This window comes from Arthrobacter sp. zg.Y820 (genome assembly GCF_030125555.1).
Classification (GTDB): Bacteria; Actinomycetota; Actinomycetes; order Actinomycetales; family Micrococcaceae; genus Arthrobacter_B.
Window position 1 is genome coordinate 56,272 of sequence record NZ_JASKLX010000006.1, and the last position, 230,686, is coordinate 286,957.

The 230,686-nt window shown below is 65.9% G+C and carries 207 protein-coding genes, 4 tRNA genes, 2 pseudogenes and 1 riboswitch (2 of these 214 running past the window's edge); of the genes and pseudogenes, 143 read left to right on the forward strand and 70 right to left on the reverse strand.

The annotated features are described in order from the left end of the window. Positions 1-2,283, reverse strand: the 5' portion of a protein-coding gene (gene pepN / locus QNN99_RS05490) for an aminopeptidase N (protein WP_229965409.1). 270 nt of this gene lie to the left of the window's left edge; only the first 2,283 of its 2,553 coding nucleotides appear in the window; its start codon is at positions 2,281-2,283; the stop codon falls past the left edge of the window. A gap of 264 nt (positions 2,284-2,547) precedes the next feature. On the opposite strand from pepN, the gene QNN99_RS05495 reads away from it, so the two are divergent. Together QNN99_RS05495 and QNN99_RS05500 are read left to right on the forward strand one after the other, a co-directional pair. Next, complete coding sequence (locus QNN99_RS05495) at positions 2,548-3,024, forward strand: ribose-5-phosphate isomerase (protein WP_229965410.1); 477 nt, start codon at positions 2,548-2,550, stop codon at positions 3,022-3,024. A gap of 16 nt (positions 3,025-3,040) precedes the next feature. After that, positions 3,041-3,928 (forward strand): Fpg/Nei family DNA glycosylase, encoded by an 888-nt coding sequence (locus tag QNN99_RS05500; protein WP_229965411.1) that lies wholly within the window; start codon positions 3,041-3,043, stop codon positions 3,926-3,928. A gap of 11 nt (positions 3,929-3,939) precedes the next feature. On the opposite strand, the gene QNN99_RS05505 is transcribed toward QNN99_RS05500, so the two are convergent. The 3 genes from QNN99_RS05505 to QNN99_RS05515 all read right to left on the reverse strand — a co-directional run bounded on the left by QNN99_RS05505 (position 3,940) and on the right by QNN99_RS05515 (position 6,805). Further along, positions 3,940-5,622, reverse strand: coding sequence for an HNH endonuclease (locus QNN99_RS05505; protein ID WP_229965412.1), 1,683 nt, complete (start codon positions 5,620-5,622; stop codon positions 3,940-3,942). A gap of 277 nt (positions 5,623-5,899) precedes the next feature. Then, positions 5,900-6,364, reverse strand: a complete 465-nt coding sequence (locus tag QNN99_RS05510; protein WP_229965413.1) for a Fur family transcriptional regulator — start codon at positions 6,362-6,364, stop codon at positions 5,900-5,902. Between the two features lie 370 nt (positions 6,365-6,734). Beyond that, a tRNA-Gly gene (locus tag QNN99_RS05515) sits at positions 6,735-6,805 on the reverse strand. Between the two features lie 141 nt (positions 6,806-6,946). Here QNN99_RS05515 and QNN99_RS05520 point away from each other — a divergent pair. The 6 genes from QNN99_RS05520 to QNN99_RS05545 all read left to right on the forward strand — a co-directional run bounded on the left by QNN99_RS05520 (position 6,947) and on the right by QNN99_RS05545 (position 12,269). Beyond that, positions 6,947-7,020: transfer RNA gene (locus QNN99_RS05520), tRNA-Pro, on the forward strand. Between the two features lie 55 nt (positions 7,021-7,075). After that, positions 7,076-8,455, forward strand: coding sequence for a trigger factor (tig, locus tag QNN99_RS05525; RefSeq protein WP_229965414.1), 1,380 nt, complete (start codon positions 7,076-7,078; stop codon positions 8,453-8,455). A 342-nt stretch (positions 8,456-8,797) separates the two neighbouring features. Next, complete coding sequence (locus QNN99_RS05530) at positions 8,798-9,418, forward strand: ATP-dependent Clp protease proteolytic subunit (RefSeq protein WP_229965773.1); 621 nt, start codon at positions 8,798-8,800, stop codon at positions 9,416-9,418. Between the two features lie 48 nt (positions 9,419-9,466). Next, positions 9,467-10,138: an ATP-dependent Clp protease proteolytic subunit gene (locus QNN99_RS05535; RefSeq protein WP_229965415.1), complete on the forward strand. Its 672-nt coding sequence runs from the start codon at positions 9,467-9,469 to the stop codon at positions 10,136-10,138. Between the two features lie 170 nt (positions 10,139-10,308). Next, complete coding sequence (gene clpX / locus QNN99_RS05540; protein ID WP_229965416.1) at positions 10,309-11,601, forward strand: ATP-dependent Clp protease ATP-binding subunit ClpX; 1,293 nt, start codon at positions 10,309-10,311, stop codon at positions 11,599-11,601. A 50-nt stretch (positions 11,602-11,651) separates the two neighbouring features. Beyond that, positions 11,652-12,269 (forward strand): mycothiol-dependent nitroreductase Rv2466c family protein, encoded by a 618-nt coding sequence (locus QNN99_RS05545; protein WP_229965417.1) that lies wholly within the window; start codon positions 11,652-11,654, stop codon positions 12,267-12,269. Positions 12,270-12,353: 84 nt separating this feature from the next. Here QNN99_RS05545 and valS read toward each other — a convergent pair whose 3' ends face one another. Continuing rightward, positions 12,354-14,981, reverse strand: coding sequence for a valine--tRNA ligase (valS, locus tag QNN99_RS05550; RefSeq protein ID WP_229965418.1), 2,628 nt, complete (start codon positions 14,979-14,981; stop codon positions 12,354-12,356). Between the two features lie 180 nt (positions 14,982-15,161). Here valS and QNN99_RS05555 point away from each other — a divergent pair, with 180 nt between their 5' ends. The 5 genes from QNN99_RS05555 (at position 15,162) to ndk (ending at position 21,954) form a co-directional block, all read left to right on the forward strand. After that, on the forward strand, positions 15,162-15,959 hold the full coding sequence (locus QNN99_RS05555; protein ID WP_229965419.1) for an SDR family oxidoreductase: 798 nt from the start codon (positions 15,162-15,164) through the stop codon (positions 15,957-15,959). Positions 15,960-16,327: 368 nt separating this feature from the next. Next, positions 16,328-19,636 carry an isoleucine--tRNA ligase gene (gene ileS / locus QNN99_RS05560; protein WP_229965420.1) on the forward strand — a complete coding sequence of 1,103 codons (3,309 nt, stop codon included), beginning with the start codon at positions 16,328-16,330 and terminating at the stop codon, positions 19,634-19,636. Then, entirely contained in the window at positions 19,636-21,015 is a 1,380-nt protein-coding gene (locus tag QNN99_RS05565) for a bifunctional folylpolyglutamate synthase/dihydrofolate synthase (protein ID WP_229965421.1), read from the forward strand. The genes ileS and QNN99_RS05565 overlap by 1 nt, the downstream gene beginning before the upstream one ends. Positions 21,016-21,020: 5 nt before the next feature. Continuing rightward, the gene (locus tag QNN99_RS05570; RefSeq protein WP_229965422.1) at positions 21,021-21,494 is read left to right on the forward strand and encodes a DUF4233 domain-containing protein; all 474 of its coding nucleotides are present in this window, start codon (positions 21,021-21,023) and stop codon (positions 21,492-21,494) included. A 40-nt stretch (positions 21,495-21,534) separates the two neighbouring features. Beyond that, on the forward strand, positions 21,535-21,954 hold the full coding sequence (ndk, locus tag QNN99_RS05575) for a nucleoside-diphosphate kinase (protein WP_229965423.1): 420 nt from the start codon (positions 21,535-21,537) through the stop codon (positions 21,952-21,954). Between the two features lie 139 nt (positions 21,955-22,093). Here ndk and QNN99_RS05580 read toward each other — a convergent pair whose 3' ends face one another. After that, positions 22,094-23,206, reverse strand: coding sequence for an SDR family oxidoreductase (locus QNN99_RS05580; RefSeq protein ID WP_229965424.1), 1,113 nt, complete (start codon positions 23,204-23,206; stop codon positions 22,094-22,096). A 131-nt stretch (positions 23,207-23,337) separates the two neighbouring features. On the opposite strand from QNN99_RS05580, the gene QNN99_RS05585 reads away from it, so the two are divergent. Next, positions 23,338-23,973, forward strand: coding sequence for a CG0192-related protein (locus QNN99_RS05585; RefSeq protein ID WP_229965425.1), 636 nt, complete (start codon positions 23,338-23,340; stop codon positions 23,971-23,973). Between the two features lie 32 nt (positions 23,974-24,005). On the opposite strand, the gene QNN99_RS05590 is transcribed toward QNN99_RS05585, so the two are convergent. Continuing rightward, complete coding sequence (locus QNN99_RS05590) at positions 24,006-24,629, reverse strand: vitamin K epoxide reductase family protein (protein WP_229965426.1); 624 nt, start codon at positions 24,627-24,629, stop codon at positions 24,006-24,008. A gap of 425 nt (positions 24,630-25,054) precedes the next feature. Here QNN99_RS05590 and QNN99_RS05595 point away from each other — a divergent pair, with 425 nt between their 5' ends. The 16 genes from QNN99_RS05595 to QNN99_RS05670 all read left to right on the forward strand — a co-directional run bounded on the left by QNN99_RS05595 (position 25,055) and on the right by QNN99_RS05670 (position 41,206). Beyond that, positions 25,055-28,651, forward strand: a complete 3,597-nt coding sequence (locus QNN99_RS05595) for an Rne/Rng family ribonuclease (RefSeq protein ID WP_229965427.1) — start codon at positions 25,055-25,057, stop codon at positions 28,649-28,651. Between the two features lie 332 nt (positions 28,652-28,983). Beyond that, the gene (gene rplU / locus QNN99_RS05600; RefSeq protein WP_104053917.1) at positions 28,984-29,295 is read left to right on the forward strand and encodes a 50S ribosomal protein L21; all 312 of its coding nucleotides are present in this window, start codon (positions 28,984-28,986) and stop codon (positions 29,293-29,295) included. 91 nt (positions 29,296-29,386) lie between these two features. Continuing rightward, a complete protein-coding gene (gene rpmA / locus QNN99_RS05605) occupies positions 29,387-29,650 on the forward strand; it encodes a 50S ribosomal protein L27 (protein ID WP_104053918.1) in 264 nt (87 codons plus the stop codon). A 106-nt stretch (positions 29,651-29,756) separates the two neighbouring features. Beyond that, on the forward strand, positions 29,757-31,331 hold the full coding sequence (gene obgE / locus QNN99_RS05610; RefSeq protein WP_229965428.1) for a GTPase ObgE: 1,575 nt from the start codon (positions 29,757-29,759) through the stop codon (positions 31,329-31,331). A gap of 52 nt (positions 31,332-31,383) precedes the next feature. Then, positions 31,384-32,637 (forward strand): glutamate 5-kinase, encoded by a 1,254-nt coding sequence (gene proB, locus QNN99_RS05615; protein ID WP_229965429.1) that lies wholly within the window; start codon positions 31,384-31,386, stop codon positions 32,635-32,637. Further along, entirely contained in the window at positions 32,634-33,953 is a 1,320-nt protein-coding gene (locus QNN99_RS05620) for a glutamate-5-semialdehyde dehydrogenase (RefSeq protein WP_229965430.1), read from the forward strand. The genes proB and QNN99_RS05620 overlap by 4 nt, the downstream gene beginning before the upstream one ends. A 140-nt stretch (positions 33,954-34,093) precedes the next feature. Further along, positions 34,094-34,333, forward strand: a complete 240-nt coding sequence (locus QNN99_RS05625) for a hypothetical protein (RefSeq protein WP_229965431.1) — start codon at positions 34,094-34,096, stop codon at positions 34,331-34,333. A gap of 28 nt (positions 34,334-34,361) precedes the next feature. After that, positions 34,362-35,021 (forward strand): nicotinate-nucleotide adenylyltransferase, encoded by a 660-nt coding sequence (gene nadD, locus QNN99_RS05630; protein WP_269439157.1) that lies wholly within the window; start codon positions 34,362-34,364, stop codon positions 35,019-35,021. A gap of 25 nt (positions 35,022-35,046) precedes the next feature. After that, positions 35,047-36,168, forward strand: coding sequence for a hypothetical protein (locus tag QNN99_RS05635; RefSeq protein WP_229965432.1), 1,122 nt, complete (start codon positions 35,047-35,049; stop codon positions 36,166-36,168). Positions 36,169-36,196: 28 nt separating this feature from the next. Continuing rightward, complete coding sequence (gene rsfS / locus QNN99_RS05640; RefSeq protein WP_229965433.1) at positions 36,197-36,586, forward strand: ribosome silencing factor; 390 nt, start codon at positions 36,197-36,199, stop codon at positions 36,584-36,586. A gap of 18 nt (positions 36,587-36,604) precedes the next feature. Further along, on the forward strand, positions 36,605-37,282 hold the full coding sequence (locus QNN99_RS05645) for a histidine phosphatase family protein (protein ID WP_229965775.1): 678 nt from the start codon (positions 36,605-36,607) through the stop codon (positions 37,280-37,282). Between the two features lie 183 nt (positions 37,283-37,465). Then, positions 37,466-37,541 (forward strand) — tRNA-Ala (locus QNN99_RS05650). Positions 37,542-37,634: 93 nt separating this feature from the next. Next, positions 37,635-37,710, forward strand: a tRNA-Ala gene (locus QNN99_RS05655). A gap of 96 nt (positions 37,711-37,806) precedes the next feature. Continuing rightward, positions 37,807-39,651, forward strand: a complete 1,845-nt coding sequence (gene nhaA / locus QNN99_RS05660; RefSeq protein ID WP_229965434.1) for a Na+/H+ antiporter NhaA — start codon at positions 37,807-37,809, stop codon at positions 39,649-39,651. A gap of 314 nt (positions 39,652-39,965) precedes the next feature. After that, positions 39,966-40,700 (forward strand): hypothetical protein, encoded by a 735-nt coding sequence (locus tag QNN99_RS05665; RefSeq protein WP_229965435.1) that lies wholly within the window; start codon positions 39,966-39,968, stop codon positions 40,698-40,700. Continuing rightward, positions 40,697-41,206: a hypothetical protein gene (locus QNN99_RS05670; RefSeq protein WP_229965436.1), complete on the forward strand. Its 510-nt coding sequence runs from the start codon at positions 40,697-40,699 to the stop codon at positions 41,204-41,206. Before QNN99_RS05665 ends, QNN99_RS05670 begins: the two co-directional genes overlap by 4 nt. Positions 41,207-41,376: 170 nt before the next feature. Here the strand turns inward: QNN99_RS05670 and QNN99_RS05675 are convergent, their stop codons facing one another. Beyond that, a complete protein-coding gene (locus tag QNN99_RS05675) occupies positions 41,377-42,090 on the reverse strand; it encodes a lysoplasmalogenase family protein (protein ID WP_229965437.1) in 714 nt (237 codons plus the stop codon). 465 nt (positions 42,091-42,555) lie between these two features. Here QNN99_RS05675 and QNN99_RS05680 point away from each other — a divergent pair, with 465 nt between their 5' ends. Further along, positions 42,556-43,629, forward strand: coding sequence for a fatty acid desaturase family protein (locus tag QNN99_RS05680; protein ID WP_229965438.1), 1,074 nt, complete (start codon positions 42,556-42,558; stop codon positions 43,627-43,629). Between the two features lie 106 nt (positions 43,630-43,735). Continuing rightward, positions 43,736-44,827: an App1 family protein phosphatidate phosphatase gene (locus QNN99_RS05685; protein WP_229965439.1), complete on the forward strand. Its 1,092-nt coding sequence runs from the start codon at positions 43,736-43,738 to the stop codon at positions 44,825-44,827. Here QNN99_RS05685 and QNN99_RS05690 read toward each other — a convergent pair whose 3' ends face one another. Continuing rightward, positions 44,828-45,943: an FUSC family protein gene (locus tag QNN99_RS05690; RefSeq protein ID WP_229965440.1), complete on the reverse strand. Its 1,116-nt coding sequence runs from the start codon at positions 45,941-45,943 to the stop codon at positions 44,828-44,830. A 100-nt stretch (positions 45,944-46,043) separates the two neighbouring features. Next, positions 46,044-46,976, reverse strand: a complete 933-nt coding sequence (locus tag QNN99_RS05695) for a LysR family transcriptional regulator (RefSeq protein ID WP_229965441.1) — start codon at positions 46,974-46,976, stop codon at positions 46,044-46,046. Between the two features lie 415 nt (positions 46,977-47,391). On the opposite strand from QNN99_RS05695, the gene nrdH reads away from it, so the two are divergent. The 6 genes and pseudogenes from nrdH (at position 47,392) to QNN99_RS05725 (ending at position 52,183) form a co-directional block, all read left to right on the forward strand. Then, positions 47,392-47,637: a glutaredoxin-like protein NrdH gene (gene nrdH / locus QNN99_RS05700; protein WP_229965442.1), complete on the forward strand. Its 246-nt coding sequence runs from the start codon at positions 47,392-47,394 to the stop codon at positions 47,635-47,637. 60 nt (positions 47,638-47,697) lie between these two features. Beyond that, on the forward strand, positions 47,698-48,207 hold the full coding sequence (nrdI, locus tag QNN99_RS05705; protein ID WP_229965443.1) for a class Ib ribonucleoside-diphosphate reductase assembly flavoprotein NrdI: 510 nt from the start codon (positions 47,698-47,700) through the stop codon (positions 48,205-48,207). Further along, the gene (gene nrdE / locus QNN99_RS05710; RefSeq protein WP_229965444.1) at positions 48,204-50,342 is read left to right on the forward strand and encodes a class 1b ribonucleoside-diphosphate reductase subunit alpha; all 2,139 of its coding nucleotides are present in this window, start codon (positions 48,204-48,206) and stop codon (positions 50,340-50,342) included. Before nrdI ends, nrdE begins: the two co-directional genes overlap by 4 nt. Positions 50,343-50,401: 59 nt before the next feature. After that, positions 50,402-51,376, forward strand: a complete 975-nt coding sequence (gene nrdF / locus QNN99_RS05715) for a class 1b ribonucleoside-diphosphate reductase subunit beta (protein WP_229965445.1) — start codon at positions 50,402-50,404, stop codon at positions 51,374-51,376. A 444-nt stretch (positions 51,377-51,820) separates the two neighbouring features. Next, positions 51,821-51,958 (forward strand): annotated as a pseudogene (locus tag QNN99_RS05720) (DivIVA domain-containing protein); the annotation flags it as partial. 54 nt (positions 51,959-52,012) lie between these two features. Then, on the forward strand, positions 52,013-52,183 hold the full coding sequence (locus QNN99_RS05725) for a DivIVA domain-containing protein (RefSeq protein ID WP_229965776.1): 171 nt from the start codon (positions 52,013-52,015) through the stop codon (positions 52,181-52,183). 30 nt (positions 52,184-52,213) lie between these two features. Here QNN99_RS05725 and QNN99_RS05730 read toward each other — a convergent pair whose 3' ends face one another. From QNN99_RS05730 to QNN99_RS05740, 3 genes are all read right to left on the reverse strand, one after another. After that, on the reverse strand, positions 52,214-52,765 hold the full coding sequence (locus QNN99_RS05730; RefSeq protein ID WP_229965446.1) for a DUF1697 domain-containing protein: 552 nt from the start codon (positions 52,763-52,765) through the stop codon (positions 52,214-52,216). Positions 52,766-52,888: 123 nt separating this feature from the next. Beyond that, positions 52,889-53,266 (reverse strand): serine/threonine protein phosphatase, encoded by a 378-nt coding sequence (locus QNN99_RS05735; RefSeq protein WP_229965447.1) that lies wholly within the window; start codon positions 53,264-53,266, stop codon positions 52,889-52,891. A 95-nt stretch (positions 53,267-53,361) separates the two neighbouring features. Next, complete coding sequence (locus QNN99_RS05740; RefSeq protein WP_229965448.1) at positions 53,362-54,195, reverse strand: SDR family oxidoreductase; 834 nt, start codon at positions 54,193-54,195, stop codon at positions 53,362-53,364. Between the two features lie 639 nt (positions 54,196-54,834). Here QNN99_RS05740 and QNN99_RS05745 point away from each other — a divergent pair. Both QNN99_RS05745 and QNN99_RS05750 read left to right on the forward strand, forming a co-directional pair. Further along, the gene (locus QNN99_RS05745; protein WP_229965449.1) at positions 54,835-56,436 is read left to right on the forward strand and encodes a GH25 family lysozyme; all 1,602 of its coding nucleotides are present in this window, start codon (positions 54,835-54,837) and stop codon (positions 56,434-56,436) included. A 425-nt stretch (positions 56,437-56,861) separates the two neighbouring features. Continuing rightward, on the forward strand, positions 56,862-58,196 hold the full coding sequence (locus tag QNN99_RS05750; RefSeq protein WP_229965450.1) for a CAP and S-layer homology domain-containing protein: 1,335 nt from the start codon (positions 56,862-56,864) through the stop codon (positions 58,194-58,196). A gap of 53 nt (positions 58,197-58,249) precedes the next feature. Here the strand turns inward: QNN99_RS05750 and QNN99_RS05755 are convergent, their stop codons facing one another. Together QNN99_RS05755 and QNN99_RS05760 are read right to left on the reverse strand one after the other, a co-directional pair. Further along, positions 58,250-59,233: an NAD-dependent epimerase/dehydratase family protein gene (locus QNN99_RS05755; RefSeq protein ID WP_229965451.1), complete on the reverse strand. Its 984-nt coding sequence runs from the start codon at positions 59,231-59,233 to the stop codon at positions 58,250-58,252. Positions 59,234-59,365: 132 nt separating this feature from the next. After that, positions 59,366-59,740 carry a hypothetical protein gene (locus tag QNN99_RS05760; protein WP_229965452.1) on the reverse strand — a complete coding sequence of 125 codons (375 nt, stop codon included), beginning with the start codon at positions 59,738-59,740 and terminating at the stop codon, positions 59,366-59,368. A 73-nt stretch (positions 59,741-59,813) separates the two neighbouring features. Here QNN99_RS05760 and QNN99_RS05765 point away from each other — a divergent pair, with 73 nt between their 5' ends. Then, on the forward strand, positions 59,814-60,569 hold the full coding sequence (locus tag QNN99_RS05765; protein WP_269439159.1) for an SOS response-associated peptidase: 756 nt from the start codon (positions 59,814-59,816) through the stop codon (positions 60,567-60,569). A gap of 27 nt (positions 60,570-60,596) precedes the next feature. On the opposite strand, the gene QNN99_RS05770 is transcribed toward QNN99_RS05765, so the two are convergent. Next, positions 60,597-61,568 carry an aldo/keto reductase gene (locus tag QNN99_RS05770; protein WP_229965454.1) on the reverse strand — a complete coding sequence of 324 codons (972 nt, stop codon included), beginning with the start codon at positions 61,566-61,568 and terminating at the stop codon, positions 60,597-60,599. Between the two features lie 272 nt (positions 61,569-61,840). On the opposite strand from QNN99_RS05770, the gene QNN99_RS05775 reads away from it, so the two are divergent. From QNN99_RS05775 to QNN99_RS05790, 4 genes are all read left to right on the forward strand, one after another. Continuing rightward, entirely contained in the window at positions 61,841-62,341 is a 501-nt protein-coding gene (locus tag QNN99_RS05775; protein ID WP_229965455.1) for a hypothetical protein, read from the forward strand. A gap of 110 nt (positions 62,342-62,451) precedes the next feature. Beyond that, the gene (locus tag QNN99_RS05780) at positions 62,452-63,240 is read left to right on the forward strand and encodes a thioesterase family protein (protein ID WP_229965456.1); all 789 of its coding nucleotides are present in this window, start codon (positions 62,452-62,454) and stop codon (positions 63,238-63,240) included. Positions 63,241-63,248: 8 nt separating this feature from the next. Continuing rightward, a complete protein-coding gene (locus QNN99_RS05785; RefSeq protein ID WP_229965457.1) occupies positions 63,249-64,148 on the forward strand; it encodes a lipoate--protein ligase family protein in 900 nt (299 codons plus the stop codon). A gap of 42 nt (positions 64,149-64,190) precedes the next feature. Beyond that, entirely contained in the window at positions 64,191-64,997 is an 807-nt protein-coding gene (locus QNN99_RS05790; RefSeq protein WP_229965458.1) for a pullulanase X25 domain-containing protein, read from the forward strand. 27 nt (positions 64,998-65,024) lie between these two features. Here the strand turns inward: QNN99_RS05790 and QNN99_RS05795 are convergent, their stop codons facing one another. Together QNN99_RS05795 and QNN99_RS05800 are read right to left on the reverse strand one after the other, a co-directional pair. Beyond that, the gene (locus QNN99_RS05795) at positions 65,025-65,900 is read right to left on the reverse strand and encodes an alpha/beta hydrolase (RefSeq protein ID WP_229965459.1); all 876 of its coding nucleotides are present in this window, start codon (positions 65,898-65,900) and stop codon (positions 65,025-65,027) included. 107 nt (positions 65,901-66,007) lie between these two features. Continuing rightward, positions 66,008-67,462 carry a lipase maturation factor family protein gene (locus QNN99_RS05800; protein WP_229965460.1) on the reverse strand — a complete coding sequence of 485 codons (1,455 nt, stop codon included), beginning with the start codon at positions 67,460-67,462 and terminating at the stop codon, positions 66,008-66,010. An 81-nt stretch (positions 67,463-67,543) separates the two neighbouring features. Here QNN99_RS05800 and QNN99_RS05805 point away from each other — a divergent pair, with 81 nt between their 5' ends. Next, a complete protein-coding gene (locus QNN99_RS05805) occupies positions 67,544-68,350 on the forward strand; it encodes a PIG-L deacetylase family protein (RefSeq protein ID WP_229965461.1) in 807 nt (268 codons plus the stop codon). 10 nt (positions 68,351-68,360) lie between these two features. On the opposite strand, the gene QNN99_RS05810 is transcribed toward QNN99_RS05805, so the two are convergent. The 4 genes from QNN99_RS05810 to QNN99_RS05825 all read right to left on the reverse strand — a co-directional run bounded on the left by QNN99_RS05810 (position 68,361) and on the right by QNN99_RS05825 (position 70,929). Beyond that, entirely contained in the window at positions 68,361-69,179 is an 819-nt protein-coding gene (locus QNN99_RS05810; protein ID WP_229965462.1) for a DUF427 domain-containing protein, read from the reverse strand. Positions 69,180-69,210: 31 nt separating this feature from the next. After that, complete coding sequence (locus QNN99_RS05815; RefSeq protein WP_229965464.1) at positions 69,211-69,720, reverse strand: hypothetical protein; 510 nt, start codon at positions 69,718-69,720, stop codon at positions 69,211-69,213. 225 nt (positions 69,721-69,945) lie between these two features. Continuing rightward, on the reverse strand, positions 69,946-70,509 hold the full coding sequence (locus QNN99_RS05820; protein ID WP_229965465.1) for a GNAT family N-acetyltransferase: 564 nt from the start codon (positions 70,507-70,509) through the stop codon (positions 69,946-69,948). A gap of 210 nt (positions 70,510-70,719) precedes the next feature. Next, on the reverse strand, positions 70,720-70,929 hold the full coding sequence (locus QNN99_RS05825) for a hypothetical protein (protein ID WP_229965466.1): 210 nt from the start codon (positions 70,927-70,929) through the stop codon (positions 70,720-70,722). 172 nt (positions 70,930-71,101) lie between these two features. On the opposite strand from QNN99_RS05825, the gene QNN99_RS05830 reads away from it, so the two are divergent. Further along, on the forward strand, positions 71,102-71,467 hold the full coding sequence (locus QNN99_RS05830) for a VOC family protein (RefSeq protein WP_229965468.1): 366 nt from the start codon (positions 71,102-71,104) through the stop codon (positions 71,465-71,467). Positions 71,468-71,552: 85 nt separating this feature from the next. Here the strand turns inward: QNN99_RS05830 and QNN99_RS05835 are convergent, their stop codons facing one another. From QNN99_RS05835 to QNN99_RS05845, 3 genes are all read right to left on the reverse strand, one after another. Next, positions 71,553-72,200: an MBL fold metallo-hydrolase gene (locus QNN99_RS05835; RefSeq protein ID WP_229965469.1), complete on the reverse strand. Its 648-nt coding sequence runs from the start codon at positions 72,198-72,200 to the stop codon at positions 71,553-71,555. After that, complete coding sequence (locus QNN99_RS05840) at positions 72,200-73,285, reverse strand: S-(hydroxymethyl)mycothiol dehydrogenase (RefSeq protein WP_229965470.1); 1,086 nt, start codon at positions 73,283-73,285, stop codon at positions 72,200-72,202. Before QNN99_RS05840 ends, QNN99_RS05835 begins: the two co-directional genes overlap by 1 nt. Positions 73,286-73,411: 126 nt before the next feature. Continuing rightward, positions 73,412-73,684: a mycoredoxin gene (locus QNN99_RS05845; RefSeq protein ID WP_229965471.1), complete on the reverse strand. Its 273-nt coding sequence runs from the start codon at positions 73,682-73,684 to the stop codon at positions 73,412-73,414. Positions 73,685-74,241: 557 nt separating this feature from the next. On the opposite strand from QNN99_RS05845, the gene QNN99_RS05850 reads away from it, so the two are divergent. Further along, positions 74,242-74,373 (forward strand): hypothetical protein, encoded by a 132-nt coding sequence (locus QNN99_RS05850; protein WP_269439174.1) that lies wholly within the window; start codon positions 74,242-74,244, stop codon positions 74,371-74,373. Positions 74,374-74,463: 90 nt separating this feature from the next. Further along, a complete protein-coding gene (locus QNN99_RS05855) occupies positions 74,464-75,276 on the forward strand; it encodes an SOS response-associated peptidase (RefSeq protein WP_229965472.1) in 813 nt (270 codons plus the stop codon). A gap of 46 nt (positions 75,277-75,322) precedes the next feature. On the opposite strand, the gene QNN99_RS05860 is transcribed toward QNN99_RS05855, so the two are convergent. Next, the gene (locus tag QNN99_RS05860; RefSeq protein WP_229965474.1) at positions 75,323-75,754 is read right to left on the reverse strand and encodes a VOC family protein; all 432 of its coding nucleotides are present in this window, start codon (positions 75,752-75,754) and stop codon (positions 75,323-75,325) included. A gap of 257 nt (positions 75,755-76,011) precedes the next feature. Here QNN99_RS05860 and QNN99_RS05865 point away from each other — a divergent pair, with 257 nt between their 5' ends. Then, positions 76,012-76,353, forward strand: a complete 342-nt coding sequence (locus tag QNN99_RS05865) for a chorismate mutase (protein ID WP_229965476.1) — start codon at positions 76,012-76,014, stop codon at positions 76,351-76,353. A 4-nt stretch (positions 76,354-76,357) separates the two neighbouring features. On the opposite strand, the gene QNN99_RS05870 is transcribed toward QNN99_RS05865, so the two are convergent. Next, positions 76,358-77,728, reverse strand: coding sequence for a CoA transferase (locus QNN99_RS05870; RefSeq protein WP_229965477.1), 1,371 nt, complete (start codon positions 77,726-77,728; stop codon positions 76,358-76,360). A gap of 145 nt (positions 77,729-77,873) precedes the next feature. Between QNN99_RS05870 and QNN99_RS05875 the strand changes: the two genes are divergently transcribed. Next, complete coding sequence (locus tag QNN99_RS05875; RefSeq protein ID WP_229965478.1) at positions 77,874-78,443, forward strand: DUF2087 domain-containing protein; 570 nt, start codon at positions 77,874-77,876, stop codon at positions 78,441-78,443. 41 nt (positions 78,444-78,484) lie between these two features. Here the strand turns inward: QNN99_RS05875 and QNN99_RS05880 are convergent, their stop codons facing one another. Further along, a complete protein-coding gene (locus tag QNN99_RS05880) occupies positions 78,485-79,528 on the reverse strand; it encodes a DUF2776 family protein (protein ID WP_229965479.1) in 1,044 nt (347 codons plus the stop codon). A gap of 200 nt (positions 79,529-79,728) precedes the next feature. On the opposite strand from QNN99_RS05880, the gene QNN99_RS05885 reads away from it, so the two are divergent. From QNN99_RS05885 to pgsA, 8 genes and pseudogenes are all read left to right on the forward strand, one after another. After that, the gene (locus QNN99_RS05885; protein WP_229965480.1) at positions 79,729-81,498 is read left to right on the forward strand and encodes an MDR family MFS transporter; all 1,770 of its coding nucleotides are present in this window, start codon (positions 79,729-79,731) and stop codon (positions 81,496-81,498) included. A 130-nt stretch (positions 81,499-81,628) separates the two neighbouring features. After that, a pseudogene (locus QNN99_RS05890) lies at positions 81,629-82,195 on the forward strand (MFS transporter); the annotation flags it as partial. A gap of 125 nt (positions 82,196-82,320) precedes the next feature. Further along, on the forward strand, positions 82,321-83,106 hold the full coding sequence (locus QNN99_RS05895; protein ID WP_331461759.1) for an MFS transporter: 786 nt from the start codon (positions 82,321-82,323) through the stop codon (positions 83,104-83,106). A gap of 200 nt (positions 83,107-83,306) precedes the next feature. After that, positions 83,307-83,618, forward strand: coding sequence for a DUF6504 family protein (locus QNN99_RS05900; protein WP_229965483.1), 312 nt, complete (start codon positions 83,307-83,309; stop codon positions 83,616-83,618). Between the two features lie 12 nt (positions 83,619-83,630). Further along, positions 83,631-87,077 carry a DNA polymerase III subunit alpha gene (locus QNN99_RS05905; protein ID WP_229965484.1) on the forward strand — a complete coding sequence of 1,149 codons (3,447 nt, stop codon included), beginning with the start codon at positions 83,631-83,633 and terminating at the stop codon, positions 87,075-87,077. A 79-nt stretch (positions 87,078-87,156) separates the two neighbouring features. Continuing rightward, entirely contained in the window at positions 87,157-89,169 is a 2,013-nt protein-coding gene (thrS, locus tag QNN99_RS05910) for a threonine--tRNA ligase (protein ID WP_229965485.1), read from the forward strand. Between the two features lie 38 nt (positions 89,170-89,207). Next, positions 89,208-89,810, forward strand: a complete 603-nt coding sequence (locus QNN99_RS05915; protein WP_229965487.1) for an HIT family protein — start codon at positions 89,208-89,210, stop codon at positions 89,808-89,810. A gap of 3 nt (positions 89,811-89,813) precedes the next feature. Next, positions 89,814-90,434, forward strand: coding sequence for a phosphatidylinositol phosphate synthase (pgsA, locus tag QNN99_RS05920; protein WP_229965489.1), 621 nt, complete (start codon positions 89,814-89,816; stop codon positions 90,432-90,434). Positions 90,435-90,601: 167 nt separating this feature from the next. Here pgsA and QNN99_RS05925 read toward each other — a convergent pair whose 3' ends face one another. Further along, the gene (locus QNN99_RS05925; RefSeq protein WP_229965490.1) at positions 90,602-91,315 is read right to left on the reverse strand and encodes a GNAT family N-acetyltransferase; all 714 of its coding nucleotides are present in this window, start codon (positions 91,313-91,315) and stop codon (positions 90,602-90,604) included. 6 nt (positions 91,316-91,321) lie between these two features. Continuing rightward, positions 91,322-93,343, reverse strand: coding sequence for a M3 family metallopeptidase (locus tag QNN99_RS05930; RefSeq protein WP_229965491.1), 2,022 nt, complete (start codon positions 93,341-93,343; stop codon positions 91,322-91,324). A 102-nt stretch (positions 93,344-93,445) separates the two neighbouring features. Here QNN99_RS05930 and QNN99_RS05935 point away from each other — a divergent pair, with 102 nt between their 5' ends. After that, the gene (locus QNN99_RS05935) at positions 93,446-94,690 is read left to right on the forward strand and encodes a CapA family protein (protein ID WP_229965492.1); all 1,245 of its coding nucleotides are present in this window, start codon (positions 93,446-93,448) and stop codon (positions 94,688-94,690) included. A 10-nt stretch (positions 94,691-94,700) separates the two neighbouring features. Here QNN99_RS05935 and QNN99_RS05940 read toward each other — a convergent pair whose 3' ends face one another. Together QNN99_RS05940 and QNN99_RS05945 are read right to left on the reverse strand one after the other, a co-directional pair. Then, on the reverse strand, positions 94,701-95,465 hold the full coding sequence (locus QNN99_RS05940; RefSeq protein WP_229965493.1) for a type 1 glutamine amidotransferase: 765 nt from the start codon (positions 95,463-95,465) through the stop codon (positions 94,701-94,703). Further along, positions 95,462-96,733: a Mur ligase family protein gene (locus QNN99_RS05945; protein ID WP_229965495.1), complete on the reverse strand. Its 1,272-nt coding sequence runs from the start codon at positions 96,731-96,733 to the stop codon at positions 95,462-95,464. The genes QNN99_RS05940 and QNN99_RS05945 overlap by 4 nt, the downstream gene beginning before the upstream one ends. Positions 96,734-97,277: 544 nt before the next feature. Between QNN99_RS05945 and QNN99_RS05950 the strand changes: the two genes are divergently transcribed. From QNN99_RS05950 to QNN99_RS05985, 8 genes are all read left to right on the forward strand, one after another. Continuing rightward, the gene (locus tag QNN99_RS05950; RefSeq protein ID WP_229965496.1) at positions 97,278-98,033 is read left to right on the forward strand and encodes a YebC/PmpR family DNA-binding transcriptional regulator; all 756 of its coding nucleotides are present in this window, start codon (positions 97,278-97,280) and stop codon (positions 98,031-98,033) included. 7 nt (positions 98,034-98,040) lie between these two features. After that, complete coding sequence (ruvC, locus tag QNN99_RS05955; protein ID WP_229965498.1) at positions 98,041-98,646, forward strand: crossover junction endodeoxyribonuclease RuvC; 606 nt, start codon at positions 98,041-98,043, stop codon at positions 98,644-98,646. A gap of 157 nt (positions 98,647-98,803) precedes the next feature. After that, positions 98,804-99,433 (forward strand): Holliday junction branch migration protein RuvA, encoded by a 630-nt coding sequence (gene ruvA / locus QNN99_RS05960; protein ID WP_229965500.1) that lies wholly within the window; start codon positions 98,804-98,806, stop codon positions 99,431-99,433. Between the two features lie 25 nt (positions 99,434-99,458). Continuing rightward, complete coding sequence (ruvB, locus tag QNN99_RS05965; protein ID WP_229965777.1) at positions 99,459-100,520, forward strand: Holliday junction branch migration DNA helicase RuvB; 1,062 nt, start codon at positions 99,459-99,461, stop codon at positions 100,518-100,520. Positions 100,521-100,759: 239 nt separating this feature from the next. Further along, the gene (gene yajC, locus QNN99_RS05970) at positions 100,760-101,248 is read left to right on the forward strand and encodes a preprotein translocase subunit YajC (protein ID WP_442860484.1); all 489 of its coding nucleotides are present in this window, start codon (positions 100,760-100,762) and stop codon (positions 101,246-101,248) included. A gap of 91 nt (positions 101,249-101,339) precedes the next feature. Then, the gene (gene secD / locus QNN99_RS05975; protein WP_229965501.1) at positions 101,340-103,055 is read left to right on the forward strand and encodes a protein translocase subunit SecD; all 1,716 of its coding nucleotides are present in this window, start codon (positions 101,340-101,342) and stop codon (positions 103,053-103,055) included. Positions 103,056-103,057: 2 nt separating this feature from the next. After that, a complete protein-coding gene (gene secF / locus QNN99_RS05980; RefSeq protein ID WP_229965503.1) occupies positions 103,058-104,098 on the forward strand; it encodes a protein translocase subunit SecF in 1,041 nt (346 codons plus the stop codon). Between the two features lie 191 nt (positions 104,099-104,289). Continuing rightward, on the forward strand, positions 104,290-106,785 hold the full coding sequence (locus QNN99_RS05985; RefSeq protein ID WP_442860485.1) for a RelA/SpoT family protein: 2,496 nt from the start codon (positions 104,290-104,292) through the stop codon (positions 106,783-106,785). Here the strand turns inward: QNN99_RS05985 and QNN99_RS05990 are convergent. The 3 genes from QNN99_RS05990 to QNN99_RS06000 form a co-directional block, all read right to left on the reverse strand. Beyond that, the gene (locus QNN99_RS05990) at positions 106,770-107,441 is read right to left on the reverse strand and encodes a type IV toxin-antitoxin system AbiEi family antitoxin (protein WP_229965504.1); all 672 of its coding nucleotides are present in this window, start codon (positions 107,439-107,441) and stop codon (positions 106,770-106,772) included. The genes QNN99_RS05985 and QNN99_RS05990 overlap by 16 nt on opposite strands. A gap of 86 nt (positions 107,442-107,527) precedes the next feature. Next, positions 107,528-108,970 (reverse strand): DUF349 domain-containing protein, encoded by a 1,443-nt coding sequence (locus tag QNN99_RS05995; protein ID WP_229965505.1) that lies wholly within the window; start codon positions 108,968-108,970, stop codon positions 107,528-107,530. Between the two features lie 52 nt (positions 108,971-109,022). After that, positions 109,023-109,820: a peptidylprolyl isomerase gene (locus tag QNN99_RS06000; RefSeq protein WP_229965506.1), complete on the reverse strand. Its 798-nt coding sequence runs from the start codon at positions 109,818-109,820 to the stop codon at positions 109,023-109,025. Between the two features lie 189 nt (positions 109,821-110,009). On the opposite strand from QNN99_RS06000, the gene hisS reads away from it, so the two are divergent. Beyond that, complete coding sequence (gene hisS / locus QNN99_RS06005) at positions 110,010-111,359, forward strand: histidine--tRNA ligase (RefSeq protein ID WP_229965508.1); 1,350 nt, start codon at positions 110,010-110,012, stop codon at positions 111,357-111,359. A gap of 47 nt (positions 111,360-111,406) precedes the next feature. After that, positions 111,407-112,432 carry an adenosine deaminase gene (locus tag QNN99_RS06010; RefSeq protein ID WP_229965509.1) on the forward strand — a complete coding sequence of 342 codons (1,026 nt, stop codon included), beginning with the start codon at positions 111,407-111,409 and terminating at the stop codon, positions 112,430-112,432. Here the strand turns inward: QNN99_RS06010 and QNN99_RS06015 are convergent. Beyond that, positions 112,429-113,700: an APC family permease gene (locus QNN99_RS06015; RefSeq protein WP_229965510.1), complete on the reverse strand. Its 1,272-nt coding sequence runs from the start codon at positions 113,698-113,700 to the stop codon at positions 112,429-112,431. The two genes, QNN99_RS06010 and QNN99_RS06015, sit on opposite strands and share 4 nt — an antisense overlap. 167 nt (positions 113,701-113,867) lie before the next feature. Between QNN99_RS06015 and aspS the strand changes: the two genes are divergently transcribed. After that, entirely contained in the window at positions 113,868-115,658 is a 1,791-nt protein-coding gene (gene aspS / locus QNN99_RS06020; RefSeq protein WP_229965512.1) for an aspartate--tRNA ligase, read from the forward strand. A gap of 123 nt (positions 115,659-115,781) precedes the next feature. On the opposite strand, the gene QNN99_RS06025 is transcribed toward aspS, so the two are convergent. From QNN99_RS06025 to QNN99_RS06040, 4 genes are all read right to left on the reverse strand, one after another. Then, positions 115,782-116,144 carry a hypothetical protein gene (locus QNN99_RS06025; RefSeq protein WP_229965513.1) on the reverse strand — a complete coding sequence of 121 codons (363 nt, stop codon included), beginning with the start codon at positions 116,142-116,144 and terminating at the stop codon, positions 115,782-115,784. A gap of 248 nt (positions 116,145-116,392) precedes the next feature. Then, on the reverse strand, positions 116,393-116,917 hold the full coding sequence (locus tag QNN99_RS06030) for a hypothetical protein (RefSeq protein ID WP_229965514.1): 525 nt from the start codon (positions 116,915-116,917) through the stop codon (positions 116,393-116,395). Between the two features lie 678 nt (positions 116,918-117,595). Beyond that, positions 117,596-118,924 (reverse strand): DUF2254 domain-containing protein, encoded by a 1,329-nt coding sequence (locus QNN99_RS06035; RefSeq protein WP_229965516.1) that lies wholly within the window; start codon positions 118,922-118,924, stop codon positions 117,596-117,598. A 62-nt stretch (positions 118,925-118,986) separates the two neighbouring features. Next, the gene (locus QNN99_RS06040; protein WP_229965517.1) at positions 118,987-119,712 is read right to left on the reverse strand and encodes a TetR/AcrR family transcriptional regulator C-terminal domain-containing protein; all 726 of its coding nucleotides are present in this window, start codon (positions 119,710-119,712) and stop codon (positions 118,987-118,989) included. Between the two features lie 533 nt (positions 119,713-120,245). On the opposite strand from QNN99_RS06040, the gene QNN99_RS06045 reads away from it, so the two are divergent. The 6 genes from QNN99_RS06045 (at position 120,246) to QNN99_RS06070 (ending at position 126,342) form a co-directional block, all read left to right on the forward strand. Next, on the forward strand, positions 120,246-120,629 hold the full coding sequence (locus QNN99_RS06045) for a TetR family transcriptional regulator (RefSeq protein ID WP_229965518.1): 384 nt from the start codon (positions 120,246-120,248) through the stop codon (positions 120,627-120,629). Positions 120,630-120,666: 37 nt separating this feature from the next. Beyond that, the gene (locus QNN99_RS06050; RefSeq protein ID WP_229965519.1) at positions 120,667-120,903 is read left to right on the forward strand and encodes a hypothetical protein; all 237 of its coding nucleotides are present in this window, start codon (positions 120,667-120,669) and stop codon (positions 120,901-120,903) included. Positions 120,904-121,625: 722 nt separating this feature from the next. Next, positions 121,626-122,429, forward strand: a complete 804-nt coding sequence (locus QNN99_RS06055) for a MerR family transcriptional regulator (RefSeq protein ID WP_284015814.1) — start codon at positions 121,626-121,628, stop codon at positions 122,427-122,429. A 295-nt stretch (positions 122,430-122,724) separates the two neighbouring features. Then, on the forward strand, positions 122,725-124,065 hold the full coding sequence (locus QNN99_RS06060) for an APC family permease (protein WP_229965522.1): 1,341 nt from the start codon (positions 122,725-122,727) through the stop codon (positions 124,063-124,065). A gap of 356 nt (positions 124,066-124,421) precedes the next feature. Then, a complete protein-coding gene (locus tag QNN99_RS06065; RefSeq protein WP_229965523.1) occupies positions 124,422-125,522 on the forward strand; it encodes a fatty acid desaturase family protein in 1,101 nt (366 codons plus the stop codon). A gap of 310 nt (positions 125,523-125,832) precedes the next feature. Next, a complete protein-coding gene (locus QNN99_RS06070; RefSeq protein ID WP_229965525.1) occupies positions 125,833-126,342 on the forward strand; it encodes a GNAT family N-acetyltransferase in 510 nt (169 codons plus the stop codon). Between the two features lie 27 nt (positions 126,343-126,369). Here the strand turns inward: QNN99_RS06070 and QNN99_RS06075 are convergent, their stop codons facing one another. The 4 genes from QNN99_RS06075 to QNN99_RS06090 form a co-directional block, all read right to left on the reverse strand. Continuing rightward, on the reverse strand, positions 126,370-126,828 hold the full coding sequence (locus QNN99_RS06075) for a GNAT family N-acetyltransferase (RefSeq protein ID WP_229965526.1): 459 nt from the start codon (positions 126,826-126,828) through the stop codon (positions 126,370-126,372). Positions 126,829-126,967: 139 nt separating this feature from the next. Continuing rightward, entirely contained in the window at positions 126,968-127,855 is an 888-nt protein-coding gene (locus QNN99_RS06080) for a GNAT family N-acetyltransferase (RefSeq protein WP_229965528.1), read from the reverse strand. 72 nt (positions 127,856-127,927) lie between these two features. Then, on the reverse strand, positions 127,928-128,452 hold the full coding sequence (locus QNN99_RS06085; RefSeq protein ID WP_229965529.1) for a hypothetical protein: 525 nt from the start codon (positions 128,450-128,452) through the stop codon (positions 127,928-127,930). A gap of 59 nt (positions 128,453-128,511) precedes the next feature. Further along, positions 128,512-129,018, reverse strand: coding sequence for a flavin reductase family protein (locus tag QNN99_RS06090; RefSeq protein WP_229965531.1), 507 nt, complete (start codon positions 129,016-129,018; stop codon positions 128,512-128,514). Positions 129,019-129,077: 59 nt separating this feature from the next. Continuing rightward, a riboswitch (SAM riboswitch) is annotated at positions 129,078-129,198 on the reverse strand. Between the two features lie 125 nt (positions 129,199-129,323). Here QNN99_RS06090 and QNN99_RS06095 point away from each other — a divergent pair. Next, positions 129,324-130,160, forward strand: a complete 837-nt coding sequence (locus QNN99_RS06095) for a PhzF family phenazine biosynthesis protein (protein WP_229965533.1) — start codon at positions 129,324-129,326, stop codon at positions 130,158-130,160. A 7-nt stretch (positions 130,161-130,167) separates the two neighbouring features. Next, positions 130,168-131,235, forward strand: a complete 1,068-nt coding sequence (locus QNN99_RS06100; RefSeq protein ID WP_284015783.1) for a nitronate monooxygenase — start codon at positions 130,168-130,170, stop codon at positions 131,233-131,235. A 76-nt stretch (positions 131,236-131,311) separates the two neighbouring features. Here the strand turns inward: QNN99_RS06100 and QNN99_RS06105 are convergent, their stop codons facing one another. Further along, entirely contained in the window at positions 131,312-131,872 is a 561-nt protein-coding gene (locus tag QNN99_RS06105; RefSeq protein WP_229965535.1) for a Vms1/Ankzf1 family peptidyl-tRNA hydrolase, read from the reverse strand. Between the two features lie 96 nt (positions 131,873-131,968). Between QNN99_RS06105 and QNN99_RS06110 the strand changes: the two genes are divergently transcribed. The 13 genes from QNN99_RS06110 to nusB all read left to right on the forward strand — a co-directional run bounded on the left by QNN99_RS06110 (position 131,969) and on the right by nusB (position 144,504). After that, positions 131,969-133,387 carry a replication-associated recombination protein A gene (locus QNN99_RS06110; RefSeq protein WP_229965536.1) on the forward strand — a complete coding sequence of 473 codons (1,419 nt, stop codon included), beginning with the start codon at positions 131,969-131,971 and terminating at the stop codon, positions 133,385-133,387. Between the two features lie 229 nt (positions 133,388-133,616). After that, a complete protein-coding gene (gene rpsD, locus QNN99_RS06115) occupies positions 133,617-134,243 on the forward strand; it encodes a 30S ribosomal protein S4 (RefSeq protein WP_229965537.1) in 627 nt (208 codons plus the stop codon). Positions 134,244-134,429: 186 nt separating this feature from the next. Continuing rightward, positions 134,430-134,801, forward strand: coding sequence for a DUF948 domain-containing protein (locus QNN99_RS06120; RefSeq protein ID WP_229965539.1), 372 nt, complete (start codon positions 134,430-134,432; stop codon positions 134,799-134,801). 28 nt (positions 134,802-134,829) lie between these two features. Continuing rightward, positions 134,830-135,084: a hypothetical protein gene (locus QNN99_RS06125; protein WP_231712420.1), complete on the forward strand. Its 255-nt coding sequence runs from the start codon at positions 134,830-134,832 to the stop codon at positions 135,082-135,084. 106 nt (positions 135,085-135,190) lie between these two features. Next, positions 135,191-137,872, forward strand: a complete 2,682-nt coding sequence (gene alaS, locus QNN99_RS06130) for an alanine--tRNA ligase (protein ID WP_229965540.1) — start codon at positions 135,191-135,193, stop codon at positions 137,870-137,872. Between the two features lie 2 nt (positions 137,873-137,874). Continuing rightward, on the forward strand, positions 137,875-138,456 hold the full coding sequence (gene ruvX / locus QNN99_RS06135) for a Holliday junction resolvase RuvX (protein WP_229965542.1): 582 nt from the start codon (positions 137,875-137,877) through the stop codon (positions 138,454-138,456). A gap of 26 nt (positions 138,457-138,482) precedes the next feature. After that, on the forward strand, positions 138,483-139,679 hold the full coding sequence (gene mltG, locus QNN99_RS06140; protein ID WP_229965544.1) for an endolytic transglycosylase MltG: 1,197 nt from the start codon (positions 138,483-138,485) through the stop codon (positions 139,677-139,679). Then, positions 139,680-140,576 carry a shikimate dehydrogenase family protein gene (locus tag QNN99_RS06145; protein ID WP_269439160.1) on the forward strand — a complete coding sequence of 299 codons (897 nt, stop codon included), beginning with the start codon at positions 139,680-139,682 and terminating at the stop codon, positions 140,574-140,576. Between the two features lie 32 nt (positions 140,577-140,608). Further along, on the forward strand, positions 140,609-141,823 hold the full coding sequence (gene aroC, locus QNN99_RS06150) for a chorismate synthase (protein ID WP_229965546.1): 1,215 nt from the start codon (positions 140,609-140,611) through the stop codon (positions 141,821-141,823). After that, the gene (locus QNN99_RS06155; RefSeq protein WP_229965547.1) at positions 141,807-142,337 is read left to right on the forward strand and encodes a shikimate kinase; all 531 of its coding nucleotides are present in this window, start codon (positions 141,807-141,809) and stop codon (positions 142,335-142,337) included. Before aroC ends, QNN99_RS06155 begins: the two co-directional genes overlap by 17 nt. 4 nt (positions 142,338-142,341) lie before the next feature. Beyond that, a complete protein-coding gene (gene aroB, locus QNN99_RS06160; RefSeq protein ID WP_229965549.1) occupies positions 142,342-143,463 on the forward strand; it encodes a 3-dehydroquinate synthase in 1,122 nt (373 codons plus the stop codon). A 70-nt stretch (positions 143,464-143,533) separates the two neighbouring features. Further along, complete coding sequence (gene efp, locus QNN99_RS06165) at positions 143,534-144,097, forward strand: elongation factor P (protein WP_229965550.1); 564 nt, start codon at positions 143,534-143,536, stop codon at positions 144,095-144,097. After that, complete coding sequence (gene nusB / locus QNN99_RS06170; protein ID WP_229965552.1) at positions 144,094-144,504, forward strand: transcription antitermination factor NusB; 411 nt, start codon at positions 144,094-144,096, stop codon at positions 144,502-144,504. Before efp ends, nusB begins: the two co-directional genes overlap by 4 nt. A gap of 64 nt (positions 144,505-144,568) precedes the next feature. Here nusB and QNN99_RS06175 read toward each other — a convergent pair whose 3' ends face one another. Continuing rightward, complete coding sequence (locus QNN99_RS06175; protein ID WP_229965553.1) at positions 144,569-145,813, reverse strand: PrsW family intramembrane metalloprotease; 1,245 nt, start codon at positions 145,811-145,813, stop codon at positions 144,569-144,571. A 240-nt stretch (positions 145,814-146,053) separates the two neighbouring features. Between QNN99_RS06175 and pyrR the strand changes: the two genes are divergently transcribed. From pyrR to QNN99_RS06240, 13 genes are all read left to right on the forward strand, one after another. Continuing rightward, complete coding sequence (gene pyrR / locus QNN99_RS06180; protein WP_229965555.1) at positions 146,054-146,635, forward strand: bifunctional pyr operon transcriptional regulator/uracil phosphoribosyltransferase PyrR; 582 nt, start codon at positions 146,054-146,056, stop codon at positions 146,633-146,635. Beyond that, positions 146,632-147,630, forward strand: coding sequence for an aspartate carbamoyltransferase catalytic subunit (locus tag QNN99_RS06185; RefSeq protein ID WP_229965557.1), 999 nt, complete (start codon positions 146,632-146,634; stop codon positions 147,628-147,630). Before pyrR ends, QNN99_RS06185 begins: the two co-directional genes overlap by 4 nt. Before the next feature lie 14 nt (positions 147,631-147,644). Further along, the gene (locus tag QNN99_RS06190; RefSeq protein ID WP_229965558.1) at positions 147,645-148,997 is read left to right on the forward strand and encodes a dihydroorotase; all 1,353 of its coding nucleotides are present in this window, start codon (positions 147,645-147,647) and stop codon (positions 148,995-148,997) included. Next, a complete protein-coding gene (locus QNN99_RS06195) occupies positions 148,985-149,503 on the forward strand; it encodes a PH-like domain-containing protein (RefSeq protein ID WP_229965559.1) in 519 nt (172 codons plus the stop codon). The genes QNN99_RS06190 and QNN99_RS06195 overlap by 13 nt, the downstream gene beginning before the upstream one ends. Positions 149,504-149,541: 38 nt before the next feature. Then, a complete protein-coding gene (gene carA, locus QNN99_RS06200; RefSeq protein ID WP_229965783.1) occupies positions 149,542-150,693 on the forward strand; it encodes a glutamine-hydrolyzing carbamoyl-phosphate synthase small subunit in 1,152 nt (383 codons plus the stop codon). After that, on the forward strand, positions 150,693-153,989 hold the full coding sequence (carB, locus tag QNN99_RS06205) for a carbamoyl-phosphate synthase large subunit (RefSeq protein ID WP_229965561.1): 3,297 nt from the start codon (positions 150,693-150,695) through the stop codon (positions 153,987-153,989). Before carA ends, carB begins: the two co-directional genes overlap by 1 nt. Then, positions 153,955-154,896 carry an orotidine-5'-phosphate decarboxylase gene (gene pyrF / locus QNN99_RS06210; protein WP_229965563.1) on the forward strand — a complete coding sequence of 314 codons (942 nt, stop codon included), beginning with the start codon at positions 153,955-153,957 and terminating at the stop codon, positions 154,894-154,896. Before carB ends, pyrF begins: the two co-directional genes overlap by 35 nt. Positions 154,897-155,090: 194 nt before the next feature. Next, positions 155,091-155,408 (forward strand): integration host factor, actinobacterial type, encoded by a 318-nt coding sequence (gene mihF / locus QNN99_RS06215; RefSeq protein ID WP_229965565.1) that lies wholly within the window; start codon positions 155,091-155,093, stop codon positions 155,406-155,408. 52 nt (positions 155,409-155,460) lie between these two features. Further along, complete coding sequence (gene gmk, locus QNN99_RS06220) at positions 155,461-156,042, forward strand: guanylate kinase (protein ID WP_229965566.1); 582 nt, start codon at positions 155,461-155,463, stop codon at positions 156,040-156,042. A 39-nt stretch (positions 156,043-156,081) separates the two neighbouring features. Beyond that, positions 156,082-156,342, forward strand: coding sequence for a DNA-directed RNA polymerase subunit omega (gene rpoZ / locus QNN99_RS06225; protein ID WP_152217989.1), 261 nt, complete (start codon positions 156,082-156,084; stop codon positions 156,340-156,342). A 57-nt stretch (positions 156,343-156,399) separates the two neighbouring features. Next, positions 156,400-157,683: a bifunctional phosphopantothenoylcysteine decarboxylase/phosphopantothenate--cysteine ligase CoaBC gene (gene coaBC / locus QNN99_RS06230; protein WP_229965567.1), complete on the forward strand. Its 1,284-nt coding sequence runs from the start codon at positions 156,400-156,402 to the stop codon at positions 157,681-157,683. 169 nt (positions 157,684-157,852) lie between these two features. Further along, positions 157,853-159,082 carry a methionine adenosyltransferase gene (gene metK, locus QNN99_RS06235; RefSeq protein WP_229965568.1) on the forward strand — a complete coding sequence of 410 codons (1,230 nt, stop codon included), beginning with the start codon at positions 157,853-157,855 and terminating at the stop codon, positions 159,080-159,082. A 7-nt stretch (positions 159,083-159,089) separates the two neighbouring features. Then, on the forward strand, positions 159,090-161,270 hold the full coding sequence (locus QNN99_RS06240) for a primosomal protein N' (protein ID WP_229965569.1): 2,181 nt from the start codon (positions 159,090-159,092) through the stop codon (positions 161,268-161,270). A gap of 11 nt (positions 161,271-161,281) precedes the next feature. On the opposite strand, the gene QNN99_RS06245 is transcribed toward QNN99_RS06240, so the two are convergent. The 3 genes from QNN99_RS06245 to QNN99_RS06255 all read right to left on the reverse strand — a co-directional run bounded on the left by QNN99_RS06245 (position 161,282) and on the right by QNN99_RS06255 (position 163,262). Then, a complete protein-coding gene (locus QNN99_RS06245; protein WP_229965570.1) occupies positions 161,282-161,704 on the reverse strand; it encodes an Hsp20/alpha crystallin family protein in 423 nt (140 codons plus the stop codon). 113 nt (positions 161,705-161,817) lie between these two features. Continuing rightward, entirely contained in the window at positions 161,818-162,552 is a 735-nt protein-coding gene (locus QNN99_RS06250; protein WP_229965571.1) for an ABC transporter permease, read from the reverse strand. Continuing rightward, a complete protein-coding gene (locus tag QNN99_RS06255) occupies positions 162,549-163,262 on the reverse strand; it encodes an ABC transporter ATP-binding protein (protein WP_229965572.1) in 714 nt (237 codons plus the stop codon). Before QNN99_RS06255 ends, QNN99_RS06250 begins: the two co-directional genes overlap by 4 nt. A 128-nt stretch (positions 163,263-163,390) precedes the next feature. On the opposite strand from QNN99_RS06255, the gene QNN99_RS06260 reads away from it, so the two are divergent. Together QNN99_RS06260 and QNN99_RS06265 are read left to right on the forward strand one after the other, a co-directional pair. Beyond that, positions 163,391-163,843, forward strand: a complete 453-nt coding sequence (locus QNN99_RS06260) for a MarR family winged helix-turn-helix transcriptional regulator (protein WP_229965574.1) — start codon at positions 163,391-163,393, stop codon at positions 163,841-163,843. 39 nt (positions 163,844-163,882) lie between these two features. Further along, positions 163,883-164,902 (forward strand): NADP-dependent oxidoreductase, encoded by a 1,020-nt coding sequence (locus tag QNN99_RS06265; protein WP_229965576.1) that lies wholly within the window; start codon positions 163,883-163,885, stop codon positions 164,900-164,902. On the opposite strand, the gene QNN99_RS06270 is transcribed toward QNN99_RS06265, so the two are convergent. The 3 genes from QNN99_RS06270 to QNN99_RS06280 are packed head-to-tail and all read right to left on the reverse strand — an operon-like array spanning position 164,899 to position 167,812. Further along, positions 164,899-166,011: a glycosyltransferase family 4 protein gene (locus QNN99_RS06270; RefSeq protein ID WP_229965784.1), complete on the reverse strand. Its 1,113-nt coding sequence runs from the start codon at positions 166,009-166,011 to the stop codon at positions 164,899-164,901. The two genes, QNN99_RS06265 and QNN99_RS06270, sit on opposite strands and share 4 nt — an antisense overlap. 2 nt (positions 166,012-166,013) lie before the next feature. Continuing rightward, positions 166,014-166,976 (reverse strand): alpha/beta fold hydrolase, encoded by a 963-nt coding sequence (locus QNN99_RS06275; RefSeq protein ID WP_229965578.1) that lies wholly within the window; start codon positions 166,974-166,976, stop codon positions 166,014-166,016. After that, positions 166,976-167,812, reverse strand: a complete 837-nt coding sequence (locus tag QNN99_RS06280) for an aldo/keto reductase (protein WP_229965579.1) — start codon at positions 167,810-167,812, stop codon at positions 166,976-166,978. The genes QNN99_RS06275 and QNN99_RS06280 overlap by 1 nt, the downstream gene beginning before the upstream one ends. A 281-nt stretch (positions 167,813-168,093) precedes the next feature. On the opposite strand from QNN99_RS06280, the gene QNN99_RS06285 reads away from it, so the two are divergent. The 9 genes from QNN99_RS06285 to QNN99_RS06325 all read left to right on the forward strand — a co-directional run bounded on the left by QNN99_RS06285 (position 168,094) and on the right by QNN99_RS06325 (position 182,064). After that, on the forward strand, positions 168,094-168,831 hold the full coding sequence (locus tag QNN99_RS06285; protein WP_229965785.1) for an MIP/aquaporin family protein: 738 nt from the start codon (positions 168,094-168,096) through the stop codon (positions 168,829-168,831). A gap of 64 nt (positions 168,832-168,895) precedes the next feature. Next, the gene (gene glpK, locus QNN99_RS06290; protein WP_229965581.1) at positions 168,896-170,416 is read left to right on the forward strand and encodes a glycerol kinase GlpK; all 1,521 of its coding nucleotides are present in this window, start codon (positions 168,896-168,898) and stop codon (positions 170,414-170,416) included. A gap of 197 nt (positions 170,417-170,613) precedes the next feature. After that, the gene (locus QNN99_RS06295; RefSeq protein WP_229965583.1) at positions 170,614-171,987 is read left to right on the forward strand and encodes a flavin-containing monooxygenase; all 1,374 of its coding nucleotides are present in this window, start codon (positions 170,614-170,616) and stop codon (positions 171,985-171,987) included. Continuing rightward, positions 171,977-172,927, forward strand: a complete 951-nt coding sequence (locus QNN99_RS06300; RefSeq protein WP_229965585.1) for a bile acid:sodium symporter family protein — start codon at positions 171,977-171,979, stop codon at positions 172,925-172,927. Before QNN99_RS06295 ends, QNN99_RS06300 begins: the two co-directional genes overlap by 11 nt. Then, positions 172,924-173,922, forward strand: coding sequence for an SDR family oxidoreductase (locus QNN99_RS06305; protein ID WP_229965587.1), 999 nt, complete (start codon positions 172,924-172,926; stop codon positions 173,920-173,922). Before QNN99_RS06300 ends, QNN99_RS06305 begins: the two co-directional genes overlap by 4 nt. A gap of 333 nt (positions 173,923-174,255) precedes the next feature. Then, a complete protein-coding gene (gene leuS, locus QNN99_RS06310; RefSeq protein WP_442860487.1) occupies positions 174,256-176,754 on the forward strand; it encodes a leucine--tRNA ligase in 2,499 nt (832 codons plus the stop codon). 59 nt (positions 176,755-176,813) lie between these two features. Next, positions 176,814-177,851 (forward strand): DegV family protein, encoded by a 1,038-nt coding sequence (locus tag QNN99_RS06315; RefSeq protein ID WP_229965588.1) that lies wholly within the window; start codon positions 176,814-176,816, stop codon positions 177,849-177,851. Between the two features lie 142 nt (positions 177,852-177,993). Continuing rightward, positions 177,994-178,980 carry a helix-hairpin-helix domain-containing protein gene (locus QNN99_RS06320; RefSeq protein WP_229965589.1) on the forward strand — a complete coding sequence of 329 codons (987 nt, stop codon included), beginning with the start codon at positions 177,994-177,996 and terminating at the stop codon, positions 178,978-178,980. A gap of 501 nt (positions 178,981-179,481) precedes the next feature. Further along, positions 179,482-182,064, forward strand: coding sequence for a ComEC/Rec2 family competence protein (locus QNN99_RS06325; protein WP_229965787.1), 2,583 nt, complete (start codon positions 179,482-179,484; stop codon positions 182,062-182,064). 313 nt (positions 182,065-182,377) lie between these two features. Here the strand turns inward: QNN99_RS06325 and QNN99_RS06330 are convergent, their stop codons facing one another. Continuing rightward, positions 182,378-183,781: a hypothetical protein gene (locus QNN99_RS06330; RefSeq protein WP_229965590.1), complete on the reverse strand. Its 1,404-nt coding sequence runs from the start codon at positions 183,779-183,781 to the stop codon at positions 182,378-182,380. Between the two features lie 783 nt (positions 183,782-184,564). On the opposite strand from QNN99_RS06330, the gene holA reads away from it, so the two are divergent. Next, the gene (gene holA, locus QNN99_RS06335; RefSeq protein WP_229965591.1) at positions 184,565-185,602 is read left to right on the forward strand and encodes a DNA polymerase III subunit delta; all 1,038 of its coding nucleotides are present in this window, start codon (positions 184,565-184,567) and stop codon (positions 185,600-185,602) included. A 151-nt stretch (positions 185,603-185,753) separates the two neighbouring features. Here the strand turns inward: holA and rpsT are convergent, their stop codons facing one another. Together rpsT and QNN99_RS06345 are read right to left on the reverse strand one after the other, a co-directional pair. Then, positions 185,754-186,014: a 30S ribosomal protein S20 gene (gene rpsT, locus QNN99_RS06340; RefSeq protein WP_210229171.1), complete on the reverse strand. Its 261-nt coding sequence runs from the start codon at positions 186,012-186,014 to the stop codon at positions 185,754-185,756. A gap of 217 nt (positions 186,015-186,231) precedes the next feature. After that, positions 186,232-186,861, reverse strand: a complete 630-nt coding sequence (locus QNN99_RS06345) for a type II toxin-antitoxin system PemK/MazF family toxin (RefSeq protein WP_229965592.1) — start codon at positions 186,859-186,861, stop codon at positions 186,232-186,234. 176 nt (positions 186,862-187,037) lie between these two features. Between QNN99_RS06345 and lepA the strand changes: the two genes are divergently transcribed. Continuing rightward, the gene (gene lepA / locus QNN99_RS06350; protein WP_229965593.1) at positions 187,038-188,891 is read left to right on the forward strand and encodes a translation elongation factor 4; all 1,854 of its coding nucleotides are present in this window, start codon (positions 187,038-187,040) and stop codon (positions 188,889-188,891) included. Further along, the gene (gene hemW, locus QNN99_RS06355; protein ID WP_229965594.1) at positions 188,888-190,120 is read left to right on the forward strand and encodes a radical SAM family heme chaperone HemW; all 1,233 of its coding nucleotides are present in this window, start codon (positions 188,888-188,890) and stop codon (positions 190,118-190,120) included. Before lepA ends, hemW begins: the two co-directional genes overlap by 4 nt. 126 nt (positions 190,121-190,246) lie before the next feature. On the opposite strand, the gene QNN99_RS06360 is transcribed toward hemW, so the two are convergent. Together QNN99_RS06360 and QNN99_RS06365 are read right to left on the reverse strand one after the other, a co-directional pair. Beyond that, positions 190,247-190,666, reverse strand: a complete 420-nt coding sequence (locus QNN99_RS06360; RefSeq protein WP_229965788.1) for a DUF4870 domain-containing protein — start codon at positions 190,664-190,666, stop codon at positions 190,247-190,249. A gap of 221 nt (positions 190,667-190,887) precedes the next feature. Beyond that, positions 190,888-191,730: a DUF3097 domain-containing protein gene (locus QNN99_RS06365; protein WP_229965595.1), complete on the reverse strand. Its 843-nt coding sequence runs from the start codon at positions 191,728-191,730 to the stop codon at positions 190,888-190,890. A 202-nt stretch (positions 191,731-191,932) separates the two neighbouring features. On the opposite strand from QNN99_RS06365, the gene hrcA reads away from it, so the two are divergent. The 3 genes from hrcA to QNN99_RS06380 all read left to right on the forward strand — a co-directional run bounded on the left by hrcA (position 191,933) and on the right by QNN99_RS06380 (position 194,989). Then, positions 191,933-192,946, forward strand: a complete 1,014-nt coding sequence (gene hrcA, locus QNN99_RS06370) for a heat-inducible transcriptional repressor HrcA (RefSeq protein WP_229965596.1) — start codon at positions 191,933-191,935, stop codon at positions 192,944-192,946. A gap of 133 nt (positions 192,947-193,079) precedes the next feature. Next, a complete protein-coding gene (dnaJ, locus tag QNN99_RS06375; protein WP_229965597.1) occupies positions 193,080-194,222 on the forward strand; it encodes a molecular chaperone DnaJ in 1,143 nt (380 codons plus the stop codon). 2 nt (positions 194,223-194,224) lie between these two features. Next, complete coding sequence (locus QNN99_RS06380; protein ID WP_229965598.1) at positions 194,225-194,989, forward strand: 16S rRNA (uracil(1498)-N(3))-methyltransferase; 765 nt, start codon at positions 194,225-194,227, stop codon at positions 194,987-194,989. A gap of 3 nt (positions 194,990-194,992) precedes the next feature. Here QNN99_RS06380 and QNN99_RS06385 read toward each other — a convergent pair whose 3' ends face one another. Continuing rightward, the gene (locus tag QNN99_RS06385) at positions 194,993-195,931 is read right to left on the reverse strand and encodes a GerMN domain-containing protein (RefSeq protein ID WP_229965599.1); all 939 of its coding nucleotides are present in this window, start codon (positions 195,929-195,931) and stop codon (positions 194,993-194,995) included. Positions 195,932-196,273: 342 nt separating this feature from the next. Between QNN99_RS06385 and QNN99_RS06390 the strand changes: the two genes are divergently transcribed. From QNN99_RS06390 to QNN99_RS06425, 8 genes are all read left to right on the forward strand, one after another. Then, on the forward strand, positions 196,274-197,317 hold the full coding sequence (locus QNN99_RS06390; protein ID WP_229965600.1) for a PhoH family protein: 1,044 nt from the start codon (positions 196,274-196,276) through the stop codon (positions 197,315-197,317). Next, a complete protein-coding gene (gene ybeY / locus QNN99_RS06395; RefSeq protein WP_229965601.1) occupies positions 197,314-197,787 on the forward strand; it encodes an rRNA maturation RNase YbeY in 474 nt (157 codons plus the stop codon). The genes QNN99_RS06390 and ybeY overlap by 4 nt, the downstream gene beginning before the upstream one ends. Then, positions 197,784-199,121, forward strand: coding sequence for a hemolysin family protein (locus QNN99_RS06400; protein WP_229965602.1), 1,338 nt, complete (start codon positions 197,784-197,786; stop codon positions 199,119-199,121). Before ybeY ends, QNN99_RS06400 begins: the two co-directional genes overlap by 4 nt. Continuing rightward, positions 199,114-200,043, forward strand: coding sequence for a GTPase Era (gene era, locus QNN99_RS06405; protein ID WP_229965603.1), 930 nt, complete (start codon positions 199,114-199,116; stop codon positions 200,041-200,043). Before QNN99_RS06400 ends, era begins: the two co-directional genes overlap by 8 nt. Before the next feature lie 138 nt (positions 200,044-200,181). Continuing rightward, positions 200,182-201,756, forward strand: coding sequence for an LCP family protein (locus QNN99_RS06410; protein ID WP_229965604.1), 1,575 nt, complete (start codon positions 200,182-200,184; stop codon positions 201,754-201,756). A 181-nt stretch (positions 201,757-201,937) separates the two neighbouring features. Then, a complete protein-coding gene (gene leuA / locus QNN99_RS06415; protein ID WP_229965605.1) occupies positions 201,938-203,680 on the forward strand; it encodes a 2-isopropylmalate synthase in 1,743 nt (580 codons plus the stop codon). Positions 203,681-203,782: 102 nt separating this feature from the next. Next, positions 203,783-204,535, forward strand: a complete 753-nt coding sequence (recO, locus tag QNN99_RS06420) for a DNA repair protein RecO (protein ID WP_229965606.1) — start codon at positions 203,783-203,785, stop codon at positions 204,533-204,535. A 2-nt stretch (positions 204,536-204,537) separates the two neighbouring features. Beyond that, the gene (locus QNN99_RS06425; RefSeq protein WP_229965607.1) at positions 204,538-205,350 is read left to right on the forward strand and encodes an isoprenyl transferase; all 813 of its coding nucleotides are present in this window, start codon (positions 204,538-204,540) and stop codon (positions 205,348-205,350) included. Between the two features lie 23 nt (positions 205,351-205,373). Here the strand turns inward: QNN99_RS06425 and QNN99_RS06430 are convergent, their stop codons facing one another. After that, a complete protein-coding gene (locus tag QNN99_RS06430; RefSeq protein WP_229965608.1) occupies positions 205,374-206,465 on the reverse strand; it encodes an alpha/beta hydrolase in 1,092 nt (363 codons plus the stop codon). Positions 206,466-206,599: 134 nt separating this feature from the next. On the opposite strand from QNN99_RS06430, the gene QNN99_RS06435 reads away from it, so the two are divergent. Further along, the gene (locus QNN99_RS06435) at positions 206,600-207,667 is read left to right on the forward strand and encodes a quinone-dependent dihydroorotate dehydrogenase (RefSeq protein ID WP_229965609.1); all 1,068 of its coding nucleotides are present in this window, start codon (positions 206,600-206,602) and stop codon (positions 207,665-207,667) included. A 173-nt stretch (positions 207,668-207,840) separates the two neighbouring features. On the opposite strand, the gene QNN99_RS06440 is transcribed toward QNN99_RS06435, so the two are convergent. Further along, on the reverse strand, positions 207,841-208,440 hold the full coding sequence (locus QNN99_RS06440) for a DUF3043 domain-containing protein (RefSeq protein ID WP_229965610.1): 600 nt from the start codon (positions 208,438-208,440) through the stop codon (positions 207,841-207,843). Between the two features lie 83 nt (positions 208,441-208,523). On the opposite strand from QNN99_RS06440, the gene QNN99_RS06445 reads away from it, so the two are divergent. The 7 genes from QNN99_RS06445 (at position 208,524) to QNN99_RS06475 (ending at position 215,448) form a co-directional block, all read left to right on the forward strand. Next, on the forward strand, positions 208,524-209,930 hold the full coding sequence (locus QNN99_RS06445) for a dipeptidase (RefSeq protein ID WP_229965611.1): 1,407 nt from the start codon (positions 208,524-208,526) through the stop codon (positions 209,928-209,930). Between the two features lie 170 nt (positions 209,931-210,100). Next, positions 210,101-210,502 (forward strand): HesB/IscA family protein, encoded by a 402-nt coding sequence (locus QNN99_RS06450; protein ID WP_229965612.1) that lies wholly within the window; start codon positions 210,101-210,103, stop codon positions 210,500-210,502. A 216-nt stretch (positions 210,503-210,718) separates the two neighbouring features. Beyond that, complete coding sequence (gene ctaC, locus QNN99_RS06455; protein WP_229965613.1) at positions 210,719-211,573, forward strand: aa3-type cytochrome oxidase subunit II; 855 nt, start codon at positions 210,719-210,721, stop codon at positions 211,571-211,573. 9 nt (positions 211,574-211,582) lie between these two features. Then, positions 211,583-213,304: an aa3-type cytochrome oxidase subunit I gene (gene ctaD / locus QNN99_RS06460; protein WP_229965614.1), complete on the forward strand. Its 1,722-nt coding sequence runs from the start codon at positions 211,583-211,585 to the stop codon at positions 213,302-213,304. Next, positions 213,301-213,702 (forward strand): cytochrome c oxidase subunit 4, encoded by a 402-nt coding sequence (locus QNN99_RS06465; protein ID WP_229965615.1) that lies wholly within the window; start codon positions 213,301-213,303, stop codon positions 213,700-213,702. Before ctaD ends, QNN99_RS06465 begins: the two co-directional genes overlap by 4 nt. 256 nt (positions 213,703-213,958) lie before the next feature. Continuing rightward, the gene (locus tag QNN99_RS06470) at positions 213,959-214,753 is read left to right on the forward strand and encodes a GntR family transcriptional regulator (RefSeq protein ID WP_229965616.1); all 795 of its coding nucleotides are present in this window, start codon (positions 213,959-213,961) and stop codon (positions 214,751-214,753) included. A 134-nt stretch (positions 214,754-214,887) separates the two neighbouring features. Further along, positions 214,888-215,448, forward strand: coding sequence for a hypothetical protein (locus tag QNN99_RS06475; RefSeq protein WP_229965617.1), 561 nt, complete (start codon positions 214,888-214,890; stop codon positions 215,446-215,448). 120 nt (positions 215,449-215,568) lie between these two features. On the opposite strand, the gene qcrB is transcribed toward QNN99_RS06475, so the two are convergent. The 4 genes from qcrB to ctaE form a co-directional block, all read right to left on the reverse strand. Continuing rightward, positions 215,569-217,254 (reverse strand): cytochrome bc1 complex cytochrome b subunit, encoded by a 1,686-nt coding sequence (gene qcrB, locus QNN99_RS06480; protein ID WP_229965618.1) that lies wholly within the window; start codon positions 217,252-217,254, stop codon positions 215,569-215,571. A gap of 2 nt (positions 217,255-217,256) precedes the next feature. Further along, a complete protein-coding gene (qcrA, locus tag QNN99_RS06485; protein WP_229965619.1) occupies positions 217,257-218,288 on the reverse strand; it encodes a cytochrome bc1 complex Rieske iron-sulfur subunit in 1,032 nt (343 codons plus the stop codon). Positions 218,289-218,374: 86 nt separating this feature from the next. After that, positions 218,375-219,166 (reverse strand): cytochrome bc1 complex diheme cytochrome c subunit, encoded by a 792-nt coding sequence (gene qcrC, locus QNN99_RS06490; RefSeq protein ID WP_229965620.1) that lies wholly within the window; start codon positions 219,164-219,166, stop codon positions 218,375-218,377. An 80-nt stretch (positions 219,167-219,246) separates the two neighbouring features. Continuing rightward, positions 219,247-219,885, reverse strand: coding sequence for an aa3-type cytochrome oxidase subunit III (gene ctaE, locus QNN99_RS06495; RefSeq protein WP_229965621.1), 639 nt, complete (start codon positions 219,883-219,885; stop codon positions 219,247-219,249). A gap of 159 nt (positions 219,886-220,044) precedes the next feature. On the opposite strand from ctaE, the gene trpD reads away from it, so the two are divergent. Beyond that, the gene (gene trpD / locus QNN99_RS06500) at positions 220,045-221,091 is read left to right on the forward strand and encodes an anthranilate phosphoribosyltransferase (protein WP_229965622.1); all 1,047 of its coding nucleotides are present in this window, start codon (positions 220,045-220,047) and stop codon (positions 221,089-221,091) included. 224 nt (positions 221,092-221,315) lie between these two features. Here the strand turns inward: trpD and QNN99_RS06505 are convergent, their stop codons facing one another. From QNN99_RS06505 to QNN99_RS06515, 3 genes are read right to left on the reverse strand one after another with little or no spacing between them, the layout of a single operon-like run. Continuing rightward, entirely contained in the window at positions 221,316-221,597 is a 282-nt protein-coding gene (locus QNN99_RS06505) for an Lrp/AsnC family transcriptional regulator (protein ID WP_229965623.1), read from the reverse strand. Between the two features lie 38 nt (positions 221,598-221,635). Continuing rightward, positions 221,636-222,097, reverse strand: a complete 462-nt coding sequence (locus QNN99_RS06510) for a DUF3054 domain-containing protein (protein ID WP_229965624.1) — start codon at positions 222,095-222,097, stop codon at positions 221,636-221,638. Next, complete coding sequence (locus tag QNN99_RS06515) at positions 222,094-222,699, reverse strand: TetR/AcrR family transcriptional regulator (RefSeq protein ID WP_229965625.1); 606 nt, start codon at positions 222,697-222,699, stop codon at positions 222,094-222,096. The genes QNN99_RS06510 and QNN99_RS06515 overlap by 4 nt, the downstream gene beginning before the upstream one ends. 250 nt (positions 222,700-222,949) lie before the next feature. On the opposite strand from QNN99_RS06515, the gene QNN99_RS06520 reads away from it, so the two are divergent. Beyond that, positions 222,950-224,047, forward strand: coding sequence for a lysylphosphatidylglycerol synthase transmembrane domain-containing protein (locus QNN99_RS06520; protein WP_229965626.1), 1,098 nt, complete (start codon positions 222,950-222,952; stop codon positions 224,045-224,047). A 70-nt stretch (positions 224,048-224,117) separates the two neighbouring features. On the opposite strand, the gene QNN99_RS06525 is transcribed toward QNN99_RS06520, so the two are convergent. The 3 genes from QNN99_RS06525 to QNN99_RS06535 all read right to left on the reverse strand — a co-directional run bounded on the left by QNN99_RS06525 (position 224,118) and on the right by QNN99_RS06535 (position 226,624). Beyond that, on the reverse strand, positions 224,118-224,930 hold the full coding sequence (locus QNN99_RS06525; RefSeq protein WP_229965627.1) for an SDR family oxidoreductase: 813 nt from the start codon (positions 224,928-224,930) through the stop codon (positions 224,118-224,120). A gap of 164 nt (positions 224,931-225,094) precedes the next feature. Continuing rightward, the gene (locus tag QNN99_RS06530) at positions 225,095-225,445 is read right to left on the reverse strand and encodes a UBP-type zinc finger domain-containing protein (protein WP_229965628.1); all 351 of its coding nucleotides are present in this window, start codon (positions 225,443-225,445) and stop codon (positions 225,095-225,097) included. A gap of 168 nt (positions 225,446-225,613) precedes the next feature. Next, positions 225,614-226,624: a LacI family DNA-binding transcriptional regulator gene (locus QNN99_RS06535; RefSeq protein ID WP_229965789.1), complete on the reverse strand. Its 1,011-nt coding sequence runs from the start codon at positions 226,622-226,624 to the stop codon at positions 225,614-225,616. 217 nt (positions 226,625-226,841) lie between these two features. On the opposite strand from QNN99_RS06535, the gene rhaI reads away from it, so the two are divergent. The 3 genes in view from rhaI to QNN99_RS06550 are tightly spaced (at most 4 nt apart) and all read left to right on the forward strand, a layout consistent with a single transcriptional unit that may run on beyond the window. Beyond that, entirely contained in the window at positions 226,842-228,008 is a 1,167-nt protein-coding gene (gene rhaI / locus QNN99_RS06540; protein ID WP_229965629.1) for an L-rhamnose isomerase, read from the forward strand. 4 nt (positions 228,009-228,012) lie between these two features. Further along, on the forward strand, positions 228,013-230,049 hold the full coding sequence (locus tag QNN99_RS06545; RefSeq protein WP_229965630.1) for a bifunctional aldolase/short-chain dehydrogenase: 2,037 nt from the start codon (positions 228,013-228,015) through the stop codon (positions 230,047-230,049). Further along, positions 230,046-230,686 carry the beginning of a rhamnulokinase gene (locus QNN99_RS06550; RefSeq protein ID WP_229965631.1) on the forward strand. Its footprint extends 844 nt past the window's final position, so the window shows 641 of its 1,485 coding nt (coding positions 1-641); the start codon lies at positions 230,046-230,048; its stop codon lies off the right edge, out of view. The genes QNN99_RS06545 and QNN99_RS06550 overlap by 4 nt, the downstream gene beginning before the upstream one ends.

The window sequence follows — 230,686 nt, forward strand, 5'->3', positions numbered from 1 at the left end:
GAAGCCGACGATCGCCGAACGCTGGGCGGCGTTGGGCATGTCGGTGCGCTCAACAATGGCTTCCCAGGCAGCCGCCTTGGCTTCAGCGGTGGGCAGAGCGGCACGGGCCATGGCGGCGGCGAGCTGTCCGGTGGCCGTGGCGTCCTTGTCCAGCTCTGCAACGATGTCGGCCTCGCCCATGCGCCCGCCGGCCACGAGGCCGGTCAGGAGTTCCCAGCGCAGGTCTGCGTCAATGTGCAGGCCCTCCAGGGTCTGGCTGCCGGAGAGCAGCCCGGCCAGCGAGTCCAGATGTTCTTCGGTCACGGCGTGCCCGGCGAAGGACTTCACGAACTGCAGCTGGGAGTCAGAGCCGGGCGCTGCCGCGCCGGCCAGATCCCACACGCTGTCGGCAGCTGCGGCGGTCATGGCCTCGCGGTCTGCCGGCGACACGTAGAAGGCCAGGGTGGTGGCCAGCTGACGCAGCAGCACCTGAACCACCGAGGAGTCGGATTCGGACCCGATGTTCTGCAGCACCAGTTCCACGTAGTTGCGGGCCGGGATCTCGCCGTCGCGCGTTGCGTCCCAGGCGGAAGCCCAGACGAGCGTGCGGGGCAGCGACTCGGAGATGTCCCGCAGCCGCCGGACAGCGGTGTGCTCCGACGCGGCGTCCAACCGGATCTTGGCGTACGCCAGGTCATCGTCATTCAGCAGCAGCAGGTCCGGACGCTGCCGGCCAACCAGCTCCGGCACGTCGGTGCGTTCGCCGTCGATGTCCAGCTCCAGGCGGTGGGTGCGGTGCAGCTTGCCGTCGTGCCCGACGTCGTAGAAACCGATCGCCAGCCGGTGCGGCCGCAGGGTCGGGTATTCAGGCACGGCGCTCTGGAGGATGCCGAAGGAGGTGATGGCGCCGTCGTCGTCCACCTCCAGTTCGGGCCGAAGCGTGTTCACGCCGGCGGTCTCGAGCCACAGCTCGGACCATTCCTTAAGGTCCCGCCCGCTGGCCGTTTCCAGCTCGGAGAGCAGGTCCTTGAGTTCGGTGTTGCCCCAGGCATGCTTGCCGAAGTACTCGCGCACCCCGGCCATGAACTGGTCCTGCCCCACCCAGGCTACGAGCTGCTTGAGCACTGAGGCACCCTTGGCGTAGGTGATGCCGTCGAAGTTCACCTGCACGTCTTCCAGATCACGGATCTCGGCGACGATCGGATGCGTGGTCGGAAGCTGGTCCTGGCGGTAGGCCCAGGCCTTTTCCATGGAAGCGAAAGTGGTCCACGACTGCTTGAATTCAGTGGCGTCCGCTGCGGCGAGGGTGGACATGAATTCCGCGAAGGACTCATTCAGCCAGAGGTCGTTCCACCAGCGCATCGTCACCAGGTCGCCGAACCACATGTGGGCCAGCTCGTGCAGGATGGTGACGGCGCGGCGCTCGACGGTGGCGTCGGGGACGCGGGAGCGGAAGACGTAGCTCTCGAGGAACGTCACCGCACCGGCGTTTTCCATCGCGCCGGCGTTGAACTCCGGCACGAAAAGCTGGTCGTATTTCTCGAACGGGTACGGTGTGCCGAACTGCTTTTCGTAGAATTCGAAGCCCTGCCGGGTCAGCTCGAACACGTTCTCGGCATCCAGATGCTGCATCAGCGACTTGCGGGCAAAGACGCCGAGCGGAATGGTGCGGCCGTCGGAGCTGGTGAGCTGGCTGCGCACGGACTGATACGGTCCGGCGATCAGCGCGGTGATGTAGGAAGAGATCCGCGGCGTCGGGTCGAACGACCAAGTGGCGTTCTTGCCGCCCTCTTCCAGGGAGCCGGCCGGAAGCGGCTCGGGGGTGGGGGAATTGGAAATAACGTCCCAGTGCGAGGGCGCAGTAACAGTGAAGCGGAAGGCTGCCTTCAGGTCCGGCTGCTCGAACACGGTAAACATGCGGCGGGAGTCCGGGACCTCGAACTGGGAGTACAGGTACACCTCGTTGTCCACCGGATCCACGAAACGGTGCAGGCCTTCGCCGGTGTTCATGTAGAAGGCATCGGCCTCGACAACGAGCTCATTGGACGCGGCAAGCTTGGGCAGCTGGATGCGGACGCCGTCGGACACCTCGGCGACATCCAAATCCACGCCGTTCAGAGTGACGCGGTGGACCGCTGCGGTGACGGCGTCGATGAACGTGGAAGCGCCCTGCCGGGCGGAGAACCGAACCACGGTGGTGCTGCCGAAGACCTCATCCCCGCGGGTGAGGTCCAGATTCACGTCATAGGAATCGACACTGATCAGTTCTGCGCGTTCACGGGCTTCGGAGCGCGTGAGATTCATACCTGGCAAGGTGTTGCCTTTCCAATATGCGAAGGGGTGTCTGCCGGCCCGTGGAAATCGGCTTGGCGACTTTAAACAATTGCAACATTGTCTCACTGGTTGGCGCTCAGAAAAGAAAGGAACTGCATATTGGCGGCAGAAAATTGCTGGGTGCTGGCGGCCGCCCCGCCGGTGCCGGTGACTGCTCTGCCCATTATTTGTGCCCGCCGGTCAGCGGCTAGGCTGGTACCGCAGGATTTCCCCACCACACGAAACGGATGGAACATGCGCGTCCACATAGCAACCGACCACGCGGGCATGGAACTCAGTGCCCACCTTCTGGCTCACCTTCGGGACAAGGGCTACGACATGGTGGACCACGGCCCGCAGGCTTACGACGCCGAGGACGATTACCCGGAGTTCTGCATCGCTGCCGCCGAAGCCGTGGTGGTCGATCAGCAGAGCGGTATCGACTCTTTGGGCATCGTGCTGGGAGGCTCGGGCAACGGTGAGCAGATCGCCGCCAACAAGGTCCGCGGCATCCGTGCGGCGCTCGCCTGGAATCTGTCCACCGCCAAACTGGCCCGCGAGCACAACGACGCCAACGTGATCGCCGTCGGCGGCCGCCAGCACACGGTGGACGAAGCCACGGAAATCATCGAGGCGTTCCTGGCGGAGCCTTACAGCAACGCCGAGCGCCACAACCGCCGGATCGCAAAAATCGCCGAATATGAAACCACCGGAACCATCGCGGGCTCCTGATGCCTGAGGTGTCCTGATGCCGGAAGGGCATTCGATTCACCGGCTCGCCCGGCAGTTCAGCTCGGTGTTTGCCGGGCAACGGCTTGAAGTGTCCAGTCCGCAGGGACGGTTCTCCGCGGGAGCTGCCCGGCTCGACGGCCGGGTTCTGGTTGATGCGGCGGCGCACGGCAAGCAGCTCTTCCTGGGCTTCGACAATGACCTGTTCCTGCGCATCCACCTCGGTCTCTACGGTGCCTTCGATTTCGGCGGTGACTCGACCTTTCTGGGAGCATCCAGCATCGGTGCACCGCGGAAGGTGGGGGAGCGGGAGGTAGCTTCCGAGGACGACGGCGCCGCCTATGCAGGTCCGCCTGCTCCCAAGGGCGCGGTCCGTGTTCGTCTGGTGTCGCCGCACGGCTGGGCGGACCTTCGCGGCCCCACGGCATGTGAGGTGATCACCGACGCCGAGCGCGCCGCAGTCGTTGCGCGCCTCGGCCCCGACCCGCTGCAGGACGGCGCCGATGAAGCAGACTTTATTGCCCGGCTCCGCCGGCGTGCTTCTCCGGTGGGCTTGCTGCTGATGAATCAGGAGATCCTGGCCGGGGTCGGCAACGTCTACCGTGCAGAGGTGCTCTTCCTGCAGCGGCTCTCGCCCTGGCGCTTGGGCCGGGATGTGAGGGAGGACGAAGCGGCGGCGCTGTGGGCTGACATTGTCTCCGTTATGCACGACGGCGTAGCCCAAGGCAGGATCATCACCACCTTGCCGGCAGACCGGGAGAGCCAGGCCGATCCGGTCCCCCGCGAGGAAGCGCATTATGTCTATCAGCGCACCGGCCTGCCCTGCCGGCGGTGCGGCATGACCGTTGCCGGCACCGAGATGGGTGCCCGCAAGCTCTACTGGTGTCCGGTCTGCCAGGAGCACTGACAGAAGCGGAGTCATGGTGCCGGCAGCATCGGCGCTGTGGAAGCACGGGAAGCAGCAGATGATTGCGGGAGTTGCGGCGCCGTGGACCGGTAGGTGTGTCCGGTAGGAGTGATTGTGTCCACTGTGTGGCGGTCCGGTTGGCGATCCCCGACCGCGTTTGCGCTCCAGCCTGGTGCTTCCTTGGCTTGGTTGCAGGCCTCGCAGAGTCCTTGAATGTTCTCGGCACTGGTTGGTCCGCCCTCGCGGACGGGGGTGATGTGGTCGTAGTGGCGGATCGGTGCTCCGCACCACGGGGTTCGGCAGATCTGGTCGCGGGCTGCGATCAGCCGGGCCAGGCCGCCGGGGACGAGGCGTGCCCGGGAATCCATCGCGGTCAGTTGCCCCGAGTTCGGGGCGACGTAGAGCCGGCGGAGCCAGACTTCGGTGCGCGGATCCGGCCGCCGCGCCACCGTACCCCAGCCGGCTGTGGCGCTGCCCGGATCACGGGCCCAGTTAGGGGCCGGATTAGGGGCGGGACCACGGGCCGGGTTACGGGCGGGACCATGGGCCTGATTAGGGGCAGGACCACGGGCCGGTTTAGGGGCGGGACCCCGGTCCTGGTCTCTGTCCCCGGGATCCGGTCTGTCCGGGCTGGGATCGTCCGGAACCGGGTTGGGACCGCGGATCAGGTCCCGGGCCCACTGCGCGGGAATGATTCCGTATCCGGCTAGCACGGCCGGTTCGGCTCCGTCGGGCACGAAAGATTCCAGTTGCCGGCCGGCTGCTATCCCGCCAAAGCTCGCGGTCCCGGGGTCTTTGGTGTCCGCAGATGTCCTGGCAGCGTCCAGCTCCGCAGCCGTGTCCGCAACTGTATTCGTGCCCGTGTCCGTATTTGTGCCCGTGCCCGTGTCTGTGTCTGTGTCTGTGTCTGTGTTTGTGTTTGTGTCTGGGGGCAGGATGCCGTGCAGCAGGGTCCGGTCCGTCATGATCAGTTGCACCTCGACCCGCACGTCCTCGGCCCGGGCCTGTCCGGTGGTGCGTTCCACGAGGGTGTCGGCCATAATCTGGCCCTTCGTCCGCGGGTCCCCGGACGCCCGCAGCCGGTCCGCGTCCCGGGTTAGCGCCGCGAACACGCCCACCCCTTGCGCCACCGGCAGCAGCGCGGTCAGATACGTCATGGTGTCCGGGGCCGGACGGCAGGACACATACCGTTGGGAAACGGCATGCGCGGCACGGTTGACCACGGCATGCGGGTCCAGACCGTAGGACAGGGACTTGATCCGGGCGATCAGCTTCCGGTCTCCGAGCTGTTCCAGGTCCGCGGGGTTCCCGGCGATCTGTTCATCGACTTTCTGCCGGTCGGCCAGGGTCAGGCAGGCGGTCTCGCGGACCAGGAGCGTGGCCCGCCACTCGTTGATCACCCCGGTGGAGAGGGCGTGCAGGGTGTGCGGCATTTCGGTGGTCAGGATCCTTGCCAGGCCCAGCAGTTTGGCACCGTTATGCGGAGAGTCCCGGCGCGCCAGGGCCAGTTGCGCTGCCACACCCCGACCCAGCTGCTCGGCCTTCAGACCGGCCCGGGCCTGGGCGCGGCGGGTGGAAGCGTCAAAGGCCGCCGCGGCCTTGGCCTGGGCGGCGGCGATGACGCACTTCAATTCCTCCAACGCCCGGATCTCGTTGATCAGGCAGACCCGCTCCGCGGCCTCCAAACCCTCCACACCCCTGGCGACTCCTGCTGCGGCTCCTTTCGAAGCCCCGGAGGCCGTCAACGACCCAGTGCTCAACGCGTTGGGCGACGCACTGGAAGCGTCGGGGCCGGGAGCTCGGCTGTCGTCTTTGCCAGCTGGGGAGTAGTACATGTCTTCTATTTTAGTGATCCGAACCACAGTTACCGCGGTGGGCCATTACTGGACACTTACTCGAAAATCCACCTGGCACTGTGAACTGCTGCTGAACTGAGGATGGCGAGGAGGCACCCCGGTCCGAGAGTTACATCTAGCCCCGCGGCTCCAGGCAATCGGCACACAGTCCGCGCAGGACCACCTGGGCGGAATCCACTCGGGCTCCCGGGATGTTCATGTCCAGCAGCGGCGGGACCTCGCTGCCCGCAGGGACATCGGTGATTGTTCCGCAATCGCGGCACAGGAAATGGTGGTGATCGCTGCCGCGCAGCTCGTACAGGGTGGTTCCGGGGCCGGCCTGCACCACTTGGACAAGTCCGGCATCCACCAGTGCCCGCAGGGCGTTGTAGACGCTTGTGCGCTGGACGGTTCCGCCGTCGGCTGCGAGCATCCCGGCCAGATCATCCGCTGACCTGTGCCCTCCGGACACCGCGAGAGCGCGATATACGTCGAGACGGGGGATGGTCGCACGGAGCCCTTCGTGCCGCAGAGCCGCACTGACCTGGAGTGCGGTGAGCGCCGGTCCGGCAGGGCCTGCGTGGGCAGTCGTTTGGGCCATCTCATTCACCTCCGCGGAACTGGGTTGGATCGTGGCAAGAGTTTAGCGGCCCGGACGGCGCAAAAAGCACAGGCGCGCAAGACGCAGGTTCCCGGGTCCCGGTTCCCAAGCACGGGCGCCAGGCCCCAAAGTTCTAGGCTCCCAACACGCTGGCTCCCAACACGCTGGCTCCCAGCACCCAGGCTTCCAGGCTCCCAGGCACAGCCGACCCGGTCCGGCCCGCAAGTGCCACCTCGCAAACCAAAGGTGCGCGAAGGACGGAAAGGAAGAGGACGACACGGGTTATGCAACAGACGGGACAAATGAAAAAGGCCCCCCGCCGAAGCGGAAGACCCTTTCAAAGCCGGCAACAGCCGGATATATTCTCCTGAGGGGATGACGGGAATCGAACCCGCGTGATCAGTTTGGAAAACTGAGGCTCTACCATTGAGCTACATCCCCCGGCGCCCTAAGGCAGGTTTTACCTTAGCACGGTAAAACAGTGGTTCGGAAATCCCCTGCCGAACCGGGCTTCCGGGAGGTTCGGGCCACACCCAATTGTGCACATGTCCCTGCATGCCGGTAGGCTGTCAGTTGCACTGACGGGGTGTAGCTCAGCTTGGAAGAGCGCCTGCTTTGGGAGCAGGAAGTCGCAGGTTCAAATCCTGTCACCCCGACTCTGTAGTACACATGGTGCAGACCCAATCCCAGAACCCTCAGGAGAACTACGCTGTGAAGAGCGCTGTAGAAAACCTCACACCCACGCGGGTAAAGCTCGTTGTCGAAGTTCCTTTCGAGGAATTGAAGCCGAGCATCGAAGAGGCCTACAAGACCATCGCCACTCAGGTGCAGGTGCCTGGCTTCCGCAAGGGCAAGGTCCCCAACAGGCTCATCGACCAGCGCGTTGGCCGCGGCTACGTTCTGGAAACCGCCATCAATGACGGCCTGAACGGTTTCTACCAGGAAGCTGTATCGGAAACGGGTATCCGTCCGATGAGCCGCCCCGAGGTGGAAATCAGTGAAGTTCCGGACCCCGCCACCGACGAGGGCCAGCTGGTCTTCAACGTCGAGCTGGATGTCCGCCCCGAAATCGAGCTCCCGGACTACTCCGGCCTCGAGGTCACCGTTGAGCCGGCTGAAGCTTCCGACGACGACGTCACCAAGGCACTGGACGAACTGCGCGGCCGCTTCGGCACGCTCAAGACGGTTGACCGTCCGGCCGCCGACGGCGACTTCCTCACCATGGATCTCGTAGCCAAGGTTGGCGAGGAAGAAATCGATTCCGCTGCAGACCTTTCCTACCAGGTCGGCGCCGGCACCATGCTCGAGGGCATGGACGAAGCAGTCACCGGCCTGTCCGTTGACGAGTCCGCAACCTTCGAGACGAAGCTTGCCGGCGGCGAGCACGCCGGCGAAGACGCCACCGTCACCGTTACGGTCAAGGCCGTCAAGGAGCGCGAGCTTCCCGAGGCCGACGACGACTTCGCCCAGCTGGCCAGCGAATTCGACACCATCGAAGAACTCCGCGAGGACCTGACCAAGCGCGCTGCAGAGTCCAAGCTGATGGAGCAGGGCGTCGAAGCCCGCGACAAGGTCCTGGAGAAGCTGCTGGAAATGATCGAGGTTCCGGTTCCGGAATCCGTCATCGAAGAGCAGCTGGAACAGCACTTCAACTCTGAGAGCGCACACTCCCAGGGCGAAGACCACGACACCGAAGAGCACCGTGCAGAAGTTCGCGAGAACACTGCCGCAGCCTTCAAGAACGAAATCATCCTTGACGCTGTTGCCGACAAGGAAGAGGTAGGCGTCAGCCAGAACGAGCTGATCGACTACATCGTCTCCGCTGCCGGCCAGTACGGCATGGATCCGAACCAGTTCGCGCAGCTGATCGACCAGAGCGGCCAGGTCCCGATGATGGTTGGCGAAGTCCGCCGCCGCAAGGCCCTCGCCAAGGTTCTGGAGCAGGCCAAGGTCACCGACACCGCAGGTGTCGAGATTGACCTGAGCGACTTCGTCCGCCCCGCCGGCGAAGAAGCCCCCGTTGCAGACGCTGAAACCGAAGCCCCCGAGGCTGAGGTTGCCGAAGAGTCGAAGACCGGCGACAAGGCATAATCCTCCCGCCGGGGAACAACTGAACGACGACGACGCCGCTTGCCCGCAGGGGCAGGCGGCGTCGTCGTTTAAGCAATAGGGAGACCGGGGGAGCACGCAGTGCGGAACCCGGGGAAGCGCCGGTGCCAGCCGCCGTCGGCCGCGTGATTTCCCCTGCCTTGGGCTGTGGCGGGCATCGTGCGCCGTCAGCGAACAGCCCGCAAAACCCGAGCAGATCACAGCCGCAACAGGTTAGTGTCCTAGAAGAGATAAACGGCGGGACCAGCTGACGCGGTTAGCGGTTCTGTACCCCGCCAGAGCGAGAGGTCACTCAGTATGGCAATTGCACCCAACACACCCACAATGGCAACGGTGGACCCGGCTAGCCGGGACGACTACATCTACAACCGTCTGCTGCGCGAGCGGATCATCTGGTTGGGCTCGGAAGTCCGGGATGACAACGCGAATGCCATCTGCTCTCAGCTGCTGCTGCTCTCCGCAGAAGACCCTGAGAAGGACATCTTCCTTTACATCAACTCTCCGGGCGGATCGGTGACGGCCGGAATGGCCATCTACGACACGATGCAGTTCATCCCGAACGACGTCGTCACCGTGGCAACCGGGCTGGCAGCGTCCATGGGACAGTTCCTGCTCTCCTCCGGCACCAAGGGCAAGCGCTACGCCACGCCGCATGCCCGCATCCTCATGCACCAGCCCTCCGGCGGCATCGGCGGCACCGCCTCCGACATCCGCATCCAGGCTGAACTGATCCTGCACATGAAGCAGGTCATGGCCGAGCTCACGGCCGAGCAGACCGGCCAGTCGGTGGAAACCATCCTGAAGGACAACGACCGCGACAAGTGGTTCACGGCTCCGGAAGCACTGGAGTACGGCTTCTTCGACAAGATCTCCGCGCATGCCGGCGGCGTCACGGGCGGCGGCGGAACTGACCAGGACAAGGGCGCAGCCCCGGTCGAGGACTGACGCTTCCTCCTTAGCCAGCGCACCTTTCTTAGACTTCAGGAGTAATTTATGAACACCCATTTTGGAACCGCAGGCGGCTCGGCACCGCAGATGCCGTCCAGCCGCTACGTGCTGCCGCAGTTCGAGGAGCGCACGCCGTACGGCTTCAAGCGCCAGGACCCGTACACCAAGCTGTTTGAGGACCGCATCATCTTCCTTGGTGTCCAGGTCGACGACGCCTCAGCCGACGATGTCATGGCCCAGCTGCTGGTCCTTGAGTCCAACGATCCGGACCGCGACATCACCCTGTACATCAACTCTCCGGGCGGTTCGTTCACGGCCATGACGGCCATCTACGACACCATGCAGTACATCCGTCCGGAAATCCAGACGGTCTGCCTGGGCCAGGCAGCCAGTGCCGCAGCCGTGCTGCTGGCCGCCGGAACGCCGGGCAAGCGCCTCGCGCTGCCGAACGCCCGCGTGCTGATCCACCAGCCTGCACTGGGTGGCGGCGAGCGTGGACAGGCGTCTGACCTGGAAATCCAGGCGGCCGAAGTCATGCGCATGCGCACCTGGCTCGAGGACACCCTGGCGCTGCACTCGAACCACACCTCCGAGGAAGTGAACCGGGACATCGAGCGTGACAAGATCCTCACCGCCGCCGGTGCCCTTGAGTACGGCCTGATCGACCAGGTGCTTGATTCCCGCAAGATCAAGACCCCGGCCATCAACCGGATGTAACTGCTTCCAAAAGGCCCGTGGTGCGAAATTACGCACCACGGGCCTTTTGGTTGCTGAATCGCTCAGCCAATTGTCCTAGAGTGGAACATGGCTGACCGGCCGAGCCCGCCCCCGTCTGGGGACGGAGTCCGGCGCTGTTGGAACGATGGACCATCTAAGGGGACTGAATTATGGCTCGCATTGGTGAGAGCACCGATCTGCTCAAGTGCTCCTTCTGTGGAAAGAGCCAGAAGCAGGTCCGCAAGCTCATTGCCGGCCCCGGGGTCTACATCTGCGACGAATGCATTGACCTGTGCAACGAAATCATCGAAGAGGAACTCTCCGAGGTGGCGGATCTGGGCACCTTCGAGCTGCCCAAGCCGCGCGAAATCTTCGATTCCCTGCAGGAATACGTGATCGGCCAGGAACCGGCCAAGCGCTCCCTCGCCGTCGCCGTCTACAACCATTACAAGCGCATCCAGGCCGGCCACGCGCCGCGGAACACCGGCAACCTTTCCGACGCCGTGATGTCCGACGACGTGGAGATCGGCAAGTCCAACATCCTGCTGATCGGCCCCACCGGCTGCGGCAAGACCTATCTGGCTCAGACCTTGGCCCGCCGCCTGAACGTGCCCTTCGCCGTCGCCGACGCCACGGCGCTCACCGAAGCCGGGTATGTGGGCGAGGATGTCGAGAACATCCTGCTGAAGCTGATCCAGGCCGCCGACTACGACGTCAAGAAGGCCGAGCAAGGCATCATCTACATTGACGAGATCGACAAGATCTCGCGCAAGAGCGAGAACCCCTCGATCACCCGCGACGTGTCCGGCGAGGGCGTGCAGCAGGCGCTGCTCAAGATCCTTGAAGGCACGGTTGCCTCCGTCCCGCCGCAGGGCGGCCGCAAGCACCCGCATCAGGAATTCATCCAGATCGACACCACCAATGTGCTGTTCATCGTGGCCGGTGCTTTTGCCGGACTGGAAGAAATCATCGGTTCCAGGTCCGGACGGAAGGGCATCGGCTTCGGCGCTCCGCTGAACGAGAACGCCAAGGAAGCCGATTCCTACGCCGAAGTCATGCCTGAGGACCTGCTGAAGTTCGGTTTGATTCCTGAATTCATCGGCCGGCTCCCGGTCATCACCACGGTGTCCAGCCTGGACCGCGCCGCGTTGATCCGGATTCTTACCGAACCCAAGAACGCCCTGGTCAAGCAGTTCCAGAAGATGTTCCAGCTCGACGGCGTGGAGCTCACCTTTGAGCCTGCCGCCCTGGACGCCATTGCCGACGCCGCACTGTCCCGCGGCACCGGGGCCCGCGGATTGCGTGCCATCCTCGAAGAGGTGCTGCTGCCGGTCATGTTTGACCTGCCCAGCCGCGACGACGTCGCGACCGTGGTCATCACCGAGGACGTCGTGACACAGAAGGCCGAGCCCACGCTGATTTCCCAGGCCGTGGCGACCAAGCGCCGGAACAAATCCGCCTGATCAGCGGTTGCCCCAACCAACGATCCGCATAACCCTTGAAGGAGTTTGCCTTGACCTCGCCTGACGCTGCAGCAAAAGCTGATTTCTGGTTTGACCCGACCTGCCCGTTCGCCTGGGTGACCTCCCGTTGGATGGACGAAGTCGAGAGGGTCCGTGATGTCCGCACCTCGTGGCACGTCATGAGCCTGGCCGTCCTGAATGAGGGACGGGATCTGCCCGAGGATTACCAGGAACGCATGGAGGCAGCCTGGCGTCCGGTGCGCGTGATCATCGCCGCGCAGGAACTGCACGGTGCCGAGTACATCAAGAAGCTCTACGACGCGATGGGCACGCGCATCCACATCGGTGCCAACAAGGACTTCACCGCAGTGATCCGGGAAGCCCTGGAGGAGGTGGGCCTGCCGGCTGACCTGGCGCAGTACGCCGACAGCGACGCGTTCGACACCCAGCTGCGTGCCTCGCACCAGGAAGCCATCTCCCGGGTGGGCGACGACGTCGGAACCCCCGTGGTCGCGTTCAACGGCACCGCGTTCTTCGGTCCGGTGTTGACCCGCATTCCGCGCGGCGAGGAAGCGGGCCGGATGTTTGACGGCGCCGTCATGCTGGCCGAGAACCCGGCCTTCTTCGAGATCAAGCGCAGCCGTACCGAGCGCCCGCAGTTCGACTGAAGCAACTGACACACTCAGACACAGGAAAGCCCCGCCGGAAGATACATCCGGCGGGGCTTTCTCCGTTCCTGCGGACGGAGGCTTCTACTCGGCCGGAGGAGCCAGCTCGACGTCGGAGACGGCCAGTTCGCCGTCGCCTGTTGCCAGGGACAGCTCACGCACGTTGCCAGCCGCCTTCAGATCGGCCAGCCCGGCCTCCAGCTGGACCACCTGTGCTGCGGAAGCCGTGACGGCGGCCTTGAGGACCTCCGTGCGCTGCTTGACCTTGGCCTCGGACTTGGCCTTGCGGATGCCGCCCAGGGCGGTTGCCACCGTGGCGAGGATCCCGGCGTCGGCCTCCGCAACGGCTGCGGACAGCGCATCGACGTTCGGCCACGGCGCGCGGTGCACCGAGCCGTTCCGCCACCAGCCCCAGACCTCTTCGGTCGCGAAGGGCAGGAACGGAGCGAACAGACGCAGCAGCGCATCCAGGGTGGTGGCCAGGGTGGCCAGCACGGAGGCCTGCTCTTCTTCGCCGAACGCACCGTAGGCGCGGTCCTTGATCAGCTCCACGTAGTCATCGGTGAAGGACCAGAAGAAGGACTCACTCAGCTGCAGGGCCTTGGCATAGTCATAGTTCTCAAATGCCTTGGTGGAGGCATTCACAACCTCGGCCAGCTGCTTGAGCAGTGCGGAGTCCAGCGCGTTGGTGATCACCGAGGTGTCGGCGGTGAGAACGTTCTGTTCCGTGGCACCCAGGTTCAGCACGAACTTGGAGGCATTGAGCAGCTTGATGGCCAGGCGGCGGCCAATCTTCATCTGCGCAATCTCGTAGGCCGTGTCGGCACCGAGCTTGGCCGAGGCCGCCCAGTAGCGGACGGCGTCGGAGCCGTAGTCGTTGAGCACATCGGTGGGGACCACCACGTTGCCCTTGGACTTGGACATCTTCTTGCGGTCCGGATCCAGGATCCAGCCCGAGATGGCGGCGTGCTTCCACGGCGCTGCGTGGTTCAGCGCGTCGGCGCGGACCACGGAGGAGAACAGCCAGGTGCGGATGATGTCGTGCCCCTGCGGGCGCAGATCAAAGGGGAAGACCTTGGCGAACAGGTCCTCATCCCGGCTCCAGCCGCCCACAATCTGCGGCGTCAGGGACGACGTGGCCCAGGTGTCCAGGACATCGGCGTCGCCGACAAAGCCGCCGGGCTGATTGCGCTGGTCCTCCGAGTAGCCCGGGGCCGGCTCCGCGGCCGGATCCACCGGCAGCGACTCGGACGCGGGCAGCACCGGATTCTCGTAGTCCGGGTTGCCGGCGGCATCCAGCGGATACCAGACGGGAACAGGAACGCCGAAGAAGCGCTGGCGCGAAACGAGCCAGTCGCCGTTCAGGCCTTCGATCCAGTTTTCGTAACGTGAACGCATGAACGCCGGATGGAAGTCGATTTCCTTGCCGCGGGCGATCAGGCGTCCCCGGCGGTCCTCGTCCCGTCCGCCGTTGCGGATGTACCACTGGCGGCTGGTGACTACCTCAAGCGGCTTGTCGCCCTTTTCGAAGAAGTTCACCGGGTGCGTGATCTTCTTCGGTTCTCCCTCGAGGTCGCCGCTTTCGCGCAGCATCTCCACGACGGCTTCCTTGGCGCTGAAGACGGTCTTGGCGGCCACGGCGGCGTAGTTTTCCTTCGCCTTTTCCGTGGTGATCCACTCCGGCGTTTCGGCCAGCAGGCGGCCGTCACGGCCGACGACGGCGCGGGTGGGCAGGTTCAGTTCCCGCCACCAGGTGACGTCGGTCTGGTCGCCGAAAGTACAGATCATCGCGATGCCCGAACCCTTGTCCGGCTTGGCCAGCGGATGAGCGCGGACCTGGACCTCGACGTCGAACAGCGGGGACGTGACCGTGGTGCCGAACAGGCGCTGGTAACGCTCGTCGTCGGGGTGTGCGACCAGGGCGACGCAGGCGGGAAGCAGCTCCGGACGGGTGGTCTCCACGAAGATCTTTTCGCCGTCGGGGGCATGGAAGCTGATCCGGTGGTAGGCGCCGGGCTGCTCGCGGTCCTCCACCTCGGCCTGGGCGACCGCGGTGCGGAAGGTGACGTCCCAGAGCGTGGGAGCCTCCGACATGTAGGCATCGCCGGCCTTGAGGTTCTCCAGGAAGGCGCGCTGGCTGACGGCGCGGGAGTTGTCATCGATGGTGCGGTAGGTGCGGGTCCAGTCCACGGACAGGCCCAGGGTGGAGAAGAGGTCCTCAAAGACCTTCTCGTCCTCCACAGCCAGCTCCTCGCACAGCTCGATGAAGTTCCGGCGGGAGATGACGTCGAAGTCGCGCTGGTTCTTCGGTGCGGTGGCCGGCGGGCGGTAGTCCGGATCGTAGGGCTTGGTCGGATCGCAGCGGACGCCGTAGTAGTTCTGCACCCGGCGCTCGGTGGGCAGGCCGTTGTCGTCCCAGCCCATCGGGTAGAACACGTTCTTGCCGGTCATGCGCTTGTAGCGGGCCATGACGTCGGTCTGCGTGTAGGAGAACATGTGTCCCACGTGCAGTGAACCGGAAGCCGTGGGCGGGGGAGTGTCGATCGAGTAGACGTCCTCGCGGACCGTGTCTTCGTTGAACGCGTACGTTCCCTCTTCGCGCCAGCGGCGGCTCAGGGTTGCTTCAAGGCCCTCGAGGGCGGGCTTGTCGGGGACGGATACGGTCTTGGGTGCGTTGTCGGGCGTGTCTGTGCCCGGAAAGTTTTCAGCCATGGGTCCATTCTTTCACGCGGGCGGTATGGCGTGCGGCACTGTGCGCTGTGATGCGGGTTTGGCGGTGATGGCGGGCCTGGTCTTGCAACCAGTGCACGGAGCCGGACAAGCAGCGGCTGCACACGTAATACGGGGCCCGGGACCTGTGGAGCAGGCGGACCCAATGACTACAGTGGCTGCATGACTTCCGCCGTGACTTCCCCCGCGCCTTCAGCCGCCCAGTCCAGCCCCGTCCAGCGCGCCAAGCGCGCAGTAGTGACCGGAGCAAGCTCAGGAATTGGAGCGGCAGCTGTCCGCGCCCTGCGCGCCTCCGGCTGGGATGTCGTGGCTGTGGCCCGCCGGGAAGAGAAACTGCAGGCGCTCGCCGAGGAAACCGGCGCGCAGACCGTCACCGCAGATGTGACCGACAGCAAATCGGTAACGAAGATGGCCGAAGAGGTGCTGGCCGGCGGGGGAGTGGACGCGCTGATCAACAACGCCGGCGCCGCCTTCGGCATGGACTCGGTGGCCGAGGGCAAGCTCAGCGACTGGGAAGCCATGTACAACGTGAACGTCATCGGAGCACTCCGGGTTACCCAGGCATTCCTGCCCGCCCTGCGCGAATCCGGCCAGGGCTCCATCCTGATGCTGACGTCGACGGCGGCCCTGGCTGCTTACGAAGGCGGCGCCGGTTACTGCGCGGCCAAGTCGGCTGAACAGGCGCTCGCGGAAACCCTGCGCCTGGAAGAGGCGGAAAACAACGTGCGGGTCATCGAGATCCTCCCCGGCATGGTCAAGACAGCGGAGTTCTCCCGGAACCGTCTGGGGAACGAGGAAGCGGCCGAAAAGGTCTACGCCGGCGTCGCGGAGCCGCTCACCGCCGAAGACGTAGCGGATGTCATGGCCTATTCCCTGAACCTTCCCCACCACATCAACCTGGACAAGGTAGTGCTGCGCCCGCTGGCCCAGGCAGCAAACCACAAGGTCATCCGCCGGTAACGGCCATCCGCCGGCCAACGCGTTGCCGCAGCGGGCACGGCACGCCTTCGGTGTACTTCGACATCGCTGAAGCCGTGGCCTAAACTGGCGGGAGCAGCTTTGACCCGGCCATCACCGGTGAGCTTCCGGAAGAACAGCCCTGCCACTGCAACACGGGGCCCAGTAGAACCGGACGGGTAAGCCCGTCACAGCAGTCAACGAGCGGCAGCCCGGTTCGGCGGCGCATTGTTTTGCAGTTCACTGCAACGCACGGCGCGGACGACGACGGCGGCAAGCGAGGTGGTACCGCGGATTCCCGCAGGCTTTGAGCCGGCAAGGATTCCGCCCTCGCATCCTGTTTTTCACCAGAATTACTTGCCGCTATCAGGATGACGAATATGCCCTCTATCTATCCCAAGGCCACTACGGCCGCCGCCCCGGCAGAAAACGCCGCCCCGTCTTCCCCCCGGTTTCCGGAACTCGAAGAACGCGTTCTGAAGTACTGGGACAAGGACGGCACCTTCCAGGCCTCGATTGATGCACGGCCTGCCGGCAAAGACGGCGCCAACGAATTTGTCTTCTACGACGGCCCTCCCTTCGCCAACGGCCTGCCGCACTACGGGCACCTGCTCACCGGCTACGCCAAGGACCTGGTGGCCCGCTACCAGACCCAGCGCGGCCGCCGAGTCGAGCGCCGCTTCGGCTGGGACACGCACGGCCTGCCCGCTGAACTTGAGGCAATGAAGCAGCTGGGCATGTCCGACAAGGTCCAGATCGAGAAGATGGGCATCGACAAGTTCAACGACGCCTGTCGTGCCTCGGTCATGGAATATGCCGGCGAGTGGCGGGACTACGTCACGCGCCAGGCCCGCTGGGTGGACTTCGAGAACGACTACAAGACACTCAATGTCGACTACATGGAATCGGTCATCTGGGCCTTCAAGACCCTGCATGAAAAGGGCCTGACCTACAGCGGCTTCCGCGTGCTGCCGTACTGCTGGAAGGACGAGACGCCGCTGTCCAACCATGAACTGCGCATGGACGACGACGTCTACAAGGACCGCCAGGACCAGACCGTCACGGTGACCTTCCCGATCACCGCCGGCGACAACGTGCTCTCCGCCGAGCTCGAGGGCGTTCTCGCCATCGCCTGGACCACCACGCCCTGGACCCTGCCCACCAACATGGCCCTCGCCGTCGGGCCCTCCGTCCGCTACGCCGTGGTGCCCGCCGGCCCCAACGGCACCCCGCAGGGCGATCCGGCCGCCCGCTACCTGCTCGCCGAAGACCTGGTGGGTGCCTACGCCAAGGACCTGGGGTACGACGACGCCGACGCCGCCCGTGGGGCCGTCACCGCCGTGCACCTGGGCAAGGACCTCGCCGGACTGCGCTACGCGCCGCTGTGGGACTACTACACCGACACTGAGAAGTGGGGCACGGCCAACGCCTGGCAGATCGTCACCGCCGACTACGTCACCACGACCGACGGCACCGGCATCGTCCACCAAGCTCCCGCCTACGGTGAGGACGACCAGAAGATCTGTGAAGCCAATGGCATCCCGGTGATCCTCTCCGTGGACGAGGGTGGCAAGTTCCTGCCCATGTTTGGCGACGGCCCCCTGGCCGACATTGCCGGCCAGCAGGTCTTCGACGCGAACAAGGCGATCACCAAGGTGCTGCGCGCCGACGGCCGCCTGCTGCGCCAGGCCAGCTACGAGCACAGCTACCCGCACTGCTGGCGCTGCCGCAACCCGCTGATCTACAAGGCGGTCTCCTCCTGGTTCGTCGAGGTCACCAAGGTCAAGGACCGCATGGTGGAGCTGAACCAGCAGATCAACTGGATCCCGGACAACGTCAAGGACGGCCAGTTCGGCAAGTGGATCGAAAACGCGCGTGACTGGTCCATCAGCCGCAACCGCTACTGGGGCAGCCCCATCCCGGTCTGGGTCTCCGACGACCCCAACTACCCCCGCACCGACGTGTACGGTTCGCTAGCGGAACTGAAGGCCGACTTCGGCCGCCTGCCGGTGAACAAGGCCGGCGAGCCCGACCTGCACCGACCGTTCATCGACGAGCTGACCCGCCCCAACCCGGATGACCCCCGCACCCCGGAAGAGGGCCAGTCCACCATGCGCCGCGTGGAGGACGTGCTGGACGTCTGGTTCGACTCCGGTTCCATGCCGTACGCCCAGGTGCATTACCCGCACGAAAACGCCGAGTGGTTCGAGAATCACAACCCGGGCGACTTCATCGTCGAGTACATCGGCCAGACCCGCGGCTGGTTCTACACCCTGCACGTCCTGGCGACGGCACTGTTTGACCGTCCGGCGTTCCGCAACGTGATCAGCCACGGCATCGTGCTGGGCTCGGACGGGCAGAAAATGTCCAAGTCCCTGCGCAACTACCCGGACGTGTCCGAGGTCCTGGACCGCGACGGCTCCGACGCCATGCGCTGGTTCCTGATGTCCTCGCCGATCCTGCGCGGCGGCAACCTTGTTGTCACCGAACAGGGCATCCGCGAGGCAGTCCGCCAGGTCATCCTGCCGCTGTGGAACGTGTGGCACTTCTTCACGCTCTACACCAACGCCGCGGACAACGGCAACGGCTATGAGGCCAAGGCCCGCTACGAGTCCAGCGAACCGCTGGACAACTACATGCTCGCCGCCACCGGCGACCTGGTGCGGACCATGACCGGGCAGCTGGACAGCTACGACGTGTCCGAGGCCTGCGAAACGCTGCGCCAGTACATGGACACGCTGACCAACTGGTACATCCGCCGCAGCCGCAACCGCTTCTTCGACGAAGACGCCCAGGCCTTCGACGTGCTCTACACCTGCCTGGAAACGGTCTGCCGGGTCGCCGCCCCGCTGCTGCCGCTGATCTCCGAAGAGATCTGGCGCGGCCTCACCGGCGGACGATCGGTGCACCTGACCGATTGGCCGGACGCCGATCTGTTCCCGCAGGACGAGGCCCTGGTGGACCGCATGGACCGCACCCGCCGGATCGCCTCGGTGGGTTCCTCGCTGCGCAAGGCCGCGAACCTGCGGGTGCGCCTGCCGCTGTCCGAAATGACCGTCGTCGCCCCCGACGCCGAGGCGCTGGCTGGCCAGTTCGCGGCGATCATCGCTGACGAGCTGAACCTGAAGTCAGTCCGGCTGATGGAGGCTGCCGCCGCTGACCCGGCCGAGTTCGGCATCACGCAGAAGCTCGTGGTGAATGCCCGTGCCGCGGGTCCGCGCCTGGGCAAGAACGTCCAGACCGCGATCAAGGCCTCCAAATCCGGCGACTGGTCGGTGGACGACGCCGGAACCGTCACCGCCGGCGGCCTTGAACTGCAGCCGCAGGAATACACGCTGGAAACGGTCGTGGAAACCGCCGACGGCGAGTCCTCCAAGGCAGTCTCAGTCCTGCCCGGCGGCGGCTTCCTGGTGCTGAACACCGAGGTCACCCCGGAGCTGGCTGCCGAGGGCACTGCCCGCGACGGCATCCGCGCCATCCAGCAGGCCCGCCGCGACGCGAACCTGCACATCAGCGACCACATCCGCACCGTGGTCAAAACGTCGCCGTCGTCCGCCGCAGCGCTCGAGGCGAATGCCGAACTGATCAAGTCCGAAACCCTGACCGACGAGCTGGTTCTCACGGCAGTTACCCTTGCCGACGACGATGAAGAATTCACCGTCACCCTGGAGAAGATTTAATGAGCATGTCTGACGGACCCTCTGGAGCAATTGACGGTTTTTCCGTTGAGAGCGTCTATGCCGAGCTGCTGAGCCGGGCGCCGGAAAACAAGATGGAGCCCCGGATGGCTCCGCTGTTCCGGGCCATGGAGGTGCTCGGGGAGCCGAACAAGGCGTTCCCGATCATCCACATCACCGGAACCAACGGCAAGACGTCCACGGCGCGGATGATCGAAGCCGGGCTGCGTGCCTACGGGCTGCGCACCGGCCGGTACACCAGCCCGCACCTGAGCAAGGTCACCGAGCGGATCAGCATCGACGGCGAATCCGTTTCCGATGAGACGTTTGTGCGGATCTGGGATGAAATCCACCCCTACCTGGACATCGTCGACGGCGAACTGACTGCCGCCGGAGAGCCGCGCCTGACCTACTTTGAGGCCGTTACCATCCTGGCGTTCGCGGTCTTCGCCGACGAACCGGTGGACGTGGCGGTCATTGAAGTGGGTCTGGGCGGCATCACCGACGCCACCAACGTGGGCGACGGTTCGGTTTCCGTGATCACCCCGATCTCCCTGGACCACACCGAGCTGCTGGGCGACGACGTCGCCGACATCGCCATGGAAAAGGCCGGCATCATCAAGGAAAACGGGTTCCTGATCAGTGCCGCCCAGCCGATGGAGGCGGCCCAGATGCTGCTGGAGAAGGCCCGTGAAGTGGGCATCCCGTACCGCTTCGAGGGCGTGGAGTTCGGCATCGAATCCCGGGTCATGGCAGTGGGCGGGCAGATGCTCACCATCGCCGGACTCGCCGGGCGCTACGAGGACCTGCTGCTGCCGCTGCACGGCAAGCACCAGGCCGAAAACGCCGCCGTCGCCGTCGCTGCGCTGGAGGCCTTCATCGGCGGAGGAACCAAGGAACTGGATGTGGAGCTGCTGCGCACCGGGTTCTCCACCGTCACCTCGCCGGGCCGCATGGAAGTGGTTCGGACCGCCCCCACCATCGTGGTGGACGCCGCGCACAACCCGGCAGGTGCCAAAGCCGCTGCAGAGGCTGTGCTGGAAGCGTTCAGCTTCACCTCCCTGGTATTGGTGGTGGGCATTCTGGCGGAGAAGGACGCCGTCGGGATCCTGACCGAACTGCGCGAGACGCTCGGCGACCAGATCGCCGGAGTCTGCCTCACGCAGTCCAGCTCGCCGCGGGCCCTTTCGGCCGAAGACCTGGTTCAGGACGCCGTCGACGCCGGCTTTGCCGACGCGGACCTGCAGGTGGAACCGGGCCTGGACAACGCGCTGGAGTGGGCTGTCGCCAAGGCCGAAGAGAACAATGACCTGGCCGGCGGTGTCCTGATCATTGGGTCCATCACCGTGGTGGCCGAAGCGCGCACCCTCTTGGGAAAGTAAGGGCCATGGCAAAGCTGACCAAAGCCCAGCGCGAGTGGCGCCCGGGCATGCCCAAAAAGCGGCGCTCCGTGCGCATCATGTTCGCCTCCGTGGTCCTTACGCTGGAAGCGTTCCTGGTGATCTTCGCAACGCTCGCCGTTTTTGGCCTGCAGCGCGACGTCCTGAATCCCGCGATCATCCTCAGCGGCGGCCTCGTCCTGAGCGCAGCGCTGATCGCAACCTGCGCGTTTCTGTCCAAGCCGGCCGGTCCGGTGATTGGCTGGATCCTTCAGCTGGTGATCATCGCCACTGGCTTCCTGGAGCCGATGATGTTCCTGGTCGGAGCGCTCTTCGCCGGCACCTGGTGGTACGCGCTGAAGACGGGCATGCGGCTGGACCGCGAAAACCGCCAGCGGGACCGCGAGCAGGAGGAATGGGAAAAAGCCCATCCCGAAGGCTCGGCAGGCGCCGGCACTGCCGGCGAAGCGGCCACAGACTAGGCTTAGACCAGAAATCCGCAACTTGGCAAGGAGATTTACCGTGAGCACCGAGCGCACACTTGTACTGATCAAACCCGACGGCGTGGAGCGGAACCTCTCCGGAGCCATCTTGGCGCGCGTTGAAGCCAAGGGCTACACCCTGGCCGAGCTGAAGAAGGTGGAGGCCACCCGCGCCGTGCTCGAGGAGCACTACGCCGAGCACGAGGGCAAGCCGTTCTACGAACCGCTGGTGGAGTTCATGCTCAGCGGCCCGATCGTCGCGGCCATTTTTGAGGGTGCACGGGTCATTGAAGGCTTCCGGTCCCTGGCCGGAACCACCGATCCGACCACTGCCGCCCCGGGCACCATCCGCGGCGACTTCGGCCGCGACTGGGGAACGGCCGTGCAACAGAACCTCGTGCACGGTTCGGATTCCCCCGAGTCCGCGGCCCGTGAAATCGGCATCTGGTTCGGCAAGTAGTTTCCACCCCCGGGGAGCAGTTCCCCGGACAAAGAGGAGGGCCGGCCCCCCCCGGGGGGCCCTGGCCCCGGCACCCCGCGGCGCCGGCCCCCCCCGGGGGCCCGCCCTCCTCTTTCTGTCTGTTCTCCGCTTACGGAGCCTAGGGAATCAGGCGTTCGGCGCGCAGCCGGTCAAAGAGCTCGATAAAAGCATCCTCCGTGCGGCGGTATCCGGTGAAGCCGGCCACCCGGCTCTTGCTCATGTCGGTGAGGACCTCCATTTTCCGGCCGAGGTCGGCGTCGGTGTGCCACCACGTTGCCAGCCGGCCGAGCTCGGGCTCTGCCAGTCCGTCCCGCACTGCCAGCTTTGTCCAGGCCTCGGACATGTCAGCCATCTGCACTTCCAGCGGCCGCGGCTCGGTGTCAAAGCCGGCGGGCTCGACGCCGAACCAGGCCGCCAGACGCGGCCAGAGGGAGCGCCAGCGGAAGACGTCGCCGTTGACCACGTTGAACGCTTCGTTGGCGGTGTGCTCATCGGTGGCGGCCCACACCATGTGCTCGGCGAGAAGGCCGGCGTCGGTCATGTCGGTGACGGAGTTCCACTGGGTTTCGGAGCCGGGGAAGGTAAACGGCAGTCCGAGTTCCCGGCACAGCGTTGCCTGTGCGGCCAGGGTCTGGCCCATGTTCATGGCGTTGCCGACGGCGAATCCGATCACCGTGTGGGCCCGGTGCACCGACCAGGCGAAGCCCTGGCGGTCGGCCGCAGCCATCAGTTCGTCTTCCTGCGCGTAGTAGAAGTTGTCCACCGGCAGTCGGGGTTCGTTTTCGGAGAAGGGGGTGTCGGGCATTTCCCCTTCCCCGTAGGCCTCGAAGGGACCCATGTAGTGCTTGAGTCCGGTCATCAGGGCCACGTGTTCCACCGGAGCGTGCTCCAGTGCGGTCAGCAGGTTCCGGACCATGGCTGAGTTGACGGCAATATTTTCGACCTCGGTGTCCTGGCGGGACCAGGAGGTAAAGAACACATGCGTCGGCTGCAGGTCGCCCAGCGCTGCGGCGAGGCTCTCCGGCGAGGTCAGGTCAGCTGCCACCGGGACGACGCCGGGGCGCGCCTCCGGCGCGTTGGCCGAGGCTCCCTTCCGCGACAGGGCCAGGACCGTCCAGCCCTGGCTCGCCAGGAGGTCAACGATTGCGGCACCTGCGATTCCGGTGGCACCGGCCACGAGGGCAGTGCGGGCGGAGTGGTCGGCTTGGTGCACGGGGATGGTTCTCAGCATGGTTCTCCTGCAGAAGTGGGGGTAGGTGCGCATGCGGCAAAAGTAATCCTGCCGATGCTGTTGTAGGCGACAACAGGACACCGGCCGCGGAAATTCCTGACGTCCGGCGTCCGTGCCCCTAGGCTGGGCGGATGGCACACATCTACCAAGCAGATCTGCATCCGGGCAAGATGGAACTCATCTCCTCCTGGCTGCCCACCACCGACTGGTTTCCCGGCGCCGGCCCGCTGGCCATCGAGGGGGTGGGCGCCTTTCGATTTGATGATCCCGACGGCGAAGTCGGCATTGAAACCCATCTCGTGGCCGCCGGGGCGAACGTGCTCCAGGTTCCCCTGACATACCGGGGCGCGCCCCTCGAAGGCGCTGAAGCGTTCCTGATCAGCACCATGGAGCACTCGGTGCTGGGCCGGCGCTGGGTCTATGACGCCTGCGGGGACCCCGCCTACGGACAGGCGCTGGCCGTTTCGATCCTGACCGGGCAGGGGCAGGCGGCCCAGTATTACGAGAAGGACGGCGTCCGGGAACAGATTCCGGAGACCATCACTGTCCGTGCCGGCGGACTGCCCGACGGCGCGGAGCTGGCTGAAGGGCCGCAGCCGGGACCCGCGGACCTGCCCGTCACGCGGATTCGGTCCGGAGACTGGGAGCTCTCCGTCGTGAGGGTGCTTGATCTCGGGGGAGAGGCCGTAGCCGATCCATCCCTGACCGCCGGCTGGAACGGGCAGGACATTCCGGTCCTGCTTGCCTGGGCCCTGCCGGTTGGCTGATCCGCTGTCCGGGCGCTGTCCGAGGCGGAAGCTCAGCCGAGGAAGGAGTTGATGAACCGGAAGAAGATCGAAGCGGCAGTGGCGACCCAGAGCAGGGAAACAATGACCCAGGCCCACTCCGAGGTGAACTTCACGAGTGCGGCCGGTGCCGGCAGGACACCGCGGGCCAGGTTGCGGACTGTGGCGAAGACAAACAGCGGAATCATGGCAGCCCACACCACGATGCAGTAAATGCACAGCACGTAGATGTCGAACAGTGCCTGGCTCCACAGCCAGACCACGAACACCATGCCCAGGGTGACGCCCGCCTGCAACCCGAGCCAGTACCAGCGCCGGAAGCCGGCGCCGGCCAGCATGGCGACGGCGGTGGTGATCACCACCGCGAATGCCACGATCCCGATCAGGGGATTGGGGAACCCGAAGATCGAGGCCTGCCAGGTCTGGAACACGGTGCCGCAGGAGACCCAGGGGCTGATGTCGCAGCTGGTGATGTAGTTGGCGTCGGCGTATACGCGCAGCCGTTCCAGAACCAGGATGGAAGAAGCCAGCCAGCCGACGGCGCCGGAGATAAGCAGGATCCAGGCAAAACCGCGCTCCGGCGCCCGCTGTTCGGCGGGCCGGCGGGTAACTTGCTGATTGGCGGTGCTGGAAGGCACTGGGATCTCCTTTGGCGGGTGCTGATATGTGTCGAGTCTATGCGCTGCTGCGGGCCAAAAAGTCGGGTGTGTGAGATAATGACTGTGGCTGATGGCGGAACCACATTCCGCCGCCGGTCCAGCGACAGGCTTCCGGTTCTGTCGGTGATGCTTCCCAAGCAGCTCGCCCATCAATCCGGATGGGAACCAGGGAATCCGCCGATCAGACCTACCCGTAGCGGCAACGTCGTAACGTGCCGACAGGTAGCAGGAAAAGCGCCGCTGGTCTTCGAGTGATACCGCGCCCTACAGCTGGCACGACCTCGGATGACATCCAGACGACTTCCGGCTGGCGGCAGGCAACTGATGCCCCCCGCACAGCCGACACATTGCCCGCTGGGCATTGGAATGTGGCCAGTGCCGCAGGGGCCGGAGCGAAGCATTTTATGAGTGATGCACTGAATAATGACCTAGCAGCCAGTAAAGAACCCGCGGAATCAGCGCCGGAGGCAAACTCCGCGCAGGTTGGAGATTCCAGCGAGACCAAAGCGCCCGCCAAGCGGGCCACCCGCAGCCGCCGCAAGTCGGTGGCTGCTTCTGCACCAGCCGAAAGTTCCGCCGGGACCGCCGGCACGACGACGGCCGCGAACACCGCCGATACGACGGCGGCCGCAGAAGCGCCCGCCGCCGAAGCGCCTGCTGCTGACGCCGCCGAAAAGCCGAAGCGCGTGCGGGCCTCCCGCCGCAAGACCGTTCCGGCCGGTGCCGCTGCCTCCGCGGCCGCAGGCACGGCAGCAGGGGAAACTGCCGCTGACGTGTTGTCCCCGGCAGCCGAGGAAGCCCCTGCTGAAGCCCCGGCTTCAGAGAACGAGACCCCTGCCGAAGCGGCACCGGTGAAGGCCGTCCGCCGTCGTCGTGCCCCTGCCAAGAAGGCAGCGGAAGCGCCGGAGGCCGAAACTCCGGAGGCCGCTTCGGCCGAAACCGCAGCTGTTCCGGCCGAAGCGGCCGTCGCTGACGCGCCGGAAGAAGTTGCCGCCCCGGAAGCAGCCGAAACCAAGACTGTTCCGAAGACGCGCACCCGCCGCCGCCCGGCCAAGGCCGCAGCGGAAAAGGCACCGGAGGCATCGGCCCCGGCCGAGAACGCCGCCGCGGAAGCCCCTGCACGGGAAGACACGCTCGCAGCGCCGGCGCCGGTGGCGGAGGAAGCAGAGGAAGCCGAGGAGCTTTCCAGCCTGAACCCCTTTGCCATTCCGGCCTTGCCGCTCTTCCACGCACCGGATCTGACCTCGGTCCGTGCGGTTCCCGTGCCGGAGGCCGGCGAGGACGCCGAAGAGGACGAGGATTCCACCGAAGACGCAAACCGCAGCCGGCGCCGCAGCCGCCGCGGGCGCAACCGCACCCGCAGCGAATCCCCGAATGCGGCCGGCGCGGACTCCGAGCAGGAGGCTGCCCCTGAGGAAGCCGCAGCCGGACCGGACACCGCCGAGGGCGTGACCTCACGCCGTCGTCGCCGTCGCCGCCGCGGCGATGCAGACCTTGAGCTGACCGGCGGAGCCGATGACGATCCGCCCAACACGGTGACCCGCGTCCGTGCGCCGCGTGCGCACGCTGAAGCACCCGTCTCGGACCGCGTCACCAGCGTCAAGGGTTCCACCCGCCTTGAAGCCAAGAAGCAGCGCCGCCGCGAGTCCCGCGAGTCCGGCCGCCGCCGCCATGTCATCACCGAGGCCGAGTTCCTGGCCCGGCGCGAGTCCGTCGACCGGCAGATGATCGTCCGCCAGCGTGACGACAGGATCCAGATCGGTGTACTGGAAGACGGTGTCCTCGCCGAGCACTTCGTCTCCAACACCCAACAGGACTCCCTGATTGGCAACGTGTATGTCGGCAAGGTCCAGAACGTGCTGCCGAGCATGGAAGCTGCCTTCGTCGACATTGGACGCGGCCGCAACGCCGTGCTGTATGCCGGTGAGGTCAACTGGGACGCCGCCGGCCTCGACGGCCAGCCGCGCCGCATCGAACTGGCGCTGAAATCCGGCGACTCTGTCCTCGTGCAGGTCACCAAGGATCCGGTGGGCCACAAGGGCGCGCGCCTGACCAGCCAGATCTCGCTGCCGGGACGCTACTTGGTCTACGTTCCGGGCGGTTCCATGACGGGCATCTCCCGCAAGCTGCCCGACGTCGAGCGCAACCGGCTGAAGAAGATCCTCAAGGACCACCTGCCCCAGGATGCCGGCGTGATTGTGCGCACGGCCGCCGAAGGCGCGTCCGAAGAGGAGCTGATGAATGACATCAACCGGCTCCGGGCGCAGTGGGAAACCATTGATGCCAAGGCGAAGTCCACCAAGACCCTGGCGCCTGAGCTTCTCTACGGCGAACCGGACCTGACCATCAAGGTGGTCCGGGACGTCTTCAACGAGGACTTCTCCAAGCTGATCGTTTCGGGCGAAGAGGCCTGGGACACCATTGAGGCCTATGTCACCTACGTGGCGCCCGACCTGGTGGGCCGCCTGGAGAAGTGGACCAAGGACGAAGACATCTTCGCTGAGAGCCGCATCGACGAGCAGATCGCCAAGGCACTGGACCGCAAGGTCTTCCTGCCCTCGGGCGGCTCGCTGGTCATCGACCGCACCGAAGCCATGACGGTGGTGGACGTCAACACCGGCAAGTTCACCGGCAGCGGCGGCAACCTCGAAGAAACCGTCACCAAGAACAACCTTGAGGCAGCCGAGGAAGTTGTCCGCCAGCTGCGGCTGCGCGACATTGGCGGCATCATCGTCATCGACTTCATCGATATGGTCCTTGAAGCCAACCGGGACCTGGTCCTGCGCCGCCTGGTTGAGTGCCTGGGCCGCGACCGGACCAAGCACCAGGTTGCCGAAGTAACGTCCCTGGGCCTGGTCCAGATGACCCGCAAGCGGATGGGCACCGGACTGCTCGAAGTCTTCGGGGAGGAGTGCGAGGCCTGTGCCGGCCGCGGCGTCATCACCCATGAGGTTCCGGTGGAGCACCGCCGCAGCACCAGCCACAACGGCAGCACCGGGAACGGCGTGGTGGCGCATGCGGTGTCTGAGGAGAATCACCAGCAGCACTTGAGGCAGGAAAAGCAGTCCCGCGGCGACCGCAAGCGTAACCGCAGCCGGGGCCAGGGTGCCCCGCAGCAGGCTGTTGCGGCGGCTGCCGAGGAGCCCGCAAAAACCGAGGAAGCGGGCAACACCGACGCCGAGCGGCAGGCCAAGGCCAAGGCCGAGGCGGCACGTGCGGCGCTGGCCACCATAGCGGCCGCAACGGCTGCCGCCCACGACGCCGTCGAGGCGGGCGAGCGGGCTCCCGGCGGTTCCAAGCCGGCATCGGAGGTTTCGGCCGCCGAAGCGCCGTCGGCAGCACCGGCCCCCGAAGATGGTGCAACCGATGCGGGCACCGTGCTGCAGATCCAGGGCGAAACCGTCGTGGTTCCGCGCCGGGACCGCCGCGCGCCGGCGCAGGAGGAGTCCCGCTTCACCCTGGAAAGCCTCACCGAGGCCTTCAACGAGGTGGCCGCAGCCGCCGCACCGGAAGGCCGGAATGCACCGGAAGCCCGGCAGGAGCCGGTTCGGTCCGCCGACGCGCGGAATGAGCCGCAGGCTGCCCGCACGGCACCCCGTCGTTCGCGGCGAAGCAGCGCCGCTGCCCGGAACGTGCAGGCAGCACCGCTGCAGGCCGCGCCGGCCCACAGCAGCCCGGAACCGGCCGCGGAAGCCCCGGAAGCCCCGGCAGCCGTCCAGCCGCCGGCTGCCGCACCGGTAGGGTCCGCCGCGCCGGTGGCTGACCGGCAGGCTGCCGCAGCTCCGGTTCGGACGCCGCGCCGCCGCCGTGCCGCCGGCAGCCCGCAGGGAGCAGCGGGAGCGGATGCCATCCAGACGGGCGGTACCGAGCCTGCGGCTGCGCCGGTGGCCGTCCGCCACGCGGCGGCGCCGGCAGCTGCCCAGAAGCAGGAGAAGCGTCGTGAGTCCGCCGGCAGTGCGCCCGTGATCCTGGGCGTCGGCGTCCCGGCTTCGGAGCTCTAACCGGCTCGGAAGCCCGCTCAGCAGTGCTAAAAGAGGAGGCGGCCATCCCCGCAACAGGGGGTGGCCGCCTCCTCTTCTGCCGGGAGGCCACGAAGCCGCCGGAAATGCTATAAAGTAGAGCGAGAGCAGTAACGCCCCGAAAGGGGTGTCCGCCCCGGGAAACCCAGCATTTGCGGGTTGTCGGTTACGTAGCGTAACCTTGAACTTCGGTGCGAACGCCTTCCAACCGTTTATCGGATACAGGGCGTGACTGCATGGCGCAAGGCGGGCACATATCCAGCCCAGCTAAATGCGCATCCAAGTATTAAACGTCGAGAGAAGTGAGTTCCCAAGTGGTGTACGCGATTGTCCGCGCTGGCGGCCGCCAAGAAAAGGTTTCCGTCGGAGACCTCGTAACCCTGGACCGCGTCCCCGGTGGAGCCGGCAGCACCTTTGAGCTGCCCGCCCTGCTATTGGTTGATGGCGACCAGGTCACCTCTTCCGCACAGGACCTGGCTAAGGTCACCGTGACGGCAGAGATCGTTGAGAATTTTCGGGGTCCGAAGATTGTCATCCAGAAGTTCAAGAACAAGACCGGTTACAAGAAGCGTCAGGGCTACCGCTCCTCGCTCACCAAGGTCAAGGTTACGTCCATCAACTCCTGATTCTCGTGCCGGCTCCATCAGGAGCCGGGAACGCGGGAAGCATCCCGCCCCCTGAGTTTCATAATCAGTTAGCAAAGGCAGGCAGTAGAAAATGGCACATAAGAAAGGTGCGAGTTCCACTCGCAACGGTCGCGACTCCAACGCCCAGTACCTCGGCGTAAAGCGTTTCGGCGGCCAGGTTGTCAAGGCAGGCGAAATCATCGTCCGCCAGCGTGGCACCCACTTCCATCCGGGTGAGGGCGTTGGCCGCGGAGGCGACGACACCCTGTTCGCTCTCGAAGCGGGCGCAGTTGAATTCGGCAGCCGTCGCGGCCGCCGCGTCGTGAACATCGTGGCTGCTGCAGCCGCCGAGTAATCACCGGCAAATAGCTTTTCCGACGGGGCGGGCCTTGATGGCCCGCCCCGTCGTCTTTTAAGCCGAGTAGAATCGGCATGAACAAAAAATTCCCTGAAGGAGAACCATGGCCAGCTTTGTAGACCGTGTAGTACTGCATGTTTCGGGCGGTACAGGCGGCCATGGTTGCGTGTCCGTAAAGCGTGAGAAGTTCAAGCCCCTGGGCGGTCCCGACGGCGGCAACGGCGGCGACGGCGGCGACGTCATCCTCCGCGTTGACTCCAGCGCAACCACCCTGCTCGACTACCACCACGTCCCGCACCGCCACGCCACCAACGGCGGCAACGGCATGGGCGACTGGCGCAACGGCAAGACCGGCGAAACGCTGATCCTGCCGGTTCCGGACGGCACCGTGGTCAAGAACAAGGACGGCGAAGTTCTTGCCGACCTCGTCGGCGAAGGAGCCGAGTACATTGCGGCCGCCGGCGGCCAGGGCGGCCTGGGTAACTCCTCGCTGTCATCCCAGAAGCGCAAGGCTCCCGGCTTTGCCCTGCTGGGCGTGCCCGGGGACGAGCGGGACATCGTCCTGGAACTCAAATCCATCGCCGACATTGCCTTGGTTGGCTTCCCGTCCGCCGGCAAGTCCTCGCTGATCGCCGCCATGTCCGCGGCCCGGCCGAAGATCGCCGACTACCCCTTCACCACCCTGATCCCGAACCTGGGCGTGGTGGAAGCCGGCGACGTCCGCTTCACCGTTGCCGACGTTCCGGGCCTCATCGAAGGCGCCTCCGAGGGCAAGGGCCTGGGCCACAACTTCCTGCGCCACGTGGAGCGCTGCGCCGCCCTGGTGCACGTGCTGGACTGCGCCGCCCTGGAGACCGAGCGCGATCCGCTGGGTGACCTCGACATCATTGAAAAAGAGCTCGACAAGTACACCGTCGACATGAGCTTCGCCGGCACTGACGGTGACGTTGTGCCGCTGAACAAGCGGCCGCGCCTGGTGGCCCTGAACAAGGTGGACGTCCCCGACGGCCGTGACATGGCCGAATTTGTCCGCCCGGAGCTGGAGAAGCGCGGCTACCGCGTCTTCGAGGTTTCCGCGTCCAGCCACGAAGGACTGAAGGCCCTGGGATACGCCATGGCCGAGATTGTCCGCGATGCCCGCACCGCAGTGAAGGCCGCACCGCCGCGGGTCAAGACCCCGACGCTGCGCGTCCGCAACGCCGACCACAAGGGCGGCTTCACCATTCGCCGCGAAGAGCGCAACATGGAACCGCTGTTCCGCGTCCTGGGCGACAAGCCGGTGCGCTGGGTTGCCCAGACCGACTTCACCAACGACGAGGCCGTGGGCTACCTGGCCGACCGCCTGGCCAAGCTCGGCATTGAAGACAAGCTCTTCAAGGCCGGTGCCCATGCCGGTGACGCCGTGGTGATCGGTGAGGGCGACGGCGTCGTCTTCGACTGGGAGCCGACCATGATCGGCGGCGCCGAACTGCTGGCCGCTTCGCCGCGCGGCTCGGATATCCGGATCGAAGACTTCTCCCGCCCCACCCGTGAGGAAAAGCGCGAGGACCACCAGAAGCGCCGGGACGCCCGCGCCGCAGCCCGCGCAGAGCTGGAAACGGAACGTCGGGCCGGAATCTGGACTGAATCCGTGAACTATAAGCACAATCCGCCGGCAGCACCCAAAGACGGCGAATAGCGGCTTAACACAACCCGCCCGGGTGCGGGGATACGCATAGGGTGGTGGGGACATGACTGAAAAAAACACAGCATCCCCCCGCCCTGTCCCCGCGCCCAAGCGGGCGCTCCGCTCACGCTCCGGCCTCGCCCGCGCACAGCGGATCGTCGTCAAAGTGGGATCCTCTTCCCTAACCTCAGTGGCCGGAGGCATCTCCGACGAGGCCCTGACCGGCCTGTCGGATGTCCTCGCCGCCCGCCACGCGCAGGGCACCGAAATTATCCTGGTGTCCTCCGGCGCGATTTCCGCCGGCCTGGCACCCCTGGGGCTGTCCAAGCGCCCCACCCAGCTTTCCTCCCAGCAGGCCGCAGCCTCAGTGGGGCAGGGCCTTCTGATGGCCAGGTACACCGAAGCCTTCGGCAAACACGGCGTCACGGTCAGCCAGGTCCTGCTCACCATCGAAGACCTGATGCGCCGCACCCACCACGCCAACGCCCACCGGGCCATGGAGCGGCTGCTGAACTTCGGCGTCGTGCCCATCGTGAACGAAAACGACACGGTGGCCAGCCACGAAATCCGCTTCGGCGACAACGACCGCCTGGCCGCGCTGGTGGCGCACCTGGTGAAGGCCGACGCGCTGATCCTGCTCTCCGACGTCGACGCCCTGTACGACGGTCCGCCCTCGGAGGGCGCCGTCCGCATCCCGGAAGTGACCGGACAGAAGGACCTCGAGGACGTGCGCATCGGCAAGGTGGGCCGGGCCGGCGTGGGCACCGGGGGCATGGCCACCAAGGTCGAGGCCGCCACCATCGCCGCCGAATCCGGCATCCCCGCCCTGGTGACGTCCACGGCGAACGCCGCCGCAGCGCTGGCGGGGGAGGACGTGGGAACCTGGTTCACCGGCCGCGGCCGCCGCCAGTCCATGCGCCTGCTGTGGCTGGCGCACGTGGCCCGGCTCCAAGGCACACTCGTGGTCGACGACGGCGCCGCCAGGGCGGTTGCGGACCGCCGCCGCTCACTGCTGCCGGCGGGCATCGTGTCCGTGGAGGGCCATTTCGAGCCCGGGGATCCGGTCGCCGTTGCCGGCACCAACGGAGCTGTCATTGCCCACGGGCTGACCAACTACGGGTCGGACGAACTGCCGCAGATGCTCGGCCGGTCCACCCGTGAACTGTCCAAGGAACTGGGCCGCGCCTATGAACGGGCAGTGGTGCACGTCAACGACCTGGTGGTCCTGCAGGACGGCGGGCAGGCCTCCGCCGCGTCCGCTGCCGCTGCGGGTTCCTCCGTTGCAACCCCGCAGACCCTCAATACACTGGGAGCATGAGCGCCGTGAAGACATCAGTTACCGACACATCAGCCGCCCCGGCCGACACCGCGGCGGCGGAAGCCGAAGCCGGTGTGCACACCGCCGCCGACCGCGCCCGGACCGCTTCCCGGATCCTGGCCCGCGCCAACCGGGCATGGAAGGACCGCGGACTGCTGGAAATCGGCAGGAACATCGTGGCCAAGCGGGACCTGATCCTGACGGCCAACGCCAAAGACACTGCCGCGGGCCGGGAGAAGGGAACCTCCGCGGCGCTGCTGGACCGCCTCACCCTGACACCGGAACGGATTGACGCACTGGCAGCAGCGCTGGAAATGCTGGCCGGCCTGCCCGATCCGGTGGGCTCCGTTGCCCGCGGCCAGACCCTGCCCAACGGCCTGCGCCTGCGCCAGGTGCACGTGCCCATGGGCGTGGTGGCAGCCATCTATGAAGCCCGGCCCAACGTCACTGTCGATATTGCCGGCCTCGCCCTGAAAAGCGGCAACGCTGTGCTCCTGCGCGGCGGCAGTGCCGCGGCGCAGACCAATGCCGTCCTGGTGGACATCATCCGGGATTCCCTGGACGCCGTCGGGCTGCCCGCCGACGCCGTGCAGGGGGTGGACGCGTACGGCCGCGCCGGCGCCAACGCGCTGATGAAGGCCCGCGGCAAGGTGGATGTCCTCATTCCGCGCGGCGGCCGGGACCTGATCCAGACAGTGGTGGCCAATGCCGCCGTTCCGGTGATCGAAACAGGCGAAGGCAACGTCCATATCTATCTGGACAGCAGCGCGCCGGTGGAGATGGCGGTGGACATCCTCCTGAATGCCAAGACCCAGCGGCCCAGCGTCTGCAACACGGTGGAAACCCTGCTGGTGCACCGCGACGCGGAGGCCACCGCCGACGTCCTGGCCGCCTTGGCCGCGGCCGGGGTACGCCTGCACGCCGATGAGCGGGTGCTGGCCGCCCTTCCCGCCGGAGTCGAGGCGCAGGCCGCCGGGGACGAGGACTGGGGGCGCGAGTACATGGACCTGGACCTGGCCGTGGCGATGGTCGATGACTTGGACGAGGCGCTGGACCACATCCGCCGCTGGACCACCGGGCACACCGAGGCGATCATCACCAACGACCTGGCCAATGCGGAACGCTTCATCGCCGAGATCGACTCGGCAGCCGTCATCGTGAACGCGTCCACCCGGTTTACCGACGGCGGCGAGCTGGGGCTGGGGGCCGAGGTGGGAATCTCCACCCAGAAGATGCACGCCCGCGGCCCCATGGGGCTGCGGGAGCTGACCACCACCAAATGGATCGTTCAGGGTGACGGGCAGATCCGCATCTGAGGCGGCCACGGGGATGGGTCCGCGGCACTCCCGGGTGCGCGGGTTCAGCCCCTCTGCGCTTACGCGTAGACTTGAAGGAAACCACGACTCCGTCAGCCATGCCGGCGGGTTAATAACTCATAGCTCTCTAGGGGAGATCCATGCTGATCCAGCTTTCCAGTGCTGTACTTGCTGCCAGTGAGACGGCCGAGGCACACGTGTCGATTCCGATGCCTCCGATCATGTACGCCGTCATCATCATGGGTGCCCTGCTGGCCCTGATGCTTGCCACCGTCTCCTTCCAGAGCCTGGGCCACCGCCACGAGGCGACGCCGGAGTATGTCGATCCGCAGCGCCAGTTCCCCAATAAGCACGACCACGGCCAGGGCATCGAGGGCTGATTCCTCCGTGGAATCAGGAGAAACCAACTTGTCGGCGGCACAGCCTCAGCCGCACGCCCGGCCGCTGCGCCTGGGCGTGATGGGCGGAACCTTCGACCCCATTCACCACGGCCACCTTGTGGCCGCCAGTGAGGTGGCTTCGGTCTTCGACCTGGACGAAGTGGTTTTCGTGCCGACGGGGGAGCCCTGGCACAAGTCGGCCCGGGAGGTCAGCCCGCCGGAGCACCGCTACCTGATGACGGTGATTGCGACGGCGTCGAACCCCCGGTTCACCGTCAGCCGCGTCGATATTGACCGCCCGGGTCCGACCTACACCATCGACACCCTCCGTGACCTGCGGGCAGCACGTCCGGAAGCGGAACTGTTCTTCATCACCGGCGCCGATGCCATGGCACAGATCCTCTCCTGGAAAGACATTCAGGAGCTGTGGTCGCTGGCCCACTTTGTGGGGGTCACCCGTCCCGGACATGTCCTGGAAAACATGGGCCGCGATGATGTCAGCCTGCTGGAGGTACCGGCCATGGCCATCTCCTCCACTGATTGCCGGGAGCGGGTGGCCGACGGGGAACCGGTCTGGTATCTCGTGCCGGACGGCGTCGTCCAGTACATCGCCAAGCACGGGCTCTATGAAGCTGAACTTCGGCACGCACAGCAGTCCCCAGCCCCCACGCAAGAACCCGTAGCATAACCAAACGAAACCGGATGGGTAGGAAATGACAAACGGTCCAGAGTCCGCAGACGCAGCGCGCCGCAGCCGCCGCGCGGATGACGTGCCGGCGGACGCCGCTGCCGGGCCCCGCGAGCGGGAATCCCAGCAGCGGGCCGGGGACCGCGAGGCCATGAGCGCATACAAGGCTCTGACGGACAAGCAGGCGCGTTCCGACGACGCCGCGAATCCGCCCACCCGCCGCCAGCTGAGGCTCCAGCAGCAGCGTGCCGCCGGCGCCGCGGGCGGAGGCACTGCGCCGGAGGACCCGGCTCCGGCCGGCGCTCCTGCGGTGGATGCGCCTCCCGCCAGCCTGCACCCGGTGCGGGAAGGCGGGCGCCGTGACCGGCGTCGTCGTGCGGAGGAAAGTCCGGCCCGCGGCCTCCCCGTCGTTGCTGTGGCAAAGGGCGCTGAAACGGTTGAAGATCCGAATTCCGATGTTGCCGGCATGACCGTCGAACAGGCCCTCGTGGCCCGGGAAGCGCTGCACGAGCAGGCCCGCAACCAGGTGGCAGCCATGGAGGCCATCCAGGCAGAGGACCCGCAGGCCGTCGATCTGGAGCTGCTGGCCCAGCAAAAGGCGCTGGCAGACCGTGCCGCGGTGCTGAACCGGCGCACTCAGAGCATGCAGCGGCTGTCGCCGGAAAACGAGCAGCGCAAGCCCTTGTCCAACGACCCGTCCACCGCGCACAACCTGGCGATGGTCACCCCCTTGGAGTTCGACCGGGTACCAGGCACTGACCGCCCTGTCATGCGGCGTCCGCCCACCTCCCATATACCCATCGTCACCTCAAACACCTCGAAGCAAGCCGGCCGTGAGGTCCCCGCACCGGCGCAGGGAACTCCCCGCGCCGGCGACAAACGCTTTGAGGTACGCCGGCCGTCGGGGTCCACCGACGTACGGCCCTCGCGCATCCTGGCCCGGGCGGATGCCCTGGTCATCGCGCCCCTGGATCCTGCCGAGGGCGTCAAGCCCGTCGGTGCACGAAGCGCTTTCGGGCTTGACCCGTTGGACGTAATGACGGCCGGACTCGGCCGTACCCGGCGACTGCGTTTTGTATCGTTGGGAATTGGTGGTCTGGGCGTGATTGCCCTGGCCATCTCAGTAGCAATAATCGTCGGCGGCTAAGGCAGCTGATGTTAAACAAGGAGACACTTTGAGCGCCACCGAATCATCCATCGACATTGCACGGGTGGCCGCCCAGGCAGCGTCCGGCAAGCTGGCAAACGACATCGTTGCCATTGACGTCAGCGAACGCCTCGCCATCACCGACGTGTTCCTGATCGCCTCGGCTTCCAACGAGCGCCAGGTCAACTCCATCGTGGACGGCATCGAGGAGGAGCTGGCGAAGAAGGGCCTCAAGCCCGTCCGCCGCGAAGGCCGCAGCGAGGGCCGTTGGGTCCTGCTCGACTACGCCAATGTTGTGGTGCACGTCCAGCACGAGGAAGACCGCGTCTTCTACGCCCTGGAACGCCTGTGGAAAGATTGCCCGGCAATCGACCTGCAGATCAAAGATGCAGCTCCCGCAACCCCCGACGCCGAGTAGCACCTGCCGCCTGTGACTATGTCCGCTGGCTGGGATCCGGCCCGTACCGGCAAACGTGTTGTCTTCTGGCGGCACGGACGCACGGAGTGGAACCGCGCCGGAAGGTTCCAGGGCCAGCAGGACATCGCCCTGGATCCGTCCGGAGCGCACCAGGCAGTGGCGGCGGCCGCGGTGCTGCGTCATCTGCACCCGGATGTGATTGTCTCCTCGGACCTCAGCCGGGCCCTGGCCACCGGCCGGGCACTGGCGGAGGCCACCGGGAAACCGATCAGCACCGATCCGCGCCTGCGGGAAACCTTTGCCGGGTCATGGGAGGGACTGTATTTCGCTGACATCGCCGCCCGGTTCCCGCAGGAGCAGGCCGGCTGGGCGGCCGGCGACGGCGATGTGCGGGCCGGCGGCGGTGAAAGCCGTGTGGACGTCGGCCGCCGCGTGGCGCAGGCCGTCACGGAAGCCGCCGACGCCATGGAACCCGGCGCCACGCTGGTGGCGGTCAGCCACGGCGGGGCCATCCGGGCCGGAATCTGCGCCCTGCTGGGCCTGCCCACGGAATCGTGGACCGTCATCAGCGGAGTCTCGAATACCCACTGGTCGATCCTCGAAGAGCGCGATGCAGCGGCCGGCGGTGCACGCTGGAATCTGGCACAGCACAATGTGGGGTTGGACGCCCTCCCCAGCGGCCCGCTGGAAGGATGAGTCCGGTGGAAGGATGAGCCCGCTGGAAGGATGGGGCCGGGCCGGGGGCATCCTCCGGCCCGCTCGAATTCCACCCGTGTGGTTCGATTTTGCACTCGGTTATTTCTGTACTAAAGTAGAGGAGTTGCTTCGGCCCGGGGGATACAAAATCCGCCGATTCGGGCATAGTTGAAACAGTTTATTGGGGCTGTGGCGCAGCTGGTAGCGCACCTGCATGGCATGCAGGGGGTCAGGGGTTCGAATCCCCTCAGCTCCACCAATAAGCTCCTGCGCAGGCAGGGTTTATGTTCATCTTTTCCTTCCGGAATTCTTCCGGGAGCACTGATGATGAATGATGGAAAACAACTGAATTGGGGCTGTGGCGCAGCTGGTAGCGCACCTGCATGGCATGCAGGGGGTCAGGGGTTCGAATCCCCTCAGCTCCACCAATGAATTGATGAGAAACACCGGTTCCCCTTGCGGGGGCCGGTGTTTTGCTGTGCCGGCCCGTTCCCCCTAGCCAGCAGCGCGGGCACTGCCTCAGAATGCAGGAATGGCTGAACTGCTCCAACCCCGCCGGCCGGTTCCGATTTGGGTTCGCTGCCGGCCCGGCGCGCGCTGACATGGAAAAGATCTCCGCGGCACTTTTGCTGGCCTTCACCGTGCTTGCGCTGCTCTGGGCAAACCTGCCGTTCGGGGCGACCTACGGCGAGTTCTGGGACACCGCCGTCGATCTGCGAGTGGGCGGGCTGGACCTCGAGATGACCCTTCACGACATCGTGAACGATGCGTTGATGGCGTTCTTCTTTTTCACCGTCGGACTGGAGGTGAAACGGGAGTTCGCGGTCGGTGAGCTGACTGACCGCTCGCGTGCCGTGGTGCCGGTGGCGGCGGCGCTGGCGGGACTGCTGGTGCCAGCGGGGATCTTCCTGGCGCTGAATCCTTCCGGGGAAAACGCGACGGTGTGGGGTGCGGTGATCTCCACCGACACGGCGTTCCTGGTGGGGGCACTGGCTGTCGTCGGCCCCCGCTTTCCCGGCAGGCTTCGGGTGTTCCTGTTGACCCTGGCCGTGGTGGATGACATCGGCGCGCTGGCAGCCATCGCTGTGTTCTACACCTCCGGACTGGAGCTGCTGCCCCTGCTGACGGCTGTCGTCCTGCTGGTGCTGGTGGCCCTGGTCCGGTTCCTTCCCACCGGCCGTGGCCCCGCCTACACGGTGCTCAGCCTCCTGACGTGGGCCGCCACCTACGCCTCCGGGGTGCACGCCACCCTGGCCGGTGTTGCCATCGCGCTGATGATCCCGGTCTTTCCGCCGCGCCGCCCGCAGGTGGAACGCACCGAAGAGCTGGCCCGGGCGTTCCGGCAGTCGCCGACGCCGGAGTATGCAGCCGCGACTGCCCGGAGCCTGAAGGAGTCCATTTCGATCAACGAACGGCTCCAGGGCACCTACGCCCCGTACGTTTCCTTCCTGATCCTGCCGCTTTTTGCCCTGGCCAACGCCGGCGTGCTGCTGGACGGTGCCACGCTCGCGGCCGCCTGGCAGTCCCGGCTGACCTGGGGAATCATCATCGCGCTGGTGGTCGGCAAAACGCTGGGCATCACTGCTGCCACTGCGCTGCTGCGCCGGACCGGTGCGGGCCAGCTGGCGCCCGGGCTGACTCTGGCCCGGGTGGGCGGGGGAGCGGCCCTGTGCGGCATCGGATTCACCATTTCCCTGTTCATCGTGGATCTCGCCGTCGAGGATGAACGGCTCCAGGCCGAAGCCCGGGTGGGGGTTCTCTCGGCTTCGGTTCTGGCCTTCCTGCTCGCCTGGGCGTGGTTCCGGCTGGTCGACCGGCTGCAACCGGCGTCGACAGTCGGGCGGTTCCTGGTCCGCGGCTTCGACCCGGCCCGCGACCACTTCCGCGGCAATCCGGATGCACCGCTCCAGCTGGTGGAGTACGGGGACTTTGAATGTCCGTTCTGCTCACGGGCCACTGGCTCCATTGACGAGGTGCTGGAGCATTTTGGTCCGCGGCTGGTCTACGTCTGGCGGCACCTGCCGCTGACCCGCGTGCATCCCCATGCCGTGGAGGCGGCACGCGCCAGCGAAGCTGCGGACCGGCAGGGATCCTTCAGAGAGTACGGCCGGCTGTTGTTCCGCCGGCAGGATCAGCTGGAACCCGACGACCTCATAACCTACGCCCTGGAACTGGGGCTCGACGGCGAATTGTTCCGCAGAGATCTGCAGTCAGGCCCCGCGGCGAACCGGGTCGAAGATGACGCGCTGGACGCGGAATTCATGGACCTGCATTCGACTCCCACCTTCTTTATCGGTTCCGTGCGGCATTACGGGCCCTATGATGCGCCGTCCCTGATTCGTGCCCTGGAAGGATCTGCGGCACAATGACGGCACGATGACCGGCCTGAGTTCTTCATCGGGTTGATGATGACCTTGTCGCTTCACCGGAGGACCTCAAGTCCCGCATCGAAGCCGCTGACGAAGCCGTCTGCGTCGAGCTCGGAAAGCTCCTCTACCTAAACCCCTCAGAGCTGGTCCTGGGCGGATAAAAATGCCCCAAGTCACCCAATGACCACTGCATTTATGACGACGAGGGGGACGCGAACCACGACTTCTGCCTGATCTGCGGCGGCCCGAGCGAACGTCAATAGGCGGGACGTATGTTGGTACTGTTCAGCAGGAACGAGAAATGGGGAGCAGTCATGGGCCTTGACGACCTGATGTCAGATGGTGATGCCCGGGAGCGCGAACGGGAACAACGCATTCAGGATGACTGGGATCGCCAGGAAGCCAAAAGACGCGTTGAGGCAGAGCGTGAAGAGTTCCGTAAGCGGGAGGAAGCACGCTCGAACCCCCATCTGGCGCTGAAGCATCTTGAAGAAGTCCGTACGGCAGCGGCGGCAGAGGATGCACTCGCAAGAGCTGAAGCGTCGAGGATTAACGGACAGGTCCTGCATCTGCTAGATGTCGAATCCAGGTTTGTCCGGCGCCGGGATCACTTCCTGACGGCGGGGGAGGCGAATCACGCAGAGTCACGTCAGGTTGCCGAGCTGGCCGGCACCGCAGAGCGCCTGCGGCAAGGGGTCGAGGCCATCCGCAAGAGGTTGGCGCCCTCCGAAGAAAGAGTCTCGGCCCAGGCAAAGAAGACCTCCGGCAATCTGGCCCGCATCGACAAGGCCATAACCCGGCTGAACGACGCCATGAAGTCCCTGGAACTGGTGAAGCTGGAGCAGGCCAACCAGGAGCGCATCAAGTCAGTTGAGCGGGCGAGCTTTGATCGGCTCGCCCAGCTTGGCGGGGCCTACGGCATCCAGCCGGCAACGGAAGTGACAGCCGCAAGCACCCAAGTGGACGTTGACTATCGTGTCCGTGAAGTTACTCGCCTGGCCTACGAGGCCGAAGCACTTGTTGAGCTGCAGAGGGAGCGCCTTTCATGAACGAGGTCAGTGTCTGGTGGAAGGTCTACGTTTTCAAGGTGAACGAGAACCGGATCCTTCTGAACAAGCTGGTGCGAGAGCTGCATCCCGAAGCCCCTGAAATCTTGCTTGAGCACGTCAATGCCCTTATCGGCAGCAAGGGGAAGGCGACAGTGACGGGCGGCGGCGCGGAGCTCATTTTGACCCGTGGCGAGACAAAGCACGAGGGCGGCATGCACCACCAGATTTTTGTGAGCTTCCCACTGGGAGACTACGGGCTGGCGGAGTTTGACCGAATCTCGGCAAGCCTGACCCACAGCACGCCGGTGGCCGCAGCGATCGAGCTTATCAAACGTGAAGAGGCCCTGCTTCCGCCGCTGCGTGCATCACTTCCTTTGGAGTCTGGCGCGCCACAGGGTGCCGTACACGCCCGCAATCAGCCGCCGATGAAGCAGCCCAACGAGAGACCGAGGACGTTCAGGCAGGCCTTTATGGACGGCTGGAACGGAACGGGTGACTCCTCGTAGTCAGGTCTCGTGTTCTCCACCCGGGGAGGGATAGTGCTTTCGCCGCGCGCATGGATATGGAAAACACCTCATCTCCGGCCACAAATACCATCATTGTCACCACCACGGTCGTGCCGCCTGCAGCGCAGCCTCCGAGACCAGACCTCGAATAAGCGGGCGGTGGCCCGGCGTCAGCGGCCGGTGGCCGGGCCGTGCGGAACCGCGCCGCGGAGCACCCCGGCGACAAGGAGTCCCTGCCCGGCGCAGTAGGTCAGCATGACGAGGGGATTGGACCACTCCGGCATCGCGTCGGGCATGAAAATGCGCAGGGCCAGGACTGTGTCGGAAGCAAGGAACAGCAGCCCGCCGACCGCCACCATTGGACGGCACCGCGCTGCCGTTGCCGCGGTCCCGGCGAGCACCAGCCCGTAGGCGGCCACGGCGAGAGTCAATCCGCCCAGCGTTGGCCACAGCACCAGCAGCATCAGCAGCCACCACGCCGCATAGGCCAGGCTCCACCCGGGAAACGGTCCCACAGCGGTGTATCGGCCCAGCAGCCAGATGTAGCAGAGATGCGCGAGGCCAAACGAACCGAGCATGACCGGCAGCTCCGGCGCGAAGGGGAAGAACGTGCCGGCGCCGTCGCCCAGCCAGGAAAAGAGCAGGGCCGCAAGCAGCAACAGAGCAGGCGTGCCCCGCAGGAAGCCGCGGCCGCCCCACAATGCTGCGGCGGCCAGCAGGGGCATCAGCGCAAGCTTGGTCGGCTCCGCAATCTCATCGGCACCGAGGGCGCGGGCGCCGATGTGGACCGCCGAAACCGCGGCAAACGGAAGGAAACTCAAATACCGGTAGCGGGGAAGAGCACGGGGCAGGGCAGCGGTCTGGTCACGGGCGGGCGGAGTCACGGTATTCCTTCGAGTTGATGGGAGCCCAATCTATCGATTGACGGGCCAACAGCGCAGTGCGGCGCGCCCTGCCGTTACGCCAGCACCCTGTCCAAATAGTCGTTGCTGAAGATCCGGTCCGGGTCCAGCCGGCCCCGCACCGAGAGGAAGTCCGCGAACGGACGCGCCGCTGAGGTCAAGGGCAGCGGCTGGCTGCGTGCCGCGTGAACGGGTCATCGCCGGTCCTTCGTCTAGGTGCTTCCCGCCGGTTTTCCGGATGCCGGGACATGCACCGGATAGTAGCTTCTTTTGCCGCAGATCAGCCGCAGATCACGTGGAATCACGTCGGTGGGAGAGCCGGAGCCCTGGCATGCGGGAGGGCTGTCACATGGTTTTTCCAGACAACCGGGTTAGGCTGGGGTATCTGCAGAGCAGCATTGCTCGTATACCGTCGGCTGGGAAGTCGAAGAAACCCCCGAGGGCCGCATGAGCACAACTGCACAACCAGCTGCACCGAAGACCCGCACCAATTCCGTCGTCAGCACCTATTCAGGGCTGCTGAAGGCTGTTCGTGAGGAAGGGCTGCTGAAGCGGCGCCGCTCCTTCTACATCACGACGTTTGTTTTTCTCTGTGCCGGCCTTGTTGCCGCCGGAACCGGGTTCTTCCTTATTGGCGAGAGCTGGTTCCAACTGCTGATCGCCGCTGCGCTGGGCGTGCTGCTGACACAGATGGCGTTCATTGCCCATGAGGCCGCGCACCGCCAGGTGTTCGAGTCCGGACCCGCGAACGACCGCGCCGGACGCTTCGTGGCCAACGCCGTCGTCGGCATCAGTTACCAGTGGTGGATGAACAAGCACAGCCGGCACCATGCCAACCCCAACACGGTGGGCAAGGATCCGGACATCGACATGGACACCATCTCGTTCCTGCCGGAGCAGGCCGCACGGCAAAAGGGCTTCATGGCTTGGTTTGCCCGCCGCCAGGGCTGGCTGTTCTTCCCGCTGCTGACGCTCGAGGGGATCAACCTGCACGCCACGTCCATCAAGCACCTGTTCGCCAACAAGCAGGTCAAGGGCCGCTTCACCGAGCTGTCCATGGTGTTCCTGCGCCTGGGCCTGTACGTCGCAGCGGTGTTCTTCTTCCTGCCGGTCGGAATGGCCTTCGCCTTCATCGGCGTCCAGCTCGCCGTCTTCGGCGTGTACATGGGTGCTTCCTTCGCCCCGAACCACAAGGGCATGCCGATCATCCCCAAGGACTCCAAGGTGGACTTCCTCTCCCGCCAGGTCCTGACCTCGCGGAACATCAAGGGCACAGGCATGAACACGCTCATGGGAGGACTCAACTACCAGATTGAGCACCACCTGTTCCCGAATATGCCCCGGCCGCACCTGGCCCGCGCCTCGGAGATCGTCAAGGACTACTGTGCCGAGCACAAGATTCCCTACACGGAAACCACGCTGACGCAGTCCTACGGCATTGTGGTCCGTTACCTCAACGAGGTTGGCCTCTCGGCCCGGGATCCGTTCGACTGCCCCATGACTGCCCAGCGCCGCCTGTAAGCAGCACCGCCTGTAAGCAGTACCGCCGCAAGAAGCCGGCAGCACCGTTCCGACGGTGCTGCCGGCTTTTTGCTGTCCCGGCGGGTGTATCTGACACACTGGAGACATGTTGCCGACACCTTCAGACTCACCGTCCGCCCAGACCCGACCCGTCAAGGAACAGGCCAGCCACATCGGCATGCGGCTTGAAGATTCCCTGCACACCTACCGGGAGGGCCGGGCCCGGAAACGCGGTGAAGTGCAGACCATGCTGCCCTTCACCGGCTACGGCACCACTGAATGGGTCCGGGTGCTGGGCCGGGTGATCCTCGCAAAGCCCGGCCAGGCCGTGTCCGGTGGGAACTCCGCCGGCGCCCAGGTCATCCGGGACGGCATCCGCGGGTGGCGCAACTTCATGAGCCCGCCCATCAACAGCGCAAAAGTGACCGTGGAGATTGGTGACGACAGCTATTCGGTGACGGCGGACCGCGGCGGTGTTGTCGACGTGGTCATCCCCGCGCAGCTGGCTCCCGGCTGGACTTCCGTCACGCTCCGCTCGGAAGACTCCGAGGCCGCCGTCGCACCCGTGTACATCGTGGATCCCGCTGCTACCGTGGGGGTGGTCTCAGACATAGACGACACCGTCATGGTGACCGCGCTGCCGCGTCCCTTCCTGGCCGCTTGGAACACCTTCGTGCTGGATGAGCATGCCCGGACCCCGACACCCGGCATGGCCGTGATGATGGACCGCCTGGCCCGGGAGAATCCCGGCAGCCCCGTCCTGTACCTGTCCACCGGCGCCTGGAACGTGGCGGCGACGCTGACCCGCTTCATCACCCGCAACCTCTATCCGGCCGGGCCGCTGCTGCTGACCGATTGGGGCCCCACCCGGGACCGCTGGTTCCGCAGCGGCCCCGAGCACAAGAAGACGCAGCTGGAGCGCCTGGCGAAGGAATTTCCGCACATCAAGTGGCTGCTGATCGGCGACAACGGGCAGCACGACGAAGCCATCTACGCGGCCTTCGCCAAGCAGCATCCGGAAAACGTGCGGGCCGTCGCCATCCGGCAGCTCTCGGCCGGTGAGGCTGTCCTCGCCGGCGGCCGCTCCACTTCACGGGCGGGGGAGGCGCCGTCGGACATTCCGTGGATCTATGCGCCCGACGGCGCGGGGATGGCGCGGCAGCTTACGGAACTGGGCATTCTGCCCGCCGCCGGCTAGTTACTGGTGCTCCTCTTCGGCCCGGATCGTGCGCAGGATCCGGCGCATGCTCATGGCTAGCGAAGCGGTCACGTCCACCGGGCTGTCCGGGGAGGCGGCAGTGTTCATCTCGATCTGCAGCCGCCGGACGGCGTCCCGCGCCTGAGTGTGTTCCTCGCTGTCCGCATCCCAGGTTTCCACCGCCTCTCCGCAGGCCGTCATGGCCTCGGAGAGCGGTTCTGCCAGCTCGGCCGGAACCGGCATGTCTTGCGGACTGGTCCAGATGGCGGTGGCGAGGACCTCGGTCATGTCCTCCACATACAGCGTCACCCGTTCCATGGCCCGCAGGGCCTCGTAATCCGCGCTGAGGTCGCGCCCGTGGCGGCGGCGGCGGGGATTGCCGCGGTGGCTGGTCTCGGCCAGCTGGACCGACTCCCGCACCTCCTTGCTGAATGCGATGAGCTCGGTCCGGCGGTTGGACCATGCCTCGTGCTCGGGCGGCCAGGTTTCGGAGATGGCGGCGCCCATCTCCTTGAGCTGGCGGGCCAGGGACAGCCGCAGGGACTTCAAGCCGTTGACTGCGCCGCTGAGGTGCAGCGGAGGGAAGATGGCGGCGTTCACGGTCAGTCCCACCGCCACTCCCACAAGCATTTGCACCGCGTAGCCCGTGGAATAACCGTCCGGGTCGTCTCCGCCCATCACCAGCACAAAGAGGGCCGCCATGGGCAGGTACTCCCGCCCCGCACCGAGCTTGGGGATGCCGGCAAGCAGCACGCCCACCCCAACAATCAGCGCAATGGTCCACACCGAGGGGCCGCCGAACAGCAGGGCGATGAGGGCCAGTGCCATTCCGACCACCAGCCCGATCAGGGTCTGGAACCCGGCCTTCGCCGAGCCGAACACCGTCGGATACATGCTGACCAGCGCACCCAGCGGTGCGTAATACGGATACTGGGCAGCGACGCCGGGCACGAGGGGGGCCAGCGTCCACGCGATACCGACGGCCAGGGCAGCCTTGACGGCCAACTGAATGCGCGTGTAGTGCAGCATGCCCCTGACCTGGCCGGCGACGGACGACAGGGACGGGCGCAGCAGCCTTCCGGTCTTGCGAAAGAGATTATCCGTCGTGGTAGGCATCATCCCAGTATTACCGCAGCGTGCGGCCGGACGCGATTATGGTAGCCACGGTCACACCGCCGCCGCGGTGCCGCAGCGGCCGGCGGAGGGAGCCGCCGGCTCAGGGGACGGCAGCGGTCCGGGGCGCGATGCTCTGGGTCCGCAGAACCTCGGCCAGCTGGTCGAGGAAGAGCCGGACCTGCGGGTTCTCCCGTTCGTTGATGACCAGGGCGAAAATGCTGCGGGCCAACCGGATCTCCGGCACATCCAGGAGGACGACGCCGTCGTGCCGGTTGAGCATGGCCAATTCCGGAACCAGCGCGGCACCGACACCGGCGGCGGCCATTTCCAGGCTCGCATTGAAGTCGTCACAGTACGCAGCGACCCGGGGGTGGAGGTTGCAGCCGGCGAACAGCCGTTCGATGACCAGCGCATCCGGAGTGCCCGGGTGGTGCATGATCCAGGGCATGTCCGAGAGCTGTTCGGCGGAAATCCCCGATCCCTCCCGGATGCCCCAGGATCGGGGGAGGACAACCCGGAAGTCGTCGTCGCCCAGCCATTGGCGGCTGATCGTGGACGGCCACGCCAGTCCGCCCTGTCCCACCTGGTAGATAAGGGCGACGTCGAGTTCACCGCCGGTGCGCAGTCCCTGGATGGTCTGGCCCGGTTCCGCGACGGAGATCTTCAGATTGATGCCCAGGTCCTGCCAGCCCGGGGAGCCGACCAGCCGGGGGAGGGCGAAGGTGGCCAAGCTGGGAAAGATGCCCAGGCGCAGCTCCTGGCTGGTGCCGGCCTCGACCCGGGCGGTGGCCGCCATCAGGGCGTCCATGTCGGTGAGGACCTTGGCGGCGTGCCGGGCCATGACGACGGCGGCTTCCGTGGGCGCGGCTGTGCGGGCGGAGCGTTCAAACAGATGGGCGCCGGTGGCCCGCTCCAGGGCTGACATCTGCTGGGAGACCGCCGAAGCCGTGTAGCCCAGCCGGAGGGCCGCGGCCGCGAAGGAGCCTGCCCGGATGACCTCCAGGAGGGTCTTGAGGTGGATCGGGTTTATCACTGGTGCCGCCTTCCGCGGCGGATTGATATTCCGCCGTCGACCACTTTATCCGGTTGTGCTCCGGAGGCGGTTTGGAGGACGGCGGCGGGCGGGCCGCGGGTCTGCGCGGACCCGATGCGCAGCCGGCGGCGGCGACACGCCCAGCATTCGCGACACGCCTCCGAAATTGTGGCCTTGCCGACCCTTCACGGGGTGTGTGTTCGTTCTGCACAGCCTGTGGAGAACTCGGCTCGACCTGCGGGAATCCACGGAATTTTTCGGCCTGCCCTGTGCATTAACTGTGGACGAGGGCATCTCCTAATGACATACTTGTAATACATCATCTTGGGGTTCCCGTTGCGGCTGTGCACTAGATGTAGTGTCTGGATGTAGTATCAAGGGACAGACTTCAAGGCTTCACAAGGGGAGACCAACCATGACCGTTACGGTTTACACCAAACCCTCCTGCGTTCAGTGCAACGCTACTTACCGGGCGCTGGACAAGAAGGGCATCACGTACCAGATCGTGGATATGTCCCAGGATGCAGAGGCCCTGGAACGGGTCCGCGCGCTGGGTTACATGCAGGCTCCCGTCGTCGTCACCGAGCAGGATTCCTGGTCCGGTTTCCGCCCGGACAAGATCGACGCGCTTGCGCAGGCTTCGGTGTCCTCGGTCGCCTAAACAGGTTTCCGCAGCACCGCACCACACCCGTAATACCGCACCGTCAGGAGCGCAGGAACCATGACACTGGGGATAGCACACCGCTCCGGGATAACCCCGGATCCGGAATCCGCAGCAGACGCGCAGCCCGTCACCGACGCGCCCCTGATTTTCTTTTCATCGGCATCGGGGTACACCGGCCGGTTTGTCGAAAAACTGGACACGCCGGCGGGAAAGATCCCGCTGCATACCTCCGAACCCACACTGCTGGCCCAGCGTCCGTACGTACTGTTGCTGCCCACTTACGGCGGGACCGCGGAACAGCCCGGCGCGGCAGCACGCGGCGCCGTCCCCAAACAGGTCATCAAGTTCCTGAACATCGAGCACAACCGTTCCCTGCTCCGGGGAGTGATCGGCGCCGGCAACACCAACTTCGGGGACTCCTACTGCCTCGCGGCAGACATCATCGCCGTGAAATGCAAAGTCCCCGTTTTATACAGATTTGAACTCATGGGCACGTCCGACGACGTCGCCAAAGTTAACAAAGGATTGGAAGAGTTTTGGACGCATCAGTCGCAGAAGCCGGCATGACGGACTCCAAGGAGCTGCCGGAGGCCTACAAGGACCTGGGCTACCACGAGCTCAACGCCATGCTGAACCTGTACGGCAAGAACGGAGAGATCCAGTTCGACGCCGACCGCGCTGCTGCGCGCCAGTACTTCCTCCAGCACGTCAACAACAACACCGTGTTCTTCCATGACCTGGAAGAGAAGCTGGAATACCTCGTCAAGAACGAGTACTACGAGAGTGAAACACTCGACCAGTACTCCATGGACTTCATCCGCGAGCTGTACCAGCGCGCCTACAAGAAGAAGTTCCGCTTCGAGACCTTCCTCGGTGCGTTCAAGTTCTACACCTCGTACACGCTGAAGACCTTTGACGGCAAGCGGTACCTGGAGCGCTACGAAGACCGTGTGTGCATGGTTGCCCTGCACCTGGCCCGCGGCGACGAGAAGCTGGCCATGCAGATGGTGGATGAAATCATCGGCGGCCGCTTCCAGCCGGCCACCCCCACCTTCCTGAATGCCGGCAAGGCCCAGCGCGGCGAGCTCGTTTCCTGCTTCCTGCTGCGCATCGAAGACAACATGGAGTCGATCGGCCGTTCCATCAACTCCGCGCTGCAGCTGTCCAAGCGCGGCGGCGGCGTTGCCTTCGCGCTGACGAACATCCGCGAGGTCGGCGCGCCGATCAAGCAGATCGAGAACCAGTCCTCCGGCGTCATCCCGGTGATGAAGCTTCTTGAGGATTCCTTCTCCTACGCCAACCAGCTCGGTGCCCGCCAGGGTGCCGGTGCCGTGTACCTGCACGCCCACCACCCGGACATCAACCGGTTCCTGGACACCAAGCGCGAAAACGCCGACGAGAAGATCCGCATCAAGACCCTCTCCCTCGGCGTCGTCGTTCCCGACATCACCTTTGAACTGGCCAAGCGCGACGAGGACATGTACCTGTTCTCCCCGTACGACGTCGAAAAGGTCTACGGCATGCCGTTCTCCGACATCTCGGTCACCGAGAAGTACTACGAGATGGTGGACGACGCGCGGATCAAGAAGACCAAGATCAAGGCCCGCGAGTTCTTCCAGACCCTCGCCGAGATCCAGTTCGAGTCCGGCTACCCGTACATCATGTTCGAGGACACGGTGAACCGGGAAAACCCGATCGAGGGCAAGATCATCATGTCCAACCTGTGCTCCGAGATCCTTCAGGTCTCCGAGCCCACCACGTACAACGATGACCTCTCCTACGCCGAAACCGGCAAGGACATCTCCTGCAACCTGGGTTCGCTGAACATCGCCAAGACGATGGACTCCCCGGACTTCGGCCGGACCATCGAGACCTCGATCCGCGCGCTGACCGCGGTGTCGGACATGAGCCACATCGGTTCCGTACCCTCCATCGCCAAGGGCAATGACGCTTCGCACGCCATCGGCCTGGGCCAGATGAACCTGCACGGCTACCTGGCGCGGGAGCGGGTGCACTACGGCTCCGAAGAAGGCATCGACTTCACGAACATCTACTTCTATTCGGTGGTCTACCACGCAGTGCGTGCGTCGAACCTGCTCTCGATTGAAACCGGCCGCAGGTTCGCCGGCTTCGACCGGTCCAAGTACGCCACCGGAGAGTTCTTCGACAAGTACGTCAATCAGGAATGGGTTCCCCAGACGCAGCGCGTCCGCGAGCTGTTCGACGGCATCCACATCCCCACCCAGGCTGACTGGGCGGCGCTGAAGGCTTCCGTCATGGAGCACGGCATCTACAACCAGAACCTGCAGGCTGTGCCGCCGACCGGCTCGATCTCCTACATCAACAACTCCACCTCCTCGATTCACCCGGTGGCCGCGAAGATCGAGATCCGCAAGGAAGGCAAGCTCGGCCGCGTGTACTACCCGGCGCCGTACCTGACGAACGACAACCTTGAGTACTACAAGGATGCCTACGAAATCGGCTACGAGAAGATCATCGACACCTACGCCGCTGCCACCCAGCACGTGGACCAGGGCCTGTCCCTGACGCTGTTCTTCAAGGACACCGCCACCACGCGCGACATCAACCGGGCGCAGATCTACGCATGGCGCAAGGGCATCAAGACCATCTACTACATCCGCCTGCGCCAGCTCGCGCTCGAGGGCACTGAGGTGGAAGGTTGCGTCAGCTGCATGTTGTGACGTTTCAATATGTCATTTCTGCATAACTCCTCGCACCCTTTCAAGACAAGGAATTACTTATGACCGAGAAGCTGAAGCTGCTCAGCCACGTTGAGGCGATCAACTGGAACAAGATCCAGGACGACAAGGACGTAGAAGTCTGGAACCGCCTGGTCAACAACTTCTGGCTGCCGGAAAAGGTGCCGCTGTCCAACGACGTCCAGTCCTGGAACACGCTCACTCCGGACGAGCAGCAGCTGACCATGCGCGTGTTCACCGGCCTGACGCTGCTGGACACCGTGCAGGCCACGGTCGGCGCCGTCTCGCTGATCCCCGATGCGATCACCCCGCACGAGGAAGCCGTCTACACGAACATCGCGTTCATGGAATCGGTGCACGCCAAGAGCTACTCCTCGATCTTCTCCACGCTGGCCTCCACCAAGGAGATCGACGAGGCTTTCCGCTGGTCCACCGAGAACGAGAACCTGCAGAAGAAAGCCCACATCGTCACCGATTACTACCGCGGCGACGATCCCCTGAAGCGCAAGGTGGCCTCCACCCTGCTGGAGTCCTTCCTCTTCTATTCGGGCTTCTACCTGCCGATGTACTGGTCCTCGCGGGCCAAGCTGACAAACACGGCCGACCTGATCCGCCTGATCATCCGTGACGAGGCCGTGCACGGCTACTACATCGGCTACAAGTTCCAGAAGGGCCTGGAAGGCGCTTCCGAGGAACGCAAGCAGGAAATGAAGGACTACACGTACGAGCTGCTCTTCGAGCTGTACGAAAACGAAGTCCAGTACACCCACGACCTGTACGACGGCGTCGGCCTGGCCGAGGACGTCAAGAAGTTCCTGCACTACAACGCCAACAAGGCGCTGATGAACCTGGGCTACGAGGCCATGTTCCCGTCAGCCCTGACGGACGTGAACCCGGCGATCCTGTCCGCGCTCTCCCCGAACGCTGACGAGAACCACGACTTCTTCTCCGGGTCCGGTTCCTCCTACGTGATCGGCAAGGCCGTGAACACGGAAGACGACGACTGGGACTTCTGACTTCCCGCTGAGTTTTCTGCTTTTGCCGCCGTCGCGGGCCTTCGGGTCCGTGGCGGCGGCAGCCGCATTTAAGGCAGGAAACGAAACCCTGCGGGGTTCCCTGGACCGGAGTCGGTGGATGGGCTCGTGGGGGAGGACCCGCCGGATCCCGCAACCGGTGCGGGTGTTGAGCTACATTGAGATCCCTGAAAGCAGTAACCACCGCTTCAGCTCTTGCACCGAACACTTCGAAGCATTCAGGCACTTACGAAAGTTGGACAATCCATGGTTTTCGAAAGACTGTCACTCTTGGCTGACGGCGGCACCGAAAACGGCGGTTATGTGACTCTGTGGATATCTTTTATTGCAGTGGCCCTGTTGGTCTTCGTGCTGATCAAAGCCTTCAAGCCCAAGAGGGCGGCCGGCGAGGAGGGCACGACCGCCGAGTCCGCCAAAAAGTGGACCATCACCGCTGAAGAGGTTGTTCTCACGCGGTTCAGGCCTACCAAATTCAAGGAAGGCTACGACCAGGATCAGGTTGATGATCTGCTTGACCGGGTAGTTCAAGAACTCCGGCGACTTCAGGAAGAAAACGAGAGTCTCGGGCTTACCAGGGCCAATCCTCGGCGCGGACCCGTTTCTGTTGGCGACCCGATTATTACTCCTGAACAACTAACGAGCCAGAAGTTCACTGCAACAAGACTCCGCGAAGGCTATTCGCAGGCCGATGTAGACGATTTCCTGGCCAAGGTTGTTGCGGGCCTTCGGGAGCGGATCGCGGAAAACAAGCGTCTCAAGGGTCAGTTTGCCGGAAACGGGCATTCCTAGAAAGACACTTCCCACACTTGCCGCAGCCGGTTACTCCGGAAGCATGCCCCGCAGTTTCGTCGTGGTGTTCCAGCTGCGGATGGTCATCGACTTGTAGAAGGGGGAAGCCGTGATGGCACTGAGTCTGCTCTTGGTCCGCTCGGCGCTCAGACGCTGGGAATAGATGACGCCGTCACCGGGCCAGACGGCGTCGACGCCTTCCCGCGGGTTGAAGGCGGTCATGGCCTCTCCGGCATCGATGCCCATCAGGAAGATGGCGTCGGAGTGGTATCTGGTTGGCTGCTCACCGAACCCCTCGGGTTTCTGCTCAACGACGGCCCGCAGCTGCCCGGGACTGAGGACCAGAACCTTGATGAGCTCGTCGTCGAGGGCGAAGTTGTCGATGAGGGCCGCTTCGATCCGGGGCCCGAGCACCTCGGGAGTATCGGCCGAAGTGAGCAGCACGTTGCCACTGGCAATGTAGGTGGACACCTGTTCGTAGCCCAAGTCCTCGAGATGCCCCTTCAACGCCTTCATCGGGACCTTGTTCCTACCGCCGACGTTGATGCCGCGCAGGAGGACCAAATACGGGCTCGGGTCCACGGCTGTCTCCATTCATTGGAGCCCCCTCCCGGGGCGGGCAGAAAGCGCAGTGCACTGCCCCGATTCGACCACATCGCCGACGCCCCCGGCAATGACAGCCCGCAAGGTTTGGTATTTCTGCACTTACGGGACCGGCGGCGATGATCCCTGATGCAACCGGTCGGTCGGCAGCGGGATCTCGATCGCCAGGGTCATGTCCGCGGATTTAGCGATCGCCCCGGCTACTGCCGGCGCCACGAGCACCCGGTCCCGGCGCACTTCCTGGATGAGCACCTGAACCTGCTGTCCATCGATGTCCAGCCACCAGGTCTCGACAAACATCCGCAGCCCGTCCAGCAGGCTTTCGGCCAGATCCAGCTCCGTGGGTTCGGCCCGCCGGCGGTGCAGCAGATCAAACGGCACGAACCCGCCGTCGGCCGTCATATGGATGTAGCCCACATGCTCGCCGTCCAGGTCCCGCAGATGGTCAAAGGTGTTTTCGGCGGGCATGGGCTGGGTCATGGGAGGACGCTAACACGACGACGACGGCGGGCGGCCGCAGCGGAGGCGGAGCAGCGGCCGGGGCTTAGCCCGCCGCTGCGCCGCCACCGGGTCAGTTAGTCGGCAACGCGGCTCCGCTGGTTGGTGTCCACGCCTGCCACAGCGCCGCCGTCGACCAGCAGGTCCACGCCGGTGATGAAGCTGGCATCGTGCCCGAGCAGGAACGCCGCGGCATTGGCGATGTCACCTGGGGTGCCCACCCGGCCGGTGCCGGATCCTTCGATCATGCCGCGCATGTGTGCGCCGGATTCACCGGCGAGCTCCTGCTGTCCCATCGGCGTGGAGATCACGCCGGGGCTGATGCTGTTCACGCGGGCACCGCGGGCGCCCCAGCGCAGGCTGGCGGACTGGACACGAAGCTGGTTGGCGCGCTTGGCCACGAGATAGGCGTAACCCGGGTTGTCGATCCCGGCAACGAACGGAATCAGGTGCAGATCATCCACCGGAACGGTGGCCAGGCTGGCGAGGACATCGGCGGGAATGCGGCCGCCCGACATGTAGGCGGACATGCTGGAAATGAAGACTCCGGCACCACCCGGGGCAATGACCTTCTCGAATTCCTCCAGCACCAGAGCGGTGCCGATCAGGTCGACGTTCCAGATCGCCTGCACCGGAGCCTGCACCGGGGAAACGCCGGCGGTGTGCACCACCTGGGTCACATGTCCCAGTTCCGCGGCGGTGGCAGCCAATGCCGCCACCGAATCGCGGGAGGAGACATCGACGGCCTGGGACACGACGTCGTACCCGTCACCCAGTGCGGTTGCGACCGTGGTTTCCAGGAGCGACTCGTTGAAGTCGGCCAGCAGCACCTTGCGGCCCGCACCCGACCGGCGAAGGACCGCCTGGCCCATTCCGCCCATACCGATAATTACCAATACTTCAGTTGCCATGACGCTCCAATTTCCAAGGGATCCGGGCAAGAATGACCCGGTATCTCCCCAGAATAGTCGGCTGCGTCATTAGCGGGCAGACCACTGGCGCCGAAGGTCCGCGCGCATCCGGCAAGCATACTGAGCACGCAGTCATCCTCGTCTCTGGGAACGGGATTACTGACCGGGCCGATATCCACAGTGGATCCAGAATGTTCGGATCTCCAGAATGTCCGGATCCAGAATGTTCGGATTCCCAATGTGAGGACCCGCAAAGCCACAACGTCCGCCATCCAAACAACGGCGTCTGTTCTTGTACAGAGTCTGGGGGATTCCGGCTGCTGCGCTCCTGCAACTACGGGACATTGCGGATCCTTGCAAGCCGCAGGTGCAAATTTATGCTTGCTTTTCATTGCATTTGGACCCGGCGTCAGCTAAAACGGGTATATAACGATTTACCTGCAAAATACTCGAGTTGGCTGGCCGGGCTGATGCTCTGAAATGTAGTGGCTTACGGTGTAAGAAGCGCACGGAACCCTCTATTCCGTGTTCGCCGTTAGGTCCCGAAGCCGTTCGTCCCGCATAAAGCAGTGCGAAAAGCCAATGGGGCTCCTAACATCCTGCGGAAACGCAGGAATCCACGACGTCATCCAGGAATATATGAAAACCACGACGCTTTCCACTGGTCTCACATCAGTAGCGCTGGCAGCTTTGCTGTCTATCACCTGTCTGGCAGGTCCGGCACAGGCCGCTGTCCCCGCCACGGGAACCGACAATCTCACCGACGGCATCAGCGAGGCTGAACAGGCCCGGATCATCGGCGAGGGCGGTGCGTCGATGGGGCAGGGCCTGCACCGGCTCAATGCCTCCGGCGATGCGCAAGTACCGGCGCCTGGCGAAGCCGGCACGCTTCCCGCGACGGGTGAAACGGTTGCGCCCGACGCCCAGTCTGTGCCCGAGGGCGGAGAAACCGCTGCCGCGGAACCCGATGCTTCTCCGGAGGCGGCAGCGGACCCGATGGCGGGAAACTGGCGGCCGGCGGGCATCCAGGGCATGGACGTGTCCAGCCACCAGGGAAATGTCGATTGGAACCACGCCTGGGCACAGGGATCACGGTTTGCCTACGCCAAGGCCACCGAGGGAACCACGTACAAGAACCCGAACTTCAACCAGCAGTACAGCGGGGCCTACGGTACGGGCATGGTTCGGGGCGCTTACCACTTCGCCCTGCCCAACGTCTCTTCCGGTGCGGTGCAGGCGAACTACTTCGTGGACAACGGCGGCGGCTGGTCCGCCGACGGAATGACGCTTCCGCCGCTCTTGGACATCGAGTACAACCCGTACGCGTCCCTGGGCAACACCTGCTTCAACATGAGCGCCAGCCAGATGGTCAACTGGATCCGGGACTTCTCCAACACGGTCAAGGCACGCACCGGCCGCGCCCCGATGATCTATACGACCACCGACTGGTGGGTGACCTGCACCGGCAACAGTGCTGCCTTCCGGGACAACCCGCTGCACATCGCCAGCTACAACCACGTCGGCGCCGGTGCGCTTCCTGCGAGCTGGAACGTTTACAGCTTGTGGCAGTACAGCAGCACGGGACCATTTGTTGGCGACTCGAACGTCTGGAACGGCAACGCTGCCGGACTGACAGCGTTCGCCCGCAACAGCGCGGCTCCGGCACCGGCGCCCGCCCCGGCTCCCGCTCCGGCCCCGGGGCCGTACCGGGACGTGGCAGCGAACAGCGAATTTGCCAAGGACATTGCCTGGGCGAAGAGTAAAGGCATCACCACCGGGTACCCGGATGGCACCTACCGGCCGCTGGACAATGTGAACCGCGATGCGATGGCTGCCTTCCTGTACCGCGTCTCCGAAAAGCCCGCCTATGTGGCACCGAAGGTTTCACGCTTCAGGGATGTTGCCACGAACAACCAGTTCTATAAGGAAATCCATTGGTTGGCGGCGAGCGGAGTGGCCACCGGGTGGAACGGGAACACCTATCAGCCGGGATCCGCCATCAACCGTGATGCGATGGCGGCATTCCTGTACCGTTTGGCGGGAAGCCCCAAATACACGGCGCCGAAGGTCTCCCGGTTCAAGGATGTCCCGGTCAGCAATATGTACTACAAGGAAATCAGTTGGCTCGCAGCCCAGGGAATTTCGACCGGTTGGACGGACGGAACCTTCCGTCCGCTCGAGCCCATTAAGCGCGACGCGATGGCGGCATTCCTGCACCGCTTTGACACCAAGTTCCCCTAATCCGGAACATTCGACGGCGGTAACACACCCGCGGGCGCGTTACCGCCGTCGAAAAGCCCTGCAGCGGGCGTGGCGTAATGAACGCCGAATCGGTCAGGCGGTGTTACAGACGCCTCTACGATTTAAGGCATGAATATTGAACTGCGGATTCCACCGAAGCTGGGACGGGAATTGGAATAACTGGCCGAGGATCAGGCAGTTTCGGTGGAGACCCTCATTATTAATGGAGCGCGGCTGCTCCTTGAACATCGAAACAGCCGCAGTCATTCGGCTTAGCAGGCGGTGCGGAGCGGGTCAGGCCGGACCAGAATCCTCAGCCGTAAATCGTCGAAAGGTTACAAAATGCGGCACGGAAAGACTTTTAGGCCCCCGGTGCAGGTTATTAAGCGGGTATCCGCTCCAATACGGTTAAGCTACTTGCAATCATGAAGAAAAACACTGCATTCCGGACTGTTGCCGTCCGTGCCACCTGCGCCCTTGTCCTTGCTTCCCTCTCCATTCCGGGAGCAGCTGCGGCAGCTGATCCGCGCGCGGGGATACCGGCTGTTTCCACGGTTGAGGACATTCCCGAGACTCCGCCGGTTATGCCTGACACCCCTCGGCCCGACCCCGCAGCGCTTTCACCGGAGGCTGCCGAAGCGGCAGTGAAAGCGGCCGCGGAGGATGCTGCCCTGGGCACCGGCTCCGCTGTGCTGCCGGAGGGCATGGAACCCGGAGCGGCGACGGCACCTGATGCGTCGGCTCCTGATGCGACCGCCGACTCGGTGCGGAGCGACAAGTTTGCCGGCCAGGTGTTTGATCTGATGAACGCCAAGCGCAGGGCTTCCGGAGTGCCTGCCCTGACCTGGAACCAGGGAATTGCCGATGTGTCCCAGGGGTGGGCGAATCACCTGAGGGTGGCCACGGCCGATCCGAACTTCGACTGGGCCGGAATTCACCGGGCGGACGCCGGCAGTTCGCTGATTCCCAAGGGCGCCAATTGGTACGGTGAGATCATCGCCTTCAATTTTTCCGCTGGACAGGTGGTGGACTGGTGGATGAATTCTCCGGCGCACCGTGCGGCCATGCTGGATTCCCGGGAAACGCACGCTGGTATCGGCTACGTGGTGCCGACAAGCGGGCCGTACAAGGGCTGGCACCTGGTGGTGTCCAATCTGGCCGGCTACCCGAAAACCGCCAAACCGGCAGTGGTTTCCCCGTTCGCAGACTTGGTGGGCGGACAGCAGTTCCTTGCCGACATGAACTGGATGTATAACAAGGGAATTTCCACCGGCTGGGCAGAGGGAAACGGCACCAGGACCTATCGGCCGCTCCAGTCCATCAGCCGGGAGGCAATGGCCGCCTTTATGTACCGGCTGAAGGGGTCGCCGGCGTACACTCCGCCGAAAAAGTCGCCCTTTGTCGACGTTTCCACCTCCAACCCGTACTACAAGGAAATCTCCTGGCTTGCTGCCACGAAGATATCCACGGGCTGGAAGCAGAAGAACGGTGCGGTGTTCCGCCCCCACGACCCGGTGAGCCGTGACGCAATGGCTGCCTTCCTCTACCGGCTGGCCGGTTCACCGAAGTACACAGCGCCGAAGAAGTCACCCTTTGCCGACGTCGCCACGTCGAACCAGTTCTATAGGCAGATCTCCTGGCTGGCCGCCAGCGGAGTCTCCACCGGCTGGGGCATGGGGAACGGCAAAACGGAGTACCGGCCCGGCGGAAAGGTGGCCAGGGATGCGATGGCGGCCTTCATGAAACGCTGGGCGGCTTAGCCGGCGGCTGCAGCGGCTAGCCTGTCCGAGAGCGCCATGAAACGCTGGGCGGCTTAGCCGGCGGCTGCAGCGGCTAGCCTGTCCGAGAGCGCCATGAAGCTCTGGTCGATCCGCTGCTCCCCGGGATGGGCGTCGTACCAGCTGAGGATTTCGGCCGCACCCTGCGCGAAAGGGATGCGGGCGGAGTAGCCGGGCACCAGCGACTTGATCTTTGAGTTGTCGAAAATGACGGAGTGGGACTTGTCGCCCAGCAGGCCAGGTCCGCGGCCCGGGTCGTGGGCGGCAATGGTCTCGGAGGCGACGTGGACCAGCTGCGGTTCGGGCACGCCCGCGGCTGCTGCCAATACGCGGTACACCTCGTTCCAGGGCAGGAACTCATCCGAGGTAATGGTGTAACTCTCACCCACCGCTGCGGCGCGGCCGAGCAGCCCGGTGAAGGCCCTCGCGAAATCGCGGCTGTGCGTCAGCGTCCACAGCGAGGTGCCGTCCCCGTGCACCAGCACCGGAAGCCCGGCCCGCATCCGGTGCAGGTCCGTCCAGCCGCCCATCACGGGAATCATGGTGCGGTCATAGGTGTGGGACGGCCGGACCACGGTTCCCGGAAAACCCTCGTCCCGGTAGGCGGAGACCAGGAGGTCTTCGCAGGCAATTTTGTCACGGGAGTACTGCCAGAACGGGTTGCGCAGGGGAGTGGATTCCAGAATCGGCAGCCGGGCAGGCGGCTTTTGATAGGCCGAGGCCGAACTGATGAACACGTACTGGCCGGTGCGGCCGCGGAACAGCTTCATTCCGGCGGCCAGCTGTTCGGGAACAAACGAGATGAAGTCGGCGACGGCGTCGAACTCGCGGCCCCGCAGGACCTTTGACGAGGCCCGCGCATCACGGATGTCGGCGTGCAGGACTTCCACGCCGGCGGGCACAGGACGGGTGGCGGAGGTCCCGCGGTTCAGCAGCGTGACCCGGTGTCCCAGCTCGCACGCCTGCTCGGCGACGGCCGCACTGATAACTCCGGTTCCGCCGATGAGAAGAATATCCACGTGCGCTCCCTGACTATACGTAAGAGCCGCAGCAGCGGCGCCGGCGCGGCTTGGAGGTTTTCTCCGCAGGCCCAGTCTGCAGCACAATTCCGATTCTGTCCCGGGGACGGCGCAGCTTCAGTTCGTGACGCGTTACGGAGCCTGCCGGCCGGGCCCGGCGTCCGCTCCGGCAGCAGGCTGGGCGGAAGGATCGCCTGTCCGCTCGCCGAGTCCGGTTTTCCGGGCCCCGTTGGAGCGCCTGCTCACGGCCGATGCCCAGACCCAGGTGGCCCGCCGGATCCCGGCGTCGGTCCACAGTACCTGCACGGCTTTGGCGTTCCAGGTGCAGGCTTCGCCCTTTACCCGCTCAGCGGCGCTGGGAAACCGGATCCAGGCCCAGACGGGAATCCCCGGCACCGAAGTGGTGGCGGGGTGGTGCTCAAAGTCCAGCTCTTCCGGGGTAAGTTCAAGCGGCTCCGAACGCCGGGCATAGCGGGCAGCGAGCCGTGTCGCCGCGTCCTGGTCCATGCTTAAAAGTAGAACATATATTCGAATCAACGGATGTCCTGGCGTAATCCGTTCCGGCAGGCACAATGGGAGGATGTGTGGACGTTACGTAATGGCCAAGGCAACATCGGACCTGGTGGCAGCCTTCAATGCTGACCAGGCGGTGGGGGAGGACCTCGCGCCGTCCTGGAACGTGGCCCCCACCGACAACGTGCGCATTGTCACCGAGCGCGCCCGTCACCGCCCCGCCGACGACGACGCAGGCCGCGGCGGCGGGCATGAAGACGGCGGCGGGGACACGGTCCGCCGGCTGGCCACGGCAAAGTGGGGTTTGGTGCCGGTATGGGCCAAGGATGCCAAAATCGGTGCACGAATGATCAACGCCCGCCGGGAGACCGTGCTGGAGAAGCCGGCATTCCGGAAGGCTGCGGTGAAGCGCCGGGCACTGGTTCCGGCGGACGGCTACTACGAATGGGAAAAATCCGGCTCCGCCAAAATTCCCACGTACCTGTATTCGCCGGCGCAGGATCCGCTGGCGTTTGCCGGACTGTACGAGTTCTGGCCCGATCCGTCGCTGCCCGAGGACCATGAACACAAATGGCTGGTCAGCTTCACCATCATCACCACCGAGGCCAGCGATGCACTGGGACACATCCATGACCGTACGCCGCTGATCGTTCCGCCGGACTTGTACACCGACTGGCTGGACCCGCGCCTGACGGAGACGGCCGAAGTCCAACAGCTGCTGGACGCCATGCCTGAGCCGGTGCTGACCCCTCGCGTGGTGTCCTCCGAGGTGAACTCTGTCCGCAACAACGGCCCCCAGCTGGTCCTTCCGGCCGAAGACTGAACCGGGCCTCACGGGGCTCCCGGCGGGCTACCAGGCATAGTCCTCCGGCGCGGTGCGGTGGCCCGGAAAAATGGTGTCGAGCCGGGTGAGGATCCCGGATTCCAGCTCTGTGTCCAGCGCCGTCAGGGCGTCGTCGAGCTGCGCCTGGATCCGCGGACCCACGATTGGTGCGGTGACCGCCGGCTGGTGCAGCAGCCAGGCCAGGGCGAGGATGCCCGGGGCCAGGCCCAGCTCATCGGCGAAGTCCTCATACTGCTGCAATGCGTCCCGGTGAGTCTCCAGGGCCTGCTTGGCGCGGCCCTCGGTGCGCCGTCCGCCCTGCTCCGCCTTCTTCAGCACACCTCCCAGCAGACCGCCCTCCAGCGGCGACCAGGGCAGCAGTCCCAGCCCGTACTGTTGCGCGGCGGGAATAACCTCCAGCTCGACGGTGCGGCTGATCAGGTTATAAATGGACTGCTCACTGACCAGGCCGTTGAAGTTGCGGCGCTGCGCCGCCTCCTGGGCGCGGGCAATGTGCCAGCCGGCAAAGTTCGAGCTGCCGTTGTAGATGATTTTGCCCTGCTGCACCGCCACTTCCATGGCCTGCCAGATCTCGTCCCACGGTGTGTTCCGGTCGATGTGGTGGAACTGGTAGAGATCGATGTAGTCAGTTTGCAGCCGCTGAAGGCTCGCATCCAGCGCCCGGCGGATGTTCAGGGCGGACAGGAAGGTGTCGTTGGGGCGCTCGCTCATCGAGCCGTACAGCTTGGTGGCCAGCACGGTGTCCTCCCGCCGTCCGCCGCCCCTGGCGAACCACCGGCCGACAATCTCCTCGGTCCAGCCCTTGTTCTCCCCCCAGCCGTACACATTGGCGGTGTCAAAAAAATTGATGCCCGACGCGCGCGCGGAGTCCATGATCGCGTGCGCGTCGGCCTCGTCGGTTTTGGGTCCGAAATTCATGGTGCCCAGGCACAGGCGGGAGACGCTGAGGCCGGAACGGCCCAAGTGGGTGTACTGCATGGAAGTCCTCGCTCGGAGTAGGAGACGGCGGCCAGCCCTCCACGCCGGTTCACCGGCCGGAGGCGCACGAAAGCGCAGATCGCAGGACCCATTCTGCGCGGTTTCGGAGCCTGCGGCTAGATGGGCAATCCCCGGGGACGGGCTTCCAGCCGGGCAGCAGAGCCGGCAGCAGATGGAAGGCCGCAACGCTCGGCCGGGTAGCATCGAAGGTGCGAAATGCACCCACGGGAGACAGCCCAGCAACCATCCCGCCGCCAAGATCCAAGGAATCCATGCCGTTGAACAAGAAATCACTCATAAACGACGGGTTCACCGGATTCCGGCCCATCTCGGACCTCGACATCAACCGAATTCCGCAGCGCCAGGGAATCTTCGCCGTGTTGCGGCCCGAGGGCTTCGAGCCGCGGTTCCTCGCGCAAAGCACGGCCGGAACGTTCAAGAAGAAGAAACCGTCCCTGCCGCGGGCTGCGCTGGAAGCCGAGTGGGTCGCCGACGCGGACGTCCTGTTCATCGGCAAGGCCAGCCCCGGCAGCAAGGGCAACCGCGGGCTCCGCCGCCAGATCTCCGAATTTGTGGACTTTGGCAACGGAAAGCCGCCGGGACACTGGGACGGCCGGTTGATCTGGCAGCTGGCGGACGCCGAGGACCTCCTCGTGGCCTGGCGGGAGTTGCCGGCGGAAACGGTCAATGCTGCCCACGCCGAGTTCCACGCGGAATTCGGCCGGGTGCACGGCAGATTGCCGTTCGCCAATCTTGTCCCGCCCCGCGCCTAGGACCGATTCGGCAGTCCGGCGGCAACCAGCCGGCAGCCCCGCGGACGGTTCCGGAGAGGCCTGCTGTAGCCTGAGATCCAAAACCTGGAAACTCCAAGGAGGGCACCTCTGTGGCCGAGTCGTATTACCGCGCCCTGGGCGAGGAGAGTTTTGAATCCAGCATCCACACCCAGGGTGCGTGGAACGAGCATGAGCAGCACATGGCTCCGGTCTCGGGTGTCCTCGCCCATGCGCTGCAGAACTGCAGCCCCCGCCAGGACATGCGCCTGGCCAGAATCAGCTATGACATTTTCGGTGTCATCCCCCGCGGAGTTTTCGATGTGCGAACCAAGATCCTGCGCCCGGGCCGCACCATCGAACTCCTCGAGGCCGAGCTGATCGCCGGCGGGCGGACCGCGGTGCGGGCCACGGCCTGGCGGCTGGCCCGGGGGGCCACGGCGGAAGTGGCGGCCCTGGAGGACACCCGGATGCCCGGCCCGGACGGCTTGGCGGAGCCCCGGGGAATGACGCAGTGGCCGGGGGATTTCATCGGCTCGCTGGACTTCCGCGCGGTCGAGGGGCTTCGCCCGGGCCGCGGGCAGGTCTGGGTGCGGACCCCGTACGACATGGTGGAAGGCGCTCCGGCCAACGACCTCGTCCGGCTGGTGGGTCTCGTGGACGTCGCCAACGGCGTTGCGGCACGGGTACCTCCCGGCGGTGACAGCTACATGTTCCCCAACGTCGACCTGCAGATCCACCTCCACCGCGAGCCCCGGGGCGAATGGCTTGGACTGGACACCCGGGTCACGTTCGGCACCGACGGAATCGGCCTGACCTCCTCAGTGCTGCACGACGTCGAAGGCCCCTTCGGCCGCAGCGAGCAGATCCTGACGGTCCGCCGGCTCGGCCCGCAGGCCTAGGGCACGCGATGCCGCAGGAAGCCCCCCGCGCATCAGCCGGCGGACCATCCGCCGGCAGCGACGGCCAGGTTCCCCTCGCCGTCGTGCGCCAAACCCGCACCCTGGGTGCCGCAGAAGACCTGGACTTTGCGCTGGCCATGCTGGCTGCCGCCCGCACGGGAACGCTGGGACCCACGCTGCGGCTGTACCGCCCGCAGCCCACGGTGGCCCTGGGCCAGCGCGATGCCCGGCTTCCCGGGTTCGACGCCGCCGCGGAGGCCTGCCGGCAGCAGGGCTTTGCGCCGCTGGTCCGCAAGGCCGGCGGACGGGCTGCGGCCTACCATCAGGGGTGCCTGGTCGTGGACCATGTGGAACCCGGAACCGATGCCGTGGCGGGTTCGCGGGCGCGGTTCGCGGCCTTCGGCGAGCTGTTTGCCTCGGCCCTGCGCCGGGTTGGCGTCAACGCCGCGGTGGGGGAAATTCCCGGCGAGTACTGTCCGGGGGAGTTCACTGTCCACGGCACCGCTGACTCCGGCCGGAAGCTCAAACTCGTGGGCACCGCCCAGCGGGTGGTTTCCGGCGCCTGGCTCTTTTCGTCGGTGCTGGTGGTGCAGGACGCCGAACCGCTGCGCCGGGTCCTGACCAGCTGTTACTCCGCCCTGGGGCTGGACTGGAACCCGGAAACGGCCGGCGCCGCGGAAGACGCCGGCAGTGTTTCCCGAAAAAACAGCATTTCCGGAGCCGGCAGTGTTTCCCTGGACACAGTCGAAGCGGCACTGATTGAGGCCTATGGCGCCTACGCGCCGCTTGCCTCCGCGGATTTCGACGCTCTGGCAGCTTCCCTGGACCGCAGCGGCGCCACTGGGCAAAATACAGTCCGGCTGCCTCAGCCTGCGCGTCGATCGGTGAGCTCAGCTGTCGATCAGTAAGCTTGGTGATGGCTCTGCACACCGCCGGACGAAGGAAGACCATTGGCCAAGACCACCATTGAAAACACCATTGAAAACACCGCCCTGCGGCTGAAGGCCGTTCTGGAGGTCCTTGCCGCGGAGGATCCCGCCGCCCAGCGGCGCATCAGCCGCGGCGAAGTCCTCGCCGCGGCCATGACCCGGGTGCCGCTGGAGGGCCGGGAGTCCGAGACCCTTGCCAGCGGGGCCGCCCGCGGAGAACGCGCGCTGTCCAACGCCACCACCAAGCTGGTCAAGGCCGGGTGGATCACGAAGGAAGGCAGGGCCGGCTGGAGCATTACGCCCGCCGGACGCCAGGCGCTGGAGGATTTCCCGGAAACCGCCGACCTGCTCGGCGCCATGGACGGCACGGCTCCGCCGGTTGCCAACACTTCCGCAGCGGCTGCCGAGGCCGTCGTCGAAGAGGCGCTGGAGGCGGCTGTGGTGGTGCCTGAGATTCCGCAGGAGCAGCACGGCGCCCGTGCCCACGAGGACGGAGAGCAGCCCGGGCCCACCTTCCCGCAGCCGGACGCCGTCGTCGTCGCCGGAACCCTGGGCAAAGCCCTGGGCGGAGCGGACTGGGACCCGGCTGGAAGCGAGCTGCAGCTTATCTTCGACCGCAGCGATGAACTGTGGAAGCTCACGGCAGAACTTCCCGCCGGCCACTATGAGTTCAAGGTGGCACTGAACGGTTCCTGGGACGAGAACTACGGCAGGGACGGGCACCGGGACGGGGCTAACCTCGACGTGGTGCACGACGGCGGACCGCTGACCTTCCTCTATGACCACGCCACGCACCTGGTGATTCCCAAGCAGGACGTCAACAGCTAAGCGGGCGTCCGCGTGGCCGGCCCGGCGCTAACGGTCCGCCGCCTCCGGGGTCAGGCCGTGCCGGGCCAGGAAGCCCAGCACCGTTTCGGCCACAATCCGCCAGCCGTGGTCAACCACCAGGGAATGCCCGCTGCCCTCAATCTCCACGTACTCCGTGGGCGACGCCGCCGAGCGGTAGCGCCGCGCGGCCGCCCGGACCACCGATGCCGGCACCACCCGGTCGGCGCCGGCGCCGGCGAGGAGCAGCGGACCCCGGGCCGCTGCCGTGTCGACCCTCACCGGGGTGCGCGGATTGAGGTTGGCCGCCGCTGCCTGGAACAGTGGCCGGCCCGGCGCCGGCATCACGCAGGTGGCATGCAGGTCATTGGACTCACGTTCGGTGACCGCGTTGGCGAAGGTTTTGCGGAAGTGCTGCGGGGACTGGCGGAGAATGCGGTACCGGTTCAGCGGGTTCCACAGCACCGGCAACGCGGTTCTCAGCTGGCCCGGCGACAGCCGCCGGACCCCTCGGAACTGGGCCGGCGCGATGGCTGCGGCACCGGCGGCCGATCCCCGGGCGAGCAGCTGCTGCGCCAGCAGCCCGCCGAAGGCGTGCCCCACCAGCACCGGAGGCCGCGGCAGCCCGCTGATGACATCCTCAAAGTGGGTGAGGGCCTCCCGCATTCCGGTTCCGGCCATCGGGTCCGGAAACGCGTTGGCGGCCGGCAGGGCCTCGGGCTCGCCCGGCCAGCCGGGGGCCACCGGCTCGTAGCCGCGCTCCCGGAAGAGCTCCAGCCACGGATCCCAGCTGCTGGCATGCAGCCACAGCCCGTGGATGAACACCACGGGGAGGCGGTCTACGGACTGCACGGAATCGAAATCGGTGGACGGGTAGGGGGACCGCAGGCTCCCGACAGGGGTCATGGTCAGTTGCTCCTCGTTTCGGGAAGTGATCCGGTCCCGCCGGCACGATCTGGTGGCCAGTCTGCCATTTCAAACTCCCGGCGCGGAAGCCGTCACGGCGCATCAGATCACGGCGCATCAGATGACGGCCCGATCAGGCCGACCGGGTCCGTGAGGAAGCCGGCGGGCTCCCGCACCCACCACACGCCGTCGGCCCGGCGTTCCGCGGGAGTGGAAAACCGGTACCGGTACACCCGGGCCCGAATCCACCGCGGCGGGGTTCCGGCGAAGGGATCGGTGCGCAGCAGGGCCAGGACCCTGCGGTCGCCCTCGAGCAGTTTCTGCAGCAGCACCGGAAACCAGGAACCGCCCGCGGCACCCAAAGCCAGGAACCACATCAGCCAGTCCAGCCGCAGATGGTACGGCGCGAATTGGCGCGGCCGCCGGGACGGATTTCCGGGCTTGCCCTTGAACCCGTATTCCAGCCAGCGGGCGTCCGGGCCAGGCTCATCCAGCGTCCCTTCGAGCACCACCTCGTTCCGCGACCGGGTGATGCTGCCGAACGCACCGTAGGCATTGGACAGATGCCAGCGGTTGAAACTCGCGTTCATCAGCTGGTTGCTGCTGAACAGGTTCCGCAGCGGCTCCCAGGCCCAGTAGAGCATCAGTGCCGTCACCGCCAGCACGACGACGGCGAACCACACCGGCGTCGCCGCGGGATCCGGCGCTGCAAAGCCGGCCCAGGGCAGCACCGCCTGCACAGTTGAATCGGCGACCGCGCTGAACGTGATCAAAATGGTCAGGACGTTCAGCCAGGCGAAATTTCCGGAGAGCACCAGCCAGCACTGCGTGAAAATCACCACCGCAGCGGCAATCCCGGCGACCGGCTGCGGGAAGAACAGGAAGAACGGCACCACCAGCTGGGCAAAATGGTTTCCGAGCACTTCGGCCCTGTGCAGCGGTTTCGGCAGGTGGTGGAAGTACCAGCTGGCCGGGTTGGGCATCGGCTGGGTCTCGTGGTGGTAGTACAGCGCCGTAAGATCCCGCCAGACGCGGTCGCCTCGCATCTTGATCAGCCCCGCACCGAATTCCAGCCGGAACACCAGCCAGCGGAAGAGGAAGAGCACGGCCACCGGGGGAGCCATCTCGGTGGAGCCCAGGAATGCCGCCAGGAAGCCGGCCTCAAGCAGCAGCGACTCCCAGCCGAAGGCGTAAAACGTCTGGCCGACGTTCACAATCGACAGATACAGGAACCAGATCAGCAGAAAGGCCGCCATCGGCTGCCAGGGCGGACCGGACTGGGGAAGGCCGGCGACCAGCAGGGCGGCGACGGCGGCGCCGGACCAGGCAACGGCAAGCAGGAACCGGTCCGAGTAATGCCGGCGGAAGAGGGTGGGAATGCCCCGTCCGGCGGTGCCCTTGATCCGGGCCAGGTACCGCGGGGCGGGCAGCAGGCCGTGCTCACCCAGCAGCGCCGGGAACTGGTTGGCGGCCGAGATGAAGGCGAGCAGGTAGACGGCGGCGATGCCGCGCTGCAGCACCTGCCGCGCAAATTCGTATCCCTCGGCATTGAAAAGCTCCATCGCATCCCAACCGTAGCGCCGGAGGTCCTAGGCTGGGACCGGTGGCGGAAAACTCCTCAGCTCTCCCCGGGAGGTGCCGGAATGGATGGATCGCACATCCTGGCCCTCGTCGTCGCCCACCCCGATGACGACGCGTACGGACTGGCCGGAACCGTGGCGCTGCACGAACACGATCCGGAGTTCCGCTTCATCCTGGTCCACGCGACCGACGGCGGCGCCGGGCAGATCGATCCCGCCTATCCGCCGGTGAACGAACCGCTCGGGCTGATCCGCCGGCGTGAGATGGACGCCGCGTGGACGGCCCACGGCAGGCCGCCGGACCGCCACGAATGGCTGGACTACGACGACGGCGCGGTCGGCCGGGTTCCCTTCGGGGAACTGGTGGAGCGGATCGGCGGCATCCTGGCGCAGGAGCGGCCCGACGTCGTCGCCACCTTCGGACCCGACGGGCTCACCGGGCATCCGGACCACATCGCAGTCGGCGCGGCCACCGATGCCGCGTTTTTTCGTCTGTGCGGCGACGGCGGGCCGGGGCTGCAGCGCCTGCTGCACGGCGGCGTCCGCCGCTCCACCTGGGAGCGCTGGAACCGCGCCCGGGTCCGGCGCGGGCTGGAACCCTGGGACGAGGACAGGGTCTATGACATTCATCCGGTTCCGGACGAGCTGATTGGCATGGAAGTGGACGTGGGCAGCGTGGCGCACCGGATCGTGGCGGGGCTGATGGAGCACCGGACCCAGCGGCACGTGGTTTCCCCCGGGGTACCCCCGGACTCGGAAGAGGATGCCGCCTGGTCCCGTTCCGTCTCCGTGGAGCCGCTGGTCATCGCCTGGCCACAGCGGCAGCCCGGGGCAGCGGTACTGGGTGATGTGTTTGAGGGGCTGGAATGAAGCAGCCGTCTCAGAACCGGAAGAAGGAATCGATTTCCTGTTTGGTGTCGTCCACGTAAACGTCAGTTCGTTCGTCGAAAAACGACACCCGGTCCTTCAGTTGCGTGGAGTCGGGCAGCACCTTCTCATAGGACCAGGCCAGGTCCGCGCCCTGTGGCTGGCCCGTGACCGACCAATAGGAAGCGGTGCCCTTGTACGGGCAGACGGTGTGTTTCAGTGACGCGCTCAGGGCGTCCCAGTCCACGTCGTCCCGCGGATAATAGGTGCGCACCGGAAGCATGGTCTCGTAAACGAACAGCGGTTCCCGGGTTTCCGCCAGCAGCTGCCCGCCCAGATGCACGCGCACTGCCCGCGACGAGGCCCGGGCGTCCACCCGGTGGAACGGATCGCGGGGATGTCCCTCAATCACCTGGTCCTCTTCCAGCCACCGGTCAAAGGCATAGAAGTCCAGCAGGACGTGGCCGGCCAGATCCGGATCGGCGGCCCGGAACGCGGCGCCGGGCAGCTCGTGCGCTCCCGCCCGCAGGTCCAGGGGCTGCCCCGGCGTCGTATGCGCGGCGAAAGGATAGCGCGGATCCATCGGGGCTCCCGGCGGTACGCCGGCCAGCGGATCATCGGCCCCGGGAAGGGCAGCAGTCAGGTCCGCGGCGATGTCCTGCGCGGGTACGGCATAGATCGGGGTGACCCGCCGAGGCTCGTACACCAGGAACGCGTTGCCGGAATCGACTACCGTGTTGTCGCCGAGCTGGGCCCGGATGCGCCGCGGCGTGGGTTCGAAACGCAGCTGCGGGATGAACTTCCAGAATGCGGAACTGATCTGCAGTGCCATGACTCCAGTGTCTGGCGGCCCCGGGCCGGAATCAAGGCCCTGTGTTTCCGATTGCGGGCTCCTCAAGAACCGTCATGCCCCAGGTCTGGTCATTGTTCGCGGTGACGAGCACCCGGAAAGGTTGAGCGACCTGAGTAACCGGGAAGGCGTTGGCTACGCTGCCATCGATACCGGCGGTCTCGCAGGGGAAGGAAAAAGCCGCGGCGCCCGGGACTTCGACGCGGAGGTCGCCGGTTCCGACGCAGGAGGTAACGATTTTCAGGCGTGGGGCGGCAGTGGCAATGTTTTCCAAACTGCCGCTGCCGGTCTGGTTTTCCAGGGAGCCGAGGACAACTTCACTGTAGGTGGCACCATCGGATGGCTGGACTTTCGCCGTGGGTGTCGGGGTGGGGATGTGGGTGGGGCGCGGCGTCTTCGACGCTGCCGTTACCGTCGGTTCATCTGCCGCTGATTCAGCTGATGAGCAGCCTGTCATCAACAGCGCGCCTGCCAGCACCAGTGTGGCGGCCGATGTTGTTTTGCCTCGTGTCATCCGTGCCATGGTTCCCCCTCGCTTGGGGAGAAACTCCGTACAGTCCAACCGGACCTTCCCCCGACGTTTGGCCGAGCTGCTCCTGCCCTCCATCGCCGTCGTTCTCAGCTGACGTGCGGCGAAGCTGCTGGCCACTGAGCTGCCCACGCTACACCAGGGGGTGTGGCCGCTGTCCGGAGGAGCGTCCTCGACAAGCCAAGCGGCCTTTTGCGGGGACGGGTTGCGGCTGAATGACTAGGCCGTCCAGGGAAGTTTGTGATGCAGGGCATGCAGGGTCACGGTTCCGCCGTAAATGGGAGAGGTACCGAGCTCCGAAAAACCCCAGTGTCTGTAAATTTCCCGGACCTGGGATGCTTGGCCGAAAACACCCAGGACGGCATCCTGTTCGGTTCGGTTCGAGAGGAGTTCACGGATGCACTGTTTGGCTATCCCACGGCCTCGATAGCTATCGTCGACAGCGAGTTCCTGGACAATAACGGTTCTCGACGGAGAAATTACCGCGTCTGGCGTTGGCAGCATTGCGTATAGCCGTCGCAGCCAGGAGCTGTCCTGGTCAAGTCTCTGCGATAACGCAAAGCCGATCACGTGTCCATCGTGTCTCGCCGCGACAAGTCGCCCACCAGGACCAGCAAGTTTGTCGGGGCCCCATTGCTCAATGCTTTGCAGGTCATCTGGAGATTCATTGTAGGGAGGGGCCGCGAAGCTCAAGACAAAGAGACTCGCGATCTCAGCCCAAATTTCGTCCGTCGCAACATGCTCGAACCGGACGTAATCAACTTCCTGGTCGATCTCTCTCATAGTGGGCATACTCTGGACATTCCGAGGTGCCCCGGCTCCGCTTCAGTTTGCATTCAGTCAGCCTATGCGACCGGACTAGGGAGTTAATCCGGGCAATATGATCGTCAACGAACGGTCCACAGCGCAGAAGACTAATGGTGTATTGATGGGACCCCTCACCAAACACTGATCGCATCGACACGGGTACATGTCTCGACCCTAAGAGGGGATCTACGGGGAGAGCCGCTGCTCCAAAGTGCCGGCTTCCGAGCGACCGCGTCGGTACTCCAGAATGGAGCAGGTTAGGAACGCAGAAGCAGCCAGGACCATGACGAGGACCGACACCGGCCCCCACCATTCCGGCAGCTTCTCCGCGAGCATCATCGTGCCCACCCCGAAGATGATCGAGACCCCGAACAGGTAACGGCTCCATGCAGTCATATCCACAGCCTAACCGCCGCAGAGATTCTGAGACGAGGTGCCGGGCGAGCCGGCGTTGCGCGGGGGTCCGGGAGCACTGTCAGACCCGGGCCGGCAGGCCTACCATCGTGGCTATCGGCAGGCACGCCCCGGAGAGGCGGAGCCGGAAAATGAACCTCGGAAAGGCGAAACCATGCTTGAACACAGCAGTGCCTTCAGCGGATTTTCAGTCAACGACATTCCCGCCGCCCGGAACTTTTACGGGCAGGTGCTGGGCATCCCGGTGTCCGAGGAGGACGGCATGCTGTTCCTGCATCCGGAGGGAAGCCGGAACATCCTCGTTTATCCCAAGGACAACCATTCCCCGGCGACCTACACCGTCCTGAATTTTCCGGTTGCGGATGTCGACGAGGCGGTGCGGGAGCTGTCCGGCCGGGGCGTGGATTTTGTCCATTTTGACGGCGTGGACGCCGACGGAATTTTCCGGCAGGCCGGACCCACAATTGCCTGGTTCCGGGACCCGGCCGGCAACATCCTCTCCGTGATCGAAGACGACTGATCAGAACCGGACACCTTACAAAAAGGCACCCCGGGTGCCGGCATTCCCTGAGCGGGAACACCGGCACCCGGGGTGCTGCAGGCGGTTAGTGCCCGCGGGCGATCCACTCTTCCAGCTGCGGGGCCTCCGCGCCGATGGTCGTGGAGTCCCCGTGCCCGGTCAGGACGCGGGTTTCCGACGGCAGGGTCAGGAGCCGTTCCCGGATGGACTTGATGATGGTCGGGAAGTCGCTGTAGGACCGCCCCGTGGCACCGGGACCGCCGGCAAACAGGGTGTCTCCGCTGAACACCACCGGGGCGCCGTCACCGGGCGCACCGGCGGCCAGGAGGAAGCACACGGAACCGGGGGAGTGCCCCGGAGTGTGCAGCGCCTGCAGGGTGATGCCGGCCACCTCGAAGATGTCGCCGTCTTCAATCTCGGCGTCGGGTTCCTCGTCCGGGAACACCGCATCCCAGAGCATCCGGTCCGCGCTGTGCAGGAACACCGGGGCGCTGAACAGTTCACGGGCATCGTCCACGGCGCGGATGTGGTCGTCATGGCCGTGCGTGAGCAGGATGCCCATGACCTCCCGGTCGCCGACGGCAGCCGCAATGGCGTCCACGTCGTGGGCCGGGTCGATGATGATGACCTGCGCGTCGTCGCCGACGATCCAGACGTTGTTGTCCACGTCCCAGGTGCCGCCGTCGAGCGAGAAGGTTCCCGAGGTGATGACGTTGTCGATGTGCACGCTCATTACAGCACCACGACCGAGCGCAGGACCTTGCCGTCGTGCATCTTCGTGAAGGCTTCTTCGATGTCGCCCAGGCCGATGCGCTCGGACACAAACGCGTCCAGGTCCAGGCGTCCGAGCTTGTACTGCTCCACGAGCATCGGGAAGTCGCGCGAGGGCAGGCAGTCGCCGTACCAGGAGGACTTCAGCGATCCGCCGCGGCCAAAGACATCAGCGAGCGGAAGTTCGATCTTCATCTCCGGATTCGGCACGCCCACCAGGACCACGCGGCCGGCGAGGTCGCGGGCGTAGAAGGCCTGCTTGTAGGTTTCGGGACGGCCGACGGCGTCAATTACGACGTCGGCGCCGTTGCCTCCGGTGAGGGCGCGGATGGCCTCGACCGGGTCCTCGTCCTTGGAGTTGATCGCGTGCGTGGCGCCCTGGGCCTTAGCCAGTTCCAGCTTCTTGGCGTCGATGTCCACCGCGATGATGGTGGTGGCTCCGGCCAGCTGCGCTCCGGCGACGGCTGCGATGCCCACGCCGCCGCAGCCGATGACGGCCACTGACTCTCCGCGCTGCACCTCGCCGGTGTTGATGGCGGCACCGATGCCGGCCATGATGCCGCAGCCGAGCAGGCCCACGGCGGCGGCGTCGACGTCGTCGTCCACCTTGGTGCACTGGCCGGCGGCAACCAGGGTCTTCTCGGCGAAGGCGCCGATGCCGAGGGCGGCAGTCAGTTCCGTGCCGTCCTCCAGGGTCATCTTCTGGGTGGCATTGTGCGTGTTGAAGCAGTACTGCGGCTCACCCTTGCGGCAGGCGCGGCACTCGCCGCAGACGGCGCGCCAGTTCAGGACCACGCGGTCGCCCGGGGCCACGTCGGTGACGTCGGGGCCGACGGCGGACACGACGCCGGTGGCCTCATGACCGAGCAGGAACGGATAGTCGTCATTGATGGCGCCCTGCTTGTAGTGCAGGTCGGTGTGGCAGACACCGCAGGTGAGGATGTCCACGAGCGCCTCGCCGGGGCCGGGATCCGGCACCAGGATGGTCTCGAGCGAGACCGGGGCGTTCTTTTCCTTGACGACTACTGCCTGAACCTTGTGAACCATATGGGTGTGCTGCCTCTCGAATGTCCGGGCGGATGCCGATGTCCGGCGTTCCGCGTTCCATCCTATGAAGCAGGACGGCCGGGCGTGAAGTTGACTGATGTGCGGGGGAAGGACCGGGTGTCTGGGTTAGACGCCCAGGCGGGACTTGACCTCTGCGGCGGAGGGATTGGTGGCCGAGGAACCGTCCGGGAAGATGACGGTGGGAACGGTCTGGTTGCCGCCGTTGATCTGGGCGACGAGCTCTGCCGTGCCGTCCACGTCTTCGATGTTGACCTCGGTGTAGCCGATTCCGGCGGCGTCCAGCTGGGACTTCAGCCGTCGGCAGTAGCCGCACCACGTGGTGGAGAACATGGTGATGGAACCGGCGTCGGGGGTGAAGGCTTCTGCTGTTGCTGCCATGAAAGGCTCCTCTTCGTGCTGACAAATTGCGGGCTGAATAACAGGGACTGTCCGGTACAACCGTAGCGGCACCGGTTCAATTCCCGCGGCGGCGCCGGTGCAATTGCCGTGCTTCGGGCACGCCGGGTATCCGGTGCGGGCCGGTGCGGTCGGTGAAAGCTGGTCGTCTGCTCTGGGTAAGGCAGGTCGAAATCGTCCGCTTTGGGGCGCCTCCGACCGTTTTGGGATTCTGCTGCCGCAGCGGACCGGCAGCGGAATCCCAAAACGGCAGCAGAATCCCGGACGGGCAGCAGAATCCCGGCACGGCAGGGAAGCACTTGCCGAGTGCGCAGATAGGGCGGGTGTCAGCGCGGTCTGGCCCGTCGAGTGCGCAGGTATGGCGGGTTTCAGCGCGCCCAGGTCACCAGACCTGCACTCTCGTGAGGCCAAACCCACCAGATCTGCACTCTCGTTGGGGCCAAGCCAACCGACCCAGCCAACCCAAACCGCACAGGACTCGCACGCTGCGGCCGGGAAAGTCCAGCAGGGCACTGCGGGCTTCGGCGCCGGCTCTTATCGTGGACGGGAGCTTCCGCCGGCCCGGTCAAGGAGCCAAGGCCTTCACCCTGGAACTGCCGCTGGAGCAGGCCGCCGAAGGCTATGCAGCCATGGACGAACGGCGCACCATCAAGACCCTGCTGCGTCCCTGACGTGCGCAGCGGGCAGCGGGGCAGCGGACAGCAGCCATGAGCCAAGCCACAAGCCGAGCAGCACGTCAAGCAACAAGGCAGACTGGAAGCATGTGCGGACGTTATGTGATGGCGAAGACGACGGCGGAGCTGGTGGAGGAAGCCGAGGCGGAAGCCGACGCGAACCTTCAGCTGCGCCAATCCTGGAACGTCGCGCCGACGTCGGACGTACCGGTGGTGCTGGAACGGTATGTCGGCGCTCCGGCGGAAGATGGATCGGAAGGCAGGCGCCCGGTGCGCCAGATTCATGTGGCGCGCTGGGGACTGGTGCCGGGCTGGGCGCGGGACGCCTCCGTCGGAACGCGTGCGTTTAATGCCCGCACCGAAACGGTGCTGGAGAAGCCGACCTTCCGTGACGCCGTCGTGGCACGCCGTTGCGCCGTTCCGGTCCAGGGCTATTACGAATGGAAAGCCGGCCCCGGCCGGACCAAACGGCCCTCGTATGTCTCCCGGGCCGACGGCGCGCTGACCTTTTTAGCCGGCCTGTACGAGTGGTGGCGGGACCCGGCGAAAGCTCCGGGGGCGCCGGGGAGCTGGCTGCTGTCGACGTCGATCCTCACCGCCGCCGCCCCGGACCCGGCTGAAGCCCGAGGCTCCGGGCAGCCGGCGGTCCTGGTCGAGCTGGGGGAGTTGCATGACCGGATGCCCGTGCCGCTGAACCGCCGGGCCATGGCAGCCTGGCTGGATCCCGCGGCGTCCGACCCGGCGGCCCTGGTGCACCGTGTCACTGCTGAGGCACACGCAGCTGCTGCGCAATGGACGGTGGCCGAAGTGGGGCCGGCCGTGGGCAGCGTCCGAAACGACGGGCCGCACCTGCTGGCTCCTCCGGAACCGGAGCCGGCTCCCGAGCCGGCCCTGTTCTAAGCCGGGCGTCCACCCGACTGTTCCAGGCCGGACCTGCCACGCCCGGTCAGATCACTTCGATGGTGACGTTGCCGTTCTCGTCGATGCTCAGCCCGGGGTTGTGGCAGACCTCCCAGCGGTAGCCGTCGGGATCGGTGAAGTAGCCCGAGTAGCCGCCCCAGCTCATCTGGGTGCCCGGCGCCAGGATGGACCCGCCGGCCGCTGCGGCCTCGGCCAGCACGGCCTCCACCTCTGCCACGGATTCCACGTTGTGTCCCAGCGTGATCGGGGCGTTGCCCGCCTCGCCCATGGGACCCGCTTCGGCCGCCAAATGGTCGCGGCGGAAGAAGGCCAACAACAGTCCCGGGCCCACCTGATAGAAGATCACTTCTTCGGGCACATACTGGGCTGCTTTCCAGCCCAGCCGGGAGGAATAGAACGCGTAGGTTACTTCGAGATCCCGTACGCCAACGGTTATCACGGAAAGAGAAGGCTTCACCCTCTGATCCTGCCACTGACGGGGTAATAAGTTCCTGTTTTACTTCGGTGATCCGTGCAACGCACGGCCCGGGCGCTGCTGGACACCCTGGTGGTGCGCTCGCTGCTGCTGCCGGCCCTTCCTATGACCTTGGCCGCAGGATCTGGTGGCCGTCAAAACGCAGGCGGGACAGCACCGGCCGGAATTCCCGGGCATTCCGGAGCAGGTTTCACCGTCCCGGAAGACGGAGGCACCGGCGGGGCCGCTAGTCTATTGGCATGGAAACCCCTGATCACCAACGATCCATAACCTGTCAGCTCGACGACATCCGCACCGCCATAGACGAGATTGACGAGGAAATTGTGGCGCTGATCTGGCGGCGTGAGCGTCTCGTGCGCCTGGCCGGCCCCTTGAAGGACAGCGACGCCCAGGTCAAAGCGCCGGAACGGGTGGAGGAAGTCCTGGAACATGTCCGCGCCACCGCCCAGGCCCAGGACGGAGACCCCACCGTGGTGGAGGCAACCTACCGGGCGATGATCGATGCCTTCATCGAATATGAGCTCAAGGTGCGGCACGACGCCGAAGTCCAGGCCAAATTGGACGCCTTCTCCCGCAGCTGACCGCTCACAGTCCGTTGCGGCCTGCCCGCTGCCAGTGCGGGTCCGCCGACCCCAGCGGTCCGGCGGGCATGTCCCAGGACAGGTGCGGCTGCGGGCCCGCTCCGGCAAAGCGCACCGGCGGCACCAAACGCAGCGCCGGACCCCAGAACGTTTCCTCCTCCAGCTGCTGCAAAGGCCCGGACTCAGCGGTCCGGGCCGCCGCCCCGGAGCCGGCGGGCGCCCCGCCGTCGGGCATCTCCCCGGGCGTTCCGTCGGACACCTGCCTGTCGGCGAGATGCCGGAGCTCGGCCGCCGTGCGCGCCAGCGACAGCCGGGCCGAGCCCACCTCGCCGTCCAGCCTGCGCAGCCAGGCCTGCAGGGCGGCGGCGGCGGTGAGGTAGCCGGTGGCATGATCCAGTGCCTGCACCGGCAGCGGCCGGGGGCTGTCCGCGGCGAAGTGCGCCATGCCGGTGTGCGCTATCCCGGTGCTCATCTGCACGAGGGAATCGAATCCGCGCCGCTGGGCCCAGGGCCCGGACCATCCGTAGGCGTTCAGCGAAATCTCCACCAGCCCGGGACGGAGCTGCTGCAGCCGCCCGGAATCCAGTCCGAGGCCCGCGAGCGCACCGGCGCGGTAGCCGGAGACCAGGATGTCGGCGTCGGCCACGAGGTCGCGGATGCGCCGCGCACCGGCCGCCGAGGTCAGGTCCAGCCGGGCGCACCGCTTGCCCACTGTCAGTTCCGCCTCGGCCGCCGGTTCTGCCCACCCCGGCGGATCAATGCGCAGCACTTCAGCGCCCAGCCCTGCCAGGAACCGCGTGGCCACCGGACCGGCAATGATGCGGGTCAAGTCCAGCACGCGCACCCCGGCCAGCGGACGCTCCGGTGCCGCCTGCGGGCTGAGCGGTGCCGCCGTTCCGTGCCCGGTCCAGGCGATCAGCGGTTCCTGCTCCACTGCGCGTCCCTGGGGATGGTCTGCCCACTCCGCTTCACTGCGCATTTGTGCGGCGCAGCCTCCGGCGGAAACCACCGCCGTTTCCAGCGCTTCTCCGGTCCAGCCGACGACGGCGGCGGCCACCGTTGCGCGGTTCGGCACCGGATCGACCGGAAGCCCCAGGGACGCCAGTGCCGCATGCCGGTGATGCGGGGCATTGGTGTGCAGCCGGATCCAGCCGTCGGAGCACGGATAATCTCCGGCCAGCGGATCCCAGGGCGGCGGAATTGACCAGCCCATCGGGGTGAGGGAGCCGGCGAACCAGGCCAGGGACAGGTCGGCGTCGACCACCGGAGCGCTGCTCCCGCCGAGCCGCCGGGACAGATCCGCGACGGCACCGGCAGCCTGCTCCACGGCCCATCCGGCGAAGCCCCGCACGGGAAAGGCTGCTTCCAGGGACATCGCCGTCTCTCCTCTGCCTGCCACCGGCGCTGCCGGTGGGGTACTGTACTCACACGCTAAGGGCCTGAACTATCGGGGACAAGTCATCCGGCGGGCACAGCAGCAGAGCTGTGAAGCGCCGGGTGCAGGGGGAAAAGGAAGACAAATGGACCAGGAGCAGCCGGCGGCGCCGGAACAGTGGCGGGCCGTGGCGGCAGCGCTCGCGGACGAGCGCAGGCTTCGGCTGTATGCCCGGATCATCACGGCGGCCGAGCGCGGAACTCCGCTGGACGGACAGGCTCTGGAACCCAAGGAACGCAAATCACTGGCGGCCCTGCAAAAGGCCGGTCTCGTCTCCTCGGGTGCCTGCGACGTGCAACCGGCGGGCGGCGTGTTTGCCCGGCTGCTGGCCAGCGGCAAGGAGCCGCCCGAGACCTCGGCCCGGAGGTTCCTTGCGGACGGAAAAATCGCCGCGTATCCGCGGCGGCAGGCGGACCGGCTGGAGCTGCTCCACTACATCGCCGGGCATGTTTTCGAGTCCGCCCCGGCACCTGCCGACGCTCCTCCGGTGCTGAATGAACGCGGTATCACCGAACGCCTCGCGGAGTATTCGGATGATCCGGCCGCCGTTCGCCGCTACCTGGTGGACGAGGGCATCGTGTCCCGCAATCCGGAGGGTTCACGCTACTGGCTGTCTGCCCCGCGGCCGGCCGACGGCTGGGAATTCGCCGGCTGAGGAGCAGATCCGTTCGTGGCGCTAACCCGGCAGCTGCTCTGCTATTCCGACGTTCCCGCTTCGAGGATCGACACGATGGAGAAGAGCGTGAAGCAGACGGCTCCGAGCCCAACCAGCACGTGCGCGGGGACAAAGAACGCCGGGTCTGTGCCTTCGGCTTCAGAGAGGAACGCGGCGAAGAACAGGCAGGTGAGCGCTGTTCCGATGGGCATCAGCGGGATGCGATTGGCCAGGGCAAACGTGCGGCGCCAGACGAGGGCGAGCAACAGCACCTTCGACAGGATGCTGAAGCAGATCAGCCCGAGGCCGATCAGCACGCATCCCGGGGCCAGCCGGTAGGGCTCGTGCGAGCTGAACAGCACGAATAGTCCGAGCAGCACATTGACCGTGCCGGCGGCAGCGACCAGCCAGGGCCAGGCCAAACGTTCCCCATCGCTGAATTCGTTGCGCACCTGGCGCACGATGCTCGCGACCAGGCCGATCAGCGAGGTGCAGATCGCCGACAGGCCGATCAGGACGTGGCCGGCAACGAATCCGGGAGTGTCTCCGCGCATCAACAGGCCGATCGCAAGGGAGAAGCCGACGACGGCGGCCGCAACCGGAACTGCGAGCAGCACGGCGCCGACGGCGCGGGTGTGAGCACCTTCCGGCGGGCCGCCCTGAGGCTCGAGCAACTGTGCTGACTGGATGAGCGTGAATTTTGTGGACGCGGCCGCGACGGTGCTGACGCACGCGGCGATGAAGCCGACGCCGATCACAACGAAGCCCGCCGTGAGGTTCTCCGGGGTGTTGTCCCGGTTGGCCAGAACAATGCCCCAGATGACGGCGGCGGCAGCAGCCGCGTAGCCGGAGAGCGGCAGGATGATCTCCCACACGCGCCCATAGCGGTTGATGAGCTGCCTAATGATGGTGGCTGCCGTAGTGAACAGCGCATAACAGATGGCGGTCAGCCCGGCATTGACGTGTCCGGCGACGAAGTGATCGGGGTTGTCAGGCCCGGCCAGGATGTAGAGGCCAAAGGACAGGCAGACAGCGCCCATCAGAAGCGGTATGGCACGGAAAATGACACTTATTGCATGGTTCATGGCGTCCCCGAAGGTGATCCCCGTGCGGCTTCGACAGCATGGCCGGTCCGCGTGTAGTGCCAGTTTGCGCCTGTCCCAACCGGGGAGCAACGCCGGACCCTCGCAGCGCCGCGGACCGTTGACTCGGCAGGACGGTGGGCGTCGAATGGAAGTTGCAGCCCGACCGCCACCATCCGGCGGAAACTTCCAAGGAGGCGCCGATGGCCGCCAGTTTCACGCCCCACGGCGCAGTCGCCACCCACCCCGGAGCCCGAGCTGCCACGGACCTGGGCTCGCCGGCGTCGTCCTATCTGCTGGCCGGTCCCGACACCGCCGCCAAGCCGCCGCCGGGCGGGCCGGCATCAGGGGCGCAGTCCGGGGCCGGGGCAGGAGCAGGGCCGGCCGGAACCCCGTCAGGATCCCCAGCCGCGGGCCGGAGCGGATCGCCTCCTGCCCCGCCGGACGGCGGAGGGACGGCTCCGCATTCCCGCCGCCAGATCGTGCTGGTCTTCGCCGGCCTGATCCTCGCGGTGCTGATCTCCGCCCTCGACCAAACCATCGTGTCCACCGCTCTGCCCACCATCGTGGGAGATCTGCAGGGACTTGACCACCTGTCCTGGGTCATCACCGCCTACCTGCTCACCTCCACCATCGGACTGCCGATTTACGGCAAGCTCGGCGACCTGCTCGGGCGCAAGAACATCTTCATCTTCGCGATCGCTGTGTTCCTGATCGGTTCGGCGCTGTCCGGACAGGCCCGCAGCATGACCGAGCTGATCAGCTACCGGGCACTGCAGGGCGTGGGCGGCGGCGGCCTGATCATCGGCGCCCAGGCCATCATCGGGGACATCGTGCCCGCCCGCCAGCGCGGCCGGTACATGGGGCTGATCGGCGCTGCGTTCGGGCTGGCCTCGGTGAGCGGGCCGCTGCTCGGCGGCTACCTGACGGAGTACTGGTCCTGGCGGTGGGTGTTTTACATCAACCTTCCGCTGGGCGCCGTCGCGCTGGCCGTCATCATCACCTCGCTGCACCTTCCGACGCGGTCCGGCCCGCGGCCGCCGCTGGACTACCTCGGTGCCGTGCTGCTGGCCGTGATCAGCGCCGCGCTGGTGATGCTGACCAGCTGGGGCGGGACCACCTATGCCTGGACCTCCCCGACCATCCTGGGGCTGGGGGCCGCCGCCGCCGTCGGCGTGGCAGTTTTCATTCCGGTGGAACTGCGGGCCGCCGAACCGGTCCTGCCGCTGCGGCTGTTCAGCAACCGCAACTTCCTGGTCTGCACCCTGGTGGGGTTGTCAGTGGGGCTGGCGATGTTCGGCAGCATCTCCTATCTGCCCACCTTCCTGCAGATGGTCAACGGAGCCTCCGCCACCGTGTCCGGGCTGATGATGCTGCCGATGACAGCCGGCCTGCTGCTCACCTCCATTGGCACCGGCCAGTTGATCTCGCGGACCGGAAAGTACAAGATCTATCCCGTCCTCGGCGCCGCCGTCATGATTGTCGGGCTCCTGCTCCTCTCGCGGATCTCCAACACCACGCCGTACGGGTTCACCGCCCTGGGCATGTTCGTGCTGGGGCTGGGCATCGGCGCGCTGATGCAGAACCTGGTGCTGATTGTGCAGAACAGCGTGCCCGCCCGGGACATGGGCACCGGAGTGTCCTCGGCAAACTACTTCCGGCAGATGGGCGGCTCGCTGGGGATCGCCGTTTATGGATCCGTTTTTATCCAGCGGCTGAACGACCAGGTGGCCGACGCCCCGGAACAGGCCGCCGGTGCGCTCCGCAACGGAGTGAACTCGATCAGCCCCTCGGAACTGAAGGCATTGCCGGCGCCCGTGCAGGACTTTATTGCCCGCGCCTTCGGCGACGCCCTGCCGCCGATCTTCCTGCTGGGCATTCCGGCGCTGGCCGCGGGCCTGATCCTGACCCTGTTCATCCGGCAGATCCCGCTCTCGGAAACCTCCCGGGTGGAAGTGGAGGAAAATGTCTAGGCAAAGAACGCCCCGGCATCTGATGCTCCGGCCGCAGAACGGCCGGGAGGGCCGGGAGGCCATGATCCGCAAAGCACCGCCTGAAGAGATCGGCCAGCCCCGCGGGATGGGCCTGGTTTTTGCCGGCCTGATGCTGGCCGTGCTGCTGGCGGCACTGGACCAGACCATCGTGGCCACCGCCCTGCCAACGATCGTGGGGGAGCTCAACGGGCTCGAGCACCTGTCCTGGGTGGTGACGGCCTATATCCTGGCCGCCACCATCGGGCTGCCCGTCTACGGAAAGCTCGGTGACCTGTACGGACGGCGGACGATCTTCATTTTCGCCATTGTCGTCTTCCTGCTGGGGTCCGTGCTCTCCGGCCTGGCGCAGAACATGGGCCAGCTGATTGCCTTCCGCGCACTGCAGGGCGTGGGCGGCGGCGGGCTCATGATCGGCGCCCAGGCGATCATCGGCGATATCGTGTCTCCGCGCGAACGCGGCAAATACATGGGCCTGATCGGCGCCTCCTTTGGCCTGGCCTCGGTGGGCGGGCCGCTGCTGGGCGGCTGGATCACCGACTACTTCTCCTGGCGGTGGGTGTTTTACATCAACCTGCCCATCGGTGCCGTGGCGCTCGCCGTCATCGTTTCCTCCCTGCACCTGCCCAAACCTGCCGGCGCCAAGCCGAGGCTTGACTACGCCGGAGCTGCCCTGCTGGCCGTGGCCGGCGCCGCAGTGGTGCTTCTGACCAGCTGGGGCGGGACCCCACCTACGCCTGGTCCTCGCCGCAGATCCTGGGGCTGGCCGCCGTCGCTGCGGTGGCCGCGGCCGCAATCATCCCGGTGGAACTGCGGGCGCCGGAACCGATCATGCCTCCGCGTCTGTTCCGGATCCGGAACTTCGTGCTGCCGGTCCTGGTGGGCATCGCCGTCGGCATCACCATGTTCTCCACTATTTCCTATCTGCCCACGTTCCTGCAGATGGTCAACGGCGCCTCCGCCACAGTCTCCGGGCTGATGATGCTGCCGATGATGGGCGGGCTGCTGGTCGCCTCGATCGGCACCGGACAGCTGATTTCCCGGACCGGGAAGTACAAGATCTATCCGGTGATCGGCTGCGCTGTAATCATCGCAGGGTTGGTGATGCTCTCCCGGATATCGGCGGCCACACCGTATTCCTTCACAGCCGCCGGGATGCTGGTGATGGGTCTGGGCATCGGCTGCCTGCTGCAGAACCTGGTGCTGATCGTGCAGAACAGCGTGCCGATCCGGGACATGGGCACCGCCATTTCCGCCGCCAACTTCTTCCGCCAGCTCGGGGCGTCCTTCGGCATCGCCCTGTTTGGCTCGATCTTCATCAGCCGGCTGTCCGATCAGATGGCTGCAGCCCCGCCCGGCGCCGGGGACGTGGCGTCCGGCGGCATTAACTCGCTGAGCCCGGCCCTGCTCCGGACGCTGCCGCCGCCGGTACGGGACTTCATTGCCGAGGCGTTCGGCCAGGCCCTGCCGCCGATCTTCCTGCTGTCAGTCCCGGTGGCCGCTGCGGCCCTGGGGGTGGCCCTGTTTATCCAGGAGATTCCGCTGTCCAAAAAATCACGCGTGAAAACTGGCGGGGACGCGGCGGCGTAGCCGGCAGGGTGCTGCCCGGCCGGGCAGCCGCGGCCGTTGTCAGGGGAGGGCCGTACACTGGTGTTAATCGAATATATGTTCGAAGATTATCTCTCCGGACAACTACTGTCCGGACAACAGGGTCCGCTGGTGTGGCGGGCCAACCATGGAGGATGCAGGATCAAGTCCTGCAGTCCGCATCGGCGGGAGAGTGAACTGAAGTGGGTGTCTTCAGCGAAGCAGTAGAGGTGGTGTGTTCGCCGGCCGGACAGCCGCTGCGGTTGTCCTGGCAGGGGCACACCTACAAGGTGGCGGCGGACCCGGTGCGCTGGTACGAACGCCGGAACTGGTGGGACGAAGAAGCGCGGGCCGAACGCGGGCACGGTGCCGGACTGGTGGATTCGGAGATCTGGCGCATCCAGACCCGGTTGAACGCGCGCTCGCCGCTGCGCACGCTGGATGTCTCGCACGACATTTCCACCGGCCGCTGGCGCCTGATCCGGATCCATGACGCCCTGCGGGAAAGCGCCTAGAGTCCGTCCGCCATGAGCTTTTCCCATCTGCACGCCGCCACAGCCTTCAGCGCCCACTACGGGGTGTCCTGGCCGCAGGACCTTGCGGCAGCGGCCGCCGCCGACGGAGCCGACGCGCTGGCCTGCACCGACCGGGACGGGCTGTACGGAACCGTCAAGCACCTGCGGGCCTGCATGGACGCCGGAATTGATCCGATTGTCGGCGTGGACCTGGCGGTGCTCGGCGAACCGGGGCCGGACGGGGGGTCCGCCGTCACCGGGCGGGTGGTGGTCCTCGCGCACGGCCGCCGCGGCGGCGCCGGTTACCGGGCGCTGTGCCGGCTGATCTCGGACGCCCATGCCGGCACCTCGGCGTCCGCGGCCCGCAAAGGCAGCAAGCCGGTGGGGGTGACGCTGCAGCAGCTGGCCGCACACGCCGGCGGGACCGACCGGGAGGACCCGGTCCTGACCGTGCTCGTTGGCCCCTGGTCCGACGTCGGCATCGCCATGCGCAGCCGCAGCTACGCCGTCGCCCGCACGCTCTTCTCCCGCTGGCAGGCGGTGCTGCCGCGCCGGGCGCTTGCCGTGGAGGTGGTGACGCACCTCAGCGCGCCGGGCGCCAACCTCTGCCTCGCCCACGCGGTGCGGATGTTCCGGCTGGCCGATGAACTGCAGCTGCCGGCCGTCCTCACCAACGCCGTGCGCTACGTCGACGCCGACGGCGCCGCCACCGCCGACGTCTTGGACGCCGCACGGGCGCTGACGTCCATGGCCCGGCTGGCGGACCTGCAGCCCAACGGGCAGGGCTGGCTGAAGAGCGCCGGACAGATGAAGGCGCTCGCCCGGGAAATCAGCGCCGAGGCCGGCTACGGGGGAGCGGGGGCGGCCCGCCTGCTCCGCGACACCGAGGCGCTCGCCGATGCCTGCCGAATGGACCCGGTGGCGGACATGGGCTGGAAACAGCCGGTGGTTCCGGAGGCATCGGTGATCGGGATCGATTCCGAACCCATGGCCGAGCTGGTCCGCCGCTGCGAGGCGGGCATTGGGCGCAGGTTCCCGGCCGCCGGCGCGGCCGCCGATGCGCGCCTGCGCAACCGGCTGGCCCACGAACTGGGCATCATTGAACGGCTGGGCTTCGCCGCCTACTTCCTGACCGTCGCCGAGGTCTCGTCAATGATCACCGGCATGGGGGTGCGCGCCGCGGCCCGCGGCTCGGGAGCCTCCTCGCTGGTGAACTATCTCCTCGGCGTCAGCCACGTGAACCCGCTGGCCCATGACCTGATCTTCGAACGCTTCCTCTCGCAGGACCGCTCCACCCTGCCGGACATCGACATTGACGTCGAAAGCGCGCAGCGGCACAACGTGTATCACCGCATCTTCGAACGGTTCGGCGCCGAACGCGTCACCCTGATGAGCATGCAGAACGGCTATCGTGCCCGCGGGGCGGTGCGCGACGCCGGCATGGCGCTGGGGCTGCCCGAAGAAGACATCGGAGCCGTGGCCAAACAGCTGTGGCGCTTCTCCGCCCGGAAGTTCCGGGAGGCGCTCGCGGAAAAGCCCGAGCTGCGGGAGGTCGCGGAACGGGTCGAGGGCAACCGGCAGCTGGATCTGCTGGTGGATCTGACCGAACGCCTGGACCGGTTGCCCCGGCACATTTCCATGCACCCGTGCGGAGTAATCCTGGGGGATGCGTCGCTGCTGGACCGCACGCCGGTGCAGCCGTCCGGCCTGGGCCTGCCCATGTCCCAGTTCGACAAACACGACATGGATCCGATGGGCATGCTCAAGCTCGACGTGCTGGGCGTGCGGATGCAAAGCGCCATGGCGTACGCCCTGCAGGAGGTGCGGCGGCTTCATCCGACCAAGGCGGACACCGTCGCCGCCGGTGCCCATCCGGCCGGGCCGGACGGGCAGGGCCCGGACTACGTGCACGAGGACGGCTCCATCGACCTCGACGCCGTGCCGCTGGACGATGCGCCCACCTACGACCTGATCTGCAGCACCTACACCCTGGGCTGCTTCCAGATCGAGTCCCCGGGCCAGCGCGAGCTGATCGGCAAGCTCGCTCCCCGGGAGTTCAACGATCTGATCATCGACATCTCGCTGTTCCGGCCCGGGCCGATGAAATCCAACATGGTCCGCCCGTTCCTGGAACACCGGCACGGCTGGTCACCGGAGGTGTATCCGCACGAGGCGTTGCGCCCGGTCCTGGCCGAAACCCACGGCGTGACAGTGTTCCACGAACAGGTGCTGCGGACCTTCGACGTGTTCACCGGCTGCGGCCTGGCCAAGGCCGATGTGCTGCGCCGGCTGCTGGGAAATGAGGACGCCGAAGCCTCGGTGGAGGACTTCTTCCGGACCGAGGCAGCCAAGCGCGGCTACGGCGATCAGGTCATCGGGAAGGTCTGGGACACGCTGAAGGCTTTCGGCAGCTTCGGTTTCTGCAAGGCGCACGGAGCCGCGTTTGCCGTGCCCACCTACCAGTCGGCCTGGCTGAAGGCACACCATCCCGAGGCGTTCCTTGCCGGCATCTTTGAACACGATCCGGGAATGTATCCGCGGCGGTTGCTGGTGGCCGAAGCCCGCCGGATGGGCATCCCCATCCTGCCGCTGGACATCAACCGCAGCGGTGCCCAGTACCGGGTGGAACGGGTGCCGGCGGTTCCGGCCTCGCCCGGGCATCCGGCCCGGCCGGAAAAACTGGGCATCCGGCTGAGCCTGGCCGGGATCTACGGACTCTCGGCCGCTGAACTGCGGCGCATCGCCGCCGGCCAGCCCTATGATTCGCTGGCCGATCTGCGCGCCCGCGCCAAGGTCGGACGGAGAACCCTGATCCGGCTGGCCGCCCTGGGCGCCTTCGACTCCCTGGCGAAAGGCACCGGTACAGCGGCCTCCCGGGCCGATCTGCTGCACCACCTGGACCTGGCTCCGCCGCGGAGCGCACCGCGGAAATACGATCCGATTCCCGGCCAGCTCGCGTTGCCGCTGGGCGACACCGAACTGGAGAACCTGCCCGCCGAACTGCCCGAACCGACGCTGCGCGAAAAGGTGCGCACCGAACTGGACCTCCTGTCAGTGGACGTCAGCGCCCACCTGATCGACAGCTATGGCCCGCTGCTGGCGAAGCTGGGCGTGACCAAGGCCCGGGACCTAATGGAGCTGCGCAACGGTACCGAGGTGCTGGTGGCCGGGATCCGGGTGGCCACGCAGACGCCGCCCATGCGCGGCGGCCGCCGGGTGGTGTTCATCAGCCTCGACGACGGCACCGGCTGCGTCGACTGCACGTTCTTCACCGAGGCGCAGGAAAAAACCGGTCCGCTGCTCTTCGGAACGCAGCTGATGCTCGTTCGCGGCCTGACCCGCCGCACCGGGCCGCGCGGGATCAGCATGCAGGCGCTGGAGGCCTGGGACCTGAATGACACCGCCAACCTGCCCCGTCTCCAGCGCGGCAGGTTGGTGGGGCCCAACTACAGCGGATAACATCGAAGGGGCGCAGAAGGAGCCGGTCACCTCTTGACCGGCCCGCAGACGCCGTACAAACCAAATCTAGGAGACAACCGTGTCAGTGCCAGAACAGTTCACCCTCATCGTCGACGGCGAAGAGACCACGGTGGATACTGGCACCACAGGTGCACAGCTGTTCTTCGACCGCCGCGACGTCGTCGTCATGCGCGTGGACGGCGTCCTGAAGGACCTGGACACCGAGCTGGCCCCGGGTGCTTCCGTGGAGTCCGTGACCATCGACTCCGAAGACGGACTGAACGTGCTGCGCCACTCCACCGCGCACGTCATGGCCCAGGCCGTGCAGCAGCTGCGTCCGGACGCCAAGCTGGGCATCGGCCCGTACATCAAGGACGGCTTCTACTTCGACTTCGACGTTGCCGAGGCGTTCACGCCGGAGGACCTGAAGACCCTCGAGAAGATGATGCAGAAGATCATCAACTCGAACCAGAAGTTCGCCCGCCGCGTGGTGTCCGAAGACGAAGCCCGCGAAGCCATGGCCAACGAGCCGTACAAGCTTGAGCTGCTGGGCAAGAAGGACGGCGCCGACGAAGCCGGCGAGGGCGCGAACATCGAGGTCGGTGCCGGCGAGATCACCATCTACGACAACGTGGACCGCAAGTCCGGCGACGTCGTCTGGTGCGACCTTTGCCGCGGCCCGCACCTGCCCAACACCAAGCTCATCTCCAACGCCTTCGCGCTGACCCGTTCCTCCGCCGCCTACTGGCTGGGCGACCAGAAGAACCAGCAGCTGCAGCGCATCTACGGCACCGCGTGGCCCACCAAGGACGCGCTGAAGGCCTACCAGGAACGGCTGGCCGAGGCCGAGCGCCGCGACCACCGCAAGCTGGGCACCGAACTGGACCTGTTCTCCTTCCCGGACGAGCTGGGTTCCGGCCTGCCGGTGTTCCACCCCAAGGGCGGCATCATCCGCAAGGCGATGGAGGACTACTCCCGCCAGCGGCACACCGAGGCCGGCTACGAGTTCGTCTACACCCCGCACATCACCAAGGGCCACCTGTACGAGGTCTCCGGCCACCTGGACTGGTACCGCGACGGGATGTTCCCTCCGATGCACGTGGACGAGGTCACCGATCCGGAAACCGGCGCGGTCATCAAGCCCGGCCAGGACTACTACCTGAAGCCGATGAACTGCCCCATGCACAACCTGATCTTCCGCTCCCGCGGACGGTCCTACCGCGAACTGCCGCTGCGCCTGTTCGAATTCGGTTCCGTGTACCGCTACGAGAAGTCCGGCGTCATCCACGGCCTGACCCGCGTGCGGGGCATGACCCAGGACGACGCCCACATCTACTGCACCCGCGACCAGATGAAGGACGAGCTCACCAGCACGCTGAAGTTCGTCCTTGACCTGCTCAAGGATTACGGCCTGGATGACTTCTACCTGGAACTGTCCACCAAGGACCCGGAGAAGTACGTGGGCTCCGACGACGTGTGGGACGAAGCCACCCGCACCCTCGCCGAGGTTGCCGAAGCCTCCGGCCTGGACCTGGTCCCGGATCCGGGCGGAGCGGCCTTCTACGGCCCGAAGATCTCCGTCCAGGCCCGCGACGCCATCGGCCGCACCTGGCAGATGTCCACCATCCAGCTGGACTTCAACCTGCCCGAGCGCTTCGAGCTCGAGTACCAGGCCGCCGACGGCAGCCGCCAGCGCCCGGTCATGATCCACCGCGCCCTGTTCGGTTCCGTGGAACGCTTCATGGCGGTGCTCACCGAGCACTACGCCGGCGCGTTCCCGGCCTGGCTGGCTCCGGTGCAGGTGGTCGGCATTCCCGTGGCTGAGGCGTTCAACGATTACATGTTCGACGTCGTCGACAAGCTCAAGGCCCAGGGCATCCGCGCCCAGGTGGACACCGGCACCGATCGGTTCCCGAAGAAGATCCGCACCGCGTCCAAGGACAAGATCCCGTTTGTCCTGATCGCCGGGGGCGACGACGCCGATGCCGGCGCCGTGTCCTTCCGCTTCCGGGACGGCAGCCAGGACAACGGCGTGCCGGTTGAAGAAGCGGTGAAGCGGATCGTCGAGGCCGTTCGGAACCGGGACAAGTAAGCGGTCCCGGGCGAAGCGGCGGGGGAGCAGGAGTGCAGATGGATAACAGCAGCCAGGACGACGGCGGCAGTCCCTACCCGGGCGACGCCGGCGTCACGGATTCATTCGAGCTTCCCGGGGTGCCGGATTCCTTTGCACGCCTGTGGACTCCGCACCGGCTGGCATATATCAAGGGCGGGCAGGAACAGGTCTCCTCGGAGCACAACTGCCCGTTCTGCGCCGCTCCGTCCCGTTCGGACGAGGAGTCGCTGATTGTGCACCGCGGCAAGCATGCCTTCGTCATCCTGAACCTGTTTCCGTACAACGCCGGGCACCTGCTCGTCTGCCCGTACCGGCATGTGCCGGACTACACGGACATCGACGAGCAGGAAACCGCTGAAATTGCCGCGCTCACCCAGACCGCCATGCGCGTGCTGCGGAAGGTGTCCAATCCCAGCGGTTTCAACCTCGGCATGAACCAGGGCGTCACCGGGGGAGCGGGCATCGCCGCGCACCTGCACCAGCACATCGTGCCGCGCTGGGGTGGAGACGGCAACTTCCTGCCGATCATCGCGCAGACCAAGGCCATCACCCAGACCCTCGGCGATGTCCGCCGGCAGGTGGCCGACGCCTGGCCGCAGGCCGCGGCAAGTGAGGACTGAGCGGTGCTGAACAAATACGCCCGCGGCTTCTTCACCGGACTGTTCACGCCGCTGGCTGCCTGGCTGCTGAAGCGGGGCGTCACTCCCGACGCCGTGACGATCCTGGGCACCCTGGGCGTGATGATCGGCGGGCTGGTCTTCTATCCGCTGGGCGAGCTGTTCTGGGGAACCCTGTTCATCACGGCGTTCATCTTCTCCGACGTGATTGACGGCATCATGGCGCGGCAGCAGGAGCGCACCGGGAAATGGGGCGGGTTCCTCGATTCCACCCTGGACCGGTTTGCCGACGGGGCCCTGTTTGCCGGTGTCAGCATCTGGTTCTTTACCGGCGGCGACAACGACGCGATCGGCGTTGCAGCCATCATCTGCCTGGTCCTGGGCATGCTGGTCTCCTACATCCGCGCCAAGGCCGAGTCCCTGGGGTTCAACGCCAACGTCGGCATCGCCGAACGCGCTGAACGCCTGGTCTCGCTGCTGGTCGCCACCGGCCTGGTGGGGCTGGGCGTTCCCGAAGTCCTGCTGCTTGTGGTCCTGGTGGCGCTGTGTGCGGCCAGCTGCGTGACGATCATCCAGCGCATGAGCGCCGTGCACCGGCAGGCCCAGCTGGGCAACCCGGCCGCCTAGCCGCACCAGTTCCGGCAGCCCGCTCCATCCGTTGTACAGATAACGGGCTCATTCCGGCACGCCGCCCCATCCGTTGTACAGATAACGGGCTCATTCCGAGCTGATAAGACCGTTGCCTGTACTACGGACGGCGGCTGCCGCCGGATCTTCCGGGAAGGCCTGCAGTGTCAGCGCAGGTCCAGGGTCAGCTGCTGGCCGCGGCCAATCAGCTCGAAGCCCCGGGCTGCACAGAGTTCGGCGCCCAGCGGAGCGGCATTGATCGCCAGCCGGTTCGCGCCGGCGGTGGCCGCAACAGTGGCGGCCCGGCTCAACAGCGCCGTCCCGTAGCCCTGGCGACGGCTGGACGGGCCCACGGCCAGGCCAAAGATGCCTCCCAGAGATTTTCCCGGCTCCTCCGCGGCGGGCACGTACACCCAGGCCCGGCCGGTGAGTTTCCCCTCACCGCGCGTGGTCAGGTGCCAAGCGGTGCGGGGATGGCCGCGCCCGGCGGCGAGCTCTTCGGCGTCGGGCCCTGACACCTCGGCGGGCTCCGGATCGATTGTTGCAGCCGCTGCGCTGTACTGCTGCGGCACGTCAACCGGGGCGCTCATCCACAGCGGCTGCGGGCCGCGGCGGAAACCGAAGGCCTCCAGCGGTGCGTAACCCACCGCGTTGTTCAGCCAGACGGACACACTCTGGGCGCCCAGCCGCATGCCTTCGGTCAGGCCGGGACGGATCCCGGCAGGGGAAATCCGCTGCGGATACAGCAGCACCAGCTGCCGCCGTGCCGGCAGCCAGACCCACTCCGCTTCATGCGTGGAGAAGGTCCGGCCGCCGGTGACGCCGGCCAGTTTCTTAAGCCAGTCCTGGTGAAGGTCCTGACAGGCAGCAATGGTCACCATCGCGGATCAGGCCAGCCCGCGGCGGTGCAGCAGCGGCTCAATGGCGGCTTCGCGGCCCCGGAAGTTCCGGAAAGCCTGCAGCGGGTCGATGCTGTTGCCCCGCGCGAGCAGCTCAAGGCGGAACCGGTCGCCGTTTTCGCGGGTCAGCCCGCCGTTCTCCTTGAACCACTCCACCGTGTCGGCATCCAGGACCTCGCTCCAGATGTAGGCGTAGTACGAGGCCGCGTAGCCGCCGGCGAAAATGTGCTTGAAATAGCCGGACCGGTAGCGCGGCGGCACCAGGTCCAGGGCGACGCCGGCCCGGCTCAGGGCGTCGGCCTCGAACTGCTGCGGATCGGCCACCGTCTCTCCCGGGGCAAGCTCGTGCCAGGCCAGGTCCAGCAGGGCCGAGCCGAGGTACTCGGTGGTGCCGAAACCCTCGCCCCAGGTGGACGCAGCTTCAATCTTGTCGATGGTTTCCTGCGGCAGCGGCTCGCCGGTGACGTGGTGCCTGGCAAAGTTGGCCACGACCTCGGGCCAGAGCATCCACATCTCATTGACCTGCGAGGGGTACTCGACAAAGTCCCGGGGGACGGCGGTGCCGGAGAACTGCGGATAGGTGACGTCGGAGAACAGGCCGTGCAGCGCGTGGCCAAATTCGTGGAAGGCCGTGACGACCTCGTCGAAGGACAGCAGCGTCGGTTCGCCGGCGGGCGGCTTGGGAATATTCAGGTTGTTTATCACCACAGCCTGCGTTCCCAGCAGCGCCGACTGGTGCACGAGGGAGTTCATCCAGGCGCCGCCGGCCTTGGTGTCGCGGGTGTAGTAGTCGCCCAGGAACAGGCCGAGGGCTGAACCGTCGTCGTTCTTCACTTCCCAGACGCGGACATCCGGATGGTAGCCGGTGAGGTCCGGCCGCTCGGTGAAGGTCAGCCCGTAGAGCCGGTTGGCGGCATAAAAGACGCCGTCGTTCAGCACCCGTTCCAGTTCAAAGTAGGGACGGAGCGCCGAGCGGTCCACGCTGAACTTCTCGCGGCGGACCTGTTCGGAATAGTAGGACCAGTCCCAGGCGGCGAGCTCGTCAATGCCGTCCCGGCGGGCGGCCTCGCGCAGCAGCTCCGCTTCGGCGCGGGCATTGCGGACCGCCGGCGGAGCCAGCTGGTCGAGCATTGAGTGGATTGCGTCCAGTGACGGAGCGGTCTGGTTGTCGGTGGCGAACTCGGCGAGGTTGGCGAAACCCAGCAGGGCGGCCCGTTCGGCACGCAGGGCCGCCATTTCGGCGGCGAGGGCCAGAGTGTTGTCGTCGTTGTCGCGGAATCCGCGGTTCAGCGACGCCTCGAGGAGCCGGCGGCGGGTTTCCCGGTTCGTCAGCGAGGCCAGGGCTGGCTGCGAGGTAGGCAGGACCAGGGACAGCAGGTAGCTGCCCTCGGCGCCGGCTTCTGCGGCGGCCGCGGCGGCTGAGGCAACGTCATCAGCGGAAAGCCCGTCCAGTTCGGCAGCGTCCGCCAGGAGCAGCGCCGAATCGTTGGTGTCCCGAAGCAGTTTCTGGGCATAGTCGGTGCCCAGCACCGACAGGCGGGAGTTCAGTTCGCGCATGCGGGCCTGGCCGTCGTCGTCGAGCCGGGCTCCGGCGCGGATGAAGCTGCGGCGGTACTCGTCCAGGAGCCGCGCCGATTCGGCGTCCAAACCTTCGGGGGACACTGCTTCAAGCCGCGCCCAGAGGGCTTTGTTGAGGTAGATGCTGTCCTCGTGGGCGGCCAGCTGCGGTCCCACTTCCTGCTGGATGGCCTGCACCTGGTCCGTGGCGTCCGCCGCGGTGAGGGTGAAGAACGCAGAGGCCGTCCGCGCCAGCGTCTGGCCGGCCAGCTCCATCGCGGCTACCGTGTTGGTGAAATCGGGTGCCTGCGGGTTGGCCAGAATCGCATCGATCTCGGCAAGCTGTTCCTCGAAGCCGGCTTTGAAGGCGGGCAGGAAATCATCAGGGGTGATCTCCTTCCACGGCGGCAACTGATAGGGCAGCGTACTGGTGCTCAGGAAAGGGTTACTCATAAGGGTCAAGACTCGCACATGCGCGGTGAGGCGAACAACCGAAACGCCGTCGTACGCTTGCTCCGGCTGCGCGGTGCGGTCTTCAGGAGGGCGGGAGCGATCATGGGTGCACGCAGATTTGGGTTCACGGCTGTACTGCTGCTGGTGCTGGCGGCCGGATGCTCCCCGGGAACCTCCGACCCGGTGCCCTCCGAACCGGCGCAGTCCTCGGAACCGCGCATCTCTTCGGACGCCGCGACGGGGACCGCGGCACCGTCGCCCGCTGCGGTTCCCGAACCGACTCCCGGCCTGGGCGCGGGCTGTGCGGCCGTGCGGTGCTTTTCGATGATGCTGGCCGGAGATCTGCTGGTGCATCCGCAGCTGTGGGCACAGGCCGAGACCGACGCGGCGGCCTCCGGACGGAAGCCGCTGGACTTCAGGCCGCTGCTCGAAGGCAAGCGGGCCTACCTCGACCGCGCTGACCTGGGCATCTGCCACATGGAAACACCCGTTGCGGAGGCGCAGGGGCCCTACGCCGGTTATCCGCTGTTCAACGTTCCGCCACAGATCCTGTCCGCCGCTCAGGACGTAGGGTATGACGCCTGCACCACGGCCAGCAACCACACCGTCGATGCCGGGACCGCGGGCCTGAACCGCACCCTGGCCGAGCTGGATGCCCTGGGGCTGGAACACACCGGTTCCTACGCCTCGGAGGCGGACGCAGCGAAGCCGATGATCCTGGAGGCCCCGGCGGCGAAGGTCTCGGTGATCGAGGCGACCTACGGGTTGAACGGCATGAGCGCCGAGTTCGACTGGCAGGTGGATCTGCTGGATCCGGCGGACATGATCGCCCGGGCGCAGGCCGCGCGGGCCGCCGGCGCCGACGTCGTGGTGGGGGCGGTCCACGCCGGCGATGAATACGCGTCGGTGCCCAACGCGCAGCAGATTGAAACGGCGCATGCCCTGGCCGACAGCGGCGAGTTCGACTTCATCTACGGTCACCACAGCCACTCGGTGCTGCCGATCGAAAACTACAACGGCACCTGGATTGCGTACGGGCTGGGCAACGCCGTCACCGAACTCTCGCCCTGGTATGACGTGAACAATGAAGGACTGATCCTGCGCGCGCAGTTCGGCCAGGACGACGTCGGCGGCTGGAGCGTCACGGATCTGGCCTGGGCTCCGTCGGTGATTGTCAGTGACCCCTACCGCTGGTGCTCCGTGGCGGCTGACCGGCCGCAGGGCGCGTGCGCTTCGGAAAGCCAGGCGGCGGCGGTGCGGGCCCGGACCATCGGCGTCGTCGAGTCCATGGGAGCGGCCGAGGCCGGTGCCCGCGAGTGGCTGGTCAGCGCGGAGCCGGCGCCCTGACTGCGGCGGGTTACCGCGGGCGCTGCCCGGCGTGCTGCCGCGCCAGCTCGGAGAGCTTCGCCAGCTCCTCCAGGTCCTGCACCGACGGCGGCACCGGATCAAAGGAGCCGAACTTGCGGATCACGGCCTGCTGAATCAGGAAGTCGGCGATGGCCGGGTTCTTCGGCAGCAGCGAGCCGTGCAGGTAGCTGGCCACCACGTTGCGGTAACGGGCGCCCTCGTAGCTGTCCTTGGTGTTGTTGCCCTCGCCCTTGCGCACCTCGGCCAGCGGCTTCACGCCCGGGCCCAGGAACGTCTGGCCGCTGTGGTTTTCATAGCCGTGGATCTCGCCGAACTCCTCGCTGACCGAGAGCACATTGCCGATCAGCCGCTCGGTGCCGCCGTGCGTTTCCAGATCCAGCAGCCCGATGCCGGGAATCACGGTGCCGGTGTGCGTCTTGAAGAACCGGCCGAACAGCTGGTACAGCCCGCAGATCGCCAGCATCGGCACGTCGTCCTCGGCCATGGCCCGCAGCGTGGGGGCCAGTGCCTGCAGATCGTCCTGAATGACGACCTGCCCGCTGTCCTGTCCGCCGCCGCCGACCAGCAGGTCAACGCCCGCGGGGAACTCGTCGCCCACGTTGTACTCCAGGACGTTGGCCTTGTAGCCGTACCATTTCAGGCGCTGCTTCAGCACCAGGACGTTGCCCCAGTCGCCGTAAATGTTCATTTCCCGCGGATACAGCTGCAGGACATTGATGGTCCGGTCTTGCGCCGCTGACAGGTCCTCGCTCATGAGACCACCTCTACTGTCGTGATCTTGGAAAGTTCGCGCCGCACGGCCAGCATGGCCGTGTAGGTGCAGAAAATACGCATCGGGCGCTGGCCGGAAACCGTGATGAATTTCTTCAGGGCATCGGTGATGTCCGGGTCCATGTCCGCCACCGGCACGTCGTCGTACTTCAGCCGCAGTGCCATGTCGTAGGCGCGCACGCCGGTGACCATGTTCACACCGTTCTCGGCGAGCGTCTCGAAATCGACGTCCCACAGCCAGGACATGTCGCGGCCGTCGGCGTAGTTGTCATTGATCGCGATCATGGTCGAGTAGCCGTGGGCGGCAAAGGACTTCAGGCCGAGCCGGAAACCGCTGGGATTCTTCACCAGCACCAGTTCCAGCGGCTGCCCGTTGACCACCAGCGACTCGCCGCGGCCAAACGCCGGCTCCACATTGGACAGCGCGGTGAACAGGGCCTCGGAATTGGCCTGCGGTCCGGAAATCACGCGGGCCAGCGCCAGGGCGGCCGCTGCGTTGAAGATGTTGTAGACCCCGCGCAGCTTCAGGCCGGTGGTCACGACGGCGTCGTCCACGCGGAAGTCGGCATCGGTTTCGGCCACGCGCTCCAGGACGACGTCGGCGGGCAGCACGGCGGCCAGGGCCTCGGCCTTGGACCCGCGCATCTCGTCGTCATTCGGGAAGGTGCTGCGCAGCGATGCGTCGAGGCCAAAGTAGCGGACCTCCTGCTTGTCCAGCGACGCGGCAATGCCGGCGACGCGCGGATCCTCGCGGTTCAGGACCACGGTGCCGGTGGTGGCCTTCGCGATGGCCTCCAGCAGCCGGGTGGTTTTGTCGATCTCGCCGAAGCGGTCCAGCTGGTCGCGGAGAACGTTCAGCAGCAGCGAATAGCGGGGCTGGATCAGCTTCACGAAGTGCACGGCGTGCGCCTCGTCCAGCTCCAAGACGGCGACGTCGGCATCCAGGCGCCCGCGCCAGTCGACCTCGCCAAGCAGGGCCGCGGCGACACCGCGGGTGAAGTTGCTGCCGGTGCGGTTGGTGAACACCTTCAGGCCCTGGGATTCGAGAAGTTCGACAACCATCTTGGTGGTTGTGGTTTTGCCGTTGGTGCCGGAGACCACGGCGACACCCAGCGGAAGGTCGGCCAAGGTGCGGCGAATGAAATCGGGGTCGATTTTCTCCACCACCAGACCGGGCAGTGCGGAGCCGCCGCCGCGCAGTTTGGAGGCACTGCGGACCAGCTTGCCTGTCAGGACGGAGAAAGAACTCATGGTTTATGAATATATCGTAAGGAGCCCTTTCGGCCTTCACCGGCGCTAGGCTACGGCAGCGGGCGTCCATGCCGAGAGTGCACCTATGGCGGGTTCGCGCCCGGTCCCGGTCCCGAGAGTGCACCTATGGCGGGTTCCGGCGCGGCGGAGTCACCAGACCTGCGCACTGGAAGCAGGCCGAGGAAGCCATACCCGGCAGATCTGCACACTGGGAGCCCGGTTGCGGGAGCGCACCTATGGTGGGTTCCGCGAGATGGGGAAGCCCACGCGTGGATTTCGCTGCTTCCCTGCGACGGGCAGGAGCGCCGGCGGCGCGGCGCACCCATGCTGACGGCCGGCGCTGGGACACCCGGAACGCCCGCACCTTCCGACTTCGGGGCGGCGGTCATGCGCCTGTGAACGATTCAGTAGCTAGAATTGGGGCAGTGCGTTCGGGAATCCTGCCGGCCACCCTGTTTTCCACTTGTTTCCATTAGGAGGCAGCGGGGGAGAGACTGGGGGTCCACGAACTTTTTATCCAGTGATCAGAGGAGAAGCGTAGAGCATGTCGGGCCACTCTAAATGGGCAACCACTAAGCACAAAAAGGCAGTCGTTGACGCCAAGCGTGCGAAGTCCTTCGCCAAGCTGATCAAGAACATCGAAGTTGCGGCCCGCGCAGGCGGCGCCGACATGGCCGGCAACCCCGGCCTGGAACTCGCCGTTTCCAAGGCCAAGAAGACCTCTGTCCCCATCGACAACATCAACCGCGCCGTCAAGCGCGGTGCCGGTCTCCTGGGCGACGCCGTCGACTACCAGACCATCCTGTACGAGGGCTACGGCCCGCAGGGCACCGCCCTGCTCATCGAGTGCCTCACCGACAACAAGAACCGCGCCGCCTCCGAGGTGCGCCTGGCTGTCACCCGCAACGGCGGCAACATGGGCGACCCCGGGTCGGTGGCCTACATGTTCACCCGCAAGGGCGTTGTCACCCTGCCGAAGAAGGACCTCACCGAGGACGACCTCCTGATGGCAGTGCTCGACGCCGGCGCTGACGAGGTCAAGGAATCCGGCGAGAACTTCGAGATCATCTCGGAAGCTGCCGACCTGCGCGGCGTCGTCGCCGCCCTCGAGGAAGCCGGCATCGAGTACGACACCGACGAAGCCGAGTTCCTGCCCTCCATGCACGTGGAACTGGATGCCGACAACGCCCGGAAGTTCCTGAAGCTCGTGGACGCCGTCGAGGACCTGGACGACGTCCAGAACGTGTACTCCAACGCCGACATCCCCGCCGAGGTCTTCGCTCAGCTCGAAGACGACTGAGCGCCGGGTGAGCCTGCGCGTCCTCGGTGTTGATCCGGGCCTGACCCGGTGCGGCCTGGGCGTGGTCGACGTCGAACGCAACCGCCGTGCCACCCTGGTCGCGGTGGGAGTGGTCGGCACCGAGGCGGGAACTGCCCTGGACGCGCGGCTGCTGGTGATTGCCGAGGCCATTGACCTGTGGCTGGACACCCACAAGCCCGATGTCCTGGCCGTGGAGCGGGTGTTCAGCCAGCTCAACGTCAGCACCGTCATGGGCACCGCGCAGGCCTCCGGCGTCGTCATCGCGGCCGCGGCGCGGCGCGGCATTCCGGTGGCCCTGCACACGCCCACCGAGGTGAAAGCCGCGGTCACCGGGTCCGGCGGGGCGAACAAGGACGCGGTGGGCAAAATGGTCACCAAGATCCTGCGCCTCGACGCGCCGCCCAAACCCGCCGACGCCGCCGACGCCCTCGCGCTGGCCATCACGCACGCTTGGCGGCGCGGTGTTGCCGGACCGGGGCAGACGACGGCGGGATCGGCCTCCGGGGCGCGGGCGGCGGTGCGGCCGCCCACCGCCGGGCTGACGCCGGCCCAACGGCTCTGGGCTGAAGCCGAAGCCCGCGCCCGGCGCTGACCGGCTCTGTGTTGACCGGCTCTGTGTTGACCGGCCCCTGTGTTGACCGGCCCGGCGTGGCTGATACTCCTGCGGCAGCGCGCCGGAACCGGGGAATGCTGCCGGCACGCAGTAGGGTATTCGTAGATATGTTCTACACAGCCCCTGGAGTTTTGTCATGATCGCATCCCTGCGCGGGACCGTAACGCACGTTGGCCTGCACTCGGCAGTGATCGACGTTAATGGCCTCGGAATGCTGGTTCAGGCCACGCCGCAGACGCTGAGCTCCCTGCACGTGGGCCGTGAAGCGCTGGTGCAGACCGCCATGATTGTCCGCGAGGACTCCATGACGCTGTTCGGCTTCACCGACGCCGACCAGCGGGAAGTCTTCGAAACGCTGCTGAGCGTCAGCGGCGTCGGCCCGCGCATTGCGCTGGCCGTCCTGGCCGTCCACACCCCGGAAGCAATCCGCGTGGCCGCGTCCTCCGGTGATGACAAGGCCTTCAGCAAGGTTTCCGGCATCGGACCCAAGGGCGCCCGCCGGATCGTGCTGGAACTGGCCGACAAGCTGGTGCCGCTGGGCACTGCGGATGCTCCGGCAACAGCACGCTGGCAGGACCAGGTCCTGGCCGCCATGACCGGACTGGGCTGGACGGAGAAGGACGCCACAGCGGCCATCGACGCCGCCGTCGCCGAAGCGCCGGACGTCGCCGCCGCCGGCAACGTGGGCGAAATCCTGAAACTGACCCTCCGCCGCCTGGGCACCGACGGCGCCCGGGCCCGCGCACCGCGCCAGCAGGTGAGCTGAGGTGTCAGCCCTTCCCGGGGACGGGATCGTTGCCCCCACCGGTGACCCGGACGACAAGGCGATCGAGGCGGCCCTGCGGCCGAAGAACCTCGACGATTTCGTCGGCCAGAAACGCGTGCGCGAGCAGCTCTCCCTCGTCCTGGAAGCCTCCCGGCTGCGGGGCCGCAGCGCCGACCACGTGCTGCTGTCCGGGCCTCCCGGGCTGGGCAAGACCACCCTGTCGATGATCATCGCTGCCGAAATGAACGCGCCGCTGCGCATTTCGTCCGGCCCGGCCATCCAGCACGCCGGTGACCTGGCCGCCATCCTGTCCTCGCTCACCGAGGGGGAGGTGCTGTTCCTCGACGAGATCCACCGGATGTCGCGGCCGGCCGAGGAAATGCTCTACATGGCCATGGAAGATTTCCGGGTGGACATCATCGTGGGCAAGGGCGCCGGCGCCACGGCCATTCCGCTGGACCTGCCGCCGTTTACCCTGGTGGGCGCCACCACGCGGGCCGGCCTGCTGCCCGGTCCGCTGCGGGACCGTTTCGGCTTCACCGGACACCTTGAGTTCTACTCCACGACGGAGCTGGAGCTGGTGCTGCGCCGCTCGGCAATGCTGATGGACATGAAGGTCAATTCCGCCGGGTTCGCTGAAGTTGCCGGCCGCTCCCGGGGGACGCCGCGCATCGCCAACCGGCTGCTGCGCCGGGTGCGGGACTGGGCGCTGGTGCACGGCGTGGACCAGATCGACGCGCGGACTGCCGGCGCCGCCCTGGACATGTATGAGGTGGACGCCCGCGGCTTGGACCGGCTCGACCGCTCAGTGCTGCGGGCGCTCATCACGAAGTTCAACGGGGGACCGGTGGGCCTGTCCACCCTGGCCATCGCCGTCGGCGAGGAACCGGAAACCGTGGAGACCGTTGCGGAGCCGTACCTGGTGCGCGAAGGCCTGTTGGGCCGGACCCCGCGCGGCCGGGTTGCCACCCGCGCCGCCTGGGAACATTTGGGCCTCCAGATGCCCGACAACGTTGCCGCCGGGCTGCCCGAGAACATGTTCTCGGGACCGGGAACCAACACCTCTCAGGAGTCGGACGCCGGGTAGCCTCCCGGCCGGCTTGAGTCCCGGGGACCCGGCGAGCCAAAATGATCGGGGAGAATACCGGAAAAGTACAGCGTGTGCCGCAACTTATGCGCTCCCGTACACGTTTACCTTTAGACTGGTCATTCATTGGCCGGGCTGCGTGCCCGGCTGCGAGAACAACTCGACGGCAGTGCCGACGCCGGTGCCGGCCGTTCCAGTGACATCTGCACACTCTTCTCCAACAGAAACGGAACCACTCTGTGTTCTTAAACATCATGGCCCAAACCAATCCGGAACAGACCACCGGCTTCTCGTTCTCCAGCCTGCTGCTGCCGGTCCTGCTGGCAGTGTTCATCTTCATGATGTTCCGCAAGCAGAAGAAGACGCAGAAGACGGTCCAGGAGCAGCGGACCCAGATGGTTCCCGGAACCGAAGTCATGACCCAGTTCGGGCTGTTCGGAACCATCGTGTCGATCAACGCGGAAGAGAACAAGGCAGTTCTGGAGCTTTCCCCCGGAAACACGGCCACCGTCCACATGCAGGCGCTGACCAAGGTAGTCACCAGCGAGCCCGCAGCTGACGAGAGCCCGGTTGTCCCGGACGACGCTTCGTCGATCACTGCCGCTGACCGCACCGACGCCGCACCCGCCGGCGAAACGGTCCGCCGCGATGAGTCTGCGGCCCACGCCGATGAGACTCCCGAGGAAACACTTGATCGGCTGAACCGCGAAAACAAGAAAGAGAACTAGACTTCCCACGGGCCTGCGGGGGAAGAGTCTCCGCAGGCTGGCCGGGGTCAACAACGCCTCCGGTGTCTCACCCCTATAAGGACTATCCCCTATGCCTCGTACCGGCCCCGGCTCGGCCGCGAAAAAGACGCTCCTCTGGTTGGGCGTCATTTTTGCTGCCATGGCCCTTTTGCTCGGCGGTGGTTCCATGTGGAGCAACGCCAGTTGGACCCCCAAACTTGCCCTCGACCTTGAGGGCGGCACCGAAATGATCCTCGCGCCCCAGGTGCAGGGCGGATCCGAGATCACCCAGGAACAGCTGGACCAGGCCGTGGAGATCATCCGCCAGCGGGTGGACGGCAGTGGTGTTTCCGAAGCCGAGATCACCACGCAGTCCAACCGCAACGTCGTGGTTTCGCTGCCCGGCGTTCCGTCCGCTGAAACCCGTGAGCTGATCCAGGCTTCCGCCCAGATGGAGTTCCGGCCGGTTCTGGCCATCGCCGCCGGCGGGCCGGTTGAAACGCCGCTGCCCGAAGAGCAGCTTCCGAAGCCCGCCGCTGAGCCGGCGAACGCCTCGGACGACAACTGGATCACGCCGGAGCTGTACCGCGAATTTGAGAGCACCAACTGCCTGGATCCGGCCACGCTGGAGGCATCCACTGAAGTGGCTCCGGCCGACCAGCCGCTGATCACCTGCGAACCGGGAACCGGCGCCAAGTACATCCTCGGTCCGGTGGAAGTTCCGGGCTCCAACATCGCAGATGCCACCTTCGGCATGTCCCAGAGCGGCCAGGGCGCCTCGATCAACGAGTGGGGCGTGAACATCGAGTTCAACGGCGAGGGCACCGACACCTTCCGTGCCGTCACCGAACGGCTCTTTGCCTTCCAGCAGGGCGATCCGCACAACCAGTTCGCCATCGTGCTGGACGGCCAGGTCATCTCGGCTCCCACGGTGCAGGGCGTCATTACTGACGGCAAGCCCCGCATCACCGGCAACTTCACGCAGGAATCCGCGCAGGCTCTGTCCGAGCAGCTGAAGTACGGCGCGCTGCCGATCAGCTTCGACATCCAGAGCGAACAGCAGGTTTCGGCAACCCTCGGCGCCGACCAGCTCAAGATGGGCCTCATCGCCGGCCTCATCGGCCTGGCCCTGGTGGCCGTCTACTCGCTGTTCCAGTACCGCGCCCTGGGTTTTGTCACCATCGTCTCGCTGGTGGTGGCCGGCGTCCTGACCTACCTCGCCATCTGCCTGCTGGGCTGGTCGCAGAACTACCGGCTGTCCCTGGCCGGCGTGGCCGGCCTGATCGTGGCCATCGGCCAGACGGCCGACTCCTTCATCGTCTACTTCGAACGCATCCGTGATGAACTGCGCGACGGGCGCGGGCTGGTCGCCGCCGTGGACAACGGCTGGAAACGGGCCAAGCGCACCGTCCTGGCCTCCAAGGCAGTCAACGTGCTCGCCGCCGTCGTGCTGTACTTCGTGGCTGTCGGCAACGTCCGCGGATTCGCCTTCACCCTTGGCCTGACGGCCATCGCCGACCTCATTGTCGTGTTCATGTTCACGCATCCCACGATGGTGCTGCTGGCGAAGACCAAGTTCTTCGGCGAGGGCCACAAGTGGTCCGGGCTGGACACGACCCGCCTGGGTGCCGTTCCGCTGTACCGCGGCGCCGGACGGATCCGCGAACCGGGCACGGTTCCGGTCCGCACCAAGAACAAGGCTGCCAGCAAGGAAGCCGAGCGCCGCATGACCATCGCCGAACGCCGGCAGGCCGAGAAACAGGAATCACTGGCCGGATCCGGCCCCAGCACAGAAAAGGAGGGCTAGGAATGAGCAAGCTCCCCAGCTTTGCCACCTTCGGCAACGAGCTTTACACCGGCAAGCGTTCCTACCCGTTTGTGCCCAAGGCCAAGCTCTGGTTCCTGATCGCAGCCGTCGCCGTTGTCCTCTCGATCCTGATTCCGGTGGTGAAGGGCGGCTTCAACCTCGGCATTGACTTCCGCGGCGGATCCGAATTCACCGTCTCCGGGGCCGCGAACACCGAAATTGCCACCGGCGAAGAGGCTGTTGGCGATATTGCCAGCGAGGCACGCATCATCAACATCGCCCCGGGCACCATGCGCGTGCAGACCGAGCAGCTCACCGACGACCAGACGCTGGAGGTCAAGGACAACCTGGCCGAGGCCTACGGCGTGGAGGATGACCAGGTCACCTCGACGTTCATCGGCCCGCGCTGGGGCGAGGACGTCAGCCGGCAGGCACTGATCGGCCTGGTGGTTTTCGTCGCCCTGGCTGCCGTGCTGATGGGGCTGTACTTCAAGACCTGGAAGATGTCCGTCGCCGCCATCACCGCACTGCTGGTGGTCATGGTGACCACGGCGGGCCTGTACTCCCTCAGCGGTTTCGAGGTGACGCCGTCGGCCATCATCGGGTTCCTAACGGTGCTCAGCTATTCGCTGTACGACACAGTGGTGGTCTTTGACAAGGTTCGGGAAAACACCAAAAACCTGGACAAGAGCACCAAGCGCACCTTCATGGAACAGGTGAACCTCGCGGTGAACCAAACCCTGGTCCGGTCCATCAACACGTCGGTGGTGGCGGTTCTGCCCGTGGCCTCGGTGCTGTTCATCGGCGCGTTCCTGCTAGGTGCCGGCACGCTGAAGGACCTGTCCCTCGCGCTGTTTATCGGCATCATCCTGGGCACTGTAGCAACCGTCTTCATTGCCGCTCCGATGTATGCCTGGCTGCGCCGCAACGAGCCGGAGATTGTCCGGCAGGCCAAACGCGTGAAAGAACGCCGCGCGCAGGAAGCCAAGGAAGCCGCTGCCGCAGCACCCGCGGGTGCCTCGGCAGTGACCGCCGGCAGCTGACCGCATTCTCCGTTCCGCACACCGGTTCCGTACCCCCATTTTCGCGGCGGGGTGCGGAACCGGTGGTTTAACCGGTGACCGGCACGGGCATAGACTTGTGCCGAAGACTAGTTTGCCGGACGTCGCCGTGACGTGGGGGAACGGGAGCGCTTAGGGTGGAAAAGGTCGAACACGTCACAGAAGGGGCAGCAGTGGGCGAGAGCGCGACACCAGCCGACAAGGCTGGCGCAGGAAGGGCCCCGGGAACACCTGCCGCGGCAGGATCCGGAGCCCCGGTTCCGGCTGCGCCCCGGCAGCCCCGCGCGCCGGAACCGGCGCGGGCACCTAAGACAGCGCCGGCGTCCAAGCCCGGCACTGCTGCCGACGGACAGCCGGTTGCCGGCAAGCCGGCTGCCGTTTCCGGGTCCGCGGACAAGGCTTCAGCCGCCCGGACCGCCCCCGTGCCCGCGCGCCGCACGTCAACGCGTGCCCGGCTGGCCCGGCTGGCCGGCCGCAGCAGTCCGGGGTATTCGCCCATGCTCGAGCCGCTGCTCCGCACGGTCCGGGTCAACAATCCCAAAGAGGACCTGGATCTGATCCAACGGGCCTATCTGGTGGCCGAACGCAGCCATGAGGGGCAGAAGCGCAAGAGCGGCGATCCCTACATCACCCACCCGGTGGCGGTGGCGACCATCCTCGCCGAGCTGGGCATGACCGGCACCACCCTGGCCGCGGCCCTGCTGCACGACACGGTGGAAGACACCAGCTACACCCTGGACGAGCTGCGCCGCGACTTCGGCCCCGAAGTGGCCATGCTCGTGGACGGCGTCACCAAGCTGGACAAGGTGACGTTCGGTGACGCCGCGCAGTCCGAAACGGTGCGCAAGATGGTTGTGGCCATGGCCAAGGACATCCGGGTCCTGGTCATCAAACTTGCTGACCGCCTGCACAACGCCCGCACCTGGCGGTTTGTCTCGCAGGAATCCTCGGCCCGCAAGGCGCGCGAGACCCTGGAAATTTTCGCACCGCTGGCCCACCGCCTCGGCATGAACACCATCAAGTGGGAGCTCGAGGACCTCTCCTTCGCCGCCCTGCATCCGAAGGTGTACGACGAGATTGTGCGCATGGTCGGGGACCGCACCCCGGAACGCGAGAAGTACCTCTCCACCGTCCGCACCCAGATCGCCGATGACCTGCACGCGGTAAAGATCAAGGCCACCATCACCGGCCGGCCCAAGCACTATTACTCGATCTACCAAAAGATGATCGTTCGGGGCAAAGACTTCGACGACATCCATGACCTGATGGGTGTGCGCGTCCTCGTTGACTCGGTGCGCGACTGTTACGCGACCCTTGGCGCCCTGCATGCGCGGTGGAACCCCCTGCCGGGGCGTTTCAAGGACTACATCGCCATGCCGAAGTTCAACATGTACCAGTCGCTGCACACCACGGTGATCGGTCCCGGCGGAAAGCCGGTGGAAATCCAGATCCGCACGCACGACATGCACCGCCGCGCCGAGTACGGTGTTGCCGCGCACTGGAAGTACAAGGACGGCTCCAAGACGCCGGCCGGTTCCGAAAACAATGACATGGGCTGGCTCCGGTCGCTGGTCGACTGGCAGCAGGAAACCTCGGACCCGGACGAGTTCCTGGATTCGCTGCGCTTCGAGATCAACGCCCGCGAAGTGTTTGTCTTCACCCCCAAGGGCGAGGTGATGGCCCTGCCCGCCGGCTCCACACCGGTGGACTTCGCCTATGCCGTTCACACTGAGGTGGGACACCGGACCATCGGAGCCCGCGTCAACGGAAAGCTGGTGCCGCTGAACAGCGAGCTCGAGCACGGTGACTGGGTGGAAATCTTCACGTCCAAGGCGGAAGGCGCCGGACCCAGCCAGGACTGGCAGGGCTTCGTCAAGAGCCCCAGGGCCCGGAACAAGATCCGGCAGTGGTTCACCAAGGAACGCCGGGAAGAGGCCATCGACAAGGGCAAGGACCTGCTCACGCGCGGCATGCGCAAGCAGAACCTGCCGCTGCAGCGGCTGATGACCCACGACGCCCTGGTCACGGTGGCACAGGAACTGCACCACCAGGACATCTCCGCTCTCTACGCGGCGGTCGGCGACGGGCACACCTCGGCGCAGAACGTCATCGAACACCTGGTCTCGCTCATGGGCGGGCATCAGGGCGCCGAAGAGGACCTCGCGGAAACCCCGGTCTCAACGGCCGCCCGCCGGCCCAAGTTCTCCGACTCCGGCGTGACGGTGCGCGGTGTTGGCGACGTCTGGGTGAAGCTGGCCCGCTGCTGCACGCCGGTGCCGCCGGACCCGATCATTGGCTTTGTCACCCGCGGTTCAGGCGTCTCGGTGCACCGCAGCGACTGCCGCAACGTGTCCGAACTTCGGGACCAGCCGGACCGCATTGTTCCGGTGGACTGGGCTCCCACGCAGTCCTCGGTCTTCCTGGTGGAAATCCAGGTGGAAGCCCTGGACCGCAAGAGCCTGTTGTCGGACGTCACCCGGGTGCTCTCCGAAAACCACGTGAACATTCTCTCGGCCAGCGTGAACACCTCCAGTGACAGGGTGGCCATGTCCAAGTTTGTGTTCGAGATGGGCGACCCCAAGTATCTCGACCACATCCTGAGTGCGGTCCGGAAGATCGACGGCGTGTTCGACGTCTACCGCACGACCGGGTCTCAGCGCCGCGTCTGATCCGGCGGCGGTGCCAACCGGGGCTCCGGCACCTGGTCCGACGCCGCCAGCGCGATGGCGGCATCCAGGCGGTGCAGTGCCGTTGACTTGCCCGGCAGCCGGGCAACGGACTCCAGCGCGCTGCGGACGCGGCCGAGCGGACAGCGGAGCACGGGGTCCGCAGCGATGGCCAGCAGGGCGCTGACTGACTGATCCCGGGGGCCGTGGCGGGCAAGGTCCATGGCGGTGCGCAGGGGAGTGGTCACCATGATGCCCGCGATGTCCATGCCGTCCTCAGGACCGAGCCGCACCTCATGCAGGACGGCGATGCTGAAGGGCGCCAGCGCCGTGGTGCGGCGGCCGTGGTCAATCAGCAGCTGCAGCCGCTGCGGCTGCGGCGCGCAGCCGTACACCCAGGCGGCGGTGAGGCGTCCCAGCATGATTCGTGCCCGCAGCCGTTCGGACAGGCAGTTGGCCGCCGCGACGGCTCGGCACACCGGGTCGGGCTCCAGGTCCCAGCGGACGTAGGTGTCAGCGTAGACCCGCTTCAGCAGACCGTCCTTTTCCATGGCCTGCAGCTCAACACTGGAAAAATCACCTCCGGCTGAAAACAATGCACCGCCGGTGGAGGTGACGGCCGGCAACACACCGGGGTAGGGGAAGAGCGTTGCCGGCATGCACCAACCCTTGCCGACGCCGGCTCAAAACAAAAGGCCCTGCCGCCCGTTGTGGAAAACGGACGGCAGGGCCTTGAGGTTGGGTGCTAGGAGAAGTCCTCGGCTGACTTCTGCAGCATGGCCAGCCACTGCTGGCGGGCTTCGAGGGCTTCCCGGGCGTCAGCGATCTTCTTCGCGTTGCCGGCCTTCTCGGCTTTCGCCAGGTCTTCCTCGAGGGACGCGATCGTGGCTTCGAGCTGGCTCAGGGCACTGTTGGTGCGCGCCTTGGTTTCCGGATTGCTCTTCTGCCAGTGCTCATCCTCGGCGGCCTTGACGGCTTCCTCAATCTTGCGGATTCCGGCTTCCATCCGCCCCATGTCGGCACGCGGAACCTTGCCGGCCGCCTCCCAGCGGTCGCGGATGGAGTTCAGTGCCTTGCGGGCAGCGGTGAGGTCGCGGACCGGAAGGATGCCCTGGGCTTCCTTGAGCAGTTCCTCCTTGACCGTCAGGTTCGCAGCGAATTCTTCATCGATGACCTCGTTGGCTGCCTGGCGGGCGGCAAAGAACGTGTCCTGGGCGGCGCGGAAGCGCGCCCACAGGGCATCGTCATCCTTGCGGCTGGCGCGCTTGGAGGCTTTCCACTCATCCATCAGCTGGCGGTATTCGGCAGCCGTATTGCCCCAGTCGGTGGAGGTGGCCAGCTCTTCGGCACGGACAATCAGCGCTTCCTTGGCCCGCTTGGCAGCAGTGTTTTCGCTGTCCAGCTGGGAGAAGTAGGCACGGCGGTGGCGGTCAAAGACGGTGCGGGCGGAACGGAACCGCTTCCACAGGCTGTCTTCGTTGCTGCGGCCCAGGCGCGGGCCGTTTTTCTGCGCCGCCTTCCAGGACTCGAACAATTCGTTCATCCGGTTGCTGCTGGTCTTCCACTGAATCGTGGCGGGATCCTTGGCGGCAATTTCCTCGGCCTCGGCCACGATCGCTTCGCGGGCGGCAAGCTCACGGGCCTTGACGGCTTCGGCCTCGGCCCGTTCTGCGGCTTCGGCCTCCTTGATGCTCGTCCGCAGGGTCTCGATCTGCGCGTCGAGGGCCAGCACGTCGCCGACCATCTTGCGCTCGGCAACCTGCTCACCGAGGTGCTTCAGCGTCTTGAGCATGTCGGTGGTGGGAGCCTTGGCCTGCACGCGGGCCTCCAGCAGCGCAAGCTGGCTGGCGACGTCGTCGTACTTGCGCACGAAGTAGGCGAGGGCCTCGTCGCGGCTGGCATCGGGATACTGGCCCACCGGGAACTCTTCGCCGTTCACAATCAGGAAAACGTGGCCGTCTTCCTCGACCCGGGCGAAGCGGGCCGCTTCCTCAAGGGACGTCGAGCGCACCGGTGGTGCCGCAACTATCGGCTTGGGAGCGGCGGCCGGACCGCCCTCCGCAGCTGCGGCAGGCGCCGGGTGCCGGGCGGCGAAGGCTGCCGGACTGGGCGCTGCGGGCCGTTGCGTGTCGGAAGCCTCCGGGACGGGCCTGGAAACTGTTTCGTCGGATTTCTGACTGTCTGTCACCGCTAAAAGTCTTTCACTCGAGGTTTGGCAGTGTGCGAGCCCGCGCTGCCATTTACTTCAGGGTAAACGAGTCTATCGTCACCGGGGTTTTCGGCTGGCCGTCCGAGGTTTCCGCGCCGTTTTCCACAGCTCCCTGTGCGGCGACCGATTCCAGAACATCCAGCCCTGAGGTTAGCTTACCCATGATCGTGTAGCCGCCCGTATCCTGCGGAATAATCGAGTCCTTGTACACCAGGAAGAACTGCGTGCCGTGGCTGTCCGTGGTACCCGCGCGGGCCACTGCGATGGACCCGGCCGGATACACGCCGTCGGCCGGCGCGTTCTCCACCGGCCCCCACTGGTAGTTGGGGTCGCCGGCGCCGTCCCCGTTGAGCGAACCGCACTGGAGCACTCCCATGGTTTCGGCCGTGGTCAGGCGGTGGCAGGTCTTGCCGGCGAAGAACCCCGACTCAGCCAGGGACGCAAAGACGGCCACGGCCTGCGGGGCGGCGGCGCCGTCGAGTTCGACATCGAGGTTCCCGGCGCTGGTGGCCAGGGTTCCGGAAAAGACCCGGCCCTCGGCGGTCGACTTGTCCGGGATGCCCGCGGCGCTTTCGGTCGGCTCAGGCGTGGGCTCGGCAGTTGCGGCGGCTGCCTGCTGCTCGATGAGCCGGGTTTCCTCCGGCGTCGGATTGGACGAGAACCACGCAACCTGCAGGGCCACGGCAAGAGCGAGGACCAGCGCGCCGGCCGCACCGGCGAAGAGGTTGTCCCGGGTGCGGCGCCTGCCGTGGCTTTGCTGCAGGTTGCGTCTGGCCTGCATCCTGGCGATGCGCCGGCGGGTTTCGCGGTCTTGGCGGGTGGCGGCCACGGATTCTCCTGACGGAACGGTGAAACATCGGCGGCCGTGCCGGCGGCGCCGGCCCGGCGGTGGCAGTCGGTCCGGTTCGCCTTGGTGCGCGCGGAAGACCTAAAATGAGTGCCGCACTTAGTTTAGGCACGCCGGCAGGCGATTTCCCTGCAGCAGGCCGCCCCAAATCCGTAGAAGGAGCTCGCCCGCATGGCACGCAAGGCCTCACTGTCCGGTTTCCCCGAATGGCTGCCGCAGGAGCGCCTTGTCGAACTCCACGTCCTGGACGTCCTGCGGCGCACCTTTGAACTGCACGGCTTCACCAATATCGAGACGCGTGCGGTGGAAACCGTGGGCCAGCTGCTGCGCAAGGGTGAGATCGACAAGGAAGTTTATGCACTGAGTCGGCTGCAGGCCGAAGAAGGCGAGGCCGCCGGCAAGCAGGACCCGAACCAGCTGGCGCTGCACTTCGACCTCACCGTGCCCTTTGCCCGGTATGTGGTGGAGAACGCCGGACACCTGGCCTTTCCGTTCCGCCGGTACCAGATCCAGAAGGTTTGGCGCGGAGAGCGTCCGCAGGAGGGCCGCGCCCGCGAATTCACGCAGGCGGACATCGACGTCGTCGGCGACGGCGACCTGCCGTTCCGGTACGACGTCGAGCTGGCGCTGGTGATTGCCGAAGCCCTCGGCGCCCTGCCCATCCCGGACTTCAAGATCCGGGTGAACAACCGCAAGCTGGCCGAGGGCTTCTACCGGGGGATCGGCCTGCAGGACACCGCCGGTGTGCTGCGCAGCATCGACAAGCTGGAGAAGATCGGTGCCGCGCGGGTCTCCGAGCTGCTGCAGGAGGAACTGGGTGCCAGCGCCGAACAGGCCGCCGCCGCCCTGAAGCTGGCCTCCATCCGCACCGAGGACATGTCGTTCGTGGAGCAGGTCCGTGCGCTGGGTGTCTCCAACGACCTGCTCGAAGAGGGCCTGGACGAGCTGTCCCAGGTCATCGCCGAAGCCGTCAAGAGGGCTCCGGGCCGCGTGGTGGCGGACCTGAGCATCGCCCGGGGCCTGGACTACTACACGGGCACCGTGTATGAAACGGTGCTGGTCGGCCATGAAGCCCTGGGCTCCATCTGCTCCGGCGGCCGCTACGATTCGCTGGCGGCCAAGGGCAGCCGGACCTTCCCCGGCGTCGGCCTGTCGATCGGGGTGACGCGCCTGGTCATGCGCATCCTGAGCCAGAACTTCGCCGAAGCGAACCGCAGCGTGCCCACCGCCGTCCTGGTGACCCTGGCGGATGATGATTCCTGGTCAGCCGCTCAGGACATCGCCGCTGACCTGCGGGGCCGCGGGATTTCGGTAGAGGTGGCCGCGAAAGCGGAAAAGTTCGGCAAGCAGATCAAATATGCCGACCGCCGCGGCATCCCGTTTGTCTGGTTCACCCGTGAGGACGGCACCCACGAGGTCAAGGACATCCGTTCCGGGGACCAGGTGCCGGCCGATCCGCAGACCTGGACGCCGCCTGCCGAGGACCTTTCCGCGCAGGTCACCCGGGTCCCGTCCGCCTGAGGCCAGCAGCTGGCGACCGCCGGCCTGATCTGTTTTAGGGTTGCACCATGTCGCTTTCCCCCTCCGCCGCCCCGCTGCCCTGCGCCGAACTCCACCTGCACATCGAAGGCACGCTTGAACCCGAGCTGATTTTCGAGCTGGCCGAGCGCAACGGCATCCGGTTGCCCTATGCCGATCTCGCCGAGCTGCGGAGCCGGTATGAGTTCACCGACCTGCAGTCCTTTTTGGACCTCTACTACGCCAACATGGAGGTGCTGCGGACCGAGGCCGATTTTGCCGACATGACCCGTTCCTATCTGCGCCGGGCCGCGGCCGCCGGGGTGCGCCATGTGGAGATGATGGTTGATCCGCAGGCGCACCTGCTCCGCGGGGTTCCGCTGGAAACCTGCATCAACGGTGTCGCCGGAGTGCTGGCCGGAAGCATGGAGGAGTTCGGTGTCTCATCGGGACTGATCGCCGCGTTCCTGCGGGACCATCCGGCTGCCGAAGCCGAAGGCGTCCTGCGCCGGCTGCTTGCCCTGGACGCTCCCATTTTGGGAATCGGCCTGGACTCGGCCGAACTGGGCAACCCGCCCGAGGGCTTCATCGAGCTCTACCGGATGGCCCGGGACGCCGGCCTGAAATGTGTGGCCCACGCCGGGGAAGAAGGGCCGTCGCACTATATTGACCAGGCCCTGGACCTTCTTCTGGTGGACCGGATCGACCACGGGATCCGCTGCCTGGACGATTCCGACCTGGTGGACCGCCTGGTGCGGGAACGGATTCCCCTGACCATCTGCCCGCTGTCCAACGTCCGGCTGCGGTCGGTCGACACCCTGGCCGACCATCCGCTGCCGCAGATGCTGGCCCGCGGGCTCAATGTCTCGGTGAATTCTGATGATCCGGCGTATTTCGGCGGCTACGTTGACGACAATTTCCGCCTGCTGGAGCACACCTTCAACCTTTCCACGGACCAGCTCCAGGAACTGGCGGTCAACTCGGTGGAAGCGTCATTCGCCCCGCCGGCCCGCCAGGTGGAACTGCTGGACCTGATCCGAGCCTGGCGGAGGGCGCGGGACTCGGCTGACGCCTAGGGTGCCGCGGCGCGGGGGATCGTCAGCCGCACCACCAGTCCGAACCCCAGCACGATCAGCATCAGCAGGATCACCAGCGGCGGCAGGCTCAGCGCCGTGACCAGGGCGCCGGCCAAACCCACCAGGTTCACGGCCCGCGGGGTGTACCAGCGCCGCTGCTCCAGGGCATAACCGCACATGTTCGTGATCGCGGCGTGCAGCAGCAGGGCGAAACAGGCCAGGCCCAGCAGCGTCGTCAGGCTCGCCGTGAGCACCAGGAGCACGACGACGGCGCCGGCCACCGCGGCAGCGGGCCAGGGGACGTGACGGGAGCGTCCCGTGTGTCCGAACGGGCGGGGGAGGTCGCCGTCGTCGGCCATTGCCGCTGCGGTGCGTGCGCTTCCCTCAATCAGCACCCACGCTCCTGAGAGGCTGGCGGCACCCGCGGCAATGGCCACCGCGCCGGTGCCGATGCCCAGCCCCACCGCGGCCACCGGGTCGCGCAGCGGCGTGAGTGCGGCTGCCAGGGCCTCCGGCCCGGAGAACCAGGCGAGCAGCGACTGCCCCACCAGGATGTACAGGCCCAGAGCCACCAGGACCATGGCCGGAAGGACGCGGGGAACGATGCGGTCCGGCTCCCGGACACGGAAGCCCATGGCAGCCATCCGGGCATAGCCGGCGAAGGCAAAGTACGCGAAGCCCGCGCCCTGCAGCAGCCCGGCAGTCGACGTCGCCTCCTCCAGCACCCCGGGGTCCGGGGCCTGTCCGCCGGCCTCGTTGAAGGCGACCACGACGCCGAAGCCCAGCACGCCCAGGACGAAGGCCAGCACGAAACGGATGATCCAGGTGCCGCGGTCCAGGCCGAAAAGATTCAGGGCGGTCGCCGCGACAGCTGCTCCGGCGGCGGCCGGCCGGGCGTACTCGGGCAGCACATACAGGCCAAAGGTCAGCGCCAGCACCGCCGCCGACGGAACCAATGCGCACACCAGCGTCCAGCCGGTGAAAAACCCCATCTGCGGACCCATCAGGACCCGCGCCGCCGAACGCGCCGTGCCGCCTTCATTGCGGTGCCCGGCGTTGCGCAGTCCGGCGCTGAGCAGGAACGTTGAGGCCGCCGAGCAGTAGGCCACCAGGGCGGCCAGGGCCAGCGACGCGGAAAGGGCGAAGCCGGCGGCATCCGCAACTGGTGGCAGAACAACGAAAATACCGCCGCCCACCATGCAGCCGATTCCCACGGTCGTGGCGTCGAAGCCACCCAACGGCTGTTTGTCTGCGGAGCTTCCGGACACGTGCCCCTCCGATCGGTCGGGCCCGGGACATGCCTCGACCGCAGAACGGCTGCGCGGCAGTGCCTTTGGCTGGGAAAGGATGTGAACACCGGTAAACTCATGAAGAGACCTTGTATTCACAATGAGCGGGAACAGTGTTTTCCGCAAGCAATCTTGAAAGGACTGCTGTGCTGCGCACTCATGCCCTTGGTTCCCTGAGGGCCGAGCATATTGGACAGACCGTCACTCTCGCTGGCTGGGTGGCCCGACGGCGGGACCACGGCGGGGTTGCCTTCCTTGACCTCCGCGATGCCTCCGGTGTAGCCCAGGTAGTGGTTCGTGAAGAGGACGTCTTCCACAGCCTGCGCAACGAATACGTCCTGCAGATCACCGGCACTGTGCAGAAGCGGCCGGAGGGCAACGAGAACCCGTCGCTGGCCACCGGTGAAGTGGAAGTCATGGCGGACAAGGTGGTTGTGCTGAACACCTCAGACCCGCTGCCGTTCCAGATCGACGAGCACGTTGAAGTTGGCGAGGAAGCACGCCTGAAGCACCGCTACCTCGATCTGCGCCGCCCGGCTCCTGCCCGCAACATGCGCCTGCGTTCCGAGGCAAACCGGATCGCCCGCAACCTGCTGCACGACGAGGGCTTCGTTGAAATCGAAACCCCCACGCTGACCCGCTCCACCCCTGAGGGTGCCCGCGACTTCGTGGTGCCGGCACGCCTGGCTCCGGGTTCCTGGTACGCGCTGCCGCAGTCCCCGCAGCTGTTCAAGCAGCTGCTGCAGGTGGGCGGATTCGAAAAGTACTACCAGATTGCCCGCTGCTACCGCGATGAGGACTTCCGCGCGGACCGCCAGCCGGAATTCACGCAGCTGGACATTGAAGCCAGCTTCGTCGAGGAAGACGACATCATCGCGCTCGGCGAATCCGTGGTGAAGGCGCTGTGGAAGCTGATTGACGTCGAGATCCCCACCCCGATCCAGCGCATGACCTACGCCGACGCCATGGCGCGCTTCGGTTCGGACAAGCCGGACCTGCGCTTCGGCCTGGAGCTGACCGAGCTGACCGACTTCTTCAAGGACACCACGTTCCGTGTCTTCCAGGCTCCCTACGTGGGCGCCGTCGTCATGCCCGGCGGTGCCTCGCAGCCCCGCCGCACCCTGGACGCCTGGCAGGAATGGGCCAAGCAGCGCGGCGCGAAGGGCCTGGCCTACGTGCTGGTCCAGGAGGACGGAACCCTGACCGGTCCCGTCGCCAAGAACCTCACCGACTTCGAGCGCGAAAACCTCGCGGAGAAGGTCGGCGCCAAGCCCGGCGACTGCATCTTCTTCGGAGCCGGCGACAAGAGCACCTCGCGTGCCCTGCTCGGCGCCGCCCGCGTGGAGATCGGCCACCGCACCGGACTGATCGATCCCAACGAGTGGGCCTTCGTCTGGATCGTTGACGCTCCCATGTTCGAGCCGGCATCGGCCGCAGTCGCCGCCGGTGACGTGGCGGTGGGCGGCGGCGCCTGGACGGCCGTGCACCACGCGTTCACGTCCCCCAAGCCCGAGTTCATGGACACCTTCGACACGGATCCGGAATCGGCCCTGGCCTACGCCTACGACATTGTCTGCAACGGCAACGAAATCGGCGGCGGCTCGATCCGTATCCACCAGCGCGACGTGCAGGAGCGCGTCTTCCAGGTCATGGGCCTTTCGCAGGAGGACGCGCAGGAGAAGTTCGGCTTCCTGCTCGAGGGCTTCAAGTACGGCGCTCCGCCCCACGGCGGCATTGCCTTCGGCTGGGACCGTGTGGTTGCCCTGCTGGCCGGCACCGAGTCCATCCGCGACGTCATTGCCTTCCCGAAGTCCGGCGGCGGCTACGACCCGCTGACCGCGGCACCGGCTCCGATCACTGCTCAGCAGCGCAAGGAAGCCGGCGTGGACTTCAAGCCTGAGGCCAAGAAGCCCGAAGCCAAGAAGGACGACGCCTAAGGTCTTCCGACCAAGAGTCCAGTGACATGAGAAGTGCCCGGCCGCTGTTGCGGCCGGGCACTTTCTTGTTCTGCCGGCTTGTGTGTCCTGTACGGCTCCTGGTTCCGTTCGGGGAAGCCGGAACTAGCAGTGGCTGAAAGCGGTATTGCTGGACGTGCTCAGGGTGCTTCCGCTGGCATCCTGCACCCAGATGCACGGCGAGTTGTAATGTCCCCGCTGCCAGTCAAGCTGATACCCCATGGCGCCCATCTCGAGCCAGCCCTGGGCCTGATCGGCAGGAACCTGCCAGGAGTATCCCTGCTGTGTGGTGGTGGTGGATGACGCGCTGACGGCGATACCCAAGGTGGCTGAAGCCTTGGCGAAAACAGCGCCGGCCTCGGCCGTAGTGGAACCGTTGACCTCAATGCTGGTGCTCGACTGCTGGCCTACCTCGAAGGACAGCGTCCCGCCCGCGGCTCCGTAAACACGCTGATTCGGATTGGACACGTAGGTTTCATAGGCCTGAACCTGGTATTCAGCCGATGCATCCGCGGTTTCGCTGCCCGCGGTGCACACCGCGGGACTGACCGCCGCGGGGGCAGCTCCGAAGCCGGCCCCGTTTGTTGCGCCTGCCCCTCATCCGCGGAAGCCATCGGTGCTGCTGCCGCCGAGATGAAAGCCGCGGTCGAGGACAATCAGGGTTTTCGGAATAATTTTCATCGTTCAATCTCCAGACAGGTCATTGATCCAAATGATTATTCAGGTTCGGTAATGTTGTAGACCACAAGCCAGTACTCAGCGGAATTCACATCGTTTACGGTCACGGTCGACGGAATGCTCTCTGCGGTCACCGGATATTCGTAGGATGCCAGGTTCGGGCTATTGCAGCGGTCCCCGCCGGTTGACGTTACGGGCTTACCTTCAGCATCCAGGAACTGGACTTTATAGGCCTCCGCCTCGTTGCAGGTGAGGAAGGTCTTGAAAGTTGTTCCTGGCTCCATGTCGGGCAACTCAAAGGTGCTGGGCCCGGTCGAGGATTCCTCAAGCAGGATGCTTCCGTTCTCCGGTCGAAGCTGGGGTTCCGTTTGAAAATAGGTCTCGATGCTGACCGGGTCTTCCGCTCGAAAAAGCTCCGCTTTGTCGGGATCACCGCTTGCGGGTGTGTTCGTCCCGGCCTCCGGCGCCGAATTTCCCGGAGCCGGTGAGGGGGAGTCGCTGCCGGCGGCAACGCCGGGCTGGTCCAGGGAGCTGCATCCTGCGAGCACCAGGGCCAGTGCCATTGCGGGTAGGACCGCTGCCCGTGGAATCGAAAAACCCGCATGCGTCCCAGCGGGTCGGACGGTGTCTGAAGGATCGCGGACATTGCGCGGTCTCATCATTTCGGCTACTTCCTTTCGAAGTAATCCGAAAGACGTTAGTCGCTTTCATTCGCGAGGTAAAGGTTTGGTAAACGAAAAATATATATTGATTTGCATGTACTCGTATTTCCTGCCTCATATCCTTTAGCCGCGGACCATAATCAGGCCAGTCCACGCACGGGTTTGAAGAATGCTCTGCGTCGTATAAGACGCCGTCCGGATCAATACAAGTAGTTCTCCCGCGGCGATTGACTTCCGGTGAAGGCAGCCGCCTGCCCTCCGGCCGACTGGCACCTCACGAGCGCGACGGCGAGCGACCCGTTTGCCGAAGAATGACTCGCATCGAAGCGGCTTGGAGCTCCTTGCTCGGATGCTTTGGTGGTGTGTGGGGGAGAGCCATTGGGGCGCTGGCGAGGCTGTTGTCCAAGTCATCGCTTTGGTTGTCCCGTTGGGGGAGCGGCTTACGGGCATTAGGGACGAGGTGCATCCTCATGATGTGTCTCTGTGACCTGCTCCACGGGCACCGTCAAGACCGTGCGATGCCGCAGAAGCCCCATCGCGGCGTCTTCGCTTGAGCACCCGGTAAAGCGGCGGGGCAGCCTAGCGGCTGTGGTCGGCGGGGTCGGTTTCGTCCGAGGACAGCGACTCCAGGCGCCGGAGGTCTTCGGGGTGCAGCCCCGGCTGGTCTCGGACAGATTCCAGAAGCAACCGCATTTGCCGCTGTAGGGCCGGCCCATGTTCCGGGCAGCCCTGTTCCTGAACGTGGGCGGTGAGCATCCGCAGGACCCGCAGCATGGCCCCGGCCACCTCGGGCTGGTCCAGGCATTTCTGGCGGAGCTGGTCAAAGGCGTGGTCGATGTATTCGTTATGGTCAAGGTTCCACGGCTGCACCAGGACCCGCCCGGCGTCATCGGTCAGTGCCTGAGGCGCAAGCGGCGCAGTCAGGACCACCCGCAGCAGGCTTCCCAGCCTGAGCAGAACCTCCACGGCCGTGGTGGGGTCATTGACGGCCTGGCTCAGGGCTCGAAGGCCAATGTCCACGAGCTGCCGAACAGAGAAGTCGACGTCCTGGAGCATGGTCCGAGCATCGGTGACATCAACGGACCGGGCAAGGTGTTCCCGGCTGCGTTCCGACGGCGCCGGCCACACGGTCAGCAACGGCTCGCCGGCATGGATGTAAGCGCCCACCCGGGTCTCCACCCGGATCCTGGTCCCGGCCGGAACTGCCCTGAGCAACCCGCCGGGCGATAGCTGGCTCACCCATCCGCTGACCGGGCAGGGGATGACAGCGGCGTCTTCCGGGACAGGGAAATCTTCAGGGTCCGCGGGACGCAGTCCGGCGGGCGCACGGTCCAGGGATGCAACGACGGATTGGCCTTCGGCGGCAATGACCCGCGCCAGGTTGCCGACCTGCAGCCCCCTGGCCAGATGATCCAGATGCACGATGATGCCTGCCACGGTCACCACCGTCAGAACAACCGCCACCGTCAGGGAAATGCGCGGTGCGGGGTCGGTGGGCTCCCCGCTGAGGGTCGGCAGGATCAGGATGCAGTAAAAGAACGTGCCCACCAGAAGCCCGATAACCCCTTGGCTCAACCGGTCACGGATGAACGAGCGCATCACACGCGGGGAAAACTGGTCGCTGGCCAGCTGCAGACTGACCACGGTCAGCGAGAAAACGACGCCTACGGTGGTGATCATGGCACCGGCCACGGTGGCCAGCAGCCAGGTCGCGGCGTTGCTGCTCATCGCCAGCGTCAACGGCAGACCGGTGTCATGGCCGAGGGCTCTGTCCAGGGCAGCGGCGCTAAGTGCCAGCGCGATTCCGGCCAGCATAACCAAGGCCGGAAAGAGGAACAGGCTTTCCTTGAAACGGTAGCGTGCGGCGGCAATGTTCATGCCCGCTGCGGTTCTCTGATGGGCAACCACCGGGTGGGCTCCTTATCTGCCGCGCAGCAGGTCAGCTGCGATCTGTGACATCTGGTTTTGACTCACAGCTGTGAAGCCGCCGGCACTGCATCAGACCCAGAGACCTTGAGCTGCTCCGCCAAGCCCGAGAGCAGGATAGTCAGTCCTTGATCGAGCTCCGCAGCGCCGTCGTACTCGGCAAGGACAGGCCCCAGCGCCCGCAGATGAGGAAACTCTTTCACCGGCAAGTGGTGCAGTCCCAGGCGCAGGGTTGCTTCGTTTTCGTCAGCGTCCACGACCAGTTCCTGAAAATCATTCAGGATATGCCCGTAGACGAACCCATAGAAGGCGCGGTAAACGTGCAGCGCATCGGTTGGTTCGAAGTCGGCCTCAATCAGCAGCCCCAGAATCTGCTCCAGCGGCCGCAGGGTTCCCAGCGGGCGCAGGCCCAGCGGGGTTGACAGGGGCCTGGTGACCAGAAGCGGCACCGTATTGGGGTGACGCAGGGCCAGGAGCCGGAGGTCATGGGCAATCCGGCGCAGCTGGACCTGCCAGTCTGGATCGTCCGCAGAGAGGGACAGTTCATTCATTACGGCCTCGGTGACCCCATCCAGCAGGGCTGCCCGGTTCGCTGCGTACCGGTACAGGCTCATCGGATCGCACCCCAGTTCCTGGCCGAGCCGGCGCATGCTCAAGGCCTCCAGACCGTTGGCATCCACCAGTTCCAGGGCGGTCTTGAGTACAAGCTCCCGGCTCAGCCGCACCTTCCGCGGCCCGGTCGAGGTGGGTTGTTCTTTCGGGGATGCCATCGAGGATCCGTCCTGGTCGTTTGGATCGGGCCTGCTCACCGAATGACAAGCAGCCTTGCTTGACAGCAAGTCTACGCCTGGAGTCTACAGTGTAGAGAATTGGTCTGCGGATTATAAGCAGACAAACAGCGCAGACAATACCTTGCTGTCGCCGACCTAATGGTCTCGGGTCCGACAAAGGCCACCCGTGCTCCCATCGGCAACGACTAAACCGTATTTCCGGTGTTTACTGCCGGATTTGATTGGCGGCTCACCCGCGACCAGGCGAAGGAACTTCAGCGAGAACTGGCAACCATAGTCAGACGGTACGCCAACCAGGCCCAAGGCGTCGGACCCACGAGCGAATACCTCCTGCACTTCCAAGCTCCCTGAATGCCCGACTGTTGCTCCTCAAACGAGCCACGTATCGCTGCGGCTCGGCTGGGGATTCTCGAAGCAAGAGAGTGGCGCCAAGCTGGCGCGGTGATCGATCGTCCTACGGGGTACTCGAGACCATGTTTGACTGATCGTTCAGTCATGGGTAGTCTGAGTTTATGGCTGGTGTAGCAAAATTTGATCGGACAGCGGTGTTGCTCAGTGCGGCGCGCGAGTTCGCTGACCGCGGATACGAAGGCACATCGATCACGCAACTTGTCACAGCGACCGGCTTGCTCCGCGGGAGTCTCTACGGTTCCTTCGGGAGCAAGTCGGAACTGTTCCGGCTTGCGTTGCATGAGGCGGTATCCGAGGACAGTGATCGCGATCTCGTCCTCGACCTAGTCACCGTCGCACTCCGGGAACGTGCCGCGCACGATCCCGACGTCGCCCAGCTCGTCAGGGACCGCCTTGCCGCGCTCGACGGGACAGGGATGCCAGCTAGTGAGCAGATCTATCGTCGGTTGACCACTCGGGCAGGTATTCAACCCAGCGAACTTTAACTCCCGGCGACCGCCGGAGCAGAACAGAGGAGAAACTATGGCCACGGCAAGTATTTCCGGTGACGATCTGGTCGTCACGATCAAGGGAATCCGCAAGCTCGGTACGATGAAAAGTGAACTGTCCATCCCGCTCGCGAAGGTGCGAGGCGCAACCTTCGATCCCGCTCTGTCCACCGGGTGGCCCGGCCTCAAGAACGCGAAGCAGTGGCCGGGCATCAAAGTTCTCGGGACCGATGCCTATGGTCGTTACCTTGGCGGCACCTTCTCCCAATAGGGAGAACGCGTCTTCTGGGATGTTGCCAAGCCCGAGAATGCGATTGTCATCACCGTTGAAAACGACGAGTTCACCAGGCTCATCATCGAAGTGGAACACCCGGAAGACACCGTGCGCCAGATCGAGGCCGCCCTCGCCCGGCGAGCCTGACCGAAGGGAAAGCGACTACCGATGTCATCGAGATTCAACAATAACGCGATAGACCCATTTGATAGGCCCGCCGCATGCAAGGTGATGGCCTCGAATGCCCCTAGTGCGGGGGAGTCTGGAAATGAAGCACGAGCTGCTTTGAAGACTTCCAGCGACTCTCTCGTATGCTCCCAAGTTCCTCAGCGTTGATCCGCACTGGACATAGCCGAAAACTCAGTTGCTCAAACCCTGGTGCGGTTTAGGCCACCACTGGGCCATCTGAATTCACGCCGGCTGAGTGCCGCCGCCCTGCGGCGATCACCCCAACCGGATTCTTTGGAATGAACTTGTTCACGAGTGCACCCTATCTGCTAAGGCAGTCCGCCAATCCACGGACATCGTCGGCCTCTGCGTCTAGGAGCAAAAAGAACAATCATGATTCCCCTAGGATCAGCCGAGCGGTTGAGCTTCCGGCGGTGAGGTATTTGGGGTTGCGCCGTCCGTCGCATGATGTGGTTCGATGGACTCACGTCCCGTCCCACTGAGGAAGGCCCGCTCATGCATGGCTCCTTATTCCGCCGCGTCAGGTCAAGATCGATGATGCGGCATCGTTCGTTGGCACCACGCCGGGGGTGATCCGTGACTACCACGAGATTGGCCTGCTGCCCGAGCCCGAGCGGGACAGCGACGACCGCTGCCGATACGGCTACGAAGACATGATCCGGCTGCTGTGGATCCAGAAGATGGCCGACGCCGGGATCGCCTTGGACGACATCCGTGACGTCTTTGCTGACACGGCTCTTGCCGGTGCCGCCAGCGGCCGCGACGACACGGTCGTGCAGCGCATGCGCACCCCGGATGGCAGGATGGGTCTACTCTCCGACTTCGTCACCGGCCGCCTCAAGGGCCTGCCCGAGGGCTCGCTGCGCCAGGCGGACCTGGACAACCTGCTGGTCATGGAACGGATCTTCGGCCCGCTCGGTGCGGCCGTCAATGCCGGCCGTTACATCGCCTTTGCCACCCACCCGGGTTTGCGGGAGGAATCCGACCGCGTTGATGCCGCCGAAGAGGCACTCGATGACACGGTCGCCGTCGACGACCCCCGCGTGGCACAGGTGGCTGCCAGACGGCACGCCTTCGAGCTGGTGCTGCAAGCCGTCATCGAGGACTCCGGCCTGGCGCAGAGCGACGAAGCGCTCTTCGACTCTTGGGAGGCATTGCGCCCCGCTACCGCTGATGAAGGTGAGGACGAGGTCGGCCAAGGCGCCGGCAGAGGGGAAAAGCGCGTGAGCCTCATCGAGGCCATCGGAATGATGCCCTACGACTTCTCTCCGGCCCGCCTGCGTTGCATGGAATTGGTCCAGGAACTTGCCGCCCACGAGTCACCCGCTTCTTAAAACAAGGCCTGGTGTCCTGGCCGAGAAAGTGTCCGCCAAGGGATCCCCACCGGCACGGAAGTTCCGACCAACATCGGTTGTTTGGCGGAGGCTCTCCGCGTCCGACTCACCCGGCACCGGCTTGTCGGAAACACTTCCTGGGTGAACGACTCTAGGCCTGCGATCCGGTAAATGCTGGTCGCCTACCTGCCCTCAACGCCCTTTGGTGCACTTGATTTCGCCCAAGTAGCCCTTTGGTGCACTTGATTTCGCCCAAGTAGTTGCGCAGGGACGGCAAACGGAATCCAATAGCCCAATGACGAAAGATCCCGGCACGACCACATCAAAACCACCAACCGGGCTGAAGCGGGCAATTGGTACACCGCTGCTGTTCGCGTTTATCGTGGGCGACACCCTCGGCGCCGGCATCTACACCCTCGTAGGTACCATGGCGGCCGATGTCGGTGGCGCGATCTGGATACCCCTGCTGATCGCACTGGTCGTCGCGCTGCTCACCGCCGCGACATACGCGGAACTGATCACCAAGTACCCGCACGCCGGAGGAGCCGCGCGCTACGCCGACCGGGCTTTTGGCATCCCCTACGTGTCATTCCTCGTCGGCTTCCTGATGATGGCCTCCGGAATCACCACAGCCGCTGCCCTGGCGAACGCCTTCGCGGGCGATTACCTCACGGTGCTCCTCGACGTGCCAGCCGCCCCCGCAGCGGTCGTGTTCATCATCTTGCTGACCTTGATCAACCTTCGCGGCGTCCGAGAGTCCCTCACCGCAAACCTCGTAGCTTCCATCATCGAGGTAACCGGTCTCGTCATCGTCATCGTCGTCGCCGCCATCGTCCTCGCCTCCGGCAACGGAGACCCATCCCGGCTGCTTGAGTTCGCACCGGACGTACCGCCGTTCCAAGGCGCCTTCGCCGCATCGATCGTCGCCTTTTTCTCTTTCCTCGGCTTCGAGGCGGCAGCAAACATGGCCGAGGAAGTGCGCAACCCGTCCAAGGCATACCCCCGCGCACTGTTCGGCGCCATCTGCACCGCAGGGGTCGTCTATCTCCTCATCGCTCTCGGGGCGGTCATCGTCATGCCCCCGGGTGACTTGGCCGAGTCCACCGGACCTCTCCTCGAGGTTGTTGCCGCCAGCGAAGTCGGAATCCCGCCGGGACTATTCAGCCTCATCGCCCTGGTCGCCATTGCCAACGGAGCACTGCTGTTCATGGTGATGGCCAGCCGTGTGGGCTACGGATTGGCGGAAGCGGAACTGCTCCCTCGGGCCTTTGCCCGCGTGCTGCCGGGCCGTCGCACCCCCTGGGTCTCCATTGTTGTCGTTGCCGCATTGACGATCGTCCTTACCCTCACCGGAAATGTCTCCTCATTGGCCGAAACCACCGTGCTGCTCCTGCTCCTGGTGTTCCTTTCTGCCAACGTCAGCGTCCTCGTCCTCAAAAAGGACAAAGTCGATCACGACCACTTCACAGCCCCCCGGTTCGTGCCGATCCTCGCGATCATTGCGAGCGTCGCCCTCCTCACACAACAAACCGGGACCATCTGGCTCGGCGCCGCCGCCTACATAGTGGTCGGATCCTTGTTGTTCCTCGCTGCCCGGGCCGGACGCAAACGCGAGCAACGGTTGAGCGCCAGCTAAGTCGCGGCACGCCCACTGCTGGGGATTCAAAGGGGAGCGGTGGAGTTCGACGGCGATCTTCTGCCTGCCAGGAGGGACCGTGCTGGCCGCAGGTCCAGAGCAAACTCGCTGCAGCGAAAGACGCGTCCTTCCGGCTGAAGTGAACTGAAATGAACTGACGCGGCACACCGTTCTGCCCCGGCAATGAAACGGGGAAGCCGTCTTCCATATATGATAAGCACGCTTAGGACTGACCGGACAACAGCCGGAATGCGGACTGCTCCCAGCCAAAGGCGGAGGATCGGATCCGGTGATGTTCGTTAATATGACATGGACTTTGTCCGCCGATATGAGAGTGAATTATGGAAGACGCCCTTATGACGGGTACCAGCGTGGATTCGAGTGCGAAAGGCAAACACCGGCCAGCTGGCCCGGCCCGCCAGCGGCATCTCAGCGACTTCACCGCTTTGACCCGGCAGGTTCAGGAAGCCGGCTATATGCGCCGGAATTACGGCTATTACTGGGCCAAGCTGATCGGATTAACCCTGATGGGCCTGGTGCTGGCCCTGGCTTTTATCCTGCTCGGTGACACGTGGTGGCAGATGGTGACAGCGGTGGTGCTGGCGTTGTTGATGACACAGATCGCGTTTCTGGGCCACGACGCCGCACACCGGCAGATCTTCGTGTCACCGAAGTGGAATGAGTGGGTCTCACTGATCGTGGTTAATCTCTTCGCCGGCATGGGCCTTGGCTGGTGGAATGCAAAACACAGCAAGCATCACGCTGCACCGAACAAAATCGGCGTGGATCCGGACATCGCTCCCGGCGTGCTGGCATTCACCCCCGAGGCGGCCGAAGCGCGCACGAACCGTTTGACGCGCTGGCTTGCCACCAAACAGGGTTACTTTTTCTTCCCGCTACTCCTGCTTGAGGGAGTCAACCTGCACGTGCAGGGCATCAAGCGGGTACTGGGTAAGGGGCGGATCAAGCGGCGGTGGGTGGAACTTAGCTTCATCGCTGTGCGTCTGGTCAGTTATGCGGTGCTGGTCTTCCTCGTGCTTTCACCGGGGAAGGGCGCAGCGTTCATCGGCGTCCAACTCGCCGTTTTCGGGCTGTATATGGGGATTGCCTTCGCGCCGAACCACATCGGCATGCCGATCGCGCCGCGGGACGCGGGCATCGATTTCCTGCGGCGTCAGGTATTGATGAGCCGCAACATCACCGGAGGCCGGTGGGTGGATACCTTTATGGGAGGACTGAACTTCCAGGTTGAACACCACCTGTTTCCCTCCATGTCCCGCCCGAATCTGCGAAAAGTCGCCCCGCTGGTCCGCCAGCACTGTGATCAGCTGGGGGTGCGGTATACCGAAACCGCGTTTGGCCAATCCTTGAAGGACGTCACCGCCTATATCAACAAGGTGGGCCGCGGCGGGGTCGATACGTGGGCATGCCCACTGGCCAGCACGCACCGCGTGTAAGTTCGGAAACTCTGCCGCGCCTGCGGTGCACTGCTTTATTTCGTGAATATCGTAAAACCGGATCGCTCCTAAGGGGGTGATCCGGTTTTGGTTCCGGCGACCAGGGGATCGCCCACAGGTGCTTTAGGGCGAGTCATGAGCACATTAACGCAAGTTGCCCTTTTGTCGTTTTCCCGCCGAGGCCATGGTCATCGGCGTGTGACCGGAATCGTCATGCCGGCGGCTCATCCCGGCACACAGAACAAGGCCGATCCGAGGGCTCGCGGGCCAAAGAGCCAGAAGGGATGCGGGTTGCCCCTACGATCAAGTTGTGAAGTTTCGACCGACATCCTTCGATGACCTTGCACAGCTGCGCGCCTGGGTAAGTACCAAGGAAGAAATGATGCTGTGGTCGGGGCCAACGTTCACCTGGCCTCTCACGGACCGACAACTGCGCACTTATCTGGGCAATCCACAACGACGGTACTGGTCCGCGGTGGATCCTGACAGTGGTGAGATGACTGGCCATGCATCGCTGCTGGTGGACCAGCCTGCCCGAATGATGAGATTGGGCTACATCATTGTGGATCCACAGCGCAGGGGCCAAAGCCTGGGACGTGAACTGGTGCAGCACACCACACGGGCTGGCTTCCGGCTCACCGGCCTGCCGACAATGAAACTGCACGTCTACGCTCACAACACGCCGGCCCGCTGCCTCTACGCCAGCCTTGGGTTCCAGGAAACCGGCGTGAGCTTCCGCGTTAGCGACAATCAGGATGCGCTTGAAATGGAAGTATGCCGCAGCGAGGTACTTGCCGCCGAAGCCCTCGAACGCAGATAGGCGCATTTAAACCGTATTTTGCTCGAGTCAGAATTCTCTGAGGATTTTGCTGAACAACACATACTCGCCGTCCTGGCCCGTGGTCTCATAGCCCGCGCCCTGATAGAGCAGGCGTGCCTGGTTGGTGCGGTGAACACCGAGCTCCGCAACGCGGGCTCCGCTTGGGCAGACCCTCTGTTCGAACGCATCCAGGAGGAGCCGGCCGAGTCCTTGGCGACGACGGCTGCCGAGGACATTGATCGAGACCAGGGTCGCGGTGTCACCATCGAGGCTCCACATCGCATACCCGAGGGGATGTCCGTCTGCATCGACGCAGAAGAGCGTCTGGGGAAGGCACTCGATCCAGAACGCGAGGTTCAGGTCCAGGGCTGCCAGCCACCCCTGGTGCGCATCCGGTTCAATGGCCTCGATGTACTCGCGCTCCTGGCGGAAAATGAAAGGCAGGTCGCTTACTTCCGCGAGTCGAAGGCGTGTCGGGACAGTCATGGAGATGAGCATCTCACATCGGGTTCATGTGCGTTCACGCCGGAAGTCACAGTGATTTTAGTGGTCAGCGTAAGACCTGTCCCAGTGAAGGACCGGCTGGCCGGGCGGCAGGGCTATTTTGGGTGGCATCGCTCAGGCGTCAGACACTTCGGTGCCAGTCGGTGACTTCCGGGTGCGCTGTGAATCCTGCCGCCAGGTAGGTGGCGACGGCTCCCGCGTTAGAGGTCTCCGCGCAAACAACGGCGCTGGATGATCCCATTTGCCGGAGCTCGTCGACTGCCGCCTTTGTCATGACTGTGCCGTATCCGCGACCGCGGTGTTCCTGATGTACTGCCAGCGGTTCGATCAGTCCAGGACGCCCTTCGCCAGCCGACCACACCGCGGCGACGGCGACGACCTGACCGTCACGGCATCGCAGGGACAGTATGCGCGCGAGGTCGAGAAAGGGGCTTTCCGCAGCTAGACGCCATCCGTCCACGAAATGTTGGATGCGCTCGTCCGGGATCGGGGTGCCTCGGAAGGCCGACCAGTGCACAGCCACCCACTCAGCGGTGTGACCTGGTTCCACGGTCTCAATGACGAAGCCCGACGCCTTGGGAGATGCTGCCAGATCGTGGTGGAGCGGTGTCCACGGTTCGTGGGGCGCCCAATCGTTCTGCGCAAGCTGCTCGATCAAGGCAACCGCACCGCGCGCCTCGATAGTTGCTGCTCCTGCGCCGAGGATTCCGGCCATCGGGTTGTTGACGTCAGCAACGATGCGAAGGGCAAGGCGTGCATCTTGGCGCCGCGTCGGATCAATGGCGAACCGCAACAGCTCGGGACCGTCGAGAAGGGCAATGGCAAGGGTCGTGTCGCCCTGAGACCACACGCGCGTCGCAGCGGCAGTGGCGGCTGGCCCTCGCAGGGAGTACCAGCCCAGATCGCCTGGGTGTAGCTGCAGCGGTTCCCTGTCGTGCTGCCACTTCGCCAAAACGCTGCAGATCTCGCCGAGCTCGTCTACACCTGGTGTTCGCAGGACAACGTCCATGATCCCCCGTTTTTCTTCTCCAAAATGCTCCAGTTCCCAAGGCCCGGGAAGTATTTATCCGGTAGAGGATCCTCAGTGTGGAGCGTGGTTCGCTAACCCGTCCGCGCTGATGGGGTTCGAGAGACTGAACTCGCAGTACTTTCCGGTCAGTTCCCCGCCGACGCTGAACTCGAGCCGAAGCGTCCGAGCCTCAGCAGGGGGAGCCGGTGTGTAGACCCAGAGCGCGTCCCACTCCATACCGCTGCCGGCCGTTTGGCCTCCTGACCGCCGGTACTCGGTGCCAATATCATCAGATACAACCGTGGTGATCCCCTCAAAAACGGCGACGCCAGGCATCGGAGGCGGGTTCTCAGATCGGTCTGATCCTGCAGCTTCACGCCGCTTCCACCACTCCTCGAGTCCTCGGTTGAAACGGCCGTCCCGGGACATTGTCTCTTTCCCACGCACTCCGCTGAGGTGCACGTGGATGCCCGGCTCTCCGGCGCTGACACCGACGAAGTCTGGCGCGTCTTTGAACTCAACACCTGCAAAGCGAACGTCGATACCATCGCTGGTTCCGACCACAAGGTCATGAGGCGCGTGCGTGAGTGCAATCATGCAGTCACTTTAGCGGCCCTAGTTCGCACGCGTCAGCGCGGGTTTTCCAGCGCCGCGGCTCAGGCAAACTCCGCGACGCTGAGGTGCCGGAACGCCGACCCGTGGAACACCAGCGGCTCGTGGGCATCGTCATGCGAGGCGTGGCCGTGGACGCGGAGCAGCACGACGCTGTGGTCCCCGGCGGGCACCTCGTTCTCCACTGAGCACTCGAGCCACAGGGCTGCCCGGTCCAGGAAAAGGGAACCCGATTCGTCGGTGTGCAGGTTCAGGCCCGCAAAACGGTCCCCGGACTTGGACGCAATCTGCTTGCAGATCCCCTCGTGGTCGGAGCCCAGGATCGATACCCCGATCCTGGCCGCGGGCCGCAGCACCGGCCAGGTACGGGAGGTGTTCTGCACGGCGAACATCACCAAGGGAGGATCCATCGAAACGCCCACGGTAAAGGATGACGCAACAATTCCCTGCGGCTGCCCGTCCACCACAGCGCACAACGCGGCAATGCCGGAGGGGAAACGTGAATAGGCACGGCGCAGGGCCGCGGGCTGAAGATCGGTAACAAGAGACATGCGAAGAGATTCCTCTGCCTTAAGCGCCGGACCGACGATTAACAACAGGGTCGGCACAAACGCGGTACTTGCCGCAGCCGGGAAGTTTTGCCGGGCGGCCGAATCGTCACCTGGAGCACCCCGCTACGGCGAGAGGGTTGCCGTCCAGCCGGCCAGGGCCCGTGGCTGGAACTCTTGATTCTTCTTCCAACGTAGGCGGCACGGGTGCACGCCTGCAAACACCTGCCTTAGTTCGTAAAACTCAGCTTCACAAAACTCCCCGCAGCGAATGAAAACTCCCCACGGTGAAGGGATAGAGTTTGGGCATGAAACAGCGGTGGTTTAAACAGGTGGACGTTTTTGGCAGCGAGCCGTATTTGGGGAATCCCCTCGCCGTGGTGCTGGAAGCCGAGGGACTTTCGGACTCCGACATGGAGTCCTTCGCGCGGTGGACGAATTTGTCCGAAACCACGTTCGTGCTGCCTCCCACCCGCGACGGCGCCGATTACCGGGTGCGGATCTTCACCCCCGGCGGAGAAATCCCGTTCGCTGGACACCCGACATTGGGTACCTGCCACGCGTGGCTGGAGGCCGGCAACAAGCGCCGCTATCCCGACGTCGTCGTGCAGGAATGCGGGATCGGCCTCGTAACGCTTCACGCCAACGCAGGCATTGCCGCGTTCGCCGCGCCGCCGCTGCTGCGCTCGGGCCCCTTGGAGGACGAAGTCCTGGACCAGGCACTGCGTGCGCTGAACCTGGACCGCACACAGATCCTCGCCTCCAACTGGATCGACAACGGCCCCGGCTGGCTCGGACTTCTGCTGCCCGACGCCGCTGCGGTGCTGGCACTGAAGCCGGATCCCACCATCATGGGCAACCTGCGCGTGGGCGTCATCGGCGCCCAGCCCGAGGACGCCGAAACCGACTTTGAGGTCCGCGCCTTCGTTCCCGGCCTGGGCATCACCGAAGATCCGGTGACCGGAAGCCTCAACGCCGGCCTCGCCCAATGGCTGATCGGCGCCTCCCTGGCACCGGAGCGCTATGTGGTCACGCAGGGAACCGCGGTGCAGCGGTCCGGCCGGGTCCGCGTGTTCACCCGCGACGGCAAGATCTGGGTGGGCGGATCCACCGTCACCTCCATCGACGGCACCGTCACCCTCTAGGCGCAGCGTGTTCAGCCTTCAGTCCCTTTCCCTGCCCGTAATCGGTGCGCCCATGGCGGGCGGGCCGTCCACGGCCGAACTCGCCGCGGCGGTCAGCAACACCGGCGGGCTGGGGTTCCTGGCCGCCGGCTACAAAAGCTCAGCAGCCGTGGCAGCGGAAATCGCCCGCACCCGGAGACTCACCCAGGCGCCGTTTGGCGTGAACCTCTTTGTTCCGGACCGCGCCAACACCTACCGCGCCGCTCCCGGCACCCCCGCTGCCGGCGCCACAGCCGGCGAAAAGCTGGCAGCGGCACTGGCCTTCCGGAACCTTCTCGCTGCCGGAACCGCAGCGGAACCCGGGCTGCCGGACCCCGACGACGACGACGGCTGGCCCGCCAAACTGGAACTGGTCCTGCAGGAACGGGTGCCGGCGGTGTCCTTTACCTTTGGACTGCCGGACCCGGAGATCCTGGCGGAACTCGCCGGGCGGGACATCTGCACGGTCGTCACCGTCACCGACGCTGCCGAAGCCCAGGCCGCGGCCGACGCCGGCGCCCGGATGCTCTGTGTCCAGGGGCCCGAGGCCGGAGGGCACCGCGGAACGCTGGACAGCGCCAAAGTTCCAGGCGACGTTCCCTTGGACCAGCTCCTCCGGGGGATCCGGAAGGCCTGCGACCTGCCCCTGATCGCTGCCGGAGGAATCTCTGCACCGGGTGACGCCGCCGCGGCATCTGCCGCCGGTGCTGCAGCCGTCCAGATAGGAACCCTGCTGCTGCTCAGCAGCGAAGCGGGCACCAGCCCGGTGCACCGGGCGGCCCTGCGGGAAGCAGCGCAGGGCGGGCGGTTTTCCGAAACGTCACTGACCCGGGCGTTCTCCGGCCGCCCGGCCCGCGGGCTGACCAACGCTTTCATGCGCGCCTATCCGGATGCGCCGGACGCCTATCCGTACGTCAACCAGATCACGGCTCCGCTGCGGGCCGCCGCAGCAGCGGCGGGGGATCCGGACGGGGTCAGCCTGTGGGCCGGCACGGGGTACCGGCTGGCCACGGAGCAGCCGGCAGCGGACATCGTCCGCCGGCTCGCCGGGAACTGACGAGGCAGCAGCGGCCTGAGCCGCCGCCCCGCCGCTGTTCAAGCCGCCGCCTCCGCCGCCGTTCAGGGCGCCGAGCTTACGGCACCGAAATCCGGATGAAGACCGACGCCGCGTCCTTCGCGGCCTTGGCCAGCGCCGCCGCTTTGGGATCCTGAACGTCCAGGAAACGCAGCCGGGCCAGAGCGCTCCAGGGACGAAAAACCGGCTCGCGGGCCAGCACCTCGAGCAGGGGCCGGTCGCCGCCGAACACCAGGTACTCGGGCGGATGCTCGGCGAAAATCCGGGCCGCCTGCTCCGCCGTCCGGGACTGCACATACCGGCTGCCTGCCTTGGAGGCGAGCAGCACGCCGTCGCGGGCGACCCCCACGGCGAAACCGCCGCGGCGCAGCAGTACGATTCCCAGCGTGCGGGACTGGCCGGCCAGCGAGACCAGGCGCTCGACGTCGTTCGAACCGCGCCCCGGCCGCCCGTCGTCCGGCCACGGCGCCAGCAGATCGGCTTCGGTGCCGTTGGCCGCCAGGAGATGCAGGCCGCCGTGCTCCGGAGTCAGGGTCAGCTCGCCGTTGCCGGCGGCGAACCGTTCCAGCCAGCCCGGCAGCCGGTCGGCGGAGACAAAGGTGGAGCGGGTGACGGGCATTTTGACGATTCTCCTGGCGGGACTGCTGGTTCGGTTGGGCAGAGCGCCGGCAGTCGCCGGGCCCGGTCAACGCTACGGCACGAGTAGCCTTGGGGAGTGAGTGATTTGTTCAGCAGCGACAGTGACGGCGACACCGATACCCGCGATGACAACGACGGCGGCGGGTTTGGTGCCGGTGCCGGCGACGACGGCCGGAAGCGCCCGCGCAGCCCGCTGGCCGTGCGGATGCGCCCGCGGTCGCTGGATGAGGTGGTGGGCCAGCAGCACCTGCTCGGACCCGGATCCCCGCTGCGCACCCTGGCGGAATCCGCCGACGACCGCGGCCCCGCCGGACCGTCGTCGGTCATGCTCTGGGGCCCTCCCGGCACGGGAAAAACCACGTTGGCCCACGTTGTGGCCCGCGGCTCCGGCCGGAAGTTCGTGGAGCTCTCCGCCATCACCGCCGGGGTGAAGGATGTCCGCCGGGTGATGGATGACGCACTGACCAACCGTGATCTGCACCGCATCACCACAGTGCTGTTCCTGGACGAGATCCACCGCTTCAACAAGGCGCAGCAGGACGCGCTGCTGCCCGGGGTGGAGAACCGCTGGGTGGTGCTGGTGGCCGCAACCACGGAAAATCCGTCCTTCTCGGTGGTCTCGCCGCTGCTCTCGCGCTCCCTGCTGCTGACGCTGAAGCCGCTCACCGAAGAGGACATTGCCGCCCTGCTGCAGCGGGCCGTGGAGGACGAGCGCGGCCTCGCCGGACGGGTAACCCTGAGTGATGAAGCGCTGGAGCATCTGGTGCGGCTGGCCGCCGGCGACGCGCGGCGCGGACTGACCGCGCTGGAGGCCGCCGCCGGCGTCGCCTATTCCGAACGGAACGACGCCGAAGGCATCCCCGAGGTCACGCTCAGCGACGCCGAAAAGGCACTGGACGTGGCGGCCCTGCGCTACGACCGCGCCGGCGACCAGCACTACGACGTCACCAGCGCCTTCATCAAGTCCCTGCGCGGTTCGGACGTGGACGCCGCCCTGCACTACCTGGCCAAAATGGTGGAAGCGGGGGAGGACCCCCGGTTCATTGCCCGCCGCCTGGTGATTTCCGCCGCCGAAGACGTGGGAATGGCCGATCCCACGGCGCTGCAGACGGCGGTGGCCGCAGCCCAGGCGGTGCAGCTGATCGGCATGCCCGAGGGCAGGATCATCCTGGCTGAGGCAGTGGTGCACATTGCCACCGCCCCCAAGTCCAACGCCGCCTACAACGGCATCAATGCGGCCATCGCCGACGTGCGCGCGGGGCGCGGGCAGGGGATCCCCGCGCACCTGCGGGATGCCCACTATCCCGGAGCAAAGCAGCTCGGCCACGGCAAGGGATACGTCTACTCCCACGACGAACCGCACGGCGTTGCCCGGCAGCAGTATCCGCCGGATGACCTGGTGGGCCGCGACTACTACGAGCCCACGGGCAACGGTGTTGAACGGGACATCTCGGCGCGGCTGGAACGGCTGCGCGGGATCATCCGGGGAAAGTAACGCCCCCGGTGGGCGTGCTAGGATTGATGGTTGACTGGCAAGCGCGACGCCGGACCCCCCTTCGAAGCTGATAGCGGCGAAGTTGTGCCCGGTGCCGTGTCTGTAGCAGAAGGCAGCGGTTGGCCCGAGCTCTCCCTAATGGAGGCCAGTACTTACATATCAGTCATCACGGTATCCGGTGAAAACCAGGGCTGCGGTGGCCAAACCGCCAAAACAGTGAAAGGTGAACGTGGCTAACAACACACGTGCACGCCGTCAGGCCCGCGCTTCGCGCGCCCTCGGCATTGCTTTGACCCCCAAGGCAGCCAAGTACTTCGAGCGTCGTCCTTACCCCCCGGGTGAGCACGGCCGCGCACGTCGCAAGCAGGACAGCGACTACGCGGTACGCCTGCGTGAAAAGCAGCGTCTGCGCGCCCAGTACGGCATCCGCGAAGCACAGATGACCCGTGTCTTCGAGGAAGCCCGCCGCACCGCCGGTCTGACCGGTGAAAACCTGATCGAGCTGCTCGAGATGCGTCTCGACGCCCTCGTGCTGCGCTCGGGCTTCGCCCGTACGATCGCCCAGGCCCGCCAGCTTGTTGTGCACCGTCACATCATGGTTGACGGCGCCCGCGTGGACCGCCCGTCGTTCCGCGTTTCCGAAGGCCAGCTCATCCATGTGCACATGCGCAGCGAGACCATGACGCCGTTCCAGGTTGCCGCTGCCGGCGCCCACCGCGACGTCCTGCCCGCCGTTCCCGGTTACCTGGATGTTTCCCTGGACAAGCTGCAGGCCCGCCTTGTGCGCCGCCCGAAGCGCTCGGAAGTTCCCGTGACCTGTGAAGAGCAGCTCGTCGTGGAATACTACGCACGCTAATCTCGAGTTTTTCTCGATTTATCGCAACAGCCCGCGGCCCCCGCCGCGGGCTGTTCGGTTATGCGGCCCCTTTGCCGGCCGCGCACGCCCCGCAGGGGCGAGTAAGTGCTGCAGCCGCGAAGTAGGTAAGGTACATAGCGGAAAGTCCAAGTTACAACCCCAAGATTCAACCCCAAGAGGAGTGCCATGTCGGGTGGAGATATTGCCGGTCTGATTGCTGCCGGTGTGTTCGCAGTGCTGGTAGTGCTGCTGGCCGTCCCGATCTGGAAGCTGGGCAAGGTGTTTGATGAACTGCGCGGCGCCATTCGCACCATCAGCAACGAGACCACCCCGCTGATCGAGGAAGTCACCACCACGGTGTCCTCCACCAACCTGCAGCTGCAGAAGGTGGACGGCATTTCCTCCAACGTCTCGGACGCCACGGCCAACATTTCCGCGCTGTCCTCCCTGGTGGCTGCAACAGTCGGGTCTCCGCTGATCAAGGTTTCGGCCTTCAGCTACGGAGTCCGTTCGGCCCTTTCCTCCCGCGGCAAGAGCCGCGGCCGCCGCAGCCGCTAAACCCGCCACCAGCACAGGAGCGAAGAGCATGATCAAACGAGTCTTTTGGATGTCCATCGGTGTCACCATCGGAGTCATCGCCGTCCGCCGTCTCTCGGACGCCAAGAACACCCTGGGTCCGGCCGGACTCAACCAGGCCATCGGCACCGCCGCCGGCGCCCTGCAGAACTTCGCCGACGCGTTCCGTGACGGCATGACTGAACGTGAAGGCGAACTGCGCACCGCCTTGGGCATGGACACCGGCGACACGGTCGCCGACACCATGGCCGCCGCGCGCCGCTGACCGCCGGAACCTAGCCTGCACCACCTGGCACGCCGCACCGTCTGGAACGCCGTGCCAGCAGCATCAACCTGCGAACGCCTGAATTACCGGAAGGGTAAAAAGCACCATGAAGTCCCACGAGATTGCACGCCGCTGGCTGGATTTCTTCAGCGACAAGGGCCACACGGTGGTTCCCTCCGCGTCCCTCGTTACCAATGATCCGTCGCTGCTTTTCACCGTGGCCGGCATGGTGCCTTTCATCCCTTACCTCACCGCCCGTGAAAAGGCCCCGTACAAGCGGGCCACCAGCGTGCAGAAGTGCATCCGCACCGCGGACATCGAGGAAGTGGGCAAGACCGCGCGTCACGGCACCTTCTTCCAGATGGCCGGCAACTTCTCCTTCGGCGACTACTTCAAGGAAGAAGCCATCGGCTTCGCCTGGGAACTGCTGACGAAGCCGGTTGCCGACGGCGGCTTCGGCCTGCCGTCCGAAAAGCTGTGGATCACGGTCTACGAGGAGGACGACGAAGCCCTCGCCATCTGGCGCGACAAGATCGGCGTTCCCGCCGAACGCATCCAGAAATTCGGCAAGAAGGACAACTACTGGTCCACCGGACAGCCCGGCCCCGCCGGCCCCAGCTCCGAGATCTTCTACGACCGCGGACCTGCCTACGGCGTCGACGGCGGCCCGGCGGCTGACGATGACCGGTACGTGGAAATCTGGAACCTCGTGTTCATGCAGTACCAGCGCGGCGAAGGCACCGGCAAGGACAGCTTCGAGATCCTCGGCGAACTGCCGCAGAAGAACATCGACACCGGCCTCGGCCTGGAGCGTCTGGCCATGATTCTCCAGGGCGTGGAGAACATGTACGAGACTGACCAGGTCCGCCCGGTCCTGGACAAGGCCTCGGAGCTCTCCGGCAAGGAGTACACCTCCGCCGAGGACCCCTCCGATCCGCACCACACCGACGACGTGCGGATGCGCGTGGTCGCCGACCACGTCCGCTCGGCCCTGCTGCTGATCGCCGACGGCGTGAGCCCCTCCAATGAAGGCCGCGGCTACGTGCTGCGCCGCCTGATCCGGCGTGCGGTGCGCAGCATGCGCCTGCTGGGCGTGGAGACCGCCGTCCTGCCCGAGCTGCTTCCCGTCTCCCGCGACGCGATGAAGGGCACCTACCCCGAGGTCGAAACCGACTTCGCCCGCATCAGCCGCATCGCCTACGCCGAGGAAAAAGCGTTCCTGCGCACCATTGCCTCCGGCACCGAGCGCCTCGAGGAAGCCGTCAAGGAATCCCAGGCCGCCAACAAGCCGCTCTCCGGCGAAGACGCCTTCACCCTGCATGACACCTACGGCTTCCCGATCGACCTCACGCTGGAAATGGCCGAGGAAGCGGGCCTGAAGGTCGACGAGGCCGGATTCCGCTCCCTGATGCTGGAACAGCGCCAGCGCGCCCAGGCGGATGCCCGCGGCAAGAAGCACGGCCACAACGACGTCTCGGTGTTCAACGAACTGCTGGCCGCCGGCTCCACCGTCTTCACCGGCTACGACGAGCTGACCAGCGAATCCCTGGTGCGCGGCATCATCTCGGGCGGCGCCCGGGTTCCGCACGCCGGCCAGGGCTCGGAAATCTCCCTGGTGCTGAACGAAACTCCGTTCTACGCCGAAGCCGGCGGCCAGGCCGCCGACACCGGCCTGATCACCGGTGACGGTTTCGTCCTCGAAGTGCAGGACGTGCAGCGCCCGGTCAAGGGCCTGAGCGTGCACAAGGCCATCGTCCGGGAAGGCGAAATCGCCGAGGGCTCGGCCGTGCTGGCTGCCGTCGACGCCCAGCGCCGCCACGAGGCCGAGCAGGCGCACTCCGGCACGCACATCGTGCACGCTGCACTGCACCAGATCCTGGGCCCGGAGGCGCTGCAGCGCGGCTCCTTCAACAAGGCCGGCTACCTCCGCTTCGACTTCTCCTGGGGCGAAGGCCTCTCGGACGCCGCCAAGTCTGAAATCGAAGAGGTGTCCAACCTCGCGATCCGCAGCAACTACCAGGTCGAGACCAAGGTCATGTCCCTGGCCGAGGCCAAGGCCCTGGGTGCGATGGCGCTGTTTGGCGAGGCCTACGGCGACATGGTGCGCGTTGTGGAGATGAACGGCGACTGGTCCCGCGAACTCTGCGGCGGCACGCACGTCGAATCCACCTCCCGCATCGGCAGCCTCACGCTGCTGGGCGAGCAGTCAGTGGGCTCGGGAAACCGCCGCGTGGAAGCCTTCGTGGGCATGGATGCCTTCCGGCACCTGGCCGCGGAACGCGCACTGGTCAACGAGCTCTCCGAAATGCTCAAGGTTCCGTCCGTTCAACTGCCGGACCGCCTGGCCGCCACCCTGGCCAAGCTGAAGTCCACCGAAAAGGAACTCGAGCGCCTGCGCCGCGAGCAGCTGGCCGCGTCCGCCGCGGCACTGGTGGGCAAGGCAGTTGACGTCGACGGCGTCCGTGTTCTTGCACACGACGCCGGACCCGGAGCCGGTGCGGATGACCTCCGCACCCTGGCCCTGGACCTGCGCTCCCGCCTGGGTGCGGGCGCCGCCGTCGTCGCCGTTGCCGGGGTGTCCAATTCCCGCCCCGTGGTGATTGTGGCCACGAACGAGGAAGCACGTTCCGCAGGCGTCAAGGCCGGTGCGCTGGTGAAGCTTGCCGCCGGCGTGCTCGGCGGCGGCGGCGGCGGCAAGGACGATGTGGCGCAGGGCGGCGGCTCGGACGCTTCCAAGCTCGGTGAGGCACTCACCGCCATCCAAGCCGCAGTTGCCAACCGGGGCTGACAATGGAGCTGCAGGACTACCCCCGCGGGGTTAAGTTGGGGGTAGACGTCGGCCTGGCCCGGGTGGGCCTGGCCGTGAGCGATCCGGACGGGATGCTGGCCATGCCGGTGAAAACCCTGAAGCGGGACGCGAAAAAGAACAGCGACATCAAGGTACTCGTCCGCGAGGCTGCTGACCGCAATGCCGTTCAGGTATTCGTTGGCCTGCCGCGCAGCATGCGCGGCACGGAAACCGCCTCAACCCAGATGGCCCGGGACTACGCCGATCTGCTGCTGACCGAACTGGAACGCAGCGGCAACGGTCTTCCCGTTCACCTCGTGGACGAGCGCCTCACCACTGTGAGCGCGCATCGTTCGTTGCACGAAGCTGGCTTGAACAGCAAGGATCACCGTAGAGTGGTGGATCAAGCGGCCGCTGTAGCGATTCTGCAGCAGGCCATTGACATGCAGCGTTCCCTTGGACGCGATGTGGGGGAGCCGGTCACATCATGCCGGCAGCAGCGCCAGACAGGCGCCCTGCCGGCCCCGACACAGGAGCCAATCATTTCCCAGGACAACAAGCGCGGAAACGGGTCCGCGCTGTGAGCCACAGATATCCGGATTTTCCGCCCATGGGAGCGGAACCGGACTATGAACCGAACGCCCATCACGGAGCTGACCAGGCTGGAGGCAACCCTCCGGTGGAAGACTTCTTCGAGGACGAGCAGGACACGCGCGGCAACAGCCGCCCCACCGGGGAGAAACAGCGCCGCCGCCGCCGTCGCACCATCGTCATGCTCGTTGTGCTGGTGTTTTTTGGGGGCGTCGTCTTCGGCCTCACCATGTTCCTTCGGGACCTGCTGGGACTGAATGAGATCAAGGACTATGAAGGCGCCGGAACGGGAAGCGTGAGCTTCACGGTCGCCGAGGGCGACGGACCGATGATCATCGGCACGAAGCTGGAAACGGCGGACATCGTCGCCACGGCCAAGGAATTCGTTAACGCGTTCGCCGAAGAGGCCGAGGGCCGGCAGATCCAGCCCGGATCCTATGAAATGAAGCAGCAGATGTCATCCTCGGCTGCTCTCGAAGCGCTGCTGGGCGAGCAGGGTGCCGCGGTGCACTACGCCGCCGTTGCCCGCGACCTGCGCCAGGGCGAAGTGTTCGACATCCTCAGTGCATCCACCGGAATTCCGCTGGCGGAGTTCGAGGCCCTGGCCGAGGATCCGGAAGCCTTCGGGCTGCCGGCCGAGGCAGTGAGCCTGGAGGGCTACCTGCACCCGGGTGAATACCGCTTCCCGCTGGAGCAGGACGCAACCTCCATCATCGAGGAGATGATCGGCAATACCTTCGCCACGCTCGAGGACGCCGAAATCACTGATCCCGCCGAGCAGTACCGGATCCTGACCAAGGCCAGCATTATCCAGGCGGAGGCCGGAGAGGCCGACTACGCCAAGGTTGCCGGTTCAATCCAGAACCGTCTCCGGGCCGACAACGTGGAAACCAGCGGGCTGATCCAGTCCGATGCCACCGTGACGTACGGCCTGAACCGCAAGAGCTACGACCTGACGCCCGAGGAAAAGGCGGACAAGTCGAACCCGTACAACACGTACGCCAACCCGGGGCTGCCCGTCGGACCCATCGGTTCGCCGAGCAAGGAGGCCATCGATGCGGCCGCCAACCCCGCTGACGTTCCGTACTACTACTGGGTGACTGTGAACCTGGACACCGGCCAGACCGAGTTCTCCTCCACCCTGGCCGAGCACGCCAAGTACGTGCTGGAGTACCAGGAATGGTGCGGCACCCAGAAACCGGGCAGGTGCGGGTAGTTGACGGAGCGTCCCCGGCGGGCAGCCGTCCTGGGGCATCCCATCGGCCACTCCAAGTCGCCGATGCTGCACCGCGCCGCCTATCAGTACCTCGGGTTCAACTGCACCTATGATTCCCTGGACGTCCCCGAGGAGGACGCGGCAGCCTTTGCCGCGTCCCTTCGGGTGCCCGACCCCGCGGAACCGCAGTGGGCCGGGCTCTCCGTCACCATGCCCCTGAAGTCCGCGCTGCTCCCGGCCATGGACAGGCTCACCGCCACCGCCGCGGACTTGCAGGTCCTGAACACCGTGACCTTCGAGTACACCGGCGCCGGAGTCGTCCTCACCGGGCACAACACCGATGTGGCCGGCATCGTGAACGCCCTGCGCCACGCGGGTGCCCGGAGCACGCCGCGTGTGATCATCCTCGGCGCCGGCGGCACCGCCTGCGCCGCTGTTGCGGCAGCGGGCCGGCTCGGCGCCGCTTCGGTGACGGTCTGCGCCCGCCGGTTTCCCGCACGGGAAAACGGCACCGCGGCGGTGGCCGACGTCGGCCGCCGCACCGGCACCGCGCTGGAGCTGCGGCCCTGGACCGATGCGGCGGCGCTCTGCGCGGATGCCGACGTCGTGATCTCCACCCTTCCTCCGTACGGCGCCGATGCCTTGGCCGACGCCCTGGCCGCGGCACCGAGGGCCGTTGCCGGGCCGGGCGCCGTCCTCCTCGACGTGGCCTACAACCCGTGGCCCAGCAGCATCGCCCGGGTCTGGACCGCGCAGGGCGGCCGGATCGTGCCCGGACTGGAAATGCTGCTCTATCAGGCAGTGGAACAGGTGCGGCTCTTCGCCGGCGGGAAGTTCCGTGACGAGAATGCCGTCACAAACGTGATGTGTGACGCGGTCGGTGCGCCGCGGCGCTGAAGCCGCGCGCCGATCATGGCAGTATTGAAACCATGTTGCGTTGGTTGACCGCCGGTGAGTCCCATGGGCCTGCACTGGTAGGAATAGTTGAGGGCGTCCCTGCAGGCGTCGAAGTGAACACCTCCCTGATCCAAGAGGCGCTGGCGCGCCGACGGCTCGGCTATGGGCGCGGCGCCCGGATGAAGTTCGAACAGGACCAGGTCCGCATCCTCGGCGGAGTGCGGCACGGGCTCACCCAGGGCGGCCCCGTTGCCATCGAGGTGGGCAACACCGAGTGGCCGAAGTGGGAGCAGGTCATGTCTCCGGATCCGGTGGACCCGGCACTGCTGGCCGAGTCCGCGCGCAACGCCCCGCTGACCCGCCCGCGCCCCGGACACGCAGACTTTACCGGCATGCAGAAATACGGCTTCGACGAGGCCCGTCCCGTGCTGGAGCGTGCCAGCGCCCGCGAAACCGCCGCCCGCGTGGCCTTGGGCGCGGTGGCCTCCTCGTTCCTGAAGTCCCTGGGCGTTGAACTGGTTTCCCACACCGTGAGCATCGCCGGTGTCGGCAGCCCCGAAGGATCGGCGCTGCCCGGCCCCGCCGACGTCGCCGCCCTCGACGCCGATCCCCTGCGCTGCTTCAACGCGGACGTGTCCGCGGCAATGGTGGCCGAGGTGGACGCTGCCCACAAGGACGGCGAGACCCTCGGCGGCGTGGTGGAGGTTGTTGCCTACGGCCTGCCGCCGGGACTGGGCAGCTACACGCACTGGGACCGCCGGCTCGACGCGCGGATCGCCGGTGCCCTGATGGGCATCCAGGCGATCAAGGGCGTGGAGATCGGTGACGGCTTCCTCACCGCGGCCCGCCGCGGCTCCGCCGCGCACGACGAAATCCTCCAGGACGCCGCGGGCCGCGTGGTCCGCTCCGGCAACCGCGCCGGAGGCATCGAAGGCGGCATGAGCATCGGTGAGGTGCTGCGGGTGCGGGCGGCCATGAAGCCGATCGCCACCGTCCCGCACGCACTGCAGACAGTGGACGTCAGCACCGGCGAGCCGGCCCGCGCCCACCACCAGCGCTCCGACGTGTGCGCCGTGCCGGCGGCCGGCGTAGTGGCCGAGGCCATGGTCGCGCTCGTGTTGGCGGAGGCGGTCACCGAGAAATTCGGCGGCGATTCCGTGGCCGAGACGGCGCGGAACCTGCGGTCCTACCTGGAGAACATTCCGGGCGCCCTGGCATCGGCTGGCACCAGTGTCCGGACAGACTGACCAGTCCTGCCGGCACATTGTCCTGATCGGCTTCATGGCGGCCGGCAAGTCGGTGGTGGGGCGCGAGTTGGCGGCCCGCCGTCAGCTGAAGTTCACCGACACCGATCAGCTCGTCACCGAGCGCCACGGTCCCATTCCGGAACTCTTTTCCGCACGCGGGGAATGTTACTTCCGTGAGGTTGAAGCCCGCTGCGTGGCTGCGGCGCTGGCCGAAAAACCCTGCGCCGTCATTTCTTTGGGCGGCGGAGCGGTGCTGGACACCGGGACGCAGCAGCTGCTGTGCCGCTCCACCGTAGTGTTTCTGGACACCGACCTGGAAACAGTTTTGCCCCGCATTATCCGCTCCGGGCACCGCCCCATGCTTGCCGGCGACCCCGTGCGCCGCTGGCAGGAACTGGCCAAGGCCCGGCGGCCCGTTTACGAATCCCTGGCCGACATCACCATTGACACCAGGGGACTCACCGTCACGGCCATCATCGACCGGCTGACGACAATCCTCAATGAAGGAGCTTAACTCCATGGCCTCCGATCCCACCGTCATCCCGGTGACCGGCGAAAGCCCCGCAAGCAATTACGACGTCGTGATCGGCAACGGACTGCTGGACCGCCTTCCGGCCATGCTGGGGGAGCGGGTGCGCCGCGTCCTGGTCATCCATCCCCGCGCGCTCCGTGCCACCGGCGACACCGTCCGCGACGAACTCGCCGCCACCGGCCTCACCGCTGTCACCGCCGAAATCCCGGACGCCGAAGAGGGCAAGCACATTCAGGTGGCTTCCTTCTGCTGGCAGGTCCTGGGGCAGAACGACTTCACCCGTTCCGACGCCATCGTGGCGGTGGGCGGCGGCGCGGTCACCGACCTGGCCGGTTTCGTCGCCGCCACCTGGCTGCGCGGCATCAAGGTGGTCCACATTCCCACCTCCCTGCTGGGCATGGTGGACGCGGCAGTTGGCGGCAAGACCGCCATCAACACGGCCGAGGGCAAAAACCTCGTGGGAGCCTTCCATCCCCCCGCCGGCGTGCTGGCGGACCTGGACGCGCTGGGCACCCTGCCCAAGAACGAGCTCCTCAGCGGCATGGCCGAAGTCATCAAGTGCGGCTTCATCGCGGATCCGGCCATCCTGGACCTGGTGGAAGCCAACCCGGAGGCAGTGGGCGACGGCGCCTCCGCCGTCGTGCGCGAACTCGTGGAACGCTCCATTGCGGTCAAGGCCGAGGTGGTTTCCGCGGACCTGCGCGAAGCCGGCCGCCGGGAGTTCCTGAACTACGGCCACACGCTGGGCCACTCCATCGAACTGGCTGAACGCTACCAGTGGCGCCACGGCGCCGCCGTGTCAGTGGGGCTGGTTTTCGCCGCCGAGCTCGGCCGCATGGTCGGCCGGCTGGATGACGCCACGGCGGACCGGCACAAGGACATCCTGTCCCTGCTGGGACTGCCGGTCACCTACCGGAAGGACCGCTGGTCAGCCCTGCTGGACGGCATGCGCCGCGACAAGAAATCCCGCGGCGACCTGCTGCGTTTTGTGGTCCTGGACGGCCTCGCCCGGCCCTCCATGCTGGAGGTTCCGGACACCTCGCTGCTGTTCGCTGCCTACCAGGAGATCGCCTCCGAACCCCAGGGCGGCATCCGCCTCAGCCTGTAGGGGCACGGAGCAGGTAGAATGGTCTGCGGACTTAAAACGAAAACTTTTGCGGATCAACGAAAGAGAAACTGTGGCGACGACCAACGACATCAAGAACGGCACCGTGCTGAAGCTTGAAGGCAACCTTTGGAGCATCATCGAGTTCCAGCACGTGAAGCCGGGCAAGGGTGGTGCGTTTGTCCGTACCAAGATGCGCAACGTGCGTTCGGGCAAGGTAGTCGACAAGACCTTCAACGCCGGCATCAAGATCGAAACGGCTTCCGTTGACCGCCGCGATTACCAGTACCTGTACCAGGATGGCGACGACTACGTCTTCATGGACACCTCGGACTACGACCAGCTGACCGTGCCGGGTTCCATCGTGGGGGACGCCGCCAACTTCATGCTCGAATCCCTGATGGTGACGATTGCCATCCATGAGGGTTCTCCGCTGTACATTGAGCTGCCCCCGTCGGTAATCCTGGAAATCACGTACACCGAGCCGGGCCTTCAGGGCGACCGCTCCACCGGCGGCACTAAGCCCGCCACCGTGGAGACCGGCTACGAAATCCAGGTTCCCCTGTTCCTGGAACAGGGCACCAAGGTCAAGGTAGATACCCGCAACGGCGATTATTTGGGACGCGTTAACGAGTGAGTGCACGCACTAAAGCCCGGACCCGGGCACTGGAAGTTCTGTTTGAAGCTGAGCAGCGTTCGGCGTCGGCCTTTGACATGATCAAGGCCCGCCGGGAACAGACCGATCAGACGATCAACCCGTACACCCTGGAGCTGGTGGAGGGCGTGGTTTCCATGCAGGAAACCATCGATGAGTTCCTCGGCACCTACTCGCAGGGCTGGCCCCTGGAGCGGATGCCCTCTGTGGACCGCATCATCCTGCGCCTGGGCACCTGGGAACTGCTCTACAACGACGACGTTCCGGACAAGGTGGCGATCAGCGAAGCCGTTGAACTCGCCAAGACCCTGTCCACTGACGAGTCACCGGCCTTCGTGAACGGTCTCCTGAGCCGGCTTCACCAGCTCAAGCCTTCGCTGCTGGCCTAAGCACACCGGTTCCGCACTAAGCCCGCACGGCCACGCAAGTGGGCCGGGCGGGTTTTTGCGTTCCTCAGGACCCGCCGGCGCGGGCCAGCATGGTTCCGCGGGTACGGGTGAGGTCGTGCAGCAGAGTGTGTTCAGCGGCCCGGTTGGCCGGCAGGTCCCGCCCGGCAGCGATTTGCTGGCGGGTCAGCGCCAGCCGGGTGGCTTCCCGGATGAAGGTTTTCATTGTGCTGCGGGCCCCGAACCGGCCGGCCCAGGCCATCGCCTGGTGCCGGCCGGCACGGGTGGAGAGCATGAGGACCTCCTGGGGCGTGAACCATCCGGCTGCGGCGTATTCGCCCAGCCGCTGCCGGGTAAGCCGCTGTTCGGCCCGGCGCAGCAGGATGACGCCAGTCACCGCCAGGGCGAACAGCGGCACCTGCAGCAGGAAATAGAACACAAAGAAGCTGCCGGAGACCAGCACGGTGCCGCCGTTCCACAACATGTGGCCCAGGATCGCCGCGATGAGGCCGCCGAGGAAACCGGCAGTGATGCGCAGGGCACCGCCGCGCCGCACGGTGATCCCCAGTCCGACGCCGATGGCGGCCGTGAAGAGCACATGCGCGAACGGCGAGAAGATTCCCCGCAGCACAAAGACAAAGCCCAGCTGCGCACCCAAACCTCCGCTGGAGATCAGCGCCGATCCGAAGTACAGGATGTTTTCCGTGAACGCGAAGCCGGCAGCGACGGTGCCGGCATAAACGATCCCGTCCACCGGCCCGTCAAAGTGGCTGCGCCGCACCAGGACCAGGAGCAGGACGCCCAGTCCCTTCGCGGTTTCCTCGACGATCGGCGCTTCCAGGACGGGGCCGATGAACTCCGGCGCCAGCCCCGGCAGCAGGAGATGCAGGGCGCCGCGCACATAGGGGCCGACCAGCAGCGTGATGCCCACCGAGATGCCGGCACCCCACAGAAACGCAAACAGAAGCGCCGAACGGGGCTCGGGTTCCCAGCGGTCCACCCAATGCAGTCCCAGCAGGCAGATGCCCAGCGGCACCAGTGCCAGGATCCCGCAGAGCAGGAACGCGGTGGTCCCCAGCTGCCACCAGAGGAACCAGGCCACCAGCAGCAGGGCCAGCGATGACCCGATGATCAGCAGCACCGTCGCGGCCGTGCCGGTGCCTCCGCGCGGCTGGGCGGACCACAGCGGCTGCACCGGCACCGGACCGTACCCCGGGGGCTGCTCGGCGGCCGGCTGCGGGGCACCCGGAGGGGGAGTCCAGGGGACCGCACGGGCCTGTCCGGCAAAGTGGTCGGGGTTGTGCCCGCTCATGAATCTGCGTCCTTCATAGGGCAACCCTATGAGGAAAAGGCTGTTGTGGGCCGAAGACCGGCGCACTGGGGATGAAAAACCGCAAAGTTGCCCCTATCGCGGAGCGGGCAGCCGGATCCCGCGATCGGAGCGGACGGGACGGCGTCACAGTTCGAAGCCCGGACCGCCCGCTGTGGTAGCTTGAAACCGCATTCACCCTTTAAATTCCGTCCTGTGAGGCGGGGAAGGAGGAGGCAGAATATGGACTTGTCCAACCCGCCGGGCGCATCCGCACCCGCACGCACCGTTCTGGCTTCAGCTGACATAAACCGGGCGCTCACCCGGATTGCCCACGAGATCCTGGAAGCCAACAGAGGCGCCGCAGACCTTGTCCTGATGGGCATTCCGCGCCGGGGCTATCCGCTGGCCCGCCGGCTCGCAGACAAGATCGCCGCCGCCGATCCTTCAGTGGATCCCGCCGCAATTGTCGGGCAGCTGGACGTCACCATGTTCCGTGACGACCTGGCCCGCCAGCCCACCCGCACTCCGCACGCCACCAGGGTTCCGCTGTCCGGAATCGATGACAAAGTGGTGGTCCTCGTAGATGACGTCCTGTATTCCGGCCGGACCATCCGCGCCGCACTGGACGCCCTCACGGAACTGGGCCGGCCACGGATTGTCCGGCTCGCCGTCCTCGTGGACCGCGGCCACCGTGAACTGCCGATCCGCGCGGACCACGTCGGCAAGAACCTGCCCACCGCCGTCGTGGAAAAGGTCCGCGTCCACCTGCGGGAAACTGATGTTCCGGCCGTGGACGAAGTCGTCATCGAGGGAGCCCCGTGAAGCATCTGCTCTCGACCCGCGACCTCAGCCGCACCGACGCCCTGGCCATCCTGGACACCGCCGAACAAATGGCGGCCGTATCGCAGCGCGAGGTGAAGAAACTCCCCGCCCTGCGCGGCCGGACCGTGGTCAACCTCTTCTTCGAGGATTCCACCCGGACCCGGATCTCCTTCGAAGCGGCCGCCAAGCGCCTCTCCGCCGATGTCATCAACTTTTCCGCCAAGGGCTCCTCGGTGTCCAAGGGCGAATCGCTCAAGGACACGGCCCAGACCCTGGCCGCCATCGGCGCCGACGCCGTCGTGATCCGCCACGGCTCCTCCGGGGCTCCGGCCCGGCTGGCAGGCTCCGGCTGGATCGACGCCTCGGTCCTGAACGCCGGGGACGGCACGCATGAGCATCCCACCCAGGCCCTGCTGGACGCCTTCACCATGCGCCGCCACTGGGCCCGCCTGCACGGCACGGCCTCTCCCGGCACCGACCTCACCGGCATGCACGTGGTGATCGTAGGCGACGTCCTGCACTCCCGGGTGGCGCGCTCCGACCTGTGGCTGCTGCGCACGCTCGGCGCCACCGTCACGCTCGTGGCCCCGCCCACCCTGCTGCCGTTCGGCGTCGAGTCCTGGCCCTGCGAGGTCAGCTACGACCTGGACGCAGCCCTGGACGCCGGGCCCGACGCCGTCATGATGCTGCGGGTGCAGGGCGAACGGATGCACTCGGCATTCTTCCCCTCGGTCCGCGAATACTCGCGCCGCTGGGGCTTCGACGACGTCCGCCTGGACCGGCTGGACACGCTCGGACTTCAGGACACGATCCTGCTGCATCCGGGACCGATGAACCGCGGACTGGAGATCTCCTCCCGGGCCGCTGATTCGCCCCGCGCCACCATCCTGGAACAGGTCAGCAACGGTGTCTCCGTGCGCATGGCCGCCCTTTACCTTCTGCTGTCCGGAGATCACACCCCGGCCGGCACCGCCACCCTGGAGACCGCACAGTGACGACAAAAAACACAGTGACGACTGAGAACACAGCAACCGGCACTTACCTGATCCGGAACGCGTCAATCCTCGGCAAGGAAACCGCCGACATCCTGATTTCCGCCGGACGAATCACCGCCGTCGGCCCGGACCTCTCAGCACCGGCGGACGCCGCCGTCATCGAGGCGGCCGGCCTGATTGCGCTGCCCGGCATGGTTGACCTGCACACCCACCTGCGCGAGCCCGGCCGCGAAGACGCCGAAACAGTGGAAACCGGAACCCGTGCCGCTGCCCTGGGCGGCTTCACTGCCGTCCACGCCATGGCCAATTCCAACCCCGTGGCGGACACCGCCGGCGTGGTGGAGCAGGTCTACAGCCTGGGCCGCCGCTCCGGCTGGGTGGACGTGCGCCCGGTCGGCGCGGTGACCGTCGGGCTCGACGGCGAACAGTTGGCGGAACTCGGCGCCATGGCGGATTCCCGTGCCCGGGTGCGCGTCTTTTCCGACGACGGCAAGTGCGTCGCGGATCCGGTGCTGATGCGCCGCGCCCTGGAGTACGTCAAAGCGTTCGACGGCGTGATTGCCCAGCATGCACAGGAGCCGCGCCTGACCGAGGGTGCGCAGATGAACGAGGGCGAGGTCAGCGCCGTGCTGGGCCTGGCCGGCTGGCCCGCCGTGGCCGAGGAAGCGATCATCGCCCGTGACGTGCTGCTGGCCCAGCACACCAAATCGCGGCTGCACGTGTGCCATGTGTCCACCGCCGGGTCGGTGGAAATCATCCGCTGGGCCAAGGAACGCGGCATCAACGTCACTGCCGAGGCCACTCCGCACCATCTGCTGCTCACCGACGACCTGGTGCACAGCTACGACCCCGTCTACAAGGTTAACCCGCCGCTGCGCACGGCTGCCGACGTCGACGCCCTGCGCCGCGGTCTGGCCGACGGCACGATCGACATTGTCGGCACCGACCACGCACCGCATCCGTCCGAGCACAAGGAGTGCGAGTGGGCGCAGGCCGCCATGGGCATGACCGGACTGGAAACCGCCCTGTCGGTGGTGCAGCACGCGATGATCGAGACCGGATTAATGGACTGGGAGGGCTTCGCCCGCGTGACTTCCGTCACCCCGGCGGCCATTGGTGCCCTGGAATCGCAGGGCCGGCCGCTCGCGCCGGGAGAACCGGCCAACGTCATATTGGTGAACCCGTCTGCGCGCCGCACGGTGGACCCGAATAAGATGGCTTCAAAGGGGCGCAACTCACCATTTGCCGGACTGGAACTGCCCGGCACCGTGCAGGCGACCTTCTTCGCCGGCCATCCCACGGTCCTGAACGCCGCCCTGAACACGCCTCACCCCGTTTCCGCAGAGGAGTCCGCATGGATCGGCTGATATTCGCCCTGGGCATGATTGTCCTCATAGTGCTGCTCCTGGGCCTGTTTGCCCTGGGCTGGCGCGGCCGCCGGCAGCGCCAAAAAGGCGTCCCGCGCCCGGTGCCGATGCCCGACGGCCTGGAGGTACCCCGGTTCCAGGCCCTGGGACAGTACGTCTGCACCACCACCGCCGGTGACTGGCTGGACCGGATTGCCGTCTACGGGCTGGGCGTGAAGTCCAACGCCACCGCGGCAGTCTTCGACGAAGGCCTCCTGCTGGTCCGCAGCGGCGCACCCGACCTCTGGATTCCCCGGGCGGACCTGGAAAGCGTCCGGCTGGAGCGCGGCATGGCCGGGAAATTCGTGGAGAAGGAGGGCCTGGTCATCGTGACCTGGAAACTCGGAACCACCTCCGTGGACACCGGGTTCCGCACCCGCTCCGCCGACGAGAAGACACCGCTGGTATCAGCGATAACCGAACTCCTGCCGGCCGAATCGGCACCAACAAGCGAGGAACAACTGTGACCGTGCAGCACATCCCCACCCCGACCGCAGCTGTCCTGATGCTTGAAGACGGCCGCACCTTCCGCGGCCGCAGCTACGGCGCCGAGGGCACCGCCCTGGGCGAGGCGGTCTTTGCCACCGGCATGACCGGCTACCAGGAGACCATCACCGATCCCTCCTACGCCCGCCAGCTGGTGGTGCAGACGGCGCCGCACATCGGCAACACCGGAGTGAACACCGACGACGCCGAATCCCGGCGGATCTGGGTGGCCGGCTACATTGTGCGCGACGCCGCCCGCCGGCCGTCGAGCTGGCGCTCCGAGCGCACCCTGGACGAAGAGCTCGCGGCGCAGGGCGTCGTCGGGATCTCCGGCGTGGATACCCGCGCCGTGACCCGGCACCTGCGCGAACGCGGCGCCATGAAGGCCGGGATCTTCTCCGGCACCGCAGCCAACCGCCCGGAGGCCGAGCTGCTGGCCGACGTCCTGGCGCAGGAATCCATGGCCGGTGCCCGCCTCGCCGAAGAGGTCAGCGTCGAGGCCTCCTACGTGATCGAGCCGCAGGACCACGGCTGGGACGGCGAGCCGCGCTTCACCGTCGCCGCCCTGGACCTGGGCATCAAGTCCATGACGCCGGTCCGGTTCGCGGAGCGCGGCGTGCGGGTGCACGTCCTGCCCGCCTCCGCCACCCTTGAGGACGTCACGGCGCTGGACGCCGACGGCGTGTTCATGTCCAACGGCCCCGGCGACCCCGCCACCGCTGACGCCCAGGTGAACCTGCTGCGCGGCGTCCTGGACACCCGCACCCCGTTCTTCGGCATCTGCTTCGGCAACCAGATCCTGGGCCGCGCCCTGGGCTTTGGCACCTACAAGCTGCGCTACGGCCACCGCGGCATCAACCAGCCGGTCCTGGACCGCCGCACCGGCAAGGTCGAAATCACCAGCCAGAACCACGGCTTCGCCGTCGACGCGCCGCTGGACGGGCCGGTCACCGCGCCCGAGGCCCGCTACGGCCGGGTGGAGGTCAGCCACGTGTCCCTGAACGACGACGTCGTGGAAGGCCTCGCCTGCCTCGACATCCCGGCCTTCTCGGTCCAGTACCACCCCGAGGCCGCCGCCGGCCCGCATGACTCCGCGTACCTCTTCGACCGCTTCGTGGACCTCATGGAATCCAGCAAGACCGACGCCAGCAAGATCAAGGAATCCCTCTAATGCCCCGCAGAACCGACCTTAAGTCCGTCCTGGTCATCGGCTCCGGTCCGATCGTGATCGGCCAGGCCGCGGAATTCGACTACTCCGGCACCCAGGCGCTGCGCGTACTGCGGGAGGAGGGCCTGCGGGTCATCCTGGTGAACTCCAATCCGGCCACCATCATGACCGACCCCGAATTCGCCGACGCCACCTACGTGGAACCCATCACCCCCGAGGTGGTGGAAAAGATCATCGCCAAGGAACGCCCCGACGCGATCCTGCCCACCATGGGCGGCCAGACCGCGCTGAACACGGCCATCGCCCTGGACAAGAACGGTGTCCTGGACAAGTACAACGTGGAGCTGATCGGCGCCAACATCGCCGCCATCGAGCTCGGCGAGGACCGGGAAAAATTCAAGGGCGTCGTCGAGCGCTGCGGCGCCGAATCGGCGAAGTCAATCATCGTGCACAGCCTCGACGAAGCCTTCGCCGCCGCCGACGAGCTGGGCTATCCGATGGTGGTCCGGCCCTCCTTCACCATGGGCGGACTCGGCTCCGGCCTGGCCTACAACGAAAAGGACCTGCGCCGCATCGCCGGCGCCGGCATCCAGTACAGCCCCACCTCCGAGGTGCTGCTCGAGGAGAGCATCCTCGGCTGGAAGGAATACGAGCTGGAAATGATGCGCGACCGCAACGACAACGTCGTGGTGGTCTGCTCCATCGAAAACTTCGATCCGGTGGGCGTGCACACCGGCGACTCCATCACCGTGGCTCCGGCCATGACCCTGACCGACCGCGAGTACCAGAACCTGCGCAACATCGCGATCGCCGTCATCCGCGAGGTGGGCGTGGACACCGGCGGCTGCAACATCCAGTTCGCCATTGAACCGGACACCGGCCGCGTCGTGGTCATCGAAATGAACCCGCGCGTCTCCCGCTCCTCAGCGCTGGCCTCCAAGGCCACCGGCTTCGCGATCGCCAAGATCGCCACCAAGCTGGCCCTGGGCTACACGCTGGACGAGATTCCCAACGACATCACCAAGCAGACGCCGGCGTCCTTCGAGCCCACCCTGGACTACGTCGTGGTGAAGGTTCCGCGCTTCGCGTTCGAGAAGTTCCCGGCCGCGGACCCCACGCTGACCACCACCATGAAATCGGTGGGCGAAGCCATGGCGATCGGCCGGAACTTCACCGAGGCGCTGCAGAAGGCGCTGCGCTCCCTGGAGCAGAAGGGCGCTTCGCTGTCCTTCGCCCCCGTGGATCCGGCCGACGTTCCGGCCCTGATCGAAGCCGCCAAGCGGCCGACGACGGACCGCCTGCAGCAGGTCCAGCAGGCCCTGCTCGGCGGCGCCACCGTGGAGGACCTGTACGAGGCCACAGGCATCGACCCCTGGTACCTGGACCAGCTGGTCCTGATCAACGAGGTGGCCGAAGAAATCCGCGGCGCCGGCACCGTGAACGAGGAAATCCTGCGCCGAGCCAAGCGCCACGGATTCTCCGACGAGCAGATCGGCGCGCTCACCAACACGCCCGAGGCCGTCATCCGCGGCGTCCGGCACGCCCTGAACATCCGCCCGGTCTACAAGACGGTGGACACCTGCGCCGCGGAATTCGCCGCCTACACGCCCTACCACTACTCCTCCTATGACGAGGAGGACGAGGTGGCGCAGCACGCCAAGCCGTCCATCATCATCCTCGGTTCCGGCCCAAATCGGATCGGGCAGGGCATCGAGTTCGACTACTCCTGCGTGCACGCCACCATGGCCCTGCGCGAAGCCGGCCACGAGACCGTGATGATCAACTGCAATCCGGAGACCGTGTCCACCGACTACGACATCTCCGACCGGCTCTACTTCGAACCGCTGACCCTGGAGGATGTCCTCGAGGTCATCGCCGCTGAGCAGCGCACCGGGGGAGTGCTCGGCGTCTTCGTCCAGCTCGGCGGCCAGACCCCGCTGAAGCTGGCGCAGGCCCTGGCCGACGCCGGCGTCCCGATCCTGGGCACCTCGCCGGAAGCCATTGACCTGGCCGAACACCGCGGCGCCTTCCAGCGCGTGCTGGACGCTGGCGGACTGATCGCCCCGAAGAACGGCACCGCCGTCTCCTTCGACGATGCCAAGAAGATCGCCGACGAAATCGGCTACCCGGTGCTGGTCCGCCCGTCCTATGTGCTGGGCGGCCGCGGCATGGAGATTGTCTACGACGAGGCGAACCTTTCGCGCTACATCGCCAACGCCACCGAAATCACGCCGGACCACCCGGTGCTGGTGGACCGCTTCCTGGAGGACGCGATCGAGATCGACGTCGACGCCCTCTACGACGGCACCGACCTGTATGTGGGCGGCATCATGGAACACATCGAGGAAGCCGGCATCCACTCCGGCGATTCCGCCTGTGTCCTGCCGCCCATCACCCTGGGCACCGACGTCGTCGACCGCGTCCGCGAAGCCACCCGGGTCATTGCCGCCGGAGTGGGCGTGCGCGGTCTGATCAACATCCAGTTCGCGCTGGCCTCGGACGTCCTGTATGTCATCGAAGCCAACCCGCGCGCCTCCCGGACCGTGCCGTTCGTCTCCAAGGCCACGGGGGTGCAGCTGGCCAAGGCCGCGGCCCTGATCGGCACCGGCCGGACCATCGCCGAGCTGCGCGCCGCCGGGAAGCTGTTCGCCGTCGGCGACGGCTCGGTGCTGCCGCCGGACGCCCCGGTGGCCGTGAAGGAAGCCGTCCTGCCCTTCAACCGCTTCCGCACCCCCGAGGGCACCGTGGTGGATTCCCTGCTCGGCCCGGAAATGCGCTCCACCGGCGAGGTGATGGGCATCGACAAGTACTTCGACACCGCCTTCGCCAAGTCCCAGGCGGCCGCCAACTCCGCCCTGCCGACCGAGGGCAAGATCTTCGTCTCGGTGGCCAACCGGGACAAGCGCTCCATCATCATGCCGGTGAAGCTGATGGTGGACCTGGGCTTCGAGATCCTCTCCACCGGCGGCACCGCCGAGGTCCTGCGCCGCAACGGCATCCAGGCCACCACCGTGCGCAAGGTCGGCGAGGGCACCGGTCCCGACGGCGAGGGCACGGTCGCTGACCTGATCACCGCCGGTGAAATCCACCTCGTCGTGAACACTCCCTCCGGAGGCCAGGCCCGCGGCGACGGCTACGAAATCCGTGCCGCCGCCACCTCCATCGGCTGCCCGGTGGTGACCACTGTCTCCGAGTTCGGTGCCGCCGTGCAGGCGATCGAGGCGATGCGCTCCTACGAGTGGGACGTCACCTCCCTGCAGGAGCATGCCGCCAAGCTCCGGGCTTCATCAAGTGTCTGATCCGGGCAGAACCTTCGGCGCACGGCTGCGCGCGGCGATGGACCGCCGCGGGCAGCTGTGTGTCGGCATCGATCCCCATCCGGCGCTCCTGGCCGCCTGGGGACTGAACGACGACGCCGCCGCCCTGGAGCGCTTCTCCCTCACCGTCCTGGAGGCCGCGGGGGAGTACGCCGCCGCCGTGAAGCCGCAGGTGGCGCTCTTTGAACGCCACGGATCCGCAGGCCTGGCTGCCCTGGAACGGGTGCTGGCGGCCTGCTCCGACGCGGGAATCCTCAGCATCGCCGACGCCAAGCGCGGGGACATCGGCTCCACCATGGCCGCTTATGCCGATGCCTGGCTGCGGGACGGATCCGCCCTGGCCGCGGATTCCGTCACGCTGAGTCCGTACCTTGGATTTGAGTCGCTGCGCCCCGCCCTGGACCTGGCGGCCGCCTCTGGGCGCGGCGTCTTTGTCCTCGCCCTGACCTCCAACCCCGAGGGCGCTTCCGTCCAGCATGTTGGCGGTCCGCGGTCGGTGGCGGCCCGGATCGTGGACGCTGCGGCGGCGGAGAACCGGCGCGAGCTGGCCGGACGGGAGGAGGCCCCCGGGCTGGACGGGGCTGCTGACGGTGCTGACACTCCGATGCCCCGGAGCCGGCCGCTCGGATCCACCGGACTGGTCATCGGCGCCACGGTCGGTTCCGCCCTCACGGAGCTGGGCATCCGCCCGGCGTCGGCGGATACGCCGATCCTGGCCCCGGGTCTTGGCGCCCAGGGCGCCACCGGAGCCGACCTGCGCGCCACCTTCGGCGAGGCATATCCCAACGTCCTGGCCACCTCCAGCCGGGACATCCTGCAGGCCGGTCCCGCCGTGGCCGGGCTGCGGGACGCCGCCCGGCGGACGCTGGCGGGGTTGGGTGGATCCTGAAGCGGCTTTCGGTGCCGTCCCCGGTGCCGTCCCCCGTGCCGTCCCGGTGCCCTGATCGGGTAGTGGAGCACATTGCAATTGCGGCGGGGTTGCGGATAGGTTCAGACCGTACCCCCATACACCAGCACCGTCCCAGCACTGCCGCTGTGTTTTGAGCAGCTGATGCCGGGTCAGTCCTTGCCCGGGAGGCTCTGTTGAACCTCAAGCCACTGACCGAAGACGAACGCACCAGAGCCCGGGAAAAGGCAACCGCGGCCAGATCCGTGCGGGCCGACATCAAGGCCAAAATCAAGACCGGGGAATTGTCCGTGGAAGAGGTCATCCTGTCCCGGTCTTCCGAGGAAGCAGTAGGCCGCCTGAAGGTGGTGGATCTGCTCCGGGCACTGCCTGGCGTCGGAGAGCGCCGCGCAGCTGGAATAATGACTACCGTAGGTATTGCTCCGACCCGCCGTGTGCGTGGTCTGGGCGTCCACCAGCGCAAAGCGCTGATTGAATTTTTGGAATCCGACTAGGGGCCGCTTTCACTGCGGCCGCGCCGTCGGGGCCGAATCACAACGAGAGCAAATGAGGTCCTCAGTGTCGCAACCGCGGCTGACAGTTCTGGCAGGTCCAACCGCAGTTGGCAAAGGCACGGTGTCCACGTACATCCGGGACAACTATCCGGAGGTGTGGCTGTCCGTTTCGGCAACCACCCGCCCTCCGCGTCCCGGCGAGGAACATGGGGTGCATTACTTTTTTGTCTCCGCCGAGGAATTTGATTCACTCGTCGAAGAGGGCCAGATGCTGGAGTGGGCAGTGGTCCACGGCCGCAACCGCTATGGCACGCTGCGCAGCACCGTCGAGGCCGCCATGGCCGAGGGCCGGTCGGTGCTCCTGGAGATTGATCTGCAGGGCGCACGGCAGGTTAAAAAGTCCATGCCCGAGGCAAATTTCGTGTTCCTGGCCCCGCCGTCGTGGGACGAGATGGTCCGCCGGCTGGTAGGACGCGGCACCGAAACACCCGAAGAGCAGCAGCAAAGGCTGGAAACCGCTAAACTGGAACTTGCTGCCGAGCCCGAGTTCGATCACACTGTGGTAAATGATGACGTCCAGCGGGCAGCAGCTGAGCTTGTATCACTCATGGGAATCAGTCCGCGCCCGCGCTGACGCACCGCCACATCCCGTATAAAAGATTTTGGAGAATCTGTGTCTACTGTGTCTGAAGGCATCATCAACCCGCCGATCGACGACCTGCTGAACGTAGCTGACTCGAAGTACGCACTGGTCATCTACGGCGCCAAGCGCGCCCGTCAGATCAACGCCTACTACTCGCAGCTGCACGAGGGCCTGTTCGAGTACGTCGGCCCGCTGGTGGAAACCAAGCTGAACGAGAAGCCGCTGTCCATCGCCCTGCGCGAAATCAACGAAGGCATGCTCGTCAGCCGCCCGGTCGAATCCGCCGAGTAGCCAGCAAGAACCCCTTCGGTAACAGCTGACCACTGGTCAGGGTCAGGAGCAGCAGCGGTGCGCATAGTTCTCGGTGTGGGCGGCGGCATCGCCGCCTACAAGTCCGCGTCGCTGCTGCGGCTTTTCACTGAAGCCGGACACAATGTGTCGGTCATTCCCACGGAGGCCTCCACCCGCTTTGTGGGTGTGGCCACCTGGGAGGCACTGTCCGGAAATCCGGTCTCCAGCTCGGTTTTTGACGAGGTGGAGAAGGTCAACCACGTCCGTCTCGGTCACGAGGCGGACCTTATTGTCGTTGCCCCCGCCACCGCCGACCTGCTGGCGCGGGCGGCCGCCGGGCAAGCGGATGACCTGCTCACCAACACACTCCTGATGGCGCGCGGGCCGGTTCTTTTTGCCCCCGCCATGCACACTGAGATGTGGTCGCACCCGGCAACCCGAGCCAATGTTGCGACCCTGCGGAGCCGGGGCGTCCTGGTCCTGGATCCGGCAGTGGGCCGGCTGACCGGGAAAGACTCCGGGGCAGGCCGGCTTCCCGAACCAGACGAGATTTTCGCAGCCGCCATCGCCGCGGCTGCTGCCGGCGCCGGTGTTCCGGCCTCCGAAGCCGCCGCCTCCGAAGCCGGCGCGCTTCACGGCAAAACCGTCACCATCACTGCCGGGGGCACCCGCGAATCCCTGGACCCGGTGCGGTTCCTGGGCAACCGGTCCTCCGGGAAGCAGGGCGTTGCCCTTGCCCAGGCCGCCCTGGAAGCCGGCGCGCGTGTCCGGTTCATCGCCGCGCACATGGACGTTCCGGCGCCCGACGGCGTGGAACTGACCCGGGTGGAATCCGCGCTGGAACTCCGCGAGGCAGTGCACCGTGCCGCGCCCGGATCCGACGTGCTGATCATGGCCGCCGCCGTCGCCGATTTCCGCCCGGACCGCAATTCCGACACCAAAATCAAAAAGCGCGACGACGGCACCAACCCGGTGATTACCCTGGTCCGCAATCCTGACATCCTGGCCGAGGCCGTCGAAGCACGGAACGCGGCCAGTTCCTCCGGGGCGGCCCGGCCGTCGCTGATTGTCGGCTTCGCGGCCGAAACCGGCGACGGCACTTCAGAGGTGCTGGACTACGGCAGGCAGAAACTTGCCCGCAAGGGATGTGAACTGCTGGTGCTGAACAGGGTGGGCACCTCCCTGGTATTCGGCCAGGACAGCACGGAAGTGACTTTGCTTTCACCGCAGGATTCCGCAGCGGCTCCGGCTCCCACCTACACCGGAACCAAAACCGAGATCGCCCGGCGCATCCTCGCCCGCGTCGTGCGGGAGCTCGACGCCGCCGTCGCCGTCCCCTGACAGGCTGCGAAGCCGTTGCCGGCTTCCGGTTGAGCGCCGGGCTGCCGCCCACAAGCGCCGGGCTGCCGCCCACAGGCGCCGGGCTGCCGCCCACAAGCGCCGGGCTGCCGCCCACAGGCGCCCGGCCCGCATTCGGGGACCCGGCCTAAGACCCAGTAGAGTAAAACTCGTGACTTTCCCAGATGCTTCAGTACTTTCCGCTCCCCGCGACGGGCTGCGTCTTTTCACCTCGGAATCCGTCACTGAAGGTCACCCGGACAAAATCTGTGACCAGATCAGTGATGCGATCCTCGACGGCCTGCTCAAGGTTGACCCCGAATCCCGCGTGGCGGTGGAGACCCTGGTCACCACCGGGCTGGTCCATGTGGCCGGCGAAGTCACGACCGAGGGTTACGTGGAGATCCCCCAGCTGGTCCGGGACACCATCCTGGGCATCGGATACGACTCCTCCGCCAACGGCTTTGACGGGGCCCGCTGCGGCGTCTCGGTCTCGATCGGCCAGCAGTCGCCGGAAATCGCCTCCGGAGTGTTCAACTCGGTGGAAAACCGTGCCGGCAAAAACGTCGACCCCTACGATGTGCAGGGGGCCGGCGACCAGGGCATCATGTTCGGCTACGCCTCGGACGAGACTTCGGTCCTGATGCCCACCCCCATCTGGCTGGCCCACCGCCTCTCCGAGCGCCTCACCGCCGTCCGCAAAAATGGCACGCTGGGCTACCTCCGTCCGGACGGCAAGACCCAGGTCACCATCGGCTACGACGGCGACCGTCCGGTCTCCGTGGACTCAGTGGTCATCTCCTCGCAGCACGCCGTCGACGTCGAACTCGAGCAGCTGCGCGCGGACCTGGTCACCCACGTCATCAAGCCGGTCCTCGCCGGCACCGAACTGGACATCTCCAACGTCAAGCACATCCTGAATCCGGGCGGCCCGTTCGTCATCGGCGGACCGGTCGGAGACGCCGGGCTCACCGGCCGCAAGATCATCGTGGATACCTACGGCGGGTTCGCCCGCCACGGCGGCGGCGCGTTCAGCGGCAAGGATCCGTCCAAGGTTGACCGTTCCGCCGCCTATGCCATGCGCTGGGTGGCCAAGAACGTGGTGGCCGCCGGGCTGGCCCGCCGCGCGGAAATCCAGATTGCCTACGCCATCGGCATGGCCCATCCGGTCGGCATCTACGTGGAGACCTTCGGCACGGAAACCGTGGATCCGGCCCGCATCGCCGCCGCCATCGAGGAGGTCTTCGACCTCCGCCCGCTGGGCATTATCAACTCGCTCGACCTGAAGCGCCCGATCTACCAGAAGACTGCCGCGAACGGCCACTTCGGCCGCGAGGACGAGGAGTTCACCTGGGAGCGCAAGGACAAGGTCGAGGACCTCCGCAGCTACTTCAACGCCTAACCGGCGCATGCAGCGGGAACCGGCAGGGAAGACCGGACGGCAGGAACCGGCCGGGGAAACCGGGCAGCTGTCCCTGCTGCACGGCTTTGTCTCCCCGTCCAGAAGCCTGGGGACACAGTCCGCGGCACCTGCGCTGCCGATCGCGCGGGTGCTGCTGGATTCGCCCCTGCCGCATCTGGACCGTCCGTTCGACTATCTGGTGCCCGAGAACCTCGACGACGACGCCGTGCCCGGCGCGCGGGTCCGGGTCCGGTTCGGCGGGCAGGAGCTGTCCGGATTCATTATCGAGCGGACCGCCGAGGCGGATACCTCGGCCCGCCTTATGCCGCTGGGAAAAGTCGTGTCGCCGCAGCCGGTTTTGGCGCCGCAGATCCTGCGCCTGGCCGAGGCCGTTGCCGCGCGCTATTCGGGCACCGTCCATGATGTGCTGCGGGTGGCCATTCCGCCGCGCGCCGCACGGGTGGACAAGGAATTTACTCCGCAGGCCCGTGCCGCCGCAGCTGCGGAAGCACCGACCGGAGCGGACCCTGCCTCCGCGGCCAAGCTCTCCGGGGAGAACCTCCCGTCCGGGCCGGAAGGCTCCGGACCCAATCCGTGGAGCCGGTATCCGCACGGCCCGCGGTTCCTGACCCATCTGGCAGCCGGCCACAGCCCGCGGGCCGCGCTGTCGTCGCTGGGCGGATACGGAGCCGGCGCCTGGCCTGAGGAAATCGCCGCCGCAGTGCAGGCGACCCTGCTCTCCGGACGCGGCGCCGTCGTCGTCGTGCCCGATGCCAAGGATCTGGCCCGGGTGGAGACGGCGTTGATTGCGCGCATCGGCAAGGGAACCTTTGCGCGCCTGACGGCTGACGACGGTCCCACGCCCCGCTACCGCAGTTTCCTGCAGGTCCTGCACGGGGACGTGCAGGTGGTGATCGGCACCCGGTCGGCGGCCTACGCTCCGGTGCGCAACCTTGGCCTGGCGGTGCTCTGGGATGACGCCGATGACCTGCATGCCGAGCAGCGTGCTCCGTACCAGCATGTCCGTGACGTCCTGCTGCTGCGGGCCGCAGCAGAGGACGCGGCGCTGCTGCTGGCCTCGCACTCGCGCAGCACCGAGGCTCAGCGGCTGGTGGCCAGCGGCTGGGCGGCGAATATTTCCGCAGACCGCAGCACGGTGCGGTCGCTGGCTCCGCGGGTGGTCAGCACCGCGGACTCGTTCAACATGGAACGGGATCCGCTGGCTGCGCGGGCGCGGATTCCGCATGCCGCCTGGAAGGCAGCGCAGGACGGGCTGACTCGTGGCCCGGTGCTGGTGCAGGTGGCGCGCACGGGGTTCTCCCCGGCGCTGTCCTGCCAGGAGTGCCGGGAACCGGCGCGTTGCCGGGCGTGTGCCGGGCCGCTGGGCCTGGCCAGCCGGAACGGCATTCCGGCCTGCCGCTGGTGCGGCCGGCCGGAACCGGTGTGGAGCTGCAGCAACTGCGGCGGCACACACCTGCGCGGATCCGCGGCAGGCGCCGGGCGCACCGCCGAAGAGCTGGGCCGGGCCTTTCCTTCCGTTACCGTCATTTCCTCGGCGGGAGACCATGTGCGGGCGGACGTTCCCGATGCTCCCGCCCTGGTGGTGGCAACACCGGGTGCCGAGCCGGTGGCGGCGGGCGGTTATGCCGCGGCGATCCTGCTGGACGGCAACGCCATGATGTCCCGCGAGTCGCTGCGCGCGGGGGAGGACACCCTGCGGCGCTGGTTCAGCGCGGCGGCGCTGGTGCGCCCCGCCGGCGACAAAGGCGTGGTGGTGGTCACCGCCGACGACACCTCCACCGTCGGACACCTGCTGCGCTGGGATCCGGCCGGCGCCGCCGATCGCGAGCTGGCACTGCGCGGCGAGCTGGGCCTGCCGCCGGCGGTCCGGTACGCCGAGCTCACGGGCTCCCGCGAAGCGCTGACCGCCTTCCTGCCCCGGCTGGACCTGCCGGCCGAAATCCGGGTGGTGGGGCCGGCACCCCTGGAAGACCCGCCGGGGCCGGCCCCCGTGCACCGGGACGGGCAGCTGGGCGGCTCGGGAGGGCGCTACCGCACACTGCTGTTCTTCTCGTACGCTGCTGCCCCGGCGGTGACCGCGGCGCTGCGGGCCACCAAGGCCGCGGTCTCCGCCCGTCGAACCGGGGATCCTGTGTACGTGCGGGTGGACGGAACCGACGTCCTGTAGTCAGCCCCGGGTCAGCCGTACTGCACCGGGATCTTCCGCCGGCGGTGATTCGGATCCACCGGAAGATACAGGCTGAGGATCCCGCAGTCGTAGCGGGCGCTGATGCCGGCGGCATTGATGTCGCTGCCCAGCAGGATCTGCCGCTGGACGAGGCCGCGGCGGCGGTCGCGGACCAGCCACCGGGCTCCGGAAAGGTCGCGCAGGGTGCGGTGCCCGCTGACGGTCAGGAGCCGCCCCTCGACGTCCAGATGCAGGGAGCCGGGGTCCAGGCCGGGAAGGTCGGCGTTCACGATGTAGTGGTCTCCCTCGCGGTAGAGATCCACGGGAATGTCGCTGTCGTCGGCTGCCCCCGGGCTGCCGCAAAGCGGATCGAAGAGGTCCAATCCCGGTGCCGGATCGAACCGGAAAACCATCAGTATCAACTCCCTCGCCATGCCGGAGACCTAAGCTGAATATCAGCAGTTTAGAACTGGGCGGGGCGGGTAAAAAAATCGATGGCCAAAGTCCCGCGCAAAGCGGCCGGCTGGGCCCGGCTTGAGCCCGGCGCTCAGGGAGTTCGGCGGCGCAGCGTTATCGCTCCCAGCACCACGAAGGCGACGGCGAAAGCCGCCAGGATGCCGATTTCGCGCAGGATCTCCGCCGTGGATCCGGTGCCGCCGGAAACCAGGTTGAGGGCTTCCACGGCGTGGGACAGCGGCAGCCAGTCCGAGACCGCCTCCAGCGCGTCCGGCATCTGGGGGCGCGGAATGAAGATTCCGCCCAGCAGGATCTGCGGAAAGACCAGGGCGGGCATGAACTGGATGACCTGGAATTCCGAGGCGGCAAAGGCCGAGGCAAACAGGCCCAGGGTGGCTCCCAGCACGGCATCGAGCACCGCCACCGCCAGCAGCAGCCAGGTGTTGCCGGCGACCTCGAGTCCGCAGATCCAGACGGCATAGGCACAGGCGATGAGGGACTGGAGCGTTCCCAGCAGGCCGAAGGCGAGGGTGTAGCCGGTGATGAAATCGAACTTCCCCAGGGGCAGGGTCATCAGCCGCTCCAATGTGCCCGAGCGCCGTTCCCGCAGTGTCGTGATGCTGGTGACGAGGAACATCACCACAAACGGAAACAGGCCCAGCAGCGCCGGGCCAACGGATTGGAAAACGCCGGTGTTTTCGAAGATCCAGGAGAGCAGCCCGATCAGCAGGCTGGGAACCAGCAGGAGCAGCAGCACCGTCCGCGGGTCATGCCGGATCTGCGTCAGCACCCGCAGCGCCGTGGCCAGGGCAAGGCCCGGATTCATGCCGCCCCCAGCAGGGCCAGGAAAGCGGCGTCGGCATCGGTGGTGCCCGTGCTCTCCAGCAGCTCCGGCGGCGTCATGTCAGCCAGCAGCCGGCCCTCGTGCAGGAGCAGGATGCGGGCGCAGCGGCTGGCTTCGTCCATGACGTGGCTGCTGACCAGCAGGCTCACGCCGCGCTCCGCCAGCGAGGCAAACAGTTTCCACAGATCACGCCGCAGCACGGGATCCAGTCCCACCGTCGGTTCGTCGAGCACCAGCAGTTCCGGCGCGCCCAGCAGGGCAACAGCCAGTGAGACGCGGCTGTGCTGGCCGCCGCTGAGGCTCCCGGCCAGGCGCCGGGATTGCTGTTCCAGCCCGGTTTCGCCGATCACCCGCTCCGGGTCGGTGTCGGGCGCTCCCACGATGCGGGCGAAATAGCGCAGATTTTCGGCCACCGTCAGGTCGTCGTAAACGCCGGGCCCCTGCGCGAGATACCCGACCTTGCGGCGCAGTTGCGGGCTGCCGGCGGGGTTGCCAAGGACGGTGACGGTGCCTCCCGAGGTTTTCTGCGTTCCGACGACGGTGCGCATCAGGGTGGTTTTGCCGCTGCCGCTGGGGCCCAGCAGGCCCACGACCTGCCCCGCGGGGACGGTCAGGCTCAGGCCGTTCAGGACCGCGGTTCCGCTGCGCCGCACCAACAGGTTCTCGGTGCGGATTGCCGGAGACGATGCCATGCTGCTGACTTTGCACCCGGAGCGTTTACCGGTCAATCCCGCTCCGCAAATACCGAATCGCCGGCAGGAGACCGGACCCGCATCCGCGATCGGTTGTGTACAACTAAATTGTGAGCTAACGTCGGGGCATGAGTGATTCCCTCCACCGCCAGGTCTGCTTCTCGCTGTACACGGCGTCCCGCGCGGCGACCGCCGTGTACCGGCCGCTGCTGGATCAGCTGGGCCTGACCTATCCGCAGTACCTCGTGATGACGGTCCTGTGGGAGAACGACGGTGCCAGCGTCCGGGACCTGGGCCGCTCGCTGGAGCTCGATTCCGGCACCCTCTCGCCCCTGCTCAAGCGCCTTGAAGCCGCCGGCTGGGTGCGCCGGAACCGCTCCGCCGCCGACGAACGCCGCGTTGAGGTTCATCTGACGGACGAGGGCCGCGCCCTGCAGGAGCAGGCGCTGCCGCTGCCGCAGCGGATTGCCGAAGCCGCGGGACTGGAACCGGAAGAGCTGCAGGCGCTGCAGGAGACACTCGCCAAGGTGACCGGGGCGCTGCAGGCAGCGGCACGGACGCCCACCAGAGACAATCTTTAATCCCCACCGGGCCTCCGGGCCCACAAAGGAAGGCACTTCATGACGAACGCCCCTCAGACCAGCCGCGAAATCCAGCTGGCCTCCCGCCCCGAGGGCTGGCCCACCGACGAGAACTTCCGGCTTGCCGAGGTGCCCGTGCCAAAGCTCGAGGACGGCCAAATCCTGGTCCGCAACCGCTGGATGTCGGTGGACCCGTACATGCGCGGACGCATGCATGATGTGAAGTCCTATGTTCCGCCCTTCCAGGTCGATGCACCGCTGGACGGCGGCGCGATCGGTGAAGTTCTCGAGTCCCGCTCTGAAAACCACAGTGCCGGTGATTTCGTGCTGCACGGCCTGGGCTGGCGCGACTACGCCGTGCTCGACGGCAAGCGTGCCCGGGTCATCGACACGGCCCTGGCTCCGGCGACGGCTTACCTGGGGGTGCTCGGCATGACCGGGCTGACCGCCTATGCCGGACTGACCAAGGTGGCGGAATTCAAGGAAGGCGACGTCGTCTTTGTCTCGGGTGCCGCCGGCGCCGTCGGGTCCCTGGTCGGCCAGATCGCCAAGGCTCTGGGCGCCAAGAAGGTCATTGGCAGCGCCGGTTCCGATGAGAAGGTCCGGCACCTGCTGGACCTCGGTTTTGACGAGGCGTTCAACTACCACGACGGCCCGGTCAAGGAATCACTGAAAAAAGCAGCCGGTGCCGACGGCATCGACGTGTACTTCGACAACGTGGGCGGCGACCACCTCGAAGCCGCCATCTCGGTGATGAACAAGTTTGGCCGGATCGCCATGTGCGGCGCCATCTCGCAGTACAACACCACCGAGGCACCCACCGGACCGCGCAACCTGGCGCTGGCCATCGGCAAGGAACTGACCCTGCGCGGCTTTATCGTCGGCAGCTACAACCAGTACGCGGATGAGTTCGCAGCGCTGATGTCCGGCTGGCTCAGTGAAGGCACGGTCAGCTACGACGAGACCTTCGTCGACGGGCTGGAGAATGCTCCTCAGGCCTTCATCGATCTGATGAAGGGTGCCAACAAGGGCAAGATGGTCGTGACCCTGCAGGCCTAGCGGGAGGCCGGCCGGCGCTCCCCGAACAGCCGCACCGATTCGGCGGCAGCGTCCAGCAGCTGGGCCGCCGAGGTCTCCCAGGAATACTCCGCCGCCCGGCGCAGTCCCGCCTCGGAGATCCGGCGCCAGCGATCCGGCTCGGACAGCTCGCGGACAGCGGCGGCAAACGCCTCCGGGCTGTCCGGATCCGTCAGCAGGGCCGCTCCGCCGGAGACCTCGCGGAAGATCGGAATGTCGCTGGCCACCACCGGGGTGCCGGCTGCCATTGCCTCGATCATCGGCAGGCCGTAGCCCTCCGCCCGGGACAGCGTCACCAGTGCGGTGGCCGAGCGCAGCAGCTCCGCGTATTCCTCTTCGGAAACGCCGTTGTGGAACACCACCTCGCTGCCGTCAGGCACCAGCGCGCCGAGTTCGCGCCGCCGTTCCGGGGAAATCCGGCTGAGCAGGTGCAGCGTGTAGCCGGGCAGATGCGCCATGCCGCGCACCACTGTTTCCACGTTTTTGTACGGCATGAACGAGCCCATGTAGAGCAGCGTCTTTTCCGGCGCCTGTGCAGGATTCCGGACGGTAGCGCCCGGCTGCGGCGCGTTCCCGACGATGCGCACGGGACGTTTGGTCAGCCGGTGCCGGGCCATCAGCGAGCGGGTGGTTTCGCTGATGGTGGCGACGACGTCGGCCCGGTTCAGCAGACGCCGCTGCGGCCAGTACGCCAGGTGATAGAGCCGCCACAAAGCCCGCACGGGCAGCGGCAGGAAACCGGGCGGCGTCGGATTCGAGTAATAGATCAGGTCATGCAGGGTCAGGATCAGCGGATACTTCCGCCCCCAGCTGCCCATGGTCTGCATAGGTGAGACGACGACGTCGGCGCCCAGCCGGTTGACGCGGAAGGCGACCAGCAGCTCGGCGGGGTAGAGGGGGCTGTTGAGCTTGACCCAGGGGAGATCCGGCAGCAGCGCCAGCTGCCGCTCGTCGGAAATCAGCATCAGCACCTGCGCCTTTTCAGCGGAGCCCCCATTTTCGGCGAGAGCCTCGATCAGGGAGGCGCCGTACCGGCTGATGCCGTCGTGCTGGTCGGTCCGGGTGAACCGGGCGTCCACTGCGATGCGCAGGCTCACGGGTGCCTCCGCTGCAGGAAATCGGTGATCAGCGCCGCCGCTTCGGCGGGAGCCTCGTAATGCACCAGATGCCCGACGCCGGGCAGGATGTGCAGCTCCGCGTCCGGAATCAGTGCGGCGAGCTTCCGTTGACCGGCCACTGATCCGAGGTCGTCGCGTTCCGCGGCGATCAGCAGCACCGGCATGTCCAACTGCGCGGCGGTGTCACGGACGGTGGAGGAAATCGAGGCCCGGAACGCATCCAGAACGACATCCCGGTTGGCAAACGCGCTGAAGTAGGCCCGATGCTGGCCGTGGATCCAGCGCCGCAGCGCCGGGTCGCGGGTCTTGGCCATGAAGATGCTCATGCCCCGCACAATGGCCGGGTGCTGCAGCAGGGCCATGCCCAGCCCCTCCGGCAAGCGTGCCGCGGACAGGTAGTAGAGTTCGGCCGCTTTGCTGGTGATGCCCTTGGGCCCTTCCAGCGCCGGCTCGCAGATGGGATTCACCAGCACCAGTTCGCTGATCAGTTCCGGGCGTTCCGCCGCCGCCTTGGAGGCGATGATGGAGCCGAAGGAGTGCCCGAGGAGAACGGTGTCGGCCCCCAGGCCCGGGACCCCGCCCTCCAGCGCCGCTGCCACGAACCCGGCGTAGGCTCCGACGTCGTGCGGTCCCGGCAGCGGCTCGCCCCGTCCGAAACCGGGCAGATCGGGGACCAGGACGCGGTGTCCGGGCAGCGCCTCGACAATCCGCAGCAGTCCGTGATGGTCGCCGCGGAAGCCATGGACCATGAAGATCGGCGGAGCCGCGTCCCGGCCGGCGGCGTCGTCTCCGTCCGGATTCGCGGCTCCGGAGCCCTCCGGCACGGGGGCAAAATCCCAGCATCGCTGGAGCGTGCCGTCCACGGTAAAAGTCCGTTCCTCCGCGCGGCGGGCGAACGTTACGCCGGATACCGTGCTGTTTCCAGGCTTGGTGCGCACTAGTTCACCTCGTCCGGATGCGAGCCCGAGCGCTGGTTCCGGTCCAGGCCGGCAATGGCGGCCCGCTGGCCCGCAGTCAGCTTGAAGGAAAAGACGTCCAGGTTCTCGGCCATGCGCCCGGGCGAACTGGCCTTGGGAATCACGACGTTTCCCTGTTCCACCTGCCAGCGCAGGATCACCTGTGCCGGAGACACCCCGAGTTCGACGGCGATGGCCGTGATCACCGGATCGGACAGGACGGCGCCGCGCCCCAGCGGGCTCCAAGCGACCGTGCATATGCCCAGCTCGGCGTGCACGACGCGGAGCCGGTGCTGCTGCAGCCAGGGATGCAGCTCGACCTGGTTGACCGCCGGCACGACATCAGCGGCATCCATCAGCTGCGCCAAGTGGTCCGGCTGAAAGTTGGATACGCCGATGGCCCGCACGCGGCCTTCACGGTAAAGCTCCTCCATCGCCCGATAGGTCTCCACGAACAGCCGGCGCTCGGGGCAGGGCCAGTGGATGAGGTACAGGTCAAGGGTGTCCAGGCCCAGCCGGGCCATCGAATCCTCGAACGCCTGCATCGTTCGGTCGTAACCCTGGTCCGAATTCCACACCTTGGACGTGAGAAAAATCTCGTTGCGGGGAACGCCGCTGCAGGCCGTGAAGGTGCGGATAGCCTCGCCGACACCTTGCTCGTTTCCGTACAGGGCAGCGGTGTCGATGTGCCGGTATCCGGCGGCGAGGGCGTCGGTGACAAGGCCGGCTGCATCTGCGGCGGGGACCTTGTATGTGCCATAGCCCACCTGGTCAAGGTAAACGCCGTTATTGAGGGTCAGTTTGGGGGCTGGTTCCATGCAGTTGACTCTACCGAGGATGGCGCCCGGCGGTTGAATCCGAGCCCGTCCGCCGGTCGCCGGGGCCGGGTTGAGGCGGCAGATCCCTGCGTTTTCCGGGTCGCCAACTGCGTTTACGGGGGAGTCCTTGATTGCCTAGTGCAAGACCGCAATACTGCGCAAGTAGGCAGTGCGCAGGCGATGCCGGCGTGTCTGGTTGGGGGGCAGAGTCATGACAGAGTTGTTCAGACCGACTAAAACATCAGCCGGTAAACCTGATCAGAAGGATGGAGAAGTCAATGGTGACTCTCGGTGAGGTATTCCTCAGTGAGTTCGCAGGAACGGCAACACTCATATTGCTTGGTTGCGGCGTGGTCGCGAATGTGGCGTTGAGTAAGACGAAGGGCAACGGCGGAGGCTTCCTTCTCGTCAACTTCGGCTGGGGTCTTGGCGTTTTCGCAGGTGTCTTCGTGGCGGTTCAGTCCGGCGCTCACCTTAACCCCGCGGTAACCATGGGCCTGATCTTCAACGGCTCAGACCTGGCTCCCGGCGTGGAAACAAGTTTCGCCTCAGTCATGGTCTATCTGGCCGGGCAGCTGCTGGGCGCAATGCTCGGGGCCGTGCTGGCCTGGCTCGCGTACAAGAAGCAGTTTGACGATGAACCCGACGCGGCGAACATCCTGGGCGTGTTTTCCACCGGCCCGACGATCCGCTCCTACGGCTGGAACGTTGTTACTGAAGTCATCGGCACCTTTGTGCTGGTGTTTGTCATCCTCGCGTTCGGCGGGACCCCGAATGAGCTCGGCCCCCTCGCGGTGGGCCTTCTGGTGCTTGCGATCGGTGCCTCCCTCGGCGGCCCGACCGGCTACGCCATCAACCCCGCACGTGACCTCGGCCCGCGCATCGTCCATGCCCTGCTGCCCATCCCCAACAAGGGCAAGAGCGACTGGGCCTATGCCTGGGTGCCGATTGTCGGCCCCATCATCGGCGGCTCGCTGGCAGGTCTGGTCTTCAACGGCATTCCGATGCCCGTCGTCTAAGTCCCTCAGCACGGCGGCTTGTTCCCGTGCTCTCCCGTCCGTCCAGCAGTAAAAGGAGCCAACCATGCCTGACCCGACCTACATCATTGCCATTGACCAGGGCACCACCAGCAGCCGTGCCATCGTGTTCAACCACGACGGCGAAATCGTCTCGACCGGTCAGAAGGAACATGAGCAGATCCTCCCGCGTGCCGGCTGGGTGGAGCACGATCCCGAGGAAATCTGGACAAACGTCCGGGAAGTTGTGGGAACCGCGCTGTCAAAGGCGAACCTGACGCGGCACGACATCGCCGCCGTCGGCATCACCAACCAGCGCGAAACCGCCGTGGTCTGGGACAAGACCACGGGCAAGCCGGTGTACAACGCCATTGTCTGGCAGGACACCCGCACGCAGCCGACGGTGAACGAAATGGCGAAGGACGGCGGCCTGGACCGCTATAAGGAACGGGTGGGTCTGCCGCTGGCCACCTACTTCTCCGGCACCAAGATCAAATGGATCCTGGACAACGTGGAAGGCGCACGTGAGCGCGCCGAGGCCGGAGACCTGCTCTTCGGCAACACCGACTCCTGGATTGTCTGGAACCTCACCGGTGGCACGGAAAACGGTGTCCACATCACCGATGTGACCAACGCTTCGCGCACCCTGTTCATGAACCTTGAGACCCTGACCTGGGACGAGGAAATCCTCAAGGACTTCGGCGTGCCGATGTCCATGATGCCGGAGATCAAGTCCTCCTCCGAGGTGTACGGCACCGTCCACGGCGCGCAGCTCCTGCGCGAAACCCCCGTCGCCGGAATCCTGGGCGACCAGCAGGCCGCCACCTTCGGCCAGGCTGCCTTCAGCCAGGGTGCTGCCAAGAACACCTACGGCACCGGCTGCTTCCTGATCTTCAACACCGGTGAGGAGATCGTCCGCTCCGAGAACGGCCTGATCACCACCGTGGCGTACCAGCTGGGCGATGCCAAGCCGGTCTACGCACTGGAAGGCTCAATTGCCGTCACCGGTTCGCTGGTCCAGTGGCTGCGCGACAACCTGGGCATGATCCAGAGTGCCGCGGAGATCGAAACCCTCGCCACCGAGGTCACGGACAACGGCGGCGTGTACATTGTGCCGGCCTTCTCCGGACTGTTCGCTCCGCACTGGCGTTCCGACGCCCGCGGCGCGATCGTGGGCCTGACCCGGTTCGTCAACAAGAACCACATCGCCCGCGCCGCGCTGGAGGCCACCGCCTTCCAGACGCGCGAGGTGCTCGACGCCGTCAATGCCGACTCCGGCGTGCCGCTCACCGAGCTGCGGGTCGACGGCGGCATGGTCGCCAACGAGGCGCTCATGCAGTTCCAGGCGGACATCCTCGGCGTGGACGTGGTCCGCCCCAAGATCGTCGAGACCACGGCCCTGGGTGCCGCGTATGCAGCCGGACTGGCCGTGGGCTATTGGAACGACACCGATGAGCTGGCCATGAAGTGGGCCGAAGATACCCGCTGGACTCCGCAGATGGAGGTCAGCGAGCGTGACCGTCAGATGCGGCTGTGGTCCAAGGCCGTAACGAAGACCTTCGACTGGGTCGACGAGGACGTGCTGTAAGCGCTTTTGCTTAAGCGGTAGGACTGCTGCAGCGGCAGGACTGAAGTGCCCCGGCGAATTTTCGCCGGGGCCCTTCGTCGTCCGCGCGCAGAACCCGGCGGCAACCGGCCGGGGGCGGTGTTTGACCCTTCCTGCCCTTTGTCGTAGCGTGCTGGCAGCATCAAAGGTGATGCAGGTCACGAAAGCGGGAATGAGTGTTGGAACCTACGGCAGGACGCGGGGGACTGCCGGTGGTGGTCATCGGAGCAGGACCCAGCGGGTTGGCGGCCATGCGGGCGCTGTCCCGCCGGGGGCTGGATTTTGTCGGCTTTGAACAGCACACCGATGTGGGCGGACTCTGGAACATCGAGAATCCGTCCAGCACCGTATATGAATCCGCCCATCTCATTTCGTCAAGAACCACCACCGAGTTCGCGGAATATCCGATGCCCGCGGGCACCCCGGACTATCCCGGGCACCGGCACCTGCGGGAGTACTTCCGCGGGTACGCGGACCATTTCGGGCTGCGCGGCTCCATCCGGTTCGGGACGCAGATCACCTGCGCCACGGAGGACGACGGCGGCTGGCAGGTGTCCTGGCGCAGCGCGGACGGGGAGGGCAGCGCCAGGTTCAGGGCAGTGATTGTGGCCACCGGCACGCTGCACACTCCTTTCGTGCCCGAGTTTCCGGGCACCTTTGCCGGCGAGATCCTGCACTCGGCGCACTATAAAAACCCCGCCGAGCTGGCCGGCAAACGCGTTCTGGTCGTGGGTGCGGGCAACAGCGGCTGCGACATTGCCGTGGACGCCGTGCACCATGCCGCGGCCGTGGACATCAGCGTCCGCCGCGGGTACTACTTCATCCCGAAGTACATTTTCGGCCGGCCCGCCGACACACTGAACCGGGGCCGTCCGCTGCCCCGGCCGCTGAAGCAGTTCATCGACAAGCGGCTGCTGCGGATGTTCACCGGCGACCCCCGCCGCTTTGGCTTCCCCGACCCGGGCTACCGGATCTACGAATCGCATCCGGTGGTCAACTCGCTGATCCTGCACCACCTGGGCCACGGCGACCTCCGGGTCATGCCGGACGTTTCCCGGCTCGACGGTCACACAGTGCACTTTCGCGACGGCACTTCCGGAGACTACGACCTCGTGCTGCTGTCCACCGGCTACGTCCTTTCCTACCCCTTCCTGGATCGGGCCCAGCTGGGCTGGACCGGCCCGTCGCCGTCGCTGTACCTGAACATGTTCAGCCGGCAGGCGGAAAACCTGATGGTGGTGGGCATGGTGGAAGCCTCCGGGCTGGGCTGGGAGGGCCGCTACCGGCAGGCCGAACTCGCAGCCGCCTACCTCGCCGCGCAGGCCCGTGCGCCCCAGCGCGCGGCCGGGTTCCGGAAGGCCCTGGCCGGACCGTCACCTGACATGACCGGCGGCTACAAGTACCTTGGGCTGGACCGGATGAGCTACTACGTCAACAAGGATGCCTACCGGGCCCAATTGGCCGCCCACCTGGCGCTCCTTGACCCGCCGGACCACCCCGGCGGGTCAAATGGGGCGCCGGCGCGGCAGGAGGTGGGCGCGGATGCCCATTGACGACGTCGTACTGAGCTTCACCCCAGCCTCGCTGATCGTCCTGAACGCGGTCCTGGCCCTGATCATTCTCGGAATCGCCCTGGAGGTCCGCCCGTCTGACTTCCGAACCGTTGCCCGCCATCCCAAGGCGGTGGTGCTGGGCATCGGCGCCCAATACCTGCTCCTGCCCGCCGTCACCGTCGGGCTTGCCCTGCTGCTGAAGGTTCCAGCCTCGATCGCGCTGGGCATGATCCTGGTGGCGTGCTGCCCGCCGGGCGGAATCTCCAATGTGCTGACCCACCGGGCCGGAGGCAATGTTGCCTTGTCAGCGTCGATGACCGCGGTATCCAACCTGGTGGCCATCGTGGTCATGCCGCTGAATGTGGCGCTCTGGGCGTCGCTGAACCCGGCCACTGACGCCCTGATGCGGGACTTTTCCCTGAACCGCACAGAGATGCTGGTCCAGGTGCTGCTGATCATCGGGGTTCCCTTTGCCGTGGGCATGCCGCTGGCCCGTCGGTTCCCCGCCCTGACCGCCAAGGCCCTGCCGTGGGTGCAGCGGGTGGGCCTGGTAGCGCTGCTGGTGTTCATCGTCTCCGGCACGGCCAGCAACCTGGGACCGCTGCGCGAGCACCTCGGCACCATCTTCCTGGTGGTGCTGCTGCATGACGCCGTGGCCCTGGCCGTCGGTTACTGGACAGCCGCCGCAGCCCGGCTGGGGGAGCCGGACCGCAGGGCCTTCGCCTTCGAGGTGGGGGCCCGGAACACCGGGCTGGGGCTGGGCCTGACCCTCACCTTCTTCGCCGGGCTGGGCGGCATGGCCATGATTGCCGCCTGGTGGGGGATCTGGGACATTCTGGCCGGCCTGCTGCTGGCCACCTGGTGGCGGCGGCGGGATGCCCGGAAAGCCGTCCGCGCTGGCGGTGCTGCCGGCACCACAGCCCGGGAGGGAACCGCGTGAGCCGGGTCTGCGTCACCGGCGGCAACGGCTTCCTCGGCAGCGCGGTGGTGGCCAAGCTGCTGGAGCATCCGAAGATTTCCCACGTCCTGTCCCTGGACATCCGGGAACCCGCCGCCGAACGCCGCCTTGACGGTGTTCACTACGCCCTGGCCGATGTTTGTTCCCCCGACGTGGGCCGGCTGCTGGCGGAGCACCGGATCGATACCGTGGTGCATCTGGCGGCGATCGTGAATCCGGGCAAGGACACCACCCGCGAACAGGAGTTCAGGGTGGATGTGACCGGTTCCCGGAACGTGCTGGCGGCCTGCATCGACGCGGGGGTAAATCATGTGGTCATTTCCTCCTCCGGAGCGGCCTACGGCTACCACCCCGACAACCCGGCGTGGCTGCGGGAAAACGATCCGCTGCGCGGCAACGACGAGTTTGCCTACAGCCGCCACAAGCGCCTGGTCGAGGAGGAGCTGGCCCGCTGCCGGCAGGAGCATCCGGAGCTGAAACAGACGATCTTCCGCATCGGCACCATCCTGGGGGAGCAGGTCCGCAACCAGATCACCGCACTGTTCGATGCGCCGCGGCTGCTGCGGGTTGCGGGCAGTGAGTCCCCGTTTGTCTTTGCCTGGGACACCGACGTCGCCGACGCCATGGTCCGCGCCGTGGTGACCGGGCGCAGCGGCATCTTCAATGTGGCAGGCGACGGCGCCCTGACCGTCCGCGAGATCGCCGCACTGCTGGGCCGGGGGACGCTCACGGTTCCCGGCCCGGTGCTGGCGGCGGCCCTGTGGCTGGGGCGCCGGCTGAAGCTGACCGTGCACGGACCGGAACAACTGCGGTTCCTGCGCTACCGCCCGGTGCTGGACAACACGGCCTTGAAGGAAGACTTCGGCTTTGCCCCCACGTACACCAGCCGCGAGGCGTTCCTGGCCTTCCGTGCCGCCCGGGATGCCGCCGCGGCGGCAGGGCAAGCAGTAACTGCCCCAGGGCGTCCTATCCGGTAGACGCACGGACGCCCCGCAAAGATACGCAAGGCGAAGGATCCGGCACATGCAGGACAGCTGCCGCCGTCGTCGTACCTTTTGCCTGCGGCCCGCCGCTTCGCCGCCCGCGGTTCGGCTGGTGTACGGGCGGTGCTGTTGTAAAGTGGAAAGATGAACGTTTCCCTCCTCCTTAGGTAGCCGCGCACCGTCCGTGCGCGGCCAAGCCCCTTGCTTGCCGAGGGGCTTTTGTGTGTCTGGGGGAGAGCGTCAGGAACTTGAGTTTTAAGCGGCGGGACCGGCACGGACCGGCAACCGCGGATCAACAGGATTTCTTTGAGGACAGAGGCGACAACAGTGAGTACGCAGTCACAGACGGATGAGTCTGAAGAGGCCGTCTACAGTTTTGCGGACATCGAGCAGAAGTGGCCGGCGGTCTGGGATGAGCTCGGCGTGTTCAAGCCCGCCGACGACGGTTCCAAGGAACGCCGCTACGTGCTGGACATGTTCCCGTACCCCTCCGGCGACCTGCACATGGGCCACGCCGAGGCGTTCGCCATGGGTGACGTCGTCGCGCGCTACTGGCGCCAGCTCGGATACGACGTGCTGCACCCGATCGGCTGGGACTCCTTCGGCCTGCCCGCCGAAAACGCGGCGATCAAGAACAACGCCCACCCCAGCGACTGGACCTACCGCAACATCGACACCCAGGCGGCGTCATTCAAGCGCTACGCCATCAGTGTGGACTGGTCGCGCCGGATTCAGACCTCGGACCCCGAGTACTACCGCTGGACCCAGTGGCTGTTCAAGCGCTTCTACGAGCGGAACCTGGCCTACCGGAAGAACTCCCCGGTCAACTGGTGCCCCAAGGACCAGACCGTGCTGGCCAACGAGCAGGTCGTCAACGGCGCCTGCGAACGCTGCGGCACCCAGGTCACCAAGAAGTCCCTGAACCAGTGGTACTTCAAGATCACCGACTACGCCGACCGCCTCCTCGATGACATGGACCAGCTCAAGGGCCACTGGCCCGAGCGCGTGCTGGCCATGCAGAAAAACTGGATCGGCCGCTCCGAAGGTGCGCACGTCCGGTTCAACATCGAGGCCGACGGCGACAAGCCCGCCGAGCAGGTCACCGTCTTCACCACCCGCCCGGACACCCTGTACGGGGCAACGTTCTTCGTCGTCGCCGCGGACGCGCCGCTGGCCGTGGAGCTGACCACCGACGAGCACATGGACGCCCTGCTGGACTACCGCGAGCAGGTCAAGGCCCTCTCCGACATCGAGCGCCAGTCCACCGAACGCGTCAAGACCGGCGTCTTCACCGGCCGCTACGCCGTGAACCCGCTCACCGGCGAGAAGCTGCCGGTCTGGGCCGCTGACTATGTGCTGGCAGACTACGGCACCGGCGCAATCATGGCCGTGCCCGCGCACGACCAGCGCGACCTGGACTTCGCCAAGACCTTCGACCTGCCGGTCCGCCCGGTCCTGGACACCGGGGAGGAGGATCCGTCAGTCTCCGGCACCGCCACCACCGGCGAGGGCACCCTGATCAACTCCGGAACCCTGGACGGCCTGCCCAAGTCCGAAGCCATCCCGGCCGCTATTTCCATGCTCGAGGAGCAGGGCACCGGCGAGAAGTTCGTCAACTTCCGGCTGCGTGACTGGCTGCTGTCCCGCCAGCGTTTCTGGGGCACCCCGATCCCGATCATTCACTGCGAAACCTGCGGCGAGGTTCCGGTACCGGATGCCCAGCTGCCCGTTACGCTGCCCACCGGGCTGCGCGGCGAAGCACTGGCCCCGAAGGGCACCTCACCGCTGGCGTCGGTGGATGAATGGGTCAATGTGTCCTGCCCGACGTGCGACGGCCCGGCCAAGCGCGACACCGACACCATGGACACCTTCGTGGACTCGTCCTGGTACTTCATGCGCTTCGTCTCCCCGCACTACACCGACGGACCGTTCGACCCGGAGGCCGCCAAGAACTGGATGCCGGTGGGGCAGTACGTCGGCGGCGTGGAACACGCCATCCTGCACCTGCTCTACGCACGCTTCTTCACCAAGGTGGTCCACGACATGGGCCTGCTGGAAGCCAGCGAGCCCTTCAGCTCCCTGCTGAACCAGGGCCAGGTGCTCAACGGCGGCAAGGCGATGTCCAAGTCGCTGGGCAACGGCGTGGACCTGAGCCAGCAGCTGGACAAGTTCGGCGTGGACGCCGTGCGCCTGACGATGATCTTTGCCTCCCCGCCGGAGGACGACGTCGACTGGGCGGACGTCTCGCCGTCGGGCTCGGCCAAGTTCCTGGCACGGGCCTGGCGCCTGGGCCAGGGCGTGACGAGTGAACCCGGCGTCGACTTCACCGCCGGCGACAAGAAGCTGCGCGCCCTGACGCACCGGACCATTGCCGACGCGACCGAGCTGCTGGAGAACAACAAGTTCAACGTGGTCGTGGCCAAGACCATGGAACTGGTCAACGCCACCCGCAAGGCGATCGACTCCGGCGTCGGCGGTGCGGATCCCGCGGTCCGCGAGGCCGCCGAGACCGTGGCGATCATCCTGAGCCTGTTCGCCCCGTACACCGCCGAGGACCTGTGGTCCCTGCTGGGCCGCCCGGCCTCGGTGGCGAACGCCGGCTGGCCGGCAGTCGATGAAGCCCTGCTGGTCCAGGACACGGTCACCGCCGTCGTCCAGGTCCAGGGCAAGGTCCGCGACCGGCTCGAGGTGCCCGCCAACATCAGCGAAGAGGACCTGCGCGAACTGGCGCTGGCCTCGGACGCGGTGCAGAAGACGCTCGACGGGCGCGGAATCCGCACCGTCATCGTGCGCGCGCCGAAGCTCGTGAACGTCGTTCCGGCGTAGGCTGGCGCACGGACGGACAGACCAGGCAGGCAACAACGGGCAAGCGGCACGGGGGACAGATGAACGCGGACTGGCTGGAAAAGCTGAGCCAGCGAGCGAAACGGGGGCGGCTCCGCGAAGCCGGAGCCGCCCCCGCGCCCCGGGTCGGCGTGGTCACTGACTCCGCCGCCGCGCTGCCCGAAAACTGGGCCGCTTCCGCAGCAGTCACTGACCTGGTGCGGGTGGTTTCCATGCCGGTCATGATCGGCGATCAGATTTACGGCGAGGGCACCGACCGCATGATCGGTGCCCTCGCTTTGGCGTTGGCCCAGGGTTCCGAGGTTCGGACCTCGCGTCCGTCGCCGGGGCAGTTTGAGGCCGCCTACGCGGAGCTGGCTGCGGCCGGGTGCTCGTCGGTGGTGTCACTGCATCTCTCCGGCCACCTGTCCGGAACTGTGGATTCCGCCCGGCTCGCGGCGCGCTCGGCGGCCATTCCCGTGACCGTCATCGACAGCTCCAGCGTGGCCATGGGCCTGGGTTTCGCCGTCGTCGCCGCAGCGGAAACCGCGCGCGACGGCGGATCCGTTGAGTCTGTGGCTGCGGCGGCCCGGGCGGCCGCCCGCTCCGTCACCATCCTTTTTTACGTTCCCAGCCTCGAACAGCTGCGCCGCGGCGGCCGCGTCGGGGCAGCCGCGGGCTGGATCGGCACCCTGTTCGCCGTGAAGCCGATCCTGGTGGTGCGTGAGGGCAGGATCGTGCCGCTGGAGCGGGTGCGTTCCGCTCCGCGAGCCCTCCTGAGGCTGACCGAACTGGTCCAGCAGGACATTTCCGCCCGGACCGGGCGGGTGCGCGTTGCCGTGCACCACTTCGGCAACGAGGGCGAAGCCGAGCGCCTGGCCGGGACCATCACCGACGTTTCGCCCGATGTGGAACTGATGATCTGTTCGCTGCCCGCCGTGCTGGCCGCCCACGCCGGGCTGGGCGTGCTGGCTGTGGCGATAGCCGGAGAATCACCGGTGCCTCCGCCGGAACCGGGTGCGGGCCCCGGCGCCGGGCCTGAGGCTGGAACTCGACCGGGATCTGGTGGCGGAACCGGGCCGGGCCGCCCGTCGGCATAATCCGGCACTGGGCCGAGTGCTCTTCGTTCTACCCTGCAGTTCTGCCCTGCACAGGTTCCGCAGCGGCTACACGGCAGGGCACATAACTCACAGCGATGAATGTTCCCGCCCCCACCGTGCGCTGCCGTCCTAGCGTGAGGGCATGGCAGAACACCGCTGGGACACCGCACCCTCCGCACCGAGACTTTCGGCATCGTGGCTGACAGACGATCACCCTGATGAAGCAGGGAAGGCCCCCAAAACTCCCGGCATATCCGAAGCCTCCGATGGCATCGGCACTGGCCCGGGGGTCCCGTCAGGTCCGCCGCGGCGATGGCTCCTGTCCTTTCGCGCCGCGGTCCTTGCCGTCTGCCTGCTGATCGGAGTGGCCACGGGCCTGGCGGTTTTTAAAGGCGGTGGCACTCCTGCTGAAATCAGCAGCGTCGAGCTCGACCTGGACGGGTCGGATCCGGACGGTTCAGACGGGGATGGTGCTGCAGACAGCTCAGGCTCCGGCTCGGGCGCCGAGGACCAGACATCCGGCACCGAAGATCAGGGACAAAACCAGGCACACGGGCAGAACCAGGAGGACGAACAGGGCTCCGGAGCGGACGTCGGCACCCGCAGTGATCCAGCCAATGGTGCCCCAGGGCAATCTCCTGTTCCGTCAGTGCTGGTAATCCACGTCGCCGGGGCCGTGACGCATCCCGGCGTGGTGCGGGTGCCGTCCGGAAGCAGGACCGCTGATGCGGTGGACGCCGCAGGCGGAGTGATGCCGGAGGCAGACCTCACTGCCGTGAATCTCGCGGCGCCGTTGCAGGACGGAATGATGGTCGTCGTGCCCCGGGTGGGAGAGGCTGCCGTACCGCCGCCGCAGGAACCGGCCAGCGGGGCCGATGCCGGCACCGGCACCGGTGGATCAGGGACGGGATCTGGATCAGCAGCGGGCGGCGGGGCTGGGCTGCTCAACATCAATACTGCCTCGCTGCAGGAACTCGATTCCCTGCCCCGGGTTGGGCCTGTTATTGCCGAACGCATCATTGCCTGGCGCGAGGACCACGGCAGCTTCTCCCGTCCGGAGGACATTGATGCGGTGCCCGGCATCGGTGAAGCCATGCTGGCCGCCTTGCTGCCGCTGATCACGGTCTGAGGCCCGCAGATGTCGAAACCGGCACGCAGTTTTCCGAGGGGTGCGGGTGAGGAAGGGCCGGGTGAGTCTGGTCCGGGTGAGCCCGGACTGGTTGAGCCGGGACGTGTTGCACCGGGTCCGGTTGATCCGGGACGTGTTGCACCGGGTCCGGGTGAGCCGGGACTCGTTGAACCGGGTGAACCCGGTGAACCCGATGAACCGGGGTCCGTCCGCCGGGGCAGCCGGTGGCATCGGTACACGGCCGCTGCGGTCCAGGGGCAGCTGCCGGCAGTCACTGCGGGCTCGGCCAATACGGCAGACTTCTCCAATTCACCAGACTCCTTCACTGCCGCAGGCTCGTCCACTGCAGCAGGCTCATCCAAAACTGCAGGCTCGGCCAGGACCTCCGGGCCGTCCGGAGCCTCACGGGCCGCAGGTTCCGGCCCCGCGTCCCGGCTGTTGCACCGGCTTCGCGTACGGGCGCGGGCATCGGATGCCCCGTCCGACCTGCAGATACACCCATTGCTGGAGTTGCGTCTGGTGCCGGTGGCCGCCGCCGCCTGGATCGCGGCTGCCCTGGCAATGCGTGCCGACCAGGGTGCGTCGGCCACGGCCGCCGGCTTCGGCCTGGCCGGCACGGCCTTGATTGTGGTGGCGATGGCTTTCCTGCTGCAGAAGCGCAGGTTCGCAGTGAGGCGGGCCGGCCCCGGCCGACCTTGGCCGCTGCTGAGGACCTTGGCCCGGGCCGCTGCCGTTCCGCTGGCGGCTGCTTCTCTGGTCTCCGTCTGCGCCGGGGCGCTCCTGGCGGAACGCACCGCCGGTCCCGTCGCCGCCGCCATCGCCGACGGAGCGGCGGTCACCGGCGACTTTCGCGCCGTAACCGATGCCCGGGCCGTCGCTGCTGACCAGTTCAGCGGAGACTCCCGATTCCTGGTGGAGACCGTGCTCGAGGAAGCGACCAGCGGGGGACAGCGGTTCACATCCGCCGCAACGGTTCTGGTGATTGGCAACAGCGGCTACGGGAGCATCCATCTGGGTGACACGTTCAGCGCGGCGGGGAACCTGCAGGCGACCGCGCCGGGAGAGCGTTCCGTGGCCGTGCTGTATGCAAACGGGCAGCCTCGCGTGGAACCCGCCGGCGGCTGGTATGGGCAGACCGCCCGGATTCGAACCACTTTTGCCGCTGCTGCCGGCCAGTACTCCGGTGTCGTGGGAACGGATGCTGCGGGCCTGCTGCCGGGCATGGCCCTGGGGGACCGGAGCACCCTCGATGCGTCATTGGAAACTGCAATGAAAAACACCGGACTAACGCATATTGTTGCGGTCTCCGGGGCCAACTGCGGATTTTTACTCGCCTTCGTCTTTCTGCTGGCCCGCTCGGTGCGGTTGCCGCGGAGCGTTGCAGCAGCCGCCGGAGTGCTGGCGCTGCTCGGATTCGTCCTTGTCGTCAGGCCCGATGCCAGCGTTCTGCGGGCGGCAGTGATGGGCAGCCTGGGAACGCTTGCAGTGCTGACGGGGCGGGGAAAGCTGCCGGCAGCCTTGCTGTGCCTGTCCATCACCGTCCTGCTGGCCGTGGATCCCTGGCTGAGCGGCAGCTACGCCTTCATCCTCTCCGTACTGGCGACTGCCGGGCTGATCCTGCTGGGACCTCGCCTGACCGAGCTCCTCTCCCGGCGCCTGCCCTGGCCATTGGCTGCTGCCCTGGCCGTGCCTCTGGCCGCGCAGTTCTTTTGCTCTCCTGTCCTTGTGCTGCTGCAGCCTCAGGTTCCGGTTTTCTCGCTGCCGGCAAATGTTGCAGTTGCGCCAGTAGTACCTCTGGTGACGGTGGCCGGGATGGCAGCAGCCGTCCTTGCGGCCACTGTTCCGGCGCTGGCGGTCCCGTTCCTGCTGGCAGCCGGGGCAGGAGCAGCTTGGACCGCGTTTGTTGCCCGATCCTTCAGCACGCTGCCGGGATCACTGCTGCCCTGGCCGGCGGGTGCACCCGGAGTCCTTCTCATGGCGGCCGCGGCCGGTGCCGGCGTCTGGCTTCTCTGGCGGGCGGGGCCGGGCAGAGAGGAACGGACGGGTGGCGAGGAACGGACAGGTGGCGAGAAACGGCGGATGGGTCGGCTGCTGTCCGGGCGTCGAGCCTCGGGCCGCACCCACCGGCGGCCGGACGCGGCGTGGGAGGAGTCGGGGAGGGATGCCGCGACGGGGTGGCGGAAAACGGTACCGGCAGCAGCCCTCCTTCTGCTGCTGCCGCCCGCAGCATCGGCCGCCTGGACCTATATGCTGCCCGGACCGGCCCCTCCGGGATGGACGGCCGCAGCGTGCGACGTGGGGCAGGGCGACGGCCTGGTGGTGCGGACAGGTCCAAACCGGGCTGTGGTGATCGACGCCGGGCCCGATCCGGATGTCATGGACCGGTGCCTGGATCGGCTGGGCGTGGAAACGGTGGACCTGTTCATCCTCTCCCATGCGCATCTGGACCACTATGGAGGATCCGCTGGCGTGCTGAGGGACCGGCAGGTGCACCGCATCGCCTATTCCACCGCGGAGCAGCAACTTTCCGGACCGCTGCGGGAGGAATTGGAAGGGGCCGGTGCAGAGATGGTCCACCTCACGGAGGGCATGGCCGCCAGGATCGGCACACTCCAGTGGGAAGTACTCTGGCCTCCCGGGAACGGTGCGCAGGCCACTGAGAATGACGCCAGCGCCGTTGTTCTGATCACGGTCGGCGCGGAGGACCAGCCGGACTCGAAAACGCAACCCGGCAGGCCACAGCTCACCCTGCTGCTTACCGGAGACATCGAGCAGGAGGCCGCAGCCGCGGTGTTGTCCCGGCATGCGTGGCTTGCAGCGGACGGCGTGGATGTGCTCAAGGTCCCCCATCACGGAGCCCGGAACGGCGGTACGCAGCTGATCGAAGAACTTCGGCCGAGTCTTGCACTGATCTCGGTTGGAGCCGACAACGACTACGGACACCCCGGCCCGGCGATTCTTTCCGCCCTGGAACGGGCCGGCACCGCCGTGGCCCGCACCGATCTGCTGGGTTCGATCGTCCTTCAAACGGACGGCACAACTGTGAAGGTTAGGCGGCTCGTTCGCCGTGCACTTCGCGGATGAGAATGGTCACGGCGGCTGAAAGGTGGTTTCACTAAAACGGGGCGCTCTGCTTCCTGGTGTGGCATGGCCTCATTGATCCATGATGATGAGTCCGTTCGGGCCGAGAAGGGGTCTCCCATACGCCACTTGGGCAATGAGGCGAAGCCCAACGCCTTGCCGGGCCTCCCGATGCCAGATGAAGGAACCCGTTCTCTATCGCACCCGGCTCACAGGGCCACGGATGACTGCCCGAACGTGATGACTGCCTGAACGTCTTGCCGCGTGAAGTTCACGGGAACCTTCGGCCAATTGCTCGGTGGCTGCGGTATCGCAGCTACAAGTTTGCCCCTGTGGGAGTTGGGGAAGAGGTCTGAGGCTGGGGGCCAGAAAGTCCTAAAAGATGGCGCAAGATGGTGTTCGCATCTTTGGTTCCCGTGGCGTGGTCCATCTGTTTGCGGGTCGTGCCATTGGGCTCGACGCTTGGTGCGTCATAAGTCCAGTAGCGGGTGTGAGGAAAAAACAGAAGCTTGTAGACCTTAGCTCTCCATCCGGTCAGCGACAGCCGTATGGGGATATCCCGCACACCTGGCCCGAATTCCGGAGCAACAGGTCCACCTACGGGATCGCCAAAGACTCGGGACTGCACCGGGAAATAGAGATTCGACCAGCGGGTTGGACCGAATGGTGCTCCAGAGTGTGCAACCTGCATGGTCCTTGTCTTGCCTCTTGTTTCGTAGGATCTTCCATGGAAAGATTTTTCGTCCCCCTTTCCGATAGTCGGTGGGCATCGCGGGTATTCGCGCTCATCCTGCCGTTGCCGGAGTTTTACAGAGCGTGTGTCAAGAAGAAGGGAAGCGTGCGCGAGAGGGGAACCAAGCGTGACGAAGTCTGTAACCAGCCAGCGGACCCCTCGTTTTCGGTTTTCCTCCCTGAGTCGTGCTTGGGCTTGTTGGTACTTGTCAACCTGGGATGGGCTGGGCAATTTGCCAAGCTTCTGCGCACGCTGGTCAAATACTCCAGCTTCGGGTTGGTTTCCATAGTGGGCGGAATCAGGGTGCCGGAGTTCATCCCAAGCCAACCGAAGCAGGTCATAACCAATGACGCTTCCCAGGCTGTGACCAACCACTATAATCCGGTCATAACGTCCGTCCTCGTGAAGCTTTCCCAGCAATTTCAAGCCGTCAGAGCGTATGTTATTGCGTGCTGTGACATTACGGGGGTGGGGTGTCAGATATCGTGCCGAATCTGCGAGATAACGGGTAAGAAACCGTCCTGCGATGATCTCGATTATCACAAGGCTCAGGGCTATTCGGGTCTGCCAGGACTGTAAAGCGCCCACTGGTCCTTTTGTAATTACCTGATCGGGTAGGGATATTCCGAGGAACAGTGCAATGAGGAGCCCTGCAACTTGTATGACGCCAACGATTCCTCGCAGGGTTCGGTTCAATTTCCAAAAAGGCTTTCGGAACACAAGTGTAACGGCCCAGCGGAGGGTCTCACGGAATTTACCGTCATCCATGTGGTGCGCCCAATACAGTTCGTAACAGTCGACCATTGGTCCATTATTAGTCTTTCTAAAAGTAAATCGGCGCAATTCAAAGGAACCAGATAGTCGGTCGGGTTTATTCCAATAATCGTGTGGCCGTAAGCCCCTAATAAAGCTACGCAGCGAGTCCATGGGGCGCTGCTCACCCATCCCGTGAATCAGGATGATGGCCTCTCGCTTCTTATCTTCCATGTGCATTGGCTCCTGGGCTTATGCTTGTGTCGGCTAACCCTGGTCGCAACCACCAAGACGTCCGTCGGCTTGGAAAAACGCTGGTCTTCCACTCCTGCGAGAAGCTATGCCACTCATAGCGCCAGAAGTGCAGTGGGGCGAGCCATGTACTCCCGATGTCCAGCTCGGACGTCGCACGCGGAACGGTCTTCCGGTGGCTTCGTGGCGCGAGTCAACGTCAATGGGATCTTCCCAAAGCGAAGGTAGGATCGGCTTGAAAAGGCCAACCTGTGCTGTATCGAACATACGAACCCCCGCAGTGTCATGCTGGTGACGCTGATGCAGGAGGCTACCCGACTGCAACGGGCGGCATCCGTGGTGGAAGGCTACGCCTACAGCCATGGAATGCGACACTAATCTGGCCAGAGACTGCCGTAAAAGTGTCAATTTTGCAGACTGACGTGTCCAGCAGACCTTGTGCAAGTCTTAGTGTGTGGTCAGAGGGGAAACCGCTTCGAGTCGACTGGAGGGTGCTTCCCGCAATCGGGATCTCGGTGTCCTATCAACACCCGATGTCCGTCCTGCTGGAGCCGGCAGTTGTCGTCATCCCGGGTCGCTCAGCTTGCAATGAGTAACCAATTGGCGCTGGTGGGATTGGAGACGGAACAACGGTGTGACGCCGTTGGAAGGGTCCCGCCCGGTCTCACCGGGCATGCTCCGTAAGGCAGGCATCCGGGCGGGCAGGTAATGTTGGAGTGTTCCCCAAACGTAGTTCCGTTGTCTCATCCCAGGAGTCTGTTCGCTGTGAATCCGGTCGTCCCGTCAGCAAAGCGAAGCACCGCGAAACCTGCCGGCAAGTCGGCGGGAAAAACCGTGTCCTGGCGCGAGGTCGAACCGGCCCCGGTGGTGCTGCTCAGCGGCCCCGAGGATTATCTGGCCGGCCGGGCCATGGAACGGATCCGTGCGGCCCTGCGGCAGGACCGGCCGGACACCGAACTGGTCCGCCTCGATGCCGCAGCCTATGACGCCGGTGAACTGACCCTGCAGTCCAGCCCGTCGCTGTTCGGGGAGGCCAAACTCATTGAAGTCTCGAACCTGGCCACGATGAACGAGGATTTCCTGACCGACACCCTGGCCTACCTGTCAGATCCGGCTCCCGATGCCGTGCTTGTGATGCACCACGGCGGCGGAAACCGGGGGAAAAAGCTCCTGGACGCGGTGAAGTCGGCCGGAGCCGCCGTGGTGGAGTGCCAGCCGTTCAAAAAGGACGCGGAAAAGCTGGACTTCGTGTCGCAGGAATTCAAGGCTGCCCGCCGGCGGATCGATCCAGTGGCCTCGCGCGCTCTGGTGGCGGCAGTGGGGTCGAAGCTGGCGGACCTGGCCGCAGCCTGCCGTCAGCTGATCAACGATGCCTCCGGAGAGATCAGCGAAGAGCTCGTCGAGAAGTACTACGGCGGCCGGGTGGAAGCCACCGCCTTCAAAGTCGCCGACGCGGCGCTGGCCGGACGCGGCGGGCAGGCACTGTCCATGCTGCGCCACGCCCTGGACACCGGCGTCGATCCCGTCCCGCTGGTCGGTGCGCTGGCCATGAAGGTTCGGGCCGTGGCGAAGGTGGCGAACCTGCGCGGTTCGTCGGCCTCCATGGCCAAGGAACTGGGCATGGCTCCGTGGCAGGTGGATCAGGCCCGGCGTGATGCCCAGCACTGGTCGCAGGAATCCCTTATCAAAGCGGTCCAGGTTCTGGCCGAGGCCGACGCGCAGGTCAAGGGCGCCGGCCGGGATCCGGTCTACGCCGTCGAGCACGCGGTCACCGTCATCTCCTTGGCGGCTGCTGGGCGCTAATCCGGCCCCGGGCGCTGATCCGGCGTCCGGGACAGATTCTCCGGGACTGTTTTTCCGGGACTAGTGATCCCGGATTAAAGCTGGTTAAAGCAGTCTGGCCGGCCCCCGAAGGGACCGGCCAGACCGACAAGACTAAAGCAAAAACAACTGCTTAGAGCGCGTTGACCTTCTTGGAGATGGCCGACTTGCGGTTCGCTGCGTTGTTCTTGTGGATAACACCCTTGCTGACGGCCTTGTCCAGCTTGCGGCTGGCGTTGGCCACCGCTGCGACTGCTGCATCCTTGTCGCTGGCCTTCAGGGCAGCGTCAACGGAGCGGATTGCGGTCTTCAGCTCGGACTTCACCGAGTTGTTACGCATGCGCGCCTTCTCGTTGGTGAGGATGCGCTTCTTCTGGGACTTAATATTGGCCACTATATAAACTCTCTTTGTATTGCGGACTTGGTCGGTGAGGGAATTTCAGCCCAGACATTGACTGAGCGGCGTGGGGATACCGTAATGGCGCCTGAACTGAAGTGCCCGTCGACCTGCGCGGACACACAGCAATAAATGTTAGCAGAATTTGGGCACAACCGCCCGTTCGGGGTGGTCAGCGCACGACGGCGCGGCGGCACGTCCCGCCGCGGTGCCGTCAGTTCCGGGCAGCAAAAGCCTTTCGGACGCGTTCGAAAGCGGCGGGGGAGAGGACGGCGCCCTGGCGTCGGACGGCAGCGGGATCGAGCTGCAGCACGCGGTCCAGTTTGACCTCGCTCGGCCTGCCCTGCGCATCCCACGGCCCGGTTCCCATATCGACGTAGTCGGGATCGGAGGTGCGGCTGTTGCTGCGGTCCTTGGTGGTCATCATCAGGGCCAGCAGCCGGGACCCGGAGTGGCCGATGAGCAGCACGGGCCGGTCCTTGCCCTGCGAATAGTCATCCTCGTAGGGCACCCACGCCCAGACAACTTCCCCCGGATCGGGTGAGCCGTCCGGCGAGGGGGCGTAGACGGGCGTGACCTCCCCGCGGAAATCGCCGGGGTAAGCGCCCGTTCCGCCCGGCTTGGCGGCCGGCTGGGAGCGGCCCGCCGTCGGCGTCGTCGTCCGGCGTGCGGATTTCGACGCCGCACGGGACTGCGGTTTCTGCGGCGACGACGTCCGGCCGGCGGATTTGGGCTGTGCCTTGGGCTGGGTCCGGCTCTGCGTCGGAGAGGCGGTGCCGGAACGGGTGAGCAGGCGAAGGGCTGCGCGGGCAAGGGAAAGAAGAGAACGGTTGGAGAAGGACATCACCCCACGCTATTACCTTCTGCGGTTCCAGCACGGACAGGCAAACGTGGGAGACTGTTAATTCAGCAGTTAAAACCACCAGGAAAAACCGACGAACCGCGCCGAAGCCGGTTCCCGCACGCGGCCCCGCCGCCGCGGCCGCGTGAAGTCCTGTGAACAGTAAAGGAACCGCCACAGTGTCACCCATGGCCCGCTTCTCACCGGTGCCTGCCGCGACGGATCCGGCGATCATCAGAAACTTCTGCATCATCGCCCACATCGACCACGGCAAGTCCACCCTGGCCGACCGCATGCTCCAGTCCACCGGAGTTGTGGAGCATCGGAACATGAAGGCCCAGTACCTGGACCGGATGGATATCGAGCGTGAGCGCGGCATCACCATCAAGTCCCAGGCCGTGCGCATGCCCTGGGAAGTGGACGGCGAGTCCTACGCCCTGAACATGATCGATACCCCGGGCCACGTGGACTTCACCTACGAGGTTTCCCGCTCCCTGGCAGCGTGCGAAGGCGCCGTGCTGCTGGTGGACGCGGCCCAGGGCATCGAGGCCCAGACCCTGGCGAACCTGTACCTGGCGATGGAAAACGATCTGACGATCATTCCGGTCCTGAACAAGATCGACCTCCCGGCCGCGCAGCCCGAGAAGTACGCCGAGGAACTGGCGAAGCTGATCGGCGGCGATCCGGCTGACGTATTGAGGGTCTCCGGCAAGACCGGTGTTGGCGTCGAAGCCCTGCTGGACCAGATTGTCCGCGAGATTCCGGCACCGGTGGGCGACCCCAACGCTCCCGCCCGGGCCATGATCTTCGACTCCGTGTATGACACCTACCGCGGCGTCGTCACCTACGTCCGCGTCATCGACGGTTCGCTGTCCCCGCGCGAGCGGATCCAGATGATGTCCACCCGCGCCAGCCACGAACTGCTGGAAATCGGCGTCAGTTCCCCGGAGCCCACCCCGTCCAAGGGCCTGGGCGTCGGTGAGGTCGGCTACCTCATCACCGGCGTGAAGGATGTCCGGCTGTCCAAGGTCGGCGACACCGTCACCAACCTGGCCAAGCCGGCCGAGAAGTCCCTCGAAGGCTACGCCGATCCCAAGCCCATGGTGTTCTCCGGGCTGTACCCCATCGACGGCGCCGACTACCCGGTGCTGCGCGACGCACTGGAAAAGCTGATGCTCAACGATGCCGCGCTGGTATACGAACCCGAGACGTCCGCGGCGCTGGGCTTCGGCTTCCGGGTGGGATTCCTGGGCCTGCTGCACCTGGAAATCACCCGTGAACGGCTCGAGCGCGAGTACAACCTGGACCTGATCTCCACCGCACCCAACGTGGAGTACGAAGTGACGCTGGAGGACAAGAAGGTGGTCACGGTGACCAACCCCAGCGAGTACCCCGAAGGCAAAATCAAAGAGGTCCGCGAGCCGATGGTCTCGGCCACGATCCTGGCGCCGAACGAATTTGTCGGCGCCATCATGGAGCTGTGCCAGTCCCGCCGCGGCGTCCTGGGCGGCATGGACTACCTCTCCGAGGACCGGGTGGAAATCCGGTACCGCCTCCCGCTGGCCGAGATCGTTTTCGACTTCTTCGACATCCTGAAATCCAAGACCCGCGGCTACGCGTCGCTGGACTGGAAGGCCGACGGCGAACAGGTCGCCGACCTGGTCAAGGTGGACATCCTGCTCCAGGGCGAACAGGTGGATGCGTTCAGCTCCATCACGCACAGGGACAAGGCCTACTCCTACGGCGTCATGATGACCGGCAAGCTGCGCGAACTGATCCCGCGCCAGCAGTTCGAGGTGCCCATCCAGGCGGCCATCGGCTCCCGGATCATCGCCCGCGAATCCATCCGCGCCATCCGCAAGGACGTGCTGGCCAAGTGCTACGGCGGCGACATCAGCCGTAAGCGCAAGCTGCTGGAAAAGCAGAAGGAAGGCAAGAAGCGCATGAAGATGGTGGGCCGCGTCGAAGTTCCCCAGGAAGCCTTCGTGGCAGCGCTTTCCTCCGACGAATCCAAGGACAAATCCAAGAAGTGACACCCAGCGCACTGCCCCTCGGAGACCCGGCACCCGCCGACGGACTCCTGCCAGCACAGGCCGCGGCCGGCGCAGCCGAACGGAACTTCGGGCTTTACGTCCATATCCCGTTCTGCGCCGTCCGCTGCGGCTACTGCGACTTCAACACCTACACCGCCACCGAGCTCGGCGGCGGCGCCTCGCAGGCCGCCTACGGCGGCACCGCGGAACAGGAAGTCCGCTTTGCCGCCCGTGCGCTGAAGGCCTCGGGCTTGCCGGACCGGAAGCTCGGCACCGTCTTTTTCGGCGGCGGAACACCCACCCTGCTGCCCGCCGAGGACCTGGCCGGGATCCTGAAGACAGCCGTTGACGCCTGGGGCCTGGAACCGGGCGCCGAGGTCACCACCGAAGCCAACCCGGACTCGGTCACCCCCGCGTCCCTGCAGCTGCTCGCCGACGCCGGTTTCACCCGGGTCTCCTTCGGCATGCAGTCAGCGGTCCCGCACGTCCTGGCGGTCCTGGACCGCACGCACACGCCGTCGCGGGTTCCCCAGGCAGTGAAGTGGGCGCGCGACGCCGGCCTGAACGTGAGCGTCGACCTGATCTACGGCACGCCGGGAGAGTCCCTCGCGGACTGGGAAGTCTCCGTCAAGGAGGCGCTCAGCTACGAGCCGGACCACATCTCGGCCTACGCGCTGATCATCGAGGACGGCACCAAGCTGGCCGCGCGGATGCGGCGCGGCGAGGTGCCGCCGATCGACGACGACGACCACGCGGACAAATACCTCATGGCCGACGAAATGATGACGGCGGCCGGACTGTCCTGGTACGAGGTGAGCAACTGGGCCCGGACACCCGCTGATCAGTGCCGCCACAACCTGGCGTACTGGCGCAGCGACGACTGGTGGGGGATCGGTCCCGGCGCGCACTCCCACGCCGGCGGCGTGCGCTGGTGGAACGCGAAGCACCCCACCGCCTACGCGCAGCGGCTTGCGGCGGGGGAGTCGCCGGCGGTGGGGCGCGAAACCCTCGACGCCGACACCCGGTACGTGGAAGACGTCATGCTGCGCACCCGGCTTGCGGAGGGCCTGGAGCTGTCCCGGCTGAAGGATTCCGGCCGGCTCGCCGTCGCGGGCCTGATGGCCGACGGCCTGGTGGACCCGAGGGCTGCCCTGACCGGCCGCGTGCTGCTCACGACCAAGGGCCGCCTGCTCGCCGACGCCGTCGTCCGCCGCCTGCTGCCGGACTAGGACAGGCTGCCGGACCGGGACAAGCTGCCGGACCGGGACAAGAGGCATCCAACAAGAGAAGGACCACGGACGGCAGCGATGCCGGCCGGGGTCCTTCTTTTTGGCCTGTCTGAGGGTGAATGCCCGTTACGGGATGCGGCGCAGGTTCAGGCGGTACCGGTAAGGGCGCCCGCGGTTGACCTCGATGCCGGCCACCACCGAGGAAACGGCGATGATGACCCAGAGCAGGGCGTTAAGGATGGCGAAGACCCAGCCGATTACCGGAATGAAGGACAGCAGCCAAGCCACCAGGGCAACGATGGTGGGAGGCAGCGTGAAGTTCAGCGCTTCCTTGGACTCCTGGGCGGTGAAGGGGCCGCGGTCGCGGAAAACCAGAAAGATGACCAGGGCCGGGATGAAACCCAGGATGCCGCCGAAGTGCGCCATGGTTGCCCACTGCCGGTCCTCCGAGGCCGTCAGGGGCAGCGCATTGGCAGGCGCTCCCTGGTAGGCGGGACGAGCGCCGGAACCCCGGTCATCGGGCTGCGGGTGGTGGTTCTGACGGATGTTCGACACTGCTGTTTCCTTTGTGACTCTGGACGCCTTGGTCTTATGCCCTGGGGCCAATGCTTGGACTCGCGGTACCCGGTGAGACTGTGCAGATAAACCCGGTGAGACTGTGCAGATAAAACTGTGCAGATCGGATCGGATCGGTTTACTGCCCTGTACCTCAACTAGGTTACTGGCAACGGGTCCCGTCTCCGGTACCCGACGCGGCGCGCGGTTCGCTAGGGAACGGTCAGGAAGTCGATTACTTCCTCCACCCGCCCCAACAGCGAGGGCTCCAGATCGGCGTACGAGTTGACGCTGCCCAGCAGTTTCTTCCACCCCATCGCCACGTCCGTGTGGTCCCGGTGCGGCCAGCCCAGGCCCTTGAGGATGCCCGTCTTCCAGTCTTCGTGCCGCGGGACCACCGGCCAGGCGGCCAGGCCGATGGTCTGCGGCTTGATGGCCTGCCAGACATCAACGTACGGATGCCCCACAATCAGCACGTTTCCGCGCGCCCCGGGGACCGCCATGGCTTCGGCGGCGATGCGGGACTCCTTGGAGCCGGACACCAGGTGGTCCACCAGGATGCCCAGCCGGCGGCCGGGGCCCGGGCTGAAGTCCCGAACCGCGGCATGCAGATCATCCACTCCGTGCAGGGGCTCGACGACGATGCCTTCCACGCGGAGGTCGTCGCCCCACACCTTCTCCACCAGTTCGGCGTCGTGCTTTCCTTCCACCCAGATGCGGCTGGCCCTGGCGGTGCGCGCCCGCACATTGTCCACCCGGACGGAGCCCGACGCCGTCCGCCGGGACACGGGTGCCGCCGCCTTGACCGCCGGGATCACTTCCACCGGCTCGCCGTCGAGCAGGAAGCCGAAACCCAGTTCAAACGACTTGGTTTTTCCCCGCCGGTCCTCCAGCACCATCAGACGCAGTCCGCCGGACTTCTCCACCCGGACCACGGCTCCGACCCAGCCGCTCTGCACATCCTCGAGCACCAGACCGGCCTCTGCCCCGACCTTGGGGAGGGTTTTCCGGGCCGGAGCACTGATGTCCTGCGGTCCCCACGAAAAGTTGGACACGGGTGTTTTCCTCGCTTTGGTTGGTTCGCATGCAGCTGGCAAGTGCACGCCGCAGGCGTGCGCGGCTCGGGCCACTCAATGCTAGCAACGACCCTGATCCGTATTAGACTTAGCACTTAGGCATGGTGAGTGCTAACCGTCAGCCGCTCAACGGCCAACGCCGGTTGACCGCCGGTCCACCGTCAGCAAGGGAGGGAAAACCATGAGTGAACCACGCAGACTCGAGGTGCTCCGGGCCATTGTTGAAGACTATGTGCATTCGCGCGAGCCGGTCGGCTCCAAGGCCCTGGTGGAACGCCACCAGCTCGGGGTCTCCAGCGCAACCATCCGCAACGATATGGCTGCCCTTGAAGAAGAGGGCCTGATCGTTGCGCCTCATACTTCTGCCGGGCGCATCCCCACCGACAAGGGCTACCGCTTGTTTGTGGACAGGATCTCCGATGTAAAGCCCCTGTCCGCCGCCGAACGCAAGGCCATCTCCTCCCTGCTGGAGGGCGCCGACGACCTCGACGACGTCATGGAGCGGACGGTCCGGCTGCTGTCGCAGCTGACTAACCAGGTGGCCGTGGTGCAGTATCCGCATTTGGGCAACGCCAAGGTGCGGCACATCGAGTTTGTCCTGCTCGCACCCGCCCAGGTGCTGGTTGTCCTGATTTCGACGACCGGCCGGGTGGAGCAGCGCGTCATCACCATTCCGGACCAGGTCACGGAGCCGGACCTGCTGGATTTGCGGCAGCACTTCCTCGTCTCGCTCAGCGGCACACCGCTGACCCGGATCACCGGCCACCTGGCCGAATGCCTGGCCACGGTGCCGGCCCGCAGGCGGCGCAGTGCCGCCGCCCTGGCCCGGTGCCTGGAACAACTGGCCGGAATCAACCGCGAAGACCGCTTGGTCATGGCCGGAACAGCCAACCTCGCACGGTCCACCGTAGACTTTCCCCTGACCATTGGCCCGATCCTCGAGGCGCTGGAGGAACAAGTGGTCATGCTTCGGTTGTTGTCCGAAATGGAGCAGGACGCCCGGGGCGTTTCGGTCCGGATCGGACGGGAGAACCCGCACGGTTCGCTGTCGGAGGCATCGGTCGTGGCCACCGGCTACGGCCCGGACGCCTCGGCGAAGGTGGGGGTGCTCGGACCAACCCGCATGGATTATCCCAACACCATGGCGACGGTGCGGGCCGTGGCCCGCTACCTTTCCCGGATACTGAACAACTAGAAAACGTTAGACAATACAGCAGCAGTGCGCCGGTTCCCGGCCGTCCAAGGCGGCCGGAGCCGGCGGAAGTCTTCGCAAGAGAAGGCGAAACCGCAACACGGTTACTGCAAATTACAGGAAGCGATGTGCACGAGTGAGCGATCACTACCAGGTCCTGGGTGTCGGACGCGACGCAACGGGCGAAGAAATCAAGAAGGCGTACCGGAAGCTTGCCCGCAAGCTGCACCCGGATGTTAACTCTGCTCCCGGAGCGCAGGACGAGTTCAAGGCCGTGACCCACGCCTACGAGGTGCTGGCGGATCCGCAGAAGCGCCGGATCTACGACACCACCGGCAACGAGAACGGCAACGACAACGGTTTCGGCGGCGGCGCCGGCTTCGGCGGCCAGAGCTTTGGCTTCCAGGACATTTTCGACACCTTCTTCGGCGGAGCCGGAGCGGGCGGCGGCCGGGGCCCGGCCTCCCGCACGCGCCGCGGCCAGGACGCGCTGATCAATGTGCGCATCGATCTCAAGGACGCCGTGTTCGGCATCAACAAGAAGATCGACGTCGACACCGCTGTAACCTGCCCGACCTGCGACGGCAGCTGCTGCCAGCCCGGCACCTCGCCGCGGACCTGCGACATCTGCCACGGCACCGGCCAGGTGCAGCGCGCTGTCCGCTCCATCCTGGGCCAGGTCATGACCAGCGCCCCCTGCGGATCGTGCCAGGGGTACGGCTCGGTCATTCCCGATCCCTGCCACGAGTGCGCCGGCGAGGGCCGGGTCCGCAGCCGCCGAACGCTGAACATCAAGATCCCGGCCGGCGTTGCCACCGGCACCCGCATCCAGCTCGGCGGCCAGGGCGAAGCCGGCACCGCCGGCGGACCGCAGGGTGACCTCTACGTGGAGATCCGGGTTAACGCCGATCCCACGTTCGTGCGCGAGGGCGACGACTTGCACGCCACCCTGACGGTGCCGATGACGGCCGCCGCACTGGGCTCCTCGATCAACTTCGAAACGTTCGACGGCGACCGTGAAATTACGGTCAAGGCCGGCACGCAGTCCGGCGAAATCACCACCCTCAAGGGACTGGGCGTCACTCATCTGCGCGGTTACGGCCGCGGAGACCTCCTGGTCCACCTGCATGTGGAGACTCCGCAGAAGCTGGACGCGGAGCAGGAGGAGCTGCTGCGCAAACTGGCAAAGCTCCGCGGTGAGGAATACGCCGAGGGCCGCCTGGCCGGCAGCGGATCCGGCGTCTTCGCCCGGCTGCGGGACCGCCTGGGCAATCTCTGACCATGACCAACCCCATTTTCTTCGGTGACCCGGGCGCCGTCCGCGCCGCCGTGCCCGGGTCAGTGTTTGTCCTCGAGGGACCGGAGGCCCACCACGCCGTAGCCGTGAAGCGGCTTGCCCCCGGCGAACCGGTGGACATTGTGGACGGTGCCGGACTGCGGCTGACCGGCACCGTGTCGGCAGCGGCTCCGTCCCGGCTGGAAGTATCCGTGGAAGCCGTCACCGAAGAAAACGAGGCAGCCGAAAAGCTGATCCTGGTCCAGGCCCTTGCCAAGGGCGGCCGCGACGAGCAGGCGATCGAAGCGGCAACAGAACTCGGCGTGCATGTGGTTCTTCCGTGGCAGTCCGAGCGCAGCATCGTGCGCTGGCGCGCCGACAAGGCGGCCAAGGGACAGGCCAAATGGCAGGGGATTGTCACTGCTGCGGCCAAACAGTCCCGCCGTTCAGCGGTTCCGCTGGTCGAAGAGGTCGTGGAGTCAAAGGCACTGGCGCTGCGGCTGGCTGATGTGGATCTGGTGGTGGTGCTGCACGAGGAGGCCGACGGCGGACTCGCCCCGGCCGTCGCGGAAGCGCGCCGGCGGGCCGGGAACCGGCCACTGAGCATCGCGGTGGTTGTGGGCCCGGAAGGCGGCATCAGCGCCGCGGAAGTGGACCTTCTGCGGTCCGGCGGGGCCGTGGCGGTCCGGCTGGGCGGACACGTCCTGCGGTCCTCGACTGCGGGGCCGGCTGCGCTGGCAGTCCTCAACTCCCTGCTGGGCCGCTGGTAGGAACTACTGCGGCACGGAGCTGACGCTCACGCGCTTGGAATCCTCGTTCTCCCGGTCCTCGCCGTGAAAGACGCTGACGTTGTATTCACCCGGGGGCAGCTCCACGGTAAAGCCGAAAAGCGAGCTGCCTCCGGTGGGTGCCTCGAGTTCGGCATAACCGGTCTCGATGGCGGTCTCCGCCGGCCGGCCGTCCACAATGGGTTCCACCCGCCAGGAGAGCTGGCCGCCTTCGGAGACTGCCGTGCCGTGCACGGTGAGGGAGGATTGCGAGCCGGATCCCTCCTGCGGGTCGATGATCCAAATGGGCGCCATGAGCGCCGCGTCGCGCTGCAGCGGGCCTTCCAGGACCTCGTGCCCAAAGGCGGTGTAATCCGCCTTGCCGTCCACCAGCAGCACCACCGACGCCTCGTGGCCCACGGTGGTCAGACCGGCATTCGATGCCGCCGCGGTGGCCGTGTAGACCAGCTGCTGAACGGCACGGTGGGCCATTCCCTCGTCCATTGAGGTTGTGAAGGCATCCTCGGAAATGTCGACGGTAATGACGTTCTTGCCGGAGATCGAGGCGGTGACGCGGCTGGCCTTGTGCCACGGATTAAAGTAGTCCGGATCCGCCGGCTTGCCGGAGGTCATGGCGAGCACTGCTTCACCGATGGGGTCGCCGCCGCTCTCGGCCGGCTGGAATTCCCGGTAGAGCTGGACATCGGAGCCGTTCAGGCCCAGCCAGTAGACGGGTATGCGGCCCGGGGCGGGCTTTCCCTCCGAAGGAGCCGCACCGCTCAGGGGGGACGCCACGGAACCGCCCGCCGCGCCGAAAGAGATGGGCATGGTGGTGGTCGGGGTAACTGCCACCACTCCGCAGCCGCTGAGGAGGAGCGATGAGGCAGCCAGCAAGCCGAGGAATCCCCGGCGGCTGCGCAGTGTCGTTTGGCGCGATGTGCCCATTCTGTCCTCCCTTCGCTGAACGGTCGCTTTCAAGCTTGGCACATGCCAAACGCCGGATCCGCTGTCTTGACCTTCCTGCTACCGGACTGAGACCCGATTGAGACCCGCAGGCGCTGACCGATCAGTCCGGCAAATCCCTGCCGGCCCGCAAAACAGGAGAAGACGGGTGCGGGGGGCATCAAGTAATATTGAAGTGTCTGTCTTAAGGCAGGCACTGCGTTTCCTGCCAGAACGGGGCGCGAACAGCGCACGATCAGCACACGAACACCACACGAACACCACACACGGCACGACCGAGAAACTCTTCAAAGGGGCGATGAAAGGCCTGGGAAGGCCGAATATATGACTGAATCCTCAGGAATTGGCACCATCGGACTGGATCGGCAGACCATTGTCTTTGATTCCACTGAACACATGGTCCAGTCACTGGGTGCCAACGACGAGGCACTCAAGATCATTGAGGCCGCTTATCCGGAAGCCAACCTGCATGTGCGCGGGAACGAGCTTTCGATCACCGGCCCGGCGCCCGTAGTGGAACTCACGCACCGGCTGGTGAGCGAGGTCCGGATTTTGGCCCGCAGCCAGACCAAGGTCACGCCCCAGCTCCTGGAGCAGCTGATCACCATGCTCCGGGACCAGACGGCGCAGCGCCCGGCGGAGGTCCTCACGCAGAACATCCTGTCTTCGCGCGGGCGGACCATCCGGCCCAAGACGCTGAACCAGAAAAACTACGTCGACGCGATCGACGAAAACACCATCGTGTTCGGGATCGGACCGGCCGGCACCGGCAAGACCTACCTCGCCATGGCGAAGGCAGTGCAGGCGCTGCAGCAGAAGGAAGTTTCCCGGATCATCCTCACCCGCCCCGCGGTCGAGGCCGGAGAACGCCTGGGGTTCCTGCCCGGGACGCTGAGCGACAAGATCGACCCGTACCTGCGCCCCCTCTACGATGCGCTGCACGACATGATGGACCCGGATTCGATTCCCCGGCTCATGGCGGCCGGGACCATCGAAGTGGCGCCGCTGGCGTATATGCGCGGGCGCACCCTGAACGATGCGTTCATCATCCTGGATGAGGCGCAGAACACCACGCCGGAACAGATGAAGATGTTCCTGACCCGGCTGGGCTTCGGCTCCAAGATGGTGGTGACCGGCGACGTCACGCAGGTCGACTTGCCCGGCGGCACGGCCTCCGGCCTGCGCATCGTGCATGACATCCTCGGCGATCTTGACGACGTGTCCTTCTCCGAGCTTTCCGCCACTGACGTGGTCCGGCATTCGCTGGTCAGCAGCATCGTGACGGCGTACAGCGAATGGGACGAGTCCCGCCGCAACAGCGATCCGGCCGCCGGCGGCCGCCGGACAGGACGGGGGACTGCCAAATGAGCATCGAAGTGAACAATGAATCCGCGGTTGCCGTGGACGAGGAAGAACTGTCCCGGCTGGGGCGCTATCTGCTGGAAAGCCTGTACGTGCATCCGGAAGCGGAACTGTCCATCATCCTGGTGGACGAGGAAGCCATGGAGAAGCTGCACATCGAATGGATGGACATCCCCGGCGCCACCGATGTGCTCTCCTTCCCGATGGACGAGCTGCGGCCCGGAGTCCCCGGACGTCCGACCCCCGCCGGCGTGCTCGGCGACATTGTCCTCTGCCCCCAGGTGGCCGCCGAGCAGGCGGAAACGGCCGGCCACAGCATGCAGGAGGAACTGTTGCTGCTGACCACGCACGGCGTGCTGCACCTGCTGGGTTATGACCATGCCGAACCCGAAGAGGAAAAGGAAATGTTCGGCCTGCAGCGCGAGCTCCTGTCCGCCTACCTGGGCCGGGATGCCCCGAAGGAGACGCGCAGTTGAGCGTTGCCCTGCTGATCCTCATGGCCGTGGCCTTCATGGTCCTGGCCGGGTTGCTCACGGCCGCTGAATCCGCATACGGCTACTTGCCCCGGCATGAGGCCGAAGCCCTGCTGCAGGGCAAGGCGGGCAAACCCCTCCGCCGGATCCTGCAGCATCCCGTGGCACACATGCACGCGCTGCGGTTCTGGCGCGTCTGGTTCGAAATGGCGACAGCAGTCACCGTTGCCACCGTATTCCAGATGCTCCTGGAGAACATCTGGCTGGCCGGGCTGCTGGCCACCGTGGTGATGGCCGGCATCGGTTTTGTCCTGGTGGGTGTTTCGCCCCGCCAGATCGGCCGGAAGCACGTGACCGCCGTCGTCGTCCTGACCGCCGGCCTGGTGCGGTTCCTCCGCGTGGTGCTGGGACCCGTTCCCGGCTGGCTCGTGCGGCTGGGCACCGCCGTCGCGCCGGGCACCCAGGGCCCCGATGCCGCCTTCTTCACGGAGGAGGAGTTCCGCGAACTGCTGGACCGTGCCTCCGAGGCAGACATGATCGAAAACACCGAGGCTGAGCTCATCCACTCGGTTTTCGAACTCGGCGACACGAAGGTCCGGTCAGTGATGGTGCCCCGCACCGACATGGTCTGCATCGAGTCCGGTTCCAACCTGCGCCAGGCCATGTCCCTGTTCCTGCGCTCGGGCTACTCCCGGGTACCGGTGATCGAGGACAGCGCCGACCAGATCGTGGGCATCCTCTACCTCAAGGATGTTGCCGCGCAGATGCACTCCAACCCGGCCGAAGCCACGGTCCGGCGCGTGGAGGAATTCGCCCGCGGCGTGCGCTACGTACCGGAATCCAAGGCCGTCAGCGAACTGCTCCAGGAACTGCAGCGCGAATCCACCCACGTGGCCGTGGTGATTGACGAATACGGCGGCACCGCGGGACTGGTCACGCTGGAGGACCTGATCGAAGAGATCGTGGGCGAGATCGTGGATGAATACGATTCCGAGCGCCCCGAAATCGAGAACCTCGGCGGCGGCCGCTACCGGATCAGCTCCCGCGCCGGCATCAACGACCTCGGTGAGCTGTTCGACGTCGACCTCGACGATGACGAGGTCGACACCGTGGGCGGCCTGCTGGCCAAGGCCTTGGGCCGCGTGCCGATTGTCGGCAGCGAAGTGGTGGTCGACGGCGTCGTGCTGCACGCCGAGCGCCTCGAGGGCCGCCGCAACCGGGTCTCGCACATCATCGCCTGGAAACAGCACCGCGAAGCGGAAACAGACGCTCAACACGACGACGGCAGGGAATCCTCCCGCGTCCACTCAACAGAATTGGTACCCCGTAATGACTGATCCACAGTTCCGCGCCGGCTTTGTCTCGCTGGTGGGCCGGCCCAACGCCGGCAAATCGACGCTGACCAACGCCCTGGTCGGCCAGAAGGTGGCGATCACCTCCAGCAAACCCCAGACCACCCGCCACACCATCCGCGGGATCGTGCACCGCGAAGACTCCCAGCTGATCCTCGTGGACACTCCGGGCCTGCACCGGCCCCGGACCCTGCTGGGCAAGCGCCTGAACGACCTGGTCGCCGACACGCTGTCCGAGGTGGACGCCATCGGTTTCTGCCTGCCTGCCAACGAGGCAGTGGGCCCGGGCGACCGTTATATTGCCAAGCAGCTCGCCGCGCTGAAGGGCAAGCCGGTGGTGGCGCTGGTGACCAAGACCGACCTGGTGGACCGCGCCGCCCTGGCCAAGCAGCTGATGTCGGTGACGGCCCTGGGCAATGAAGTCCTGGGCGAGGCCGGCTGGGCCGACGTGGTGCCGGTCTCCGCTGCCGACGGTTTCCAGGTGGACACCGTGGCCGAGGTCCTCTCCGGATACATGCCGTCTTCCCCGCCCCTGTACCCGGACGGCGAACTGACCGACGAGCCCGAAGCCGTCATGGTGGCCGAACTTATCCGCGAAGCTGCCCTTGAAGGCGTCAGGGATGAGCTTCCCCACTCCTTGGCAGTGGTGGTGGATGAGATTGTTCCCCGCGAAGGGCGCTCCGAAGACAACCAGCTGCTGGACATCCGCGTAAACCTCTATGTGGAGCGGTCCTCGCAGAAGGCAATCATCATCGGCAAGGGCGGTGCCCGCCTGCGGGAAGTCGGCACCAACGCCCGCCTGGCCATCGAAGCGCTCCTCGGCACGCGCATCTACCTCGACCTGCACGTGAAAATCGCCAAGGACTGGCAGCGCGACCCCAAGCAGCTGGTCAAACTCGGCTTCTAGCCCCGAAGGAATGCAGCGGCCCTGAATATTCTTTTCAGGGTCGCCGCGTACACTTTGAACATTCACTCGCGAATCACTACCGAACGTTCACTTGCGAATCGCCACCGTTGAACACGAATTACTGAAGGGGACCGGCTCATGTCATCTCGCCGTGCCGTAACGGGTGCCGGTCCCTCCGGAAACTCCGGCTCCGGAGACTCAGCCTCCGGAAACTCCGGCTCCGGAGACTCAGCCTCCGGTCCGGCTCCGGCCGGCAATCCCGGCGGCCGCCACCTGGGCCGCCACGGCGCCGCGCACCCGGTCCTGCGGGCAGTGGCAGTCATCCTGGCCCTGACACTGGTCTCCGGCTTGGCATTTGTCGGCGTGCAGGTTGTCCGCCTGCAGAACAACCTGGATACCAAACCGCTGAACCTGGGCGCCAGCCAGGAAGCGGCAGTGCCGGTGGACACCAACACCGATCCGCTGCAGATCCTGATCCTGGGCACTGATAACCGCGAGGGCCAGGAGAGCAACAACTCCGACGTCATGATGCTGGCGAACATGTCAGCAGACCGCTCGCACGTTACGGTGGTCAGCTTCCCCCGCGACCTGCTGGTGCCGCTGCCGGAGTGCTCGGATCCGGACACCGGCAACACCTATCCGGCCATGGACCTGGGCCAGCTCAACGGTGCCCTGGGCAACGGCGGACCCGGCTGCACAGTGGCGGCCATCAACGAGCTGACCGGGCTGAACATTGACCACTTCATGATGGCCGACTTCGACGCGGTCAAGGAGCTGTCCGACACCCTGGGCGGTGTTGAGGTGTGCGTGAACCAGCCCGTGGAAGACGAACTGTCCGGCCTGAGCCTCCCCGCCGGAGTCAGCAGCGTCCAGGGCGATCAGGCCCTGGCCTTCCTGCGGACCCGCCACGGCTTCGGCAACGGCGGCGACGAGGGCCGCATCCGCGCGCAGCAGAGCTTCATGGCGTCCATGGTCCGCAAGGTCCAGGACGAAGGCACGCTCAAGAATCTGCCCAAGCTGTACTCCATCGCCGAAACCGTGACCCAGAACCTGACGGTGGACAAGGACCTGACCAGCGCCTCCTCGCTGATCGCCCTGGCCGGCCGGCTCAAGGACGTGGACCTGGGCCGGGTTGCCTTCGTCACCGCACCGGTTGTCCCGTACGAGTACGACAACAATCGGCTGGTGCTGGACGAAGCGGCAGCCGAGCCGCTCTTCACCGCGTTGGTGGAAGACCGCGACATCACCAAGCCGGCGGAACCGGAAACGGCTCCGGGCACCGCTCCGGCGGAGGGAACGCCGCCTCCGGCGGAGGAAGCTCCGCTCTTCGATCCGGCAACGATTCCCGTCACCATCCTTGATGCCACCGGCAGCGCCGACGAGGCCGGCACCGAGTCCCGTGACCAGGACCTGGCCGCCTACCTGCTCTCGGAGGGTTTCGCCCTGGCGGCCTCCGGCGGGCAGACCGGCGCACCGAGCCCGGCAACGCAGGTGTTCCACGGCCCGGGCTACCTTGAAATGGCGCAGCAGGTGGCCGCGGCACTGGGAATTCCCGCAGTGCAGGTCGTGGCGAGCAACCTGGTCATCGGCGTCAGCGTGCAGGTCGGGCAGGACTTCACCACCGGAAACACCATGCCCGACGCCGGAGACGTGGGCGGCCTCACAGGCCAGACCGCGGCTCAGGTGACGTGCCAGTCGGCTTTCGGAAACTAACAAATTCGCAATTCACAATTGGGTAGCCCCTCGGGCTGCTGTTAGGGTGGTCACGTGCGCGCAGAGCTTCGTCTTCTTAGCTGCCGCGGCGGGGCCATAACCAACGTATAGGCCGCCCCTCGCTGCGGAGTTTGTGTTGCCCGGCCGCTCTTTTGAACCACTAGAAAAGGCCACACCAGACATGCGAAATGCACAGCAGCCCTCGGGAATGCCCGTCTCCAAATACGTTCCCTTCCAGGACCAGATCAGCTTCGAGCTGCCGGACCGGACCTGGCCGGACAAGCTCATCACCAAGGCTCCGCGCTGGTGCGCGGTGGACCTGCGGGACGGCAACCAGGCCCTGATCGATCCCATGAGCCCCGAACGCAAGCACAAGATGTTCGACCTGCTGGTGCAGATGGGCTACAAGGAAATCGAGGTCGGTTTTCCCTCCGCCTCCCAGCTGGACTTCGACTTCGTCCGCCAGCTGATCGAGGGTGACCGCATCCCCGATGACGTCACCATCCAGGTGCTGACCCAGTCCCGGGAGCACCTGATCGAGCGGACCTACGACTCCCTGGAGGGCGCTGACCGCGCCATCGTCCACCTGTACAACTCCACCTCGGTGCTGCAGCGCAAGGTCGTGTTCAACACCGACCAGGACGGCATCGTGGACATTGCGCTCTCCGGCGCCCGGCTGTGCAAGAAGTATGAAGAGCAGCTGCGCGGCATTGACGTCACCTACGAGTACTCGCCCGAGTCCTACACCGGCACTGAGCTGGAGTTTGCCCTGCGCATCTCCAACGCCGTCGCCGAGGTCCTGGAAGCCTCCCCGGACCGGCAGATGATCCTGAACCTCCCGGCCACCGTGGAGATGGCCACCCCCAACGTGTATGCCGACTCCATTGAATGGATGCACCGCAACCTGGCGAACCGGGACTCCATCATCCTGTCCCTGCACCCTCACAATGACCGGGGCACCGGCGTGGCCGCCGCCGAACTGGGCTACCTGGCCGGCGCGGACCGCATCGAGGGCTGCCTCTTCGGCAACGGAGAGCGCACCGGCAACGTGGACCTGGTGACGCTGGGCATGAACATGTTCAGCCAGGGGATCGACCCGCAGATCGACTTTTCGGACATCGACCATGTCCGGCGCACGGTGGAGTACTGCAACCAGCTGCCCGTTCCCGAGCGTTCCCCCTACGGCGGGGACCTGGTCTTTACTGCGTTCTCCGGTTCCCACCAGGACGCCATCAAAAAGGGCTTTGAGTCCATGGAAAAGGACGCCGCCGCCGCGGGCACCACGGTGGACGGAATTCCGTGGGCAGTGCCGTACCTGCCGATTGACCCGAAGGACATCGGCCGCAGCTACGAGGCAGTGATCCGGGTGAACAGCCAGTCCGGCAAGGGCGGCGTTGCGTACCTGCTCAAGAACGAACACAACATGGACCTGCCGCGCCGGGCACAGATCGAGTTCTCCGGGGTCGTCCAGCGCCGCACCGACACCGCCGGCGGCGAAGTCACCGGGGCCGAACTGTGGAAGGTGTTCCAGGACGAGTACCTGCCCACCACCCCGGAGGCCGACGGCGAACCGTGGGGACACTATGCCCTCTCCTCGGTCAATGCGGACACCGCCGAAGACGGCACGTTCAAGCTGACGGCGTCGCTGAACATCGCCGGCGTGCAGCAGAAGCGCATGGCTTCCGGCACCGGCCCAATTGCCGCCCTGCTGGAAATCCTGAGCGAGGACGGCATCGATGTCCGGCTGCTGGACTACACCGAGCATGCCCTCTCGGCCAGCGGAAATGCCGCGGCGGCCTCCTACGTGGAATTGGCTGTGGGAGAGCGGGTGCTCTGGGGCGTCGGAATCGACCCCAACACCACCATGTCAGCACTCAAGGCGGTCATTTCCGCCGTGAACCGGGCCATCCGAGACCGGTCCTGACCGGAACCCGGCGGGTCGCGGGAAGCCGCGCGGCAGGCGCGCCCGGGGGCCAAGTGCTCCCGGGTGCGCCGGAGCCGGGGCCGGACGTGGGAAAATAGCATGGTGGCAGGAAAATCATTAGCTTCCCGGACGTATCGGGACGAGGGCGTCATCCTGCGCACCCACAAGCTGGGTGAGGCGGACCGCATCCTGGTGCTGCTGACCCGCAACCACGGCCAGGTCCGTGCCGTTGCCAAGGGGGTGCGCCGCACCTCGAGCAAGTTCGGAGCCCGCCTGGAACCGTTCATGGTGGCGGACCTGCAGCTGCACTCCGGGCGCAACCTGGACATCGTCACGCAGGCCACGACCCTGGGCGCGTACGGGCACGGCATCGTCTCCGACTATGCGCGGTACACCGCGGCGGCAGCCATCGCTGAAACCGCCGAGCGGCTGACCGACGTCGACGGCGAGTCAGCCAATGCCCACTACCATCTGGTCATCGGCGCCCTGGCGGCGCTGAACCGCGGGGCCCACGCCCCGGAGCTGATCCTGGACTCCTACCTGCTGCGGGCGCTGGCCACCGCCGGCTGGGCGCCGAGCTTCACCGTCTGCGCCCGCTGCGGCGCCCCGGGGCCGCATTCGGCGTTCGCCGCAGCGTTGGGCGGCGCCGTCTGTTCGTCGTGCCGCCCGCCCGGGGCGGCGTCGCCCTCTCCCGAAACCATGGTCCTGCTGGCCGCCCTGCTTTCGGGGGACTGGGCCACGGCCGACGACGCCGGGCAGCAGCCGCGGCGGGAGTCGGCGGGCCTGGTGGGCAGTTATCTTCAATGGCACCTGGAACGGGTCGTCAAATCACTTCAACATGTGGAGCGTGTCTAAGCTTGCGTTCAAAGCCCCAACCGGCAGTCCTGCCGCATCCTCCCGTCCGGCCCGAACCGCACCCCTCCGGCGCGGTTCCGCCTCCGGTGCCCGCAGAGCTGGTGCCGCAGCATGTGGCCATCGTGATGGACGGCAACGGGCGCTGGGCCAACCAGCGCGGACTGCCGCGCACCGAAGGGCACCGCGCCGGGGAAGCCGCCCTCCTGGATGTCATGGCCGGCGCCGTCGAGATGGGGATCCGGCACGTCTCCGTCTACGCGTTTTCCACCGAGAACTGGAAACGCTCGCCCGAGGAGGTCCGCTTCCTGATGGGCTTCAGCCGGGACGTGCTGCGCCGGCAGCGGAACCAGCTCAATGAGTGGGGCGTTCGGATCCGCTGGTCCGGCCGCCGGCCGCGGCTGTGGCAGTCGGTCATCAAGGAATTGGAAACCGCCGAAGAGGTGACCCGGGAGAACACCGTCTGCACCCTGAACATGTGCGTCAACTACGGCGGCCGGGCCGAGATCACTGATGCCGTGTCGGCCATCGCCGCCGACGTGGCGCGGGGCAAACTGCGCCCCGGATCCATCACTGAAAAAACCATCCAGAAATACCTGGACGAGCCGGACCTTCCGGATGTGGACCTGTTCCTGCGCACCTCCGGCGAGCAGCGCCTCTCCAATTTCATGCTCTGGCAGTCCGCCTATGCGGAGATGGTCTTCATGAACACCCTTTGGCCCGATGTGGATCGGCGCACGCTCTGGGAAGCCGTGGAGATTTACGCCCGCCGGGACCGCCGGTACGGGGGAGCAGTGGATCAGGCATCGCCCGCATAACCGGTGCGGCAGGCTGATCCCGGCTAGCCCTTCAGCATGAAGGCGCGCGCCCACTGTTCAAGTTTGCCGTAGACCCGGCGCCGCACGGGACCGGCCGACAGCAGCACATCGTGCAGGGCGTCCTCGAACCGGCAGACGGTGACCTGCGGACCGAGCAGCAGCCCGCGCTGGACCATCAGGTGCACGTCCAGGATGCTGTCGGAGGTCTTCATGGCTTCGTTCCAGGGGCCGGCCATCGTGGAGGTGGCCGAGGCCATCAGCAGGATCGGCACCCGAATGTCCAGGCCGTGGGCCACCTGCGCGTGTCCGGCAAGCACAGCGGTGATCCACCCGGCCCTAATCGGCCAGCTGTTGCGCGGTTTCAGCTCCGGGTCCGGGTCCCATTCGCCGTCGCCCTCGCGGCTGATGCTGCGCCAGTAATTGGTCATTTCCGGAACCTTCAGACGCGTTTTGGGCCGCAGCCGTGCCAGCGGTTCCAGCAGCCCGGCGGTTGCGTTGCGCACCACCCAGGAGCCGGTCATCTCCAGCCAGGGACTGTTCAGGATCAGGGCTTCGATGCGCCCGGGATGGCGGTGGGCCCAGAGCGAGGCGACCAGGCCGCCGGTGGAGTGGGCCATCATGCTGACCCGCACCGGGGTGTCGGCGCCAAGGTGTTCGCGGACGTGCCTGGTCAGGGCTGCCAGCGCCGCTTCAATGTCGGCGTCATAATCCTGCAGGTCTTGGGTGAACCCCTCGGACTGTCCGGGCCGCAGGCTCCGCCCGTATTTGCGCAGGTCCAAGGCATAGAAGGCGACGCCGAGCCGGCTCCAGAACTGCGCAAGCTCCGTCTGGAAAAAGTAGTCGCTCCAGCCGTGGATGTAGAGGACTGCGTGAACGGGTTCGGGTGCCACGGGAGCCCGCAGGCCGTGCAGCAGGCGCCGGGCCCGGCCGCCAAGCGTGGGAGGAGGCGGCGGCCCAGGAGAGTAGGACACCAGCGTGGCCACGACGGGCCCTTCCTCATCTTCGCCCAGCTCCAGGGTCAGATACTGGTAGCCGTCGCCCAGGATGTCCGGCTTCCACTCCGAGCCGTTCCCGTCGGCGCCCGCAAAACTGTCCATGTATTGAGTACTGCCCATAAATCGAGTACTGCCCATGTATCGAGTACTGCCCATAAATCGAGAATAGTGCAGCCGCGCAGGAGGATCCGCCGGCCGGAGACAGGACCGGCCCGGAGTTGCTGGAGCGCCGTCGTCAGTGCAAGCATGAAAACATGCGCGTCTACCCTGCCTTCTTCCGTGTCGTCTTCGCCGGCATGGACCCGGAAAAAGCACATCGAATCGGCTTCGACCTGATCAAGCTCGCCGCCTCGACTCCCGCCGGACCGGTGATGCGACGGCTCATGCGCCCCTCGCCGGACCTGCGCGTCCGCGCCCTCGGGCTGGACTTCCCGTCGCCCTTCGGGTTGGCCGCCGGGTTCGACAAAGAGGGATCCGGCATTGTGGCCCTGACCAACATGGGTTTTGGCCATGTGGAGGTTGGAACGGTGACGGGCCGGGCCCAGCCGGGCAATCCGAAACCGCGGCTCTTCCGGCTGGTGGAGGACCGCGCCGTGATCAACCGGATGGGGTTCAACAACGACGGCGCGGCAGCCGTGGCCCCCCGGGTGGCGCAGGCCCGCGCGGCGCTGGCCAAAGCCGGCCCGAACCGCCCGGTCATCGGCATCAACATCGGCAAGACGAAGGCCGTGGACCTGGCCGACGCCATCGATGACTACCTGATCAGCACCCGGGAGCTGGCGCCCCAGGCCGACTATCTGGTGGTGAACGTATCCTCGCCCAACACTCCGGGACTGCGTCAGCTGCAGAACATTGAGTCGCTGCGTCCGCTGCTCACCGCGGTGGGCGAGGCTGCTGACGCAGCGGCCGGAAGGCATGTGCCGCTGCTGGTGAAGATCGCCCCCGACCTCACGGACGACGACGTCGACGACGTCGCCCGGCTGGCCCTGGACCTGGGCCTCGACGGCGTGATCGCCACCAACACAACAATTGCACGCGAGGGTCTCGTCACCGATCCGCAGAAGGTGATCGCGTGCGGAGTGGGCGGGCTCAGCGGAGCGCCGCTGCGGCGGCGGTCAGTGGAAATCCTGAAGCGGCTGCGGGCACGCCTCGGCGAGGACGGGCCGGTCATCGTTTCGGTGGGCGGCGTGGAATCGGCCCGCGACGTCAAGGAGCGCCTTGACGCCGGCGCCACCCTGGTCCAGGGGTACACGGCGTTCCTCTACGAGGGTCCGTTCTGGGCGGCGCGGATCAACCGGCGGCTGGCCCGCCTGCTGAAGTAGCTGCAGGTGTAACTGCAGGAGCAGTTGCAGGACGAGAAAAAGGGCCGCTCCAAGGAGCGGCCCTTTTTGGGTCTTGCTGAAACAGGGTCTTGCTGAAACAGGGTCTTGCTGAAACAGGGTCTTGCTGAAACAGGGTCTTGCTGAAACAGGGTCTTGCCGGGAACCCGTGCGGGTTAGACGGGCTTTTCGCCGCGCTTGACCTGGGGCTTCGGCAGGCGGAAGCGGCGCAGCTGGAGCGCACGGGACACGCCGTACCAGACGTCACCTGAGTTGGGCCCGCCGAACTTGTCAGTCAGGCGGCGGCGCAGGAGCGACCGCAGGATGAACGAGTCGAGGATGACGGCCAGGATCAGGACCCAGAACGCCAGCATGACAATGCTCTGCACAGTGATGTTCTGGATGAAGCTGAACACCACGAACACCAGGGCGGCGATCATGACAAACTCGCCCAGGTTCCAGCGGGAGTCCACCACGTCGCGGATGAACCGGCGCTGCGGTCCCTTGTCACGCAGGGGGAGGTAGCGCTCGTCGCCGGTGTCCAGCGCGGCGCGGGTCTTCAGCCGTTCCTCGCGCATGGCATCACGGCTGGCATTCTTCGCCGCCTTGCGGTCGGTCGGCACCAGCGGCCGCTGCCGCGCAGCCACCTGGTCTTTGCGCTTGGGCGTAGGGGTTCCCTTCCCCGCGGCGGTGCGCGCTGAGCTGGTCTGGGCTGCCGCGGCAGCCTGGTCCACAGTTTCCTGCGCGGTGGGCGCTTCATTCTTTCGTCCGAACACCCCTTTAGGATACCTTGGCAGCGGCCCGAGCGGTCCCGAATTTCCGTTGCCCGGACGCGGGGGCCCGCATGTACTGTTTTGTTATGACTTTGAATCCAGAATCTCCCTCTTCGTCCGTGGATGTGGATGCCCTGCGGTCCGCCGTGGCGGCCGATTTCCCCCGTACGGTTGAGCAGCTCAAGTCCCTGGTCTCCATTCCCGGCATTGCCTGGGATTCCTTTGACCCGGAGCGGCTGAACGAAAGCGCCGAAGCCGTGGCGGCACTGATCCGGGAAGCCGGACTGTCGGAGGTGCAGATCCTGCGGGTGGACAACAACGGCAAGCCCGGAGGCCCCGCCGTCGTCGCCCGCCGGCCCGCAAAGGCAGGCAAGCCCACCGTCCTGCTGTACGCCCACCATGACGTTCAGCCTCCGGGGGACCTGGCGCTGTGGGAGTCGGAGCCCTTCACCGCCACCGAGCGCAACGGCCGCCTTTACGGGCGCGGCGCCGCGGATGACAAGGCCGGGATCATGGCCCACATCGGCGCCCTGCGTGCCCTGGACGAGGTCCTCGGGGAAGAATCCGGCGTCGGCATCACCCTCTTCATTGAAGGTGAGGAGGAAGCCGGTTCACCAACCTTCCGGAAGTTCCTCGAGACCTACCGCAGCCTGCTGGAGGCCGACGTGATCGTGGTGGCGGACTCCGGGAACTGGAAGGTCGGCGTGCCGGCCCTGACCACCAGCCTGCGCGGCCTGGTGGACGGCACCGTTGAGGTGCAGGTCTTGGACCACGCGGTGCATTCGGGAATGTTCGGCGGACCGGTGCTGGATGCGCCCACCCTGCTGGCGCGCCTGATCGCCACCTTCCACGACGACGCCGGAGACGTCGCCATCGCCGGCCTCGTCTCGTCCGACAGCGCCGCGGTCGAATACGACGAAGCCGACTTCCGCGGGGACTCCTCAGTGCTCGACGGCGTGCAGCTGGCCGGCACGGGCTCGATCGCGTCCCGGCTGTGGACCAAGCCCGCGCTGTCCATCATCGGCATCGACGTGCCGACGGTGGCCATGTCCTCGAACACGATCCAGCCCAGGGCGCGGGCCAAGTTCAGCCTGCGCCTCGCCCCGGGGCAGAGTCCCGCGGAAGCGATGGCCGCCGTCGAGCGCCACGTGCAGGCCAACGCGCCGTTCGGCGCCAAGGTGACCTTCGTCCCGGGGGAGCAGGGCCAGGCCTTTGCCACCGACACGTCCGCCGCTGCGGCACGCACTGCCCTCTGGGCCCTGCGCGAGGCCTGGGACGGCGTGGAGCCCGTGGAGTCCGGCATGGGCGGTTCCATTCCGTTTATCGCCGACCTCACCGAGCTGTTCCCGTCCGCACAGATCCTGATCACCGGTGTGGAGGATCCGGATTCCCGGGCCCACAGCGCCAACGAGTCCCTGGACCTGGGTGACTTCCGCAACGCGGTGCTGGCCGAAGCACTGCTCCTGGCCAGCCTCGGGCGCGCCGGCTCGTAGCCTGCGCGGAAAGCACGCGGCCGGGCACGGAAATCTTTTCGGGCCCGGCCGCGTTGGCTCTGTATATCTGTGTGTATGCATCGACGTACCATGGAGAAGGAACTGGCCCGGAGCCCGGGGGAGCGCCACTGCCCTCCCGTGCACGGACCACGTGAAGAAAGAGAGACGTAATGAGTACTTCCACCAGCGAAACCGGCACCAGCGTGGATATGGCAGCAGCTGCCGCCCCGGAAACGGAGCTGCCGACCCACGACGTTGCCCTCTCCGACGTTGCCGCCGGCAAGGTGCGCAGCCTCTTGGAGCAGGAAGGCCGGACCGACCTGCGGCTTCGCGTGGCTGTCCAGCCCGGCGGATGCTCTGGCTTGATCTACCAGCTGTACTTCGACGAGCGGGTCCTTGACGGCGATGCCGTTCGGGATTTCGACGGCGTCGAGGTCATCGTGGACAAGATGAGCGTGCCCTACCTGTCCGGCGCGTCCATCGACTTCGAAGACACCATCTCCAAGCAGGGGTTCACCATCGACAACCCCAACGCCGGCGGGTCATGTGCCTGCGGCGACTCATTCCACTAGGCTTCCTCCCGGGTACCCCGTTTCACTGACGGGGACCCCGCAGCCGCTCCGGCGGCCGTAATACACGGTATTTTGCCGGGACGCGGTGCGGTCTGTCACTAGATGGCCACGCGTGCGGGTAAGCTCTACACGTAGTAGTAAAACTGATCGTGCGCAGTTGGGGGATTCGTCTGCCTGCTGTGCCGCACTTGCACGTAACAAGAGGAAGGGCCGTCTGTGAGTTCGCAGGACCGAACCAGCAGCCGACGCGCCAGGATCTTAAAGATCTCAGCCGTAACGTCGGCCGGCGCGTTGTTTTTATCGGGTTGTTCGTCAGAAGTCCAAAGAGGCTGGTTGCCCACGGAACGCGACACCACCAACCACACCGGCCGAATCATGGACCTTTGGGTCAATTCATGGATCGCGGCATTGGCAGTTGGGGTGCTCACCTGGGCACTGATCATTTGGTGCATCGTCGCCTACCGGCGCCGGAAGAACGAGACCGGCTACCCGCGGCAGCTGAGCTACAACCTTCCCCTGGAGATTTTCTACACGGCGATCCCGCTGTTCATGGTGCTGGTGTTGTTCTACTTCACCGACCAGGACATTCGGGCCATTAGTGAGCGCGTGGATGATCCAGACGTCGTCGTTGACGTCCGCGGCAAGCAGTGGTCCTGGGACTTCAACTACGTCAATGAGGACAAGTACGACCTCAACGTGCAGGTAAACCTGGACGGCACGGAGAAGGCAGAGACGGAAATGCCGACCCTCTACCTGCCGGTCGACCAGACGGTTGAGCTTCAGCTGAACTCCCGCGACGTCCAGCACTCGTTCTGGGTCCCGGCCTTCCTCCAGAAGATGGACCTTTACCCCGGACGCACGAACTACATCAACATCACTCCCGGCATCGAGGGCACCTACGAAGGTAAGTGTGCAGAACTCTGCGGCGAGTACCACTCGGAAATGCTCTTCAACGTCAAGGTGGTTTCGGAAGCCGAGTACGACGCGTACCTCGACACCCTGCCCGACGGCCAGGTCGGCTCCGAGTACGACCGCGTGTACAACTCAGAATCAAGCGAAGTAAGGAGGTAGGAGGAAGCTGTGACTACTCTCGAATACACTTCGGAAGATACTCAAGTTGCACCGCGCGTCGTCCCCGTCTCCAAGGGACGCATCATCGTCAGTTGGATCACCTCCACTGACCACAAGACCATCGGGTACATGTACCTGATCGCCTCATTCATTTTCTTCTGTCTCGCAGGCGTGATGGCCCTGGTCATCCGTGCCGAGCTGTTTGAACCCGGTATGCAGATCCTGCAGACCAAGGAACAGTACAACCAGCTGTTCACCATGCACGGCACAGTAATGCTGCTGATGTTCGCAACCCCGCTGTTCTCCGGTTTCGCCAACGTCATGATGCCGCTGCAGATCGGTGCGCCCGACGTTGCGTTCCCCCGCCTGAACGCCCTGGCTTTCTGGTTCTTCCTCTTCGGCAGCACCATCGCCGTTGCCGGCTTCATCACTCCGCAGGGTGCTGCTTCCTTCGGCTGGTTCGCGTATGCGCCGCTGTCGAACACCACGTTCTCACCCGGCGTCGGTGGAGATCTCTGGGTCTTCGGGCTGGCACTGTCCGGTTTCGGTACCATCCTTGGTTCGGTCAACTTCATCACCACGATCATCTGCATGCGTGCCCCGGGCATGACCATGTGGCGGATGCCGATCTTCACCTGGAACACCCTGGTCACCGCCATCCTCGTCATGATGGCCTTCCCGCCGCTGGCAGCAGCTCTGTTCGCACTCGGCGCTGACCGACGGTTCGGGGCGCACATCTTCGATCCCGAACGCGGCGGAGCCATCCTTTGGCAGCACCTGTTCTGGTTCTTCGGCCACCCCGAGGTGTACATCATCGCGCTGCCGTTCTTCGGCATCATCTCCGAGATCCTGCCGGTGTTCAGCCGCAAGCCGATCTTCGGCTACAAGGGCCTGGTTTACGCCACGATCGCCATTGCAGCCCTGTCCGTGACCGTGTGGGCCCACCACATGTACGTTACGGGTGCGGTAATGCTCCCGTTCTTCTCCTTCATGACAATGCTGATCGCGGTGCCAACCGGCGTGAAGTTCTTCAACTGGATTGGCACCATGTGGCGGGGATCGATCACCTTCGAAACCCCCATGCTCTGGAGCATCGGCTTCCTGATCACCTTCCTCTTCGGTGGTCTGACCGGCATCATCCTGGCCTCGCCGCCGCTCGACTTCCACGTTTCCGACACCTACTTCGTGGTGGCACACTTCCACTACGTGATCTTCGGAACCGTTGTGTTCGCAATGTTCGCGGGCTTCTACTTCTGGTGGCCCAAGTGGACCGGCAAGATGCTCAACGAGCGCCTTGGCAAGATCCACTTCTGGATGCTGTTCGTCGGCTTCCACGCCACCTTCCTGGTTCAGCACTGGCTCGGCGTGCTCGGCATGCCGCGCCGCTACGCCGATTACCTGCCGGAGGATAACTTCACCCTGATGAACCAGTTCTCCACCTTTGGTTCGTTCCTGCTGGGTGCCTCGATGATTCCGTTCTTCTGGAACGTGTACATCACCTGGCGCCACGGCAAGAAGGTTGAAGTTGATGACCCCTGGGGCTTCGGCGGCTCGCTGGAGTGGGCAACCTCCTGCCCGCCTCCGCGCCACAACTTCACGTCGCTGCCGCGCATCCGTTCTGAGCGTCCGGCACTGGACCTGCACCATCCTGAACTGCAGCAGACGGTGACCGACACGTCGGCCGCCGGCAAGGTCTTCGGACCGGGCGACCGTAAGGAGAAGGTCAATTGAAAGTAGAGACTAAGCTCTTCGCATACCTGGCGCCCTTCTTCGTGGTCGTCGGCGTTGTCTACGGTTACCTCGTCGAGTGGATGGAACCGGTGGGCTACCTGGCACTGTTCCTCACCGGCGCGATGTCCGCCATGATCGCCTTCTACATCGGCTTCACCGGCAAGCGCATTGGTGAACGTCCGGAGGACCGGCTCGACGCCGAAATCCACGAAGGATCCGGCGAACAGGGCTTCTTCAGCCCGTGGAGCTGGTGGCCCCTGCTGCTCGGCCTCGCCGCCGCAGGCGGATTCCTGGGCATGGCAATCGGCTGGTGGATTCTTTACATCAGTGCCGGCCTGGCGCTGATCGCCCTGGTCGGCTGGGTGTACGAATACAGCCGCGGAGCCCACGCACACTAAGGCTCCGGCAAGCAAAACACCCAGGGTGAAAACCCGACGGTGAAGTTTAGGCAGAGGACCCGCAAATACTGCGGGTCCTCTGCTGTTTAATACCCGGCCCTGCTTCCGGGGGCCACCGGAGCTGCCCAGCCCGTCGCCCGCTCCGGAGCGGCGGCGTTCCTGGCCCGCGCTCCCGGCCGTTATCCTTGAATAGCACCTACGCCGAGGGAAGGAACCGGATGCGCACCAGAACGGACCTCAGAATTCGGCGGCTGTCATGCACCAGGCCCTGAGGCGGTTTCCGGAGCTGCTCGACCCGGCCTCCGGCGTCGCCAAGCACCTGCAGCTGCAGAACATACTGCGCCGCTTCGTGGACCAGCATGCGCCTGCCGGCGCCGCCATTCCCTCCGAACGTGTGCTGGCCGACCACTTCGGTGTGGCGAGGATGACGGTACGGCAGGCCATCGATGCCCTCGTCGCTGACGAAGTGCTCGAACGCGTGGTTGGATTGGGCACGTTTGTGGCCCGCCCCAAAATGGACCTGCAGGTCAAGCTGACGTCGTACAGCGAGGAAATGCATCGACGCGGCATGGTCCCGGACGCCCGGGTCCTCAGCTTCGAACAGATCGGCGCTTCCCATCTGGTGGCGAGGGAGCTGCAGATTGATCCCGGCCAGCCGGTGATCCGGTTCCGCCGCCAACTGCTCGCGGACGGCGAGCCAATGAGCGTTGATGAGAACTTCATTCCCGCCGTCCACGTTCCGGGGATGCTCGATGAAGAGCCCCCCACCTCGCTGTACCGGGTGCTCAGTGAACGGTACGGCATGGTGATGGAGTGGGGCGAGGACACCATCGAGGCGACCGCCGCCTCCGCGTCCATCGCTCGACTGCTCAACGTGGAGCTCGGCGCTCCGCTGCTGAAGATCCAGCGGCACGCCTACGTCGCCCGGTCGATGGTGGACTACTCGGTCTCGTACTACCGCGCTGACCGGTACAAGCTCTGGGTGCCCCTGCAGCGTCCCGGAATGCGGACGCCGCGTTCCTACCACCCGGGCAGGCATCCGGGCTCCTGAAGCCGCGGAAGAGGCTCGTGCGGCACTGTTCAGCTCAGCGCTGTCCAGCAGGCACCCACAAGACAGCACTCACAAGACCAACAGCGTGGATAGACACCACCCACAGCACCATCAGCCAGGGAGGCTACCGAAAAATGAGCATCACCGTGATGTACCACCGGGACGACAAGGGGGTCCTGCACTTCCGCGAGGCGATGTATGAGGCCGAGTCGCAGGAATTCATGATCAGCCAGGGCCCCGTGGGCTACATGGGAACCAGCAGCGCGGTTGCCTCAATCGATGAAGCCGCGGCGGAGAAAAAGTTCGCTGCTTTCGCCGCCAAGTCAGCCGAGCTGGGATATGCGGAGCTGCCGCCGGAGGAGCAGTACTGGGTGGTGGCCCAGTACGCCCTGAAGTCTGCCGAGGGCACGGAGCGTGACCGCTACCTGGAGTACAAGGCACGCACCGCCCTCACCTCTTACTTCTCCTGGCGCGGCCTGGGGACCGTCGAGGAGAGCGAATTCGCACCCGGCAAGCTGAACATCTTCTGCCTGGTGCCCGACGTTCCCAAGGCCGTGAAGGGCATGCTCGTTGTCCTGCGCGAGGCCAATCTGGACTTCACGAAGCTGGGCATCGGGTCGGCGCCGTACGCGGAGCCGGGCAACTGGAAGCGGCGGCATCCGCTTCCGGCCAAGAAGCCGTTCGTCCTGGACTAGGACGCCGTAAGCCACAAGCCGATGCCGCACATCACTGTGGTGGATAAACCAAAGGGAGCCGGTCAGCAAATGCTGACCGGCTCCCTTTGGTTTATCCGTCAAACTGTCCCGAGCGGAGGACTACCGGTTCGTGATCGAAGCCTGGTCTTCCGTATCCGCTTCAACTTCAGCGGGGGACTCGTGGTGATGCGCTGCTTCAAGTTCCCGCGGAGTAACCGGGGCAACCCGATCCTCGAAGAAGAACCGTGAAAGCCTGCCGCGCAGTTTCTCCTTGCCGGAGACCTTGCCGCGGGCGTCCGGCTGGGCCGGAGTCACCTCGGGGGAGGTGAAGTCCACCAGCTTGTAGCGCTTGAACTCGTCAACGGGCTCATGAACCTCGATGTACTCACCGTGCGGGAGACGGACAATGCGTCCGCTTTCCACGCCGTGGAGCACGATCTCGCGGTCCTTGCGCTGCAGCGCAAGGCAGATCCGGCGGGCGACGGCGAAGCCGATCAGCGGGCCGAAGATGACCAGGAAGCGCAGCCAGTACGTGACATCGTTCAGCGAGACCATGAAGTGCGTGGCGATGAGGTCGGAGCTGGCAGCGGCCCACATGGTGCAGTAGAAGATAACGCCGGCAACGCCGACGCCGGTGCGGAACGGGGCGTTCCGCGGGCGGTCCAGCAGGTTGTGGACCTTCGTGTCCTTGGTCAGCCAGGCTTCAATCCAGGGCCAGGCGAACAGCAGGGTGAAGACGATTCCGGCCGGAACCAGCGCCGGGAACAGCACGTTCAGGGAGAGCGTGTTGGTGCCCCACGGGAACGGAATATTCCATTCCATCGGGATGTTGCCGATCCAGCCCGGCATCAGGCGCAGGGCGCCGTCAACCCAGCCGATGTACCAGTCAGGCTGGGTACCGGCGGACACGGGGGAGGGGTCGTACGGGCCGTAGTTCCAGATCGGGTTGATCGTGAACAAACCGGCAATGATGGCAATGATGCCGAAGACGATGAAGAAGAATCCACCGGCCTTTGCCGCATAAACCGGTCCAACCGGGTAACCGACAACGTTGTTGTTCGTGCGGCCGGGGCCGCGGAACTGCGTGTGCTTGTGCACAACCACCATGAAGAGGTGAACGGCGATCATCAGCAGGATGAGGGCGGGCACCAGCAGGATGTGCAGCATGTACAGGCGGCCGATGATGTCGGTGCCCGGGAATTCTCCGCCGAACAGGAAGAAGCTGAGGTACGTGCCAACCACCGGAATGGCCTTCATGACGCCGTCGATGATCCGCAGGCCGTTGCCGGAGAGCAGGTCATCGGGAAGCGAGTAACCGGTGAAACCGGCTGCCAGGGAGAGGATGAGCAGCACGCCGCCCACCACCCAGTTCAGCTCGCGGGGCTTGCGGAACGCACCGGTGAAGAAGACGCGAAGCATGTGCACGGCAACTGCAGCGACAAACAGCAGCGCTGACCAGTGGTGCACCTGGCGCATGAAGAGACCGCCGCGGATATCAAAGGAGATATTCAGCGAGGACTCGTAGGCCACTGACATTTCCACGCCCTTGAGCGGGACGTAGCTGCCGTTGTAATGCGTTTCTGCCATCGACGGGTCGAAGAAGAACGTCAGGAAGGTTCCCGACAGCAGCAGGATGACGAAGCAGTACAGGGCAACTTCGCCGAACATGAACGTCCAGTGGTCGGGAAAGACCTTGCGGCCGAATTCCTTGACCATGGCAGAGCCGCCGACGCGGGAATCGACGAAGTTGGTGACGCGGCCCAGACGGGTCTTGGGCTCGTAGGGAGTAGCAGAGGGAACACTCATGGTTAGCCACGCTCCCAGTAGCTCGGTCCAACAGGTTCATGGAAATCGCTGGTCGCGATCAGGTAGCCATCGCTGTCAACGGCGATGGGCAGCTGCGGAAGCGGGTGGACAGCCGGTCCGAAGATGACCTTGCATTCCTGCGTCAGGTCAAAGGTGGACTGGTGGCACGGGCAGAGCAGGTGGTGGGTGTGCTGTTCGTACAGCGCAACCGGGCAACCCACGTGGGTGCAGATCTTGGAGTAGGCGACGATGCCGTCGACGTTCCAGTCTTCGCGTCCGGGGGAGGGGTTGAGTGAGCTCGGATCCAGGCGCATCAGCAGGACGACGGCCTTGGCCTTCTCCTCCAGCTTGTGCTCGGACTCGTTCAGGCCCTCGGGAATGACGTGGAAGGCAGAGCCCAGCGTCACATCCGATGCCTTGATCCGGGTTCCGCTGGGATCGCGGGTCAGGTGCACGCCGTCGGCCCACATGGTGTGGCGCAGGGTGTTGCCGGGAAGCGGACCAAGGTCGCGGAACACGGCGATCGCCGGAAGGGGTGCAAGAACCATGGCACCCAGCAGGGTGTTGCGGATCAGCGGGCGGCGCTTGATGCCCGTCTCTTCGACGATGTCGCCCAGCATCTTTTCGGCGACTGCCCGGTCTTCCTCGGGACGGATTTCATGCCGTTCCTCGATGACTTCGTGGTCCGGCATGAGCGTCTTGGCCCAGTGGACAATGCCGACGCCGATGCCCAGCATCGCGAAGGCAGTTCCCAGCCCCAGGAGCAGGTTCTGCACCCTGAGGTCCGCAATGGTGTGGCCGCCTTCAAGCTTGATGCCGAAGTAGCCGACAAAAAACACGAGCGTACCGATGATGGATATGACGAACAGTGCCGCCACCTGCCGCTCGGCACGCTTTTCAGCGCGGGGATTCGTATCAGCCAGGCGAGGGCGGTGCGGAGGAAGTCCCGGATTCCGGAACTTCTCTTCGTCGCCCTGGCCAGCCGTAGCGACGGTGCCCGAGGTGTTCGGACTGCCGTGACTATGGTCGCCCATGATCCCCCTCATCCTTCTCTTGAAACTGCATTTATAGACCTATGTGTAACTGTGATGTCACCCCGAGAGGTGAGCGCGGGTGATGTCTAGGAAGACCGGGCGGTCAACCAAATGGTGAAAGCAATGACGAGGCCAAGCCCGGCCGTCCAGATGAACAGGCCTTCCGAGACGGGGCCCAGGGCGCCGAGTTCGGCGCCGCCCGGGGAGCCGTTGGCTTCGATGTTCTTGAGGAAAGCGATGATGCTCTGCTTGTCCTCAGGGGAAATGTTGGCGTCGTTGAAGACGGGCATGTTCTGCGGGCCCGTGACCATGGCCTCGTAGATGTGCTTCTCGGAGACGCCGTCCAGGGACGGGGCAAACTTGCCCTCGGTCAGGGCGCCGCCGGCGCCGGCAGCGTTGTGGCACATGGCGCAGTTGACGCGGAAGAGCTCGCCGCCTTCGGCTGCATCGCCGGCTGCGGCGTCCGTGTACTCGGCGTCCGGAACAGTGGGGCCGGCCCCGAGGCTGGCGACGTAGGCAGCAAGCTGGCTCGTCTGTTCCTCGGTGAACTGAACGGGCTTCTGCTGGGCCTGAGGACCGTGCATGGCCATCGGCATGCGGCCGGTGCCGACCTGGAAGTCGACGGACGCGGCGCCGACACCTACGAGGGACGGTCCGTTTTCGGAGCCCGATGCCTCCATGCCGTGGCAGGTGGCGCAGTTGGCGATGAAGAGCTTCTCGCCCTGGTTTTCGTCATCAGCCGTGTAGGCGGTGCTTGCAGCCTGGGCCTCGTTGGCGCCGCTTACGGCTGCGTAGAGCCCACCCGTAACGAGGAGTCCCAGCAGCAGCAGCGCAACTGCTGCTAGGGGATGACGTCGCCTTTGCGATAGTGCCTTCACTTGGTGGTTCCTAACTTGTGTGGTCTTTGGTGTGCTGGTGCCACTGTGGATTTCTTAAGGGTTGCCGGCTCAAGCAGTTGTTACTTGAGGAAGTAGATGATGACGAACAGGGCAATCCAGACTACGTCCACGAAGTGCCAGTAGTAAGACGTCACGATCGCAGAGGTGGCTTCGAAGTGGCCGAATCGCTTTGCTGCGTAGGCGCGTCCAATGATGAACAGGAACGCGATCAGACCACCGGTGACGTGAAGGCCATGGAAGCCGGTCGTCAGGTAGAACGCCGAACCGTAGGAGTTCGAGGAAAGCGAGACTCCTTCAGTCACGAGCATTGCGTACTCGTAGGCCTGGACGGACACGAACACCGCGCCCATGACGAAGGTGAGGAGGAACCACTCGACCATGCCCCAACGGGAGACTTGGAACAGTCCTCCGGTGCGGCGCGGCTGGAGGCGTTCTGCGGCGAAGACGCCGAACTGGCAGGTAACGGAACTAAGAACGAGGATCACCGTGTTGGCAAACGCAAACGGAACGTTGAGCTTCTCCGTCTCCATGGCCCACAGATCGCTCGAGGTCGAGCGAAGCGTGAAGTACATGGCAAAAAGGGCGGCGAAAAACATCAGTTCGCTGGCCAGCCACACTACGGTTCCTACGGAAACCATGTTGGGGCGGTTCAGCGTGGGGTGAGCCGGGGTACTGGGGGCATGGGTCGCTGTTGTCACATAGACATTATGGACGTAAAACTGCCCAGTTCTCCAACAGATAAAGACGTACGGCGAGTCTAAATAGTGCCGAAACCCCGCCGATCCCAGTAACGGCGCGGAAGTGGCTCCCCAGAAACAAATCAGTATTTTCTACGATTCGTAGATAACCTTGGGGATGTGACTACGAATCCGAGCTCCGAACACACCTGGCCGCTGCTGCTCAACGCCCTGATTTCGCGGCAGGACCTGCCCGCGGACCAGACCCGCTGGGCAATGAACGCGATCATGGCGGGGGAAGCCTCGGACGCCCAGGTGGCGGGCTTCCTGGTGGCCTTGCGGGCCAAGGGGGAAACCGTGGAGGAGCTGACCGGCCTGGTGGAGGCCATGCTGGAAAATGCCCGGCCGATCGAGATACCCGGTGAGACATTGGACATCGTCGGCACCGGAGGAGACCGCCACAACACCGTCAACATTTCCACCATGGCTGCCCTCGTCTGCGCGGGGGCCGGTGCCAAGGTCGTCAAACACGGCAACCGGGCGTCGTCGTCGTCGTCGGGGTCCGCGGATGTCATCGAGGCGCTGGGCGTGCGGCTGGACCTGAGCGTGGACCGCGTCGCCGAAGCGGCGCTCACCGCGGGCATCACCTTCTGCTTTGCCCAGGTGTTCCATCCGTCCATGCGCTACGCCGCCGTGCCGCGCCGGGAAATGGGAGTCCCCACTGCGTTCAACTTCATGGGGCCGCTGACCAACCCCGCGCGACCGGCCGCTTCGGCCATCGGCGTGGCTGATGCCCGGCTGGCCCCGCTGATCGCCGGTGTCCTGGCCTCGCGCGGCGTGCGCGCATTGGTGTTCCGCGGGGAAGACGGACTCGACGAGATGACCACCACCGGCGTGTCCACCGTCTGGGAGGTCCGTGACGGGGCCGTGGAGACGTCAAAGGTGGACCCTCTGGACCTCGGGATACCCCGGGCGACGCTGGACGATCTGAGGGGCGGAGACGCCACCGTCAACGCCGCAGTGGTTCGCAGTGTCCTGGCCGGCGACAAGGGGCCGGTGCGCGATGCAGTTGTCCTCAACGCGGCGGCTGCCCTTGTGGCCCTGGACACCGACGCCGCCGGCAGCCTGACAAAACGCCTGGCCTCTGGAATCCGGCGTGCCGAGGCTGCCATCGACGGCGGCCATGCGCAGGCCGCGCTGGGGCGCTGGGTCGAAATAACGAGCTGATCAGGCCCCGGAGCAGGCAAAAAGAACGAAAAATGAGGCCGTTTCCCGCACCCGGGACGGCCTCATTTTTGTCTTCCACAGCAGGAATTTTCACCTGGCGACGCCAACCTGGCCCAGCACGGCCGGATCCAAAAAACGTTATCCAAATGTGTCCGGCACGGTGCGGATATTGGAATATTTACGGGTCGAAAACTGCCGGTTTCAGCCCGCGGAATCCGCTGGTTTCAGCTGTCGAACCCCAGGGAAAACGCGGCGTCGAGGTCGTGCTGGGAATAGGCGCGGAACGCGATCTGCGTGGTGGTTCCGATCACGCCCTCCACCTTCGACAGCCGGTTGGCAATGGCATCGGCCAAATCTTCATGGCGGCGCACCCGGGCGATCGCAATGAGGTCCCACTCGCCGGTCACCGAGTAGACCTCGCTGATGCCTTCGATCTCAGAGATCTCTTCGGCACATTCGGGGATGCGCGCTGAGTCGGTCTGGATGAGTACAAAAGCGGTGATCATGGGAAGCCCTTTCGTGGTGCTGCCGTGTGGCGGAGGCGTTATGCCCTGCCTTCGAGCCTATCTGAAGCGCCGCCCGAAGCGCTGGTGGCGCTGCTGCCGGCACCCGGGGATCGGCCGCGGAGCACCAGGGCCGCCGCAGCGCGGGGGAGCAGCAGGAAAGCACCGAGGACGCACAGGGTCACCACTGCGAAGCTCGGGGCAACGCCGCCGCCGGCCAGGGCGCGGATTCCCAGTCCGGCAACTACGGTGAGCAGCCACAGGGCCACCCCGGAAGGCCAGAGGGCAGCAGGGGAGTGCCGCCGCCCCAGGAGTGCCCAGCCGGCCAGGCAGGCGGCCAGGAAGGGGGAGGCGGTGACGAGGATGCCGGCCGGGTCCAACCCGTGCTCATGCGTGTCCCGGCCGAGGGCGGCAAACAGGACGATGAGGACGACATCGAGGGCCAGGAGCAGGTAAAGGCTGCGTCCGGCGCGGCCAGGGGTGCTGCGGAAAGTGTTGTTCACGGCTGCTGCTCTCCGGGAGCGCTGCGGCGGTGCTCCCGTACGTAGGGTTCCAATAGTTCGGTGACGCGTGCCGTGACGGCCTCCTGCGTCCTGTCGCCATCGAGCAGCTTGGTCGCGGTATGGACAATCCCGTTGATGAGTTCGGCAGTGGCGGCCGGATCCGGGGAGCCCAGCTCCTGGAGTGTGCTGACCAAGGGATCCAGCAGCTTTGAGTGCATCATGGCACTCTGCGTGTTGAGTTCCTCACTGGGCGCGACGGCCGTGAGGGCGTTTCCCACGGCGTGCTCGCCCTCGGCCACCAGGGCGATGTTCGTCAGCACGTAGGCAAGGATCCGGTCGGCCGGTTCGGGCTCGGCACGCATGGCCTCCTCGACCCGCTGAGCCCACCGCGGAAAGACGTCCAGGACCAGGGCGTGGAGCAGGTCCTGGCGTGACTTGTAATACTGATAGGCGCTTGGGCGGGCGAGGCCGGCCAGCGCGGCCACGTCGGCCATGCTGGGGGCCTCGCCCGTCTGGGCGAGCAGGGTGCGTGCCGCATCCAGAAGCGCCCGTTGCTGGGCCGCGCGGTGTGCTGCGACCGTGGGGGCGGTGATGCGGGGCACAAGCCCTCCTGTTTGCTGCGGTTACGGGTTGATGAGCCGTCCGTCGACCATCTCCACTACCCGGTGGCAATGGCGCAGGCCGTCGTGATCGTGCGTCACCATAACTGTAGCAACGCCCCGCTCCGCGGTTCCCCGCGCCGGCGGGGTGCAACTTTGCATCTGCTTCGGCTTGGCATCTGCTTCAGCGCTGCCCCGCTGATCAGCCTTCCTTGCTCTAGCCTGAACCCCGGGCGTCTGCTGTCCTTGATTGATGACCCGGCACCACCTGAGTGCGGATTGGCGCCGCGTGCGAAGCAGCCGCCTGCTTCGCTGGATGGCGGCGATCCTGGCCGTGGTGCTGGTGGTTGAGTACGTTGTCCTGCCGCAGCTGGTGGGGTCGGACAACGTCGTCGCGGCACTGCGGCGGCTTCCGCCGGTTCTTGTGCTGTTTGCACTGCTGCTTGAGGCGGCGTCTCTGGCCAGCTACAGCCTGTTGACGCGGGCGGTGCTGCTTGGGGACGACAGTCCAGGGTTTTTCACCCTGTTCCGGATCGACTTGTGTGACTTGGCAGTGAACCATACTGTTCCCGGCGGGGGCGCGACGGCGGCAGCGGTCAGGTTCCGCCTGCTGACGCGCTGCGGTGTGCAAGCGGACAACGCGCTCAGCGCCGCCACGATACAAGTGCTCGGAAGCAACTTGGTGCTGGCCGGGCTGTTTGCGGCCGGCCTGCTTTTCGGCCGGGACGGCAGCGCCGGCGGCCGGTCGCTTGCCACGGCCGGAGCGGTCGTGCTGGTTCTGCTCGCACTCGCCTTGGTGGCCCTGGCGCTGCTTGAACGGCACTTGGAGGGTGCCGTTCGGGCAGCACGGGGAATTGCGCGCACCGTCCGGCTGATCCATCCGGAGTCAGCCGAGCAGTTTGTCCGGACGATTGCAGCGGAAGTGCATATGTTCCGCGGGAATCCCCGGCGGCCGGCTGCGGCAGCGCTGCTGGCGGCGTTGCGGTACGTTCTGGATGCCGCTGCCCTCTGGGTCTTTCTGGCCGCGTTCGGGCATGTCCTGCAGCCGGGCGAGCTGCTCCTGGCGTATTCGCTGGCTAAATTGGTGGCCCTCGTGCCGCTGACGCCGGGTGGCCTCGGCCTGGTCGAGGGGGTGCTGGTGCCGATGCTCGTGGGATTTGGGGTACCGGACCATGTGGCGGTGCTGGGCGTGCTGTCCTGGCGGGTGGTGCAGTTCTGGTTGCCGATTCCGGTGGGGGGCTTGGCCTATTTTTCGCTGCGGCTGGGGATTATGCGGCAGGAAGTCCGGCATCCGGAAACGCGAACGGCGGCCCGGGAACCTCGGTTCCGGAGCCGCCGTCGTGCTGGTTAGCCGGCAGTGCTGGTTGGCCGGCGGAGGTGCTGCTTAGCCGGCCGAGATGCTGCTTGGCCGGAGGTGCTGCTTAGCCGGCCGAGATGCTCTGGCCGGCCCCGCCCCAGATGTCGTCGCCGCGCAGGGTGGCGTCGGCGCCGCCGTCGGTGTAGATGGTCTGGCCGGTGGTGTGCGTGTTTTCCTCGCTCGTCAGCCAGGCCAGCAGCCGGGCAATGACAACGGGCTCGGAGTGGCCGTTCAGCGGCATGGGCACCGAGGAGTCCACCATCTGGCGGCCTTCCGGTGTGGACAGCAGGTCCTTGGTCATGGCGGAGAGGACGGTGCCGGGAGCGACGGCGTTCAGCGGGATGCCGGCGCCTGCCCACTGCTCGGTCACGGCGGCGCGGCGCACCCAGCGGCTGAGGGCGCGCTTGGAGGACGGGTAGTTGAGGTATCCGACGCGCGGACCCTGCTCGGCCAGTGCGGCGCCGATTTCCAGGGCGCGGGCTTCATCCCCGGCCAGCAGGGCCTCCACCAGCTCGGGGGAGTTCTGCTGCAGGGAAGCCATGGAGCTGACCACGGCGGCGCGCGGAGCGTCGCTCTTGGCCAGCACCGGTGCCAGCAGCTCGAGGAATTCCGTGACGCCGAAGAAGTTCACTGCGACGGTGATGGGCGCGGGCGCGGAGATGCCTGCGCAGGCGATCACGGCATCGACGCGGCCGTCGGCCAGCTCGAGTGCCTTGTCGGCGGCTGCGCGCCGGCCCTCCGGAGTGCTCAGGTCCGCTTCGACCTCAGCGCCGCGCAGGTCAACGCCAACCACTGTGTAACCGCGTTCGCGCAGCAGCTCGGCAGTAGCGGCGCCGATTCCCGATCCTGATCCAGTAACGATATATGTACGAGTCATAGCTCCAGCTTACGCTGTAAACATGGGAGTGTGCGGATCTTTGTGAGCTGCATGACGGCGCGTCGGCGCGTCCGGGCTCTGTGGGTTTGGGGTCCGGGGCCTGGGGGTCTGGGGTCTGGGGTTTCGGGTCTGGTTGTCGGGATCTTGGAATCCCGGGACGTGCGTCACCGGGCCAGCTTGGAGACCCAGTCCGGCGGAACCAGGCCCGCGGGACCGGGGACGCTCTGGCTCGGCGGATGGGATTCCGGCGGCGCCAGGACCGGGCCTTCGAAGGCCGAACTGGTCCGGTAGTCCCAGAACCAGTCTTCGCCCGGCTCAAAGCTCCGGATTACCGGATGGCCGGTCGAGGCTTCGTGCGCCGTGGCATGCCGGTTCGGGGATGAGTCGCAGCAGCCGATGTGACCGCACTCGGCGCAGCGGCGCAAATGGAACCACCAGCTTCCCTCCGCCGTGCACTCCACGCAGCCCGGCCCCGAAGGCGGAACGGAAACGTTGATGCCTGATGAGTCGTGCATGGACTTCGCCTCTCTGCTCGCCCGGATCGCACCGGTCCTTCCACGGTAGCCAGCGGGAAGCGCCGGTAACACCCGGCGGGCGGTTAAGAAGCAGCGGTCAAGAAGCAGCGGTTATGGAAGAGCCGTTAAGAAGCAGCGGTGAGGTGGCAGCACCGGGAAGGTGCCGGGCTAGGTCCGGGTGCTCTGCCTGGCCACGAGTTCGGGCGTAAAACGCACCTGGCGGGGCGGAGCCGGAGAGTCCCCCAGCTGTTCCTGCAGGAGTGCGACGGCGGTCCGCCCGATCTCCTCGGCCGGCTGGCGGATCGAGGAGAGGGGAACCACGGTGGACTGGGCGAAATCGATGTCGTCGTAGCCGATGAGTGCCACGTCCTGCGGCACGCGCAGCCCGTTGATCAGCAGCAGGGACTGCAGCACGCCCACCGCCAGGAGGTCGTTGGCGCAGAAGATGGCCTCCGGCAGTTGATCCCTGCCCCGCTCCACCAGCTCCTGGCCGACGGCCCGTCCGGCGAGGACTGTCATGTCAGCGGCCTCCAGTACCTCAAGGGTGGCTCCCGGAACCTTGATGACGGCGCTGCGGGCGCCGGCCAATCGGTCGGCGACCTGCCGGATGCCGGGGGAGCCGCCCACGAAGGCCAGTCGCCGTCGTCCGGTCTCGAGCAGGTGCTCCGCGGCCATGGTTCCTCCGGCGGTGTCGTCCACCGAGACGGAACTGTGGACCGACGGATCGCCTTCACGGTCCACCAGGACGGCAGCAACGCCGCGGTCCCGCAGGGAGCCGAGGCGGCTGCTGATGTCTCCGGCGGGCGAGATCAGCACACCCTGGACCCGCTGCTCCTCGAACAGGGTGACGTAGCGTGCTTCGCGCGCCGGATCATTGCCGCTGTTGCCGAGGATGATGTCTGCGCCGTGGCGGGTGGCCTCGTTTTCGGCCGCACGGGCGACGGCGGCAAAAAACGGGTTGGAGGAGTCAAGCACGATCAGGCCGATGGTGCGGCTCTGGCCGGCCCGCAGCTGGCGGGCCGCGTCGTTGCGGACAAAACCCAGTGCGTTGACGGCGTCCATCACCCGTTCGAGGGTGGGCGCAGACACCCGGTCCGGATGGTTCAGGACGTTCGATACGGTTCCCACGGCCACGCCGGCACGCGCCGCCACCTCTTTTATGCTCGCTGCCATAGTGATCCCCTGATTTCGTGCCGCCTCTGTCTTGACAGCCTATCGCGGAAACCCTATGTTTGAATCGTATTAATGAAACGATTCAAAGCCTCGCGGGCCGCGCCGTTCGTTCAGCTCCCAGCGTCCGCCGCTGTTCCGCATCTTTCGGTTCAGCAGCGGCCAGGGCGTGACGGCGTCCGCAGGAATCGCTTTCCACCTTCCCGCCCAGCTTGGAGTACAGCCAATGACGTCACTGACCGACATCCTTCCCGCCCTGGAGGGCCTGGGAATCGAGGTTCCCTCATGGGCCTACGGAAATTCCGGCACCCGTTTCAAGGTTTTCGCGACCCCCGGCACGCCGCGCACCATCCGGGAGAAGATCGCCGATGCAGCCAAGGTCAACGAACTGACCGGGTTGGCCCCCGCCGTCGCCCTGCACATTCCCTGGGACAAGGTTGACGACTACGCGGAGCTGGGCGCCTACGCCAAGGAACACAACATCGCCCTGGGAACGGTGAACTCCAACACGTTCCAGGACGACGAGTACAAGTTCGGCAGCCTCACGCACAGCAACCCCGCAGTGCGGCAGAAGGCCATTGACCACATGTATGACTGCATCGACGTCATGCACCAGACCGGCTCACGGGACCTGAAGATCTGGCTCGCGGACGGCACCAACTACCCCGGGCAGGGCAACATGCGCTCGCGGCAGGACTGGCTGGGGGAATCACTGCGGAAGGTCTACGACCGCCTCGGCGACGACCAGCGTTTGGTCCTCGAGTACAAGTTCTTCGAGCCGGCTTTCTACCACACCGACGTTCCCGACTGGGGCACGTCCTACGCGCACACCCTGGCCCTGGGCGAGAAGGCCCTGGTCTGCCTCGACACCGGCCACCACGCGCCGGGCACCAACATTGAATTCATCGTGGCCCAGCTGCTGCGACTGGGCAAGCTCGGCTCGTTCGACTTCAACTCCCGCTTCTACGCTGACGATGACCTGATTGTCGGCTCGGCCGACCCGTTCCAGCTCTTCCGGATCCTCTTCGAAGTGGTCCGCGGCGGCGGCTTCGGCCCGGACAGCGGCGTCTCCCTGATGCTGGACCAGTGCCACAACCTCGAAGAGAAGATCCCCGGCCAGATCCGTTCCGTGCTCAATGTGCAGGAAATGATGGCCCGGGCCCTGCTGGTCGATTCCGACGCACTGGATGCGGCACAGACCGCCGGTGACGTGCTCGGCGCCAATGCCGTCTTCATGGACGCTTTCTACACCGATGTCCGTCCGGGCCTGGCGCAGTGGCGCGAGTCCCGCGGACTGCCTGCGGATCCGATGGCCGCCTACGCGGCCAGCGGCTACCAGGACAAGATCAACACCGAACGCCAGGGCGGCCAGCAGGCCGGATGGGGAGCCTAAGAACATGACCAACGAAACCGTCAGCGCGCTGATCGCCCGTTCGAACCGTCTCGGCGCCGACAAGCGCAACACCAACTACGCCGGCGGAAACACCTCCGCCAAGGGCACCGCCACCGACCCGGTCACCGGGGAGGACGTCGAACTGCTCTGGGTCAAGGGCTCCGGCGGAGACCTGGGCACCCTGAAGGAGTCCGGGCTGGCCGTCCTGCGGCTGGACCGCATGCGCGCCATGGTCAGCACCTACCCGGGCCTGGACCGCGAGGACGAAATGGTGGCGGCCTTCGACTACTGCCTCCACGGCAAGGGCGGCGCCGCCCCCTCCATCGACACCGCCATGCACGGCCTGGTCGACGCCGCGCACGTTGACCACCTGCATCCGGACTCCGGGATCGCCATCGCCACAGCAGCCGACGGCGAAGCGCTGACGCAGAAGATCTTCGGCTCCAAGGTGGTCTGGGTGCCCTGGCGCCGTCCGGGCTTCCAGCTCGGCCTGGACATTGCGGCCATCAAGGAAGCCAACCCGCAGGCGATCGGCACCATCCTCGGCGGCCACGGCATCACTGCCTGGGGCGTCACGTCCGAGGAAGCCGAGGCCAACTCGCTGTGGATCATCGAAACCGCTGAAGCCTTCATCGCCGGAAATGGCCGGGAGGACCCCTTCGGCGCCGTGCTGCCGGGCTACTCGCCGCTGAGCGAAGCCGAACGCCGCGCCAAGGCAGCCGCCCTGGCTCCGGTCATCCGCGGCCTGGCCTCCACCGACAAGCCGCAGGTGGGGCACTTCACCGACGACGCCGTCGTCCTGGACTTCCTGGCACGTGCCGAACACCCGCGCCTGGGTGCCCTGGGCACCTCCTGCCCGGACCACTTCCTGCGCACCAAGGTCAAGCCGCTGATCCTGGACCTGCCGGCCAACGCCTCCATCGAGGACAGCATTGCCCGGCTGAAGGAGCTGCACGAGCAGTACCGCGCCGACTACCGGGCGTACTATGACCGCCACCGCAGCGAAGACTCGCCGGCGATGCGCGGCGCCGACCCCGCCGTCGTCCTCGTTCCCGGCGTGGGCATGTTCACCTACGGTGCCAACAAGCAGACCGCTCGCGTGGCCGGCGAGTTCTACACCAATGCCATCAACGTCATGCGCGGCGCCGAAGCCATTTCCACTTACGCTCCGATCGAGGAATCCGAAAAGTTCCGGATCGAGTACTGGGCGCTGGAGGAAGCCAAGCTGGCGCGTTTGCCGAAGCCGAAGTCCCACGCCACGCGCATCGCCCTGGTGACGGGTGCTGCCTCGGGCATCGGCAAGGCCATCGCCACGCGTCTGGCTGCCGAGGGCGCCTGCGTGGTCATCGCGGACCTGAACCTGGAGAACGCCGAAGCGGTGGCCGCCGAACTGGGCGGCTCCGACGTCGCCGTCGGCGTGCAGGCGGACGTGACCGATGAAGCGCAGGTGCAGGCGGCCATCGACGCCACCGTCCTCGCCTTCGGCGGCCTGGACCTGGTGGTCAACAACGCCGGCCTGTCCATCTCCAAGCCGCTGCTGGAAACCAGCGAGAAAGACTGGGACCTGCAGCACAACGTCATGGCCAAGGGTTCCTTCTTTGTCTCCAAGGCTGCGGCCAAGGTGCTGATCGACCAGGACATGGGCGGGGACATCATCTACATCTCCTCCAAGAACTCGGTCTTCGCCGGGCCCAACAACATCGCCTACTCCGCCACCAAGGCCGACCAGGCACACCAGGTGCGCCTGCTGGCCGCCGAGCTGGGGGAGCACGGCATCAAGGTCAACGGCATCAACCCCGACGGCGTGGTCCGCGGCTCCGGCATCTTCGCCGGCGGCTGGGGCGCCAAGCGTGCTGCGGTCTACGGCGTGCCCGAGGAAGAGCTGGGCAAGTTCTACGCCCAGCGCACCCTGCTCAAGCGCGAGGTGCTTCCGGAAAACGTCGCCAACGCGGTGGCGGTGCTGACCGGCGAGGACCTCTCGCACACCACCGGCCTGCACATTCCGGTTGACGCCGGCGTGGCGGCGGCCTTCCTGCGATGAACGCGAACACGCCGGACACGCGGACTGCGGCCGGCGTGTTTGCCGCCGTCGACATTGGTGCCTCATCCGGCCGGGTCATCCTCGGCCGGATGGGGCCCGGCGGTCCCGCCCTGGAGACCGTGCACCGGTTTCCCAACGGTGTCCGGGAAATCGACGGGGCGCTGCGCTGGGACCTGCGTGGAATTTTTGACGAGGTCCTCACCGGACTCTCCCTGGCCGCCGCACGGACGGCGGAGGGCGGCGAGCGGATCGTCAGCATCGGAATCGACACCTGGGCGGTGGACTACGGACTGATCGACGCCGACGGCGCCATGGCGACCCTGCCGCACAGCTACCGCGACGGCCGGACCGCCGCCGTCGTGCCGCTGGTGCACGAAAAGCTGGCGGAAGCGGCCCTGTACGCGACGACCGGCCTGCAGCATCTTCCCTTTAACACGCTCTACCAGCTGGCCTGCGAGTCCGAGCTGGCCGGGCGGCAGGCGCTCCTGATTCCTGACCTGCTGGCCTTCTGGCTCACCGGGAAAAGACGCACTGAGGAAACCAATGCCTCCACCACCGGCCTCTTTGATGCCGTGGCGGGGGAGTGGGCCCCGGAGTTCCTCTCCGCCCTGGGACTGCCGGCAAACCTATTTCCGGA

Bases quoted from the DNA above. Each gene is read 5' to 3' on its own strand.
- QNN99_RS05495 (WP_229965410.1), top strand. From the start codon at position 2,548: ATGCGCGTCCACATAGCAACCGACCACGCGGGCATGGAACTCAGTGCC.
- QNN99_RS05500 (WP_229965411.1), top strand. From the start codon at position 3,041: ATGCCGGAAGGGCATTCGATTCACCGGCTCGCCCGGCAGTTCAGCTCG.
- QNN99_RS05510 (WP_229965413.1), bottom strand. From the start codon at position 6,364: ATGGCCCAAACGACTGCCCACGCAGGCCCTGCCGGACCGGCGCTCACC.
- QNN99_RS05530 (WP_229965773.1), top strand. From the start codon at position 8,798: ATGGCAACGGTGGACCCGGCTAGCCGGGACGACTACATCTACAACCGT.
- QNN99_RS05535 (WP_229965415.1), top strand. From the start codon at position 9,467: ATGAACACCCATTTTGGAACCGCAGGCGGCTCGGCACCGCAGATGCCG.
- clpX (WP_229965416.1), top strand. From the start codon at position 10,309: ATGGCTCGCATTGGTGAGAGCACCGATCTGCTCAAGTGCTCCTTCTGT.
- valS (WP_229965418.1), bottom strand. From the start codon at position 14,981: ATGGCTGAAAACTTTCCGGGCACAGACACGCCCGACAACGCACCCAAG.
- QNN99_RS05555 (WP_229965419.1), top strand. From the start codon at position 15,162: ATGACTTCCGCCGTGACTTCCCCCGCGCCTTCAGCCGCCCAGTCCAGC.
- ileS (WP_229965420.1), top strand. From the start codon at position 16,328: ATGACGAATATGCCCTCTATCTATCCCAAGGCCACTACGGCCGCCGCC.
- QNN99_RS05565 (WP_229965421.1), top strand. From the start codon at position 19,636: ATGAGCATGTCTGACGGACCCTCTGGAGCAATTGACGGTTTTTCCGTT.
- QNN99_RS05570 (WP_229965422.1), top strand. From the start codon at position 21,021: ATGGCAAAGCTGACCAAAGCCCAGCGCGAGTGGCGCCCGGGCATGCCC.
- QNN99_RS05580 (WP_229965424.1), bottom strand. From the start codon at position 23,206: ATGCTGAGAACCATCCCCGTGCACCAAGCCGACCACTCCGCCCGCACT.
- QNN99_RS05585 (WP_229965425.1), top strand. From the start codon at position 23,338: ATGGCACACATCTACCAAGCAGATCTGCATCCGGGCAAGATGGAACTC.
- QNN99_RS05595 (WP_229965427.1), top strand. From the start codon at position 25,055: ATGAGTGATGCACTGAATAATGACCTAGCAGCCAGTAAAGAACCCGCG.
- rpmA (WP_104053918.1), top strand. From the start codon at position 29,387: ATGGCACATAAGAAAGGTGCGAGTTCCACTCGCAACGGTCGCGACTCC.
- obgE (WP_229965428.1), top strand. From the start codon at position 29,757: ATGGCCAGCTTTGTAGACCGTGTAGTACTGCATGTTTCGGGCGGTACA.
- proB (WP_229965429.1), top strand. From the start codon at position 31,384: ATGACTGAAAAAAACACAGCATCCCCCCGCCCTGTCCCCGCGCCCAAG.
- QNN99_RS05620 (WP_229965430.1), top strand. From the start codon at position 32,634: ATGAGCGCCGTGAAGACATCAGTTACCGACACATCAGCCGCCCCGGCC.
- QNN99_RS05625 (WP_229965431.1), top strand. From the start codon at position 34,094: ATGCTGATCCAGCTTTCCAGTGCTGTACTTGCTGCCAGTGAGACGGCC.
- QNN99_RS05635 (WP_229965432.1), top strand. From the start codon at position 35,047: ATGACAAACGGTCCAGAGTCCGCAGACGCAGCGCGCCGCAGCCGCCGC.
- QNN99_RS05645 (WP_229965775.1), top strand. From the start codon at position 36,605: ATGTCCGCTGGCTGGGATCCGGCCCGTACCGGCAAACGTGTTGTCTTC.
- nhaA (WP_229965434.1), top strand. From the start codon at position 37,807: ATGCAGGAATGGCTGAACTGCTCCAACCCCGCCGGCCGGTTCCGATTT.
- QNN99_RS05665 (WP_229965435.1), top strand. From the start codon at position 39,966: ATGGGCCTTGACGACCTGATGTCAGATGGTGATGCCCGGGAGCGCGAA.
- QNN99_RS05670 (WP_229965436.1), top strand. From the start codon at position 40,697: ATGAACGAGGTCAGTGTCTGGTGGAAGGTCTACGTTTTCAAGGTGAAC.
- QNN99_RS05680 (WP_229965438.1), top strand. From the start codon at position 42,556: ATGAGCACAACTGCACAACCAGCTGCACCGAAGACCCGCACCAATTCC.
- QNN99_RS05685 (WP_229965439.1), top strand. From the start codon at position 43,736: ATGTTGCCGACACCTTCAGACTCACCGTCCGCCCAGACCCGACCCGTC.
- QNN99_RS05690 (WP_229965440.1), bottom strand. From the start codon at position 45,943: ATGCCTACCACGACGGATAATCTCTTTCGCAAGACCGGAAGGCTGCTG.
- nrdH (WP_229965442.1), top strand. From the start codon at position 47,392: ATGACCGTTACGGTTTACACCAAACCCTCCTGCGTTCAGTGCAACGCT.
- nrdI (WP_229965443.1), top strand. From the start codon at position 47,698: ATGACACTGGGGATAGCACACCGCTCCGGGATAACCCCGGATCCGGAA.
- nrdE (WP_229965444.1), top strand. From the start codon at position 48,204: ATGACGGACTCCAAGGAGCTGCCGGAGGCCTACAAGGACCTGGGCTAC.
- nrdF (WP_229965445.1), top strand. From the start codon at position 50,402: ATGACCGAGAAGCTGAAGCTGCTCAGCCACGTTGAGGCGATCAACTGG.
- QNN99_RS05735 (WP_229965447.1), bottom strand. From the start codon at position 53,266: ATGACCCAGCCCATGCCCGCCGAAAACACCTTTGACCATCTGCGGGAC.
- QNN99_RS05740 (WP_229965448.1), bottom strand. From the start codon at position 54,195: ATGGCAACTGAAGTATTGGTAATTATCGGTATGGGCGGAATGGGCCAG.
- QNN99_RS05745 (WP_229965449.1), top strand. From the start codon at position 54,835: ATGAAAACCACGACGCTTTCCACTGGTCTCACATCAGTAGCGCTGGCA.
- QNN99_RS05750 (WP_229965450.1), top strand. From the start codon at position 56,862: ATGAAGAAAAACACTGCATTCCGGACTGTTGCCGTCCGTGCCACCTGC.
- QNN99_RS05760 (WP_229965452.1), bottom strand. From the start codon at position 59,740: ATGGACCAGGACGCGGCGACACGGCTCGCTGCCCGCTATGCCCGGCGT.
- QNN99_RS05765 (WP_269439159.1), top strand. From the start codon at position 59,814: ATGTGTGGACGTTACGTAATGGCCAAGGCAACATCGGACCTGGTGGCA.
- QNN99_RS05770 (WP_229965454.1), bottom strand. From the start codon at position 61,568: ATGCAGTACACCCACTTGGGCCGTTCCGGCCTCAGCGTCTCCCGCCTG.
- QNN99_RS05775 (WP_229965455.1), top strand. From the start codon at position 61,841: ATGCCGTTGAACAAGAAATCACTCATAAACGACGGGTTCACCGGATTC.
- QNN99_RS05785 (WP_229965457.1), top strand. From the start codon at position 63,249: ATGCCGCAGGAAGCCCCCCGCGCATCAGCCGGCGGACCATCCGCCGGC.
- QNN99_RS05795 (WP_229965459.1), bottom strand. From the start codon at position 65,900: ATGACCCCTGTCGGGAGCCTGCGGTCCCCCTACCCGTCCACCGATTTC.
- QNN99_RS05800 (WP_229965460.1), bottom strand. From the start codon at position 67,462: ATGGAGCTTTTCAATGCCGAGGGATACGAATTTGCGCGGCAGGTGCTG.
- QNN99_RS05805 (WP_229965461.1), top strand. From the start codon at position 67,544: ATGGATGGATCGCACATCCTGGCCCTCGTCGTCGCCCACCCCGATGAC.
- QNN99_RS05810 (WP_229965462.1), bottom strand. From the start codon at position 69,179: ATGGCACTGCAGATCAGTTCCGCATTCTGGAAGTTCATCCCGCAGCTG.
- QNN99_RS05815 (WP_229965464.1), bottom strand. From the start codon at position 69,720: ATGGCACGGATGACACGAGGCAAAACAACATCGGCCGCCACACTGGTG.
- QNN99_RS05820 (WP_229965465.1), bottom strand. From the start codon at position 70,509: ATGAGAGAGATCGACCAGGAAGTTGATTACGTCCGGTTCGAGCATGTT.
- QNN99_RS05825 (WP_229965466.1), bottom strand. From the start codon at position 70,929: ATGACTGCATGGAGCCGTTACCTGTTCGGGGTCTCGATCATCTTCGGG.
- QNN99_RS05830 (WP_229965468.1), top strand. From the start codon at position 71,102: ATGCTTGAACACAGCAGTGCCTTCAGCGGATTTTCAGTCAACGACATT.
- QNN99_RS05835 (WP_229965469.1), bottom strand. From the start codon at position 72,200: ATGAGCGTGCACATCGACAACGTCATCACCTCGGGAACCTTCTCGCTC.
- QNN99_RS05840 (WP_229965470.1), bottom strand. From the start codon at position 73,285: ATGGTTCACAAGGTTCAGGCAGTAGTCGTCAAGGAAAAGAACGCCCCG.
- QNN99_RS05845 (WP_229965471.1), bottom strand. From the start codon at position 73,684: ATGGCAGCAACAGCAGAAGCCTTCACCCCCGACGCCGGTTCCATCACC.
- QNN99_RS05855 (WP_229965472.1), top strand. From the start codon at position 74,464: ATGTGCGGACGTTATGTGATGGCGAAGACGACGGCGGAGCTGGTGGAG.
- QNN99_RS05865 (WP_229965476.1), top strand. From the start codon at position 76,012: ATGGAAACCCCTGATCACCAACGATCCATAACCTGTCAGCTCGACGAC.
- QNN99_RS05870 (WP_229965477.1), bottom strand. From the start codon at position 77,728: ATGTCCCTGGAAGCAGCCTTTCCCGTGCGGGGCTTCGCCGGATGGGCC.
- QNN99_RS05875 (WP_229965478.1), top strand. From the start codon at position 77,874: ATGGACCAGGAGCAGCCGGCGGCGCCGGAACAGTGGCGGGCCGTGGCG.
- QNN99_RS05880 (WP_229965479.1), bottom strand. From the start codon at position 79,528: ATGAACCATGCAATAAGTGTCATTTTCCGTGCCATACCGCTTCTGATG.
- QNN99_RS05885 (WP_229965480.1), top strand. From the start codon at position 79,729: ATGGCCGCCAGTTTCACGCCCCACGGCGCAGTCGCCACCCACCCCGGA.
- QNN99_RS05905 (WP_229965484.1), top strand. From the start codon at position 83,631: ATGAGCTTTTCCCATCTGCACGCCGCCACAGCCTTCAGCGCCCACTAC.
- QNN99_RS05915 (WP_229965487.1), top strand. From the start codon at position 89,208: ATGGATAACAGCAGCCAGGACGACGGCGGCAGTCCCTACCCGGGCGAC.
- QNN99_RS05925 (WP_229965490.1), bottom strand. From the start codon at position 91,315: ATGGTGACCATTGCTGCCTGTCAGGACCTTCACCAGGACTGGCTTAAG.
- QNN99_RS05930 (WP_229965491.1), bottom strand. From the start codon at position 93,343: ATGAGTAACCCTTTCCTGAGCACCAGTACGCTGCCCTATCAGTTGCCG.
- QNN99_RS05935 (WP_229965492.1), top strand. From the start codon at position 93,446: ATGGGTGCACGCAGATTTGGGTTCACGGCTGTACTGCTGCTGGTGCTG.
- QNN99_RS05940 (WP_229965493.1), bottom strand. From the start codon at position 95,465: ATGAGCGAGGACCTGTCAGCGGCGCAAGACCGGACCATCAATGTCCTG.
- QNN99_RS05945 (WP_229965495.1), bottom strand. From the start codon at position 96,733: ATGAGTTCTTTCTCCGTCCTGACAGGCAAGCTGGTCCGCAGTGCCTCC.
- QNN99_RS05950 (WP_229965496.1), top strand. From the start codon at position 97,278: ATGTCGGGCCACTCTAAATGGGCAACCACTAAGCACAAAAAGGCAGTC.
- ruvA (WP_229965500.1), top strand. From the start codon at position 98,804: ATGATCGCATCCCTGCGCGGGACCGTAACGCACGTTGGCCTGCACTCG.
- secD (WP_229965501.1), top strand. From the start codon at position 101,340: ATGCCTCGTACCGGCCCCGGCTCGGCCGCGAAAAAGACGCTCCTCTGG.
- secF (WP_229965503.1), top strand. From the start codon at position 103,058: ATGAGCAAGCTCCCCAGCTTTGCCACCTTCGGCAACGAGCTTTACACC.
- QNN99_RS05990 (WP_229965504.1), bottom strand. From the start codon at position 107,441: ATGCCGGCAACGCTCTTCCCCTACCCCGGTGTGTTGCCGGCCGTCACC.
- hisS (WP_229965508.1), top strand. From the start codon at position 110,010: ATGGCACGCAAGGCCTCACTGTCCGGTTTCCCCGAATGGCTGCCGCAG.
- QNN99_RS06010 (WP_229965509.1), top strand. From the start codon at position 111,407: ATGTCGCTTTCCCCCTCCGCCGCCCCGCTGCCCTGCGCCGAACTCCAC.
- QNN99_RS06030 (WP_229965514.1), bottom strand. From the start codon at position 116,917: ATGGCACTGGCCCTGGTGCTCGCAGGATGCAGCTCCCTGGACCAGCCC.
- QNN99_RS06040 (WP_229965517.1), bottom strand. From the start codon at position 119,712: ATGGCATCCCCGAAAGAACAACCCACCTCGACCGGGCCGCGGAAGGTG.
- QNN99_RS06045 (WP_229965518.1), top strand. From the start codon at position 120,246: ATGGCTGGTGTAGCAAAATTTGATCGGACAGCGGTGTTGCTCAGTGCG.
- QNN99_RS06050 (WP_229965519.1), top strand. From the start codon at position 120,667: ATGGCCACGGCAAGTATTTCCGGTGACGATCTGGTCGTCACGATCAAG.
- QNN99_RS06060 (WP_229965522.1), top strand. From the start codon at position 122,725: ATGACGAAAGATCCCGGCACGACCACATCAAAACCACCAACCGGGCTG.
- QNN99_RS06065 (WP_229965523.1), top strand. From the start codon at position 124,422: ATGACGGGTACCAGCGTGGATTCGAGTGCGAAAGGCAAACACCGGCCA.
- QNN99_RS06075 (WP_229965526.1), bottom strand. From the start codon at position 126,828: ATGACTGTCCCGACACGCCTTCGACTCGCGGAAGTAAGCGACCTGCCT.
- QNN99_RS06080 (WP_229965528.1), bottom strand. From the start codon at position 127,855: ATGGACGTTGTCCTGCGAACACCAGGTGTAGACGAGCTCGGCGAGATC.
- QNN99_RS06085 (WP_229965529.1), bottom strand. From the start codon at position 128,452: ATGATTGCACTCACGCACGCGCCTCATGACCTTGTGGTCGGAACCAGC.
- QNN99_RS06090 (WP_229965531.1), bottom strand. From the start codon at position 129,018: ATGTCTCTTGTTACCGATCTTCAGCCCGCGGCCCTGCGCCGTGCCTAT.
- QNN99_RS06095 (WP_229965533.1), top strand. From the start codon at position 129,324: ATGAAACAGCGGTGGTTTAAACAGGTGGACGTTTTTGGCAGCGAGCCG.
- QNN99_RS06105 (WP_229965535.1), bottom strand. From the start codon at position 131,872: ATGCCCGTCACCCGCTCCACCTTTGTCTCCGCCGACCGGCTGCCGGGC.
- QNN99_RS06120 (WP_229965539.1), top strand. From the start codon at position 134,430: ATGTCGGGTGGAGATATTGCCGGTCTGATTGCTGCCGGTGTGTTCGCA.
- QNN99_RS06125 (WP_231712420.1), top strand. From the start codon at position 134,830: ATGATCAAACGAGTCTTTTGGATGTCCATCGGTGTCACCATCGGAGTC.
- alaS (WP_229965540.1), top strand. From the start codon at position 135,191: ATGAAGTCCCACGAGATTGCACGCCGCTGGCTGGATTTCTTCAGCGAC.
- ruvX (WP_229965542.1), top strand. From the start codon at position 137,875: ATGGAGCTGCAGGACTACCCCCGCGGGGTTAAGTTGGGGGTAGACGTC.
- mltG (WP_229965544.1), top strand. From the start codon at position 138,483: ATGGGAGCGGAACCGGACTATGAACCGAACGCCCATCACGGAGCTGAC.
- aroC (WP_229965546.1), top strand. From the start codon at position 140,609: ATGTTGCGTTGGTTGACCGCCGGTGAGTCCCATGGGCCTGCACTGGTA.
- aroB (WP_229965549.1), top strand. From the start codon at position 142,342: ATGGCCTCCGATCCCACCGTCATCCCGGTGACCGGCGAAAGCCCCGCA.
- QNN99_RS06175 (WP_229965553.1), bottom strand. From the start codon at position 145,813: ATGAGCGGGCACAACCCCGACCACTTTGCCGGACAGGCCCGTGCGGTC.
- pyrR (WP_229965555.1), top strand. From the start codon at position 146,054: ATGGACTTGTCCAACCCGCCGGGCGCATCCGCACCCGCACGCACCGTT.
- QNN99_RS06195 (WP_229965559.1), top strand. From the start codon at position 148,985: ATGGATCGGCTGATATTCGCCCTGGGCATGATTGTCCTCATAGTGCTG.
- carA (WP_229965783.1), top strand. From the start codon at position 149,542: ATGCTTGAAGACGGCCGCACCTTCCGCGGCCGCAGCTACGGCGCCGAG.
- carB (WP_229965561.1), top strand. From the start codon at position 150,693: ATGCCCCGCAGAACCGACCTTAAGTCCGTCCTGGTCATCGGCTCCGGT.
- pyrF (WP_229965563.1), top strand. From the start codon at position 153,955: ATGCCGCCAAGCTCCGGGCTTCATCAAGTGTCTGATCCGGGCAGAACC.
- gmk (WP_229965566.1), top strand. From the start codon at position 155,461: ATGAGGTCCTCAGTGTCGCAACCGCGGCTGACAGTTCTGGCAGGTCCA.
- QNN99_RS06240 (WP_229965569.1), top strand. From the start codon at position 159,090: ATGCAGCGGGAACCGGCAGGGAAGACCGGACGGCAGGAACCGGCCGGG.
- QNN99_RS06245 (WP_229965570.1), bottom strand. From the start codon at position 161,704: ATGGCGAGGGAGTTGATACTGATGGTTTTCCGGTTCGATCCGGCACCG.
- QNN99_RS06250 (WP_229965571.1), bottom strand. From the start codon at position 162,552: ATGAATCCGGGCCTTGCCCTGGCCACGGCGCTGCGGGTGCTGACGCAG.
- QNN99_RS06255 (WP_229965572.1), bottom strand. From the start codon at position 163,262: ATGGCATCGTCTCCGGCAATCCGCACCGAGAACCTGTTGGTGCGGCGC.
- QNN99_RS06260 (WP_229965574.1), top strand. From the start codon at position 163,391: ATGAGTGATTCCCTCCACCGCCAGGTCTGCTTCTCGCTGTACACGGCG.
- QNN99_RS06265 (WP_229965576.1), top strand. From the start codon at position 163,883: ATGACGAACGCCCCTCAGACCAGCCGCGAAATCCAGCTGGCCTCCCGC.
- QNN99_RS06280 (WP_229965579.1), bottom strand. From the start codon at position 167,812: ATGGAACCAGCCCCCAAACTGACCCTCAATAACGGCGTTTACCTTGAC.
- glpK (WP_229965581.1), top strand. From the start codon at position 168,896: ATGCCTGACCCGACCTACATCATTGCCATTGACCAGGGCACCACCAGC.
- QNN99_RS06300 (WP_229965585.1), top strand. From the start codon at position 171,977: ATGCCCATTGACGACGTCGTACTGAGCTTCACCCCAGCCTCGCTGATC.
- QNN99_RS06315 (WP_229965588.1), top strand. From the start codon at position 176,814: ATGAACGCGGACTGGCTGGAAAAGCTGAGCCAGCGAGCGAAACGGGGG.
- QNN99_RS06320 (WP_229965589.1), top strand. From the start codon at position 177,994: ATGGCAGAACACCGCTGGGACACCGCACCCTCCGCACCGAGACTTTCG.
- QNN99_RS06330 (WP_229965590.1), bottom strand. From the start codon at position 183,781: ATGGAAGATAAGAAGCGAGAGGCCATCATCCTGATTCACGGGATGGGT.
- QNN99_RS06345 (WP_229965592.1), bottom strand. From the start codon at position 186,861: ATGTCCTTCTCCAACCGTTCTCTTCTTTCCCTTGCCCGCGCAGCCCTT.
- hrcA (WP_229965596.1), top strand. From the start codon at position 191,933: ATGAGTGAACCACGCAGACTCGAGGTGCTCCGGGCCATTGTTGAAGAC.
- QNN99_RS06380 (WP_229965598.1), top strand. From the start codon at position 194,225: ATGACCAACCCCATTTTCTTCGGTGACCCGGGCGCCGTCCGCGCCGCC.
- QNN99_RS06385 (WP_229965599.1), bottom strand. From the start codon at position 195,931: ATGGGCACATCGCGCCAAACGACACTGCGCAGCCGCCGGGGATTCCTC.
- QNN99_RS06390 (WP_229965600.1), top strand. From the start codon at position 196,274: ATGACTGAATCCTCAGGAATTGGCACCATCGGACTGGATCGGCAGACC.
- ybeY (WP_229965601.1), top strand. From the start codon at position 197,314: ATGAGCATCGAAGTGAACAATGAATCCGCGGTTGCCGTGGACGAGGAA.
- era (WP_229965603.1), top strand. From the start codon at position 199,114: ATGACTGATCCACAGTTCCGCGCCGGCTTTGTCTCGCTGGTGGGCCGG.
- QNN99_RS06410 (WP_229965604.1), top strand. From the start codon at position 200,182: ATGTCATCTCGCCGTGCCGTAACGGGTGCCGGTCCCTCCGGAAACTCC.
- leuA (WP_229965605.1), top strand. From the start codon at position 201,938: ATGCGAAATGCACAGCAGCCCTCGGGAATGCCCGTCTCCAAATACGTT.
- QNN99_RS06430 (WP_229965608.1), bottom strand. From the start codon at position 206,465: ATGGGCAGTACTCAATACATGGACAGTTTTGCGGGCGCCGACGGGAAC.
- QNN99_RS06435 (WP_229965609.1), top strand. From the start codon at position 206,600: ATGCGCGTCTACCCTGCCTTCTTCCGTGTCGTCTTCGCCGGCATGGAC.
- QNN99_RS06445 (WP_229965611.1), top strand. From the start codon at position 208,524: ATGACTTTGAATCCAGAATCTCCCTCTTCGTCCGTGGATGTGGATGCC.
- QNN99_RS06450 (WP_229965612.1), top strand. From the start codon at position 210,101: ATGAGTACTTCCACCAGCGAAACCGGCACCAGCGTGGATATGGCAGCA.
- QNN99_RS06470 (WP_229965616.1), top strand. From the start codon at position 213,959: ATGCACCAGGCCCTGAGGCGGTTTCCGGAGCTGCTCGACCCGGCCTCC.
- QNN99_RS06475 (WP_229965617.1), top strand. From the start codon at position 214,888: ATGAGCATCACCGTGATGTACCACCGGGACGACAAGGGGGTCCTGCAC.
- qcrB (WP_229965618.1), bottom strand. From the start codon at position 217,254: ATGAGTGTTCCCTCTGCTACTCCCTACGAGCCCAAGACCCGTCTGGGC.
- qcrA (WP_229965619.1), bottom strand. From the start codon at position 218,288: ATGGGCGACCATAGTCACGGCAGTCCGAACACCTCGGGCACCGTCGCT.
- QNN99_RS06505 (WP_229965623.1), bottom strand. From the start codon at position 221,597: ATGATCACCGCTTTTGTACTCATCCAGACCGACTCAGCGCGCATCCCC.
- QNN99_RS06520 (WP_229965626.1), top strand. From the start codon at position 222,950: ATGACCCGGCACCACCTGAGTGCGGATTGGCGCCGCGTGCGAAGCAGC.
- QNN99_RS06525 (WP_229965627.1), bottom strand. From the start codon at position 224,930: ATGACTCGTACATATATCGTTACTGGATCAGGATCGGGAATCGGCGCC.
- QNN99_RS06530 (WP_229965628.1), bottom strand. From the start codon at position 225,445: ATGCACGACTCATCAGGCATCAACGTTTCCGTTCCGCCTTCGGGGCCG.
- rhaI (WP_229965629.1), top strand. From the start codon at position 226,842: ATGACGTCACTGACCGACATCCTTCCCGCCCTGGAGGGCCTGGGAATC.
- QNN99_RS06545 (WP_229965630.1), top strand. From the start codon at position 228,013: ATGACCAACGAAACCGTCAGCGCGCTGATCGCCCGTTCGAACCGTCTC.